At 61.8% G+C, this 216,604-nt stretch carries 194 protein-coding genes, 3 tRNA genes and 6 pseudogenes (1 of these 203 cut by a window edge); 81 read left to right on the plus strand and 122 right to left on the minus strand.

Annotated features, from left to right (window positions below; genetic code table 11):
* On the plus strand, nt 1-273 hold the 3' portion of the coding sequence (locus tag L8U58_RS00680; protein ID WP_034970892.1) for an Mrp/NBP35 family ATP-binding protein. Its footprint begins 858 nt before the window's first position; only the last 273 of its 1,131 coding nucleotides appear in the window; its start codon lies off the left edge, out of view; the stop codon is at nt 271-273.
* Between the two features lie 37 nt (nt 274-310).
* Here L8U58_RS00680 and tatB read toward each other — a convergent pair whose 3' ends face one another.
* The 3 genes from tatB to sigE all read right to left on the minus strand — a co-directional run bounded on the left by tatB (nt 311) and on the right by sigE (nt 1,989).
* Nucleotides 311-916 carry a Sec-independent protein translocase subunit TatB gene (gene tatB / locus L8U58_RS00685; RefSeq protein WP_269954470.1) on the minus strand — a complete coding sequence of 202 codons (606 nt, stop codon included), beginning with the start codon at nt 914-916 and terminating at the stop codon, nt 311-313.
* 36 nt (nt 917-952) lie between these two features.
* The gene (locus L8U58_RS00690; protein ID WP_269954471.1) at nt 953-1,321 is read right to left on the minus strand and encodes an anti-sigma factor family protein; all 369 of its coding nucleotides are present in this window, start codon (nt 1,319-1,321) and stop codon (nt 953-955) included.
* A gap of 77 nt (nt 1,322-1,398) precedes the next feature.
* Nucleotides 1,399-1,989, minus strand: coding sequence for an RNA polymerase sigma factor SigE (sigE, locus tag L8U58_RS00695; protein ID WP_034978353.1), 591 nt, complete (start codon nt 1,987-1,989; stop codon nt 1,399-1,401).
* Between the two features lie 199 nt (nt 1,990-2,188).
* Between sigE and L8U58_RS00700 the strand changes: the two genes are divergently transcribed.
* Entirely contained in the window at nt 2,189-2,869 is a 681-nt protein-coding gene (locus L8U58_RS00700; protein ID WP_043014871.1) for an O-methyltransferase, read from the plus strand.
* Nucleotides 2,870-2,903: 34 nt separating this feature from the next.
* Here the strand turns inward: L8U58_RS00700 and glgC are convergent, their stop codons facing one another.
* The gene (glgC, locus tag L8U58_RS00705; RefSeq protein WP_034970897.1) at nt 2,904-4,121 is read right to left on the minus strand and encodes a glucose-1-phosphate adenylyltransferase; all 1,218 of its coding nucleotides are present in this window, start codon (nt 4,119-4,121) and stop codon (nt 2,904-2,906) included.
* Nucleotides 4,122-4,231: 110 nt separating this feature from the next.
* On the opposite strand from glgC, the gene glgA reads away from it, so the two are divergent.
* Together glgA and L8U58_RS00715 are read left to right on the plus strand one after the other, a co-directional pair.
* Complete coding sequence (gene glgA, locus L8U58_RS00710; RefSeq protein ID WP_269954472.1) at nt 4,232-5,416, plus strand: glycogen synthase; 1,185 nt, start codon at nt 4,232-4,234, stop codon at nt 5,414-5,416.
* Between the two features lie 27 nt (nt 5,417-5,443).
* The gene (locus tag L8U58_RS00715) at nt 5,444-6,985 is read left to right on the plus strand and encodes a GH32 C-terminal domain-containing protein (protein ID WP_043012700.1); all 1,542 of its coding nucleotides are present in this window, start codon (nt 5,444-5,446) and stop codon (nt 6,983-6,985) included.
* Between the two features lie 29 nt (nt 6,986-7,014).
* Here the strand turns inward: L8U58_RS00715 and L8U58_RS00720 are convergent, their stop codons facing one another.
* The 5 genes from L8U58_RS00720 to dapE all read right to left on the minus strand — a co-directional run bounded on the left by L8U58_RS00720 (nt 7,015) and on the right by dapE (nt 12,040).
* Nucleotides 7,015-7,890: a methyltransferase domain-containing protein gene (locus L8U58_RS00720; protein ID WP_043014873.1), complete on the minus strand. Its 876-nt coding sequence runs from the start codon at nt 7,888-7,890 to the stop codon at nt 7,015-7,017.
* A gap of 99 nt (nt 7,891-7,989) precedes the next feature.
* Complete coding sequence (locus tag L8U58_RS00725) at nt 7,990-9,468, minus strand: leucyl aminopeptidase family protein (protein ID WP_269954473.1); 1,479 nt, start codon at nt 9,466-9,468, stop codon at nt 7,990-7,992.
* Nucleotides 9,469-9,470: 2 nt separating this feature from the next.
* Nucleotides 9,471-9,845: a DivIVA domain-containing protein gene (locus L8U58_RS00730; protein WP_269954474.1), complete on the minus strand. Its 375-nt coding sequence runs from the start codon at nt 9,843-9,845 to the stop codon at nt 9,471-9,473.
* Between the two features lie 29 nt (nt 9,846-9,874).
* A complete protein-coding gene (locus L8U58_RS00735) occupies nt 9,875-10,729 on the minus strand; it encodes an LOG family protein (RefSeq protein WP_269954475.1) in 855 nt (284 codons plus the stop codon).
* Between the two features lie 183 nt (nt 10,730-10,912).
* Nucleotides 10,913-12,040 carry a succinyl-diaminopimelate desuccinylase gene (gene dapE, locus L8U58_RS00740; protein WP_269954476.1) on the minus strand — a complete coding sequence of 376 codons (1,128 nt, stop codon included), beginning with the start codon at nt 12,038-12,040 and terminating at the stop codon, nt 10,913-10,915.
* Between the two features lie 91 nt (nt 12,041-12,131).
* On the opposite strand from dapE, the gene L8U58_RS00745 reads away from it, so the two are divergent.
* A complete protein-coding gene (locus L8U58_RS00745; RefSeq protein ID WP_269954477.1) occupies nt 12,132-13,547 on the plus strand; it encodes an amino acid permease in 1,416 nt (471 codons plus the stop codon).
* Between the two features lie 11 nt (nt 13,548-13,558).
* Complete coding sequence (gene dapD / locus L8U58_RS00750; RefSeq protein ID WP_269954478.1) at nt 13,559-14,566, plus strand: 2,3,4,5-tetrahydropyridine-2,6-dicarboxylate N-succinyltransferase; 1,008 nt, start codon at nt 13,559-13,561, stop codon at nt 14,564-14,566.
* Here the strand turns inward: dapD and L8U58_RS00755 are convergent.
* The 7 genes from L8U58_RS00755 to typA all read right to left on the minus strand — a co-directional run bounded on the left by L8U58_RS00755 (nt 14,563) and on the right by typA (nt 22,561).
* A complete protein-coding gene (locus L8U58_RS00755) occupies nt 14,563-15,495 on the minus strand; it encodes a pseudouridine synthase (protein ID WP_269954479.1) in 933 nt (310 codons plus the stop codon). The genes dapD and L8U58_RS00755 overlap by 4 nt on opposite strands.
* A gap of 87 nt (nt 15,496-15,582) precedes the next feature.
* Entirely contained in the window at nt 15,583-16,719 is a 1,137-nt protein-coding gene (gene dapC / locus L8U58_RS00760) for a succinyldiaminopimelate transaminase (protein ID WP_034992098.1), read from the minus strand.
* Nucleotides 16,720-16,795: 76 nt separating this feature from the next.
* Complete coding sequence (fdxA, locus tag L8U58_RS00765; RefSeq protein WP_034970907.1) at nt 16,796-17,113, minus strand: ferredoxin; 318 nt, start codon at nt 17,111-17,113, stop codon at nt 16,796-16,798.
* A gap of 69 nt (nt 17,114-17,182) precedes the next feature.
* Nucleotides 17,183-17,653, minus strand: a complete 471-nt coding sequence (locus L8U58_RS00770) for a hypothetical protein (protein WP_237744279.1) — start codon at nt 17,651-17,653, stop codon at nt 17,183-17,185.
* Nucleotides 17,654-17,705: 52 nt separating this feature from the next.
* Nucleotides 17,706-18,737 (minus strand): PIG-L family deacetylase, encoded by a 1,032-nt coding sequence (locus L8U58_RS00775; protein ID WP_269954480.1) that lies wholly within the window; start codon nt 18,735-18,737, stop codon nt 17,706-17,708.
* 3 nt (nt 18,738-18,740) lie between these two features.
* A complete protein-coding gene (locus L8U58_RS00780) occupies nt 18,741-20,636 on the minus strand; it encodes an ABC transporter family substrate-binding protein (protein WP_269954481.1) in 1,896 nt (631 codons plus the stop codon).
* 8 nt (nt 20,637-20,644) lie between these two features.
* Complete coding sequence (gene typA / locus L8U58_RS00785; RefSeq protein WP_034970910.1) at nt 20,645-22,561, minus strand: translational GTPase TypA; 1,917 nt, start codon at nt 22,559-22,561, stop codon at nt 20,645-20,647.
* Between the two features lie 298 nt (nt 22,562-22,859).
* On the opposite strand from typA, the gene L8U58_RS00790 reads away from it, so the two are divergent.
* A complete protein-coding gene (locus L8U58_RS00790; RefSeq protein WP_034978331.1) occupies nt 22,860-23,546 on the plus strand; it encodes an Rv1157c family protein in 687 nt (228 codons plus the stop codon).
* 135 nt (nt 23,547-23,681) lie between these two features.
* Nucleotides 23,682-24,326: a DUF402 domain-containing protein gene (locus tag L8U58_RS00795; protein ID WP_269954482.1), complete on the plus strand. Its 645-nt coding sequence runs from the start codon at nt 23,682-23,684 to the stop codon at nt 24,324-24,326.
* Between the two features lie 78 nt (nt 24,327-24,404).
* Here the strand turns inward: L8U58_RS00795 and L8U58_RS00800 are convergent, their stop codons facing one another.
* Entirely contained in the window at nt 24,405-25,103 is a 699-nt protein-coding gene (locus L8U58_RS00800) for an excalibur calcium-binding domain-containing protein (RefSeq protein WP_269954483.1), read from the minus strand.
* A 203-nt stretch (nt 25,104-25,306) separates the two neighbouring features.
* Complete coding sequence (locus L8U58_RS00805; protein ID WP_269954484.1) at nt 25,307-26,476, minus strand: acyl-CoA dehydrogenase family protein; 1,170 nt, start codon at nt 26,474-26,476, stop codon at nt 25,307-25,309.
* 232 nt (nt 26,477-26,708) lie between these two features.
* Between L8U58_RS00805 and L8U58_RS00810 the strand changes: the two genes are divergently transcribed.
* The 5 genes from L8U58_RS00810 to L8U58_RS00830 all read left to right on the plus strand — a co-directional run bounded on the left by L8U58_RS00810 (nt 26,709) and on the right by L8U58_RS00830 (nt 32,035).
* Nucleotides 26,709-27,431: a DUF4232 domain-containing protein gene (locus L8U58_RS00810; RefSeq protein WP_269954485.1), complete on the plus strand. Its 723-nt coding sequence runs from the start codon at nt 26,709-26,711 to the stop codon at nt 27,429-27,431.
* 21 nt (nt 27,432-27,452) lie between these two features.
* The gene (locus L8U58_RS00815) at nt 27,453-29,318 is read left to right on the plus strand and encodes a hypothetical protein (RefSeq protein WP_230580354.1); all 1,866 of its coding nucleotides are present in this window, start codon (nt 27,453-27,455) and stop codon (nt 29,316-29,318) included.
* A 79-nt stretch (nt 29,319-29,397) separates the two neighbouring features.
* Nucleotides 29,398-30,096 (plus strand): NAD(P)H-binding protein, encoded by a 699-nt coding sequence (locus L8U58_RS00820; RefSeq protein WP_043012692.1) that lies wholly within the window; start codon nt 29,398-29,400, stop codon nt 30,094-30,096.
* A gap of 34 nt (nt 30,097-30,130) precedes the next feature.
* Nucleotides 30,131-31,060: a DUF808 domain-containing protein gene (locus L8U58_RS00825; RefSeq protein ID WP_269954486.1), complete on the plus strand. Its 930-nt coding sequence runs from the start codon at nt 30,131-30,133 to the stop codon at nt 31,058-31,060.
* Nucleotides 31,061-31,159: 99 nt separating this feature from the next.
* Nucleotides 31,160-32,035: a patatin-like phospholipase family protein gene (locus L8U58_RS00830; RefSeq protein WP_269954487.1), complete on the plus strand. Its 876-nt coding sequence runs from the start codon at nt 31,160-31,162 to the stop codon at nt 32,033-32,035.
* 34 nt (nt 32,036-32,069) lie between these two features.
* Here the strand turns inward: L8U58_RS00830 and L8U58_RS00835 are convergent, their stop codons facing one another.
* The 4 genes from L8U58_RS00835 to L8U58_RS00850 all read right to left on the minus strand — a co-directional run bounded on the left by L8U58_RS00835 (nt 32,070) and on the right by L8U58_RS00850 (nt 36,034).
* Nucleotides 32,070-32,726, minus strand: a complete 657-nt coding sequence (locus tag L8U58_RS00835; RefSeq protein WP_034970916.1) for a hypothetical protein — start codon at nt 32,724-32,726, stop codon at nt 32,070-32,072.
* 75 nt (nt 32,727-32,801) lie between these two features.
* Nucleotides 32,802-34,001 carry an MFS transporter gene (locus L8U58_RS00840; protein ID WP_269954488.1) on the minus strand — a complete coding sequence of 400 codons (1,200 nt, stop codon included), beginning with the start codon at nt 33,999-34,001 and terminating at the stop codon, nt 32,802-32,804.
* A gap of 127 nt (nt 34,002-34,128) precedes the next feature.
* Nucleotides 34,129-34,632: a 2'-5' RNA ligase family protein gene (locus tag L8U58_RS00845; protein ID WP_034970918.1), complete on the minus strand. Its 504-nt coding sequence runs from the start codon at nt 34,630-34,632 to the stop codon at nt 34,129-34,131.
* A 91-nt stretch (nt 34,633-34,723) separates the two neighbouring features.
* Nucleotides 34,724-36,034 (minus strand): metallophosphoesterase family protein, encoded by a 1,311-nt coding sequence (locus L8U58_RS00850; protein WP_202805483.1) that lies wholly within the window; start codon nt 36,032-36,034, stop codon nt 34,724-34,726.
* A gap of 166 nt (nt 36,035-36,200) precedes the next feature.
* On the opposite strand from L8U58_RS00850, the gene L8U58_RS00855 reads away from it, so the two are divergent.
* Together L8U58_RS00855 and L8U58_RS00860 are read left to right on the plus strand one after the other, a co-directional pair.
* Nucleotides 36,201-36,977: a MerR family transcriptional regulator gene (locus L8U58_RS00855; protein ID WP_034970919.1), complete on the plus strand. Its 777-nt coding sequence runs from the start codon at nt 36,201-36,203 to the stop codon at nt 36,975-36,977.
* Between the two features lie 61 nt (nt 36,978-37,038).
* Nucleotides 37,039-37,716, plus strand: coding sequence for a YoaK family protein (locus L8U58_RS00860; protein WP_034994197.1), 678 nt, complete (start codon nt 37,039-37,041; stop codon nt 37,714-37,716).
* Nucleotides 37,717-37,743: 27 nt separating this feature from the next.
* On the opposite strand, the gene L8U58_RS00865 is transcribed toward L8U58_RS00860, so the two are convergent.
* A complete protein-coding gene (locus L8U58_RS00865; protein ID WP_034994200.1) occupies nt 37,744-37,983 on the minus strand; it encodes a type II toxin-antitoxin system Phd/YefM family antitoxin in 240 nt (79 codons plus the stop codon).
* Nucleotides 37,984-38,287: 304 nt separating this feature from the next.
* Here L8U58_RS00865 and L8U58_RS00875 point away from each other — a divergent pair.
* The 4 genes and pseudogenes from L8U58_RS00875 to L8U58_RS00890 form a co-directional block, all read left to right on the plus strand.
* Nucleotides 38,288-38,655: pseudogene (locus L8U58_RS00875) on the plus strand (ATP-binding cassette domain-containing protein); the annotation flags it as partial.
* An 81-nt stretch (nt 38,656-38,736) separates the two neighbouring features.
* Nucleotides 38,737-39,303, plus strand: a complete 567-nt coding sequence (locus L8U58_RS00880) for a TetR/AcrR family transcriptional regulator (RefSeq protein ID WP_034979309.1) — start codon at nt 38,737-38,739, stop codon at nt 39,301-39,303.
* Between the two features lie 71 nt (nt 39,304-39,374).
* Nucleotides 39,375-40,001 (plus strand): hypothetical protein, encoded by a 627-nt coding sequence (locus L8U58_RS00885; RefSeq protein ID WP_034979311.1) that lies wholly within the window; start codon nt 39,375-39,377, stop codon nt 39,999-40,001.
* A 98-nt stretch (nt 40,002-40,099) separates the two neighbouring features.
* Nucleotides 40,100-40,921, plus strand: a complete 822-nt coding sequence (locus L8U58_RS00890) for a hypothetical protein (RefSeq protein ID WP_034979313.1) — start codon at nt 40,100-40,102, stop codon at nt 40,919-40,921.
* A gap of 69 nt (nt 40,922-40,990) precedes the next feature.
* On the opposite strand, the gene L8U58_RS00895 is transcribed toward L8U58_RS00890, so the two are convergent.
* The 8 genes and pseudogenes from L8U58_RS00895 to L8U58_RS00935 form a co-directional block, all read right to left on the minus strand.
* Nucleotides 40,991-41,647 (minus strand): DUF2625 family protein, encoded by a 657-nt coding sequence (locus L8U58_RS00895; protein ID WP_141747078.1) that lies wholly within the window; start codon nt 41,645-41,647, stop codon nt 40,991-40,993.
* A 187-nt stretch (nt 41,648-41,834) separates the two neighbouring features.
* Nucleotides 41,835-42,095 carry a HigA family addiction module antitoxin gene (locus L8U58_RS00900; RefSeq protein WP_051873987.1) on the minus strand — a complete coding sequence of 87 codons (261 nt, stop codon included), beginning with the start codon at nt 42,093-42,095 and terminating at the stop codon, nt 41,835-41,837.
* 34 nt (nt 42,096-42,129) lie between these two features.
* On the minus strand, nt 42,130-42,411 hold the full coding sequence (locus L8U58_RS00905; protein WP_034973762.1) for a type II toxin-antitoxin system RelE/ParE family toxin: 282 nt from the start codon (nt 42,409-42,411) through the stop codon (nt 42,130-42,132).
* Nucleotides 42,412-42,919: 508 nt separating this feature from the next.
* A pseudogene (locus tag L8U58_RS10200) lies at nt 42,920-43,604 on the minus strand (DUF305 domain-containing protein).
* Nucleotides 43,605-43,692: 88 nt separating this feature from the next.
* The gene (locus L8U58_RS00920) at nt 43,693-45,888 is read right to left on the minus strand and encodes a copper-translocating P-type ATPase (RefSeq protein ID WP_051873973.1); all 2,196 of its coding nucleotides are present in this window, start codon (nt 45,886-45,888) and stop codon (nt 43,693-43,695) included.
* Between the two features lie 51 nt (nt 45,889-45,939).
* Complete coding sequence (locus L8U58_RS00925) at nt 45,940-46,266, minus strand: heavy-metal-associated domain-containing protein (RefSeq protein ID WP_034973767.1); 327 nt, start codon at nt 46,264-46,266, stop codon at nt 45,940-45,942.
* A gap of 139 nt (nt 46,267-46,405) precedes the next feature.
* Nucleotides 46,406-47,533 (minus strand): sensor histidine kinase, encoded by a 1,128-nt coding sequence (locus L8U58_RS00930; protein ID WP_034978281.1) that lies wholly within the window; start codon nt 47,531-47,533, stop codon nt 46,406-46,408.
* The gene (locus L8U58_RS00935; protein WP_155269925.1) at nt 47,530-48,252 is read right to left on the minus strand and encodes a response regulator transcription factor; all 723 of its coding nucleotides are present in this window, start codon (nt 48,250-48,252) and stop codon (nt 47,530-47,532) included. The genes L8U58_RS00930 and L8U58_RS00935 overlap by 4 nt, the downstream gene beginning before the upstream one ends.
* 403 nt (nt 48,253-48,655) lie before the next feature.
* Here L8U58_RS00935 and L8U58_RS00940 point away from each other — a divergent pair, with 403 nt between their 5' ends.
* The 3 genes and pseudogenes from L8U58_RS00940 to L8U58_RS10205 all read left to right on the plus strand — a co-directional run bounded on the left by L8U58_RS00940 (nt 48,656) and on the right by L8U58_RS10205 (nt 51,549).
* Complete coding sequence (locus tag L8U58_RS00940) at nt 48,656-49,231, plus strand: CueP family metal-binding protein (protein ID WP_034979744.1); 576 nt, start codon at nt 48,656-48,658, stop codon at nt 49,229-49,231.
* A gap of 71 nt (nt 49,232-49,302) precedes the next feature.
* Nucleotides 49,303-50,777, plus strand: a pseudogene (locus L8U58_RS00945) (multicopper oxidase family protein).
* Between the two features lie 397 nt (nt 50,778-51,174).
* On the plus strand, nt 51,175-51,549 hold the full coding sequence (locus L8U58_RS10205) for a type IIL restriction-modification enzyme MmeI (RefSeq protein ID WP_332253768.1): 375 nt from the start codon (nt 51,175-51,177) through the stop codon (nt 51,547-51,549).
* A gap of 102 nt (nt 51,550-51,651) precedes the next feature.
* On the opposite strand, the pseudogene erm reads toward L8U58_RS10205, so the two are convergent.
* Together erm and L8U58_RS00955 are read right to left on the minus strand one after the other, a co-directional pair.
* Nucleotides 51,652-52,506 (minus strand): annotated as a pseudogene (gene erm, locus L8U58_RS00950) (23S ribosomal RNA methyltransferase Erm).
* Between the two features lie 349 nt (nt 52,507-52,855).
* Nucleotides 52,856-53,089, minus strand: coding sequence for a recombinase family protein (locus tag L8U58_RS00955; RefSeq protein WP_230580688.1), 234 nt, complete (start codon nt 53,087-53,089; stop codon nt 52,856-52,858).
* Nucleotides 53,090-53,412: 323 nt separating this feature from the next.
* On the opposite strand from L8U58_RS00955, the gene cmtR reads away from it, so the two are divergent.
* Together cmtR and L8U58_RS00965 are read left to right on the plus strand one after the other, a co-directional pair.
* Nucleotides 53,413-53,772, plus strand: coding sequence for a Cd(II)/Pb(II)-sensing metalloregulatory transcriptional regulator CmtR (cmtR, locus tag L8U58_RS00960; RefSeq protein WP_034973773.1), 360 nt, complete (start codon nt 53,413-53,415; stop codon nt 53,770-53,772).
* Complete coding sequence (locus L8U58_RS00965) at nt 53,769-55,661, plus strand: heavy metal translocating P-type ATPase (RefSeq protein ID WP_269954489.1); 1,893 nt, start codon at nt 53,769-53,771, stop codon at nt 55,659-55,661. Before cmtR ends, L8U58_RS00965 begins: the two co-directional genes overlap by 4 nt.
* Before the next feature lie 275 nt (nt 55,662-55,936).
* On the opposite strand, the gene ychF is transcribed toward L8U58_RS00965, so the two are convergent.
* A complete protein-coding gene (gene ychF / locus L8U58_RS00970; protein WP_269954490.1) occupies nt 55,937-57,022 on the minus strand; it encodes a redox-regulated ATPase YchF in 1,086 nt (361 codons plus the stop codon).
* Nucleotides 57,023-57,358: 336 nt separating this feature from the next.
* Between ychF and L8U58_RS00975 the strand changes: the two genes are divergently transcribed.
* The 4 genes from L8U58_RS00975 (at nt 57,359) to L8U58_RS00990 (ending at nt 61,969) form a co-directional block, all read left to right on the plus strand.
* Nucleotides 57,359-58,984 (plus strand): sodium-dependent transporter, encoded by a 1,626-nt coding sequence (locus tag L8U58_RS00975; protein WP_034979342.1) that lies wholly within the window; start codon nt 57,359-57,361, stop codon nt 58,982-58,984.
* Nucleotides 58,981-59,160, plus strand: coding sequence for a methionine/alanine import NSS transporter subunit MetS (metS, locus tag L8U58_RS00980; protein WP_034970938.1), 180 nt, complete (start codon nt 58,981-58,983; stop codon nt 59,158-59,160). Before L8U58_RS00975 ends, metS begins: the two co-directional genes overlap by 4 nt.
* Before the next feature lie 61 nt (nt 59,161-59,221).
* Nucleotides 59,222-61,042: an AI-2E family transporter gene (locus tag L8U58_RS00985; RefSeq protein WP_034978263.1), complete on the plus strand. Its 1,821-nt coding sequence runs from the start codon at nt 59,222-59,224 to the stop codon at nt 61,040-61,042.
* Between the two features lie 189 nt (nt 61,043-61,231).
* Entirely contained in the window at nt 61,232-61,969 is a 738-nt protein-coding gene (locus L8U58_RS00990; RefSeq protein WP_269954548.1) for a DUF6542 domain-containing protein, read from the plus strand.
* Between the two features lie 79 nt (nt 61,970-62,048).
* On the opposite strand, the gene L8U58_RS00995 is transcribed toward L8U58_RS00990, so the two are convergent.
* Entirely contained in the window at nt 62,049-63,086 is a 1,038-nt protein-coding gene (locus tag L8U58_RS00995) for a 4-hydroxy-3-methylbut-2-enyl diphosphate reductase (protein ID WP_269954491.1), read from the minus strand.
* A 64-nt stretch (nt 63,087-63,150) separates the two neighbouring features.
* Between L8U58_RS00995 and xseA the strand changes: the two genes are divergently transcribed.
* Both xseA and L8U58_RS01005 read left to right on the plus strand, forming a co-directional pair.
* Complete coding sequence (gene xseA / locus L8U58_RS01000; protein WP_269954492.1) at nt 63,151-64,404, plus strand: exodeoxyribonuclease VII large subunit; 1,254 nt, start codon at nt 63,151-63,153, stop codon at nt 64,402-64,404.
* A gap of 65 nt (nt 64,405-64,469) precedes the next feature.
* Nucleotides 64,470-64,745: an exodeoxyribonuclease VII small subunit gene (locus L8U58_RS01005; RefSeq protein WP_269954493.1), complete on the plus strand. Its 276-nt coding sequence runs from the start codon at nt 64,470-64,472 to the stop codon at nt 64,743-64,745.
* A 24-nt stretch (nt 64,746-64,769) separates the two neighbouring features.
* Here the strand turns inward: L8U58_RS01005 and L8U58_RS01010 are convergent, their stop codons facing one another.
* Nucleotides 64,770-65,381, minus strand: coding sequence for a DUF4245 domain-containing protein (locus L8U58_RS01010; protein ID WP_269954494.1), 612 nt, complete (start codon nt 65,379-65,381; stop codon nt 64,770-64,772).
* 158 nt (nt 65,382-65,539) lie between these two features.
* Here L8U58_RS01010 and glpX point away from each other — a divergent pair, with 158 nt between their 5' ends.
* The 4 genes from glpX (at nt 65,540) to L8U58_RS01030 (ending at nt 71,359) form a co-directional block, all read left to right on the plus strand.
* Nucleotides 65,540-66,574: a class II fructose-bisphosphatase gene (gene glpX / locus L8U58_RS01015; RefSeq protein ID WP_034970944.1), complete on the plus strand. Its 1,035-nt coding sequence runs from the start codon at nt 65,540-65,542 to the stop codon at nt 66,572-66,574.
* Between the two features lie 173 nt (nt 66,575-66,747).
* Nucleotides 66,748-68,151: a class II fumarate hydratase gene (locus L8U58_RS01020; protein ID WP_034973789.1), complete on the plus strand. Its 1,404-nt coding sequence runs from the start codon at nt 66,748-66,750 to the stop codon at nt 68,149-68,151.
* Nucleotides 68,152-69,062: 911 nt separating this feature from the next.
* Entirely contained in the window at nt 69,063-69,773 is a 711-nt protein-coding gene (locus L8U58_RS01025) for a TetR/AcrR family transcriptional regulator (RefSeq protein ID WP_274706413.1), read from the plus strand.
* Nucleotides 69,770-71,359, plus strand: coding sequence for an MDR family MFS transporter (locus L8U58_RS01030; protein ID WP_034994219.1), 1,590 nt, complete (start codon nt 69,770-69,772; stop codon nt 71,357-71,359). The genes L8U58_RS01025 and L8U58_RS01030 overlap by 4 nt, the downstream gene beginning before the upstream one ends.
* A 40-nt stretch (nt 71,360-71,399) precedes the next feature.
* Here the strand turns inward: L8U58_RS01030 and L8U58_RS01035 are convergent, their stop codons facing one another.
* The 4 genes from L8U58_RS01035 to L8U58_RS01050 all read right to left on the minus strand — a co-directional run bounded on the left by L8U58_RS01035 (nt 71,400) and on the right by L8U58_RS01050 (nt 75,412).
* Nucleotides 71,400-72,080 carry a GNAT family N-acetyltransferase gene (locus tag L8U58_RS01035; protein WP_051879631.1) on the minus strand — a complete coding sequence of 227 codons (681 nt, stop codon included), beginning with the start codon at nt 72,078-72,080 and terminating at the stop codon, nt 71,400-71,402.
* A gap of 83 nt (nt 72,081-72,163) precedes the next feature.
* Nucleotides 72,164-73,555, minus strand: a complete 1,392-nt coding sequence (locus L8U58_RS01040; protein ID WP_034994221.1) for a PhoH family protein — start codon at nt 73,553-73,555, stop codon at nt 72,164-72,166.
* A 280-nt stretch (nt 73,556-73,835) separates the two neighbouring features.
* On the minus strand, nt 73,836-74,501 hold the full coding sequence (locus L8U58_RS01045; RefSeq protein ID WP_034975524.1) for a hypothetical protein: 666 nt from the start codon (nt 74,499-74,501) through the stop codon (nt 73,836-73,838).
* A 122-nt stretch (nt 74,502-74,623) separates the two neighbouring features.
* Complete coding sequence (locus L8U58_RS01050; protein ID WP_269954496.1) at nt 74,624-75,412, minus strand: substrate-binding domain-containing protein; 789 nt, start codon at nt 75,410-75,412, stop codon at nt 74,624-74,626.
* Nucleotides 75,413-75,425: 13 nt separating this feature from the next.
* On the opposite strand from L8U58_RS01050, the gene L8U58_RS01055 reads away from it, so the two are divergent.
* Together L8U58_RS01055 and L8U58_RS01060 are read left to right on the plus strand one after the other, a co-directional pair.
* Nucleotides 75,426-75,794, plus strand: coding sequence for a DUF5997 family protein (locus tag L8U58_RS01055; RefSeq protein WP_269954497.1), 369 nt, complete (start codon nt 75,426-75,428; stop codon nt 75,792-75,794).
* A 712-nt stretch (nt 75,795-76,506) separates the two neighbouring features.
* A complete protein-coding gene (locus L8U58_RS01060) occupies nt 76,507-77,682 on the plus strand; it encodes an acyl-CoA dehydrogenase family protein (RefSeq protein WP_034967254.1) in 1,176 nt (391 codons plus the stop codon).
* Between the two features lie 18 nt (nt 77,683-77,700).
* Here L8U58_RS01060 and L8U58_RS01065 read toward each other — a convergent pair whose 3' ends face one another.
* The 3 genes from L8U58_RS01065 to glyA all read right to left on the minus strand — a co-directional run bounded on the left by L8U58_RS01065 (nt 77,701) and on the right by glyA (nt 80,642).
* Nucleotides 77,701-78,501: an enoyl-CoA hydratase/isomerase family protein gene (locus tag L8U58_RS01065; RefSeq protein WP_269954498.1), complete on the minus strand. Its 801-nt coding sequence runs from the start codon at nt 78,499-78,501 to the stop codon at nt 77,701-77,703.
* 113 nt (nt 78,502-78,614) lie between these two features.
* Nucleotides 78,615-79,238: an isochorismatase family protein gene (locus tag L8U58_RS01070; RefSeq protein WP_269954499.1), complete on the minus strand. Its 624-nt coding sequence runs from the start codon at nt 79,236-79,238 to the stop codon at nt 78,615-78,617.
* Between the two features lie 93 nt (nt 79,239-79,331).
* Nucleotides 79,332-80,642 (minus strand): serine hydroxymethyltransferase, encoded by a 1,311-nt coding sequence (glyA, locus tag L8U58_RS01075; RefSeq protein ID WP_034967575.1) that lies wholly within the window; start codon nt 80,640-80,642, stop codon nt 79,332-79,334.
* 172 nt (nt 80,643-80,814) lie between these two features.
* Here glyA and coaA point away from each other — a divergent pair, with 172 nt between their 5' ends.
* The gene (gene coaA, locus L8U58_RS01080; protein ID WP_034979367.1) at nt 80,815-81,732 is read left to right on the plus strand and encodes a type I pantothenate kinase; all 918 of its coding nucleotides are present in this window, start codon (nt 80,815-80,817) and stop codon (nt 81,730-81,732) included.
* Between the two features lie 47 nt (nt 81,733-81,779).
* Here the strand turns inward: coaA and L8U58_RS01085 are convergent, their stop codons facing one another.
* From L8U58_RS01085 to mca, 3 genes are all read right to left on the minus strand, one after another.
* The gene (locus tag L8U58_RS01085) at nt 81,780-82,550 is read right to left on the minus strand and encodes an isoprenyl transferase (RefSeq protein WP_034979370.1); all 771 of its coding nucleotides are present in this window, start codon (nt 82,548-82,550) and stop codon (nt 81,780-81,782) included.
* Between the two features lie 10 nt (nt 82,551-82,560).
* Nucleotides 82,561-83,007 carry a hypothetical protein gene (locus L8U58_RS10255; protein WP_269954500.1) on the minus strand — a complete coding sequence of 149 codons (447 nt, stop codon included), beginning with the start codon at nt 83,005-83,007 and terminating at the stop codon, nt 82,561-82,563.
* Nucleotides 83,008-83,070: 63 nt separating this feature from the next.
* A complete protein-coding gene (gene mca, locus L8U58_RS01095) occupies nt 83,071-84,000 on the minus strand; it encodes a mycothiol conjugate amidase Mca (protein WP_034967270.1) in 930 nt (309 codons plus the stop codon).
* Between the two features lie 110 nt (nt 84,001-84,110).
* Here mca and L8U58_RS01100 point away from each other — a divergent pair, with 110 nt between their 5' ends.
* Nucleotides 84,111-84,548, plus strand: a complete 438-nt coding sequence (locus L8U58_RS01100; protein WP_034967274.1) for a DUF4307 domain-containing protein — start codon at nt 84,111-84,113, stop codon at nt 84,546-84,548.
* Between the two features lie 130 nt (nt 84,549-84,678).
* Nucleotides 84,679-85,200 (plus strand): transcription elongation factor GreA, encoded by a 522-nt coding sequence (gene greA, locus L8U58_RS01105; protein WP_034967277.1) that lies wholly within the window; start codon nt 84,679-84,681, stop codon nt 85,198-85,200.
* Between the two features lie 906 nt (nt 85,201-86,106).
* On the opposite strand, the gene L8U58_RS01110 is transcribed toward greA, so the two are convergent.
* Nucleotides 86,107-87,012 carry a Bax inhibitor-1/YccA family protein gene (locus tag L8U58_RS01110; RefSeq protein WP_035008506.1) on the minus strand — a complete coding sequence of 302 codons (906 nt, stop codon included), beginning with the start codon at nt 87,010-87,012 and terminating at the stop codon, nt 86,107-86,109.
* Nucleotides 87,013-87,229: 217 nt separating this feature from the next.
* On the opposite strand from L8U58_RS01110, the gene L8U58_RS01115 reads away from it, so the two are divergent.
* On the plus strand, nt 87,230-88,831 hold the full coding sequence (locus L8U58_RS01115; protein WP_034994231.1) for a succinic semialdehyde dehydrogenase: 1,602 nt from the start codon (nt 87,230-87,232) through the stop codon (nt 88,829-88,831).
* Here L8U58_RS01115 and L8U58_RS01120 read toward each other — a convergent pair.
* The 3 genes from L8U58_RS01120 to L8U58_RS10260 form a co-directional block, all read right to left on the minus strand.
* Nucleotides 88,828-89,526 (minus strand): SDR family oxidoreductase, encoded by a 699-nt coding sequence (locus L8U58_RS01120; RefSeq protein WP_269954501.1) that lies wholly within the window; start codon nt 89,524-89,526, stop codon nt 88,828-88,830. The genes L8U58_RS01115 and L8U58_RS01120 overlap by 4 nt on opposite strands.
* 119 nt (nt 89,527-89,645) lie before the next feature.
* Nucleotides 89,646-91,382 carry a bifunctional ADP-dependent NAD(P)H-hydrate dehydratase/NAD(P)H-hydrate epimerase gene (locus L8U58_RS01125; protein WP_269954502.1) on the minus strand — a complete coding sequence of 579 codons (1,737 nt, stop codon included), beginning with the start codon at nt 91,380-91,382 and terminating at the stop codon, nt 89,646-89,648.
* A gap of 46 nt (nt 91,383-91,428) precedes the next feature.
* Nucleotides 91,429-91,566 carry a deoxyribodipyrimidine photo-lyase gene (locus tag L8U58_RS10260; RefSeq protein WP_420839816.1) on the minus strand — a complete coding sequence of 46 codons (138 nt, stop codon included), beginning with the start codon at nt 91,564-91,566 and terminating at the stop codon, nt 91,429-91,431.
* Nucleotides 91,567-91,738: 172 nt separating this feature from the next.
* On the opposite strand from L8U58_RS10260, the gene L8U58_RS01130 reads away from it, so the two are divergent.
* Nucleotides 91,739-93,838, plus strand: coding sequence for an acyltransferase family protein (locus tag L8U58_RS01130; protein WP_269954503.1), 2,100 nt, complete (start codon nt 91,739-91,741; stop codon nt 93,836-93,838).
* A 112-nt stretch (nt 93,839-93,950) separates the two neighbouring features.
* Here the strand turns inward: L8U58_RS01130 and L8U58_RS01135 are convergent, their stop codons facing one another.
* The 8 genes from L8U58_RS01135 to L8U58_RS01170 form a co-directional block, all read right to left on the minus strand.
* Nucleotides 93,951-95,114 carry an acyl-CoA dehydrogenase family protein gene (locus L8U58_RS01135; protein ID WP_034975483.1) on the minus strand — a complete coding sequence of 388 codons (1,164 nt, stop codon included), beginning with the start codon at nt 95,112-95,114 and terminating at the stop codon, nt 93,951-93,953.
* 171 nt (nt 95,115-95,285) lie between these two features.
* Nucleotides 95,286-95,359: transfer RNA gene (locus L8U58_RS01140), tRNA-Leu, on the minus strand.
* Entirely contained in the window at nt 95,350-96,333 is a 984-nt protein-coding gene (locus L8U58_RS01145) for a Ppx/GppA phosphatase family protein (RefSeq protein WP_080719921.1), read from the minus strand. Before L8U58_RS01145 ends, L8U58_RS01140 begins: the two co-directional genes overlap by 10 nt.
* Nucleotides 96,334-96,393: 60 nt before the next feature.
* Nucleotides 96,394-96,960, minus strand: coding sequence for a DUF501 domain-containing protein (locus L8U58_RS01150; protein WP_035001114.1), 567 nt, complete (start codon nt 96,958-96,960; stop codon nt 96,394-96,396).
* Nucleotides 96,961-97,041: 81 nt separating this feature from the next.
* Entirely contained in the window at nt 97,042-97,797 is a 756-nt protein-coding gene (locus L8U58_RS01155) for an FtsB family cell division protein (protein WP_269954504.1), read from the minus strand.
* Between the two features lie 97 nt (nt 97,798-97,894).
* Complete coding sequence (gene eno, locus L8U58_RS01160) at nt 97,895-99,172, minus strand: phosphopyruvate hydratase (protein ID WP_034967311.1); 1,278 nt, start codon at nt 99,170-99,172, stop codon at nt 97,895-97,897.
* A 181-nt stretch (nt 99,173-99,353) separates the two neighbouring features.
* Nucleotides 99,354-100,229, minus strand: a complete 876-nt coding sequence (locus tag L8U58_RS01165; RefSeq protein ID WP_269954505.1) for a lytic transglycosylase domain-containing protein — start codon at nt 100,227-100,229, stop codon at nt 99,354-99,356.
* Between the two features lie 92 nt (nt 100,230-100,321).
* Nucleotides 100,322-101,002, minus strand: coding sequence for a metal-dependent transcriptional regulator (locus tag L8U58_RS01170; RefSeq protein WP_034967317.1), 681 nt, complete (start codon nt 101,000-101,002; stop codon nt 100,322-100,324).
* A 116-nt stretch (nt 101,003-101,118) separates the two neighbouring features.
* Here L8U58_RS01170 and L8U58_RS01175 point away from each other — a divergent pair, with 116 nt between their 5' ends.
* The 3 genes and pseudogenes from L8U58_RS01175 (at nt 101,119) to L8U58_RS01185 (ending at nt 103,748) form a co-directional block, all read left to right on the plus strand.
* Complete coding sequence (locus L8U58_RS01175; protein WP_080716132.1) at nt 101,119-102,039, plus strand: metal ABC transporter solute-binding protein, Zn/Mn family; 921 nt, start codon at nt 101,119-101,121, stop codon at nt 102,037-102,039.
* A 108-nt stretch (nt 102,040-102,147) separates the two neighbouring features.
* Nucleotides 102,148-102,891: pseudogene (locus L8U58_RS01180) on the plus strand (metal ABC transporter ATP-binding protein); the annotation flags it as partial.
* Nucleotides 102,891-103,748, plus strand: a complete 858-nt coding sequence (locus tag L8U58_RS01185; protein ID WP_034967321.1) for a metal ABC transporter permease — start codon at nt 102,891-102,893, stop codon at nt 103,746-103,748. The pseudogene L8U58_RS01180 and the gene L8U58_RS01185, both read left to right, overlap by 1 nt.
* Here L8U58_RS01185 and L8U58_RS01190 read toward each other — a convergent pair.
* Nucleotides 103,745-105,046, minus strand: coding sequence for a MazG nucleotide pyrophosphohydrolase domain-containing protein (locus L8U58_RS01190; protein ID WP_269954506.1), 1,302 nt, complete (start codon nt 105,044-105,046; stop codon nt 103,745-103,747). The two genes, L8U58_RS01185 and L8U58_RS01190, sit on opposite strands and share 4 nt — an antisense overlap.
* A gap of 25 nt (nt 105,047-105,071) precedes the next feature.
* Nucleotides 105,072-108,791: a transcription-repair coupling factor gene (gene mfd, locus L8U58_RS01195; RefSeq protein ID WP_269954507.1), complete on the minus strand. Its 3,720-nt coding sequence runs from the start codon at nt 108,789-108,791 to the stop codon at nt 105,072-105,074.
* A gap of 90 nt (nt 108,792-108,881) precedes the next feature.
* On the opposite strand from mfd, the gene L8U58_RS01200 reads away from it, so the two are divergent.
* The 12 genes from L8U58_RS01200 (at nt 108,882) to L8U58_RS01255 (ending at nt 121,828) form a co-directional block, all read left to right on the plus strand.
* A tRNA-Gln gene (locus tag L8U58_RS01200) sits at nt 108,882-108,953 on the plus strand.
* A gap of 28 nt (nt 108,954-108,981) precedes the next feature.
* Nucleotides 108,982-110,364, plus strand: a complete 1,383-nt coding sequence (locus tag L8U58_RS01205) for an MFS transporter (protein ID WP_269954508.1) — start codon at nt 108,982-108,984, stop codon at nt 110,362-110,364.
* A gap of 87 nt (nt 110,365-110,451) precedes the next feature.
* Nucleotides 110,452-111,969, plus strand: a complete 1,518-nt coding sequence (gene glmU, locus L8U58_RS01210) for a bifunctional UDP-N-acetylglucosamine diphosphorylase/glucosamine-1-phosphate N-acetyltransferase GlmU (protein ID WP_420839811.1) — start codon at nt 110,452-110,454, stop codon at nt 111,967-111,969.
* A 110-nt stretch (nt 111,970-112,079) separates the two neighbouring features.
* Nucleotides 112,080-113,051, plus strand: coding sequence for a ribose-phosphate diphosphokinase (locus tag L8U58_RS01215; RefSeq protein ID WP_034972269.1), 972 nt, complete (start codon nt 112,080-112,082; stop codon nt 113,049-113,051).
* 278 nt (nt 113,052-113,329) lie between these two features.
* Nucleotides 113,330-113,974, plus strand: coding sequence for a 50S ribosomal protein L25/general stress protein Ctc (locus L8U58_RS01220; RefSeq protein ID WP_034972270.1), 645 nt, complete (start codon nt 113,330-113,332; stop codon nt 113,972-113,974).
* Between the two features lie 100 nt (nt 113,975-114,074).
* Nucleotides 114,075-114,701 carry an aminoacyl-tRNA hydrolase gene (gene pth, locus L8U58_RS01225; protein WP_034967346.1) on the plus strand — a complete coding sequence of 209 codons (627 nt, stop codon included), beginning with the start codon at nt 114,075-114,077 and terminating at the stop codon, nt 114,699-114,701.
* 65 nt (nt 114,702-114,766) lie between these two features.
* Complete coding sequence (gene pth / locus L8U58_RS01230) at nt 114,767-115,450, plus strand: aminoacyl-tRNA hydrolase (protein WP_420839812.1); 684 nt, start codon at nt 114,767-114,769, stop codon at nt 115,448-115,450.
* Nucleotides 115,451-115,476: 26 nt separating this feature from the next.
* Nucleotides 115,477-117,123 (plus strand): peptide chain release factor 3, encoded by a 1,647-nt coding sequence (locus L8U58_RS01235; protein ID WP_034972273.1) that lies wholly within the window; start codon nt 115,477-115,479, stop codon nt 117,121-117,123.
* A gap of 119 nt (nt 117,124-117,242) precedes the next feature.
* The gene (locus L8U58_RS01240; protein ID WP_269954509.1) at nt 117,243-119,663 is read left to right on the plus strand and encodes an MMPL family transporter; all 2,421 of its coding nucleotides are present in this window, start codon (nt 117,243-117,245) and stop codon (nt 119,661-119,663) included.
* 19 nt (nt 119,664-119,682) lie between these two features.
* Nucleotides 119,683-120,315 carry a TetR/AcrR family transcriptional regulator gene (locus L8U58_RS01245; protein ID WP_269954510.1) on the plus strand — a complete coding sequence of 211 codons (633 nt, stop codon included), beginning with the start codon at nt 119,683-119,685 and terminating at the stop codon, nt 120,313-120,315.
* A gap of 32 nt (nt 120,316-120,347) precedes the next feature.
* Entirely contained in the window at nt 120,348-121,013 is a 666-nt protein-coding gene (locus L8U58_RS01250; protein ID WP_051893814.1) for a TetR/AcrR family transcriptional regulator, read from the plus strand.
* A gap of 80 nt (nt 121,014-121,093) precedes the next feature.
* Nucleotides 121,094-121,828 carry a nicotinamide mononucleotide transporter family protein gene (locus tag L8U58_RS01255; RefSeq protein WP_034972276.1) on the plus strand — a complete coding sequence of 245 codons (735 nt, stop codon included), beginning with the start codon at nt 121,094-121,096 and terminating at the stop codon, nt 121,826-121,828.
* Here L8U58_RS01255 and L8U58_RS01260 read toward each other — a convergent pair.
* Both L8U58_RS01260 and ppk2 read right to left on the minus strand, forming a co-directional pair.
* Nucleotides 121,825-122,913 (minus strand): 3-hydroxyisobutyryl-CoA hydrolase, encoded by a 1,089-nt coding sequence (locus L8U58_RS01260; protein WP_034979413.1) that lies wholly within the window; start codon nt 122,911-122,913, stop codon nt 121,825-121,827. The genes L8U58_RS01255 and L8U58_RS01260 overlap by 4 nt on opposite strands.
* 66 nt (nt 122,914-122,979) lie before the next feature.
* Complete coding sequence (gene ppk2 / locus L8U58_RS01265) at nt 122,980-124,002, minus strand: polyphosphate kinase 2 (protein ID WP_269954511.1); 1,023 nt, start codon at nt 124,000-124,002, stop codon at nt 122,980-122,982.
* A gap of 109 nt (nt 124,003-124,111) precedes the next feature.
* Here ppk2 and L8U58_RS01270 point away from each other — a divergent pair, with 109 nt between their 5' ends.
* Nucleotides 124,112-125,383 carry a glycosyltransferase 87 family protein gene (locus L8U58_RS01270; protein WP_269954512.1) on the plus strand — a complete coding sequence of 424 codons (1,272 nt, stop codon included), beginning with the start codon at nt 124,112-124,114 and terminating at the stop codon, nt 125,381-125,383.
* Here the strand turns inward: L8U58_RS01270 and L8U58_RS01275 are convergent.
* The 9 genes from L8U58_RS01275 to L8U58_RS01315 all read right to left on the minus strand — a co-directional run bounded on the left by L8U58_RS01275 (nt 125,380) and on the right by L8U58_RS01315 (nt 136,717).
* The gene (locus L8U58_RS01275; protein WP_269954513.1) at nt 125,380-126,885 is read right to left on the minus strand and encodes an L-serine ammonia-lyase; all 1,506 of its coding nucleotides are present in this window, start codon (nt 126,883-126,885) and stop codon (nt 125,380-125,382) included. The two genes, L8U58_RS01270 and L8U58_RS01275, sit on opposite strands and share 4 nt — an antisense overlap.
* Nucleotides 126,886-126,927: 42 nt before the next feature.
* Nucleotides 126,928-127,257, minus strand: coding sequence for a putative quinol monooxygenase (locus tag L8U58_RS01280; RefSeq protein ID WP_269954514.1), 330 nt, complete (start codon nt 127,255-127,257; stop codon nt 126,928-126,930).
* A 95-nt stretch (nt 127,258-127,352) separates the two neighbouring features.
* A complete protein-coding gene (locus L8U58_RS01285; RefSeq protein ID WP_034979429.1) occupies nt 127,353-129,218 on the minus strand; it encodes an alpha/beta hydrolase in 1,866 nt (621 codons plus the stop codon).
* Nucleotides 129,205-131,037, minus strand: a complete 1,833-nt coding sequence (locus tag L8U58_RS01290) for an ABC-F family ATP-binding cassette domain-containing protein (protein ID WP_034979432.1) — start codon at nt 131,035-131,037, stop codon at nt 129,205-129,207. The genes L8U58_RS01285 and L8U58_RS01290 overlap by 14 nt, the downstream gene beginning before the upstream one ends.
* On the minus strand, nt 131,030-132,070 hold the full coding sequence (locus L8U58_RS01295) for a 4-(cytidine 5'-diphospho)-2-C-methyl-D-erythritol kinase (protein ID WP_269954515.1): 1,041 nt from the start codon (nt 132,068-132,070) through the stop codon (nt 131,030-131,032). The genes L8U58_RS01290 and L8U58_RS01295 overlap by 8 nt, the downstream gene beginning before the upstream one ends.
* Entirely contained in the window at nt 132,067-132,984 is a 918-nt protein-coding gene (gene rsmA / locus L8U58_RS01300; RefSeq protein ID WP_269954516.1) for a 16S rRNA (adenine(1518)-N(6)/adenine(1519)-N(6))-dimethyltransferase RsmA, read from the minus strand. The genes L8U58_RS01295 and rsmA overlap by 4 nt, the downstream gene beginning before the upstream one ends.
* A gap of 90 nt (nt 132,985-133,074) precedes the next feature.
* Nucleotides 133,075-134,253 (minus strand): resuscitation-promoting factor, encoded by a 1,179-nt coding sequence (locus L8U58_RS01305; RefSeq protein ID WP_034967398.1) that lies wholly within the window; start codon nt 134,251-134,253, stop codon nt 133,075-133,077.
* Nucleotides 134,254-134,522: 269 nt separating this feature from the next.
* Entirely contained in the window at nt 134,523-135,422 is a 900-nt protein-coding gene (locus tag L8U58_RS01310; protein ID WP_269954517.1) for a TatD family hydrolase, read from the minus strand.
* A 20-nt stretch (nt 135,423-135,442) separates the two neighbouring features.
* Entirely contained in the window at nt 135,443-136,717 is a 1,275-nt protein-coding gene (locus L8U58_RS01315; RefSeq protein ID WP_269954518.1) for an MFS transporter, read from the minus strand.
* 129 nt (nt 136,718-136,846) lie between these two features.
* On the opposite strand from L8U58_RS01315, the gene L8U58_RS01320 reads away from it, so the two are divergent.
* Complete coding sequence (locus L8U58_RS01320; protein WP_034967404.1) at nt 136,847-137,527, plus strand: HAD family hydrolase; 681 nt, start codon at nt 136,847-136,849, stop codon at nt 137,525-137,527.
* Nucleotides 137,528-137,533: 6 nt separating this feature from the next.
* On the opposite strand, the gene metG is transcribed toward L8U58_RS01320, so the two are convergent.
* From metG to rsmI, 3 genes are all read right to left on the minus strand, one after another.
* A complete protein-coding gene (metG, locus tag L8U58_RS01325) occupies nt 137,534-139,372 on the minus strand; it encodes a methionine--tRNA ligase (protein ID WP_034967409.1) in 1,839 nt (612 codons plus the stop codon).
* A gap of 79 nt (nt 139,373-139,451) precedes the next feature.
* Complete coding sequence (locus L8U58_RS01330) at nt 139,452-141,185, minus strand: BCCT family transporter (RefSeq protein ID WP_269954519.1); 1,734 nt, start codon at nt 141,183-141,185, stop codon at nt 139,452-139,454.
* 48 nt (nt 141,186-141,233) lie between these two features.
* Nucleotides 141,234-142,157, minus strand: coding sequence for a 16S rRNA (cytidine(1402)-2'-O)-methyltransferase (gene rsmI / locus L8U58_RS01335; RefSeq protein ID WP_269954520.1), 924 nt, complete (start codon nt 142,155-142,157; stop codon nt 141,234-141,236).
* A 72-nt stretch (nt 142,158-142,229) separates the two neighbouring features.
* Between rsmI and L8U58_RS01340 the strand changes: the two genes are divergently transcribed.
* A complete protein-coding gene (locus L8U58_RS01340; RefSeq protein WP_420839817.1) occupies nt 142,230-143,813 on the plus strand; it encodes a dolichyl-phosphate-mannose--protein mannosyltransferase in 1,584 nt (527 codons plus the stop codon).
* 32 nt (nt 143,814-143,845) lie between these two features.
* On the opposite strand, the gene L8U58_RS01345 is transcribed toward L8U58_RS01340, so the two are convergent.
* From L8U58_RS01345 to L8U58_RS01370, 6 genes are all read right to left on the minus strand, one after another.
* The gene (locus L8U58_RS01345; RefSeq protein ID WP_269954522.1) at nt 143,846-144,634 is read right to left on the minus strand and encodes a zf-HC2 domain-containing protein; all 789 of its coding nucleotides are present in this window, start codon (nt 144,632-144,634) and stop codon (nt 143,846-143,848) included.
* A gap of 31 nt (nt 144,635-144,665) precedes the next feature.
* The gene (locus L8U58_RS01350; protein ID WP_080716134.1) at nt 144,666-145,088 is read right to left on the minus strand and encodes a DoxX family protein; all 423 of its coding nucleotides are present in this window, start codon (nt 145,086-145,088) and stop codon (nt 144,666-144,668) included.
* Nucleotides 145,089-145,103: 15 nt separating this feature from the next.
* Nucleotides 145,104-146,504, minus strand: a complete 1,401-nt coding sequence (gene sepX / locus L8U58_RS01355) for a divisome protein SepX/GlpR (RefSeq protein ID WP_034979441.1) — start codon at nt 146,502-146,504, stop codon at nt 145,104-145,106.
* A 98-nt stretch (nt 146,505-146,602) separates the two neighbouring features.
* Entirely contained in the window at nt 146,603-147,325 is a 723-nt protein-coding gene (locus L8U58_RS01360; RefSeq protein WP_269954523.1) for a GNAT family N-acetyltransferase, read from the minus strand.
* Nucleotides 147,326-147,332: 7 nt separating this feature from the next.
* Complete coding sequence (glp, locus tag L8U58_RS01365; RefSeq protein WP_269954524.1) at nt 147,333-148,646, minus strand: molybdotransferase-like divisome protein Glp; 1,314 nt, start codon at nt 148,644-148,646, stop codon at nt 147,333-147,335.
* Nucleotides 148,647-148,676: 30 nt separating this feature from the next.
* The gene (locus L8U58_RS01370; RefSeq protein ID WP_269954525.1) at nt 148,677-149,594 is read right to left on the minus strand and encodes a UTP--glucose-1-phosphate uridylyltransferase; all 918 of its coding nucleotides are present in this window, start codon (nt 149,592-149,594) and stop codon (nt 148,677-148,679) included.
* Between the two features lie 108 nt (nt 149,595-149,702).
* Between L8U58_RS01370 and L8U58_RS01375 the strand changes: the two genes are divergently transcribed.
* Together L8U58_RS01375 and mscL are read left to right on the plus strand one after the other, a co-directional pair.
* Nucleotides 149,703-150,308, plus strand: a complete 606-nt coding sequence (locus tag L8U58_RS01375) for a 5-formyltetrahydrofolate cyclo-ligase (protein WP_269954526.1) — start codon at nt 149,703-149,705, stop codon at nt 150,306-150,308.
* Between the two features lie 51 nt (nt 150,309-150,359).
* Entirely contained in the window at nt 150,360-150,791 is a 432-nt protein-coding gene (gene mscL / locus L8U58_RS01380; protein WP_034967429.1) for a large conductance mechanosensitive channel protein MscL, read from the plus strand.
* 8 nt (nt 150,792-150,799) lie between these two features.
* On the opposite strand, the gene L8U58_RS01385 is transcribed toward mscL, so the two are convergent.
* The 7 genes from L8U58_RS01385 to L8U58_RS01415 all read right to left on the minus strand — a co-directional run bounded on the left by L8U58_RS01385 (nt 150,800) and on the right by L8U58_RS01415 (nt 156,214).
* Entirely contained in the window at nt 150,800-150,994 is a 195-nt protein-coding gene (locus L8U58_RS01385) for a hypothetical protein (protein WP_034975399.1), read from the minus strand.
* A 1-nt stretch (nt 150,995) separates the two neighbouring features.
* Nucleotides 150,996-151,583: a MogA/MoaB family molybdenum cofactor biosynthesis protein gene (locus L8U58_RS01390; protein ID WP_051873983.1), complete on the minus strand. Its 588-nt coding sequence runs from the start codon at nt 151,581-151,583 to the stop codon at nt 150,996-150,998.
* Between the two features lie 135 nt (nt 151,584-151,718).
* Nucleotides 151,719-153,209, minus strand: a complete 1,491-nt coding sequence (locus L8U58_RS01395) for a S1C family serine protease (RefSeq protein ID WP_269954527.1) — start codon at nt 153,207-153,209, stop codon at nt 151,719-151,721.
* Between the two features lie 112 nt (nt 153,210-153,321).
* A complete protein-coding gene (locus L8U58_RS01400) occupies nt 153,322-154,881 on the minus strand; it encodes a sensor histidine kinase (protein ID WP_420839813.1) in 1,560 nt (519 codons plus the stop codon).
* Nucleotides 154,878-155,573, minus strand: coding sequence for a response regulator transcription factor (locus L8U58_RS01405; RefSeq protein WP_034972554.1), 696 nt, complete (start codon nt 155,571-155,573; stop codon nt 154,878-154,880). The genes L8U58_RS01400 and L8U58_RS01405 overlap by 4 nt, the downstream gene beginning before the upstream one ends.
* A 141-nt stretch (nt 155,574-155,714) precedes the next feature.
* Nucleotides 155,715-155,882 (minus strand): 50S ribosomal protein L32, encoded by a 168-nt coding sequence (gene rpmF / locus L8U58_RS01410; RefSeq protein WP_011273951.1) that lies wholly within the window; start codon nt 155,880-155,882, stop codon nt 155,715-155,717.
* 68 nt (nt 155,883-155,950) lie between these two features.
* A complete protein-coding gene (locus tag L8U58_RS01415; protein WP_005293662.1) occupies nt 155,951-156,214 on the minus strand; it encodes a type B 50S ribosomal protein L31 in 264 nt (87 codons plus the stop codon).
* 449 nt (nt 156,215-156,663) lie between these two features.
* Here L8U58_RS01415 and rpmB point away from each other — a divergent pair, with 449 nt between their 5' ends.
* The 6 genes from rpmB (at nt 156,664) to L8U58_RS01445 (ending at nt 159,627) form a co-directional block, all read left to right on the plus strand.
* On the plus strand, nt 156,664-156,900 hold the full coding sequence (gene rpmB, locus L8U58_RS01420) for a 50S ribosomal protein L28 (protein ID WP_034967450.1): 237 nt from the start codon (nt 156,664-156,666) through the stop codon (nt 156,898-156,900).
* Between the two features lie 2 nt (nt 156,901-156,902).
* Nucleotides 156,903-157,067, plus strand: coding sequence for a 50S ribosomal protein L33 (gene rpmG, locus L8U58_RS01425; protein WP_005279910.1), 165 nt, complete (start codon nt 156,903-156,905; stop codon nt 157,065-157,067).
* A gap of 3 nt (nt 157,068-157,070) precedes the next feature.
* Nucleotides 157,071-157,376 (plus strand): 30S ribosomal protein S14, encoded by a 306-nt coding sequence (gene rpsN / locus L8U58_RS01430; protein WP_034967453.1) that lies wholly within the window; start codon nt 157,071-157,073, stop codon nt 157,374-157,376.
* A gap of 15 nt (nt 157,377-157,391) precedes the next feature.
* Nucleotides 157,392-157,640: a 30S ribosomal protein S18 gene (rpsR, locus tag L8U58_RS01435; RefSeq protein ID WP_005293672.1), complete on the plus strand. Its 249-nt coding sequence runs from the start codon at nt 157,392-157,394 to the stop codon at nt 157,638-157,640.
* Nucleotides 157,641-157,893: 253 nt separating this feature from the next.
* Nucleotides 157,894-158,652, plus strand: a complete 759-nt coding sequence (locus tag L8U58_RS01440) for an RDD family protein (RefSeq protein WP_230580674.1) — start codon at nt 157,894-157,896, stop codon at nt 158,650-158,652.
* A 33-nt stretch (nt 158,653-158,685) separates the two neighbouring features.
* Nucleotides 158,686-159,627 (plus strand): AEC family transporter, encoded by a 942-nt coding sequence (locus L8U58_RS01445; RefSeq protein WP_269954529.1) that lies wholly within the window; start codon nt 158,686-158,688, stop codon nt 159,625-159,627.
* Nucleotides 159,628-159,638: 11 nt separating this feature from the next.
* Here L8U58_RS01445 and L8U58_RS01450 read toward each other — a convergent pair whose 3' ends face one another.
* The 17 genes from L8U58_RS01450 to L8U58_RS01530 form a co-directional block, all read right to left on the minus strand.
* On the minus strand, nt 159,639-160,127 hold the full coding sequence (locus tag L8U58_RS01450) for a CD225/dispanin family protein (RefSeq protein ID WP_187402175.1): 489 nt from the start codon (nt 160,125-160,127) through the stop codon (nt 159,639-159,641).
* Between the two features lie 116 nt (nt 160,128-160,243).
* Nucleotides 160,244-160,666 (minus strand): DUF2752 domain-containing protein, encoded by a 423-nt coding sequence (locus L8U58_RS01455; RefSeq protein WP_269954530.1) that lies wholly within the window; start codon nt 160,664-160,666, stop codon nt 160,244-160,246.
* The gene (locus L8U58_RS01460; RefSeq protein WP_034994286.1) at nt 160,657-161,850 is read right to left on the minus strand and encodes an acetyl-CoA C-acetyltransferase; all 1,194 of its coding nucleotides are present in this window, start codon (nt 161,848-161,850) and stop codon (nt 160,657-160,659) included. Before L8U58_RS01460 ends, L8U58_RS01455 begins: the two co-directional genes overlap by 10 nt.
* A 108-nt stretch (nt 161,851-161,958) precedes the next feature.
* Nucleotides 161,959-162,600 carry a CoA transferase subunit B gene (locus tag L8U58_RS01465; RefSeq protein WP_034967475.1) on the minus strand — a complete coding sequence of 214 codons (642 nt, stop codon included), beginning with the start codon at nt 162,598-162,600 and terminating at the stop codon, nt 161,959-161,961.
* The gene (locus tag L8U58_RS01470) at nt 162,597-163,373 is read right to left on the minus strand and encodes a CoA transferase subunit A (RefSeq protein ID WP_269954531.1); all 777 of its coding nucleotides are present in this window, start codon (nt 163,371-163,373) and stop codon (nt 162,597-162,599) included. Before L8U58_RS01470 ends, L8U58_RS01465 begins: the two co-directional genes overlap by 4 nt.
* A gap of 57 nt (nt 163,374-163,430) precedes the next feature.
* Nucleotides 163,431-165,125, minus strand: coding sequence for an AMP-binding protein (locus L8U58_RS01475; protein WP_034972304.1), 1,695 nt, complete (start codon nt 165,123-165,125; stop codon nt 163,431-163,433).
* Nucleotides 165,126-165,226: 101 nt separating this feature from the next.
* Nucleotides 165,227-166,108: an HpcH/HpaI aldolase/citrate lyase family protein gene (locus L8U58_RS01480; protein WP_034972305.1), complete on the minus strand. Its 882-nt coding sequence runs from the start codon at nt 166,106-166,108 to the stop codon at nt 165,227-165,229.
* On the minus strand, nt 166,101-166,598 hold the full coding sequence (locus tag L8U58_RS01485; RefSeq protein WP_034967489.1) for a MaoC family dehydratase: 498 nt from the start codon (nt 166,596-166,598) through the stop codon (nt 166,101-166,103). Before L8U58_RS01485 ends, L8U58_RS01480 begins: the two co-directional genes overlap by 8 nt.
* 82 nt (nt 166,599-166,680) lie before the next feature.
* Nucleotides 166,681-167,850, minus strand: coding sequence for an acyl-CoA dehydrogenase family protein (locus L8U58_RS01490; RefSeq protein WP_070552013.1), 1,170 nt, complete (start codon nt 167,848-167,850; stop codon nt 166,681-166,683).
* Nucleotides 167,851-167,913: 63 nt separating this feature from the next.
* Nucleotides 167,914-170,022, minus strand: coding sequence for an acetyl/propionyl/methylcrotonyl-CoA carboxylase subunit alpha (locus L8U58_RS01495; RefSeq protein WP_269954532.1), 2,109 nt, complete (start codon nt 170,020-170,022; stop codon nt 167,914-167,916).
* Between the two features lie 59 nt (nt 170,023-170,081).
* Nucleotides 170,082-171,683 carry an acyl-CoA carboxylase subunit beta gene (locus L8U58_RS01500; RefSeq protein WP_269954533.1) on the minus strand — a complete coding sequence of 534 codons (1,602 nt, stop codon included), beginning with the start codon at nt 171,681-171,683 and terminating at the stop codon, nt 170,082-170,084.
* 182 nt (nt 171,684-171,865) lie between these two features.
* Nucleotides 171,866-172,480, minus strand: coding sequence for a TetR/AcrR family transcriptional regulator (locus L8U58_RS01505; protein ID WP_034979480.1), 615 nt, complete (start codon nt 172,478-172,480; stop codon nt 171,866-171,868).
* Nucleotides 172,481-172,545: 65 nt separating this feature from the next.
* Entirely contained in the window at nt 172,546-173,478 is a 933-nt protein-coding gene (locus L8U58_RS01510; RefSeq protein WP_237744551.1) for a hypothetical protein, read from the minus strand.
* Nucleotides 173,432-174,229 (minus strand): hypothetical protein, encoded by a 798-nt coding sequence (locus L8U58_RS01515; protein WP_034972309.1) that lies wholly within the window; start codon nt 174,227-174,229, stop codon nt 173,432-173,434. Before L8U58_RS01515 ends, L8U58_RS01510 begins: the two co-directional genes overlap by 47 nt.
* A gap of 36 nt (nt 174,230-174,265) precedes the next feature.
* Nucleotides 174,266-175,885 (minus strand): bifunctional phosphoribosylaminoimidazolecarboxamide formyltransferase/IMP cyclohydrolase, encoded by a 1,620-nt coding sequence (gene purH, locus L8U58_RS01520; RefSeq protein ID WP_034976699.1) that lies wholly within the window; start codon nt 175,883-175,885, stop codon nt 174,266-174,268.
* A 35-nt stretch (nt 175,886-175,920) separates the two neighbouring features.
* Nucleotides 175,921-176,484, minus strand: a complete 564-nt coding sequence (purN, locus tag L8U58_RS01525) for a phosphoribosylglycinamide formyltransferase (RefSeq protein ID WP_034976697.1) — start codon at nt 176,482-176,484, stop codon at nt 175,921-175,923.
* Entirely contained in the window at nt 176,429-178,090 is a 1,662-nt protein-coding gene (locus L8U58_RS01530) for a cell division protein PerM (protein ID WP_269954534.1), read from the minus strand. Before L8U58_RS01530 ends, purN begins: the two co-directional genes overlap by 56 nt.
* Nucleotides 178,091-178,536: 446 nt before the next feature.
* On the opposite strand from L8U58_RS01530, the gene L8U58_RS01535 reads away from it, so the two are divergent.
* Nucleotides 178,537-179,307: a M23 family metallopeptidase gene (locus L8U58_RS01535; protein WP_034967524.1), complete on the plus strand. Its 771-nt coding sequence runs from the start codon at nt 178,537-178,539 to the stop codon at nt 179,305-179,307.
* Nucleotides 179,308-179,445: 138 nt separating this feature from the next.
* Here the strand turns inward: L8U58_RS01535 and L8U58_RS01540 are convergent, their stop codons facing one another.
* From L8U58_RS01540 to L8U58_RS01550, 3 genes are all read right to left on the minus strand, one after another.
* Entirely contained in the window at nt 179,446-180,246 is an 801-nt protein-coding gene (locus L8U58_RS01540; protein ID WP_034976693.1) for an SGNH/GDSL hydrolase family protein, read from the minus strand.
* Nucleotides 180,247-180,304: 58 nt separating this feature from the next.
* Nucleotides 180,305-182,005, minus strand: coding sequence for an AMP-binding protein (locus L8U58_RS01545; protein ID WP_035001169.1), 1,701 nt, complete (start codon nt 182,003-182,005; stop codon nt 180,305-180,307).
* A gap of 156 nt (nt 182,006-182,161) precedes the next feature.
* Nucleotides 182,162-184,879, minus strand: a complete 2,718-nt coding sequence (locus L8U58_RS01550) for an ATP-dependent helicase (protein WP_420839814.1) — start codon at nt 184,877-184,879, stop codon at nt 182,162-182,164.
* A 58-nt stretch (nt 184,880-184,937) separates the two neighbouring features.
* On the opposite strand from L8U58_RS01550, the gene L8U58_RS01555 reads away from it, so the two are divergent.
* The gene (locus tag L8U58_RS01555) at nt 184,938-185,264 is read left to right on the plus strand and encodes a chorismate mutase (protein WP_034967537.1); all 327 of its coding nucleotides are present in this window, start codon (nt 184,938-184,940) and stop codon (nt 185,262-185,264) included.
* A 29-nt stretch (nt 185,265-185,293) separates the two neighbouring features.
* Here L8U58_RS01555 and L8U58_RS01560 read toward each other — a convergent pair whose 3' ends face one another.
* From L8U58_RS01560 to L8U58_RS01570, 3 genes and pseudogenes are all read right to left on the minus strand, one after another.
* On the minus strand, nt 185,294-186,184 hold the full coding sequence (locus L8U58_RS01560) for a chymotrypsin family serine protease (protein WP_269954535.1): 891 nt from the start codon (nt 186,182-186,184) through the stop codon (nt 185,294-185,296).
* A 118-nt stretch (nt 186,185-186,302) separates the two neighbouring features.
* Complete coding sequence (locus L8U58_RS01565; RefSeq protein WP_034972315.1) at nt 186,303-187,559, minus strand: acid phosphatase; 1,257 nt, start codon at nt 187,557-187,559, stop codon at nt 186,303-186,305.
* Nucleotides 187,560-187,750: 191 nt separating this feature from the next.
* A pseudogene (locus tag L8U58_RS01570) lies at nt 187,751-188,135 on the minus strand (hypothetical protein).
* A gap of 188 nt (nt 188,136-188,323) precedes the next feature.
* Here L8U58_RS01570 and L8U58_RS01575 point away from each other — a divergent pair.
* The 3 genes from L8U58_RS01575 (at nt 188,324) to L8U58_RS01585 (ending at nt 190,555) form a co-directional block, all read left to right on the plus strand.
* The gene (locus tag L8U58_RS01575; RefSeq protein ID WP_034967548.1) at nt 188,324-188,884 is read left to right on the plus strand and encodes a LemA family protein; all 561 of its coding nucleotides are present in this window, start codon (nt 188,324-188,326) and stop codon (nt 188,882-188,884) included.
* An 80-nt stretch (nt 188,885-188,964) separates the two neighbouring features.
* Nucleotides 188,965-190,086: a M48 family metalloprotease gene (locus L8U58_RS01580; protein ID WP_035008465.1), complete on the plus strand. Its 1,122-nt coding sequence runs from the start codon at nt 188,965-188,967 to the stop codon at nt 190,084-190,086.
* A gap of 13 nt (nt 190,087-190,099) precedes the next feature.
* The gene (locus L8U58_RS01585; RefSeq protein WP_269954536.1) at nt 190,100-190,555 is read left to right on the plus strand and encodes a DUF1990 family protein; all 456 of its coding nucleotides are present in this window, start codon (nt 190,100-190,102) and stop codon (nt 190,553-190,555) included.
* A gap of 36 nt (nt 190,556-190,591) precedes the next feature.
* Here the strand turns inward: L8U58_RS01585 and L8U58_RS01590 are convergent, their stop codons facing one another.
* Nucleotides 190,592-191,548 carry a DUF1963 domain-containing protein gene (locus tag L8U58_RS01590; protein ID WP_034967558.1) on the minus strand — a complete coding sequence of 319 codons (957 nt, stop codon included), beginning with the start codon at nt 191,546-191,548 and terminating at the stop codon, nt 190,592-190,594.
* A gap of 61 nt (nt 191,549-191,609) precedes the next feature.
* Between L8U58_RS01590 and L8U58_RS01595 the strand changes: the two genes are divergently transcribed.
* Entirely contained in the window at nt 191,610-191,924 is a 315-nt protein-coding gene (locus tag L8U58_RS01595) for a type II toxin-antitoxin system RelE/ParE family toxin (RefSeq protein ID WP_230580670.1), read from the plus strand.
* On the plus strand, nt 191,899-192,222 hold the full coding sequence (locus L8U58_RS01600; protein ID WP_043014658.1) for a HigA family addiction module antitoxin: 324 nt from the start codon (nt 191,899-191,901) through the stop codon (nt 192,220-192,222). Before L8U58_RS01595 ends, L8U58_RS01600 begins: the two co-directional genes overlap by 26 nt.
* 119 nt (nt 192,223-192,341) lie before the next feature.
* Here the strand turns inward: L8U58_RS01600 and L8U58_RS01605 are convergent.
* A tRNA-Met gene (locus tag L8U58_RS01605) sits at nt 192,342-192,415 on the minus strand.
* A gap of 96 nt (nt 192,416-192,511) precedes the next feature.
* The gene (locus tag L8U58_RS01610; protein WP_034979500.1) at nt 192,512-195,580 is read right to left on the minus strand and encodes a UPF0182 family protein; all 3,069 of its coding nucleotides are present in this window, start codon (nt 195,578-195,580) and stop codon (nt 192,512-192,514) included.
* 139 nt (nt 195,581-195,719) lie between these two features.
* Here L8U58_RS01610 and L8U58_RS01615 point away from each other — a divergent pair, with 139 nt between their 5' ends.
* Nucleotides 195,720-196,280 carry a PPA1309 family protein gene (locus L8U58_RS01615; protein WP_034979503.1) on the plus strand — a complete coding sequence of 187 codons (561 nt, stop codon included), beginning with the start codon at nt 195,720-195,722 and terminating at the stop codon, nt 196,278-196,280.
* A 3-nt stretch (nt 196,281-196,283) separates the two neighbouring features.
* On the opposite strand, the gene L8U58_RS01620 is transcribed toward L8U58_RS01615, so the two are convergent.
* Nucleotides 196,284-197,363 carry a YlbL family protein gene (locus L8U58_RS01620; RefSeq protein WP_034971285.1) on the minus strand — a complete coding sequence of 360 codons (1,080 nt, stop codon included), beginning with the start codon at nt 197,361-197,363 and terminating at the stop codon, nt 196,284-196,286.
* Between the two features lie 151 nt (nt 197,364-197,514).
* Between L8U58_RS01620 and L8U58_RS01625 the strand changes: the two genes are divergently transcribed.
* Nucleotides 197,515-198,954: a zinc-dependent metalloprotease gene (locus tag L8U58_RS01625; RefSeq protein ID WP_269954537.1), complete on the plus strand. Its 1,440-nt coding sequence runs from the start codon at nt 197,515-197,517 to the stop codon at nt 198,952-198,954.
* Here L8U58_RS01625 and L8U58_RS01630 read toward each other — a convergent pair whose 3' ends face one another.
* Entirely contained in the window at nt 198,955-199,542 is a 588-nt protein-coding gene (locus tag L8U58_RS01630) for a M48 metallopeptidase family protein (protein ID WP_269954538.1), read from the minus strand.
* 102 nt (nt 199,543-199,644) lie between these two features.
* On the opposite strand from L8U58_RS01630, the gene L8U58_RS01635 reads away from it, so the two are divergent.
* Nucleotides 199,645-200,526, plus strand: coding sequence for a hypothetical protein (locus L8U58_RS01635; protein ID WP_043012475.1), 882 nt, complete (start codon nt 199,645-199,647; stop codon nt 200,524-200,526).
* A 48-nt stretch (nt 200,527-200,574) separates the two neighbouring features.
* Here L8U58_RS01635 and L8U58_RS01640 read toward each other — a convergent pair whose 3' ends face one another.
* From L8U58_RS01640 to L8U58_RS01670, 7 genes are all read right to left on the minus strand, one after another.
* The gene (locus L8U58_RS01640) at nt 200,575-202,671 is read right to left on the minus strand and encodes an ATP-dependent DNA helicase UvrD2 (RefSeq protein ID WP_269954539.1); all 2,097 of its coding nucleotides are present in this window, start codon (nt 202,669-202,671) and stop codon (nt 200,575-200,577) included.
* Nucleotides 202,672-202,680: 9 nt separating this feature from the next.
* Nucleotides 202,681-203,763 (minus strand): potassium channel family protein, encoded by a 1,083-nt coding sequence (locus L8U58_RS01645; RefSeq protein ID WP_034971280.1) that lies wholly within the window; start codon nt 203,761-203,763, stop codon nt 202,681-202,683.
* A gap of 13 nt (nt 203,764-203,776) precedes the next feature.
* Nucleotides 203,777-207,412: a UvrD-helicase domain-containing protein gene (locus L8U58_RS01650; RefSeq protein WP_269954540.1), complete on the minus strand. Its 3,636-nt coding sequence runs from the start codon at nt 207,410-207,412 to the stop codon at nt 203,777-203,779.
* Nucleotides 207,413-210,784 carry an ATP-dependent helicase gene (locus L8U58_RS01655; RefSeq protein WP_269954541.1) on the minus strand — a complete coding sequence of 1,124 codons (3,372 nt, stop codon included), beginning with the start codon at nt 210,782-210,784 and terminating at the stop codon, nt 207,413-207,415.
* A gap of 13 nt (nt 210,785-210,797) precedes the next feature.
* The gene (locus L8U58_RS01660) at nt 210,798-211,709 is read right to left on the minus strand and encodes a TIGR02569 family protein (RefSeq protein WP_051873805.1); all 912 of its coding nucleotides are present in this window, start codon (nt 211,707-211,709) and stop codon (nt 210,798-210,800) included.
* 64 nt (nt 211,710-211,773) lie between these two features.
* On the minus strand, nt 211,774-212,679 hold the full coding sequence (locus L8U58_RS01665; protein ID WP_269954542.1) for a DUF3152 domain-containing protein: 906 nt from the start codon (nt 212,677-212,679) through the stop codon (nt 211,774-211,776).
* 103 nt (nt 212,680-212,782) lie between these two features.
* A complete protein-coding gene (locus L8U58_RS01670; RefSeq protein WP_230580176.1) occupies nt 212,783-213,046 on the minus strand; it encodes a DUF3107 domain-containing protein in 264 nt (87 codons plus the stop codon).
* A gap of 66 nt (nt 213,047-213,112) precedes the next feature.
* Here L8U58_RS01670 and L8U58_RS01675 point away from each other — a divergent pair, with 66 nt between their 5' ends.
* From L8U58_RS01675 to L8U58_RS10265, 4 genes are all read left to right on the plus strand, one after another.
* Entirely contained in the window at nt 213,113-214,444 is a 1,332-nt protein-coding gene (locus L8U58_RS01675) for a DEAD/DEAH box helicase (RefSeq protein WP_269954543.1), read from the plus strand.
* Complete coding sequence (locus L8U58_RS01680; protein WP_269954544.1) at nt 214,441-215,739, plus strand: Rv3212 family protein; 1,299 nt, start codon at nt 214,441-214,443, stop codon at nt 215,737-215,739. Before L8U58_RS01675 ends, L8U58_RS01680 begins: the two co-directional genes overlap by 4 nt.
* A 359-nt stretch (nt 215,740-216,098) precedes the next feature.
* Nucleotides 216,099-216,365 (plus strand): WhiB family transcriptional regulator, encoded by a 267-nt coding sequence (locus L8U58_RS01685; protein WP_005293852.1) that lies wholly within the window; start codon nt 216,099-216,101, stop codon nt 216,363-216,365.
* Nucleotides 216,366-216,445: 80 nt separating this feature from the next.
* On the plus strand, nt 216,446-216,520 hold the full coding sequence (locus L8U58_RS10265) for a 50S ribosomal protein bL37 (RefSeq protein ID WP_011274008.1): 75 nt from the start codon (nt 216,446-216,448) through the stop codon (nt 216,518-216,520).
* Nucleotides 216,521-216,604 lie beyond the last annotated feature (84 nt).

A 216,604-nucleotide genomic window follows, 5' to 3' on the forward strand; every position in this document is an offset into this window, starting at 1 on the left:
CCGGACGGCTCCCGCATGGAGGTCTTCGGCTCGGGCGGTGGCCAGTTCGTCGCCGACCGCCTGTCCCAGATCACCGGCACTAAGGTGCCTCTGATGGGCCAGATCCCGCTGGATCCGAACCTGCGCATTGGCGGGGACTTAGGCAATCCGATCGTGCTGTCCGAGCCGAACTCTCCGGCCACGATCGCCTTCGGCGGAATTGCCGATCAGTTGGCCGTTCGTCGCAGTTCGCTGGCAGGTAAGTCGCTGAACCTCGGCGTCACAAAGAAATAGGCCGAAAGGCTCCGGCCGCAACCGCGGCTAGCGCGGTTTAGGTCACGTCCTCCCACCCGTAACCGGGTGTGGAGGGCTTTTCTTTATCCCCAGCGTTGCCTGCGTTTCCCGCGCCCCCGGCATCTCCCGTGAGCTGCTCTGCAGCATCGGCGACCGGGCTCGAGGTCTGCGCGCGGGACTCCCCAGCCGTCGACTGCTGGGTTACGGCGATGCCTCCGTTGTCCGCGCTACCGCTCGCGGGGGCAGCGCTGTCGGCAGGAGCCTTCTTCTTTGCACTGTCCGCCTTGAGGGACTCGCGCAGGTTCGGCTTACGCACCGTATCCACGGTGTCTTTCACTTCCTGCTTCGTCTCGCTGAAAGAGGTCAGGATACTGTCATCATCGTCCAACAGAGTCTTGGTGATGAAGCCCTTAGCACCCATCTGGCGCACCGAGTTGAGCTCCTGCAGCGGCTTGGAGAACTCCCGGAAATCCTCCCCCAGCTCCCCATCCAGCTGCTCTTTAGCCTGCGAGACGGCCTTGCGCACTGCCAACAGCATCGCCCGAGCTTCCTTGATGAGCCCCGGCAAACGCTCCGGGCCAATCAGAAACAACGCAACGATCAAAAGTACGAGGACTTCGCCCCAACCTACATTGGAAAACACCTGTCTAACCTAACTTAATCCGCACAGACTTTCACTCTACTTGCCGCGCAGGTGCATCTTCCGAAGCAACAAATCAACTCGGTCGACTAGAGTTTCGGGGCGCCGACAGCCGTCCACTGAGAATCGGTGGGGCGAATCGTCCTCGCAGCATTCCTCCGGAATGCGCTGCAGCTTCTCCATCAGCCCACCCGGGGTGTGTACTGCTGCGGCGTGTTTGCGCATGCGATTGGCTGCCGTGCGCTGTGCACGAACCTCTTCCCGGCAGTGTTCGCAGTGCACAAGGTGGATCTTGGCTCGGTGCTCTGCCCGGCGCGATAGTTCGCCGTCCACGAGGGCGGCGATGGCCTCGGTTGACAGGTGATCGATAGACAGCTCCCCGGTGAAGTTTTCTACGAAAGATGTCACACGCGCTACCTACCTTTCTGTCCCTGTCTGTCCCGCACTATCTCGCGCTATCCCGCTTCGCTAGCTACACCGGGCTTTTAGACCTGGCCGGTGTAGACCAGTTCGCCTTGGTTACGTTCCAGGTTACCGCGAAGTTGGGCACGGGCGCGGTGGATGCGGGAGCGCACGGTGCCCATCTTGATGCCCAGGGTTTGGGAGATCTCGTCGTAGCTCATCCCCAGCCCGTCACACAGCACCACCGCCACACGGTATTCGGGGGCTAGCTGATCCAGAGCCTTCTCCAGCGCCGGATCCAAGTTATTCAGTTCAAAGGTCTCCGCTGGGTCCGCGATGCCACCTTCGATGCGGTCGTAATCCTCGGGCAGCTGCTCCATGCGAATCTTCGCGCGACGGCGCACCATGTCCAGGAAGAGGTTGGTTGTGATGCGGTGGAGCCAACCTTCGAAGGTGCCTGGCTGGTAACTCTTCAAGCTCCGGAACACGCGCATGAACGTGTCCTGCGTGAGGTCTTCGGCGTCCTGCTGATTGCCCGCCAGCCGGTAGGCCAGGAGGTACACGCTGTCTGCGTGTTCTGCGACCAATTCACCCCAGCTGGGAAGCTCGCCGGTACCTGCATCAAACTCTGCGGTACTACGGGGGTTGGGGGTTCGGTCTGCGTTCATGACCATATTGTGACTGATCGTCCTCAAATTCTTGTGCTGCACACCTGGCAGTTTCCTGTGAGAATTTTACCCCCTCGTGGGGAGGGGAGGAGAATTAGTCACTCCGGTCACATCTGTTCACTCTCTTTTCTATTTTTGACGCCACAGTCTGACATGCCGAAGTCAAGCACAACATTGGCGCTTCCCTGGCCTATCGTCAGGAATCGTGAATGCTGCATCATCTTCCCCAATCGAGGCCATCCGTGAGTACGTCCGGGCCACTACCGAGCCAGACGAGGTCGTCACTGCCGCCGTCGAGGCCGCGCAGGAGTTCGGTCTGCTCACCCCCGATGCGATGACGGCCGAGTTCCTGGAGTTCCTGGCTACCCGCGCCGGCGCGAACGCCGCCGCCAACGGCCACACCCCCACCGGCATCATCGTGTCTCCCGCCAGTGGTGTGATCGGCCTGCACCTTTTCAAGGGACTCAACGCTGCCCAGGTGGAGGGACACCTGACGTGCATCGAGCCAGAAGTGCAGCATCAGCAGCTGGCTAAGCAGGCTTTCGCGAACGCTGGGCAGCGCCCCAACACCTTCCGATTCCTGCCCAGTGCTCCGCTGGACGTTATTCGCCGTCTGGCTAGCGATAGTTACGACATCGCAGTTGCGGAAGCCGCCACGGAGGAGTTCACCGCGATCGTGGAATCCACCCTCCCGGCACTGCGCCGCGGTGGCGTCCTCATCCTGCTGGACTCCCTGATGGATGGACTCGTCGGCGATGACAAGCACGCCGATCGCCAGACCACCCGCGCCCGCGAGGCAGATCAGTTCTTCCGCGAGCTGGATAACGCGAAGGTTGCCCGCCTCCCCCTCGGAGCGGGCGCCACGCTGATCACCAAGATCAGCTAACTCCCCTATTCCCCGCCGCTTACGCGGCGGAGGTTTAGACAACCACGTTCTTGCCGATGCAGACCACGCCACCCTTGGAGATGGTGAAGCGATCCTGATCGCGGGCGCGGTCCACTCCGATAATCTCGCCCGCGGAAACCTGAACGTTCTTGTCCAGGATGGCGTGGCGCACCACTGCGCCGCGGCCAATGCGCACGCCCGGCATGATCACGCAGCCTTCGACAGAGGCGCCCTCTTCCACAATCACGTTCTCACTCAGCACGGAGTTACGCACCGTGCCGGCGGAGATGATGCAGCCCGCCGAAACCATCGAAGACTGGGCGATTCCGCCCTTAACGAACTTCGCGGGCGGCAGGTTGCCGGTCTCTGCGGTGTGGATCGGCCACTGCTGGTTGTACAGGTTAAACACCGGGTGCACGCTGATCAGATCCATGTGCGCCTCGTAGAACGCGTCGACCGTACCCACGTCGCGCCAGTATCCCTTGTCGCGCTCGGTCTCACCCGGGACGTAGTTGTTGGAGAAGTCGTAGACGTAGGCCTCTCCACGGTTCACCAGGCGCGGAATGATGTCGCCACCCATGTCGTGGTTGGAGTTCTCGTCCTCAGAGTCCTCCTTCAGCGCGTCAATCAGCGTCTGCGCGGTGAACACGTAGTTGCCCATGGAGGCGAAGGAGACCTCTGGATCATCCGGCACGCTCGGCGGTTCCGCCGGCTTCTCCAGGAACTGCTCGATCTTGTTGTCATCGTCTGCTTGAATCACGCCAAATGCCGTAGCTTCGTGGCGCGGAACGCGCAGTCCTGCAACCGTCACACCGGCGCCGCTGGCGATATGTTCCTGCACCATCTGCTCCGGATCCATGCGGTAAACGTGGTCCGCACCGAAGACGATGATGTAATCCGGCTGCTCGTCGTACACCAGGTTGAGGGACTGCAGAATTGCGTCCGCGGAACCGGTGAACCAGCGCTTCCCCAGGCGCTGCTGTGCAGGTACAGGGGTGATGTACTGGCCGGTCAGACCCGACAGCTGCCAGGACTGGGAAATGTGGCGGTCAAGGGAGTGGGACTTGTACTGGGTCAGCACACAGATCTTGTAATAACCTGCGTTGACCAGGTTGGACAGTACGAAGTCGATCAGGCGATAGTTACCGCCGAAGGGCACGGCGGGCTTAGCGCGGTCGGCGGTGAAAGGGTACAGGCGCTTTCCCTCGCCACCGGCAAGGACAATGGACAGGACATTCGATCTGCTCTTCACACTTTCCAACCTAGCGACCCGGCGGTAGTTTTGCTTGCCAAGCAGGCAATCAATGTCCTGGCGACCGTTGTTGCCAGGACACGCGGTGCGCAGCCGGTTAGTCTGGAAGCATGCGTATCGCCATGCTGACAAAGGAATATCCCCCAGAGATCTACGGTGGCGCCGGGGTGCACGTCACCGAACTGGTTCGCTACATGCGGCAGCTGGAGCACGTCGACGTGCACTGCATGGGCGGGCCGCGCGAAGAGCAGGATGTTTATGTCCACGGGGTAGATCCCGAGCTTTCGGACGCCAACGGTTCCATCAAGACACTTTCCACCGGACTTCGCATGGCGCACTCCCTCGGCAATGTAGAGGTTGTGCATTCCCACACCTGGTACACCGGCCTGGGAGGCCACGTTGGTGGCCTGTTGCACGGCATCCCCCACGTGGCGACCGCCCACTCGCTAGAGCCGCACCGCCCCTGGAAGCGCGAGCAGCTCGGCGGTGGCTACGATGTCTCCTCCTGGTCGGAGAAGAATGCGATGGAGAACGCGGATGCCGTTATCGCCGTCTCCGCCAAGATGAAGGAATCCATCCTCGACGCCTACCCAGCAATCGACCCGGATCGCATCCACGTGGTGCTCAATGGCATCGATTCCGAACTGTGGCAGCCCCGCCCCACCTTCGAGGCGGCCGTGGAGGCTGGCAATCGATCCGTACTCACGGAGCTCGGCGTCGACCCCAATCGCCCCATCGTCTCCTTCGTCGGACGCATCACCCGCCAAAAGGGCGTACCCCACCTGCTTAAGGCAGTCGCCCACCTTGATCCGGAGATCCAGGTTGTGCTGTGCGCCGGCGCCCCCGATACCCCGGAAATCGAAGCCGAAGTCACCGCATTGGTGGAGGCGCTGCAGGCAGAACGCGACGGCGTGTTCTGGGTAAAGGAAATGATGGAGAAACCGGCTTTGCAGGAGATCCTGTCGGCCTCCGATGCGTTCCTCTGCCCCTCCATCTACGAGCCCCTGGGAATCGTTAACCTGGAAGCCATGGCGTGCGGGACGGCAGTTGTGGCCTCCGACGTTGGAGGCATCCCGGAGGTTGTCGTCAACGGAGAGACCGGCACGCTAGTCCACTACGACGAGAACGATGCCGAAGCCTTCGAACGAGGCCTCGCCGAAGCCACCAACGCACTTGTCGCAGACAAGGACAAGGTGCGCAGCTTTGGGGAGGCCGGCCGCCAGCGTGCAGTGACGACTTTCAGTTGGGCAACCATCGCCGAGCAGACCGTGGACGTGTACAAGTCCCTGCTTTAACCGCAATCCGCTGGTATGAATGGTGGCATGCATTCTTCCTCCCACAAACACCGCCCGGAACTGCACATCACCGCAGAAACGGGGGTGTTGGAAGCCCCAGCAGGCGCCGTTTTCTCCGGCAATGCCCTGCACGTATTCCACCAGTTCCGCCCGCGCCCTTCCGAGGGCTCTCGGTGGGCGCACCAGGTGGCTTCGGAAGCCACCTACGACTGGGACATCTGCGATGACGTGGTCGTTCCAAACCGGGGGCTAGCAGACCGGGAGGGCACCGCCCGCGGCGCAGAGGTCGATATTCTGGCCGGCGCCACGGTCCCGGTGGGTCTGGGGGCGGAACTGTTCTTCGTCGTTACTCACGCTGCAGGTGAAGCCACTGCTGCGGAAGCGCGCGGTGCCGACATTCCCCACGGCCAGCGCGGCCCACGAACCTTCACGATCGAACGGGCGCTTATCCCCAACCTGATGGAGGCCACGGAGGTATCCGACGATCCGAGTCTGCCGGATCCCCACGTCCAGCGGCTCGGCGCCATCGACATTGACGATTCCTCCCACCCGGTAGAAAACCTGGTCACCCCCAGCGTGATTCGCCACGAGGATCCCGCCCACCCGGATGAAGGCTGGCTGATGATCGCCCTATCCCTCATCAACGACGTGGATGCGCAGATCGTTGTTCTGCGGTCCAGCGACCGCCAGCATTGGCGGGTACTCGGCCCACTGGAGCTGCCTGCCGAGGCCGCCCTGCGCCCCGATCGCCCCTTCGCTCCGCGCATTGTTTCTATGGTGGACGCCGACTCCTCCGCCCGCCGGGATGTCTTGTTCGTGACCTTCCCCGGCGGCGCGGGCGAATCCGATGAGGTCGCTGGCTATGTAGTCGGCAACCTGAGTGGCAATGCCTTCAAGGTGACCACCCCGTTCACCGTCATCGACTTCGGCCACGACTTCACCCGCCCGCGTGTGATCGACTACCACACGCCGGTGATGTTCGGCCTGGTGGGCGCGCACCCATCGCTGGACGGCCAGTGGGCCAACTGCCTGTCGGCACCCCGCTACCTCTCGCTGGTGGGCGGGGAGCTGTACCAGGATGTCGTCGGCGCCCCTACCGCCGTGCGCACGTTCTCTGACTATGCGTTCATTTGGTCCGCTCAGCTGGACGCCCAGCAAGGCAGCGTGGATGTCGATGTCACGGATGATTCCGGGCAGGTCATTGCAACAATCAGCTACACCAACGATGCGGTGTCCGTCACCCGCCTGGGCGTGGATACCCGCACGGCACCGCTCAAAGACGCAGACTCGGACACCCTGACGGTGTTCCTGGACGGGCCCGTGTGTGAGGTGTTCGCCGATGGCGGTGCTGTGACCCTCACCAGCGCTATTCCGGCGCACTCGCAGATTTCCGATATCGACGTGCGCGCAACCGGCGGCGCAAAAATTATCTCCTCCATGCAGACGGCCGGTCGGCACCTGATGCGCATGCAGGCTGGCCTGACCTCCCCGGAGGATCAGGAAGCCTACATGGCGGAGGCCCTCATCGCCGATCGCGACGTGGCCGCGGGAATCTTCGACGAAGACTAACTGGCCGCTAGTCGCGACCGAGCAAGCGCCTAGCGGTTGGCCTTCGCCAAGCGCGTGATGGCCGCGCGGGCGGTGACCTCCATGGTCTCCGGCAGTGCAGCGATGCGCTCCTGCAGCACATCTGGGTGGATGTGGCGCGCAGAAGGGCTCATGCCGATCTGAGCGGCAATGGAGGCCTGATCCAGCACCATCGGAAACTCGATGTGCTCCGGATCCCCCACCGGCACCAGGTGACCGGAGGCCTGGTTGATCATCCGCTCAACCTTGCCCTCTTCCACATCCAGAATGCCCAGGGGCTCGCGCAGCTCACCCAGGTGGCCAACCTCCGCGGTAAGGACAACCACCTGTCCCTCCGGCGTAAGGATGCGGGCGAACTCTGCCGCATTGCGTGGAGCGAAGACAACCATGATGGCGTCCACACTTTCCGAAAGAATAGGCAGGCGCGACCAGGCGTCGGCAACAACCGCACCGACCCGCGAGTGGGAAGAAGCCAAACGCTTCGCCGCCGCGGTCGAGACATCGATGCCCACGCCGCGAGAGCGCTCGACCGTGTCCAGGGCGTGGGCCAGGTAGTAGCCCGTACCCGCGCCGATCTCCACGATGGATGGGGCGTGCTCGGCGGCGACATTGCCATCGTCGAGGACGTGCTCGACGTTGGCAGTCACGGCCTCGACGAAGGGGGCGAAGTGGCCACCGGAGAGGAAGGTCTCGCGCGCATCGATCATCGAGGCGTCATCACCCGAATAGCGCAGCCCAGAGCCACCGGCAAGAGTCACATAGCCCTGCCGTGCGACGTCATAGCTGTGGCCCGATTCGGAAACCAGGGTGCGCCACTCTTCGTCGCCAGCGCTCAAGCGGGAACCGTCTACTGGATCGGCGAGGAGGTCAATGACATCTGCAAGCACGAACAGATTCCTTCCTGAAAATTTCTAGATCGCTCTCTTGAGAGGGAGCTAATAAACGACTCCCCCATGGTAAACCGTCCACTGCCTTTTCGCGGAGGGCTAGTGCAACAGCCACTGCACGAGCGTGCGGGCGCCAAAGCCCGTACCCACCGGAGTGACTTCGTCGTAGGTAGATTCCGCGCGCCCCGGACCGGCAATATCCAGGTGTATCAGAGGTAGATCGCGAGTGAAGCGACGCAGGAACATCGCAGCGGTCGTCGCGCCCGGCCCCTTGGGGGTTTGACGCACATCGGCGATCTTGGAGGTGACGTTGTCTTCCAGGTACTCCTGCATCGGCATCGGCCACCAGTTTTCGCCGACGGTCGCGCCGCGACGGGCAAGTTTGACGCCTGCTCCCCAGTTGTCGGAAAACACAGCGCCAGTACGCGTGCCCAGGGCGAGCTTCGCCGCGCCCGTGAGGGTAGCGATCGTCACCACGGCAGTCGGCTTGTACTTCTTCGCGCCATAGCTGATGGCATCGGCCAGAATCATACGCCCCTCGGCGTCGGTGTTCGTCACCTCGGAGGTCAGACCACCGTAGTGCTCCACCACGTCACCGGGGCGGTAGGACTTGCCATCGATCATGTTCTCGGCGGTCGGGATGAGGGCCACGATCTTGCGCGGCACCTGCTGCTCCGCCAGCGCCCGGAAGGCAGCAATCACGCTGGCGCCACCTGTCATGTCGGTGCGCATCGTGTCCATCCCCGCGGCGGGCTTCACACTGATGCCACCGGTATCGAAGGTCACGCCCTTGCCTACTAGGACGACGGTGCGGCGGCGACGCGGCTTGTCGATCTTCTGTGGATCCCAAACCAGCTCAATCAACATCGGCGGGCGGGACGACCCCCGGCCGACGGCCAGGATGCCGCCGAAGCCCTTGTCCTCCAGCCAGCCCGCGTCGCGCAGGCGCACCTTGACCCCGTCCAGGCCCGCCACAGCTTGCTTGGCCTGGTTGGCCAACCACTCTGGGGACTTCACGTTTGCCGGGGCGTTGGCAAGATCGCGGGATAGGCAGGTGGCCTTACCCAGCGCCGTGCCCTGCTGGACCGCGTCAACGTAGTCGGAGGTCTCGAACCCAGAGAACTCATATCCCTCCGGCAACACCACATGCACGTTGCGCACGCGGGCGGGCTTGCGCTTGTTGGTCGTCACGAAGGAGTGGTTACCGACGATCAGGCCGATGACCAGGGAACGGACGTTGTCCGGTGTAAACTCCGCCGGCAGGTTCACCTGTACGATGTGCTTCTTTGCGCGCACGGGGTGGCCGTCTACCACCTTGCCGATCCGGCGCACCAGCTTCGCACCAGCGCCGCGCCAGCCGTCTTCCAAGAACTCCCGGCCGTCGCTCAGGTCCAATGGGCGGGTCGGCTCGGTGGGAACCCACGCAACCCAACGTCCAGAGGTATCAAGCTCGACGTCCCCAGGCGCGGTCTGCCCCGGCGCGACCTTAATTTCGGTTTCGATGATCTCGGAACCTTCGGCGCGCGGGCCGATCGTCACGCTGGTCACTTTCTGCGGGATGTTTGGGATCGGTGCCATCGTTAACGCTCCTGTTCCAGAGTTTCTGCTGTATTTACTGTGGTTGCGCTCGTGTCTACTTTGGTTGCGCTCGCGTCAGCTTCGGTCGCGGCGGGCTGCTCGCTGTGGCCTTCCAGCTCTTCGATGCGTGCTGCCAGGCGCTCGATGTAGAGATCCACCTCGGCTTGGTTGTAGCCACGGAATGCCAGGGAGAAACCGGTCTCTCGGATCCCTTCGACGGTCAGCGGGCTGTTCTGCAGGTCATCCCAGTGCTGTCGTTTCGCCGCTCCCTCCGTGACGGGCGGTAGCGCCTCCCCACGCCCGAAAACGGTGCCGAGTAAGAAAACCAGGAGCGTACCCACCAGGAACGCTCCGACAAGAGACAACAACCAAAACATGATTCTTAATCTACCGCCTTGCGCCAGGCCTAGTCCTCGAGGGGCTCTTCGCCCTCAAAGCGCTCTAGCTGCGCGTTGATCCGCTCCTGCTCGATGGACAGTTCCTCCTGGCGGATCTTTAGCTTCCGCACGTGGTTGGCGTGTGCGTCCACGCAGATCTGCACGGCCTCCGCCGGGTCGTCGGTCACGTGGAAAAGATCCACGTCCTCCGGGGAGATCATGCCCTCGTCGACCAGACGTGTGGTGATCCAATCGACCAGCCCGCCCCAGAATTCCTTGCCGATCAGGATAATCGGGAACTTCCGGATCTTCTCGGTCTGCACCATCACCAGGGCCTCGAACAGCTCGTCCAGCGTGCCGTAGCCACCGGGCAGGCAGATGAAGGCCTGGGAGTACTTGAGGAACATGGTCTTGCGCACAAAGAAGTAACGGAAGTTCAGCCCCAGGTCCACCCAGTGGTTCAGGCTCTGTTCCATCGGCAGTTCGATGCCTAGGCCGATGGACATACCGCCGGATTCCTGCGCGCCCCGGTTGGGGGCCTCCATCAGACCGGGCCCGCCGCCGGTGATCGTCGCGTAGCCGGCCTCGTGGATCAACCGTCCCAGCTCCCGCCCCTTTGCGTAGTACTCGTGGTCGGGCTTTACCCGCGCGGAGCCGAACACCGTGATTGCCTTGGGGATCTTCGCCAGCGCGCCGAAGCCATCGACGAACTCGGACTGGATACGCATCACGCGCCACGGGTCGGTGTGCAGCCAGTCGATGCTGGCCTGCTCGCCCAGCAGTCGCTGATCCGTGGTCGACTTCTGCTTCTGGCTGTGCTTCTTGCCGCGCAGCAGCACGGGGCCGCGGAGGCGGAAGTCTCGGTTGTTCTCGCTGTTGTTCATGCGGGAGTTTGCCTTAAATGTCTTCTAGATCTTTATGTTTCTGTGCGCTTTTCACGCTACTGCTTGGCGGCCTCTGGCGCTCGTTCTAATTGACGCCACCTCACCTCCACCCAGTTCACACCCCTCTAGGTGCCGCGCACCGGGGGCGCGAGTGGGCGGAGTTTGCTCAGAAATAATGGAAAGTTAGCGGGTAAGGAACTGAATTAGTTCCCTACTGACGTCCTCGATCTGCGCGACCGGGCACCGCTCATCCTTCGTATGGCACAAGCCGGGGTCGCCGGGGCCGAAGTTCACGGCGGGGATGCCCAGCTGGGTGAAACGTGCAACGTCGGTCCAGCCGTACTTCGGGCGCACGCGCCCTCCGGTGGCCTCCACCAACTTCGCCGCGAAGGGTTGGTTGAGGCCGGGGCTCGCCGCGGCTGCGGCGTCATCAAGAAGAACAGAGAAACCCTCGGCAGGCGCATCGGGCGTGCCGACCTGCAGCACGTCGTACAGGTGCTCCAGAGCCTCGTCGACGCTGCGGTGCGGAGCGTAGCGGAAGTTGATGAAAGCCCAGGCCTCGTCGGGGATGGTGTTGGTGGCCACGCCGGACTCAGCCATCACGGCGTTGAGGCCCTCCTTGTAGACCAGGCCGTCGATCTCCACGTCCTGGGGCTCGTAATCCGCCACCCGCACCAGCACCCGAGCCAGATCATGCAACGCGTTGTGCCCCAGCCAGCTGCGGGCGGAGTGCGCGCGGGCACCCAGGGCGGTGACCTTCACCCGCAAGGTGCCCTGACAGCCGGCTTCGATCATCCCACCGGAGGGCTCACCCAGCAGCGCCAGGTCGCCCTCCAGCAACTCGGGATCGGACTGCACCAGGTGGTTCAGCCCGTTGTATTTGGTGGCTACTTCCTCGCCTTCGTAAAGCACCAACGTCAGGTCGCAGGCCAGATCCGGGGAGTTCGCCAACGTCGCAAACGCATGTGCGTAGCAGGCCGCGCCGGATTTCATGTCGACCGAGCCGAGGCCGAAGATGGTCTCCTCCCCCGTCTCCGGATCCGGCCCTACTCGGGAAGGCAGGTTATCCGCCGGCGGCACCGTATCCAGGTGGCCGGCCAGCACCACCCGATCGCCCAGGTCGCGGTGGGTACGAGCGACCAGGGTGTTGCCCCGGCGGGTAACCTCCACGTTCTCGATGGCACGCAGGGCGGGCTCGACTGCGTCGGCGATCTGCTGTTCGTGGTGCGATTCGCTGTAAATATCGACAAGCTGACGGGTGAGCGCCACCGCGCCAGCGGTCAGGTCAATGGACGTCTCTGGTGTACTCATCGCTTGCGATCCTAGACGAATATCAAACACCTACGGGGTTAAAACTGCCCATGCTGGCCTGTGGGAAAGCCCGTTGTGTTCTAATTCTGTTATGAAAACTCGAGATTCCGACACAGGTTCTAGCGAGGGCGCCTCGAACCAGCTGGGTCACAGCCTAGAGACCCGCCACCTTACGATGATGGGCCTCGGCTCTGCCATCGGCGCCGGGCTGTTCCTTGGCACCGGTGTAGGCATCCAGGCCGCCGGCCCGGCGGTGCTGCTGTCCTACGTCGTCGCCGGCATCGTAGTGATCGCCGTGATGCAGATGCTGGGCGAGCTGGCCGCCGCCCGCCCCGCGTCCGGCACCTTTGCCACGTACGGCCAGATGGCTTTCGGCCGCTGGAATGGCTTCGCCCTGGGTTGGCTGTACTGGTTCATGCTGATCATGGTGATGGGCGCGGAAATCACCGGTGCGGGCGCGATCATGGGTTCGTGGTTCGGCGTAGAGGGCTGGATCCCTGGATTGATATGCGTGGTGCTGTTTACCATTGTGAACCTCGCGGGCGTGCGTGGCTTCGGTGAATTCGAGTACTGGTTCGCGTTCATCAAGGTCGCAGTCATCGTCGTCTTCTTGTTCGTGGGTGCGGGTCTGCTGTTCAACCTGTTCCCGAACTACGAGTCCCCGGGGCTCAGCAACTTCGCCGACTTCGCCCCCAACGGCGTTTCCGGCATGGCCGTGGGTCTGCTGGCCGTGGCCTTCGCCTTCGGTGGCATTGAGATTGTGACGATCGCTGCTGCGGAGTCCAAGGATCCGGCCTCATCTATTGCCGCGGCTGTGCGTGCCGTGATCTGGCGAATCTCGATCTTCTACCTTGGCAGCGTGTTCCTCATTTCGGCCCTGCTGCCCTTCGAGACACTCGGCGAGGCAGAGTCCGCCGAAGAATCCCCCTTCACCCGCATCCTGGCTCTCGCGCAGATCCCGGGCATCGTGGAGATCATGGAGGGCGTGATCGTCCTGGCTCTGCTGTCCGCTTTCAACGCGCAGATCTACGCAACCAGCCGCCTGATGTACAGCTTCTCCCAGGAGGGCAACGTCCCCCGCTGGTTCGGCAAAACCAACGCGCAGAAGGTTCCTTTCCGCGCCGTGTGGTGCTCGCTGTTCTTCGCCTTCGTTTCTGTCGCCCTGCAGGTATGGGGTCCGAAGGACCTCATCAACATCCTGTTCAACGCCGTCGGCGGCACCCTGCTGGTGATCTGGATGGTGATTGTGCTGGCGCAGATCAAGCTGCGCCCGACCTTCGAGCAGGATGGCACCCTCACCGTGCGTATGTGGGGCTACCCGGTTCTGCCGTGGCTGACTTTCCTCGCGCTCGTTGCGCTGACCGTCCTGATGCTCTTCGACGAAGGCGCTCGCATGCAGGTTCTGACGGTCACTATTGCCTTCGCAGTACTGAGCGTGATCGGCTTTGTTCTGCAGAACACCCAGAAGGGTCACAGCAGCCCAGAATCAACGACCGCTGAAAGGTAGGATCGAAAAGCATGACTGCTGCTTATGGAAATGGATTTGCCACTCTGACCGATTCCGGCGATGTGCTGGATACCTGGTTCTTCGAGTTCAACCTCGGTACATCTGACGCCGCTGGCGATAAGGCTGGAACCCAGGTGTTCGATCTTGATGACGCCACCACCTCCGCCCCTGAATCCTTCAGTTCCCTGGCCAATCTGGCCGGTACGGACGAGGTCCGCGGCACCCGCCGCGTTGCGGTGACCACCACCATTACTGACCTGGATGCCCCGGCGGAGGATGCGCACGACGCCTACCTGCGCCTGCACCTGATCTCCGGCCGCAAGATCAAGCCCCACGGCTGCAACCTGGATGGCCTGTTCGGGCTGCTCAGCAACGTTGTGTGGACCAACCACGGCCCGTGCGCGGTCCCCGGTTTCGAGGCTGTTCGCGCCCGCCTACAGGCCGAGCGCGGCCCGGTGACGATCTACAGCGTGGATAAGTTCCCCCGCATGGTCGACTACGTGGTTCCCACCGGCGTACGTATCGGCGATGCCGACCGCGTGCGTCTGGGCGCTCACCTGGCCGAGGGCACCACGGTCATGCACGAGGGCTTCGTGAACTTCAACGCCGGCACCCTGGGCTCTTCAATGGTTGAAGGCCGTATCTCCGGCGGTGTTGTCGTCGGTGATGGTTCCGACATCGGTGGTGGCGCCTCCATCATGGGCACCCTATCCGGTGGCGGCAAGCAGGTCATTTCCATCGGCGAGCGCTGCTTGCTGGGCGCCAACTCCGGCGTGGGCATCTCCCTGGGCAATGATGTCACCGTCGAGGCCGGCCTGTACGTCACCTTCGGTACCAAGGTCACGCTGACCGGCGAAGTCGCCCGGCAGCTGGGCAAGCAGGAGGGCGAGGCTGTGAAGGCCGCCGAGCTCTCCGGCGCCAGCGGCATCCTGTTCCGCCGCAACTCCGTCAGCGGCGCGGTAGAGGCCGTCGCCAACGCCAACACCGTCGAGCTCAACGAGGCTCTACACGCCAACTAACCCCTGTTCCACTGCGACCAGGGATCTTCCAGGCAGCGCTCGATCGCGATGCGCTGCCTGTTTTTTATTGCGCCTTTTTCTTCTGACGCCACCAGCGCCAACTCGATAACGACCGCGCGCAGCTGTAGCGCCCCCGTCCCGGGACAATATGCCGGGTACGTGTCGTCGCCGTAGATGGGAGCACCCAGATGATTCATCAACGCCCGTAGCTGGTGCGTGTGCCCGGTCCGCGGTTGCAGCTCATAGACAGCGGTAGCGGCTGTGCCAGCGGCAGCATTGGTTTCTGAGGTTGCCACGCAGCGACGGGTTGCCAGCTTCCGGATGCGCGTCACCGTGGACTTCGCCCGGCCCTGCGGTTTGAGCTGTGTGGACAGCGTGGGCTGGGTGGGCAGTGCTGCGGCGCTGCCCACCCGCACCTGCGGGTCGTCCTTCACCTTCAGCATCGGCAGTGCTACTTCTTGCCACTGCGCCCCGATCTCCGGAATGTCCGGCGCCATCGCCTGGTAGGTCTTTTCCACTTCCCTACGCTGGAACTGTGACTGCAGGAACCCGCGCGTGGCGGGGTTGCGGGATAGCACCAACAGGCCGCGAGTGTCCCGATCCAGGCGGTGAGCTGCCACTAACTCCGGCTCCCTCAGGCGCACGCGCATCAACGACTGCACGGTGGCGCGCAATAGCCTGCCATTGGGCGTAGACGGCAGCCCGTGGGGCTTGTCCACCACCAATGCATCCGGCCCGGAGTACAGAATCGGAATATCAGCTGCCAGGAGCTCGGCGGGTTCTTCTGGAAAGTCGGGATAGACCCATGTGGGCGTCGGATCCACAAGAGCAAGCCCTGGTTCCAGCGGGGTGCCGGGCGCGAAAGGGGAATCGCCCGCCGCGGCGGCCAGGTAGGCCCGACCGTCGTCGGGGACGCGGCCAGTCAGCATGGTCTTGACGGCAGATACGCCGTGGCGCGGCGGTGGGCGCCAGCGTTGTAGGGCAGGAATCGGCGCCAGAGCTCCAATTACTGCGCGCTACTGCGCGGCTGCCGATTCGTCACCGGTGAGGCGGCGGGCGGCTGCCTCAATCCGCTCGTCGGTGGCGGTCAGCCCCACGCGGACAAAGTTCTTCCCCTTCGGGCCATAGAAATCGCCCGGGGCAACCAGGATGCCCTTGTCGGCCAGCTCTGCGACGGTCTCGCGGCCGTCACGCCCCTGGGTGGCCCACAGGTACAGACCACCGTCGGAGTACTCGATATCGAAACCGGCCTGCAGCAGGGCAGCCTTCAGCAGCTCGCGGCGTTCGCGGTACAACTGCTTCTGCAAAACTTCGTGGCCGTCTTCCTCCAGGGCGGCGACCATGGCGGACTGGATCGGGCCGGGGTTCATCAGGCCTGCGTGGCGGCGGATTCCCAGCAGCTCCTGGATCAGCGCACCGTCGCCGGCCAGCCAGCCCGCACGATAAGAGGCCAAGTTGGAGGTCTTCGACAGCGAGTGGACGGCGATGAGGTTAGTGAAGTCACCGCCACATACCTCGGGATCCAGGATCGACACGGGGCGCTCCTCGCCCCAGCCCAGACCCAGGTAGCACTCGTCGGAGACGATGATGGTGCCGCGTTCGCGGGCGAATTCCACGAACTTGCGCAGGTGCTCCACTCCCAGCACCTGGCCGTGTGGGTTGGCCGGGGAGTTCAGGTAGATCAGCGCCGGGGTCTGCGGCCCCAGCTTCAGCAAAGAATCGCTGCGCAGCACGTCCGCCCCAGCCAGGCGGGCGGAGACCTCGTAGGTCGGGTAAGCCAGCTCCGGAATCACTACCGTGTGGCCTGCGCCTAGCCCCAGCAGGGTGGGCATCCACGCGATGGCCTCCTTGGTGCCGATCACCGGCAGCACCTGGCTATCGGCATTTAGGCCGGTCACCTTAAAGCGGCGCTCCATCGCCCCCACGATGGCTTTACGCAGTTCCGGGGTGCCCTTAGTCTGCGGGTAGCCCGGCTCCGCGGCGGATTCCGTCAGCGCCAACTGAATCGCCGGGGAAACCGGATCTACAGGAGTGCCGACCGACAAATCCACGATCCCGTCGGGGTGCTTCGCCGCCGTGGCTTTGGCCTCGGCAAGCGAATCCCAGGGGAAGTCGGGCAGTCGGTCGGCTACTTTGGTGCGCTTCAGGGTCATGCTTGTACTCTATACCGCCTGCTCTGTGTGCTCGGCGCTAACCGGCGCAACAGTGGGCGTCGATAAAGAAAAAGCCCTAAGCCTGCGGCGGCAGGTTAGCGATCAGCTCCGCATCGAAGTCCTGCGGCCCCAGCTTCGCAGCACCGCCCGGGGAGCCCAGGTCGTCGAAGAAGGCAGCGTTAGCGTCGTTGTACTCTTCCCACTCGTCCGGCACGTCATCCTCGTAGAAAATGGCCTCGACCGGGCAGACAGGCTCACAAGCACCGCAGTCAACGCACTCGTCGGGGTGAATGTACAGGGAACGCTTGCCCTCGTAGATGCAGTCAACGGGGCACTCTTCTACGCAAGCGCGGTCCATCACGTCTACACAAGGCTGCGCGATCGTGTAGGTCATCGTCTAAATACCTACCCTTTCTGGAAAGTTCGTCATACTCCACAGAGCTCTCTATAAGCTTCTATTCTGTCACTTCAGCGGTTCCAGAGAAAACTGAGGCCGAAGTGGCCACGCGGCCGCTGCCAAACCGACCACAAGCAGCAGCATAGACCACACGGTCTGTGGCATTAACGTCGCCTCGCCGAAGGGCAGCTCCGGCCACATCACCGCCAGCAGGTACCCGGCTAGCCACACCAGCGCGGGGATGCCAGCGATCAGCTTGTTGTCGGTCCACAGCAGTGCGGTTTTAGTCAGTGCGCGGTTGAACACCAGGGCAAAAAGTATTGTCCACGGCAGCGGCACCTCGACGTCCCCCACCGTGATGCGGGAGCCGATGTATAAAACGCTGATGAACAGCCCAAACAGTGCGCCGATAGAGAGCCACACGATGCCGGAAATGCGCTCCGCGCGCGTCGTATCCTTGCGCGCCTGGCTTTTCGTGGGGTGCCCCCAGTTCGGCTCTTCGTCCTGGCCTGTTCCGGTGCTCTTTTTCGCATTCACGTCGATCTATCCTAGTGCTTGCTCTTCTTATTGACGCCCCGGGCCGCGCCGTTTAAGACTTCCCGCCCACCCAGCGCTCCCCGACTGCGCGGGCGAAGAAGTCCTCCGGCACTCCAGGTTTGGTCCACCCGACGCGATAGCTTTCGTTGTCCAGCAGGGGCTGGGTGATCAGGTTGGAAAGGCAGAACAACGTGGCGGCCGTGCGCGCGGGCGGGTTGGATTCCCGCGCCTGATCGTTCACGTCAGAGGTCGACCCATCCGCCACCCAAATCTGTGTGGCATGGGCACGCATGGCGGCCTGCTTTGCTGCCACGTCTTCTGCAGAACCGTGAACCACCAGGTCCACCTCGGAGGAAGGGACAGTGGCGATGTCGCCCGCACTGGGGAGCTTCCATCCCTCCGGCGCCTGCACGCTTTCCATGCCCTGCATGCCCTCGGCGAACTTCTCGTCCTCCGTCACGCACCACAACACTTGGCTGGGCACGAAATTCTCCGCTTCTGTACCTGTACCTGCTGCCTCCAGCCGCCGCACTGCCTCGTGCACGATCTGGTGCGCCCGCTTGTGATCCGGGTGGCCGTAGCCACCGTCGGCGGCGTAGGTCAGGATGACCTGCGGGCAGATCTGCTGGATAAGCTGGATAAGCTGCGCAACCTGTGCCTCGAACCCCGCGTCCGCGATTCCATCGGCGCCGTCGCTGGGGCTTTCCGGCGCGCGTGCGAATGCCCGCGGGTGGCGAATCGAGTCGCTTCCTTCCATTCCCGAGTCCCGCCAAGCGCCGCAACCACCCAGCAGGTTCGGGCCATGCTGAATCCCCAGCGCGCTAAGTGCTCGCTGGAGCTCGGCGATGCGGTAACCACCGAGCATTCCCGTGCCGTGTTCGTACTGTTGGGCGTCCACAAGAGCTTGGTACTTCTCCCCGATCACCTCGCCCTCTTCGCCGAGGGTGCAGGTCACCACGGCTACCTCATGGCCGAGCCTGCGTGCCTTGGCTAACGCCAGACCCGTCCACAGAGTTTCGTCGTCGGGGTGCGCATGCACCGCCATCACAGTGATCGTGTGCGCTGGTTCCGGATTGCTGCTCACGGTTTAGTCCTCCTTGCGGGCGTTATCGGCGGCGCTGCGATCCAGCTCCTCCATCGGCATCAGAGTCCACAAAGGCGCGGAGATCAGCAACGAACTACTGTCGTCCAACGGCCAGTCCTCCAGCTTCTGGGTCGGCCCGCTGAGCCTATTCGACGCCACCACGGTGAAACGATCCGACAGGATCGGTAGGACCGTCGACAGTTCCGCGATGCGATCGTCCACCTGAGAACGTTCATCATCCAGTTTAGTCTCGCCTTCACGGAGCTTGGTGAGGCGCTGTTCCAGTTCTTGGTCGCACGTTCCGCTGAGGTTGCCGCCGCTTGGCGTGTTATCCAGGCGCGCTTCCGCGCCGGACTTCTCATCGGCGCTCCCGTCGGCACCTTCGTTGGCACTCGTGCTTGACCCCTCGCCAGCGTTCTTGCCTGAGCGTTTGCCTTCCCTGCCCTGAGTTTCGGAGCCGGAGTTGTTATTCGACGTGCGCGCGTCCGCAGTCTGCGAGCTGTTCGTGCAGCCGTATTGCTGCACATAATCCGCGATAAGCTGCGGGCTGCGCTGCCAAGTGATCACGCCGTCGACGGTGCCCTGTTGCACCGACGTACCCAGAATGTCTGAGGCTTCCCCGGTGCGCACCACTGCGGGAATACCGGCCTGCAATAGCTGATCCACCACCGAACGGGCAGCGTCCACAGCCAGCTGATCGTCGTTGACCGCACCGATGACAATTCCATCGGGTCGGTCATCGGTCACCAGATTGTCCGGTACTTCCTTTTCCATCTTCGGCTTGACGTTCCAGTGCGGGGAGCCGACATCAGGGTCCCCGGAAACGATCCGGGCGATCTTTTCGGAATCGATCGCACCCAGCAACCGGCGCCGCAGCGTGCGGTTCTGCAAGAGAGGGCTAGCCTGATTCAGCTGCAGGTTCAGCTGCACTTCACGGGTAGTTTTTCGCACCTGGGCATAGGGCAACTGCTCCATGGCCAGGTCGGTGGTGGCCGAGGTGTGCGTCATGTACATCTGGATCTGCTGGGTGCGCATCATCTGCGCGCCCGTCGACTCATTGGGAACCGTGGTGAAACGAATGATGTCCGTCTTCGCCGCCTTCTTGCCCCAGTAGCGGTCGTTGCGCTGCAGTTCCAGCAGCCCTCGGCCTTCGTCTACCGACTTCACGGAGTACTGTCCCGCCGAGGCGACTGAGCCTTCGGCCATCATCGTGGTGAACGTGCGCCCCTCGGCTCGATAAATGTGGCTAGGCAGCAGGTGCAGAAACAGTCGCTTCCATCCGCCCAGCGGGCGATCGAAAGTGACCTTCACGCTCTTTTCTTTATCACCCGGTTTGATGGAAGTGACATGCCGGTACAGCCCCTTGGACTCCGCTAGAGGTTCCTTTAGGATCGCCTCGCGCAGGTACTGAAAGTCGGAGATCGTGATGGGGGTGCCGTCCGACCACTGCGCTTCCGGATTGAGGGTGTAGGTCACCTCTGTCGGAAACTCCTCATCGTTTGGCGCGATCGAACTGATTAGGTCGCTATTGAGGGTCTCCCCCTCAATACCTTGCATGTACACGCTCGGCAGAGTCAGATCCGCTACCGCCGCGACCACCGGGTTGCGGTTACCCACCAGGTGCGGATTGAGGTTACTGGTGAAGCGATCGACTCCCACCGTGATCTCCCGCAGGCTCTCATCCACCGGCTTGGGTGGCTGAGACTGCGTGGTGGCAGAGGGGTCTTCCACCGTCGGAGCCTCCCCGGGGTTCGCCTGACACGCGGAAAGCGTCAGCGCAAGAGCCGCAGAGGTCAGCGCGGCCGCAACGGTGGGCGTCGAACCCCAAAAACGCCGACGACGCGCCCAGCCGGAACGGTGGCGCGACGAAGGATCAGATGGTGGGAAGAAAGAGTACAAGAGCGCTTCTAGGAGTTGTTATTGCGCTGCTTCTCGCGGGAACGAGCGCGGGCGCGGTCGGTGGCGTTCAGGATCACCTTACGCACACGGACGACCTCCGGGGTAACCTCGACACACTCGTCGAAACCACAGAACTCCATAGCCTCTTCCAGGGTCAGGGTGCGAGCCTTAGCCAAGGTCACCGTCGCATCGGCGGTAGCCGAACGCATGTTCGTCAGCTTCTTTTCCTTGGTGATGTTGATGTCCATGTCCTCGTCGCGGTTGTTAGCGCCGACGACCATGCCCTCGTAGGCCTCTGCACCCGGCTCGACGAAGAAGGTGCCACGGTCGGCCAGCTGGATCAGCGCGTAGGCGGTGATCTGGCCAGAGCGGTCGGCAACCAGGGAGCCGGAGGCACGGCCCTTGATCTCGCCCGCCCACGGCTCGTAGCCAGCGGAGTAGCTGTTGGCGATGCCGGTGCCGCGGGTTTCGGTCATAAAGACGGTGCGGAAGCCGATCAGGCCACGGGCCGGAACAATGAACTTCATGCGGATCCAGCCGGTGCCGGTGTTGTCCATGGACTCCATGCGCCCCTTGCGGGCGGCCAGCAGCTGAGTGACGGCTCCGAGGTGCTCCTCCGGGACGTCGATAATCAGGTTTTCGTAGGGCTCGTGAACCGTACCGTCGATGGTGCGGGTAACCACCTGCGGCTTACCGACGGTCAGCTCGAATCCTTCACGACGCATGGTCTCCACCAGGACGGACAGAGCCATCTCGCCACGGCCCTGAACTTCCCAGGCATCCGGGCGCTCAGTGGGCAACACGCGCAGAGAAACGTTACCGATCAACTCCTGGTCCAGGCGGGCCTTGACCATACGGGCAGTCAGCTTGTCGCCACCGCCACGGCCTGCCATCGGAGAAGTGTTCACGCCGATGGTCATAGAAATCGCGGGCTCATCCACGGTGATGCGCGGCAGAGCGACCGGGTTCTCCGGATCGGCCAGAGTGTCGCCGATCATGATGTCCTCGATGCCGGAGATAGCGGCGATGTCGCCAGCGATCATCTCCTCGGCCGGGACGCGCGTCACACCTTCGGTGCGCAGCAGCTCCGCAACCTTGGCGGTCTTGGTGTGCTGGTTTCCATCTTCGTCGTAGTGGATCCACGCAACCTGCTGCCCCTTGCGCAGGCGACCAGCGTGAATACGCACCAGGCCGATACGTCCCAGGAAGGAAGATGAGTCCAGGTTAGTGACGTGCGCCTGCAGCGGGCCGTCTACGTCTGCGGAAGGCTCCGGCAGAACGTCGTAGAGAACGTCGAACAGTGGCTGCAGATCCTCGGAGTCCGGGACGTTGCCGTTGCCCGGGTTCTCGGTGGAAGCCTTGCCCTCACGACCGGAGGTGTACAGAACCGGCAGATCCAGCAGCTGTTCGGCAGCCTCTGCCGCCTCTTCGTCCTCCAGGGTGGAGGCGAGCTCTAGCAGCAGATCCTGTGATTCCTCAACAACCTCGTCAATGCGGGCATCGGGGCGGTCGGTCTTGTTCACACAGATGATCACCGGCATTTTCGCAGCCAGGGCCTTGCCCAGCACGAAACGGGTCTGCGGCAGCGGACCCTCAGAGGCGTCAACAAGAAGAACCACACCGTCGACCATGGACAGGGCGCGCTCGACCTCACCGCCGAAGTCAGCGTGGCCGGGCGTATCGATCACGTTGATGATGAGGTCGCTGCCGTCCTTGCCCAGACCCTTGCGGTGAATGGCGGTGTTTTTCGCCAGGATCGTGATGCCCTTTTCCTTTTCCAGGTCGCCCGAGTCCATCACGCGCTCTTCCACTTCGCCGTGCGAAGAGAAGGCGCCGGACTGGTGCAGCATGGCGTCGACGAGGGTGGTCTTGCCGTGATCGACGTGCGCGACGATGGCGACATTACGGAATTCAGTCAAAGACACAGATCCGATCTTTCCTTAAATTGGGGTCAGTTTTAGTAGTGCAGCGTAAGGCAGTACATGGCCTACGGGAACCTTTCACAGCCTACTCCTTTAGTTCACCAGGATAACGCATAGGACATGAAGAAGTTTTTCTCAAAACCGCAAGACGTGCACTGAAGCCGGTGTTATTGTTTACAAAAGGTTCCTAATGAACGTTACTAATGTGACAAATGTGAATAATGTGACTAATGTGACTAATGTGGTTTGGGTATATGCTCGAGCAACTTTAGAAACAGCGACAAAACCTGAAAGGTACGCCATGGCTTTCTCCCGACGCTTGACCCGTGCTGCTGCAGCACTGACGACCGCCTGCGCGCTTGCTGTCCCGACCGTGGTGGCTCCTGCAACGGCTGGCGCTCAGGTCCAGGGTTCCATCGATCACCTCGGCCGCCCTGCGCCGCACATCCTGAACCAGATCGAGGCTTTCGCTAACAACCCGCAGCTGCCGCCGAACGTTAAGGCGTCCCTGAAGAAGCTGGTTGGCTTCTTCCGTGGCGATGGCAAGCCAGGTGTTGACATCCCGAAGAACGCCCCAGTCTTCACCCAGTTCGGCTGGCCGACCGTTTCCGGCAAGTGCATCGGCGGCAAGAACAAGGCCGTCGGCACCGCCATGGGCGTACCCGGCCCCGCTAAGCTTCCACTGCCGGGCATCGGCGCTGGCGAGGTCAACTTCGTGTTCACCGCCATGGGCACCGGCACCGTGGCTAAGAAGCAGAACACCGCCATGAACGTGCACTGGATCAACATCAACACCGGCAAGATGGGCCGCACCCCGCTGGGCTACACCGGCATCAACCCGAAGGGCCCGGCTACCGTCAACGGTGTTGCTAAGACCGGCAAGGGCACCGTCATCGCACTGCTGGAAGGTGGCGTGACCACCCACGAGAAGGAATCCGGCAACTCCAACTGCAACTTCCTGCCCACCGCGGCACTGCTGCACGTCTAGTAGCTTTCGCCTAGACACCCGGGTTTCCGCCCTCGGCCGCGCTTCCCTGCGCGGCCTTTCTCATATCCTCATCCTCTACCTGCACCCCGCTCCCCCTGGGCACACCGCATCCTGCTCACCACAATCGCACAAGCCATGGCCGATCTGCACAAAGTAAAGCAAGAGACCTTCGACATCGCCCGCGCGATCAACATCGACCCCAAGGGATTCGAGCGCGCCGTGGACGCCTACGAGCTGCTTTCCGCGCTGCCCGTCACGGAGCATCCCTGCCCAGTACACCCAAGCCCGGAGCATCCCAGCCCAGAGCACCCAAGGCCAGTGCTGTACATGCGCCGCCCCACCCCCGGCCATCCGCGCTTCCATTACCTCGAATCCTGGCTAGTCCCCCACCTAGACATACGCCTCAACAAGTTCCACTTCTTCGAGGGCATCGAGCCCATGCAGGACCTCTACATCGACATCGCTTTTATCGATATTGATGACGCCACCACCCCAGCAACCTGGCGTACCCGTGACCTGTACGTGGATGTGGTGACGCACCTCCCAGAGGCTTCCTCCCGGGAACAATCCCAGTCGAGTTCTAACTACGCCCCGGGCACATCTTCAAAGGCAAAAGTCCAGGTGCTGGACCTGGACGAGTTAGGCGAAGCACTCCTGGCGGGCTACATCACCAACGAGGAAGCTCGCCGTGCTCTGGACTCTACCCAGCGCCTACTAGATGGACTGCATGAACACGGCAGCGTGGCCGAATGGCTTGCCACCCAGGGCGTGCGTCTTTGACGCACCACCTAGACCAGCCGCAAGCTCAAAAAAAATAAACCCCCACCACCCGACACGGGTGATGAGAGTTGTAGCGGACTAGTACCTCGGACGCTTCTCGCAGCCTACGCCGTCGCCGTCACGATCAAAACGGCTAGAGAAACCGGCATCCCGCTGGTAGATCGGACGACCCAAGCGATTCCAAACGTCCTTGCAATTCGCGTAGTACGCGCTTTGCGGACGTGCAGGAGCTGGGCGCTTTGCCGGGGCAGGACGCTTCACCGGTGCAGGCTTCGCCGCAACAGGCTTCTTCGCCGGAGCAGGCTTCGGAGCAGGCTTTGCCGGCGCCTTCTTTGCCGGAGCGGGCTTGGGAGCAGGCTTTGCCGGAGCGGGAGGCGCAGGCGGATTGGGGATCAGGCCCGGGAGAGGATTGGGGATAAGGCGGAGCTGAACTGCCCAGTTCAAACCAGCAGCGATGAGGGCGCCCGCCGCGAGGGTTCCGACAATCGCGCCAATAACCGTCTTCAGGTCAGTCGAGCCGACTGGCTTGGAGCTAAGGTCTACACCACCCTGCGGGTCAGCAGAGGGGTTCTGACCAGCTTCGGAACCAGGTTCCTTGCCCTCGTCCTTGTTCTTATCCTTGTCAGAGTCCTTGTCAGAGTTCGCCGGTTCGGAGTTCGTCGCCCCCTGGGAGGAGCTTCCTACAGAGATTTCAGACTTACCTTGCGCTGCTACTGGGGAGATACCACCCATGACCAGGCTGACCGAAAGTGCGGCCACCACCACTTTTTTCATCATGATGTAAAGATAAACCATTGTTTAACTTTTTTCTAAGCAAACGCTCAGGGGGGCTTTGCGCTACCCCCTCCGAATAGGCTCTCCCGGAGCTCACACCCGGTGCCGCAACGGCCAAAAACGCCAAAGACAGAGCCCGCGCACCGGTTAAGTGCGGGGGCTGCGGAAGCGTCGGTCGCTCCCTCTTGAGAACAGGGTGCGGACTACTAGCCCAGGATCTGGCGCCCCATCACCATGCGGCAGATCTGGTTGGTGCCCTCGTAGATCTGGGTGATCTTGGCGTCACGCATCATGCGCTCCAGCGGGAAGTCGCGGGTGAAGCCGTAGCCGCCGAGCAGCTGAACAGCATCCACCGTGACCTGCATGGCAACGTCGGAAGCAAACGCCTTGGAGCCTGCAGCCATGAGGCCCAGCTTGGCACCATCCTCAGCCACGCCACGCTCTGCATTGGACGCAGCGGTGTAGATCATCAGGCGTGCGGCGTCGATCTTCATCTTCATGTCCGCCAGCATGAACTGGGTGTTCTGGAAGTCGGCGATCGCCTTGCCGAACTGCTTGCGCTCCTTCACATACGCAACGGCCTGGTCGAACGCACCCTGAGCGATGCCCAGAGCCTGCGCGCCAATGGTCGGGCGGGTGTGATCCAGGGTCTGCAGAGCGGTCTTGAAGCCGGTGCCTTCCTCGCCGATCATGCGGGAAGCCGGAACGCGGCAGTCCTCGAACAACAGCTCAGCCGTCGGGGAACCCTTGATGCCCAGCTTGTGTTCGTAACCGGAAACACTGAAGCCCGGGTCGTCCTTGTTCACCATGAACGCGGAGATTCCGCGCGCGCCGGCCTCCGGATCAGTTACAGCCATCACGGTGTACCAGGTGGACTTACCACCGTTGGTGATGAAGCACTTGGAGCCGTTAATCACCCAGTCGTCACCGTCGCGGACAGCGCGGGTCTTCATCGCGCCGGCGTCAGAACCAGCCTCGCGCTCCGTGAGCGCGTAAGAGGCCATCGCACCGTTAGCGATATCCGGCAGAACTTCCTTCTTCAGCTCGTCGGAGCCCTGCAGGATCAGGCCCATCGTGCCCAGCTTGTTCACAGCCGGGATAAGAGAGGAGGAACCACAGACGCGGGCAACCTCTTCAATGACGATGACGGCAGCGAGGGAATCGCCGCCCTGTCCACCGAACTCCTCCGGGACGTGAATGGCGTTGAAGCCGGCAGCGTTCAGAGCGTCCAGGGCTTCCTGCGGGAAGCGCTCGTTTTCGTCAACGTCCTTGGCGTATGGAGCGATCTGCTGCTCCGCCAGATCGCGGATGGCCTCGCGCAGAGCGATGTACTCGTCAGGCAGACGGAATGGTTCGAAATCGGGGTTGAAACCCATGGTTAACTCTTCGCCTCTCTAGCAATGAAGTTCAGAACGTTCTTTCCCACCGAGTGTAGTGCTCTCCGGCAAGTCGGTGATCCTAAAGGCCATATTTACATAAAGAAGTTTGCGAGTTGCATTCCCCCTTCCCTGTGGTCTGCCCGTGCGCATATCACTGCCCGTTCACCTTTTGATAACAAAATGTGAATCACTCTAGCCCCACCAGCACTTCACATTTACAGTAATAACCATGAAGAGCTTCAGCCCCCGCCGCAATTCCCCCAGTTCCCGCTCTCCGCGTGCAACTTTCCTCGCGGGAGCAACCACGATCCTACTGGCAGGCTCCGCCCTCACAATGGCCGCCTGCGACGATGAGGACACAACCCCCTCCGAAGCCGCCTCAACAAGCAGCGCCGAAGCCGACGGCGACGCAGGACAGTCCCCTGCCGACGGTGACGGCAGCGCCAACCCCACAGCCCCCGCCGCCAACGCCAACGGCAACGGCAACGGCAACAACAGCAAGGCCGACGACGGCTCCGTCGGCAAAAACGGCATGTGCGCCACCAACAGTCTCAAGATCACAACCGCCGACCAGCAAGGCGCTGCTGGCTCCACCTTGATCAACGTCGTGTTCGAAAACACCTCAAACGAACCGTGCTCCATGCGCGGCTTCCCCGGCGTTTCCCTCGTCACGAATAACAACGGCACCCAGCTGGGTAAGCCCGCCAAGCGCGAAACCGGCGCTCCGGACGAAACGGTGAAGCTCGCTCCGGGCGCGTCCGCCGTTGCTGGGCTAAAGATCTCCAACCCGGGTGTTATGGATCCCGAGCAGTGCAAGCCGCAGCAAGCCGACGGCCTGCGCGTCTACCCACCAGAGCAGACCAAGGCCGCATACGTGCCGATGAAGGGTCTGGAAGGCTGCAGCGGCGACGTCGAGTTCCTGTCCGTGCAACCCGTTGGGCCGAAAAGCTAAACCGTCGAACGCTACTCACTAGTGCGACTCTCTATTCCCACTCACCTCACTGTCACGCGCGCCAGCACAAGCACTGTCAAGCGCGCCCGCTTCACCGCCCTACTCACACTGGTGGCCATCGTGGCGCTCGGCGTGCGCGGTTGGCAGCTGAGCCAGCGCACGTTCTATTGGGATGACTTCATCATCCCCGCGACCTTCCGTGGCGGTTCCATCGGCGATTACTTCACCAGTTACGACGGCCACCTGATGCCCGCCTCCGCGCTGGTACAGGTTGTGGCGCATCGGATCGCGCCGCTGAACTGGGCACTCCCGGCAACCCTGTTGCTTGTGCTCAGTGCTGTCGCGGCTGCGTTATGGGCGCGGGTCTGTGTGCGCTTGACCGGCCGTTCCCTCACCACCTTGGGGCTCTACACCGCTCTACTGTTCAGCCCCTTCCTTATGGACGCCGCCGGTTGGTGGTCCGCAGGCCTCAACGCTCTGGCTTGGCAGGTCGGAATGGCAGGCTTCACGCTCTGCTTCCTTTCCGCCCGAAGTTCCCCCAATCCCTGGCGCCACTCCCTCATCGCCACAGCCATCCTGCTGCTGGCGCTGTGCTTCACCGAGAAGTCCCTCACCATCGTCCCGGCTGCCGTAGCCCTCGCGTTTCTCGTCGACTGGTCTGTTGAAGGGGCCCACGATTCTTCCCGCAGCACCATTACACGCTTCTTCGCTGCTCCCGGCGCGCTTTTCCTATTATGGTGCGTGCTATACCTCACGCTCTGCCCGCTCCCCGCAGAAGAGCCCGCGCGCGAGTCCCTATGGTCTGGCATTCCCACCAGCCTTTTCTCCACAGTTCTTCCCGGCGCGCTCGGCGGTCCACTGTCCTGGGATCGCTGGTCACCGTCAAGCGCCTTCGCCACCGCCCCCACCTGGTGGAGCATCACCAGCGCCGCGCTGCTCCTCATCGCCGCCTCTATCTGGTTGCGCCGCGATACCCGCCGCCGCGCCCTGGGGCTGCTGGTGATCGTGGGTTACCTCGCCATCATCTACCTGCTGCTCAGCCGTGCGCGAAGCACCACCGGCACCTCCGACTTGTTGCTGCGCTCGATGCACTACTTCGCCGACTGGTTTAGCTTCGCCGTGCTGGTCGTAGGTTGTTGCCTGTTTTCTTTAGGACGCCCCCACGCCCCCGCCCGCCCCGATGTCAGCTCCGCGCACGCTCGCGGAGCCCAGTGGCTAGGAGTCTGCACAGTCGTGTGCGCAGTGGCAATCAGTCTGATCTCGACGTTCACCTGGGTGGGAGCCTGGCGCGACGATAGGACAGCCGATTACCTGGCTAACCTGCGTGCATCCACCAAACTGGACGGCTCTGGGCCTCCCCCGCCCCTCCTGGGGCAGCCGGTACCGCTGGATATCCTCACTCCAGTGGTGCACCCGCACGACCAAGTCTCTACGCTCACTGGCCAGCCGCCTGTCACGCAGCTAGACCACGAGCCCCGGATCATCGACGAATCGGGCCAGATTGTGGATGCGGAGGTGGTGGCGTCCGCAACAACACAGCAAGGAAAAGAACCAGAGTGCGGCGTGCGCATCACCGCGGGAGAGTCCCAACCAATCCTGCTGGATAAACCGCTGCCTTTTGGGGATTGGACATGGCAGCTCAACGCGACGGCAAGCACGGACATGACGCTGACCATCACCACCCCCAATGGTCTGGAGGACGCCAAGGAGACTAAAAGCCGCGCCACGAAGGTGCAGGTCGATTCGGAGTTGAAGCCGCGTTGGGTGCGGGTCTCCGGGGGCGGGGGGATCCTCCTGGTGCGGGCGGAGGCGGATTCCGGTACATCTGATGAATACGTGTGCATCGGGGCGGGTGGCATCGGCCCGCTTGTGGCGAAGGCAGGCTAAAGCTGGAATAGTGCGCCTTTCCGTACCGTTGAGGGTGGCTAGGAAAGAACCAAACCCACCTCAAGGAGGCATTGAAGCTATGTCGACCCAGAACGCACGGAACGTCATGATCCTCGGAGGCCACGGCAAGGTGGCGCTGAAGGCGTCCCCAAAGATCGTAGAGGCCGGCCACACACTAACGTCCGTGGTGCGTAACCCCGACCAGGTGGCGGATGTGGAGGCCACCGGAGCCAAGGCTGTAGTGCAGGACATCGAGCAGCTGGATGTCGCAGGTTTCGAAGAGCTATTCGCTGATCAGGACGTAATTATCTGGTCCGCAGGCGTGGGCGGTGGCGATGATGCGCGCACCTACCGCGTGGATCGCGATGCGGCGATCCGCTCGATCGATGCGGCGGGTAGCAAGCGCTACATCATGGTCAGCTACTTCAACTCGCGTGCTGACCACGGTGTACCGGAGGATCACTCCATGTTCACCTACTGCGAGTCCAAGGCCGCGGCGGATGACCACCTGCGTGCCTCGGCAACGCAGTGGACCATTGTTGGGCCGTCTGCGCTGACCTTGGACGAACCGACCGCTAAGATTGAAACTCGCGCGCCGAAGACCGACGGCACCGCCAATGGAGACGATGAGCTGCCGTCCAGTCAGGTCTCCCGCGCAGACGTCGCCACCGTGATCGCCGAGGTAGTGGATCGCCCGAACCTGGTCGGCCACTTCATTGAATTCAATAACGGCGATACCCCCATTGCCGAGGCTCTCGACGCACACGCCGAAAGCTAAACAAACCCCACCGCACAGAAAAGAGAAAATCCCCATGGCAGCTGGCCTTGCAGCACTGTTGGACGACATTGCACTTATCGCCAAGAAGGCTGCGGCCACCACTGATGATGTCGCTGCCATGGCCGGTCGTACCTCGACGAAGGCGGCTGGGGTTGTTATTGATGACGCCGCCGTCACACCGAAGTTCGTCGCTGGGGTAAGCCCGGCGCGCGAGCTGCCGATCATTTGGAGGATCACCAAGGGCAGCCTAGTCAACAAGTTGGTCATTATCCTGCCGATCATCTTGCTGCTCAGTTGGCTGCTGCCAGGAGCGCTGACTCCCCTGTTGATGCTCGGTGGTTTCTATCTTTCTTTCGAGGGCGCAGAGAAGGTCCTGCAGAAGGTCGGCCTCGTTGAGAACGAGGAGGCCGAAGGCAAGGACGAGGCAGCAGGCCAGTCCGAGGACGCAATGGTTCGCGGCGCAGTGTTCACGGACCTCATCCTGTCTGCGGAAATCATGGTGATCTCCCTCAACGAGGTGGCTCACGAACCGCTACTGACCCGCGCCCTGGTGCTGATCGTGGTGGGGCTCTTGATCACTTTCGCCGTGTACGGCCTGGTGGGCGTACTGATCAAGATCGACGACATCGGCCTGGCACTGGCAGACAAGCAGGGCGCTAGCGAGGGCACAAAGAAGTTCGGCCTGTTCCTGGTCAAGGGAATGCCGAAGCTCCTCACCGTTATTGGAATCATCGGCACCCTTGCCATGCTGTGGGTCGGCGGGCATATTCTGCTGGTCGGCTTGGACGAGCTAGGGCTACACTGGCCGTATCACACGGTCCACCACGTGGTGGAACTCGTTGAGCACCTTGGCGGGGCGGTGACCTGGCTTGTGGAAACCGGCTTTAGCCTGGTCTGCGGCCTGCTCATCGGTGCGATCATCGTGGCTGTGATCGCGGGCATCAAAAAGCTCCGCGCTCGCTAGACCTCCGTCCGCTAAACCTCCGTCCGTAACCACCACGTATCCGCACAAGCACCACTAACGCACGCAAGCACCCGATCAACAAAAGGAGGCTCCACCGCCGTGTCTGCCCAAGAAGTCGCCCTCATTCTCGAGGGTGGTGGAATGCGCAATAGTTACACCGCCGCCTGCATCGACCAGCTTCTGGAACACAACATCCACTTCGGCTGGGTCGGCGGCATCAGTGCAGGAGCCTCACACACCGTGAACTTCCTCTCCGGGGACAGGAAGCGCGCCCGCGAATCCTTCGTGGAATTTGGTGGCCATCCTAAGACCGGCGGAATGAAGTCATTGGTGCGCGGCACTGGCTACTTCAACGCGGAGTACATCTACGAGACTGCGGGCGCCCCCGGCAACGATCTGCCCTTCGACTGGGAAACCTTCCAGCGCTCCACGTCCCAGGTGTGCATCGGCGCGACCCGCGCGGATAACGGCGAGACGGTCTACTGGCGCCGCGAGGACATCAAGGATCTTCCGGATCTCATGCGTAAAGTGCGCGCCAGCTCGACTCTGCCGGGTCTCATGCCCGTCCCCACCATCGACGGGGTGGACTATGTCGACGGTGCGCTGGGTTCTTCCGGTGGCCTGCTGATCGACGCAGCTATCGAGGATGGCTTTGAGAAGTTCCTGGTACTGCGTACCAAGCCAAAGGGCTACGTCCGCCCGGCTCTGCGCAGCCCACACCTGGTACGCGCCCTGCTACGCAAGCGCCCCGCCGTCGCCCAGGCGATGATCGACCGCCCGCCGAAGTACAATCTGGCCTCCGACAAGATTACGGAACTGGAATCCAAGGGCCAGGCGCTAGTGTTCTATCCGGAGAAAATGCAGGTGAGCAACACAGAGCGACGAATGGATCGGCTGGAGCAATCCTGGAACGACGGATTGGCGCAGACCAAGCGCGAGTGGGATACGTGGATGGAATTCCTGGGCGAAGCCTAAATGACGAGGCCTAAATAGCGAGGCCTAGCCCCTGCTAGAAGATGCTCAGCAGTCCCAGGACGATCAGCATCGCCGCCACTACATAGCCCGCCAGTGCCACCATCTGTTCCTTGCGGTGGCGCAACCCGTCAATGAATACCGCCAGCCCGCTTTCGGGCTTGCGCAGCACTATTCCTAACGCCAGCGCAGACAACGCCGGCAAGCTCAGCGCGAGGCTGGCATATAGAAACACGGTCAAGTACTTTCCCGCCGCGCTGATCTCCACGGTGCTCAGATAAGCCAAGCCAGCGAAGAAGGGCGCCGATGTCGCGGACTGCACCAGCCCTAGAACCATGCCGGAAAGAAAGGTGCCCAACGACGCTCTGCGAAGGGGGCGGGCCAGGCGATTGATCATCGGAGCAGGGTCGCCGCCTCGTAGCGTCAAAAAGATACTAAGAAGGCCAATAGCAATCAGCACCAGGCCGAAGATCGGCGAGGCCAAGGCCGCCTGCACCGCATCCTCAATGCCGTTGAAAAGCAGCAATGTGACCAGCGAGAGCAAGAACACTCCGCACCAGTCCCCCGCCACCAACACCGCGGCGATAGTCGCGTAGCGCCGTGGCTTAGGATGCATCACCGCGATAGCGAAAAGCACTCCGATGAGTAGAACGTTGACAGAATCGGCCAACGCGAAACTCACGGCGTGCAGCATGCGGTGGGGTCCTTTCGGCAGATCCCCTTCGCGTAAAGACCGTTGCAAAGGGGAAGGTTTGAACTCCTGCGAACTCTAGCTAACCTTCCGGCCGTGAACAAGGAAGTACACGGCAGCACTGATGACAACCAGCCCGGCCAACATCGTGTACATCACCTGGTAGCTAGTGGCCGAAACGATCATGCCCAGCAGGATCGGACCGAAGCCCACGCCGACGTCCAGCAGCAAAAAGAGCGTGGAGATCCCTGCACCCATCTGATGTGGCTCAACAGCCTTGACGGAGATCGCCTGCGCCGCCGGCATAAGTGAACCGTAGCCCAAGCCGGTTAGCGCACCTGCCAGAATCACCATCCAGTCCTGGGTAGAGAATGCGAGGACAACCAGCGCGATAGCGAAAGTGACCAGCCCCAGGTAGATAACGATGTTGTCGCCCTTCTGATCCTGGATTTTTCCCAGCACGAAACGCATCACGAGCGTGACCAACGCATAAGCCAAGAAGAAGTACTTCGCGCCGGTGACCAGGTTGTTGTCCTCGGAATAGCCGTTTAAGTAGGTGATCACGCCTGCGTAGCAGATACCGACCAGCAGCATAAAGAAGCCGATGGGTGCGACCTTCGGATGGACGATGGCGGAAAGGTTGAAGGTCGGGCGGTGCGGGTGCGCATGTTCACTGTGCCCATGAGCCTCTGGGGAACGCACCAGCAAGGAAAGCAGGAATGCCACGATGGACATTCCGATGACGACCTGGAACATAGTGGTGTAACCGACGGAACCGACCAGCCACAGGCCCAGTGCTGGCCCAATCGCGGTGGCCAGGGTGGTACCCAGCGCAAAGTAGCCGGTTCCTTCCGCGCGCCGTGAGCTGGGAATCACGGACTGCGCGACGGCCATCACTGCGGTGCTAGCGAAGGCGTACCCAATGCCGTGGATGATGCGCACGGTAATCAATAGCCCCAGCGAATGTGCGGGAATGTAAAAAGCACAGGTCACGATGATCAGCACCAGCGCTGTGAAAAGCACTCGCCGCCGCCCCACCGCATCGACTAGGAAGCCCGAGAACACACGCGCCCCTGTTGCGCCGATAACGAAGGCGCTGGAGGCCAGACCTGCGCTCGCGTTATTGGCTGCGAATTCCTTGACTGCGTAGCCCGCCATGGTCGTCACGAGGACGTAGAAGATCATGAACTGGGCGAAGTTGACTAACCATGCAAAGACGAAAGCCGGTGTTACAACCGGCTCTTTCGTTGGTGCGGACGTTAGGGACACCTTCTTCATTTAATTGTTTCTATATTTAATGCCGCGGAGCACGTTACCAAACATCTGCAGCCCCGGTGAGGCAGGGGTCACTTTTTCTGTGTTCTTTCTTCGTGACGCCCCTACGCATCCAGCCCGCAATCAGGCATCAGGAAAGCACCACGCGCTCCCCCACACTGGGCCTCCAATACGCCGCCTCAGCTGCGGTGATGGACTTGAGCTCGCGCGGTGTGATCTGAGACAGGGCGTCAATATAAGAAGGAACAATATCCCGCGGCAGCCTTAAGCCGACCGTGAGGTGCGGCACCCAGCGCGGACCGCGACCATCGGGATTCAGCGCGCTGAGTTCGCGGGCGACGTTTTCCAGCTCGTCCGTGGCTTCGAGCAGCCACGCCACGGTCTGCTTCTTGCCTGTGCCAAAGACGACCACGCCCCGGCGACTGAGCTCCGAGGGGACGGCGGAAGGCAGGATCTCGCGGGCACGCTCCACGACGTGCGGGGCCATGTTCGGGGAGAACGTGACCGTGATGTGCGGGGTCTGCCGCTGCGGCGGGAATCCGCGGGCTGCTAGCTCGTCGAAGATCCCGCGGATGGTGGCGCACTGCTCAGCGGGCAGGTTCAGCAGGATGTTCTCAGGGGAATTGACGGACATTGTCCCCCATCCTAACTGGCTGCACCGAGACCACCGGTGCGTCGCGTTGCCCGGCGGTGCACAACTCGGCGGTGCGCAACTCGGCGGTGCGCTACTTGAAGGACACGTACTCCGGCAGGTCGGCCGGCTTGTCCAGCGGCTGCTTCTTCGGGTTCATATCCAGCCCCAGCTCCTTGGCGAAGACAAGGCGGGTGGACTTGTAGACGCGCTCGTCGGCCTCGTCCAGCTCGAACACTCGGGCGCCACGCAGGGTGTGCATGGACCAGGTGCCGTCTTTCAACCCATAGGGGCCGAAGCCGGTGCCCGGGCAGTAGCCCAGCTCTACGCCGAAGTAGTTGCCGTTAAACGAGTTGATGTGGTCGTGGCCGCAGTAGATGCCCAGCACATCGCCGCGCTCGCGGACAGCAGTGTAGATGCCGGGGTTGAAGGCACCGACATAGACGTCCTCGTTCTTCACGCCTTCGATGCTGTGGCGCTTCTTCGCCTCGCCATGCTTGATGGGACCGTTGTGGTACGGCCCACCGAACCACATATCGCGGTGCTCGTAGGTCGGGATGTGGAAGTACATCAGGCCCGGGATCTTCTTTCCGTAGCGCTCCTCATAGCTCCGGGAAGTATCGCGGTACCACTGGATCTGGTCGCTGTGGATGTAGTCGTAGCCGGGGATCTCCTTCGTCTCCTGCCCCGCCAGTTCCTCGCCGATATAGTTGCCAGAATCCAGCAGCCAGATGGCGAATGCCGGGTTCGAGTTTGCGTTGCCCTGAACCAGCAGCGATACGTTGGATTCGCCGTGAATCGGATCGTCAGCGACGTTGAGGTTGTACTTGTACTTGCGCACGAAATTCAGCAGCGCGACCTCGTTGGCTTGGGTGCCGTCTTCCATCGAGTCTTCGTCGTGGTTACCGAAGGTGATGGCCCACGGGATCTTGCGGGATTCCATCGGCAGCACCACGTTGTTTACCGCCTGGAATGCCTGCTCGGTGGTCTTGGGCCCAGAGGAGATCACGTCGCCGTTGATCAGCGCAAAGTCCGGCTTTTCCTGATCCAACACCTTGCCCATGAACTCGATGGTGCGACGATCAGTGAGGTGATCGTCTTGAGTGTCGTTGAACTGGACGATCTTGAACTTGCCGTCGCCGTTGAACTTCAGCGGCATGTCTGCGCCGTTGCCGCCGTTGTTGTCGCCGCCGTTACCGCCGTTTCCGCGCCCCGGGCCGAAACTGGATCCTGCCAGCGAGCCTGCCGACGAGTTCCACCCCTGTGCCTGCGCAGCCGGGGCAAGTGCAGCGGTGACGCCCAGCGCCCCCGTTCCTGCCAAGAAGTTACGGCGATTCACATTGAACTGCTTGGACGCATTCTGGCCTTCCAGCTGCTGCGATTTTTTAGATGAATTACTAGACAAGGTAATTGAGTTCCTTTTCCTGCGAGAATTGAACTTCCACAAGCTATCGGCCGCAGGTAAGCGCGAGGTTGCCTAAAGATGAATTCATAACAACCTCACCGCTTGGCCTTGCCACTTGACCACTTCGCTTGACCTTGCCGTTGCGGCAACCGAAAGGATGTAGCCCATGACCGAATACACGATTGGTGATGCTGCAGATTTTTTGGGAGTGACGCCCAAAGCGTTGCGCCATTGGGATTCCATTGGGCTGCTCAGCCCACAGTGGCGCACATTGGGCGACTACCGCCTCTATACCGAGGATGATCTGCGCATCGGCGCGGCCATTGTGCTGTACCGGAACATGGGCTTCAAGCTGGCGGAGATCCCCGCCCTCATCGAGGCGCCTTCCGATGCAGCCCTCGACCGCGCCCTCCGCGCCCACCGGGAAGCCTTGGCGCGCAAGCGCGAAGAGGTGGAGAGCCAATTGCGTGCGGTCGAGGATTTGATAACAACAACCCGAGTGGAGGGATACACCATGGAACAGATGGACAAGATCAAGCAGTACTTCGGCGAGAAAATGCCTGCCTACCAGGAGGAAGCTCGCGAACGTTGGGGCGACACCCCTGAATACCAGCAGTCTCAGGAAAAGCTGGCCTCTATGAGTGACGGCGACTTCCAGGAGGTTAAGGCCAACCACGACCGCTTCGTGGCGGATTTGGTAGCCGCCCGAGACGGTGGCGTCACACCCAATAGCGAGGAAGCACAAGAACTCGTGGAGCGGCACCGTGCCACGATCAACCAGTGGTACGAGGTTACGACCTCGCGGCAGTTGATACTGGCGCGGATGTACGTAGACGACGAGCGTTTTGCCGAGGCGTACCAGGGCGCACAGGACTACCTGCTTTCGCTGGTGGAGTACCGGGCGCAGCAGGAGGGAATCACAGACCCCAGTTGGGATGACTAGCTGACGCAGCTAACCGGGACGACGAGGCGCCGGACTGCACCATGGTTGCTACGATTGCGCCATGAAAGGCTACCGCACCGGAGAACACGCACTGGCTATCTACTTATCCTCCATTGCAGGGTTCGTAGATACGCTGGGCTTTTTGTATCTGGGCGGGTACTTCCTATCTTTTATGTCGGGTAACACCACGCGCCTGACAGCGGCAGTGAATGCTGGGAAATGGGAGGTCGCAGCCACTGCGGGCGGAGTGATGGTGCTATTCCTCGTCGGCGTGGGGATTGGGGCGCTGATCAGTCAGCTGGGGCAGCGGTACTTGCCACGGACGCGAACGCGCGAGGCGATTCTGCTGTTCATCTGCGCCACCTCGACAATTGCCTCAGTAATGGTACTGACCGGGCACGAGCAGTGGGCGGTGTACAGCCTGTCGTTCACCGTGGGCGCTATGAATTCCACTTTCGAGCGCGACGGCGAAGTGAGTATTTCCCTGACGTACATGACCGGCACGCTGGTGAAAATGTCTCAGCGATTCGTGGCCGCGCTCTTCGGCGGCCCGCACATGGATTGGCTGCGCTATTTCGCGCTGTGGATGTCACTTGCCTGCGGGGCACTGCTAGGCGGTTGGATGTATGTCCAGGTGGGTCTGCACGCGGTGCTGGTGGTGACGGGCATGCTGTACGCGGGAACGGCAACGGCGCTGGCGTACCGCCAATGGCGGCGCAACCGTGGGCTGGCGGTTTAGCGCTAGTGGACTAGAGCTCCCAGGGGTTCAAATATTGCACCCTCGCGGTTCGAAGTCCATCCTTTCGTCCTCGAGGTCAATGTCCTCTTCCATTTGCAACCGCGAAGCCCAGCCTTCATTCGAGCCAGAGATCTTCCGGTAGTCATCAATGGATAGCAATACGAAGGCTGGCTCACCTCGATCTGTAATCACAACGGGCCCCTCACTGGCCTTCCTTTTCGCGTAACTCACATCCTGGTTGAACTCGTGGGCACTCAAGCTCGCCATAGCAGGCCTCCTTACTCACCAACGTAACCACAAAATAGCGCAAAGATGTCTGGGTGCCTTCAATAGAACGTTAGAAACACTCTGTTTTCATCGTGGCAACACATTGTTGCTCAAGTCTGCGTAGCGACTGATCAACCGCTCACCTCCCCAACCCCAACCCCAGGAATTTTCATCATGTTTTTAGCCTTGTGCGAAATGCTTTTTGCGCGCACCCGTTTCCTTCTCATGAGCGTCGTGTTGGCACTCATGTCCTTGCTGGTCGTCATCATCTCCGGCCTCACAGACTGGACTTAAAAACGTTACGGTGACCTACACCGATGGTGATTCCCAGATCACCGCGTGGACAAGGTGAACCTGACCGTCGAGCCCGGAGAGTTCGTCGCCCTCGTCGGCCCCTCCGGTTCCGGTAAGTCCACACTGCTGGCCGTTGCTGGAGCGCTAACCAACCCGGCCTCCGACAGCCTGCCGGGCGCCCTCACCGCCGAGGAACAACTGGAGCTCGCCGCGCGCGTTATGGGTAGGCACGGTCGTTACTCTGGTGCGGAGCTGTTGGAGAAGGTTGGTATGACGCCCCGAGCTAAGCACCGCCCAGGAAGTCTGTCGGGTGGCGAACGTCAGCGGGTGGGCATCGCCCGAGCTCTCGTCGGCGACCCACAGGTGTTGCTGGTCGACGGACGCCTGAGCGCTTCCTCCATCTAGGCACCCAAATAGGCCTGTACGCAGGCCGAAAAGCGGGTAGTAAACTAGGGAACCATGCCGAAGATCACGGAGACGACAGTAGCGGAGCACCGCGCGGTTCAGCACCGCGCGGTGCTGGAGGCCGCCGAGCGGCTGATCGTTGCTGGCGGCGGCAAGGTTCCCTCACTGGCAGAGGTGGCAGCCGAGGTTGGCCTAGCCCGCCCCAGCGTCTACCGCTACGTCTCCTCCCAACATGATCTGATGGTTCAACTGCTGGTACTTAACAGCGAAACCTGGCATGACCAGCTGGAAGACAAGGTCAAGGCCGCTCCGCCAGAGCACGAAGAGCGCATCTGCGCCTATGTGGACGCGATGCTCGATCTCTTCGTTCACGGCTCCCACGGCCCCCTAATGGCCGCCGCCCAGCACTTCCCGGAAGCGTTCGCCGAGGAAAAGGTGCAGAAATCACACGCTGGTTTTAAGGAGATCGTGGATAGCTTCTGCCCCGGCGTTTCCTCCATCGATATTGGATTGCTGAATGCGGCGGTGGTGAGGGCGTCAGAAATGGCAAAAACCCCCGAAGACCTAGAACAGGCGACGGCAACACTGCACCGCATGGCGCGCGCGATCGTGTCGGGATAGACCGTCGCAACGAGCCCCCAATTCCTTAGTTCGGCGGGGACAATCCCCGGCGACGTTGTACGCTTAACCTCATGCGAAATCGCCTTGTTGCACTCTCCGTTGCCGCATTGACGGCCCTCTCGCTTGCAGCCTGTTCGGATGATGAGAATCCACCTGAGCAGAGCGCGGCTCAGTCTTCGAAGGAGTCTGGCGAAACTTCCGCCGCCGAAGGACAAGGAGACACTTCGGAAGAAGGGCAAGATGATGAGGCCGCAGATAACACAGATAACAAGGCCAAAAAGCGCCCCAATCCCACGGCACCAAGCACTCCGAAGCCCGATAAGGTCGAGCTCGCTCCGAATGAAGCAGCCCTGGAGGGCGAGCTGATGAAGGTGCGTTTCAGCGACATGACCCCACCGGAGGACTTCGCACGTGTGGCGGACATCGTGGACGATAGCGTGGTCTACTACGCGATCAAGCTCGACCCGAAGAAGCCCGTGACGGCGAAGTTGGGGGCGGGCATTGGCACCCAGACTCCCGAATGGGCCATCGTTGGCAGCAGCAGTATGCCGAATGAAATGAACTGGGACTCTATGGTCGGGCGTAAGATCCGCGCCATCGCGCACAGGGATAACATGACCTTCGCGACGGACCCATCCGCTCCCCCGACGGCGGTGACGGTCGAGAACTCGGACTACAAGCCAGAGATCCTCGACTAAGGGGTATGCCGCTATATTCCCATCAAGTTTTCGGCAGATGCATCCAGAGTTCATGAGATCATGTACCTGGAAAGCTGCTGGTTACTCCGAGGTGAAAAATGGGATTCCTATCTAAATTGCTCGGCCTGCAACAAGCCAAGCCGAAGCCGCAGAAACGCGAACCTGCACGCAAAAATGGTAACTTCCTGAAACCATGGCCCGCCAAACCACAAACTAAGATTCTGGAGTTACCCGGCGGGTTCGACCGCACGCTCTATGTTTACGATGACTCACCTTTCTCCACCGCCAAACGCGGCGACACTATTCAGGTTGAATTCTTCCCTGGCGAAGCAACTCTGTTGAGTAAAAAGTCAGGGTCGGCGGTGGATACCCATAAAGACGCGGCGGTTTGCCTGCTCCACAAGGGCCGGCCAGTCGGCGTGGTTTTCGACTATCGGAACGACGTTCGGCTCGCTTACGACAAAGGAATCCGGCTTTTGGCTACCGCAACGGTCGGCCGCCAATTACCTGATTATGGCAATATCCGCGCTCTAACTCTTCACCTTCCAACCAGCCGAAGCACTACTAGACAATTAATTGAGAACTATGAGGTAAACAGCAAAGTTCCCAAGAGTGCACAAAGGATTCAATTTAACGAATGGGACGAGCAGGACTTCGAACAGCTCACTGGAAGAAGTAGTTGGGTCTTCGAAAATGCAAGATTGGAGTTTCTCCCTGTCCCCAAGGGATCATCCGCGAAGCCCCACATTCTTGCTTCCTCAGCGGAGGGGCGAAAGGTATTCCGTCTAACTGCACGTAACTCGGTCTACAAGGATGTAGCCTCAGCCATTGAATCCAGCGCAGAATTCCTGATTCTTGCTGAACGGCGAACTGCTGGAGATGGGCGAGTGGGCTACAACATCACACTCGCTCATTGGTAACAGGCTAGTTTTAAGTTTCCCTTCACCCTGACCAAGGGAGTTGGCCCCATATCCTTCACCACCCTCGCGTCACTTAGTGCCCAGCAACTCCCGGATGCTGACAACCGACCTCGACACCTTGCTCACGTCTCTGCCCTCGACGGTAGACGGCGGAGGATAGAGGGAAATGCCCTGTGACAGCGCCAACGGCGCCACCTCGTCTTGCCAGCCAGGCCAGCGCAGCCCCTCGAAAACCACCCCCAGTCCGCCGCCCAGCGCAGCCATAAGGAACGCCGAGTAGCCTCCACCGAGCCCGTCCCATGTGAGGGTGTCCGGCCCGAAGTAGCAGACTTCGCCGGGCGAGACACCCAGCGCGCCGCCGTCAATGGCGAATAGGCCACCGAGGACGTCATGTCCGACGATGAGCGCACCAGGCGGTGCCGAAACGGAGCCTCCCAGCCCGTTTGTTTCAGCGATGCTAGGCAGGCTCTCACTACCGCCGCCGTACAGACGAACCCAGCCGTGCTCCGCGACGATACCGCCGGTGTGCAGCGCGACGGCTCCCATCATCGACGCGGCAGTGACCTGCAACTCCCACAGCGAACGCTGCCCTTGCTCTGAGGCGACGGACAGCGCGATAGCCTCAGATTCAGCTAACGCCTTCTGAAGGTGGGGCCAGGCCGGATCGTCGACGGCGATGAGGCTTTCGGTGTCGCGCATTAGGGCTCCTTCGCTTGTGGTAGTCACATATCCAATTGGAGGGCGGCCTGTTCGTCGTCGACGATGCCCGTCAGGTAGTCGACCATTCCGAGCATGCCCATCTCCCAGTGAATAGCTTCTGACAGGTATTGCAACGGAATTCTAGAACAGAGTTCTCCTAAGCTCAGCGCAGTCGCGCCTGGGCGGATCGACCTTGTCCGTGGCGATCGCAGTTCTATGCCGAGGCAGCTTGGACCGGCTGAATCTGCTCAATCTCGGTGAGGATTTTATCCTCGGCCACATCCAAGTCGTACTGGGTCTGTAACCCGAGCCAGAACTGGGGGCTCATCCCGAAAAACTTCGCCAAACGAAGGGCCGTGTCCGCGGTAACAGCGCGCTTTCCATGAACGATCTCATTGATCCGACGAGGGGGAACGCCGATAGAAACAGCAAGCTTGTGCTGCGTAATCCCCATCTCCTTGAGAAAATCCTCCATGAGGATCTCGCCGGGGTGAACCGGAGGGAGCTTGTCAGTGGTAGTCAACGATCTCAACCTCCTCTGGCCCTGCGGCGGACCACCGAAAACAGATCCGCCACTGGTTGTTGATTCGAATACTGTGCTGACCCTGACGATCGTCTTTCAATGCCTCGAGACGGTTTCCCGGAGGAATCCGCAACTCTTGAAGGCTCTGTGCATAGCCAAGCTGGCGCAGTTTACGCAGCGCCACTGAGTGAATGCGGGGATCAATCGAGGGCACACGCTCTCGATTCCACAAACGCTCAGTGTCCTTGTTGGCGAACGACTGGATCATGCTTCACCCTATCCCCCATAACGCGAAGCGTCAATAACGCTACACGTTAAACTTGAACTCCACGACGTGTCGTTGCTAGATACACTTTACCCTATGGACATACAGTAGAAGCTGCTAGAGATTGAGTAGATACAAGAAGTAAAAAGCGATAGCTAGGATCGCAGTACAACCTTCGAGACCGCGACGACGGCTGCTACCGTAGGCCTCGTTGCCTAACTGACACCAACGCCGTGTCCACTACTCGGAGGACACCCCCAACATTAATGCTGCCCTGCCGGCAGACCAGGGCGGCCGTGTGAGTATCGGACAATAATGCGTAGTCCTCCAAGGGTCTGGACACAGGGGCTTTCCCCTTTCCTCAGTGGTGCGACCAGAGGGAGTAGAAGCATCCACCCCGGTGCACCCGCTGCGGTGACAACGACCCATCGCCCGCAGCAGGTGGCAATCGTCACGGTTATCCCTCTTTTTCAGATTCCTGTCCTCGGGATCAGAAAAAGACGGGGACCTGTCATAGGTCAGTGAGCATTTGCTGCATCTGGGCGATCTCGGCCTCCTGGTCGTTGATAATTTGTTCGGCCAGGGTGGTTGCATGGGGATTCTGGCCGTCAGCCACCTCGTCACGGTCCATGTCGACCGCACCTTCGTGGTGGGCGGTCATCCGCTCCAGGTAAAGGCGGGCGGCGCCGGTGCCCTGGGCTTCCTCAAGGGCTGTCATGTCCTCCTGGCTCATCATCCCGCTCATGCCACCCATCTCGCCGTGATCCATTCCACCTATCTCATCCATGGTCCCCATGCCCCAGAGTCGGTGACCGGCTGCTGGCCCCAGGCCTCGAGCATGGCGTTCATCCGGTCAATCTCCGGTCCCTGGGCGTCAATAACCCCCTGGGCAAACTCCACGACCTGGGCGGGGATGCCCTCCTTGGCCAGGAGCATCTCACTCATTTCCACGGCCTGCTTGTGATGGGGGATCATCATCTGGGCAAACATGATGTCCGCGTCGTTGTGATCGGCGGAGATCTCCCCGTCCTCCTCAGTCGCCGCCCTGGTGGTCTCGGTCGTCTCAGCGGTAGTCGTCACAGTGCTGGTGCCGAGGTGGTGGCGTCGGTGTTGCCTGAGTCGGTGGCCTCACCGCAGGCGGCCAGCGCCAGGATGGAGGCTACGGCGAGAGCGGAAAGAACAAGGGTGCGCTTTATGGTGGAGCCCTTTCAGGGTCATATGGGGTCAGTGGAGAGAAGTGATGGATCAGTGGACGGCGGTGGATTTCGGAATAGGCGTGGTGTGTTACTCCTTCGGACTGGTGGGAGCCAGGTGGGCCGGGTCCAGATCAATCCGGCGCAACAGCTGGGCGTTCAGGGCCACCACGATGGTCGAGGCAGACATCAAGATCGCGCCCACGGCCGGGGACAGCACGAACCCGATCGAGGCGAGCACTCCGGCGGCCAGCGGCACGGCAAGGATGTTGTAGCCAGAGGACCAGACCAGGTTCTGGATCATCTTGCGGTAGCTGGCCTGGGACAGCTCAATCATCGACAGCACTGCCCGCGGGTCATCACTGGCTAGGACCACCCCGGCAGATTCCATGGCCACATCCGTGCCGGCACCGATGGCGATACCGACCTCCGCGCGGGTCAGAGCGGGGGCGTCGTTGACACCGTCGCCGACCATGGCCACGCTCAGGCCACGCTCCTGTAACTGGGTGACCTTGGTGTCCTTGTCCTGGGGCAGGACCTCGGCGAAGACCTCATCGATCCCCAGGTCCTGGCCAACCGCCTGGGCCACCTGCTGCGCGTCACCGGTGATCATCGCGACTTTCACCCCGCGGTCCTGCAGGGCTTTCACGGCGGCGTGGGATTCGGGGCGGATCTTGTCCTCGACGGCCACCGCACCGATGATCTGACCGTCGCGGACAATATGGAGCACACCGGCCCCACGCCCGGTCCAGGCGCTGGTGGTGTCGGTGAGCTCGGCCGGGGTGGTGAGGTTGAACTCGCGCAGCATGTTCGGCCCGCCCACGAGGATCTCAGCGCCATCGACAGTGGCCCGGACCCCCCGGCCGGAAGCGGCGCTGAAACCAGTTGCACGGATTTGCCGACGGGAGGCCTCGGGATGGGCGGCCGCGGCCGCCACGATGGCGCGGGCCACGGGGTGCTCGCTGTCGGCCTCCGCGGCGGCGGCCAGGGCCAGCAGCTCGCCCTCGGTGACGCCGCCAGCTGCCGCGACACCGGTGACCGCGTGCGCTCCCTCGGTCAAGGTGCCGGTTTTGTCGAAGAGCATCACGTCGATGGTGCGCATCCGCTCGAGCGCCATCCGGTCCTTGATGAGCACTCCGGATTTCGCGGCCCGCTCGGTGGAGATCGCAATAACCAGCGGAATCGCCAGGCCCAGGGCGTGCGGGCAGGCGATGACCAGTACCGTGACCGTGCGCGCCACGGCATCGTCCGGGCTGCCGATGATGGTCCACACCACCGCGGTGATCAGAGCGGAGATCAGCGCGAACCAGAACAATAACGCCGCCGCCCGATCCGCCAGGGCCTGGGCCCGGGAGGAGGACTCCTGGGCGTCGGCAACCAAGCGTTGGATCCCGGCCAGGGCGGTGTCCCCGCCGGTAGCCTCCACCCGGATGCGGACGGTGTTGTCGGTGGCCACAGTACCGGCGACCACCTTGTCACCGGTGTCGCGGAAGACGGGACGGGATTCGCCGGTGATCATCGCCTCATCGAATTCGGCGGCTCCGTCGAGGATGGTTCCGTCGGCCGGCACCCGGGCACCGGCCCTCACCAGCACGACGTCGTCGACGGCCAGCTCGGAGATGGCCACGGTGCGGGTGGTCCCGTCGATGACTTTCTCGGCCTCATCCGGCAGCAGGGCAGCCAGCGCGTCAAGCGCGGAGGACGCGGCCCCGAGAGCGCGCATCTCCAGCCAATGGCCCAGCAGCATGATGGTCACCAGCAGAGCCAGCTCCCACCAGAAGTCCAGGTCAAAACCGCCCAGCCCCAGAGTGGTGACCCAGGAGGCGACAAACGCCACGGTGATGGCCATGGCGATCAGGAGCATCATCCCGGGTTGGCGGGATTTCAGTTCGTTCCATCCGCCCTTGAGGAAAGGCGTTCCGCCGTAGACGAAGATGATCGTGCCCAGCACCGGGGGGATCCAGGTGGATCCGGGGAATGCCGGGAGATGGTAGCCGAGCAGCTGGGCGACCATGGGGCTGAAAATAACGACGGGAATGGACAGAATCAGCGACCACCAGAAGCGTTCCCGAAACATTGCGGTGCTGTGTCCGGCGTGTTCGCCGTGACTATGAACGTGGTGGTCGTCGTCCATGGCGGAGTGCGGGTGATCGTGGGGCATCGCCTGGCCGTGGGTGTCGGCATCTGCGTGGTGTTCGTGGCTGGCATGATGCGGGTGGTGGGTGTGGTCTGTTTCCGGAGCGGGGTGATCACCATGGTGATCACCGGAATGGTGGGGAGTGCTCATGACGTTCCTTTCGCTCAACCCGGTCGGGGTCGAGATGATGGGTAAAACTGATCAGGATAAGACGGTGTAGCCGGCCTCTTCGATGGCCCGGCGAACCATCTCCGGAGGTACGACACCGGTGACCGTGACGGTAGAAACACCACCAGCAGCGAGATCAATCTGGACGTCGTCGACCTGGGGGAGGGCCTGAAGGGCCTGGGTCACGCTTTTCACGCAGTGCCCGCAGGTCAGGCCGGTGACCTGGTAGCTCGGGGAGGATCCTCCTGCTGACGAGTCGCTGGCGGCAGGGATGGAGGCGGTGTCGGCACGTGAGGCAGGTCCGCAACAGCTGCAGCCGTGGGAGTCCATCGGCAAGAGGCGGGGCGGGGAGGTGATCATAGGAAAGCTCCTTCGGTTCGGTGGGGTTCGGCGATGCCGCTCTCTAGCGTATACCCCCAGGGGGTATATTTTCAGCATACCCCCCGGGGGTATATTTTCAAGGGTGGAGGGCGCGGCCCTCACGCGGGGCAGGGTGTGGTCACCGAGCAGCCTCCTCACTGTCGGGAGGGGACAGCGGGAGGCGGAGGGCAAACACCGCTCCGCAACCGGGTCCGGGGGAGGTGGCTGTGAGAGTGCCGCCGTGGGCCTCGATCAATGCCTTGGAGATGGTCAGACCGATACCGGCCCCGGCGGCGTCCCGGCTGCGGGCGGCATCTCCCCGGTAGAAGCGTTCGAAGATGTGTCCGAGCTGGTCAGGTGGGATGCCCTCGCCGTCATCGGCGACGTGGATGAGCGCGGTGGACGCCCCCTGTCGGTGGACGCTAATCCGGACCTGCCCGCCGGCCGGGGTGTGCCGTAGCGCGTTCGACAGGAGATTGCTCATTACCTGGCCGAAGCGTTGCCGGTCCACGAGCACCCGGGCGGTTTCTGTAATGGTCTCGACCTGTAAATCGACGCCTTTGTCAGCATAAGCTTCCCCCGCGGCAGCAGCGGCGGTATGGAGCAGATCCCCGAGCCCTTCCTCCGCCAGGTCCAAATCGATCCGGTGTTCCTGGGCCCGGGAGACATCGTCGATGTCTTCCATCAACCGGGTCAGGCGGGTGAGTTGGTCAGCCATGATCGTGTGGGTGGCATTATTCCAGTCCACGACCCCGTCCTGGAGACCATCGAGGTAGACCGTGAGCACCGATAAGGGGGTGCCCATTTCGTGGGCCAGATCAGAGAGCATCTGGCGGCGGACCTGTTCGGTGTGTTCCAGCCGGTCGGCCATGGTGTTGAAGGCATGCGCCAGGGTGGTGACCTCGGGGCCTGCTTTTCCGGCGGGCACGCGGATACGGGAGTTGCCGGCCGTTAGGCTGGTAGCGGCGCGGGTGAGATCCTGCAGGGGGGTGCGCAGACGACGCGATAACCACAGGCTGGCCAGCAGGGCACTGATCAAGGCGGTGGGTAGGGCGACGGCCAGGGTGATCAGGTTGGCGCCCCGGTAGGCCTGCTCGGCATGGAACAGCTCCAGCGAAGGGTCCTCCCGGCCGGTCATCAACATATGATCGTGGAACAGGGTCGGGCCCACCATCGTGGCCACGGCCGCGGCCACCAGCAGGCTAATCACCACGACCAACACCTGGGCGGCCAGGAAGCGGAAGGTCAGGCCGGGTCCGTGATTCATGGCTGCCCCACCCGGTAGCCCACGCCACGCACGGTGTCGATAAACCCCCGGCCCTGGGTGTCGGTGCCGAGCTTGCGACGCAAGTTGCCGATGTGGACATCGACGATGCGTTCATCACCGACCCAGGTGGTGTCCCAGACCTCGGTGACCAGGTCGTGGCGGGTCAGCACCTGGCCGGGGCGCAGGGCCAGGGCAACCAGCAGCTCGAACTCCGTGCGGGTGAGCTCCACGGTCGTCTCCCCCACCCGTACCTCATGGGCGACGGGGTCAAGGATGAGGTCACCAACGATCAAGGGGGTGGTCACCTGCGGTGGGGTGGTGCTGGTGCGTGGACGGCGCAGCACCGCATGCACCCGGGTCACCAGTTCCCGGATGCTAAAAGGTTTGGTGATGTAGTCATCCGCCCCCAGGGTCAAACCGCTGATCTTGTCGTCCTCGCTGCCACGCGCGGTGAGCATGAGGATGTAGCAGTCCGAGAAGGTGCGGATCCGTCGGCACACCTCCAGGCCGTCGAGTTGGGGCAGTCCCAGATCCAGCACCACGACATCGGGGGAAAAGCGACGGGACTCGTCCACGGCCTGGGTGCCGGTGTGCGCCTGGCGGGTATCGAAGCCGGCCCGGATGAGGTAGGAGGCCACCATCTGAGCCAGGGGTTGTTCATCATCGACGACCAGCACCCGCCCCGGGGGCGTGGCGGTGGTCGGTGTGTGGTCAGCCATAGACCCCAGTATCGCTCCGGTCAGGGGGGAATACCATCCTCGCTCAGTGCCCGGCGGGGAATCTTCATCAAATCTTCAAACATCACCCTTCGACCGCCGTCACCCCTGTGCCCCGCCCCGGGCCGGCGGCATCGCCTCCCCTGGTCGGTTCAGCAGGCGCCACCAGGGATTTCACTGTCTGCACCGCATACCCGGGGCGGGTAGAAGGCCATAGCCCACGGCTGTGGGTGGTGTTCCGGTGGTGACCCAGCCCACCGAATTCACCCCCCTTTTCGCCCTGTTATAAGACTGTGAGCAGGGTTTTTGAATTCTAGTCCGTCAGGCACCCGTGCTAGATAAAGGTATGGCATCGACCTTGAGGCGGTGTCTTCTCATGGCCCAGCCACGATCCAAGGAGATTGACGTGAAACGAGCAGCGATCGCAGCCGCCGCCCTTGCCCTCGCCCTCACGGGGTGTTCGGCCGCCGACCCGGAACCCACCGCCGATGGGACGGTGTCCCAGGACACATTCCTGACTACCCATGGCCTGGCCGGCATGGACGCGGTGGAGATTATTGATCACCTCGACCGGCAGAAGGTCACTGAGCGTCCCACGGATCTGATCGCCTCAGTGCGTAACGATGAACTGCTGCTCTCGAGCGATGACCAGGAAGTCGTGGTTGATCTTCCCGACAATCAGACGTATGTCTCGATCGCACCCTATCTCACCTCCACCCACGACTGCTTCTACCACAGCCTCACGACCTGCCAGGGGGAACTCGACAATGAGGATATCCAGGTCACGATCACCGATGAGGCGACCGGTGAGGTGCTGGTGGACGAGGCGACAACCACCTTCGACAACGGGTTTGTCGGCTTCTGGCTTCCCGATGATGTCACCGGCCTGATTGAGGTCAGCTACCAGGGGCGTACCGGCACCACGGAGTTTTCCACCACCGACGACGGTGCCACCTGTGTCACAGACCTGCGCCTGACGTGATGGCTCAGCAGGATCCTCACCTGCGCCTGTCTCCCGTGTCACTGAAATCTTGCACCAAGAAAGGTTAAATCATGACGAACGCGTTTTCCCGACGACAGTTTCTGCTCGGCGGGCTCGTCCTCGCCGGCACCGGGGCCGTGGCCGCCTGCACCAGCGCCCCTGGACCCGCTGCCTCGGCACCAGGTTCCTCCCTTCGCCCCACCCCCACTGCGCTCGGTGAGCCGACGGTGCGCCGGACACTGACCGCCCGGCCCCTCTCCCTGGATATCGGCGGCATCGAAGCCAAGACGTGGGGATACGTCTCTGACACCGGGGATGCGGCCATTGAGGCCACTGCCGGCGACGTCCTCCAGGTCGATATCACTAACGAACTGCCTGAGAGCACCTCCATCCACTGGCATGGCATCGCACTCCACAACGCAGCCGACGGTGTGCCCGGCATGACCCAGGACCCCATTGAACCTGGCGCGTCTTTCTCCTATGTTTTTGAAGTCCCCCACGGTGGCACCTACTTCTACCATTCCCACACCGGCCTGCAGCTTGATCGCGGCCTCCACGCCCCACTGATCATCCGTGACCCGCAAGACGCTGAAGACCAGGACGTTGAGTGGACCATCGTGCTCGACGACTGGGTCGATGGCATTCAGGGCACTCCCGACGATGAGCTCGACAAGCTCACCGGAATGGGTTCGGGCGACCATAACGGGGGTATGGGAATGGGAGGTCACGGCCAGATGATGCACGGCACCCCGGACCGGGTACTGGGCGGGGATGTCGGCGATGTGATGTATCCGCACTACCTCATCAACGGACGTATCCCCCGTGCTCACCGGACCTTCGAGGCTCGCCCGGGCGACAAGGCCCGCCTGCGGTTTATCAACTCCGGCGGTGACACCATCTTCAAGGTGGCCCTCGGTGGTCACCGCATGACCGTCACCCACACCGACGGCTTCCCCGTCCAGCCCCGGGAGACCGAATCGATCTACCTGTCGATGGGCGAGCGTGTCGACGTCGAGGTCATCCTCGGCGACGGCATCTTCCCGCTCACGGCTTTGGCGGTGGGTAAGGACGACCGCGCCTTCGCCGTCATCCGCACCGCCGGCGGCCAGGCCCCCACCCCGATGTCGACTTCCCCGAGTTGTCGTCCACCGGACTGCTCCTGTCCTCCCTGAAGCCAGCAGACCGTGCACTCCTACCCGAGGACACACCAGACCGAGAAGTCAGCATCGACCTGGGCGGGCAGATGATGCCGTATGAATGGAGCATTCTCACCGACGGCCAATCCTCCTCCGCGACCGTGCAGGAGGGCCAGCGCCTGCGGATGGTCATGCGCAACAGGACCATGATGCCCCACCCCATGCACATCCACGGCCACACGTGGGCGCTGCCCGGCAGCGGCGGACTACGCAAGGACACCGTCCTTCTCCGCCACGGTGAAACCATGATCGCCGACCTGATCGCTGACAACCCCGGTGAGTGGGCATTTCACTGCCATAACGCCTATCACATGGAAACCGGGATGCTCAGCTCGCTTCGCTACGAGTAACCCCCACAGCAGGGTATCGAGCGAGATGCGAAGGTAAATGGCAGCACGTGTTGTTATACGACTAACACTAGCGCGCCTTAGGTTACGTTGAACTTGAACTCCACGGAGTGTCGGCGATAACTAACCATTTGATGCGCGCGTGCGGAATTAACAACGAAATACCGCTAAAACAGACAACATATGGGGTGCACAGAAACACATATAGGTTCTGCGGAAAACCTATAGGGCGCGTCGCTAAAAACCGCTGTGCGCGGAAAACATAAAGGGTTTACGGACCCGGTCCCAGACCCCTCAATACTCTGAGCCGGAAGAATGGAAAGTGGAAGGTTGATGTATCCCCGCTATTTATTTTTTCCGTTTTTCGGAGTACATCGGGAGCTACAACTGCGGACCAGCTCTGTGTGAACTAGATGAGAAGGCGCAGCAGCGAATCATCGACGCTGGACAGTTGGTGCTGCGGGCACGCGAGCGGCACCCCCGGCGGTCACTCGCGGAGCACTACAACCCGTTATCGATGGACCCAATTCTGCTCAAGGCTCACAACAACTTGGACCAGGAAGTCGATAAGGCTTTCGGTGCGGCACGCAAACTCACCAACGAGCGCCACCGCCAGGAGCTACTGTTCGCCAGCTACGGGGAGTTGGCGAGGGGCTATGTCTCCTCGCTTTCATCAAAATCGAAACCACCAGCAGGGTCGTTCCCCGTGCGGGTGATTTTGATCGGCCCGCTGCCGGGTGTAGAACCCTGTCGCTGGCAACGCCGGGAACTATGACTGTGCCCGACGAGAACACGTCACTGTCATAACGCGGCTCACGGTAGACGAGCATGGGTCGTTCACTACTACTGGTGGATTTCGGTTTTGGTGGTGGGGGGATTACCGCCGCCGGCCTCGTTTTTTCCGTTGAGGAGGGCGTTGACTACTTCCCGATTGTGAAATGGGCCGATGGCGCGGTGGAGAGAAACCAGTCACCTAGAAGAGATCGATCCAGTCGCTGGTGCGCAATCTGGGAGGTAGGGTTGCGGGGTCGATTCCTCGCGAGCGCAACCATGATTGTGTCTCTGAACGTGATGAAAACAACCCTGCCCTTCGGAGAATTTCCCCTATCCCGCGTCCCCGGGCGGTGAAAACGGTGTGCACCATCGCCTGAAAGGCTTTGCGCTGCTCTATCGGGATCTTCGGGTCACCCACCCGGCGGATCACTAAGATCCCCCCGTCAACGTTTGGCTGTGGCCGGAAAGCAGACCTTGGTACTCGGGAACCAAGGTGAAATGTGAACCATGGGGACCACTGAGCCGTCATCATTGTGCTTGCGCCTACCCCGGCCCGGCGGCGAGCGACTTCCCACTGCATGAGGAGTACAGCGTCAGTCCATGCCGGCGCATGCAACAACTTTCGAAGAATGGCAGTAGTGAGGTGAAAGGGAATGTTTCCCACAATGACGCAGGGAGTGGCGGGTAACGGGAAGTTAAGGAAATCATCATGGACCACTTCGACCGACGCCGAGGCGGTCTTTTTTGTGAGTTTGGCAGCTAGTTTTGCGTCTACCTCAACTGCCGTTATTGGCCTCCCCAAGCGGGATAGCGGGTGAGTGAGGGCACCGCTTCCTGGCCCGATCTCAATGATGGGGCCAGAGGATTGTTTTACAAGATCGACGATGGAGTTGATGATCTTGTGGTCTGTGAGAAAATTTTGGCCATGTTCGTGACGGCCGTATCCGTATGTAGACATCAGGTGTGCTCCGTGGAGTTGAAACGAAGCCGGGCATGGCAAATGGCCGCCCGGCTAAAGGACCGGAGCGGTTTCTAACCTGCGGGAGGGAGAAAACCGCCTTAGCGGCTGGTGAGCGGCCGCATGAAAACGGAACCTGAAATCAACATGGGCCTATCGTATCCAATTAATTTCGCAGGGTCCAATACGGTGAGAAAGAAGACAACCGCACCGCAACAGTGCAAGACCTCTCTGGATTGGAATTTGTCCTACTTTCGGCTCGTCGTACAGACGCCACTGGCGTATTTTGTCTCTGGGCAACGAGGGGGAGTTACCCCCACCTCCGGATGTTTTTAAGGTGCACCCCTGATTACGCTGTGGTGCGGGAGTAATTTTGTCCGACCGATCGGACTATCCACCGACGTGGGGCGGGTAGTTCGAGGTCCCAGCAGATGATCGCGTCGATTTCGCCGCGTTCAAAGGACGCCACCATGGCGTCGTAGTCGGGGCGAGCCACATTCTTCTTTGACGCGGAAATGGACTGATCGACGTAGTTATGTCCTATGTCCAACGTGCAAGCCACGCTGCTTTGCAATGGCTTCACAGTCCTGACGCTGCCGGTCGATGGTGAGGCCATCCACGTCAGCGTCTCGTGAGATACGAAGGTAAATAGGAGCGCGTGTTGTCAAACGCTATTAATAAGGCCCTTAGCTACACATTGAACTTAAACTCGACGGTATGTAGTTGCAAAGTTACTTTCTCGAGAACCTCGCCGCCCACGTCGCTCCCGCGTTGGGTGGCAGCCGAACCACAAAGGATCAGTCATCTGCTATCCCATCGACTAATTCTTGCAGGTCGCAGGACCTTCGCGTAACTGTCAGTTCAGCGCATTTTGAATAGTTCAGCACACGATGTATTGTTCAGCACATGCTGACCATTGTTTCACGCCTCGACGTCATGAACCGGCTCGGCCGGGCCATGGCGGATCCGACGCGCTCCAGAATCCTGATGACACTACTCGACGGCCCGAGCTACCCGGCCGTGCTTTCGCGCGACCTGGACCTGACCCGCTCGAACGTCTCGAACCACCTGACCTGCTTGCGTGACTGCGGCATCGTCGTCGCCGAGCCGGAGGGCCGCAAGACACGCTACGAAATCGCCGATCCGCACCTCGCGACAGCGCTCAACGCGCTAGTGAACGCGACGTTGGCTGTCGACGAAAACGCCCCGTGCATCGACCCTGAGTGCTCGGTGCCCGGCTGCGACGGAAAAGGAGCGGACGCATGAGTTCAGCATGTGGATGCGAACACGAACCAGCCACGGAGATCGAAGATCTCGATCGGCCATGGTGGAAGGACCCCGAGTTGCTACTGCCGATCTTCTCCGGCGTAGCCCTCTGCATAGGATTGGCACTGGGCTGGTCCGGGCTAGAGACACCCGCGACAGTACTGTTCTGGGTCGGCCTGCTGCTAGGGGCGTATACGTTCGCGCCCGGCGCTATCCGGAACCTTGCCACGAAGCGCAAGCTCGGCATTGGTTTGCTGATGACGATCAGCGCGGTCGGCGCGGTGATCCTCGGTTACGTCGGGGAGGCCGCGGCGTTAGCGTTCCTGTACTCGATCGCCGAGGCACTGGAAGACAAGGCGATGGACCGGGCCCAGGGCGGACTGCGGGCACTCTTGAAGCTGGTACCGCAAACCGCGACGGTGCTGCGCGACGGCACGGCGGTCGAGGTCGCCGCGAAGGACCTCGTGGCTGGCGAGCTGATGCTCGTGCGCCCCGGAGAGCGGATCGCCACGGATGGCATCATTCGGTCCGGGCGCTCCAGCCTTGACACCTCAGCGATCACCGGAGAATCCATTCCGGAGGAGGTAGCGCCCGGCGACGAGGTGCCCGCGGGAGCAATCAACTCCGCTGGCGTGCTGGAGGTCGAGACGACCGCAGCTGGAACGGACAACTCGCTGACCACACTCGTCGACCTCGTCGAGCAGGCGCAGGCGGAGAAGGGTGACCGCGCCCGGATCGCCGACCGGATTGCCCAACCCCTCGTGCCCGGAGTGATGATCCTGGCGGTGCTGGTCGGCGTGATCGGCTCGCTGCTGGGCAACCCCGAGACGTGGATCACCCGTGCGCTAGTGGTCCTGGTCGCGGCGTCGCCGTGCGCGCTGGCAATCTCCGTGCCGCTGACGGTCGTGGCCGCGATCGGCGCGGCCAGCCAGTTCGGCGTGGTCATCAAGTCCGGCGCGGCGTTCGAGCGACTCGGCGGCATCCGTCACCTAGCGGTGGACAAGACCGGAACCCTTACCCGCAACCAGCCCGAGGTTACCGGAGTGGTCCCGGCAGACGGATTCGATCCGGCGCAGGTGCTTGCCTTCGCGGCGGCAGTTGAGCAGCAATCGACGCACCCCCTCGCCGCGGCGATCGTGGCAGCGGAGCCCGAAGCGCCCACCGCCTTGGATATCAGCGAGGAAGCCGGACATGGCATCGGCGGCACTGTCGAAGGTCGACGGGTGCTGGTGGGCAGCCCCCGGTGGATCGACGCCGGGCCACTAAAGGCAGACGTTGAGCGCATGGAGTCCGAGGGCCAGACCTGCGTCCTTGTCACCGTCGATGACGCCCTCTCTGGGGCGATCGGGGTCCGCGACGAGCTGCGGCCCGAGGTGCCCGAAGCCGTGCAGACCCTGCACGCCAACGACGTGGAAGTGAGCATGCTCACCGGCGACAACACTCGCACCGCCCGGGCGCTGGCTGAAATCGCCGGAATCGACGACGTGCGCGCCGAGCTTCGCCCGGAGGACAAGGCAAGCATCGTCGCCGAACTCTCCTCCAAGACGCCGACGGCGATGATTGGCGACGGCATCAACGACGCTCCTGCGCTGGCGGGCGCGACGGTGGGCATAGCGATGGGAGCGACCGGCTCTGACGCCGCAATCGAGTCCGCTGACGTAGCCTTCACCGGCCACGACCTCCGACTGATCCCGCAGGCGCTGCAGCACGCCCGCCGAGGCAGCAGGATCATCAACCAAAACATCGTGCTGTCTCTGGCCATCATCATCGTGTTGATGCCACTGGCGATCAGTGGTGTGCTGGGCCTGGCCGCCGTCGTGTTGGTACACGAAGTCGCCGAAGTCATCGTGATCTTGAACGGCCTGCGGGCTGCACGAGCGAAACGCTGAGGCTGTGACCGGCAAGTCTTATAAGGGTTAAACCACGCGCCGAGCACACACACGTTGGACCAGGCGAGTCATTCGAGTTCACCACCTGGTCCTTCTCGATGCGTGCAGGCACGGAAACTGTGGGTGAACCTAATAGTTCAACGGCCCGATACCACTTGCAGATTCTTCACACGAGGTAGCGGAATGGACCGAGGCCGAACGAAAACCGGAGTTAGAGACAGCGCTCTTCAACCTCCCCCCCCCCCAAAAACGCGAAACGTCATTAACGCTCCGCGTTACACATTAAATTTGAATTCAACCACGTCGCCGTCGACCATCACATAGTCCTTACCCTCCTGGCGCACCTTGCCGTGGGCGCGAGCCTCCGCCATGGAACCGAGCTCGTCCAGGTCCTCAAAGGCCACGATCTCGGCCTTAATGAAGCCCTTCTCGAAGTCCGTGTGGATCACGCCGGCCGCCTGCGGGGCGGTATCACCCTGGTGGATCGTCCACGCACGAGCCTCCTTCGGCCCGGCGGTCAGGTAGGTCTGCAGGCCCAGCGTTGCGAACCCAGCCTTCGCCAGCGTCTGCAGCCCCGGCTCGGTCTGGCCGACAGATTCCAGCAGCTCAGCCGCTTCCTCGTCGTCCAGCTCCAGCAGGTCCGCCTCCGTCGCGGCGTCCAGGAACACACAGTCCGCCGGAGCCACCAGCTCGCGCAGCTCCGCCTTCTTGGCGTCATCGGTCAGCACAGACTCATCGGAGTTAAACACGTACAGGAACGGCTTGGCCGTCAGGAAGTGCAGGTCGCGTACGGTCGCCAGGTCGATCTCCCCCTGCGCCGCGGCGCTCGACAGCGTGCGGCTATCCTCCAGGATCGCCTGAGCCTTCTTAGCCCCCTCGACCTGCTCGGCCAGCTCCTTGTTCTTGCGCGCTTCCTTCTCCAGGCGCGGCAGAGCCTTCTCCACCGTCTGCAGGTCGGCCAGGATCAGCTCCGTCTCAATGACGGAAATGTCGCTGGCGGGGTCCACTCGACCGTCAACGTGGATCACGTTGTCGTCGGAGAACGCACGCACCACCTGGCAGATCGCGTCCGCCTCACGGATATTCGCCAGGAAGGCATTACCCATACCCTCGCCGTCGGAGGCGCCCTTCACGATGCCGGCAATGTCCACGAAGGAGACAGTCGCAGGCAGGATGCGCTCGGATTCAAAGATCTCGGCCAGTCGCGTCAGGCGTGGGTCCGGCAGCTCCACCAGCCCCACGTTGGGCTCGATGGTCGCGAACGGGTAGTTCGCAGCCAGAACATCGTTGCGGGTCAGGGCGTTAAACAGCGTGGACTTGCCCACGTTGGGCAGGCCGACGATTCCAAGAGTAAGAGTCACGTGCCCCATCCTATCGCCCGGCCGTCGCGCCCTCCAACGCGCCCTTATCGTTGTTGCTCTATTTATGCCTTTTTATTGATCTTTTTATGGACGCCCACCGCTGCCCACCGCCGCCCATTCCAGCACTCCCGCCCAGCCCCCTACCCATTTCCCCCACTCCGGGTAGTAAATCTGAACGAAAAATTGTGAAAACCCACTATTAGCACCCCCGCTGAGTCGTATAGTGATTGCACCTTAGAAAACCTTGAGGTTTCACCACCCCCGAAGCCTTGAAACCCCATCTCCTTCGCCCTCTTGAGCTGCCCGCGGGTTGCCTGCGAGAAAGATGCACCTCTTATGACTACCTCCGAAGCTAATCCCCGTCAGAGACGGGAAACTTTCAATACCCGCCTTGTATTCCTGATGGCCGCGATCGGTTCTGCGGTCGGCTTGGGCAATATTTGGCGTTTCCCCTACGCCGCATACGATAACGGTGGCGGCGCCTTCCTGATTCCCTACATGGTCGCTCTTCTCAGCGCGGGTATTCCGCTGCTCTGGTTCGACCTAGCTATGGGGCACCGCTTCCGTGGCTCCACTCCCCTAACCTTCCGCCGCACTGGCAAGTTTGCTGAGTCTATCGGCTGGCTCAAGGTTGGCGTCAACTTCTTCATCGCGGTGTATTACGCCGCCATCATCGCCTGGGCCGGCATCTACACCTGGAACTCCATCCCCAAGACCTGGGGCGACAACGCGGAAACATATTTCCTGGAGGAGTTCCTCAAGGTTGATTCCTCCTCCGCCTGGACCGGCGACGTCGTCCTCCCGATTCTGCTGGTCATGATCGCCGTGTGGGTGGCATGCATCTTCATCCTCGCCCGCGGCATTAACGAAGGCATCGGGCGAATCACGATGTTCTTCGTCCCTGTACTCATCGTGTTGTTCCTAGTGATGGTAGTGCGCGCACTGTTCCTCGAAGGCTCCGCGGATGGTCTCAACGCGTTCTTCACTCCGGACTGGAGCGTTTTGACCGATACCTCGGTGTGGATCGCCGCTTATGGCCAGATCTTCTTCTCCCTGTCCATCGGCTTCGGCATCATGATCACCTACGCCTCCTACCTGAAGCCACGCACCAACCTGACCGGCACGGGTATGGTTACTGCCTTCGCTAACTCTTCTTTCGAGGTGCTGGCCGGCATCGGCGTGTTCGCCACCTTGGGCTTCATGGCTGCCCAGTCTGGAACCTCTGTCGAGGAATCGGTCTCCGGCGGCATTGGCTTGGCCTTCATCGCTTTCCCGACAATCATCAACGAAATGCCGATGGGGTCCCTGTTCGGTGTGCTCTTCTTCGGCTCCTTGTTCCTGGCAGGTATCACCTCTCTGATCTCCATCATGGAGGTTGTGATCTCTGCGGTACGCGATAAGTTGAACCTTTCTCGCGAGGTTGCCTCCATCAGCGTCGGCGGCCTCATGGCTGTCGTGTCCTGCCTGCTCTTTTCCACCACGTCCGGAATGATCACCCTGGACATCATGGATAAGTTCACCAACAACCTGGGCATCGTTATCTGTGCGATCGCCGCGGTGCTGACCATTGGCTGGATCCAGGGGCGCCGCAACGAGATCGCGCAGCACATCAACGCCGTATCGGAGCTGCGTCTGGGTATCGTCTGGCAGGCTTGCGTGTTCGCAATCACCCCTGCGGTGCTGCTCTACTTCCTGGTCGAGGAAGTCCGCACCCTCATCAGCGAAGGCTACGAGGGCTATGAATCAGGAACAATCTTCGCCTTCGGCTGGTTGGTGCTGATCATCATCGGTGTCGGCGCAGTTCTGTGGAGCCTCCTGCCCTTCCGCGGTAACCAGATCCTCGATGGTCTGCCGAGCTCGGACTACGGCGTACCTCCGAAGGGCCGCCCGAGTGGTGTGCCAAACCCTTTATCGACGCCCACCTCAGCCCCCACCGCTGACGAAGGAAAGGAACTGTCATGACCGGCCCCGCTATCCTCCTGATGGCTTTGTTCATTCTTGTGATCTGGGGCGGGCTTGTAGCCGCGGTCCTCATGCTCGCTAAGACTGATGACAACACCACTGGCGAGTTGGGTTCTGCACCCGGCACGGACAACGAATCGCTATTGGCGGAAAGCGCGTCCACCATCGCCCGATAACATGCCCCGGGAGGGCATAATTAACTCCCGTTTTGGACCTGCGTGAGGCAGAATGGGGAGAATGAACTCCCAGAACCCCCACGACAGGTCCTTTCCTGACAAGGATGGCCGTGATTTCGCAGACTTTATCGCGGGTTCCCACCGTATGGATACCGAAAACATCCCTATCCCGGGTGACGATAAAGATGAAGAGCGACTAGGTCATGGCCAGTTCGCCAACGAACCCGAAGCTGCCAGGCATCCGACGGTCAGCCCCGATTCTCCCGAAGCCAAGCTGGTCGAAGCCAAGCGGGCAGAGACCGCACCTACTGTGGAGGAAAAGGGCGATTCTTTCGTCCAGAATCGCAACAGCGCCCGCGCAACGACCGGCATGGAAAAGCCCCTCGCAAAGGATCACGAACCGAACGGCGAGGCTGAAACCGACGATTACCCGGGTCTGAGTTCTCGCGCGGCGAAGGCCAAGAAGAAGGCCAATAAATCCTCCAAAAAGTCGGCCATCGACGAGGAACTGAACCCCGAGTTGCGTGACCGCGCCGAGGTTATTGGCACCACAGGTCGCTGGCTTGCGGGCTGGTGCCTGCGCTTCATCATCATTGCCGCCGCGCTCTACCTGGGATTCCAGGTGTTCGGCAAGCTGTGGGCGGGCATCCTGCCGGTCTGCCTGTCGGTGATTGTGTGTACCGTTCTGTGGCCGGTCGTTCGCCTGCTCCGCAAGGCAAAGGTTCCCAACAGCCTGGCAGTGCTCATCACAATTTTGGGCTTCTTCGCCCTCATCATCGGCACCTTTGCCGCTATCGCGCCGAGCGCCGTGGATCAGGGCAAGACGATCGTCAACCAGGCCAGCGACGGTATCGGCCGTATCCAGGACTGGCTGCAGGGCCCACCTGTGAACCTGCAGGAAAGCCAGTTCAACGACGGAGTTCAGCAGATCACCGATTGGCTGCAGAATAAGTCCGGCGATATTGCGACAAGCATCGCTGCCTTCGGTACTGAGACCGCTTCCCTGCTGGTCACCATGTTCGTCATGTTGGTGCTGACCTTCTTCTTCCTGAAGGACGGCGAGAACTTCCTGCCGATGCTGCGCCGCGTCACCGGTCGCCGTGTCGGCTGGCACCTCACTGAGGTTCTGACCCGCTGCTGGAACACCCTGGGCGGCTTCATCCGCACCCAGGCCATCGTCTCCGCCATCGATGCCGTCTTCATCGGCCTTGGCCTGGTACTGCTAAACGTGCCCCTGGCCGGCCCTCTGGCCATCCTGACCTTCTTCGGCGGATTCATCCCCATGGTCGGCGCGTTCGTCGCGGGCGCCCTGTCCGTCTTGATCGCACTGGTGGCAGTGGACTTCAACACCGCCGTCATGGCGCTGCTGCTGGTCATCGCTGTCCAGCAGCTGGAAGGCAATATTCTGCAGCCGGTGCTGCAGTCCCGCGCCATGAACGTCCACCCGGTCATCATCCTTCTATCCGTCACCCTGGGTTCCACTTTGTTCGGCATCATCGGCGCCTTCCTTGCTGTGCCTTGCGCAGCGATGATCGCCGTTATCCTGCGCTACATGGGCGACCTAACGGATCTGGCCACTGGCGAAAAGACGTCGCGGGATATCGAATTCGCCACCACAGCCGGTTCCCTGACCGGCGAGCAGTCGGAACGTGCAGCTCAGCGCTGGCAGGAACTGCGCAAGGCCATGATGCTAAACAACTCTCAGTCGGAGGGCCACACCGCCGAGGGAGCGAAAGAAAACACCACCAAGGCCACGTCCAGCGCCCCCGCTGAAGAGACTGCCGACGGGGACGAAGGGGCGTCATTCCCCCGCGAAGCGGCGACGAACATCCGCGGTAAGATGCAGTCGATCCTCAAGTCCTTCCGTGGCAATAACGAGTAACTCACAGCAACGAAGTAGCATTACCCCGTGACCGAAAGCAGTCGAACGAGAAGCAGTAGCCGCACCAGAGCCACGCTGCGGGGCGATAGTCGCTCCGCGCGACGTGTCGGCGGGAGCCGTGGGGGCGCCGATCTGATCTCCGGCGAAACTCCATCCCATTGGTTCCCCGTCTGGGCGCCCGTGCTTGTCATGCTCGCGGTGATTTTCACCGGCCTGGTTCTGGCGAAGGGCGATACGACTATCCCCACCAGTTTCTTTGCGCTGTTCGCGGTAGCGATGATTGTCTCGACGATCTTCGTGGAGCCGCGCGGATTGTTCCTTTCGGTAGCTTCTTACCCGCTGTACTTCCTGTTTGGATCGCTGCTCATTGGCTGGTTCAGCTCCGGTGCCGCAACGATAGCGAGCCGGAAAACGAAGGTCATTACCTCGATCTACCCCGCCATCGAGCACTTTCTGTGGCTGCTGTTCCCCTTCCTCATTGCGGTGATCATTGCTGTGTTCCGCTGGTGGAACTACCGCGAATCCCTCACGCGCCAGGCCGCGCGGCTAGAAATGCAGCGCCGCCGCCGTAGCGAATCCGACCGCAGCAACGTGGAGGCTTATGGTCGTGCGAAGCAGCGTTCGCAGGCGCGCAGCCAGGTGTACAGGGATTCTCGCGATGATACTGACGCCTACCGCGGTGAACCGTCCCGCGGTTCAACAAGCCGTGCTTCTGAGTCGCGTGGCGATACGGCGCGCCATAGTGAAAGCCGTGGCGCTGACACTCGCCGCACTGAGCCTCGGAGCACTGAGCCTCGGAGCACTGAATCTCGAAGCCCCGTGACGCGAAGCTCCGAGCAGCTTCGCAACAGTGCGCAGCGGCGCCGCGTGCCTTTCCCTGAGCGTCGGGTATCCCCCAGGCACTTCCTCGACGACGAGCGGGACTAGCGAAACATCCCGCCGCGCTGCTTACTGCAGTTTTAATGCAGCTTTTTGGGATGTATTTCTGCGTTATTTCTGCGTGCGGTTATTTCTGCGTGCGCGCCGGGCGCAGCTCGCGCGGCAGGGAGAAGATCAGGTCTTCCGTCGCCGTGGTGACTTCCTCGACCTCACCGAATCCCTTTTCCGCCAGTAGCTCCAGAACACCGCGGACGAGGATCTCCGGCACGGAAGCGCCCGAGGTCACCCCGACGCTAGTCACGCCCTCGAGCCAGGCCGGGTCAACCTGCTCTGCATAATCAACCAGGTGAGCGTCCTGCGCACCGTGCTGCAAAGCAACCTCAACCAACCGCTTGGAATTAGAGGAGTTCTGGGAACCCACCACGATCATCTGCTCCACCTTCGGCGCAATCGCCTTCACCGCTACCTGGCGATTCTGGGTGGCGTAGCAAATATCGTCAGACGGCGGATCCTGGATGTGGGGGAACTTCTCGCGCAGCAGCTTGACGGTCGACATCGTCTCATCAACGCTCAGCGTGGTCTGGGATAGCCAGACAAGCTTCGTGTCCTCTGGGAACTCCAGCGCGTTAACATCTGCCTCGCCATCGACCAGGTGGACAATATCCGGAGCTTCGCCGGCGGTGCCCTCGACCTCTTCGTGGCCGTGGTGGCCGATCAAAACGATCTGGTACCCCTGCTTGGCGAAACGCTTCACCTCGTGGTGAACCTTGGTGACCAGCGGACACGTGGCGTCGAAAGTCTTCAGCTCCAGTTGGCGAGCTTCCTCGTGCACAGCGGGCGATACACCGTGAGCAGAGAACACAACGTTGGAACCGTGAGGGATCTCCGTGGTCTCGTCGACGAAGATCACACCGCGATCCTCGAAAGTCTTCACCACGTGCTTGTTGTGCACGATCTCCTTGCGCACGTACAGCGGCGCACCGTGCTTCTCCAGAGCCTTCTCGACCGTTTCGACGGCGCGGTCGACACCCGCGCAATAACCACGCGGAGCAGCAAGGTAGACCTTTTTTGCTGCGCTGGCGATTGCGGTGGCATCAGCACCGGAATGTGCGTCGGTGGCTGGCTGAACGGTTGTCTCAGTAGTAGAGGCAGTCATGTGCCCCATCGTAATGGAAGTACCTTGCACTTCCCATCCCCGGTGTCCGAGCCGTCTTTTAGAATGCAGAACTATGAGCGTTGCTAATTCTGCAGAGGCCCCTTGGGCGGTCGGGCAGCTGAACGACCAGGTTAAAAACTGGATCCAGAAACTGGGGTTCATTTGGGTCGAAGGTCAGGTCACCCAGGTCAATATGAAAAGTTCCTGGCGGTTTTCCTACATCACGCTGCGGGATGTGAACATTGAGGCGTCGGTCTCCCTGACAGTGGAAACCAGTGCGCTCACGAACCTGCCCTCCCCGGTCAAGGACGGCGATCGGATCGTTGTCCACGGCAAGCCGTCGTTCTATTCCAAGCGGGGCAGCTTTTCCCTGTGGGTCACCGAGATTCGCCAGGTGGGCATCGGGCAGCTGCTGGCCCAGATTGAGCAGCTGAAAAAGGCAATGTTCGCCGAGGGCATCTTCGATCCACGGCTGAAAACCCCGCTGCCGTTCCTTCCGACTACCGTCGGGCTGATTACGGGGCGCGCATCGGCGGCGGAGCGCGACGTCATGGAGGTTGCCAAGCGGCGCTGGCCCGCGGTGCGCTTCCGCACCATCAACACGGCAGTGCAGGGGCCGAAAACCGTGCCACAAGTGGTTGCCGCGTTGCAGGAGTTGGAGAATGACCCCACGGTGGACGTCATCATCGTTGCCCGTGGTGGCGGTTCGGTGGAGGACCTACTGCCGTTCTCCGAGGAATCTCTGGTGCGCGAGGTCTCCCGCATGCGCACACCTGTGGTCTCCGCTATCGGCCACGAGCCGGACAATCCGCTGCTGGATTACGTGGCCGATGTGCGCGCAGCCACCCCCACCGACGCGGCGAAGACGGTGGTGCCGGATGTCGTGCAAGAGCTGCGGATAGTCAGCGAGGCTCGCCAGCGAAGTGCCGGCGCGCTGCGCAACTGGGTGGCTCACGAGCGCAAAGGGCTCGCTCAGCTCCGCACCCGCCCCGTCATGGCTGATCCGAGTCTGCCGGTCACGCACCAGAAAGACATCATTGCGGAGGCATTGCAGCGCAAGGATCGTGCACTAGGGGTTCACGTGCGCTCGCTGCGCTCCTCCATTGAATCCCTGAAAGCTCAGGTCAACGCCCTGGGGCCTTCGCAGACGCTCGCCCGCGGATACTCTATCGTGCAGGTAATTCCGCGGGATAAGTCCGGGGCGCAGGTGGTGACAACCGTGGATCAAGTCAATCCCGGTTCGCAGCTGCGGATCCGTGTCCCCGACGGGTCCATCACGGCCGCGGCGATGGGTGTGCAGGCTGCGCCTGGGGGGCGTCATGAATAAAAACGGCACAGACAACAACACAGACAACAGCAATACAGAAACAGACACAGAAAAGGCATAGAACAATGGCACAGAACGGCACCGCAGCAAACGGCACAGAACAGCAGAAGTTCCGCCCGCTAGAGCAGCTCAGCTACGAGCAGGCGCGGGACGAGCTCATCGAAGTGGTGAGGATCCTCGAGCTCGGGCAGATGAGCCTCGACGAGTCGCTGAACTACTGGGAACGCGGTGAGGAACTGGCCGCGTACTGCGAGGACTATCTCAACGGCGCATCCAAGCGCATCGAGCAGGCGCTGCAGCAGCGCGAGGCGCGCAACGCTGAAACCGACGGCGAGGGCTAGTTCACCGTCGAGCCAGTTGTTCGCCTATTTCTTGACGCCACCGTCTGCGGCCTGGCTGGCCGTCGCGCCAACATCGATCGGGTCGGTCTGGGCGACCCTCTCCGCAGCCGTGCGGGTCTGCTCAGGTGTGGCCATCGCCTCGAGGATCAGGCGCACGTCACCCAGATCGGCCACCCACAGAGGGCGGGCATCGTCGCCGGTGAAGACGTGCCACTCGACGTCCCCGGTGGTTTCGGTTCCCGTTTCCTCTCGCACCTCATCATCGGGCTGGGTCGCGACCTTGTAGTCCGCGCCCGTCTGAGTTAGGGAAATGTAGTTCTCCCCGTCGATCACCCAGCCGACCAGGCTCGACGGCTCCTTGCCGACCGACACACGACGGACGGAGTTCGCTACCCAGTTATCCGGCATGTCTGGGTTGCGGATGGGGAAGCTGAGGCTGCGGGCGTCCATCTGCAGCACCGAGTCCGCATCGACCTCCTGCACCGGACCGGAACGATCCGCCTCACCCGGTTTAAAAGAGCACAGTCCCGTGAACCCAACCGTCAGGAACGTAGCAAACAACAACACCACCAAGGACAACACGATGTCCTTGGTGGATTGAAACGCGCGGGGCTTTTGAATCTGCACGCCCGCCATTATCGCATTGCCCCCGCTTACACGGCCAAATTAACCCTGGGTAGGGCTAGCCAACACCACACAAAGCGCAGGCTAAAGCAACGCTCGGAGGAAATAGGGCACAATAGAAGAGGAATAGAAACGATTACCTATCAGCAATAGAAAAGAGCTGGAAGATCATGTCGACTGAAGCGCACACCCCTGCTGTTTCCCCCAATCCGGATGCCCCAGACCGCAACCTGGCCATGGAACTGGTTCGCGTGACCGAAGCCGCCGCACTGGCCTCCGGAAAGTGGGTCGGACGTGGCCAGAAGGAGTCCGGCGACGGCGCCGCTGTGGATGCAATGCGCCAGATGATCAACTCCGTGGAGATGGACGGCGTTGTTGTGATCGGCGAGGGCGAAAAGGACGAAGCCCCCATGCTGTTCAACGGTGAGCACGTGGGCACCGGCAACGGCCCGGCAGTAGATATCGCCGTCGACCCGGTGGACGGCACCACCCTGATGGCAGAGGGCCGCCCGAACGCGATCTCCGTCATCGCCGCGGCCGAGCGCGGGTCCATGTACGATCCGTCCGCCGTGTTCTACATGAAGAAGATCGCCGTCGGCCCGGAGGCCGTGGGCAAGGTCGACATCGACGCTCCTGTCGCCGACAACATCAAGGCCGTAGCCAAGGCCAAGGGCACCGTGCCGGGCGACATCACCGTCGTCGTGCTGGACCGTCCGCGCCACGAAGACCTGATCCGCGAGATCCGCGAGGCCGGCGCGAAGGTCCGCCTGATCGGCGACGGCGACGTGGCCGGCGCAGTGGCCACCGCGCAGGATAACGCCACCAACTCCGTGGACATCATGATGGGCATCGGCGGCACCCCGGAGGGCGTTATCGCCGCCGCCGCCATGAAGTGCATGGGCGGCGAAATCCAGGGCAAGCTGTGGCCGAAGGACGAGGCCGAGCGCCAGAAGGCTCTGGACGCTGGCCACGACCTGGACCGTGTGCTGACCACCAACGATCTGGTGAACTCCGAGCACTGCTACTTCGTCGCCACCGGCGTGACCAACGGCGACATGGTGCGTGGTGTGTCCTACCACCAGAACTCCGCTACCACCCGCTCCCTGGTCATGCGCTCTCGCTCCGGCACGATCCGCTTCATCGAGTCGCAGCACCAGCTGGCGAAGCTGCAGTCCTACTCCGTGCTGGATTACACCCGTAACTAGCTCTTTTATGGACGCCCCCACGCCCCCACCGCGCAGCAGGCCTTTTAGGTAGATTGGGCGGTGTCCGTGCGGGGCACGAAGACCAATCCGCTTCTGTGCGTTTCCGCTGTTGAGCCTGGACGGGTTCGATGCGGGAGGCGTCAAAAAGCAATCAAGATAAAGGTGATGAAAGAATGACCGAGCAAGAATTCCGCATTGAACACGACACGATGGGCGAGGTTAAGGTTCCCGCCAAGGCTCTGTGGCGTGCACAGACGCAGCGTGCCGTGGAGAACTTCCCGATCTCCGACCGTCCGCTGGAGTCCGCACAGATCCGCGCGATGGGCCTGCTGAAGGCGGCCTGCGCGCAGGTGAACAAGGACCGTGGCCTGCTGACCGACGAGCAGGCGGACGCGATCATCGCCGCTGCAAAGGAGATCGGTGAGGGCAAGCACGACGCTGAGTTCCCGATCGACGTCTTCCAGACCGGCTCTGGTACTTCCTCCAACATGAACACCAACGAGGTCATCGCCTCCATCGCCAAGCAGAACGGCGTGGAGATCCACCCGAACGACCACGTGAACATGGGCCAGTCCTCCAACGACACCTTCCCGACCGCAACCCATGTGGCCGCTACCGAGGCTGCTGTGAACGACCTGATCCCGGGTCTGAAGGTGCTGCACGACTCCCTGGCTAAGAAGGCCAAGGAGTGGGAGACCGTTGTGAAGTCCGGCCGCACCCACCTGATGGATGCCGTTCCGGTGACCCTGGGTCAGGAATTCTCCGGCTACGCCCGCCAGATCGCCGCAGGCATCGAGCGCGTTGAGGCCACCCTGCCGCGCCTGGGCGAGCTGCCGATCGGTGGCACCGCAGTCGGCACCGGCCTGAACACCCCGGCTGACTTCGGCGCCAACGTCACCGCCGAGCTGGTGAAGCTGACCGGCGTGGAGCAGCTGCGCGAGGCCGAGAACCACTTCGAGGCACAGGCTAACCGCGATGGCCTGGTGGAGTTCTCCGGCGCTATGCGCACCATCGCGATCTCCCTGAACAAGATCGCCAACGATATCCGCTGGATGGGCTCCGGCCCGCTGACTGGTCTGGGCGAGATCCACCTGCCGGATCTGCAGCCGGGCTCCTCCATCATGCCGGGCAAGGTCAACCCGGTTCTGTGTGAGACTGCAACCCAGGTTGCTGCACAGGTCATCGGAAACGACGCTGCCGTTGCCTTCGGTGGTTCCCAGGGCGCGTTCGAGCTGAACGTGTTCATCCCGATGATGGCCCGCAACGTGCTGGAGTCTGCGAAGCTGCTGGCCAACACCGCCCGCGTGTTCGCAGAGAAGCTGGTCGACGGCATCGAGCCGAACGAGGAGCGCATGCGCACTCTGGCTGAGTCCTCCCCGTCCATCGTGACCCCGCTGAACTCTGCCATTGGCTACGAGAACGCGGCTAAGGTTGCTAAGACTGCGCTGAAGGAAGGCAAGACCATCCGCCAGACGGTTATCGACCTGGGCTTTGTCGACGGCGAGAAGCTTACGGAAGAGGAGCTGGACAAGCGCCTCGACGTCCTGGCTATGGCCAACACCGACCGCGACAAGTAGGCGAAAAGTAGGTAGGACAAAGGCAAGTACCGACGCCGTCGCTTGGCCAGCCGGCTATCTGACTGGCCAAGCCGGCTATCTGACTGGCCCGCAAGCTGCGCCGACTCACCCGCTGTTGCTTCCCGAAGGCACTGGTAGGCATTAGTGCTACTAGTAGGCACTAGCCACCGCCTTGGGAGGAGGGACAGCGGGTTTCCCTATTGCCATGCATCTGGGCTCTGTCCCTCCGGCTCTCCCGCCACCTCCGAAGGGGTGAAATGTCGCTAGTCCGAGAATATGCACTGCGCCTCGGCCGACTTCACAAAATCACAACGCACTGACCTGGGCTTTTACTTTACTGGAATTTGATCCCATTAACAGATTCTCGTTCTAGCGACATTCAGTCTCTCCAGCACCGACCAATCCCCACTATCTGCCGCCACACCGCCAACCAACCAATATCCTTCAAAAGCTATTGGTCACATCAGCACCACCCGTTTCATAGATGTCGGAAAAGTTGCAAAACGCCTCCCCTCCTGAATTGGCACCTTCCGCAACACGCCTGTGACCTGCACTTTTGCGCTATTGAAAATCTGCCCCAACAAGGTTGTGCAACTTTTCCGACATTTAACCCACCGGAGTGCAATTTTTCCGCCACGTGAACCGCCGCATACCCACCCGTGACACCAGTCGCACCCTGCCACAGCACACCACCTACCACGCAAACCGTTAACCACAGCACACCAGACAAACCCGTATGAAAAACTACACAAACATTGCACTGGTTAAAACTTTGCACTGGGTGTAAGTTTGGCCAAGTGAAGCAATCAATCTGTTCTGATCCCACGGAGCCCTCGGATTCCACGGATCCCACGGAGCCCTCGGATTCCACGGAACCCTCTGATCCCACGGAGCCTACGGAGCCCGCAACCATGGGGCTGCGCGAGCGCAAACGCCTGGAAACCAGGCTGCGAATCGAGGACGAGGCCACCCGCCTCTTCCTCGATCGTTCCTTTGATGGAGTCACACTGGAGGAAATCTGCGAATCAGCCGACATCAGCCGTCGCACCTTCTTCAACTACTTCTCCTCGAAGGAACACGTTGCGGTCGGTAAGCAACCTCCCCTGCTCACCGAGGACGACTTCGACAAGCTCGAGAACTTCTCCCCCACCCAAGGCAGCCTGCCGCAGTACCTCTACGACATGTTGACCAAGAAGCGTCTCGAGGAAGCTCGGAAGTCGGACAATGCCAACCTTGATCCGGAATTGGCGGAGTCGATACGGTGGCGTCGATCCCAAATAATAAAGCGATTCCCCAGCCTGGCACTGGCAAAGCTCGCTAGCTACGAAAAGCTGCGCAGCGACCTCGCCGAAGCAGTGTGCCGGAACCTAGCGAACCACCCCGGCAACCGCTGCACCCAGCTCGAAGTGATGGAGGAAGCACACCTCATCGTCACCGCGGCAACGACGGTGCAGTGGGCCGCGGCAACATCGGCAACGCGCAGCGGCAGAATCCTGACCAGCACAAAGGACTTCGACATTGCTCTTGCAGGACTGCAGCAGATCTTCACGGCCATAGAGCCAACCAACGAACACATCGCAGATATAACATCGCAGAATCAGAACCAGGAGGACCGTCAGTGAGCGACACTCGCACCCAAGCCGCAGCGGCCAAGGCACGTCTTGAAGCGGCGGAAAAGCAACGCCAGGAAAACCACAACAACGTCCCACTAGTCTTCGGCTGCCTGATGCTGGGCATGCTGATGTCTTCGCTGGGGCAGATGATTTTCTCCACCGCCCTGCCTACCCTCGTCGGTGAACTCGGCGGCGCGAACAAGATGAGCTGGGTCATCACCAGCTTCCTGTTGACTATGACTATCGCCATGCCTGTGTACGGCAAGCTGGGCGACCAGATGGGTCGCAAGCCTCTGTACCTGGTCGCGGTCACTCTGTTCCTTGCGGGTTCGGTGATCGGTGCCCTCGCCCAGAGCATGAACATGATGATCGTCGCCCGTGGCGTGCAGGGCTTCGGCGCCGGTGGCCTAATGATCGGCGCGCAGGCCATCATCGCCGACGTCGTCCCCGCCCGCGACCGCGGACGCTACATGGGCATCATGGGCGGCGTGTTCGGCTTAAGTTCCGTGCTAGGTCCGCTGCTGGGTGGCTTCTTCACCGACGGCCCGGGTTGGCGTTGGGCCTTGTGGTTCAATGTGCCGCTGGCTGTCATTACGCTGCTGATGGTCGGCTTCAACCTCCAACTGCCGAAGCGCGGCAAGGGCGCGAACCTGGATGTTCCCGGCACGGTGCTGATGGCCGGCGCTACGAGCTCGCTGATCCTTCTACTTACATGGGGCGGCCGCGATTACGCCTGGTCCAGCCCTGTCATCATCGGCCTGGGCATCGCCGCTGTCACACTGGCCACCCTGTTTGTCCTGGTCGAGCGAAAGGCCAAGGAACCGCTGATCCCGATGCAGCTGTTCACCGTCCGCAACTTCGTGGTCACGACGGTAGCGGGCACGATCACGGGCGTGGTGATGTTCGGCGTGCTGGCGTATATGCCAACGTACATCCAGATGGTTCACGGCATGACCCCCACCAAGGCTGGTCTGATGATGATCCCGATGATGGCGGGCATGATCGTCACGGCCACCGCGTCTGGCCAGTACGTCTCCCGCACCGGCCGTTACAAGTGGTTCCCCGTCGCGGGTCTGCTCGTCGCCGCCGCTGCGGTTGCTCTAATGGGGCTTTTTGACGCCCACGATTCCCTACTGCACCTCGGCCTCGTCTTGGCTCTTATGGGTGTTGGCCTGGGGCTTTCGATGCAGATCCTGGTGCTTATTGTGCAGAACTCTTTCCCGATTTCGATGGTGGGAACTGCGACGGCTTCGAATAACTTCTTCCGCCAGATTGGTGGCACGGCGGGCTCTGCGATTATCGGTTCGCTGTTCACCCACCGCGTGGCGGATCTCATGGGCCAGCGAGTGCCCGGCGCGTTGCAGGAATTGGGTCCACAGGGGGCGCCGCTTGCGGAGAAGCTCCAGGGTGGAGGCAGCGCCCGCCTGACCCCGGAGATCGTAGACACGCTTCCTGTCCCGCTGCACGAGGCCATTACGACCTCGTACAACGATGCATTGGTTCCGGTGCTTGGCGCGATGGCGCCGGTGGCTGTGTTGGCCGCGCTGATCCTGACCTTGGTCCGCCAGGACAACCTTAAGGAGACCGTCGAGTAGCCCCGAGCTACCTATTCGGTGGCTACTTATCCGGGGCTACTTACTCGCCAGCGGCATCGTCCTTGGAGTGCTCCAGGTTCTGCTGGTAGTACTCCCAGGCGGGGCCGCCTTCCAGGATCTTCTCCATAACCATGTTGTGGCGCCACTTGCCCTTCTTCGGGCCGTAGTTCATGTGGGACATGCAGTGGAAGATTCCCACCTGCTCGAAGCCACGGGACAGGTGCAATCGCACGGAGCCTTCGTTCTCCGGGAAGATGCTGGAGTGCATCGCCCAGTGGCCCTGGTCGGCGGCATCCTTGAGCAAGCGATCTAGAAGGTTCCCCGCTACGCCCTTTCCGGCAGCGTCCTTGTGGACGTAGATCGAGTCTTCCAACACTCCGTCGAAGACGTCGCGGTGACTGGCGGAAGTGGCGGTGATCCACCCCAGGATCTTCTCCCCGTCGTCACCCAGCCCCGCTGCCTGAGCCGCTGCGGGGTCAGTGTCGATGGCAACGAAGGAGAGTTCGGGCAGGCGGTGGCGCATGAAGTCTTCCCACGCTTCCGGCGCGTTTTCTTCAAAAGTCGCCTCACCAGTATCCATTCCGGTCTGCAGAATGGCCTGCACCTGTGGGTAGTCCTTTTCCTCCATCAGTCGGATGGAGATTGCTTGCTTGGCACCTTTGTCCGTGCCATTACCGGCGCTATCCTGCGCAGAGTTGCCTGCGGTATTCGCGGAAGTCATGGAAGAAATTGTGCCTCACAAGCTACGGTTTGCGCCACCTGACCGGTGGTAGCTCTCAGCGAACTAGCCCTTTCTAGACCTTTCTAGCCCTTTTCCAGCAGGTTCGTAACCAGCTCCGCGATCGCCGAACGCTCGGAACGGGTCAGAGTGATATGCGCGAACAGAGGGTTGTTCTTGAGCTTCTCAATCACCGCCTGGATGCCGTCGTGACGGCCAACGCGCAGGTTGTCGCGCTGCGCTACGTCGTGGGTCAACACCACCCGGGAATTGCGCCCCAGGCGGGACAGCACGGTCAGCAGTACGTTGCGCTCCAGCGACTGTGCCTCGTCCACGATCACAAAGCTGTCGTTCAGGCTGCGGCCGCGAATGTGCGTCAGCGGAAGCACTTCCAGCAGTCCTCGCGCGTCGATCTCCTCCAGAACGTTGTCGCTTACCACGCCCTCCAGGGTGTCGTACACCGCCTGCGCCCAGGGGTTCATCTTCTCGGACTCGCTGCCCGGCAGGTAGCCCAGGTCCTGGCCACCAACTGCATAGAGCGGACGGAAAACGACAATGCGCTTGTGTTCTCCGCGCTCCAGCACAGCTTCCAGGCCCGCGCACAGCGCCAGGGCGGACTTACCCGTGCCGGCCGAACCACCGAGGCTCACAATGCCCACCTCGTTATCCAGAAGCAGGTCCAGGGCAATTCGCTGCTGGGCGCTGCGGCCGCGGATTCCAAAGGCCTCCAGGTCAGTGGGAACCTGGCGCACCATGCCGTCTCCCATGGAGCGTGCCAGCACGGATTGGCTGCCTGCAGTGAGCTGCAAGCCGCAGTGGATCGGCAGTTCGTCGACTTCTTCCCCGTCGACGGTCAAGGCACCCGAGATATCGGCCTCTCCCACGTCGTAGAGCTCGTCGATAATGCCGGAGGGCACCTCCGCCCGCGCCATACCGTTGTAACCGGTCAGCACCACGTCCTGCGCGTGGTACTCGTCGGCGTCCAGACCAACCGCACCAGCCTTCACGCGCAGCGGCACATCCTTAGTCACCAGGGTGACGTTGTGCCCTTCCGCGCGCAGGTTCAGCGCACACGCCAGGATGCGGTGATCGTTCTGTTCGCCCCGCAGCCCCGTGGGCAGTACGGATTGGTCAACGTGATTCAGTTCTACCTGGACGGTGCCACCCATGTCGTTGACGATGCTGGGCATGTCCAGTCGGCCGTGCTCCTGGCGGAAGTCCTCGAGCATGCGCAGAGCCTGACGGGCGAACCATCCGAGTTCCGGGTGGTGGCGCTTGCCCTCCAGCTCACTGATAACGACGACGGGGAGGATGATGCGGTGTTCCGCAAACTTGATCAATGCCCAGGGATCGGACAGCAACACCGAGGTGTCGAGGACGTAAGTGCGTAGGCCAAGCTCTGCGTCGGAATGAGCGTTCATTGCCTCTTCAGCCTGGAAGTTCTGATGTGCCTGATCGGTGGGCGCAGCGGAAGTCATGGAGGTGGTGCTCCTTGTAGGGATTAAGAGTTAGTTAACCCGGACGTTCCACGCCGCAAAAGCTACGCTTTACATCCGGGGAATGCGGATGAGGTGGGTAGGTGTGACTTGCTTCGGACACCCTCGACGCTAGGGGCGCTGCATGGAAATTACATTGTTGTTAGATGAACTCTGGGTAAACATGAAAAAGCCCCAGGATCGGAGGCATTTACTGCCCCTCACCTGGGGTTATCAAGTTCTACTTGAAGGTTAGAACTTCCGGCGTTCGCCGCGCTTTTTCTTAGCGCTTCTCGATCGTGTCGGTGAACTTGCCGGACTCATCCTTAGCCCACTTGATGGTGCCGTTCTCGAAGGACTGGGTCCAGCCGTTGGCTGCGTCGCCCTTCTCCGGGCCGGTCGGCAGGCCGATCTCGTTATCCAGGCCACCACCGTTGACCCAGGTCTCGCCAATCTTGCCGATAACCGGAACTGCACCGTGGCCCTTAGAGTTGGCGATCCAGCCCTTCTCGAAGGTAGCCAGGGAGCCGTTCTTGCCCTCGGTGTACTCGGTCAGCTTGCCGAAAGCGCCGGACTCGCCGCCCTCGTTATCCCAGGCGGTCTTTACGTCCTTTGGCAGTTCAACCTCTTCACCATTGGCGGTCTTGACCTTCTCGCCCTCACCTTCAGCGCCACCCTCGGAACCTGCGCCCTCAGCGTCGGCACCCTCGGAGCCCTTAGCGTCAGCACCCTCGGACTCGGAGCCCTTTTCGCCAGTCATGGAGTCCTTAGCCTCGCCGGCCTTCTCGGAAGCAGAAGCTGCTGCGTCGCCAGCCTTTTCGGAAGCGGAGTTGGCAGCGTCGCCAGCCTTGTCCTTAGCATCGTCGGAGCATGCAGAAACACCGAATACCAGGGATGCACCAGCGGCCAGTGCTACTGCGGAACGACGGAAACGCTTGTTGGAGTTCATTAGATTTAACCTTTCTCTTTGCTCTTCGCATTGTGCGAAAGCACTACCCACCCATTCCTAATCACGGCCTTGAGGAAATGCACGTGCCGTGCATGATCTTTAACTCAATTGCAATCGTTTCTTTATCTACGCTTAGCTGTCCGCACAGCCTTTTTCTTCGCCGTTTTCTGCACTCTACCTGCCTTTTTATTGACGCCACCGCGCCCCCGACTAGCCGCCTGTCGCGAACTGCCCGCTGTGCGTCCTTTACATATCCCAACGAAGTCCTGAATGACGTCATTGTCAGATTCGACTCGCCACATTAGGGCTACGCGAGTGCGCGGGCACGTGGTGGCGTCAATACCAAAAAGATCCCGGTGCACTACCCCACCTTGGTTAATTCCACGCAGCAGTGGGCGCGGCGCGATAGCGATACCAACATTGGCAGCGACAACCTGAAGGGCTTCGCGCAATGCGGCGATATCGTCCCAGCCGTTAGCCGGAGTGACATACATCAGCTTCTCATCGACGAGCTCGCTGTAGTCAATGGCCTCCATCACCTTGGCCGGGTGGTCCTTTGGGGCGGCGACCCCGGTCTGTTCTTCATAGAGGGCGACCTCATGCATGTCCGCCGGGCGCTCATACCCCTCGGCTGGCAAGCGCACTAGAGCCACATCCGCCTGCCCCGCGCGGACATAGGCCAGCGGATCGTCGGTACCTGCGCTGGCGACCTTCCACCCCGGTGTCCTCTCGTCGAAGCGCCGGAACCATTTATCCGGTTGCACTCCCGTGCTAAACACAACCTTCAGATGCCGCTGCTGGTTCACGCGCTGGCGCTGACGGGACTGCTGGTGCTGGGTTGGTTTTTGGGTTCGCTGCTGATTCTGCGAGGCGGAAGCTTCGGGCATGGAACCAATAATAAGACGCTTCATTAGAATGATGGTCATGACTGACGCTAATCCGAGTACCAAGTCCGGGCCACCCATGAAGCCCGCCACGGCAGCCAAGAAGCTGGGGATCTACCTTCCCGCTACTCCGCAGGAGTTTCAAGACACACCCCTGAGCCACGAGCAGTTCGTGGAGTTGCAAAAGAACCCGCCCGAGTGGCTGCAGACTCTGCGCCGCGAAGGGCCACACCCACGCCCGGAGGTGGCGCGGAAGTTGGGCATTAGCATCACGTCTTTGAAGGCTAACGATATGGATAAGCCGCTCACCACGGCGGATATCAAGGAGTTACTGGAAAAGCAGCCCGAGTGGCTGCGGGAGGCTCGGAATAAGCTGGCGACCGAGCGGACGGAGACGGAGCGTCGTTAAGAGAAAGGCGGGGATGAGCCCGATACATCGGACCCTTCCCCGCCTTTCAGCTTTATGTAGTTTCCAATGGTGACGAGCCATTAAAAACCCTTCGCCCGATATAGCGACCAGGTGACGAGTCTGGCGCCATACGTTGGCCGGACGAAACAACCACAACACTCACTGTGAAGAAGTGTCTACCGGCACCTACGCACTTCGGGGAGAAGAGAGAAAACCCTTAACGCGTAAGTGTCTGCGCCGGCAGCTTTGAACTCCTTCGCGAGCATTGCAATATATTCCACAACTGCAGTGCGCCTCAGGTGACTAGCCTGCGACACATCTGTGAGGTTAGCCAAGCCTCACCTGAGTTGTCAATACTTTTGCAACATCTTTGTTGTTTAAATAAATGACCAGGGTTTTTGTAGAACTTTGAGATACCCCAATCCAGGCGGGGGTAGCTAGCGCCACCAAACAAGATGGCAGCGCTAAAGAATCGGTGTATTTTCGCCCGCGATCTGGGGGATTTCTTGCACTTCTACACCTAAAAGATGCTATTCTCATAAGCAATGCAGAGATGCACGTCACACTGCTGGCGTAAAATCGAACTGCGACACAAGAAATCTCAATAGCCGACGTTGGCACTTCGAGAATTGGTCAGATTTACACGCGGGGTTACAAGACCTTCGTGCTGGCCAGCGCACGAATCGCCACCGTCTAGGTTTGAAAGGAACCCATGAAGAACTTCCTGCCACGCAACATTTTCGAAGAAGAGCACAACATGTTCCGCGAGGCCTGCGCGGACTTCGTGAAGGCCGAGATCGCCCCGAACGTTGACCGCTGGCACGAGCAGGGCTACTGCGACCGTGAGATGTACCAGAAGGCCGGCCAGCAGGGCCTGCTGGGCATGATGGCTCCGGAGCAGTTCGGCGGCGGCGGAATGGAGAACGACTACCGCTTCAACGCTGTGCTGACCGAGGAGCTGGCAAAGGCTGACTCCGGTTCCGTGATCGTGGGCATCCAGACCATCAACGACCTGGTCATCCCCTACCTGCAGCGCTTCGGCAACGACGAGCAGAAGGAGCGTTTCCTGAAGCCGCTGTGTGCTGGTGAGAAGATCGCCGCACTGGCAATGACCGAGCCGGGCGCAGGCGCTGACCTGGCTGGCATCCGCACCTTCGCCAAGAAGGACGAGAACGGCGACTACATCGTCAACGGCGCGAAGACCTTCATCTCCAACGGTGTTCAGGCTGACTTCACCCTGCTGGTCGTCGTGACCAACCCGGAGAAGGGCCGCGCTGGCGTTTCCATGCTGATCGTCGAGGACGGCATGGAGGGCTACACCAAGACCGGCCCGCTGAAGAAGGTCGGCCTGAAGTCCCAGGACACCGCCGAGCTGTCCTTCGAGGACACCCGCGTTCCGAAGGAGAACCTGCTGGGCGAAGAGGGCGCTGCCTTCGGCTACCTGCGCACCAACCTGGCTCAGGAGCGTCTGTCCATCGCCGTGGGCTCCATCGCTACCTCCCGCCGCGCATTCGACCTGGTTTACAAGCACTCTCAGGATCGCAAGACCTTCGGTCAGCGCCTGATCGACCACCAGGCTTACCGCTGGGAGCTGGCCAAGATGGCTACCAACATCCAGACCTCCCAGTCCTTCGTTGATGCCTGCATCATGGAGAAGGTTAACGGCACCCTGGACGAGGTCACCGGCGCGATGGCTAAGTACCAGACCACCGAGTTGCAGATCGAGGTTGTTAACGAGGCTCTGCAGCTGCACGGCGGCTACGGCTTCATGCTGGAATACCCGATCTCCACGCACTACCTGGATTCCCGCGTGCAGCCGATCTACGGTGGCCCGAACGAGATCATGATCGAGATCATCTCTCGTCGCCTGGCCAAGGGCGAGAAGTAAGGTTTAGCCCCTAAGCCCCTACTCCCCCTTAAACTGCGGTGGTCGCTTTCCTACGAAAGCGGCCACCGCTTCGCTATGGTCGGCGGTGTTAAACAGACGCAGCTGTGCCTCTGCCTCCGCCGCTGCGGCCTCGTTGATGGCTGCAGCGTTCTTCACCAGCGCCTTCATTTCCTTGTATGCCGCAGTCGGGCCACCGGCAAAAGACGCGGCTAGCTTCTCTGTCGCCGCCTCTAGCTCCGCGGGCTCCACCAGGTTCTCCACCAGCCCCAGCTCTAGGGCCTCCTCGGCGGGCACCTTGCGATCCATCAGCAGCAACTGCAGCGCCTTCGCACGCCCCACGCAATCCACTAGGGTCTTCGACAGCCCGGAATCTGCCGCCAGCCCCACGCCGGTAAATGCGCCCTTGAAGGACGCAGCCGTGGACATCACGCGGAAGTCGCACGCCATCGCCAAACCCCAGCCAGCGCCCGCTGCCGGCCCCTGCAGCGCGGCGATCGTTGGCACGCTGATGCCGGCGAGCAACTCAACCATCGGGTTGTACTCCTCCACCACCTTTTCCATGCCGGTGCGGTTCTGTGTATCCTGCAGCTGTTCCTTGAGGTCCTGCCCGGAGCAGAATGCCTTGCCAGCCGCACGCAGGACGACAGCGCGCACTGCGGAGCCGAGTTCCTGCGAGTCTTTCTGTGCATTCCGGAACGCGTCGATCAACGCCAGGCGCAGCGTCTTGTCCAGGGAGTTGTATGCCTCTGGCCGGTTGATGGTGATGTAACGTACGCCGGCCTTGTCTTCGACCAGCACAAGATTGTTGTTTTCGCTCATGTTCTTCACGCTACGTGGCGTGGCCGCAGAGCGCCGTCTTTTCTGGCGGTTTTCTCTATGGACGCCCCCTCGCGCCCCCGCTCCCCCTCATGCCCCGCCGAAGCGGGGGATGACTAGCGTGGTTGGGCGATGACCTCAGCGCCAGCTGCCCTGAGGGCGTCCAAAGCCTTAGCGGCGCCGTCCTCGCTGACGGCAGAGCAGAGCTCTTCCACCACAGTCACACCGAAGCCAGCCTTCAGGGCATCTTCGGCGGTGGCGCGCACACAGAAGTCGGTGGCGATGCCGACGATGGTGACATGCTCGATTTCTAACGAATTCAGCCACTGCTTCAGCGTTTGCTCTTCCCGCGCCAGGTGGCCTTCAAAGCCGGAGTAGGCAGCGGTGTATTCACCCTTGTGGAACCAGACGTCCATGAGCTCGGGGTTGAGTTCGCCGCAGACCTGCGCACCGTGGGTATCGGCCACGCAGTGCACCGGCCAGGTATTTTCGTAGTCCGGCTCCTCCCCTTCGGGTGCGAAATGCCCCTGGGGGTTGATGTGCCAATCCATTGTGCCGGCGATCAGAGGGCGGGAGTTGATCTCTGCGCCCTCTTCCGCGTCGGCGCCCACTACCTCGCGCAACCAGGCATTAATCCCCCGCGCGACCTCAACACCGCGGGCGGTGCCCAAAGAACCGTCAACGAAATCGTTTTGAACATCAACGACGATGATTGCTTCGCGCGAGTGGGTGCTGACCATTTCTCGAATCTCTCCTACTTCCCCAATAGGGTTCACCCCGACAAGGACTACCCCAGCGGGGACTAACCCAACGGGAATTAAACCCAACGGGAATTAAACCAGCTTCCAGTCTTCCAGACCGTCGTACAGCGGGAAGTCCGCAGCGATCTTGTCCACGCGGGCGCGCAGGGCGGAAACGTCGGCGTTACCGGCCAGAGCCGTACCGATGATGTCCGCAACCTCGGTGAAGGCCGCGGAATCCAGGCCACGGGAAGCCAGCGCGGAGGTACCGATGCGCAGGCCGGAGGTAACCATCGGCGGGCGCGGGTCGAACGGCACAGCATTGCGGTTGACGGTGATGCCAACCTCGTGCAGCAGATCCTCACCCTGCTGGCCGTCCAGCTGGGAGTTACGCAGGTCGACCAGTACCAGGTGGACGTCGGTGCCGCCGGTGAGGACCTGTACGCCAGCGTCCTTCGTATCCTGTGCATTCAGACGCTCAGCGAGGATCTTGGCGCCTTCCAGGGTGCGCTGCTGACGGTCGCGGAACTCGTCAGTCTGGGCCACCTTCATGGCCACTGCCTTCGCGGCCACGGCGTGCATCAGCGGTCCGCCCTGCTGCCCCGGGAATACGGAGGAGTTCAGCTTCTTGGCGTACTCCTGCTTGGCCAGGATCATGCCGGAGCGCGGGCCACCCAGCGTCTTGTGAACGGTGGTAGAGACAACATCGGCGTGCGGAACTGGCGACGGGTGCAGGTCAGCGGCAACCAGGCCAGCGAAGTGAGCCATGTCCACCCAGAGCTTCGCCCCAACCTCGTCGGCAATGGACTTGAAGGCAGCAAAGTCCTGGTGACGCGGGTACGCGGACCAGCCGGCAATCAGCACCTGCGGCTTTTCGGCAATGGCCTGCTCGCGGATCTTATCCATATCCAGGCGGAAGGTCTCCGGATCCACCTCGTAGGCAGCAACCTCGTAGAGCTTGCCGGAGAAGTTCAGGTGCATACCGTGGGTCAGGTGGCCACCGTGCGCCAGGGACAGGCCCATGATCTTGTCGCCCGGGTTAGCCAGAGCCATCAGCACCGCAGCGTTGGCCTGTGCACCCGCGTGCGGCTGCACGTTGGCAAACTCCGCACCGAAGACCTGCTTAGCGCGGTCGCGCGCCAGATCCTCAATCACATCCACGTGCTCGCAGCCACCGTAGTAACGGCGCCCCGGGTAGCCTTCGGCGTACTTGTTGGTCAGCACCGAACCCTGAGCCTGCAGCACTGCACGGGGAACAAAGTTCTCCGAAGCGATCATTTCCAGAGTCGTACGCTGGCGGCGCAGCTCGCCCGCAATGGCCTCGGCGACCTGCGGATCGAGTTCCGCCAGAGGAGTGTTGTGCTGTAGCGAGTTCTGAGTAGACGAATTCTGCGGAGAAGTCACGTCGACCAAGGCCTTCCGTTGGGGATGAAAGTTAGTTGCTTATCTGTAGTTGCTTATCTGCCTCACCATCATAGCGAGTCCCCCAGACAAGCTAATCCACTGGTAATGGCAACGCTCGATATTTCCCCCATTCAATTTCACCTCGCCCCATTTTCGGGGCACAATAGGTGCTATGACTTCCCCCAGCCCTTACATTGAGCTGGACCGTACTCAGTGGCGCACACTTAGAAAATCGATGCCCCAGGTCCTCACCGAAGACGAACTGGAACAGCTGCGCGGCATCGGCGACGAGATTGACCTGGAAGAAGTCTCCGAGGTCTATCTTCCACTGTCTCGCCTGATCTTCCTACGCGTCGAGGCGCACAGGCGCCTGAACGCAGCGACGGAGACCTTCCTAGGCGAAGCAATGCCACAAATCCCCTACATCATCGGCGTGTGCGGCTCCGTCGCCGTCGGCAAATCCACCACCGCCCGTGTGCTCCAGGTTCTACTGCAGCGCTGGGAGACCAACCCGCGCGTGGATCTGGTCACCACGGACGGCTTCCTGCTGCCCACCGCAGAGCTCGAGCGCCGCAAGCTCATGCACCGCAAGGGTTTCCCGGAATCCTACGACCAAGCCGCACTGCTCAGCTTCGTCACAAAGGTGAAATCCGGCACCCAAAAGGTTCAGGCTCCCGTGTATTCCCACGAGGCCTACGACCGCATCCCCGGGGAATCCATCACCGTCGACCGGCCAGATATCCTCATCGTCGAGGGCCTCAATGTCCTGCAGACTGGCCCGACCCTCATGGTCTCGGACCTCTTCGACTTTTCCGTCTACGTAGATGCTCGCCGCGAGGACATCGAGGACTGGTACATCGACCGCTTCCTACGGCTCAAGAACACCGCGTTCAAAGATCCGAAGGCTCACTTCCACCACTTCGCTAATTTCAGCGATGAAGAAGCCACGCTGGTGGCACGGGAAATCTGGCAGACCGTGAACTTGCCGAACTTGATGGAAAATATCCTCCCCACCCGGGTACGCGCCTCCCTCGTGCTACGCAAGGGGCCGGATCACCTGGTGCAAAAAGTGCGGATGCGCAAGATCTAGCGCGCGCACCTACGCCCACACGCCCTTACGCCCTAAGCCCTTAGCCCTTACAGGCCGAAGCGCCGGTGCCGCTGCGAATAATCACGCAGGGCGCGCAGGAAGTCCACGCGGCGGAACGCCGGCCAATAGGTATCCGTAAACCAAATCTCCGAATACGCGGACTGCCACAACAGGAACCCGGACAGTCGCTGCTCCCCCGACGTGCGAATCACCAAATCCGGATCCGGCTGGCCGGAAGTGTACATGTGATCTCCCAGCGCCTCTGCGGTGATCGCCTCCGCCATGTCCTCGGGCGCGGTGCCCTGTTCTGCTAGCTCTGCCACGAGGGTCTGCACCGCATCCACGATCTCCTGGCGCCCTCCGTAGCCCACGGCGACGTTCACCCGCACGCCCGTGTGGTCATCCGTCTTGGCCTGGTTTTCTTCCAGGCGAACGCGTAGCTGCTCCGGCAATAGTTCTAAGTGGCCAACGGTGCGTAGCTGGAACCCGGCGTCCGAATCTGCCAATTCCTCAGCAACATCGCCAATAATGCTGCACAGCAACGACAGCTCCTCTTTGGAGCGCTTCAAGTTTTCGGTGCTGAGCAGATAGACCGTGACGGTCTCAATCCCCAGCTCATCGCACCAACCGCACATTTCCGCGATCTTCTTCGCACCTACGCGGTGGCCGTGCGACACATCCGTGAACCCGTTTTCGCGTGCCCAGCGCCGGTTACCGTCGGCCATGATGGCGATGTGCTTCGGCCGCGGTTTATCGCGCAGCGAGCGCGCCAGGCTCGCCTCATATGCCGGGTAGAGCAGTTGGGGGATGCGGTTCACAGTATTGATCCTACTGCTTCGGAGGTTCTTCGCTGTTTGCGTCCAGCGTGGTGTTCTTCTTTGCGCCCTTCTTATCGACGCCCTCAGCCCGCGCCCGCTCAGCGTCAATAGCGGCGGGGCCAGTCAGCGTGCCGGAGGCGGGAAGGAAACGCTCGTCGGTCTGGGGAACCTCGGTGCGAGCAAACATGGATCGCTTGCCCGCAGTGTCGTCGAATCCCTCGGCCTTCATCGCCGCCTCGAGCTTTTCCGTATCGAAGAGGTCAATTCCCCGGGCATCTGCGAAGGCCCGGCGGCGCTCTAGCCGACGAATGCGCTTGTTCATGGCGAAGCCAATAAGCAACACAACCAGCAGCAGAATGACGATCACGAACAGGCCGATGGGTGCGGCCTTGCCGAACTCGGCGCCCTTCGGGCCGGTGCGCTCGGCCTGCGCCAGGATCCAGGTGGCGGTGTTCATCGCGGAAAACTCCTTCTATTCTTTGCCCATTAACTGTAGTTTGTTCGCCGTCAGCGGGGAAACTTAGACATCGCTGCGGCCTGTGCACGACTCGGCATCAAGACCTGCGAACAAATCCGTTTCCGGCAGCTCGCTGTGCACCCGCGACTGCGCGAGCTCGAACTCCTCGGTCGGCCAGATCATCTGCTGCAGATCCGTATCCGCCAGGAAGAACGCTCCATTGGGGTCGATCTGGGTGCGATGTGCGCGCAGCGCATCGTCGCGGCGGGGGAACCACTCGCCGACATTGACCCTGGTAGTTACGCGGGAGAAGATGTCCGGCAGCTGCTTCCACATATCCAGGTGCTGCAGAACGTGCTCTGGTAGGCGCACCCCCCGCTCATACATGGCGGTGGCCAGGTCCTCGAAGCGCTGACGGATGAAGCCGTGGGTGTAATACAGCTTCTTCACTTCCCACGGTTCCCCCAGCTCGGGGTGGTAATCGGGGTCGCCGGCAGCCTCCCAGGCACGCATAGATACAGCATGCACCTTAATGTGATCCGGGTGCGGGTAGCCACCGTGCTCGTCGTAGGTGATGATCACGTGCGGGCGGAACTCCCGCACTACCCGCACGACGTTCTGCGTGACTTCTTCCGTATCCTCCAGCGCAAAGCAGCCCTCCGGCAGCGGTGGCTTTGGGTCCCCCTCCGGCAAGCCGGAGTCGACATAGCCCAGCCACTCGTGTTCCACACCCAGAATGGAGGCCGCCTGCGCCATCTCCTCGCGGCGAACCTCAATCATCTCGCCGATCCCCTGTTCAGCCAGCTGCTGCATCTCCGGGTTCAGAATGTCCCCGCGCTCCCCGCCCGTGCAGGTCAGCACCTTGACCCGGTGGCCCTCGTCAACATAGCGAGCCATGGTGGCCGCACCCTTACTGGACTCGTCGTCCGGGTGCGCGTGGATCGCCAACAAGCGATAACGCGGGGTGTCTGCGGAAGATGTCTTTTCACTCACGTCAATACAATCTACTAGCCAACCTCGCCCTTCCCAATAGAGCCACCAGCGCAAAACGGGCCGGGGACGAAGGCGTCATAAAGAATAGGGTGGGCTAGACTAGAGGCATCATGAAGGCGGCAAGAAACAGCACCCAAGAAGAGCGCTACGGCACAACGCGCAACCAGAAGTTCTCCGGAAAGATCGTCGTGGTGATTCTGGCGCTCATCCTGGCCGGGACGCTGAGCTACGCGGTGACGCAGTTCATGCGCACATCCGATGCCGACGTGACGGCGCAGGAATCTGGCGGCAAGATCGTGTCGGATAACCGCATGACCATGAGCATCGACGTCACCCGCAAAGACCCCGCGAAAGCCGCGTACTGCATCGTCACCGCGCTGGACTACGACAAGAACGAGGTCGGCCGCCGCGAGTTTGTGATTCCCGCCGGGGGCGAGGAAGTCACGCGCTTCAGTGTCGACATCCCCACCCGCGAACGCGGCTATGCCGCCACTGCCTATGGCTGCTCCAGCACTCTGCCGCCGCACCTCAACGCGGACGGTAGCTAAAGCGCCATAGTTAGCGCCCTGGCACCTCGGCGCCGCACGTCTAGGTGCTAGACTTTGCACGCCTACTGATTAATCTTTTGACGCCCACGTGGATCACCGCGTGAACCCTCAACAAAGACGGGAGAACCCAATGGCTGACAACCAGACCCGCTGGCTTACCCAGGAATCCTACGACCGACTGAATGCAGAGCTGACCGCTCTGAAGGAAAACCGCCCGGTGCTGGCTGCCGAGATCAACGAGCGCCGTGAAGAGGGTGACCTGAAGGAGAACGGTGGCTACCACGCAGCCCGCGAGCAGCAGGGCCAGGAGGAAGCACGCATCACCTACCTGGAGGAGCTGCTGGATAGCGCCACCATCGGTGAGGCTCCGCAGGAGTCCGGCGTGGCACTGGTCGGTTCCGTGATCCACGTGTACTACGACGGTGACGAAGATGATAAGGAGACATTCCTGATCGGTACCCGTGGCCTGGAGTCTTCCAACCCGGACCTGGAGACCTACTCCACCGATGCGCCGCTGGGTGCGGCCATTGTGGGCGCCAAGGTTGGCGAGACCCGCGAGTACCAGACCCCGGCTGGCGACACCGTCTCTGTGACGATCGTCGCCGCTGAGCCTTACGACCCTGACCTGGACGTTCCGCGCGCGGAGCAGTAGTTACTACAGTTACTACTTGGCCGGCACTGGGTGGCTGGCGGCTTTAGCTGGCTGCGGCTTTAGTCGGCTGCGGCTGGCTCCAATTGCGCTGGCTGGCCGTCATTTGCTGCCGGCTTTAGCTGGTTGCGACCGGCGGTAAGCAAGAAGGGCGCCTTCGGGCGCCCTTCTTGCTTTTCTCTGCCTTTCAGGCCTCATTTTCTCTGCCTTTGAGACCTCCCGGCAGGCCCCATTGCCCCTCTCGGAGGGGTTAGATGTCGGAAAAGTTGCAATTTGTTATTGGGGAGCATTCTCACTTACCTAAACCTACAGGTCAGAACGTTTTGTTGCTCACACGTCGTTGGCGGAGATTCTGGTTTTGCAACTTTTCCGACATTTCCCACCCCGCTTCCGTTTCTTGATCCGTTCTTCCCCCTACTCCCTTCCCTTAACCCAATCCTCAAGGGTTTCGTTCCTCAAGATTTCCTCAAAATGTCGCCAGTTCCAGACCGCGCCAGGGTGAACCTCGCCAAAACAGAGCTACAGCGGAGTGAATGTCGTTAGAACGGGAATACGTTATTGCAAACCATTATCCACTACAAGAACGTGCAGGTCAGGGTGTTGCACTTTTATTAGGCTGTCTGGCCGCGCTCACGCATTCCCGTTCTAGCGACATTTCCCCTTGCCGACCGTCGCGCATTCCCGTTCTAGCGACATTTCCCCCTGCCAACCGTCACGCATTCCCGTTCTAGCGACATTTCCCCGCCCTAGCAGCGAAATCCCCTGCAAACCGGCAGAAAAAAGGGGCTTCCAGTTAACCGGAAGCCCCTCAACTGACAGCGCTTCAGCGCTAGCCCCATGAAGCCTTAACCTCTAAAAGCGCTAGCCCCATGAAGCCTTAGCCTCTAAAAGCCTTATCCTCTCAAAGTGCTAGTCCCTGAAGTAGGACAGCAGGCGCAGGATCTCGGTGTACAGCCAGACCAGGGTAACGGCCAGGCCCATCGCAACACCCCAGGCCATCTTGGACGGCGCGCCTGCGCGGACCAGACGGTCAGCCTGATCGAAGTCCAGCAGGAAGCTCATAGCAGCGATACCAATGCAGACCAGGGAGAAGATGATGGCGATCGGACCACCGTCGCGCAGAATGCCAGCGGAGCCGGTAACCAGCGCGAACACCAGGTTGCCCAGAGCCAGAACCAGAACACCGATCATGGCGCCCACCAGGAAGCGGGTGAACTTCGGAGTTACGCGGATAGCACCGGTCTTGTAAACAAACAGCATGCCGATGAACACGCCAATTGTGCCGAGAACTGCCTGGGCGATGAGCATGCCGGCGTCCGTATCACCAACCGCAGCGCCAGAAACCAGGAACGTAAAGCCACCAACAAAGAGGCCCTCGAAGGCCGCGTAAGTCAGAGTGACAGGGGCAGAGTCGTACTTCTTACCGAATGCCGAAACCAGAACAGCGATCAGGCCACCGATCATTCCGACGAAGGTCAGGATCATCGCGAGGCTCGAGTTGTTCAGACCGATGATGAAGTTCACGACTGCCAGGGCGACAATCACGGCCAGGGTGATACCGGTCTTGGTGACAACATCGTCAACAGTCATCGGACGGTCGGCGGCACCTGCCTGGCCGTAGTTGGCAGCATCCTGCATGCCGTAGCCCATTGCGGCGGTCTGCACGCCGCCGTGAGCGGAGGTCGCGTAGGGGTTCATCCCCTGCTGACCATAACCGCCCTGCTGGGCGTAGCCACCCTGGTTGCCTTGCTGTGCGAATGGGTGCTGGCCCTGATTCTTGGCCAGCGACCCCATGAACGGGTTCGAGCTTTTCATTCTTTACACTCCATTGTTTTGCTGGTCATTTTTGAAAGCCGGAAGCTACCGGTCGACCCGCGTATGGCCGAAAAGTGAACTTCCGCTGCTGTCGCGTACATCCTACCAACGTCTAAGGCTCTTCAAATGTTCCCGACGCACCCTCCCGCATATCCGTTTGCTTAGAAATGTTCTAGAACGAACACTTGTTTGCGGTCTTTTAGGTAGTCTCCCAAACATGAAACGAACCAACTACAAGCGCCTTTCTGTCGCCGCTCTGCCTGCCGATCTGGAAACGGAGCTGCGCGACCTCACCACAAACGCCCGCCTGCACAACCTCAACGACGACTACGACGGCAAGCGCCTGGACATCGAAGCCCCGTTCCTGGGCGAGACCATCGGCTGGGTCGCCAGCGGTTCCGCCGAGGACGTGACCGAGGCTTTCCGCTTTGCCCGCCGCGCCCAGCAGTCCTGGGTCCACGTCCCCTTCGCCGAGCGCAAGCGCATCTTCCGCCGCTTCCACGACCTAGTCCTCAAAAACTCCGACCTGCTGTGCGACATGGTGCAGCTAGAGACCGGCAAGAACCGCGCCAGCTCCTTCGACGAGGTCATGGACGTCGCCAACAACGCGCGCTACTACTCCAACAACGTCGAGAAGTTCATGAAGCCCCGCAAGCGCGCTTCGGCGATGTCGATCATGGCGAAATCCATCGAGTACCGCCATCCGTTGGGTGTTGTCGGCCAGATCAGCCCGTGGAACTACCCGCTTTCCCTGGGTATCGGCGATGCCATCCCCGCACTGATCGCGGGCAACGCCGTGGTCGCTAAGCCCGACTCTGCTACCCCTTTCACGTCGCTTTTGATCTTTAAGCTTCTTTTTGACGCCGGATTGCCCCGCGACCTGGTGCAATTAGTTACGGGTTCAGGCCGCGTGGTTGGTAGTGCCATCGCGGATCAGTGCGACTTTTTGATGTTCACCGGCTCGACGGCAACCGGCAAGGTTCTGGGCGAGCAGGTTGGCCGCCGCCTGGTAGGCTACTCTGCCGAGCTGGGCGGCAAAAACCCGCTGATCATCGCAAACGATGCGGACATTAGTTACGCCGCCCGTGGCGCGGTGGATGCCTGCTTCTCCAACTCCGGCCAGCTGTGTGTTTCCATCGAACGTATCTACGTCGAGCGCGCTTCCTACGAGGATTTTGTTGGCACCTTTAGTTCCCGCGTGCAGGCCATGAGCCTGGGATCCGGGTTCGATTGGGAGATCCAGATGGGTTCCCTGGCTTCTGCCGACCAGCTGGCAACCGTGGAGAAGTACGTGGAGGACGCCCGTGAGAAGGGCGCCAACATCATCTGCGGTGGTAAGAAGCGCCCGGACCTAGGCCCGTACTTCTACGAGCCGACGGTGCTTACAGACGTCCCGCAGGACGCGCTGCTGCGCACGGAAGAGGTCTTTGGCCCTGTGGTCTACATCGAGCCGGTCGATGACCTTTACGACGCGATCGAGCTGGCCAACGACACGGACTATGGCCTAAACGCCTCTGTCTTCGCAGCGGATGACACTGCATGGCAGATCGGGCCGAAGATCGAATCCGGTTCCGTTGCCCTGAACGATGGCTACACCTCTAGCTGGGCGGCCATCGATAACCCGATGGGTGGCATGAAGGAATCCGGTGTATCCCACCGCCACGGCGCGGAGGGCTTGCAGAAGTACACGGCTACGCAGAACGTAACCTCGCAGCGCTTTATGTACTTCCGCGGACCGGAGTCCATCAGCCGGAAGACTTTCTCGAAGATCATGCTCGCCCTGTTGAAGAGCGGCAAGACTTTCCGCCTGCTGCCCTAGCGCCCGTTGACGGGGCGGATAGTCAGCGACTCGACCATGGCATCGTCTGTCGCGTCAATGGCCAGGCGCACGGCCTTCGCCACCGATTCCGGGCGGAGGTACAGGGTTTCGTCGTAATCCGCTTCGGCCACACCACGGTGGGTCTGGATCTGGCGCTGCATGTCGGAATCGACCTTGCCCGGATGGATGGAGCTCACGCGGATCTTGCCGCGCTGTTCCTCCCGCAGCGCATCCGTGTATGCACGCAGCGCAAACTTCGTCGTGGCATAGGGGCCGAATCCCACGCTGGAGCGGTAGCCCGCGCCGGAGTTGATCGTCACCACGGTGCCATGGGCGGCTTGCAGGGCGCCCAGCAGCTGCCGGGTGAGCTCCGCGACCGCGAACAGATTGATGTCGAAGGCGTGTTTCCACTGCTTAGGCGTGGTTTCTGTGACCGGATCGTGCGCCACCACTCCCGCGGAATGCACCAGGACATCCAGACTTTCCAGCCCCAACTCAACCACCGCCGCCGCAATGCCATCCGTATCGGCCAGGTTCGCCACGAAGCCTTGTGCGCTCGGGAACTGCGCAGCCACGTCGTGGGCGGACTCCGAGCTACCGCCGATGATCAGGTGGTAGTCATCCTGCAGCTCTCGCGCAATCGCCAGGCCAATGCCTCGAGTGCCGCCGGTAATCAGTGCAATCTTGCGATCCATTGCTCCATTTCCTTTCCTCTTCCCTTCCTCGTTGGGGCTTTCTCTTACTGTTCTTGTTTTTCTTGTTGTTCTTGCTCGCGTCCGAGAGCCTAGCGCTGCGACTTTTAACGCTGTAGCTTCTAGCGCCCAGCAACCGATCCCAACCACGCCGTCGCATGCGGGATGTGTTGCGCAATCTTCAGCGCCGAGGTCGGTGCGGGGCCGTACGGGGTAAGGGAAGCTATATATGACGCCGCAGCGTGCAGCGCCACTCCGACCGCAGCCGTATCGACCACGTAGTCTGCCTCGCTAGTTTCAAATTCGGACTGCCCGGCCTCGGCGTAACCACCATCGCGGGCGCGTTTGCCCGCATCCCGCGCCACCAGAGCACCCAGGATCCCCGCCAGCACATCGCCGGATCCCGGGGTTGCAGCCCACGAAGAGGCAGTATCGACAACCACCGTGCGCTGCGGGTTAGCGATGATGGTGAAGCGCCCCTTAAGCAGCACAGTGCAGTTCAGCTCGCGGGCCAGACGCTCGGTGGAGGTGATGCGATCCGGCGATTCCTCTGGCAGCCCCGCAGCCTTGGCAAGCCTGTCAAACTCCACGTCATGCGGGGTGAGCAGTACGGGGGCGTTGCGCGCACGCAAAGCCTCCAGAACGTCTGGGTTCTTGGCTAGGACGGTGATCGCGTCGGCGTCCAAAACAAGGGGCTGCACCATCTCGAGAACGGCGAGCAATTCCTGCCGAGCGTCGCGATCCGTACCGCGACCAGAGCCGACCATGCGTGCCTGCACCTGACCTGCTGCTCGAACCGTGGGGTGCACGATGACCTCGGGTGTGGTGGCGAGGACGTACTCAGGGTGTTCGCCGATATAGCGCACCATAGAGCTGGTGGTGTTCACCGCTGCCAGGGTGGCCAGCACTCCCGCCCCTAGATAGTCCTTACTACCTGCGCAGATACCTACCACTCCACCGGAGTACTTGTCGTCGGTCGCACCTGGCTCCCCCGGCAATGTGCCAGGCAATGGTTCAGAGGAAGCGAGGGGAAGCACCGACCGCTCCGAGTCGAGGAGTTCCACCGGAGTGTGCCAGAGGCGCGCGGAAGGCTCGGGGCGGGTGCCTTCCCTAGCTGCGAGTTCGGCGGAAAGCAACGAGCGCGAACCATTGTCCAAGCCAATGTCCTCGCAGATCACGGCTCCGCAGGACGCGTTCAGGCCGTGGGCACGGCGCAACCCGCCGAAAGTAATGGTCGCGTCGGCGTGAACGTGGCGCCCAGGTGCCTTGCCCGTATCCGCGACCACGCCGCTGGGAATATCGATGGCCAGAACGCGCGCCCCGGAGCCGTGTTCGGATGAAGCGTGCTCAGCTGTGCTGTGTCGGATCGTGCTGTGTCGAGTCGTGCCGTTTCGGGCCATGCCGTGTCGGACCCTGCTGCGCTGCGCTAAGCGGAGGAAATCGTCAACGTCTGCGGGGATCTCCCCGCGCCCGCCGAGGCCAAACATCCCATCGATGATCACGCCGTAGTGCTCTGTGGCGGCGGCATGGGGCTCGGCGGGCAGATCAACGAAGCGCCCACCGGCAGACGTAAACGCCCGGGCGGCGCGCTGGTGTACGTTGTCGGTTCCATCGAGTGCATAAGCGACCACGCTTGTCCCCTGCATTCCCAGAACAGCGCCGGCGTAGAGAGCGTCGCCTCCGTTGCCACCGGGGCCGACCAGCAACATCACGGGGTCACTCGTGTCCGCCAGGAGTTTTTCCGCCACCGTTGCCACTGCATGCGCGGCGGACTGCATCAATTCGTCCTCGTGCTGCTGGCGGGCCATCAGGGCAGACTCGGCGGCGCGGATGTCCTCGACTGTGTAGAGAGTGCGCATGATTCCCATGATAGGGATCCGCGGTGGAGTGGCGGCTGCGCCCTACCTACCGTGGCGCGATCCGGTCCGGAAGATGCCTCGTGGATAAAACCGGCAGAAGCGTAGCACCCCTACGTGAGGCCTCGTCGACTGCCCACGTGAGGGCGTCATTATCAATCAACCGCAGGTCATCGCGGAACCACATGATCGTTTCCAGCGCCACTTGCTACCTCCTCAAAAGCTCCTTAGAAGTTGCGTAGCATTCCTGCGAGTTTGTTTCCTAAAGACTACCCGAGGGGATAGACTCCGAAGTCTGAACCGATGCGCCGAGTGGCGCACGAACAACCCCCATTTGGATAAAGGTTCCCCTTCGATACATGCCACGCCCGATTAGTAAGAACCAGCAATACGTATCTGGCCTCGACGGGCTGCGGACAATCGCAGTCGCCGTAGTAGTCCTCTATCACCTGCATATTCCCGGTTTCGTTGGCGGGCTCTTGGGAGTCGGCGTGTTCTTCACTTTGTCGGGTTACCTCATCACCGGCAACCTCATGCGCTCCTGGGACACAAAGGGTCACCTGAGTCTGGGCACCTTCTGGTTGCGCCGCTTCCGGCGCCTCATGCCCGCTGTGATCATCACGCTGATCGCCACCCTGATTCTGGCGGCGGCGCTGACCCGCGACAAGCTCACCGACCGCTTCTGGGAGGCACTGTCCAGCCTGTTCTACGTCAACAACTGGCACACCATCTTCCAAGAAAAGTCCTACTGGGATAACTTCGGTGGGCCCAGCCCGCTGAGCCACATGTGGTCACTATCGGTCGAAGAGCAGTTCTACCTGATCTGGCCTCTGCTTCTGCTTGGTCTGCTGCTCGTCACGCGTTCGCGCACCGGTGCGCTGGCTGGATCCTTCCTGCTGACCCTTGCCTCTTTTGCCTGGATGTGGATCGTCGCCTCCCCCGGGATGGATAACACCCGGGCGTACGAGGGCACGGATACGCGCGCGGGTGGCCTTCTGCTGGGAGCCTGCTTGGCGATCTGGCTTTCCTCGCGCCGTGCAGCCGGAAAGTCCACGCAGCCGGCCGTGAAGATTGCGAACCTTTTCGGCTTTATCGGCTTGGCAGGCATCGCTGCGCTGGTGTTTTTCGTCGAGCAGGAGTCGATGTTCCTGTACCACGGCGGGTTGATTCTGCTGACCGTGGCAACAGCTCTGGCGATCTTCGCCGTGCTACACCCGGCAAGCATCTGGAGCGCCGTGTTGGGCTTCGGCCCCATACGCTGGCTCGGCGAGCGCTCGTACGGCATCTACCTCTGGCACATGCCGGTTATCGCCTTCATGCCGCAGACTTGGCTGGAGCAGCACAAGCTGCTGGGTAGCGCCATCACCATCGGTGTGAGCGTAGCCCTGGCTGCTCTCAGCTGGACCTTGGTGGAGGATCCGATCCGCCGAAACGGTGTGATCCCACCGATCAAGGCGTGGCTGCGCAGCCGCAAGGCAGACCGTGAGGTCGGCGACACGTCCGGGGCGGCTTCCCGGGGCATTATCCGCCACCCCTTCCCCGCCTACATCGCTTCCGGCGCCACAGTCATCTTGGCCGCCGTGGTTGCTATTGGTGCGACACCCATTAGTGTCACCCCCAGCAACGCTCAGCAGGGCGCTGGCGCGGGTCAGGGCGGTCATCGTGCCATGGAGCTGAACCCAGCCGAACGCCCCGCCAACGCCGGAGCGGCTGGGGCAGCTGGTGGGGCGAAAAAGCCTGACGCCAACCCGCAGGCTCAGGGGCAGGACAAGGGCAAGGCCAAGGCTTCTGCGTCCTCGCTGACGAGCTGCAAAAAGGTTGTGCACGTGGGCGACTCCACCTCTATCGGCATGTTCTCGACCGACCAGGTAGAGGATCCCAAGAACACAGCGTTTGAAACGTATGTGAAGTATGGAGCCAGCGAGGTCGTGGACAGCGTCTTCGGTGCCCGCGCAACCACGGAAGGCTGGCAATCCCCGGACGGTTCACAGAACTACCCCTCCGCCGTGGATTCCGTGAAGGAGCTGCTGCCGAGCGCCAGTGGCCCCGATACGTGCTGGGTGATTGCAACCGGTGTGAACGACGCTGCGAACATCGCCGCCGGAGCGACGATGGAATCGCCAGAGCGCATCCGCACCATGATGGATCTACTGCGCGACCAGAAGGTTCTGTGGCCGACGGCTACGACCAATACCAACGAGGGTTACTACGCCAAGTCCAACATGGAGACCTTTAACCAGGCTCTGCGGGATGCACAGAAGGACTACCCCAACCTGCGCATTTACGACTGGGCCAGCGAGGCCAAGCCCGAGTGGTTCGCCCTGGATGATTACGCGCACTACGGCGCGAATGGAAACACGCAGCGCGCCCAGCGCTTCGCAGCCGCCCTGGCAAAGGCCTACCCGAAGGACAAGGATGGCCAGCCATCCGACGAACTGATCGTCAACTCCGGGCTGTAATTCTGGGCCGTAATTCTGGGCTGCAACTCGGAGCTTCTCATCCCGGATCAATAACGGCGGCACGGGCTTCGAGCTGGCTGTGACTTGAACCAGCCGCGCCGCCGGCCTTCCTCTAGTCCAGCTTGAACTCGCGGGCGATCAGCAGCTTCATGATCTCGTTCGTCCCGCCATAAATGCGCTGCACACGCGCGTCGGTGTACATGCGGGAGATCGGGTACTCGCGCATAAAGCCGTAACCACCAAACAACTGCAGGCAGCGATCCGCTACGGAACTCTGCAGATCGGAGGCCAGGTACTTCGCCGCCGAAGCCTGCGCTGTGGTTAGCTTGCCCTCGATATGGAGCCCCGTGCAGTGATCGGTAAGGGTCTTCGCCGCCAGCGTCTCACTCGCGCACTCTGCCAGCACGAACTGCGTGTTCTGGAATCCGAGCAGCGGTCGGCCGAACGCCTCGCGCTCATTGACGTAACGGATGGTCTCGCGCACGGCGCCTTCGCATGCGGACGCCCCGGCGATGGCCAGGATCAAACGCTCCTGAGGTAGCTGCTGCATCAATTGGATGAAGCCCTTGCCCTCCACCCCGCCGAGCAGGTTGTCGGCGGGGACGCGCATGTCAGTGAAAAACAGTTCGCGGGTGTCCTGGCCCCGCTGGCCGATCTTGTCCAGCACCCGACCGCGCTCGAAACCCTCCAGATCCTTGGTCTCTGCAACGATGAGCGACAGTCCCTTACCACCCGGCTGCTCGTTCGTGCGGGCGACGATCACGACAACGTCGCAGTGCGTGCCGTTGGTGATGAAGGTCTTGGAGCCGTTGATCACCCACTCGTCGCCGTCCAGCTCTGCCCGGGTCTTGATGGCCTGCAGGTCCGAGCCGGTGCCGGGCTCGGTCATGGCAATGGCTCCAACAAGCTCACCGCTGGCCATTCCCGGCAGCCAGCGCTTGCGCTGCTCCTCGGTGCCGAGCTGGTAAATGTAGTGAGCAACGATGACGGAGTGCACACCGTTGTGCCAGGCGGAATCGCCAGCCAGGCCGAGCTCCTGCTGGATCACTGCCTCGTGGGCAAAGGTGCCGCCACCTCCGCCGTATTCCTCGGGGATGGAGGCGCACAGCAGGCCAGCCTCGCCGGCTTTGTTCCAGAACTCCCGCTCCACCTGGTGGTTTTCTTCCCACTTCAGCTCGTTGGGGGTGACTTCCCTGGCGATAAACTCGCGGGCGTGCTGGCGTAGGGCGTCCGTTTCTTCGGTTTCCCAGGTGGCGCGGTAGTTATCCAGAATCATTGCAGTGGCTCCCTCGTGAGTCTCGTGAGTCTCGCTCGTCAGTATCGAAACACCAGCGCTTAATTTTGCTGGCGAAATACTTTCTTGGGAGCAACGGTACAACAGCACACCCTTGCCCTTCCCCCACATTCCAAAAACTCGGGCTTATTTTCCGCTATTGGAAATGAAAAGTCCCCCCAGTCGGACTCGAACCGACACTGAACGGATTTTAAGTCCGCTGCCTCTGCCAATTGGGCTATAGGGGGCGTGCCATGACCTCTGCCAGCACTCCGTCCAATATATCTTTCTCACTAATTGTGATCTCACTTAGCCCCCAGTCTAGAAACTGGCTTGTGAAGGCATCCACCACAATCGCACCGCCACCGATCACATCCGCACGGCCCGGGTGCATAGGCCCGTATTCGCACCGCTGCGGTGGCGTCAATTCCACCAGCGAGCGCGCCGTAGACCGGAAGTCTTCCAGCGACAGGGTGGCCATGTGGATGCGCTCCGGGTCGTAGGACGAAAGCCCCAGGGTGATGGCGGCAAGGGTCGTCATCGTGCCAGCCACACCAACGATCTGGTCGACAGCCCGCAACTCTACGTGCTCGCGAACCTTACCCAGCAGCTCCTCCACAAAGGCGCGGGCTTCCGCGACCTGCTGTGGGGTGGGCGGTTGGTCCACCAGGAAGCGTTCCGTCAGCCGGACGCAGCCCATGTTCGCAGAAAAGGCCTGCGGTTCGCGCCCCGGACCGTGCACCACGAACTCCGTGGAACCGCCGCCAAGGTCAATCACGCAGATGGTGCGGTCCTCGGCATCGGGCAGGTCGGTGACGGCACCACGGAAGCTAAGCTCTGCCTCCTGCTCCCCGGAGATCACCTGTGCGACCGCCCCCTCGCGCACGCGGCCGAGGTGGCGGCGGGTGATCTCGAAGAACTCTTCGCGGTTCGTGGCATCGCGGGTGGCGGAGGTCGCGCCCATCATCACGTCGACCACCCCGTATTCCACCATCCGGTCGGCGTAAATCTGCAGAGCTTTGTCTACGCGCTCCAGGGCTTCGTCGGCGAAGCGACCAGTCGCGTCTACCCCCTGGCCAAGTCGGACAATGATGTTATCCCTATTTAGCTCTTTGACCTGGCCATCCGACGTACCTTCACTGATCAGCAAGCGGATGGAATTGGTACCGCAGTCGATGGCGGCAAAGCGAGGATTGGCGGATTCGTTTGGGGCAGCACTCATGGTTCCCAGGCTACCGGAGTGCCCCGGAACCACCGGGTTTCAGTGCCCGCTTCGCGCCACTTATTCAGCGACGCTAGCGCTTTCCATCGACGTTCCCAGCGAGGCGGACGTCGGCCAGTCCGCAGGCAGCGCGGCGCCTTCCAGCTTGGGGTTGTTTTCAATCGCCAGCGCCACCGCTTCGGTACCCAGGCGCACCCGCTCTGGCCCCTCCGCCAGGGCGTAGGCGATCAAGACGTGCAGGCATTTCACGCGGTCAGGCATGCCTCCGCCAGAGAAATCCGTGCCCAGATCCTCCATCTTGTTGCGCTCGGCTAGGTAATGCTCGTGCGCCGCGCGGTAGTCGGCCGCCAGCTCTTCGTCTTCGCCCAGTCGATCCTGCATCGTCTTCATCACACCAGCGACTTCCAGGCGGGAAGCCTCGGCGGTCAGGCGCGGATCGGTGAGGTAGTACAGCGTGGGGAAAGGGGTGCCATCGGGCAACTTCGGCTGGGTCTTCACCACGGCCGGAACGCCGTCGGGCGTGTAATAGCTGACTTCCACCACACCGCGCAGTGGTCGGCCTAGCTGCTTGCGCATTACCTCAAGGTCATCGTCGGTCGGTGGGCCGGGCTGGCGGAAGTTGGTCATTGCGGTGCTTTCTCGTTTCTTGTATTCGCGGTTTCTTGTATTCGCGGCGTCTTGTATTCGCGGCGTCTTTTGGTCTCGGCGCTAGTTGGCTGGTGCTTGTTCCGGTGCGGGTTGTGGAGCCCCCTCCGGGGCTCCCGGGTTCTGTTCGGGAGCCTGTTCAGAGTTCTGCGCAGGATCCTGTTGAGGGTTCTGCTCCGGCACCGTCGGCAGCTTGTGGTTTTCCTTTGCCGGGTCGCTGCCCTCGTCCTTCGCTTCCTCTGGGGTAGAGATGGAATCCCACAGCCGCGCATACCAATCCCGGTTGGCCTCGTCGCCGGTGGCATCCTCGCCCTGTTCGGTTCCCAGCTTATCGGCGTGAATCTTCGGGGAGATAATGCGATAGGCCGACTCGCCAGGTTCAATCAGCCCCAGCCGGGTACGCGCTTGCTCCTTGATGTAATCCTGATCGCGGTAGCGGTTGAGCTCGTTGGTCAGCTCCGCCTTTTCTTTCTCTTGCCCCTCGATCTTCGCATTAATCTGTGCCAGCTCCGCGCGTTGCTCGAAGTAGTTGCGCAGCGGGTTTGCGATCGACAGTGCCAGGAAGATCGCCAGCATCAGGGCCACGAGCCACGTCGCTGGACTCATGCTTTTCGGCACTGCCACAAAGGTTCGCGCCATTCGCTTCGGCGCTGTTTGTGCGCGCTCGCGGCGCCTCTCGCGCCTTTCGATCGACCGTGCGCGGGGCAGTCGGGCGGACTCGGGGCGGTCGCTTTCCCGCCCCTTTCTTTCTGACGCCACATCTGCGCGCGCCAGGTCCTCCGGTTCCTTTCCCGGTTCGCCCTTGGTCGATTCGCTCATGGTCTACAGAGTCTAGCGAAGCGAGGCCGAAATGCGAGTAGCCCACGGCCACCAACGTGGGTGGGCGTGGGCTACTGCGAGGCTAATCCGCGCGGGATTACTTGGTGAAGCGTGGGAATGCGGAGCGGCCAGCGTAAACAGCTGCGTCGCCCAGGATCTCCTCGATACGCAGCAGCTGGTTGTACTTGGCAACGCGCTCGGAGCGGGCCGGTGCACCGGTCTTGATCTGACCACAGTTCAGTGCGACGGCCAGGTCTGCAATGGTGGTGTCCTCGGTCTCACCGGAGCGGTGGGACATCATGGTGCGGTAGCCGTTGCGGTGTGCCAGCTCGACAGCGTCGAAGGTCTCGGTGAGGGTACCGATCTGGTTAACCTTCACCAGCAGTGCGTTGGCTGCCTTCTCCTCGATACCCTTGGCCAGGCGCTGCGGGTTGGTAACGAAGAAGTCGTCGCCCACCAGCTGAACCTTATCGCCGATCTTGGCGGTCAGGGCGGTGTAACCCTCCCAGTCGTCCTCCTGCAGCGGGTCCTCGATGGAAACGATCGGGTATTCCTCGATCAGATCCTCGTACACCTTGGCCATCTCCTCAGCGGTGTGCTCGCCGCCCTCGAAGTGGTACTTGCCGTCCTTGAAGAACTCAGAGGAAGCAACGTCCAGTGCCAGGGCAACGTCCTCACCAACCTTGAAGCCGGCCTTCTCGATAGCCTCGACGATCAGATCCAGGGCAGCCTTGGTGGAGTCCACGGACGGAGCGAAGCCGCCCTCGTCACCCAGACCGGTGGACAGACCCTTGTCCTTGATGACCTTCTTCAGGGTGTGGTACACCTCGGCGCCGACGCGCAGTGCCTCGGAGAAGCTCTCGGCGCCGATGGGGGCGATCATGAACTCCTGGACGTCCACACCGGAGTCAGCGTGTGCGCCACCGTTGAGGATGTTCATCATCGGCACCGGCAGAACGTGAGCGTTCGGGCCACCGACGTAGCGGAACAACGGCAGTTCGGCGGACTCTGCAGCGGCGCGGGCGACGGCCATGGAAACGCCCAGGATGGCGTTAGCACCCAGCTTGGACTTGTTCTCCGTGCCATCCAGGTCACGCATCAGCTGGTCGATCAGGCGCTGATCGTCTGCCTCTACGCCCATCAGCTCTTCGTCGATGTCTTCAATAACGTTCTTGACGGCATTGAGTACGCCCTTGCCCTGGTAACGGTCTCCACCGTCACGCAGCTCGTGGGCCTCGTGCACGCCGGTGGAGGCGCCAGAGGGAACGGCTGCGCGGCCGAAGGAGCCGTCGTCCAGCATTACGTCAACCTCCACGGTCGGGTTACCGCGGGAATCGATGATTTCACGGGCATCAATGTTGAGGATCAGGGCCATGTGTCTGCCTCCTTGGCATGTGGCATCGTGTGCCAAACTGTTGATTATCTGTTCTGCATTAACAGCTAACAAGGGTCTCCGCTACGACGCTGGCGCAGCAGTACGCCTCCATTGTGGCACCGTCACAGATTTTTCGCCGTCACCCTCAGAAATTTAGCCCTCCCTAAAGGGGGAACTCCCCCTATTGCGGCGACTGGCCCAGTGCGTAGTTCGCCGCCGCGTCCCGCACATCCGCGACGTACCTGTCGGACAGGTTGTACCCCTTAATGGCGCTTGTCCAGCCACTTTCAGTGCTTAGATCGCGCCCCTTGCTGCACAGCAGTACTGCCGCGGAAGCCGCCGCATCATAAACGCTCTGCGGGTTCTTTTCGCCGTCGTTATCGGCATCTACTCCGTAGATCTTCCAGGATTCGGGGATGAACTGCATGGGTCCCAGCGCACGGTCGTACTTCCGGTCGCCATCGAGCCGTCCTTCGTCGGTATCGTCCACCTTCGCAAAACCTTCGCCATTCAGCTGCGGACCGATGATGTCGGGCTCGGCAATGCCCTGGTCGTTAAGCTTGGCAGCCCCAAAGGTCTCTCCGTCGTAGGTTCCGTGGCGAGTCTCTACGTAACCGAGCCCCGCGAGGGTATTCCAGGAAAGACTGCACTCGGGGGTCTTCGCGCGGACGAAAACCTCCGCTTTTCCATAGGCCATCAATGCTTGCAAGGGGATGTTCAGCTCCTCCGACTTCGGTTTAGCCCAGTCCAGGAGCTTCTGATAGCTAGCGTCTGCGTCTTCCAGATCCACAGTCGGAGCGGGAGCCGCAGCCTTCGGCGGCACATCAGTGGGCACCGGCAGGCGATCGGATTCCGCGTTGTTTTTGCCGGAGACGAAACCGGCGACAAGGTAGCCCACCAGAGCAATAATCGCCAAAAGGGCAACGACCACTACGAAGAAGCCACACCCGCCGAGCAGTCCTCGGTTCGGGCGGCCGCTGTCGGCTGCTTCGCTGGCCTCCCACAAAGATTCGTTCGGTTCGATTCTTTGGGGGCGACGATAGCGGTTAGACGCCATAAATGTCCTTACCTAGCCTGTTTCCTTGCGCACTGTGACTTGCGCACTGTGCACTTGTACACTGCGCATTTGCTACTGCTCTGCTTGCGCCGTTAGCCCTGCGCAGCTTCCCTGACCAATACTGCGCTTAGACTACTGGCCGGCAGCTGAACTCGTTTCTCCGACTCGGCCAAAACCAGCTCTGCCATATCTGCAAACACCCTTTCGCCGACCGTGAACTGTGCCCCTGGCAGTACACCGTTCTGGGTTAGGTAACGCACCAGCGCATCATCCCTGTCACTGATGCGATCCACGACCAGATGTTGGCCCGTGTGGGCGTCAGAAAGAAGGAAAGCCGAACTTTCCGGCACATCGCCCCCCTCATCAGGGATCGGGTCACCGTGCGGGTCGCGGGTGGGGTTATTCAGCAGCGAAGCGATGCGCGCGACGAAGGTATCAGAGACCGCGTGTTCCAGAACTTCGGCTTCGGCATGCACCTCATCGAGGTCGTAGCCCAGATGATTGCACAGAAACGTTTCGATCAGCCGGTGGCGGCGAACCATCGCGAGGGCGATTTTGCGCCCGGTCTCGCTCAGCGCAATGTCGCCGTAGGGGGCGTGCTCGACAAGACCTTGAGCGGACAAACGCTTGATGGCTTCGGAAGCCGTCGACGGGCGCTGTTCCATGTGGGAAGCCAAAACGGAGAGGGATACCCCACTACCGGACCACTCCTGCAGGTCGAAAATTTTCTTCAGGTAGTCCTGAGATCGCTCGGGCAGGTCGTTGACATGCATGCAGCCCAGTGTACGGGGGTGAATGGCTTTAAAGAACTCGTGCTTGTGGTTTACACTGCACTATATTGTTCACTTTATTGAACATTGAAACTCTCGCAGAAGGAAAGTTTAGAAACATGAAAACGAAATCCGCGAAGAAAATGGTCGCAGCGCTGTGCGCCACCGTCCTCACCGCGACAGGGCTCAGCGCCTGCGGCGCCAACGACTCCAAGGACGACAAAGCCGAGGTTCTGACGACCTTCACCATCCTGGAGGACATCACCGCCAACATCGCTGGCGATACGCTCAAGGTTCGCTCGCTGACCAAGCCCGGCGCGGAAGTTCACGGATACGATCCCTCCCCCAGCGACATCGCTGCCGCCTCCGATGCCGAGCTCATCATCGACAACGGCCTAGGCCTGGAGCACTGGCTGAACAAGCTCACCGAAAACAGCAAGGCCAAGCGCGCCACCGCCAGCGACGGCGTCAAGCCCATCAAGATCAAGGGCACCGACGATCCGAACCCGCACGCATGGATGAGCCCAACCATCGCGAAGACCTACGTGGACAACATCGTTAAGGCCCTCAGCGACCTGCGCCCGGACAACGCGAAGACCTACGAGGACAACGGCAAGAAGTACAAGTCCAAGCTCGACGACGTGCAGTCCGAACTACGCGAAGGCCTGGCCTCCCTACCGCACAACCAGCGCGCGCTCATGTCGTGCGAGGGCGCCTTCAGCTACCTCACCCACGATGCGGGCATGAAGGAGGGCTATATTTGGCCGGTGAACAACGAGGGTGAGATCACCTCTCAGCAGATCACCCAGGCTGCCCAGTTCGTGCGCGACAACCACGTCCCTGCCGTGTTCTGCGAATCCACCGTTGAACCGGGACCGAAGGAGCAGGTCATGCGCGATACCGGCGCTCGCGACGGCGGGACGCTGTACGTAGACTCGCTCTCTGCAGCCGATGGCCCCGTGCCGACCTATCTGGACCTTCTTTCCTATGACGCCAAAACCATCGTCAGCGGACTCACCGGTAAGGACACGAAAAAATAGATGAACCCGCCGCAATCTTCAGCTCCCCCGGCACTGGCCGTCGACGACGTGCACGTCAAGTACGGCTCCGTCGAGGCGCTCAATGGCGTGACCCTTAACCTTGAGTATGGGCAGATCACAGCCTTGATTGGCATGAACGGCGCGGGAAAGTCCACGCTCTTCAAAGCCATCATGGGGCTGGTATCGCCCACCCACGGACGGATTTCCATCAATTCCGCCACTGACGGTGAAAGCACCGCGGCCGGGAAAAACGGGGCGGTTGCCTACGTCCCTCAGCACGATCACGTCGACTGGAACTTCCCCATCAGTGTCCGGGAAATCGTTTCCAGTGGGCGGCGCAAAGCACGCTCCAAGGTGGGGCTCCTGCCCCAGGGGTCGGCGCTGCTGGGGTTGAAGAAGTGGCGTCAAGAAAAAAAGAACAACGACCGCATCGTCGATGAGGCGCTGCGGCAAACCGGCCTGACCGAGCTGCAGGATCGGCCCGTCGGCGCCCTGTCCGGCGGGCAGCGCAAGCGCGTTTTCGTCGCGCGCGGAATTGCCCAAGAGGCCAAGATTATGCTGCTGGACGAGCCTTTCGCCGGGGTGGATACGCAATCGCAGGCGCAGATCACCACGCTGTTGCACCAGCTGGCGGAATCGGGCACGGCGCTACTGATTTCCACCCACGACCTGGATCGCCTGCCGGAGCTCTGCGACAACGTGGCGATGCTCAATCGTCGGATCATCGCCGAGGGCGCGCTGGATGAAGTGCTGACGGCGGAGAACCTCACCCGCACGTTTAGCACCGACGCGACGGCCGCAATCGCAGGGGCCGAAGGAACCACGGTAACTATGGGAAAGGAGGCACAGTAATGAGCACGCTCGCAAGCGTTTTCGACCCGATCCTGTTCCCCTTGAGCTACAGCTTCGTCCAGCGGGCGGTGCTCGCCGCCAGCGTGATGGCCGTGGTGGCGGGACTGCTGAGCTGCTGGCTAATTCTGGTGGGCTGGTCGCTGCTCGGCGATGCGGTCTCGCACGCCGTACTGCCAGGCGTGGTGCTGGCCTACATCTTCGGAGCGCCCTTCGCCGTCGGCGCGATGATCGCCGCCCTCATTGCCGTGGGCCTGGTGGGCTCGGTCAAGGAAAGAACCACGCTGCGGGAAGACACCTCCATCGGCATCATCTTCACCACCTTCTTCGCCCTCGGCCTGGTGTTGCTCTCCGTAACTCCCAGCGGCACACACCTGCAGGAGATCCTGTTCGGCAACCTGCTGGGCATTACGCAGTCCGCGCTGTGGCAGATCCTGGCCATTGGCGGCATCGCGTTTGTGGTGCTGCTGGCGAATGCACGCACGTTTACCCTGTGGGCCTTTGACGCCGAACACTCCAGAACCATGGGCTTCAACACGAAGGCCATACGGTGGGCGCTGCTGGCGTGCCTGGCGTGCGTGGTGGTGGCCAGCGCACAGGCCGTCGGCGTGATCCTGGTGGTAGCAATGCTGATTACCCCCGGCGCGACGGCTTATCTGTGGACGAGGCGCTTCCGCCGCATGCTGCTGATCGCGCCGCTGGTGGCGTGGGTGAGCTGCGTGGCGGGCATCCTGCTGAGCTTCAACCTGAATGTCTCCACCGGCGGCACGATTGTGCTGGTGCAGTCAGGGATCTTCTGCCTGACGTACCTCTTCGCCCCGCGCGAGGGGCTGGTGCGGGCGCTGCTGGCGCGCCGCTAGTTGCCCTGCTGCTGGGGGTTATGTTGGGTGCGCAGCTTCTCGCGGAACGCCACAACAGCGTCGTGGAGGCGACGCTCTGCCTCACCGGGGCTATCTAGCTCCAGGCCAACCATCGGATAGCGGATGTCGGTCGGGATGTCCTTATCCGGGATGCCCAGCTGCCGTGCCTCGGCGATGACGGCCTCCGCGGCGGACAGGGCGCTGGTGCCGGCCGGGTCTGCAGCTGTGCCAGCAGAGCCGGCGGGGACTGCGTGACCTGCCGTTTCAGCGGGCGCTTGCACGGCCGGGAACTGTTTTGCGTGCGGCTCTCGGCGGGGCTGAGCCTGCTGGCTAGGCTGTGCAGGCTGTGCAGGTTCAGCCTGCTTCTCGGCTGCCTTCTGCTCAGCTTCCTTCTTGGCCTCGCTGTAGCGCAGGTACTCCTCACCGAAACTGCGGATTCGCTGGGCTTCCTCTTCCTTCTTACCCTCCTCCCACAGACGATCCTGCTCCTGGCGAGGAACCTGGCGCTCGACCTCCTCAAACAGGTAGGGGGCGCGGGCGCGCAGCTTCGCCGAAAACGCCCCGGCCACGTGGCCAATGTCGAAGGCGCCACGTCGGTTGGCGATCTCCGCGTGGAAAAGCACCTGCAGCAAAACGTCCGACAGCTCGGAGCACAGATCCTGCTCGATCCACTCCGGGCGCGCAGCAGCCTCACCCTCGCCCTCGGGCTTCCAGCTCTCCATCAGGTCGATGGTGCGAGCCAGCTCCTCTGTTTCCTCCCGCAGGAACTTCACCAGGCTGGTGTGGGTCATGGACTGCTCCCACTCCCCCTGGCGCAGGGCACGCGCCATCAGCGCCACCGCATCCTCGATCTCATCCATCACGGAAGCCGGAACCTCGGTGCGCGTCGTGCGGCGCAGGCCGGCCACAGCCGCCGTGTGCTCGTCGGTCCCGACGATCTCACCGTCCACCACGCCATCGCCCGAGTGGGTGATCTCGGCTGCGTCTTCCCCGTCGGTGGCGTCACTAACAGAAGAGCTACCGGCCTCCAGCTCGCGGGCGGGCTCCATGTGCACCTTTAGGCTCGGCGCAGTGATGAGGTCCTCACCAGCCTCGATGCGGGTAACGACTGCCTCGTTTTCCAGATCCGTCGTGACGATGATGTCGGACTCATCGACCGTGTGGCCGCCCAGATCCGCAATAACCCAGCGGACGCGGATGGGCACCTCCTCCGTGTAGCAAACATCTCCACGGAGCAGATCGACGGCCTCTACGGGAATCATCGCGGGGAAACGGGGATCTAGTAATACGACTGACATGGCGGTTATTCTAGCGCGTCGGTGTTTAGGACGTGCCCTTATCCTTGCCTGAGCCACCCGACATGTTGCGAATCGGGATGCCAGCCAGCTGCGTCAACGCATCGGCGCACCACTGCACCAGCTCCGTATCGCGCAGCGGAACCGCGCGCATGCCCTGGCCGCGCTTCGGCGCCGGGATCAGCACGATCTTGGTGGTCGCGCGGTAGTTCGCGGCGGGGAACAGGCGCTTCAGGCGCACCTGGGTGGAATCCTGCAGCTCGATGGGGCTGAAGCTGATCTTCGAGCCCGTGGCCACCACCTCCGTGACCTGCAGATCGCGGCACAGCAGTCGCAGGCGCGAGAGCACCGCGAGCATCTGGATCTGCTCCGGCGGCTCGCCATAGCGGTCGCGCAGCTCCTCGAGGACCTTCTCCATCTGCTCCTCGTCCTGCACCTCGGCGAACTTGCGGTAAGCCTCCAGGCGCAGCCGCTCCGAAGCGATGTACTCGGCCGGGATGTGCGCGTCCACCGGCAGGTCGATGCGGATCTCCTTCTTTTCCTCCTCCCGGCCATCGACGGGCTTGCCGTCGGCCATCGCGCGGAACGCCTCCACAGCCTCGCCGACCAGGCGGACATAAAGGTCGAAGCCCACGCCTGCGATGTGTCCGGACTGCTCGGCGCCCAGCACGTTGCCAGCACCGCGCATCTCCAGGTCCTTCATGGCCACGGCCATGCCTGCGCCCAGGTCGTTGTTCTGGGCGATGGTCGTCAGCCGGTCGTAGGAGGTCTCGGTCAGCACCTCCCCCTTCGGGTATAGGAAGTAGGCGTAACCGCGCTCGCGGGAGCGCCCCACGCGGCCGCGCAGCTGATGCAGCTGGGACAGCCCCATGTGGTGGGCGTTTTCCACGATCAAGGTGTTGGCATTCGCAATGTCCAGGCCCGTCTCCACGATGGTGGTACACACCAGTACGTCGAACTCGCGATCCCAGAAGCCCTTCACCGTGGTCTCCAGCTGCTCCTCGCTCATCTGGCCGTGTGCGACCACCACGCGGGCCTCCGGTACCAGGCGGCGAATGTCCGCGGCGGTCTGCTCAATACTGCGGACCTTGTTGTGCACGTAGAACACCTGGCCGTCGCGCAACAGCTCGCGGCGGATGGCCGCGGCCACGTGCTTATCCTCCTGCGCACCCACATACGTCAGCACGGGGTGACGATCCTCCGGCGGGGTGAGAATGGTCGACATCTCACGGATGCCCGCCATCGACATTTCCAGCGTGCGGGGAATCGGGGTCGCAGACATCGTCAGCACGTCCACGTGGGTGCGCAGCGACTTGATGTGCTCCTTGTGCTCCACACCGAAGCGCTGCTCCTCGTCCACGATGATCAGCCCCAGGTTCTTCCAATGCACGCCTGTCTGCAGCAGGCGGTGGGTACCGATCACGATGTCCACCGTGCCGTCGGCCATGCCGGCGATGACCTTCTTGGATTCCGCCGGGGTGGTAAAGCGCGATAGCTCCTTGATAGTGGTGGGAAAGTCCTGCATGCGCTCGCTAAACGTGTTGTAGTGCTGCTGCGCCAACAGGGTGGTCGGCACCAGCACGGCCACCTGCTTGCCGGACTGCACGGCCTTGAATGCGGCGCGCACCGCCACCTCGGTCTTGCCATAGCCCACGTCGCCGACGATCACGCGGTCCATCGGCACCGGCTTTTCCATGTCGGCCTTCACAGCCTCGATGGCGTTGTACTGGTCCTCGGTCTCTGTGAACGGGAAGGCATCTTCCATCTCCCGCTGCCAGGGCGTATCTGGTGCAAAGGCGTAACCCGGCGCGGCCTGGCGGCTGGCGTAGAGCTGCACCAGCTCGCCCGCAATCTCCCGCACCGCACCGCGGGCCTTGCGCTTGGTGTTCTTCCAATCCGCGCCACCCATCTTCGACAGCGAGGGCTTCTCCCCACCGACGTAGCGCGACAGCATATCCAGCTGATCCATCGGCACGTAAAGCTGATCGCCCGGCCCACCCCGCTTGCTGGGGGCGTACTCCAGCACCAGGTATTCGCGGCGGGAGGCGTCCGGCCCCTTGCCCACCGTGCGTTCCGTCATCTTCACGAACTTGCCAATGCCATGGGAATCGTGCACCACCAGATCGCCCGGCTCCAACGCCAGCGGGTCCACGCGATTGCGCTTCTTGGCGGGCTTGCGCTTGCCTGTGGCCTTCGCGTCCACGCGGTTGCCTGTCAGGTCCGTTTCCGTGAAAAACAGCAGGCTGGGGCGCTTGTCATCCCCGGCGAAGGGGAACACCAGCCCTTCAAAGGCCACAGCGTGATAGATGCTCACCTGGCGGGGTGCGGGCTCGTCGGCGGTGGTGTGCTTGGACTTCTTGATCCGCCCCAGGCCACGACTGCCACTGAGGTCCACTCCGATCGCCTCGGCCGCAATGCCGGCCTCCTGGAAGCGCCGCAGCATGCGAGCCGCCACGGCCGGGGTCGGGGCGGCGAAGGCCACCCTTCCACCGGATTCCACGCGCTTGCGGATGTCGCTCATCAGCGCGCCGATGGCCTCCATCTCGCCGTGCGGTCGGGGCGCCGAGTCGTAGTTGAGTTCTAAAACGTCGGAAGTGTCGGCGTCAAAATCCGCCATCCCGAGCGTAGACAGCGTCCACCAGGGCCGCCCCAGCTTCTGCTGCACCTTCTGTACCGCGTCGATCGAGAGATAAGCCACGCCCTCCATCGGCGCCGAGCCGCCCATGGCGGCGACATCCCAGCCTGCCTCCAGGAACTGCTGGCCGGTTTCGCGCAGGTCGTGGGCGCGGCGTTCGACGGCCGCGGGCGCCATCACCAGCGTGTGCGTACCTTCCGGCATGAGCTCCGGCAGCGCCACCAGCTCGGCCGTGTGCAGCGCCGGAATCAGCGATTCCATCCCCTGTACCTGGATTTTCTGGCTGATCTTGTCGAGAATCTCGGCCAGCTCCGCGTTGCCGGCGTGTTCTTGGGCCAAGTTCTTTGCTTTGGACGCCACCTTGTCCGTGACGATCAGTTCCCGGCACGCGTAGACCATCACCTCGTCGGGCTCTACCCCAGGGATGGTCCGCTGGTCGCCGACGCTAAAGGCGCGAACCTCCGTGATCTCGTCACCCCAGAAATCCACGCGGACGGGCATCTCCTCGGTCGCGGGGAAGATATCCACAATGCCGCCGCGGATGGCGAAGTGGCCGCGTTTGCCCACCACATCGACGTGGGTGTAGCCGAGCTCCTGCAGTCGGTGGGTCAGGGAATCGAAGTCTATCTCCTCCCCTGCCTTCAGCCGCACGGGGGTGACCTCGCCCAGGTTGGACTGCACGGGCTGCACCGTCGCGCGCGTTGGAGCCACCACGACCTGCAGGTTCTCGTCGCCCTCGTGCAGTCGGCGCAGTACTCGCATGCGGGTGGAGACCGTCTCCACAGCCGGGGACAGCTTCTCGTGCGGCAGGGTCTCCCACGACGGGAACAGTTCCACGCGATCCCCCAGCATGTAGCGCAGCACCGTGGTCAGGTCCTGGGCCTGGCGCCCCGTGGCCGTGACCACCAGCAGCGGGGTACGCTGCGCCAGTGTGCCGACAACGAAAGGCCACGCGCCCTCGGGGGCCTGCATGTGCAGGGAACCCTCCCCCAGGTGCGTCATCATCCCGCGCAGTTTCCCGTCCTGCGCGGCGGCTTTCAGCAGCCCCGCCAGGCTGGGCGCCGGTTTCGACGAAGGGTTGGCGTTGGCTTGCGACGTGGCTGTCTGACTCATGGCCAACAGTCTATCTTCCACATCACCCGGCGGTTTATGCGCCCGGTTGGGTGTGCTGTAAAGTGTTCGCTGCACATCAATATGTGCGCTTCTCCCATGGTGTAATTGGCAACACTACGGTTTTTGGTACCGTCATTCTAGGTTCGAGTCCTGGTGGGAGAGCTTTTTCTTTTGGAGGGTGGGGCGATACATGTCCGACAAGTCCAGCACAGATTCCAGTAGGTTCTGGCACACATTCACCACGAAATTCATCGGCACACCACCCGAGAGCGACCTGAAGCACGTCGAGGAAAACGCGGGTCGCTATTCCCTGGGCTTCGGCACGCAGAACATCGGCGATCAGATCGTTTCTGCGAAGACGGTTCTGCCGTGGTTCCTGTCGGTCGTCGCCGCCCCGGCGTGGGTCATTCCACTGCTGGTGCCGATCCGCGAGTCCGGTTCAATGCTGCCGCAGGCCCTGTTCCGCCCGTGGCTGCAGACGAAGACCTCGCGGTTGGGTTTCATGCTCATCGGCACGCTTGGCCAGGCGCTGGCGTGCGCGATCATGGTCGCCGCAGCACTTCTGACCGATGGATTGCTGGCCGGGTTAATCATCCTGCTCGCCCTCGCTCTGCTGTCCACCTGCCGCTCTTTGGTTTCGCTGACCAGTAAAGATATCGCTGGGCGCACCGTGCCGAAGGGCTTCCGCGGGCGCCTGACCGGTTTTGCCACCACCCTGTCTGGTGCGGTGGCGATCCTGGTGGGTGTGGCCATTCAGGCCGCCCGTGGGGAGCTCACCCCCTCCCTCTTCGCAATCCTTTTCGCCATCGCCGCTGTCTCCTGGTTGGCCAGCGCATGGCTGTTTAAGGGGATCCGGGAGGGCGTCACTAAACAAGAAGAAAAAGACCTGCCACAGGGCACGAACTACGTACGCGATGTGGTCGACGACATCGTGGACCTCGTACGTTCTGACCGCAACTTTAGGCGCTTCGTGCTGGTCCGTTCGCTGCTACTGGCCTCCGCGCTATCGCCGACGTTCCTGGTCACAATGGCGAACCAGCAAAGCGCCGCGGAGGAATCCTCGCTGGCCAGCGCCATTTTCACAGGCCTGGGCACCTTCGTTATCGCCGCTGGCGTGGCCTCGTTGCTCGCGGGCAGGGTCTCGGGCTGGCTGTCGGATGTGAGCTCCCGCAACACCCTGTCCGGCGCCGCGCTGTTGGCCACGATCGTCCTAATCGTCACTGTGGTGCTGAGTTATGTTTCTTCGCTTAGTGACGCCCACGCGTGGACCACTGCCCTGGTGTGGTGGCTCCCCATCGCGTTCTTCATCATTTCGCTTGCCCACGCTGCGATTAGGGTCGCCCGCTCCACCTATATCGTCGACATGGCAGAGGGCACACAGCGCACCCGCTATGTGTCGGTAGCCAACACGCTGATGGGCGTGTTGCTGCTGATCGTGGGTGCGCTGACCAGTGTGCTGGCTCTGCTTTCCCCCGAGGTTGCGCTGGCCGCGCTGGCTCTTTTCGGCCTGCTGGGCGCAGCCCTGTCCAAGAGCTTGCCGGAGGTATCGGTGGGCAAAAGCGAGATTTCTTAAACGCTCGCGGGCGACCCTCACCGACGCGGCGGCGAAGCGACGCTATGCTGGAATTCGCTTTAACCGAAAGTAAGGAATGCCAACAACGTGACTGATGCTGCACAGAACCCCGAAGCTCACCCGAAGGCCCAAGACAAGCCTGTGGCAGTGATCGTGCTGGCCGCTGGGGCGGGTACGCGGATGAAGTCCGCAACCCAAAAGACCCTGCACTCCATCGGCGGGCGCACCCTCCTTTCCCACAGCCTGCACGCCGCCGCCGGCATCGACCCGGCCCGCATCGTTGCTGTTATCGGCCACGGGCGCGACCAGGTCGGCCCGGCTGTAGCCGAGGTATCCAAGCAGCTGGGGCGTGAGATCGACACGGCTGTCCAGGAACAGCAGAACGGCACCGGCCACGCCGTGCAGTGCGCGATGGAGGCACTGGAAGGCTTCGAGGGCACCGTCGTGGTCACCAACGCGGACGTTCCACTACTTTCACCCGATACCCTGCGGGAACTCACCGCCACCCATAATGGCGCGAGCGTAACCGTGCTGTCCGTCCACCAGGACAACCCCACCGGGTACGGCCGCATCCTGCGCACCAACGACGGCATGGTCACCGCCATCGTCGAGGAAAAGGACGCGACGGAGAAGCAGAAGGCAATTACCGAGGTCAACTCTGGCGTGTTCGCCTTCGACGCTGCAATTCTGCGCGACGGCTTGGCGCAGTTGAATACCGATAACGCCCAGGGCGAGCTGTACCTGACCGACGTTCTGAGCATCGCCCGTCGAGCGGGCCACCCCGTGCGTGCCCACATCGCCGCCGATGCGGCGGAACTGGCGGGCGTCAACGACCGCGTACAGCTAGCCGCCGCAGGCGCCGAGCTCAACCGCCGCACCGTAACCGCCGCAATGCGTGGCGGGGCGACCATCGTGGATCCGACGACGACCTGGATCGACGTGGACGTAAAGGTCGGCCAGGACGTAACCATCCTGCCGGGCACCCAGCTGCTTGGCACCACGACCATCGCCGACAATACGCAGATCGGACCGGATACCACGCTGGAGAATGTCACGGTCGGCGAAGGCGCACACGTTGTGCGCACCCACGGCTCCGATTCCACCATCGGCCCGCGTGCCGAGGTCGGCCCCTACACCTACATCCGCCCCGGCACGGTGCTGGGCGAAGAGGGCAAGCTCGGCGGCTTCGTCGAAGCCAAGAAGGCGAACATCGGGCGGGGCTCCAAGGTTCCGCACCTGACGTACGTCGGCGATGCAACGATCGGCGAATACTCCAACATCGGCGCCTCCAGCGTGTTCGTGAACTACGACGGCGTGAACAAGCACCACACCACCGTGGGCTCCCACGTGCGCACCGGCTCGGATTCGATGTTTATCGCCCCGGTCGTCGTGGGCGATGGCGCGTACTCTGGTGCCGGCACCGTGATCAAGGAGGATGTACCTCCGGGAGCACTGGTGGTCTCCGGCGGAAAGCAGCGAAACGTCGAGGGTTGGGTCGCTAAGAAGCGCCCCGGCACCCCGGCAGCTGAAGCCGGGGAAGCCGCCGCCAAGCGCGTGGCCGAAGGCGGTTCGCCAGCCTCCACGCCACAAGCTGACCAGCAGTAGCGCACTCCGCCGCTCTGGTTTTGTTGATATCTTTGGGCGCGACCTAAAATGGGGAGCGCCCTATTAAAAGGTTAATAGTCCAGCTCTTCGACCGGAAGGTTAAAGCACAAGTGTCCACCACCCACTGGATCGACAATCAAAAGAACCTGATGCTGTTTAGCGGCAGGGCTCATCCGGAATTGGGGGAGGCTGTTGCCCGCGAACTGGGCATCGAGGTCACTCCGACCACCGCCCGCGACTTCGCCAATGGCGAGATCTTCGTTCGCTTCGAAGAGTCCGTCCGCGGTTCCGATGCCTTCGTGCTCCAGTCCCACCCGCAGCCGTTGAATAACTGGCTGATGGAACAGTTGATCATGATCGACGCTCTGAAGCGCGGCTCTGCCAAGCGCATCACCGCGATCTTGCCGTTCTACCCCTACGCCCGCCAGGATAAAAAGCACCGCGGCCGCGAGCCGATCTCCGCCCGCCTGGTTGCCGACCTGTTGAAGACCGCCGGCGCAGACCGCATCGTCTCCGTCGACCTGCACACGGATCAGATCCAGGGCTTCTTCGATGGCCCGGTGGACCACATGCACGCCATGCCGATCCTGACCGACCACGTGAAGTCCAACTACAACCTGGACAACATCTGCGTGGTCTCCCCCGATGCCGGCCGCGTGAAGGTAGCCGAGAAGTGGGCCAACGTGCTGGGCGATGCCCCGCTGGCCTTCATCCACAAGACCCGCGACGTAGACGTGGCCAACAAGGTCACCGCCAACCGCGTGGTCGGTGACGTGAAGGGCCGCACCTGCGTGCTGCTGGATGACATGATCGATACCGGTGGAACCATCGCTGGCGCCGTCGGCGTGCTGCGCGAAGCTGGCGCGGGCGACGTGATCATCGCTACCACCCACGGTGTGTTCAGCGGCCCGGCACGCGAACGCCTGAGCAACTGTGGCGCCCGCGAGATCATCACCACCGACACGCTGCCGCAGTCCACCGAGGGCTGGGACAACCTGACGGTGCTGTCTATCGCCCCGCTGGTGGCTAAGACCATTCACGAGATCTTCGAGAATGGCTCCGTGACCACTCTGTTTGAGTAGTTTTATTCCCCGGTTGGGGGTGTGCTAACATACTTTCGAATCTCGGCGAGGGCTGAATTCTTCTACAGGATTTGGCCGTTATCGGCGCGAAAAGCACATTCCCCCTTCTTTTTGTTTGACGTAACCTTTAAGCGAGACCGCTCGCGTGCGGGTTCGTGACCAATAAAACTGTGGGATGCATACACGCCGCGAGATATCGCGGCATTTTTTATGCCCGCGGTTGAAACGCACAAAACAATCAGAGCCCATCTGAAGCGTAAAACTAGAAGGAGAAATTCATGGCTGATATCACCCGTCTGAAGGGCGAGCTGCGTACCGAGTTCGGCAAGGGCGCTTCCCGCCGCCTGCGTCGCGACTTCCGCGTTCCGGCTGTTGTCTACGGCAACAAGCTGGAGCCGATGCACGTCCACGTTGACATCCTGGAGTTCCAGGCAATCCTGCGTAACGAGGGCGTCAACGCCGTTCTGGAGCTGGAGGTCGAGGGCCAGGACCACCTGGTCATGATCAAGGCTGTTGACCAGAACGTGCTGACCCTGGACGTTGACCACGCTGACCTGCTGAACGTTAAGCGCGGCGAAAAGGTTGAGGTTGACGTTCCGGTTGTCTTCACTGGTGAGGCAGCTCCGGGCGCCCTGGTCACCCAGGAAGCAGACGTCATCACCATCCTGGCTGACGTTCTGAACATTCCGGAAGAGATCACCGTCGATGTTGAGGGCAAGGAAATCGGCGACCAGATCCTGGCTAGCGACCTGCAGATGCCGGGCAACGCTTCCCTGGTTTCCGAAGAGGACACCCTGATCATCAACGTTGTGGAGCCGGTGGAAGAGGAACTGCCGGAGCCGGACGCAGAGGGCGAAGCTGCCGAGGGCGAGGCTGCCGAGGCAGCCGAGGGCGAGTCCGCAGAGGGCGAGTCCGAGGAGTAAACCACTCCCCCTTCACCCACTGGGGCCACACACGTGCAACCTACGCACGGTGTGGCCCTTTTTTATTGACGCCACCCCACGGCTGCGGGGGCTGTCCGGGGTGGACAGTACAATGACCGTCAGTGAGCTAGAGAGAGGGCTGGAGAAGGTGGCGTCCCAAAACAAAAAGCAACACACCAACAGCGACACGTGGCTGCTCGTCGGCTTGGGCAACCCCGGCGATAAATACGCTACGACAAGGCACAACGTCGGGCGCATGGTGATTGGCGAGGTGCTCGATCGACAAGTTCCAGCCGCACGGCTGAGTACCCACAAGAAGACCAACACCGACATCGCCGAAGTGAACATCGCGGGGCGCAAGGTAGTGCTGGCGCAACCGCGGACGTACATGAACGTCTCCGGCGGGCCGGTACAGCAGCTGGCGGCGTTCTTTAAAATCCCGGCGGAGAACATCATCGTGGCCTACGACGACCTGGAAGGCGATCCGGGGGCAGTGAAGCTGCGACAGTCCGGTGGCGACAAGGGGCACAACGGGCTGAAATCCATCACAAAGTCGCTGGGCACGAAGGACTATTGGCGCCTGTCGTGCGGTATCGGGCGGCCACCCGGTCGTATGGATCCGGCGGCCTATGTGCTGAAGCCCTTCCCGAAGAGCGAGGCCGCCGACGTGGCGATAATGTGTGCCGACGCGGCGGATGAGGTCGAGCGGCTGCTGGCGCAGGGCTAGAGGCACCTTCCCCGGCGGGATAAGCGGCGCCGGTGATGTGACAGAGATGTGAGAGACTAGAGCGCGTGAGTTCCTTGAAGAAGATTTTCGCGACCTTGTTTGGCCGTCACCGCGACGGCGGTGCAGATAGCTCCGGCTCGGCCGAGCGCGCGACTGCGACCACCCCGGATATCAAGCCCGAGTTCCTGGTTGTCGGCCTGGGCAACCCCGGCGCGAAGTACGCCGGGACCAGGCACAACATCGGGTACATGGCTGTCGATGAGCTGCTAGAAAGGCATTCGGGACAGTTGCAGCCCGTCGCGGGCGCGCCGGCGCAAGTAGCGCTGGTGGAGATTGCTGACGTACCCGTGGCGCTGGTGCGTTCCACGACGTACATGAACGAATCCGGCGCGGCCATCGGCCCGCTGGCGGAGCGATATGGCATTCCCAGCCAGAAGGTCATCGTTCTCCACGATGAGTTGGACATCGCGCCCGGGCGCATCCGCATCAAGGATCATGGCGGGGAGGGCGGCCACAACGGTTTGAAGTCCGCCACCCGTCACCTGGGCACTAACCAGTACACCCGCGTGCGCATGGGCATTGGGCGCCCGCCGCAGGGCACTAGTGTGATCGATTTCGTGCTATCCGTATTCGAAGCTGACGGGGAGCAGACTTGGCTGAGCACAGCGATCGACACGGCCGCGGACGCGGTAGAGCTGATCGTGACCAAGGGCAACGACATCGCCCGCAATGACATTCACACCCGCTAGGGGCTACCAGCTAGGCTTGATGCATTATGAGCTCTACTGCTACTGAGGCCAACCGCCGCCGCACATTCGCCGTTATCGCCCACCCGGACGCTGGTAAGTCCACCCTCACCGAGGCTCTTGCCCTGCACGCGCACATGATTAAGGAAGCCGGTGCGGTCCACGGAAAGGCGGGGCGTAAGTCCACCGTCTCTGACTGGATGGATATGGAGAAGGACCGCGGCATCTCCATCGCCTCCTCCGCCCTACAGTTCGAATACGCCCCGGAGGGCCACGAGGGCGAGCCGTACATGATCAACCTGGTAGACACCCCGGGTCACGCCGATTTCTCGGAGGATACCTACCGAGTTCTTTCTGCTGTGGACGCCGCGGTGATGCTGATTGACGGGGCGAAGGGCCTGGAGCCTCAGACGCTGAAGCTGTTCCGAGTGTGTAAGGCCCGCGGCCTGCCGATCGTGACGGTGGTGAACAAGTGGGACCGTCCGGGGCGCAGCCCGCTGGAGCTGGTGGATGAGATCGTCAACGAGATCCAGCTGCAGCCCACTCCCCTTTTCTGGCCCGTCGGTGAGGCTGGCGACTTCCGCGGTCTGGCGCGCATTAACGACGATGGCGAAGCTGAGGAGTACATTCACTTCCTGCGCACCGCCGGTGGCTCGACCATCGCGCCGGAGGAGCACTACACCCCGGAGCAGGCCGCCGAGCGGGAAGCCGATGTCTGGGACACGGCCGCGGAAGAAGTCGAGCTGCTGGCCGCGGATGGCGCTTTGCACGACCAGGATCTCTTCCTGGAATGCACCACTTCCCCTCTGATCTTCGCCTCCGCGATGCTGAACTTCGGCGTGCACCAGATCCTGGATACGCTGTGCGCGCTTGCCCCCGCACCGGCTGGACGCGATTCAGATCCGAAGGTCGTGGAGGCCGCCGCGGGTGGCAACTCCGTCGCCGTGGACGAGCACCGCGATCCGAGTGACGAGTTTTCCGGCGTGGTGTTTAAGGTACAGGCGGGCATGGACCGCAATCACCGCGACTCGCTGGCCTTCATGCGCGTGGTCTCCGGCGTGTTCGAACGTGGCATGCAGGTCACACACGCCCAGTCGGGCCGGTCTTTCTCTACGAAGTATGCCCTGACCGTGTTCGGCCGTACTCGTTCGACCGTGGAGGCCGCGTACCCCGGCGATATCGTGGGCCTGGTGAACGCGGGCTCGCTAGCGCCCGGCGACACGATCTACAGCGGCAAAAAGGTGCAGTTCCCGCCCATGCCGCAATTCGCGCCGGAGCACTTCCGCACGCTGCGCGCCAAGTCTCTGGGCAAGTACAAGCAGTTCCGCAAGGCCCTCGAGCAGTTGGATTCCGAAGGCGTTGTGCAGATCCTGCGCAACGATGCGCGCGGTGACGCTAACCCGGTCATGGCCGCCGTTGGCCCCATGCAGTTCGAGGTTATGCAGGCGCGCATGGACGTTGAGTACAACGTGGAGACCGTGGCCGACCCTGTACCCTACTCTGTCGCCCGTCGTACCGACGCCGAATCCGCGCCGGTGCTGGCCAAGCAGCGAGGCGTGGAGATTTTCACCCGCTCCGATGGGGAACTGATCGCCCTGTTCGGCGACAAGTGGAAGCTGGCTTTCGTGGAGAAGGAGCATCCGGAGCTGACGATGGAGCCGCTGGTCGCCGACTAGTCCGGCCTGATTTCTGGGGCAGACTTCTGGGCCAAACTTGTAGGCCAGACTTCCGGCTCAGCCAGAAAAAATATTGCACAGGGTTGGCAACAATTCACCACCTGTGTAATATTTTGTGCATGGCTAAATTTCTGTATCGCGTCGGTCGTTCCGCGTACTTCCACAAGTGGCGTTTCCTCGCCGTCTGGCTCATAGTGCTGGTCGGCGTGGGCACCGCCTCTGCACTGCTAACGAAACCAACCTCCCAGTCCTTCACGATCCCTGGGTTGGAATCCATCGAAACCCAGGAAAGGATCAAGGAGCTCTTCCCCAATGGTGAGGATGCCGATGCGCTAGAGGCCGCCAAGGGCAAGCTAGTCATCCAAGCCCCCGAGGGGCAGAACCTCGCGGAGGGCGAGGCAGCTCAGTCGACCGAGGACATTCTGCAGGCGCTGCAGAAGCTGGACTTCCTGCAGGACAAGGAAAAGCTAGTCTCCCCTGTCCTAGCCAGCGAAAATATGCACCAGCAGATGGCTCCGATGAAGCAGAAGCAGGGCATGCCGAAGGAACAGGTTGCCTCCGACATTGCTGCTTTAACCCCCCTAAGCCCCGACAAGCGCACCGGCATCATCGAGGTCTCCTTCGACGCGGAGACCGCCGCCGACGTCCCCGCCGAGGATGTGAAGAAGTTCGAGGAGGTGGTCAAGGACAACAAGGGCAACCTCCAAGTCGGCTGGTCTGGTAACGCATTCCAGCAGCCAGAGATGAGCATGGCCTCCGAAATCATCGGCCTTGCCGTCGCTGCCATCGTGCTGATCGTCACCTTCGGCAGCCTCGTCGCCGCCGGCCTGCCGTTGCTTTCCGCGGTAATCGGCGTGGGTACCGGCATCGGTATCGTCATGGCCGCGACCTCCATCACCGACAGCATTAACTCCATGACCCCGACCCTGGCCTCCATGATCGGCCTGGCCGTGGGCATCGACTACGCGCTGTTCATCCTCTCCCGCTTCCGCAGCGAGCTGATCGCCCATGTGAACGGGCAAGATCTGGAGCCGAAGGAGCTGCAGCAGAAATTCAAGACCATTCCCGCCAAGGAGCGGGCGCATCTGGCCGGGCTGGCCGTCGGCAAGGCCGGTTCCGCCGTGGTATTCGCTGGCCTTACGGTGCTGATCGCACTGGCCGCGCTGTCGATCATCAACATTCCTTTCCTTACCGCCATGGCGCTGGCCGCCGCGCTGACAGTGGCCATCGCCGTTATCGTCGCAATCACCCTGCTTCCCGCCATCATGGGTCTGATCGGCACGAAGGTCTTCGCTGGCCGCGCCCCGATCGTCAAGGCACCGGACCCGGAGAACGACAAGCCGACCATGGGCCTGAAATGGGTGCGCGTGATCCGCAAGAAGCCCGCGCTGTGGTTGATCGCCTCTGCGGTTCTGCTGGTTCTTTTGGCCATCCCCGCCATGAACCTGCGCCTGGCCATGCCTTCCAATGGATCCATGGCTAAGGGCACGCCGAACCGAGTGGCGTACGAAATGACCGAGGAGGGCTTCGGCGCCGGCCGCAATGCACCAATGGTCGCCCTCGTCGAATACGGCAGCCTCGACGAAAAGCAGAGGGCCACCGCCGCACAAGAGGCAGTGGCCACACTCCAGGGCACCGACGGCGTAGACAACGCGCAGATTGTTCAGACCAACGGAGATCCGCACAATCCCGCCGACTTGGGCACCGCAGCCCAAGTGCTCATCACCCCGTCCTACGGAGCAACGGATGCCCGCGCGGCCGACGTGCTAGAGCAGATGCGCGCCGAGGAAGCCGGTTACACCGACAAGACCGGCGCCAGCTACGCCATCACCGGCGTAACGCCCATGTACGAGGACATCTCCCAGCGCCTGTCGGACGTCCTCATCCCCTACATCGCCATTGTGCTGGTGCTGGCGTTCATCCTGCTGATGGTGGTGTTCCGTTCCATCTGGGTACCGCTAATCGCCGCGCTCGGCTTCGGCCTGTCCGTCGCCGCCACGTTCGGCGTCACCGTTGCACTGTGGCAGGAAGGCTTCGGCGGAATCATCGACGATCCGCAGCCGATCATTTCCTTCCTCCCCATCATGCTGATCGGTATCGTCTTCGGCCTGGCCATGGACTACCAGGTCTTCCTTGTCACCCGCATGCGCGAAGGCTGGGCGCACGGCAAGACCGCCGGCAACGCCACGGCCAACGGCTTTAAGCACGGCGCGCGTGTAGTCACAGCCGCCGCGCTGATCATGATCTCGGTCTTCGCCGCGTTCATCATGGCCGACGAGCCGTTCATTAAGGTTATGGGCTTTGCCTTGGCCACCGCCGTATTTTTTGACGCCTTCGTCGTCCGCATGACCTTTATTCCAGCGACGATGTTCCTTCTCGACGAGCACGCGTGGAAGTTCCCCACGTGGCTGGGCAAGATCATCCCCGCTGTCGATGTCGAAGGCGAAAGCCTGGTCGGCCTGGAAGCAGGAGCGAAGAACGATCACGCCAACCAAGAGGACGATGGGCGCCCTGCGGAGGCGCTAGAGGATGGGAAGTAGGGGCGTCACAATGCAAGGCATGAGCACCCCCGGTCTACGGGACCGCAAGAAGGCCGAGACGCGTACGCGCATTGCTTACGCCACCGTCGACCTATTGGTAAATGAGGGGACAGAAGGCACAACAATCGCCCGGATCGCAGAAAAGGCGAATATATCAACGCGCACATTTCACAATTACTTCCCACATCGTGAGGCAGCATTGTTGCACATGCTCAACCAGTTTCTTGACGAAATGGTTGACATGGTGAATCTTGCAGAACCTGGCAAAAAGTTGATATCGATCGCCGAAGATATTGCAATCAGCTTTTATAATCGACCAGCCGCAAGCCCCACTAGCATCGAATCGCTGTCGCGCATTGCCGATCACCTACATGGCACTCCACCCCATCTGCGGGCGGAATTGTTCGGCGATAATGATCGTAGGTTCCACAGCGGTCTAGAGTTTTTCTCCCCTCTTGTGCAGGCATTACAGGACTATAGCTATCGAGAGGGGAAGGAACTGAGCACCCCGAATGCGCTCCTTGTCGTTCAAACAATCATGCTCGTCCCCGGCATTTTCACCGCACTCGAACAGGACGGATCCCCGTCTACAGATAGTGATGTGAGGAACGCTTTTCACTTATTGGCAAACGGCCTTTCAGAGCTAGGTTAGTGTAACGTACAAGAATTACTGAAAGGTCCCCCATGTCCTCGAGTTCGAGCATTCCCGAACCCTCTGCATCTCGGCGCGAAGAAAAGAAAGCCCTCACCAAGCGAAGCCTGATCGATGCTGCCGTCGACCTCTTCATCAACGACGGTCCGGAAGCAGCTACGGTACATGCCATCACCAAGCGGGCAGGCGTGTCGCCCCGCACCTTTCACAACTACTTCGAACGCCGGGATGACGTCTTCGCCTACTACCTGCACGATGTCTTTGAAAACTTCGCGCAGCACCTACACGACATCGCCGCTGACCACCCCACGGGGCGGACTGCGGACATCCTCCGCGACACGATGTGGACCTACTGCTACCCACCACAGAGCCCTGAAGGGGAGATCCTCGACCCAACAGTGCCGGACATCCGCAAGTTCAAGCCGCTGCTCATCATGCTGGAGCACCCGCAGAAGAACAGTAGTGGGGAGAGCCTCGAGGTAGATCTACCTTCCCTCACTCAACCGGGCACAACCGCGATCTGCGAAATCGACCCTGCCCTCACCCCCTTCGATGCCTTCCTACTGCTGGACGTATCCTTCAGCATTGCACTGCGTGCCATGGAGGCGGCCGTGGACGATAGGCTATCTGCTGGCTCCACCCCGCGGGAACTCTACGACCGCGCCTTCGACATGCTGGCCAGCGTGGACCGCGGCTAGGCTCCCCCATCCCCTAGGGCACTGGTGCCCGCAGGCGCTCTGGCACCCCGGTTTTCCGCCCCGCGGATTGATGGGGAAAGATGGTCGGTGTGGAATCCGAAGGAATTTTCTCAACGCTTCTGAATGCAACGCTGATCATCGGCGGCTACCCGATCCTGTGGCGAGAAATCGTCGGCAACGCATTCGGTCTAGCATCCGCCGTCGGCGGTATGAAGCGCGTTGTCTGGGCGTGGCCCGTGGGCATCGTCGGCAACATGCTGCTGTTCACCGTATTCATGGGCGGCCTGTTCCACACCCCGCAGGATCTGGACCTCTACGGCCAGGCCGGTCGCCAGGTGATGTTCCTCATCGTTTCGCTGTACGGCTGGTACAAGTGGAACCGCGCGCGCACCGCCGGCATGCGCGAACCTGACAACACCGACCCTTCGCGCTCCATCGTCAGCGAACCCGCGGCCGATAGCGCCGCCGTTCAGCCCAGCTGGGCCAGCGCCAAGGCGCGCCTAGGAATGCTGGCCTTCGCGATCGCCGGCACCGTCGTTTTCGCGCTCATCTTCGACGCACTCGGTTCGTGGGGACCGTGGGCAGATGCCTGGATCTTCACCGGTTCCATCCTGGCGACCTTCGGCATGGCTCGCGGCTGGACAGAGTTCTGGCTGATCTGGATCGGGGTGGACATCGTCGGCGTACCGCTACTGCTCACAGCTGGCTACTACCCCTCCGCCGCGCTTTACCTCATTTACGGCGCGTTCGTCATGTGGGGATTCATCGTCTGGCTACGCGTGCAGCGCCGCGAGGGGAACACTGCGACCAGCTAAGCCAGCAGCTCCCGCCACTTCTGCACATCAACCTGGTCGGTGGTTGCGGGATCAAATTGCGCGTTGTGGTCCTTGTGCTCCAGCACCGCGCGCACGCCTTCGATGAAGTTCTTGCCTCGTCGCAGCTCAGAACCGACCTTGTACTCCATGTCCAGAGCCTCGCGAAGGGTCGCGTGTTCCGCGCGTCGGAACAGTTCAACCGTCGCCACCAGGCTCTCCGGACTGGCCCCCTGCAAGGATTCGGCCACCTTGATTATAAACTGGGTCAACTCGGCGTCCCCAATAGAAGAACTAGCATCTACAGCCTCAACAATCCGGGCCTCGATCGCGCCCCAATCGCCGTCGGCAAAGGTCTGCTCAATCCATTCGTGGTGCTTCTGCAGGATGGAGGTTGGTTCCTGCAGCGCTTGCGGATCTAGCGCATTACTACGCAGGGCCTCCGGCAAATCACCGGAGTGCAAGTCGGATTCGAACTTATTCACGTCCGCAACCAAGTTCGTGCCGAGCCCCGTGTACAGCATGTCGGCGGGGCTAAGCCGCCAGCCCGTCGTGGCAATAAAAAGACCCACCGCAGGCGACACATCCAGGTGGGTCAGACGATAAGACATTCCGACATCGGGCACGAAGCCAATGGCGGCCTCCGGCATCGCACCGAGCGTCCGCGGGGTAACAACGCGGTGCGAACCGTGCATTGAAATACCCATGCCGCCGCCCATGACGATGCCTTCCAGCAGCGCGATGACGGGTTTGTTTACCTGGGAGAGTCGCTCGTTGAGGTCGTACTCTTCCTCGAAGAAGGAATCCCCGAAGCGGTACATGCGCTTCTTGTCGCGCATTCGCACATAGCGAACGTCGCCGCCCGCGCAAAAAGCCTTTTCAGAGGAGGACTTAATGACGATGAACTGAATCCAATCGTCATCCGCCCACTTATCGATGGCTTCGCGGATAAGGCGAATCATCTCTACGCTTAAGGAATTCAGAGCTTTCGGGCGGTTTAGCTCAATCACTCCGATATGACCGGCGACGACGGTGGTTACCTCGGCGTCCGGGTCGTAGGTCGGGTGCTTCCTTCTCTTGTCGGCCATGCAACCATAATTGCAGGAACCCCGACCCACCGCAGCCGGACAGCAGTTTTTGCTGCCCCTTTGGGTTTACTTCGACTTTTTCGAGGACTTCTTGGCCTTCTTGTCCTTCTTTTTCTTGGACTTATCCTTTGCGGACTTCTTGTCTCCAGCCTTCTTGTCTCCAGCCTTCTTGTTCCCAGACTTCTTGTCCTTCTCAGACTTTTCGGCCTTGTCAGCCTTGTCGGACTTCTCAGCCTTCTCTGCTTTCTGAGAGCCAGAGTCCTCGGCCTGCTTCACAGCCGCCTTCTCCAAAGCCTTGGCCACGTCAGGCACGTAGCGGAACTGGGTGCGCGGCGGGCGCTCGTAGGTCGATTCGGATTCCGGGCGCTCCGGGATCTTCGGCACGCTCTTTTCCACGTATTCCCACGGGATCGTGTTCAGCAGGTGGTTGATCACATTGATGCGGGAACGCTTCTTGTCCTCGGACTCCACCGTGTACCACGGTGCGGAAGGAATGTCGGTGTGCACAAACATTTCGTCCTTCGCGCGCGAGTAGTCCTCCCAGCGCGTGATGGACTGCAAGTCCATCGGGGACAGCTTCCACTGGCGCAGCGGATCGGACTGGCGGGACTGGAAGCGGCGGATCTGCTCTTCGTCAGAAACGGAGAACCAGTACTTGCGCAGGATAATGCCGTCCTCCACCAGCAAGCGCTCGAAGATCGGTGCCTGGTGCAGGAAGCGGCGGTATTCCTGGGTGGTGCAGAAGCCCATCACACGCTCCACTCCGGCACGGTTGTACCAGGAGCGGTCGAAAATGACGATCTCTCCGGCCGTCGGCAGCTTCTCAATGTAACGCTGGAAATACCACTGGCCCTGCTCGCGCGAGCTCGGTGCCGGCAGTGCCTCGATCCGGCACACGCGCGGGCTGAGGTACTGGGTGATGCGCTTGATGGCGGAACCCTTACCAGCGGCATCGCGCCCCTCCATCACGATGACGATACGCGCACCTGTTTCCACCACCCACTGCTGCATTTCGACGAGTTCCGCCTGAAGCCGCTTAAGCTCCTTTTCGTAGGCCTTTTTGTCCAGCTTGGGTAGTGCGTTGTTCATCTTTCTTACTTTAGTTCTTCGCAGGCCAAACGCCTAATGTGTTTTCCCCTCCCCACGTTGCCGAACCTAGGCGCAACTCGCGCCACGAAAGGTGCAATAATTAGCCTTTATGCAGACAAAGGGAGCCGCTTCAACGCGGATGGAGAACTTTAGGCACCTGTCGATCAGCCTTCCGGTTAAGATCATGCTCAGCGTGCTCGCGGTGCTGTCCGCCTTGCCGAAGGTGATCAACACCCGCGGCTTCCACTACCACCTGGATCTGGATGTCTATCGGGTGGGAGCCCAACGCGTCCTGGACGGCCAGGAGCTCTACAGCGGCCACTTCCACATCATCGGCGACACATACCTGCCGTTTACCTATCCCCCGATTTCGGCGCTTCTCTTCACGCCTCTGGCGGTTCTGCCCTATGACCTTTCGGCGATCCTGTTGATTGCCGCCACGGTCGCAATTACCTGGTGGGTTTTCGCCCACACCCTGCACGTGGCGGCGCGCCTGGATCGCTCGTCTGCCGGGTGGATCGCGGTGGCGTTGGCCATCGTGCTGATCCACCTGAGCCCAATCCACACCAGCCTGGCTTATGGGCAGATCAACGTGTTGCTGATGGGCATGGTCTTCGCTGATGCGTTGATCGTTCCTCGCCGTTATCGTGGCCTGTTGACGGGTGCTGCGGTTGCTATCAAATTGACGCCCGCAGTGTTCGGCCTGTGGTTCCTTCTGCGCAAGGACTGGGGTTCCATCCTGCGCATGGGCGCGGGCACGCTGGGCACTACAGCTCTGGCGTGGCTGATCCTGCCGCGGGATTCTCTGGAGTATTGGACCCACACGCTGCGCGATTCCAGCCGCATCGGCAACCATGAATACGCCCTGAACCAGAGCCTCAACGGTCTGCTCTACCGTTTCGGACTGCGAACGGCGGACTCCTCCAGCCTGCTGTGGGTGCTGCTAGTGTGCGCCTCGCTGGTGATCGTCGCGTTCGTCATGTTCAAGCTACTGCAGGCACAGGCTCCCATCGTCGCGTTGTGCGTCAATTCACTCTTCGCCCTGCTGGCCAGCCCGATTTCCTGGAACCACCACTGGTCGTGGGCCCCAGTGCTGCTGGTGGCGTTGGCCAGCTATGCGGTAGCCAACCCCACGTCCCCGCTGGCCACGCCTCGTTGGCTGTGGACGGGACTGGTAGTGCTGGGCTTCGCCGCCTTCGCCTTCGAGCCCTCCGCTTTTGTTCCTTTCCAGGAGCAGCGCGAGTTGGAGTGGAACGCCTGGCAGGTAATCCTGGGCAACGCCTACCTGTGGTGGACCCTCCTCGCCCTGGCGGTGATGGCGATTCACCTGGCGCTATATCGCGACAAAGGCGAAGCGCCGACGGCCACGGAGACGGCTTAACATTCGGGGATATTCACGGAAACGTTCGTGGCCAGTCCTCCACCGGCCGTTTCCTTGTACTTCTCTGACATATCCTTGCCGGTCTGGCGCATCGTCTCGATAACCTCGTCGAGGGTGACGTGATGATCCCCGTCACCGCGCATAGCCATCTTGGCCGCGTTGATAGCCTTACCTGCACTGATGGCATTTCTTTCGATACAAGGGATCTGCACCAGCCCGCCGATGGGGTCGCAGGTAAGCCCCAAAGAATGCTCCATTGCAATCTCCGCGGCATTGGCCACCTGACGTGGCGAACCGCCGAGGATCTCCGCCAGCCCGGCCGCAGCCATGGAGGCTGCCGAGCCGACCTCGCCCTGGCACCCGACCTCCGCGCCGGAAATGCTGGCGCGCTCCTTGTACAGCGAGCCAATCGCACCCGCGGCCAGTAGGAAGCGCCGGTTCACCTGGAAGGGGTTCTCCTTGCCCGCGGGCGTGAACTCGCGCGCATAGAACATCACGGCGGGGATGATGCCCGCGGCACCGTTCGTCGGCGCGGTGACCACTCGCCCACCGGCCGCGTTTTCCTCGTTCACCGCCAGGGCGACCAGGTTCACCCAATCCTCGGAAAACTCCGCGGTGCGGTGCGGATCTTCGTCCATCAGCTGGTCGTACCAGCGTTTGGCGCGACGGCGAACCATCAGAGACCCCGGCAGCACTCCAGCAAAGGTCACGCCACGCTTGGCGCAATCCTGCATAGCCTGGGCAATGGCGTCCAGGTTTGCATCAATCTGTTCATCGGTGCGCAGTGATTGTTCGCAGCGCCGCTGCACCTCCCCCAGGCTGATGCCCGCGTGCTCGGCTAGGGAGATCAGCTTGTCGCCGGACTCGAACAGCCACGCCCCGCTGAGCTCGTCCAGGGTCGGGACTTCCTCCTCGGTGCGGATGAAGCCACCGCCGATGGAATAGTAGGTCTGTTTCAGTGGCTCAGCCGTGGCGGACTGTTCGGGGCTGGACAGGCCACTGACCACGAAAGTCAAGGCATTCGTGTGAATCGAGCGGCGCACCGTCGGGCGCAGCACGATGTCCTCGAAACCACAGGTGACGGGCAGGTTCTTATCCCCCGCCAGATAAATGGTGCGGGTCTGGCGAATCTCTTCCAGCCGGGACTGCATATAGTCCGGATCCACCTGCGCCGGGTCGGCACCGTCCAAGCCCAGCAGGCAAGCCCCCAGTGTGCCGTGACCAGCGCCGGTAGCTGCCAGCGAGCCATAAAGGATAATGCTGATGCTTAGCCCGTGTTCGCCCTCATCGGGCAGGCTCACCACGTCTGCCAGCTTGTCAGATCCCAGCGGGTGCAGCCGCTCGCCTTGGGCTGAGTCGGCAGCGCGGGGAGACGTGGCGTCCACACCCACAAGAGCCTTGACCCGCTGCGCGAAGGACAGTCCCGCGCGCATCGGTCCGACGGTATGCGAGGACGACGGGCCTACGCCGATCTGAAAGAGGTCGAAGACGCTGACGGTCATGCTGGTTACTTGGGTACTGGGTTCGTTGTTAGTGGTTAGTTTCTAGTTGTCCTCGACGCGGAACTCGGCCATGCGATCCCACTCGGTCTTGCCCGGGATCTTCGTGTTGATGATCTCCGGGGTCTCCAGCAGGTACTTCGGCATCTCGTCGCAGGCGCGCTTGAAGTGCTCGGACTCGACGTGTGCGACATCGGCATCGTCCTGGAAAGCTTCGATCAACAGGAACTCGTTGAAGTTCTCGGGATCGCGGAACCAGTCGAAGAAGATGTTGCCTTCCTCCGCACGGGTGCCTTCCGTGAACCAGGAGACCTCCTGCAGGAAGGTGTCGGCGAACTCGGGGCGAACCTTGTACTTTACGCTGATCAAAATCATGATTCTCCACAGTACGCGCCCCACCGGCGCGTTAGCAGCCAGCGCCCCTTCTCCCCTGGTCAGGCTGCACCACTTGTCCCTGGTGAGGGCGCGACCTAGCCACTGTTCTTGCTGTTGTCCACGCCGACTTCCTTCTCCGGTCCCTGGGTCAACATCGCCTCATCCAACTGCCCGCGGAGCTCCGCGGCGCGGCGCGGGTTAAAGTCCGCCCCACCGACCATCGCCAGCATCGCGTCCAGCACGCCGTTGCCGTAGTTGTGCCCGTGGCCATTCGGCACGTTAGCTGCAACCGGAAGGTCCATCGTGACCTGCCAGAAAGTGACGAAAGGAATCCAAGACATCGACGGCGAGCGGTCGAAGCCCGCCGGTTCCTTCAGCCAATCCGGTTCCCTGGCGATCAGCGACGGCGACCACCACACCACCGGATCCGAGGGGTGCTGCAAGAACAGAATGCGCGGGTTGTGCCATCCGGCGCGGGAGGAAAGATCCTCCTCGCGGCGCCAGCGCCAGATCTCATCGGTGTTCTCCGCGAAGCGAACGTTCAGCCCACCCGCGTACTCCGCGGATACCTCCGGCGAGCCAGGGTCACGCCGATCCACCAGATCGTGCCACAGCTTATTGGAATTCGGTGGTCCTACCCACAACAGGCCGTCCACACTAGAGACGATGTCACGCACACCGGAGAACGCACCGCTACCTGCGTTAGTGCCTAGCGATTCGCCGTAGACGTAGAGCTTCGGGCGATGGTTCTTCGGCAGGGTGTGCCACCAGTCCACAACCGTGGAAACAAGTGCCTCACCTGCGTCTTCCACGCGCTGCTGGTCGGCGATGAACTGCACGCCACTGGGCAAGTACGAGTACTGTGCCGAGGCGATGGCGGAATCGCCGTCGAACATCAGCTCAAAGGCCTGGGCTGCCGTGGGGTTCACCCACCCGGTACCGGTCGCGGGCACCACGAGCAACGCCTTGCGATCCTTCGCGCCCGTCCGCTTCAATTCTTCGACCACGCTTTCCGCACGGGCGGTATCTGTATCCTCCGCTCCGTTTTCCAGGCTGGCGTAGACGCGGATGGGCTCTTTGCTGGGGCGACCGGTCAGCGCTTCAAGTTCGTCCTTGTACAGGCCGAGGCCGACGAACCTAGTGCCAAACGCCCCCAGGTCCTCCCACTTGTTGGGTGACTGCGGGCTGCCGGAACGCTCCGGGACATGAGGTTGTTTAAGATCCGGCCGAATCTCCTGGTCCCGAACCGAAAACACCCGTTCGGCACCACGCACGACGGTGCCCGGAACGACCGTATCCACCAGGAAAATCAGCGCCATTCCGACGGCCAACCAGGCGAATACGGGGCGGGTCACCCCGCCGAGCCGTCGCCCTACTGGACCTTCTTCCAGGGCCTCAATCAACCAGAGCAGCCCCTTGCCCACCAGCACGATCAGCGCCCACAGGCCTAGGCCAACTGGCAGCACCAGCAGGAACTCTCCCGCCGTGTAAGCCTCCGCACCCATCAGGCCGGCGAGTTCCTGCTGCCAGCGCACGGCGAAGGAAATCCACACCAGCAGCGCCAGAATCACAATAACCACGAAGGCCACTTCCAGGCCGTTGCTTAGCCTCCGCATGCCACGGTCGCCGAGCCCCGCCCTGGCCTGCACGCGCCCGACCAAGTCCCTTGTCTTACGGCGCCACTTCCACAGGGGTTCAGCGAAGAACTTCTGTAGGAATGCCTCCCACAGCCAATGCAGGAACACACCGACGGTATAGCCAGTGCCACCGGAGATGCCCGCGACCACGCCCTGGAACAACCAATCGCGTGGCAGCAACGAGGGGGTCAGCGAAGCCGCGAACAACAGTGCGCCGACAAGAACGCCACCGGGGTCCACGTGGGCTTCCCACTGATCCCTGGCGGCGCTCAGCCTCTCTGAGATCTCTTCCTCAGCGGTGGAGGCAACATCAGCTATCTTCAAGCTTCTCCCCGATTTCCAGCCACTTCATCTCCAGCTCGCCGTGCTCCTCCTGGGCTGCCTTTAGATCCTTATCCAGCGCGGCCAATTCGTCGGTGACGGGCTCGCCGGTCGCGGCTTTCTCCGCCGCCTTGTTCATCTTCTCGTGGATGGAGTTGATCTTCGCCTCGACCTTGGCCATCTTCCTTTCCAGCGCGCTCATTTCCTTGGTGAGTGCGTGGACTTCCTTGGCGCCGAGGCTGGGGCGTCCAGAAGAAACAGCGCCAGAATCCGCAGCGTCGAAGGACAGAGTGTTCTTGCGCCCCTCGTCGCTGGCCTCCCGCTTTCGGCGCTCGAGGTACTGCTCGATGCCGCCGGGCAGATTGGTCAGCTGACCGTCGCCGAACAGCGCCCACGTGGAATCGCAGATGCGCTCGATCAGGTAGCGGTCGTGGGAGATCACCACCAGCGTGCCGGGCCATTCGTCAAGCAGGCTTTCAAGCTCCTGCAAAGTGTCGATATCCAGGTCGTTGGTGGGCTCATCTAGCAGCAGCACGTTCGGCTCGGCCATCAGCACGCGGGTCAGCTGCAGGCGGCGCTTTTCACCACCCGACAGGTCCCCGATGGGTGTGCGCTGGCGCTTCGCGCTAAAGCCCAGTCGCTCTGCTAGCTGGGAGGCGCTGATTTCCTTGTCGCCGAAGGTCACGTAGCTGGCGACGTCCTCCACCGATTCGATCAGGCGCTTCGTGGGGTCCAGGTCGTCCAGCTCCTGGCGCAGCCAGCCCAGGCGCACGGTCTTGCCTTCGATCCTGCGCCCCTGCTCCAGCGGTGCCTCGCCCGCCAGGGTGCGCAGCAGGGTGGTCTTGCCGGAGCCGTTCACGCCCACCAGGCCGATGCGTTCGCCGGGGCCCAGGCGCCAGGTCAGGTCCTCCACCAGCGTGCGACCATCCGGAGTGGCGATGCGGGCATCTTCCAGCTCGATGACCTTCTTGCCCTGGCGGCGGGCGGAGAAGCTCATTAGCTCCACCTTGTTGCGCATGGGCGGCACGTCGGCGATCAGGGACTCGGCGGCCTCGATGCGGTAGCGCGGCTTCGAGGTTCGTGCGGGTGCGCCGCGGCGCAGCCATGCCAGTTCTTTGCGCGCGAGGTTCTGTCGGCGCTGCTCAGCCGCGTCCGCCTGCCGGGCACGCTCTGCGCGGGCGAAGGTCCAGTCGTTGTAGCCGCCTTCGTAGATGTCCACCGCCCCGTCGTGTACTTCCCAAGTGTGGTTGGCGACGGTATCTAGGAACCAGCGGTCGTGGGTGACCACAACCAGTGCGGTGTTGCGTCCCAGCAGGTGTTCGGCCAGCCACTGCACGCCCTCGACGTCCAGGTGGTTGGTCGGCTCGTCGAGGATCAGCAGGTCCAGATCCTGCACCAGCGCGGCGGCCAGACCAGTTCGGCGGCGTTCGCCACCGGACAGCGAGTGCACCGGCGTATCCAGCCCCAGGCGGGCGATGTCCAGCCCGTTCAGCACGCTGCGTACCTTCGGGTCGCCCGCCCACTCGTATTCCTGCAGCCCCAGCGGTTCCAGCACCGCCCCGGCGACGGTCATGCCCTCCGGCGCGTCGCGCAGTACGTCCTGGGTGACCATGGCCATGCGCAGGTCGTTGTTGTGGCTCACGCGCCCGGAATCCGGCTCGTCCCGCTGGCTCAGGATGTTCAGCAACGTGGACTTGCCGCCGCCGTTCAGCCCGACCACGCCGATGCGGTCGTTGCTGGACACACCGATGCTCACGTCGTCGAGCAGGGTTTTGAGCCCGTAGCTCTTCGAGACTTTTTCTAGGTTGATGAGGTTACTCACGTACTTCTTCCCTTTTTATGACGCCCGCAGCCGCAGCCGGGGAACTCGTCGTCATCGTGGAGCTGGCTTTCCCGGCCACGCTCACGGCTGTCGCTACCTCCACTGCATCGTCAGCGGATGCGCACAGCATGGCGATGGTGGGCCCGGAGCCGGAGACGATCGCGGCGATTGCGCCGGCTTCCTCTGCAGCCTTCAGCGTCTCGCGCAGACTGGACAGCAGGCTAATCGCCGGGGCTTGTAGGTCGTTGACCAGCAGCTTCCCTACTTCCGCCGGGTTACCCGCCCGCAGAGCCGTAATGAGCGCCTCTGGGCTTCCCGCCCGGGCGCCCTTGGGGCTGGCCTCTGGGGCGGCGGCACGTTGTTGGTCTAGTTGCTTAAACACCTGTGGGGTGGACAGGCCGCGCTTATCCGTGGCGATGGCCCAGTGGTAGGTGCCCTGGGTGATGACGGGCATCAGGTTCTCCCCTTTACCCGTCCCCCGCGCGGTGCCGCCCAACAGGCAGAAGGGAACGTCCGCGCCCAGGTCGGCCGCGATCTCCGACAGCTGCGCACGGTCCGGGCGCCGGGGCGAACGCGGGTCCGGGAAGTAAAGCTCCGTGGCTGCGATCAGCGCGGCGGCGGCATCCGCCGACCCCCCGGCCATCCCGCCGGCGACGGGAATGCCCTTGTCAATGTGAATGTGCACGCCCGCATCGGCCCAGGCAACGTGCGCGTCGCGCGCCAGGTCTTGGATGGCGGCGACGGCCTTCCACGCCAGGTTGCTGGGATCCTGGGGCACCAGGTGCGAGTCGAAACCGGAGACGCTCCAGGTGCACGGTGTTGGATCGGCAGTATCCTGCGCTCCCTGTGCTTCCCGCAGGGCGACCGTGACTTCCTCTTTCAGCGATACGGCCTGGAAGATAGTATCCAGCTCGTGGTACCCGTCCTCCCTGGCCGGACCTACCCCGAGGTGCAGGTTCACCTTCCCGTGCGCGCTCGCGGTCACGGAGCGGTACTTGGGTTCTGGCGGTCCAAAGATATGGGAAACGCTCATTGGGCACCCCGTGGGTCGTTCCGCAGCGAAGTCACAGCCAGCTGCACAAACTGTTCTGTGGACAGCTTCTCCCCGCGCAACGTCGGATCAATTCCGGAGTCTCGCAGTGCCTGCTCCGCGGCTTGTCCACCGCCGAAGTGGCCGGAAAGAGCCGCGCGCAGGGTCTTGCGGCGCTGCAGGAAAGCGGCATCTGCCAGGGCAAAGACCTCGCGGCGCAGCTGCTCCCGGTCCAGTAGCTCTGCCGCCCACGGCTGCTCCCCGTCGGCGTAGCGATCAATGCGAACCAGGCCAGAGTCGATCTTCGGGGCAGGCCAGAATACGTTCTTGCCGATGGTCGCCGCGCGGGATACCGAGCCGTAGAATCCGGCCTTCACGCTGGGCACACCGTAGATCTTGGAACCAGGCACCGCGGCCAAACGGTCGGCCACTTCCAACTGCACCATGACCAAAACGCGGTCGATGGTGGGGAATTCCTCCAGCATGTGCAACAGCACGGGCACGGAGACGTTGTAGGGAAGGTTCGCTACCAGCGCGGTGGGAAGTGGGCGTCCCGAATCAACAAAATCCTGGACCGTCACCGTCATCGCGTCCTTCAGGATCACGGCGACATCCGCATCATCCGCCCCCTGCTCGACCAAAGTCGCCGGCAACCTTTCCGCCAACCGCGGGTCGATCTCCACCGCGGTCACGCTCGCGCCGGTCTCCAGAAGCGCGAGGGTCAGCGACCCCAGGCCCGGGCCGATCTCCACCACGGTATCCGAGGCCGTGACGTCCGCAGCCTTCACAATCTTGCGGACCGTATTCGGGTCATGGACGAAGTTCTGCCCCAGCTTCTTGGTGGGGTTTAAGTCCAATTCCTCGGCGAGCTGCCGGATCTCAATGGGCCCTAGCAGCTGAATCTTCCGTTCACTCACCTAATACAGGGTAGTCGAGCTAATCCTCGATAGAAACCAGGGTTCCCAAGCACTCCGGGTGTGCGTACCCGGAGAACTCAAAGGGGTGCTTTAGCGCAGACCCATCTTGGCGGTGCAGGCCGGCCATGCGCCCCAGCCCTGTGCAGCCTGCACGCGCTTGGCGATGTCGATCTGCTGTTCACGGGTAGCCATGTGGGCAGCCGGCGCGTACTGGGTACCGCCGAAGCCGGCCCAGGTGGACGGGGTGAACTGCAGACCACCGGAGAATCCGTTGCCGGTGTTGATCGACCAGTTGCCGGTGGACTCACACATCGCCAGCTGATCCCATACGGAACCATCGGCCACGGACGGAGCGGAAGCGCCGGTGTTGGAACCCTTGGAGTCCCCGGAGCCCGGAGTCTTCTTGGTGCCGCGGATGATCACGCGCTCCTTCGGCGCGGTGATCTCCTGGCTGGACTTCTCCTTGCGGTCTACTTCCTTGCCGTTGACGGTGCGGACGGTGGCAACCACGCGAGCCTTGCCCGGCGCGCCCTTCTTCACGACCTTCTCCTCGCCCTCAGGCAGGTTCGGGTCTTCCTTCACGCGCTCCGGAGCCGGAATGTCCTCGATCTTGGTCTCGTCGCGGTTGGCGATGCGGGTGACCTCGACGTGCATACCCTCCTTCAGCGGGGTATCCGCAGATGGGGTGACCTTGTCATCCTTACCCAGTGGGGTGCCACGCATCTCGAAGATCTCACCCACGGTGCGGGCCGGCAGGCTCATGCGACCGTCTTGGCCACCGTCGTTCAGCGTGAACTTCTTAGGGGTGACGATCTCCAGCTCCATACCGTCGAGCGGGATCTCCTGGTTACGGGTCATGGACATCGCGCTGATGTCGTCGCTGCGGCCGAGCTGGTCCAGCAGGGAGCCGACGGTCAGTGCCGTGGTGTCGATCTTCTCCTGCTTGCCGTCGATGGTCAGCGCCACGGTGCGTGCGCTGCGGACAGTGATCTTGGCGTTGTTGCTGATGGATTCGTTCAGCGCCGGGGTGACCATGGCACGGTTGTCGACCTCTACACCAGCGGACTTGAGCGCGCCTTCGACATCTCCGGACATGGTGTTGGCCTGGATGATGTCGCCATTAACGTCGAGGGTGACCGACTTCTGACCTGCGACCGCAACGCCGCCGCCGACAACCAGGGTGGCGAGCATGCCGCCCGTGGCGATGCGCAGCGGGGTGGAGTTGGTGTTGTTGATGCGGTGCAGGTGGGACTTCTTCTTCGGTGACACTAGATCGTTGCCTCTCTTGTTACTGACGCCCTCTGGTCCCATCGGCCTTAAGGATCTTTAGCCGTAGAACACGGGCGCCGGGAACGCCGATTTTCTCAACTTTTGTCACAATACGATAACGATCGATAACGGACAAAACTCTCGCGCGATTTGTTCCATAAATCACAAATATGGGGGTGCATCTGCAATAACAGCAGACACAGCCCCCAACAAGCGTTAATTCCTATACGATTTCGTTATATTACGTAACACCAGAAACACGGACCTCACTAGTGGAGGTCAATCCCATATAGTCGGCACGCATTGGCCGTGACCAGCTTTCCGAGCTCGCCGGGGGACATGCCCCGTTGCTCCGCCACGCACGCCGCCGTGTATCCCACAAAGGCCGGTTCGTTTCGGGCACCCCGGAAAGGCTCGGGGGTCATGTACGGCGCATCGGTTTCTACCAGGATCTGCTCCGGCGGTGCGATACGCGCCGCCTCGCGCAGCTCCTCATTGCCCTTAAATGTCACGTTCCCCGCGAAGGAAAGCACATATCCCCTGTCCAGCGCCTCCTTAGCCACGTCCAGCGGCGAGGAAAAGCAGTGCAGGATAATGTCCTTCGGTCGCGGCGCGTCCGCAAGCACCCGCAGCAGGTCCGCATCGGCCTCGCGGTTGTGGATCATCAGCGCCTTGCCGGATTCGCAGGCCAAGTCAATGTGAAAGCGCAGCGCTTCCTCCTGCACCTCAATACCAGGGGTTTCCTCCCCATCCCCCATGTCCTTGCCGATCCAGTACGCGTCCAGGCCGGTCTCCCCGATCGCCACGCAGCGTGGATGGAAGGCCATTTCCCGCAGCCGCTCGCGCACCTCACCCGTCACCGTCTGTGCCTGGGTCGGGTGCACCGCGCAGGCTGCCCACACACGGTCGTGGAACTCGGCTGCTTGCAGCGCCTTTTCTGTCTCCTCAATCCCATCGCCCACGGTGCATACGCCGCGCACTCCCACGGCAAGGGCGCGATCCATAAACTCCCCCACCAACCTGCGGTGATCTTCCTCCCCGCATTCCCGGCCCACTGCTTCCTCGCGGCGCTGGTTTTTGAGCACCGTGGACCACAGGTGGGTGTGCGAGTCGAAGAGCGGGACGATCGGCTCGGGAGGCACGGGGGTGGGTCGCTTCTTTTTCGCCATACTCCCCACTCTAACGATCGTCAGTGATCATCCACGAACACCCTGCGGCTGGCCACCAGGCCCGCCGCCAACAAAACGAAGTTGAATCCCACAAGGACAAGCAGCCCGGCGGTCCAGGAGGCGGTGGCGTCATAAAGAGCACCAAAACCAAAAGGCCCGACACAGGCAACGGTGTACCCGATACCCTGCGCGCCCGACGACAAAACGGCGGCGGCCTTGGATTCGCGGGTGCGGGTGGCGATCAGTATCAGCCCGAGCGGGAAGGTCGAGCACCCCAGCGACACCAGCGAGATCCACACCACCGGCAGGCGCATCGGATCGGTAATCACCATCAGCAGCGCGCTAAACATGCAGCTGCAGGACAGGATCGTCACCCACGCCGCGCCGCGTTCGAAACGCGAAGTCATCCACGGAACGAAGAACGACGAGGCCGTACCCACGATCGCGAACACCCCGCCGATAATGCCACCCAACTGCGCCGAGCCACCAGATTCCACGATGATCTTCGGCGCCCAGGTGATAAAGCAGTAGGAGATGGAGGAAGTCATAGCGAACATCACCACGATCCCCCAGCTCACGGGGTTGCGCCACATGTGCCGGAACGCACCGCGGGACTCGTTGTTTTTGTTGTTTATGACGCCCATAAGTTTCCGCGGGTGCGCCTGTCGCAACATCTCGCCGCCGCGTTGGGCAGCAGCGCCCGGGGTGACAGCGAAGACCAGGATCCCCCAGCACAGTAGCGCCAGCAGCGGCGGGATTGCCCACACGCCGATGGCCACGCGCCAACCACCTAACTGCGCCAGCGGCACCGACACGACGGAGGCGGTGGCCATGCTCACCTGCCCCACCGCCATATACGCCACCGACATCACCGTCAGCTTGAACGGGAAGTAGTCCTTGATCACCGCGGGCAGCAACGTATTCGTGATCCCCACCCCGACCAGGCCGATCATGGTGCCAGCCAGGAAAAGCAGGCCGTTCGGAGCCACCGTGCGCAGGCTAAAACCGAAAGTCGCCAGCACCATGGCGGTACTGATCACAGCCCGGAACGACAGGGCCCTGGCCATGGGGCCGGAAAGGACCGCAGCCAGGGCAAACATTGCCGTGGGAGCCATGCCGACCAGGCCGATGAACAATTCGGAGGCGCCGAGGTCAGAGCTAACCTGGTCGGCAATCGGCGGGAAAGCGCTGACGGGGCTGCGCAGGTTGGAGCTGGTCAGCAACACGGCCACAGCGGCCAGCAGGGCGATCGCGGAGGGAATTCGACGGGATGTGCTGCCCGCAGCCTTCGCCATGTTGTTCACCCCCGGTTCGTTTTGGATTCGTGTTAGCGCCACCTTCCGGTCATGCAGACCCGGCACACTAGCCACAGACTCTACTAGTCACCAACACATTCCACACCACTGCAAAGGCAAGAACCGAACATGGAACACTTGATTGTCTTCGACCTCGGTGGCGTTTTGGTGCCACGCCGCCACACCCTGCGCGAACTCACCACCGTGATGATCCGCCACGCCAACATCCAGTCCCGTTCGAACCAGGGCACCCAGACCACCGTTCCCACCATCATCACCGATCCGTTCAGCTTCGAGGCTGCCTACGGCCGCTACCGCGAAAGCTACAGCCTGTCGATGGGGCCGAACGACTACTTCACCACCCTCTGCCGCGCGGCCGGCGTGCAGCCGACCCCGGAGCTCATCGCGGAGCTGGAGGAAACGGATACTCGCCTGTGCTCCACGATCTCCGATTCCGTGCGGAACCTGCTGAACCACCTCAACGCCATCGACCAGCCGTGGGGCGTTTTCAGCAACGCGCCGCGCCCGGTGATGGAGGCAGTGCTTCGCCAGGATTGGGTTGACGGCGCGGCCGTCACCTGCTTCTCCCCCGACCTGCGCTTTACCAAGCCCCACCAGGGCGCGTTCCGCCGCTTCGAGCAGGCCGCGGCCGCTGCTGGTCACGAGTACGCCACGCTGATCTACTTCGACGACCGTCAGGCGAATCTGGAAGCCGCGGAGCGCCGTGGCTGGGAGGCTTTCCCCTGGCGCGGCGTGGAATCCGTCCACCAGGTGCTGGCGCCGATCACCAGCCTGCGCCTCGCGGACTAGGGGCTTTTACTTCTGGACCGGCGCCCATTCCGGGCCGGTCTCTGCCAGCTCGGGGTCGAGCTTCGGGAACAACGGCTTGGGCTTGTGCAGCGTCGTACCAGGCTGAATCTCCTGGCGAGCCCACGTTGCCTTCTGCTCGCTGTAGTTGCCCATGATGACGGGGTAGGTGCGTCCTGCTTCGGGCAGCCCGACGCCCACCGGCTCTCGCGGAGACTCGTCCTTAACCTCGACAACCTGCGGCTGGGCTGCCCAAATGCCCTCGCCACCCAGAGTTTCAAAGATCTTCTGTGCAGAGAACGGCAGGTACGGGGTCAGCAGTGTGTTGACGTCCGAGACCACCTGCAGGGCGGTGTGCAAGACCGTGGCCAGACGCTCGCGCTGGGATTCGTCTTTAGCTAGCTTCCACGGTTCCATGGCCGCGATGTACTGGTTCGCCCGTCCGGCAATACGCATTGCTTCGTTGATGCCGGCCTTGAAACGGGAGCGGTTGAGGTTATCGCCAACCACGTCGAAGGCCTTCGCGGACTCTGCGAGCAGCGCCTCGTCCTCAGCGGAGAGCGGCCCCGGGGTGGGAACCTCACCGAAGTTCTTGTAGGCCATGGAAACCGTACGGTTAACCAGGTTGCCCCACTCGTTGGCGAGTTCGGAGTTGATGCGGCGCACGAACTCATCCCAAGTGAAGTCCGTGTCAGTCGTTTCCGGACCGGCGGTGGCAATGAAGTAACGCAGCGCGTCCGGGCCAAACTCCTTGAGGAAGTCGCGGACGTAGATCACGACTCCCTTGGAAGAGGAGAACTTGGATCCCGACATGGTCAGGAACTCGGAGGACACAACCTCCGTGGGCAGGTTCAGCGCAGGTTCGGCCAGCTCGCCGGCCTCCCCGCCCTTGGAACCCTCGCCGCCGTAGCCCAGCAGCTCAGCGGGCCAAATCTGGGAGTGGAAAGTGATGTTGTCCTTGCCCATGAAGTAGTAGGACAGCGCCTCTGGGTCGTTCCACCACTTACGCCAGGCCTCCGGGTCGCCGGTGCGCCACGCCCATTCGATGGATGCGGAAAGGTATCCGACCACCGCGTCGAACCAAACATAGAGCTTCTTGGTGTTGTTATCCTGCCAGCCTTCGACGGGGATCGGCACGCCCCAGTCGATGTCGCGGGACATGGCACGCGGACGAATGTTCTCAAGCAGGTTCAGGGAGAACTTCAACACGTTGGGCCGCCAGCCCTTACGGTTGTTCAACCAGGTGGTCAGCGCTTCTGCTAGGGCGGGGAGGTCGAGCATGAAGTGCTCGGTATCCACGAACTCCGGGGTCTCACCGTTGATCTTGGAGCGCGGATCGATCAGATCCTCGGGATCCAGCTGGTTACCGCAGTTGTCACACTGGTCGCCGCGGGCGTCGTGCGCCCCACAAATGGGACAGGTGCCCTCAATGTAGCGGTCCGGCAGTGTGCGGCCGGTCGACGGGCTAATGGCACCGCGGGTGGTTTGAGTCACCATGTAGCCATTGTTGTACAGCCCAGTGAAGAGCTCCTGCACGACCGCGTAGTGGTTGCGGGTCGTCGTGCGGGTAAAGAGATCATAAGAAAGGCCTAGCCCCGCCAGGTCTTCGACGATGATGCGGTTGTAGCGGTCGGCCAGCTCCTGGACGGTCGTGCCTTCCTTCTCTGCCTGCACCAGCAGCGGAGTTCCGTGCTCGTCCGTGCCCGAAACCATGAGCACCTCGTTGCCGGCCATCCGCTGATAACGTGCGAAAACGTCCGAAGGAACGCCGAATCCGGCGACGTGTCCGATGTGGCGGGGGCCATTGGCATAAGGCCATGCAACTGAGGTGAGAACTCGTTTCGACATAGCCTTTAGATTAGGGGATACACCATAGCTATGCGAAAGCAGCCCTGCTTATGCAGAGCTGCTCACATAGTTTACTCAGTTAGCTTTCCTCTAACTGTTCGCCTAATTGTTCGCCGTGGCTCTGCACCGCATTCGCGGCACGGGCGCGACGCTTCCTCTTAGCCGCGTTCTCCCGCTGTTGGGTGATGCGGCGCTCCCGAGCCATGCGCAGTGCGTACTCGCGGTGGGCTTTCTCATCCAAATAGCGCGGGTCGTTGGACAGCGCCTTGTAGATGGAGAACATCAGCGCGATGATCACCAGCACGAAGGGGCTGGCGGCGATGATCGTGACGTTCTGCAGGTTCGTCAGAGCTTCGTCGCCGCCCGTCAGCAACAGCATCAAGGCAATCACTGCAGTCAGCGCACCCCACAGGACGGTCACACCACGGTTGGCTACCAGCTGGCCGCGCTGGGACATGGATCCCATGACGGTAGAGGCCGAATCGGCCGACGTAATGAAGAACGTTCCCAGCAGAAGCATCGCCACGATGCTTGCCACGTGTCCCGCCGGCAGGGTCTCCAGCAGGTTAAACAGCTGGCTGGTGGCCTCGCCGTCACCCCAGATGGAGTTGCCGCTGTCCTCGGCGTGGATGGCGGAACCACCGAAGATGGAGAACCAGATGATGGTCACCACGGTCGGCACCATCAGCACAACGCATACGAATTCGCGGATGGTACGTCCGCGGGAAATGCGGGCAAGGAACATGCCGACGAACGGGGACCAAGAGACCCACCAGGCCCAGTAGAAAATGGTCCACGAACCCAGCCACTCACCTGCGTCCTCACTGGAATCCGCGGTGCGAGCGGCCATCTCAAAGAACTGGGAGAAGTAGTTACCCAGGGAGGTCGGGATCATATTCAGGATCACAACGGTCGGGCCAAGGATCAGAACGAAGAGAGCAAGAAGGCCGGCCAGAACCATGTTGGTGTTCGACAGGTACTGGATTCCCTTGCCCACACCGGACGCTGCGGAGGCCAGGAAGCACAGGCCCAAAATCACGATGGTTCCGACGATCACGGAGGTCCCTGGGTTCGAGATCAGATCCGTTGCCTTCAGGCCGGACTGAATCTGCACGGCACCCAGGCCCAGGGAGGCCGCCGTACCGAACACGGTGGCGAAGATTGCCGCGATGTCGATGATCTTGCCCGCGGCTCCCTCGGCGCGTTTCTTGCCGATCAGGGGAATGAAGGCCGAGGAAAGCAACTGCTTGCGTCCGAGCCGGAACGTGCTGTACGCAATGGCCAGTGCGACGATGGCATACAGCGACCACGGGTGCAGTCCCCAGTGGAACAGCGTGGAGGCAAAGGAGCTGGCGACATCGTGGTCCTCTGCGCCAGGCACGCCATTTCGGTAGTACGTCAGGGGCTCGGTTACCCCGTAGAACATCAGGCCGATGCCCATGCCTGCTGCGAACATCATCGCAACCCAGGACACACTGTTGAACTCGGGCGATTCGTTATCCTTGCCCAGCCGAATGTGCCCGAACTTGCTGAATGCGATGAACAGAATAAAAGCGACAAACACGGTTCCGGCCAGCACATACAGCCATCCCCAGTCGCCGACGATGTACCCCAGGGCGGTGGAGGCAAACTCGGCGAAGCTATCTCCGCCGAAAATTCCCCACAATACGACTGACAGGATGAGTGCAGCCGCGCTGCCCGTCACCACCCAGTCGATCGACTGATTCTGTTCAGCCTCGTCAGTCTCTCGCGTCTCTGCTATCTCCCTCGGCTCTGTTATTTCTCTCGCGGTCACTTCTTCACTTGATGTCATTCTTTACATGGTGGGGGCATTGCCGTGTCTTTTCAACCTTTCCAGCCCCTATTCCTGGTTCCGCTCACGCAAAACAGCCTCGTAAAGCTCGCGCTTGCTGGCACCGTGGAGCTTCGCCACGTCCCCAGCGGCCGTCTTTAACCGCTCCCCCTCTGCGACCTTCAGCTCTACCAGTTCCACCAGGGCCTCCACATCCAGTTCCGCATCGCCATCCCCGGATTCCGCCGCCGAATCGATGACCACACAGATCTCCCCCTTCACGCCGTCCGCTGCCCACGTGGCCAGCTCCGCCAGCCCGCCGACCTTCACTTCCTCAAAGGTCTTTGTCAGCTCCCGGCATACCGCGGCCTGTCGCCCATCGCCTAGCTCTTCGGCCGCAGCCTGCAGGGTCTTTGCCAGCCTGTGCGGGGATTCGAAGAAGCAGACGGCGTAGGGGGCGTCAATAAAAGAACGGAAGAACGACCGCCGGGCGCCATCCTTGCGCGGGGCGAAGCCCAGGAAGGCGAAGTGCCCCACCCCCAGGCCCGACAGCGCCAAGGCGGTAGGCACGGCGGAAGGACCCGGCAGGCACGTCACCGGGACACCAGCACGGCGGGCGGCGACAACCAGGGGAAAGCCAGGGTCAGAGACAGAGGGCATGCCGGCGTCCGTGACAACCAACACGCGGCGGCCCTGTTCGGCCTGCTCTACGAAGAACTCCGCGCGCTCGGCCTCGTTGTGATCAAAGTTGGAGTAGATCCGGCCGGCGATTGTTACCCCCAACGTATCCGCCAATGCGCGGGTACGGCGGGTATCCTCTGCTGCGATGATGTCCGCACTGGCCAGCGCATCGATTAGCCGCAGAGACGCATCCAGCGGATTACCCAACGGCGTGGCCGCCAAGATGATCCCGCCCGACGGCAGCGGGCGACGGTCGGCCGCCCGGCTAAGCAGCTCATTGGCATCTACGGAAGCATCTACAGAATCACTCATAACCGCCAGTATGCCCGGCACTGCACCCGCTTGTCCGCTGCTTCTACTACAGTTAGCTCCGTGCCCTCGACAATGACTACTGACCAGCAAGCCATCCATGGAAGTGACGCGCCCGCCGTCAGCGATTCGACGGGCTCCGATCACTCGCGGACTTTCGCTTTTACGCGGTGGAAGGGCATTCTGGTCTCCTTGGGCATCCTGGGTGCTCTCAGTCGCCTATTGATGCTGCACCGTCCGACGGATGCCGGCACGCCTATCTTTGACGAGAAGCACTATGCGCCACAGGCGTGGCAGGTAATGCAAAGCTGGGACAACCCATTCATCGGTGGTATCGAGGACAACCCGGGTTATGGCCTGGTCGTTCACCCGCCCCTCGGTAAGCAGATCGAGGCCATTGGCATGATTCTGTTCGGCTACACGCCGTGGGGTTGGCGCATCATGGCCGCACTCCTCGGTGTGGCTGCAATCCTGCTGATCGCCGCCACGGCGCGCCGGATCACGAGGTCGGATCTGGTCGGGCTTTTCGCGGGCGTTATCGCCCTGTGCGACGGCATTTTGTTCGTCACCGGGCGCTCGGGAATGCTTGACCACTTCCAGGTCTTCCTGCTGTGCCTGGTCGCGTATTGCGCGGTGCGCGATGCCGAGCAGATGGAGCAGCGCTTCCAGCACGTATGGGCCACCGACCGCATCCACGAATCCGACTTTGGCCCCCGCATGGGCTACCGCTGGTGGCGCTTCGCCGCGGGTGTGGGTCTGGGCCTCGCGTTGGCTGTGAAGTGGAATGGTCTTTATTACATGGCCTTCTTCGGGCTGACGATCGTTGCGGTTGATTATTTTCGACGCCGCCGTTTCGGCGTCCAGCGCCCCCTTGCCGGCACCGCGATTTTCGATGCGCTGCCTTCCTTCTTCTCCGTAGTCATCGTCCCCGTGATCCTCTACGTGATCAGCTGGCGCGCATGGTTTGCCTCGGAGACGGGCGTGTTCCGCCACGCGGTGGAATCGGAGCAGTACACGAAGACGACTGGCGACTGGTTCTGGTCTTTCCTGCCCGACGTAGTGCAGAACTTCATCTACTACCACGTGTCCGTCATGCGCTTTCACACGGAGCTGACGAACTCCAACGGCCACCACCACAACTGGGAATCCAAGCCCTGGTCCTGGCTGGTTTCTAGCCGTTCGCTGCTGTACTACAGCCCCTCCAGTGACGAGGGAGTACGCAAGGTCATTCTGCTGGTCGGCACCCCTGCAATTTGGTGGTTCTGCGTTCCGGCGATTCTGTGGGGCCTGTGGTGCCTGATCGTGCATAAGGATCGCCGCTGGGTCATTCCCACCATCGGTTTCGCCGCCGGCTTCCTTCCCTGGCTCGTCAACCTGGATCGCCAGATGTACCTGTTCTACGCGGCGAACCTGGTGCCGTTTTTGGCCATCGCTATTGCGATGGCGCTGGGGCAACTCCTGCGCTGGGAAAAGCCGGAGGTTCCCAACCCCTATTCCTCGCCGAAGACCTTTGTAAAGGCTCGCCCCGGGCAGCTGCTGGTCGTCGTGTACCTCATGCTGGTGGTCTGGAACTTCCTGTACTTCCTGCCGCTGTACATCGGCGCGCCACTGTCTGATTCCGCCTTCGACATGCGCATGTGGCTGCCGTCCTGGCGCTAGCCCCCTGACCTGGCTGCCGGGGGTCTGTCGGGCTATTCCCAGTCGCGCGGGCGGGGCTCCCCTACCGCATAGGTGGAGTTGCGCCGCGCATCACTGGGACTGAAATTGATCGGTTGCGCCATCAGCGCCCGCAGCGACTGGCGTAATGGCATGAACACGTTCTGCCGGCCAGCCCAAACCACGACCAATGCCAACACCGCCGCCAAGTGAACCAGCAGCAGCCAAAGGGCGCTCGAATCCCCTGCTTCGCTGATCAGGCCCAGCACGATCTCACGGGTTGCGAAGCCGACTCCGAAAGCCCAGATAGCCAAGTAGATGGGCAAAATCGCAGAGGCCACCTTGGGGCGCCAGGCAGCCCACAGCAGACCTCCAGCCAGGGCGAAACGCATCGCCGCTGCGTCTGAGACCAGGTGTAGCTGGGACGAGGTGGCGTCATCCTCAATAGGCACCCCAAACAGCAGCGACACGCCCCACAAAACATAAAGTACCGCAACGGCCACTAGAGCTGCGCGGCCGAGCACGAAGGGCAGTTGGCGGCGGCGAAGGCCTACGTTGATCTGGGGATCCTGATCGGCCTGCGCCAAGACCTGTTCGACCAGCGCGGCTTTGCGGTCGTCGCTATCTTCCGCGGAGCGCACCTGTTCCCCATTGGACGGCGCCGCGGCCAGGTTCAGGTTGCGTCCAAGCGCGGTGATGGTTGCATACCAGCGCTGGCAGTCCTCGCACCCGGCTAGGTGCGCGTCGACGAGGTCGTCGGACAGCGCAGCGGACTCGCCATCCAGGCGTGCGGACATAGAGGTTCTAACCTCTTGACAGTCCATTCGCTTTCCCGTCCGTTTACGTGTTCAGACCTCAGCCGAAGCGGGACAGAGCCTTATCTAGGCTTGCTCGCCCCGCGCCGAAAACAACAATCATCATAAGGGAGACCACCAGCAGCATGACAAACTCCATGCCCCCGTCAGCCACGAAAAACCCGTTGGACCAGTGAACGAAGTACAGGATAAGCGCGCTGTAGATCACGAACAGCCCAGCAACAGCGGTAGTCAGCAGTCCGACGATCAGCATTGCCCCACCGAGCATCTCCAGGATTGCAGCCGCCCAGGCGCTGATTTTCGGCTGCGGAATGTGCAGGCGCTCGAAGGTAGCGACAGTGCCCGTCACTCCGTTCATGCCGTCGATAAAAACTTTCTTCCAGCCGTGGGCAATGAAAATCACGCCGGTGACTAGGCGCACGAAGAGCAGTGCCGTGTCACGGGCAGCAGGGTGGTTCAGCATACGCGGCGATCACGCTTAAACGGCACGGATGCCCGAGCGGGAATCGATGAACTCTTCGTCGCCGTCGACCACGGTCGAGCGTGTTCCGGCTGCGGGGGCAGCACCGGTACCGTGGGTTCCCTCGTGCAGGTCAAAGAAGTCGCTGCCGTCGGCGTACTCGAGGTTGCTGAAGGCCGGGTCGACCTCATCGGTTTCCAGGATCACCGCACCGGGGCGAACCAGGCGGTCCGGCACGCCCAGCTCGTTGTCTTCGGTGTTGCGCACGCCCAGGCGGGCACGGCGCATGCGCACCAGTCGGCGGTGCCGCAGCTCGCGTTCTTCGATAGCCTGGCGACGCAGCATGACCAGGTAGAACGCGGTGAAGGCGATCATGGCCACGAAGCTCAGCCAGACGGTTCCGCCCAGGTACATGCTCATGCCGAAGGTCAGCGCGGACAGCGCGAGCAGGACAAAGAGCACCTTCTTGCGGCGGTTCTGCCGCTGCCGCGCCAGCGCAGCCGATGCGACCGGGTCGTACACGCCACGTCCACGACGGGCCGCCAGGTACTTCAGGTCATCCTCGCTCAGCTCGTCGGAATCCATGAGGATGTCGATGCTCTTGTCCCGCGGTGCCTCGTCGACGTCGTCGACCAGATCTGGTGACGCCTTCACGTCCCCACCACGTACGTACTCAGCAGGAACGGAGGCGTATGCGCGCTGTCGGGCATCCTTGTCTGTGTCTGAGTCTGTATCTGAGTCTGCGGCTGCGGCTGCGTATTCACCGTCTGCGGCGTCTGCTGCCTCGGCAGTGTCAGCGGACTCGGCAGCCCCTGCAACCTCGGCAGTGTCAGCGACATCGCGGATGGGCTCGAACTCGCCGGTATCCATCTCATCCTGCGTGGTGTAACGCACTGCCTTGCTCTTCGTCGCGTTCGCTTCGGCGGCTACAACCTTGTCCTCACCCTCGGAGGCTTCCTCTGCGTCCCCATCAACATCGTCGGCAGAGTCGACAGAGTCGGCAGTGTCGGCACAGTCAGCAGCGTCAACAACTTCCCCGTCCACGACCTCTGCAGTGTCCGCCGCATCGTCAGCGTCGGCAACCTCCGCAGCGTCATCCGCAGACGAGCTACCCTTGTTCGCCATAAACGCACGCAGGCCGCGGGACTTGCCAGCCTTCGCAGCAGAATCCTCGTCCTCTAGCAGCACGTATTCCGGCTCCGCCTCGACCAGCTCCAGCTCGTCATCATCGGAGGCCATGTACAGCCCCTCTGCGGGCTTGAGCTTGCGCTTTGCCTTGAGGGCACTTCCACCGCGGTGCAGCACCCGCGTCTCGCCCAGTGCCTGTGCGGTCCGTCGTACGGGTTTTTGGTTGCGCAGCAAAAGCGGCGCCAACAGCACCAGCCAGACGGCGGCGATGAGCAGAAGGGAGCCGAACACGAGTATCAGTTCTCCTGGAGTTTTGCGGGCGACGTGAGAAGTTCAAGTGCTTGCAACGCTACCCTTGCGCGACCGTTATCTGTGGTGCCACGCCGAGGCTAGTTTCGGTTCACAGCCAGCCCCAATACTCCGCTGTTGATGAGCCTGCGCACAACCCCGTCGGGCAGTGATTCCTCCTGAGTCTGCGCCACCAGCAAATGGTCGCGCCATTCGCCGTTGATGTGCAGGTTACGGCGCAGCTTCCCTTCGACGCGGAAGCCGGTTTTCTCTAGAACTCTTCTGGACGCCACGTTGTCAGGCATCACCGTCGCCTCTATCCTGTGCAGTCCAACGACTCGCATCCCCAAGTCCACGCCCAGCGCCACAGCTGCGGTTGCCACCCCGCAGCCCTGGAACTTCGAATGCACCCAATAGCCGATCCAGGCATTGGAGACGGTTCCGTACTGGATGTTGCCAAGGGTGAGCTGCCCTGCGAACTGTCCGTCGACGTCGATCACCATCGGCACCACAATCCGGTCAGCCGCCAGAGCCTGCAGGTTGTGAAAGTTCCGGCGCCACGCCTGCGGGCTGTGCGCCTCTGCCCAATCCCCTTCCACTGTCGGCTCGAAGGGCTGCAGCAGTTCCTGGTCCTTGATGCGCGCGGCGGTCCACTGCGGCCCGTCGGTGGCGCGCACGGGACGCAAGGCCACCGGCAGGGCGGCCGTAGGGGCGTCACTAGAAGAAAAAAGATGCCCGCGGCTCAGAACGGTTTGAGTCCGCACCTCGGCGGTAGCAGGAGCCAGTGTGGAAGAAGCCAGTGCGGCGCGCAGTCGGCTGAGCACGGCGGCGCTAGTCCTTGTTGCTCAAGAACAGCACATCCACAACCTGTCCCGGCGCGACGTCGGTCACGTCGGCCGGAACCACGATCAGGCAGTTCGCCTGGCCATGGCTACCCAGTAGGTGAGTCGGCTCCCCGCCGTTCGCTGCGCCGAGCGGGTCGACCAGGAACTCGCGGGTCTCGCGGTCGCGCATCAGCTGGCCACGGATGAAGCCACGGCGCCCCGGTGCAGATGCCAAACCGGCGATAGTGCGGGCGGGCACCACTCGACGGGTCGCCTGACGGCGACCGCGGATCAGCTGCACCAGCGGCCGAACCATCACCTCGAACGCCACCAAGGCAGCAGACGGGTTAGCGGGCAGGAGGAACGTCGGCACTTTATCCTGGCCGAGCGTGCCAAAGCCCATCACAGAGCCGGGGTGCATGGCGACGCGCTGAATGTCCATCTCCCCCATCTCGGAGAGGATCTCGCGCAGCTCATCACTGGCCGCGCCACCGACAGCACCGGAAATCACGACGATCTCGGAGCGCAGCACCTGGCTTTCGATAACTTCCCGCATCTTGCGCGGCTCTCCGGCCAGAATGCCCACGCGGTGTACGTCGGCACCGGCCTCGCGCCCCGCGGCTGCCAACGCATAAGAGTTCACGTCGTAGACCTGGCCCACTGCCGGATCGCGGTCGATATCCAGCAGCTCGCGACCGAAGGAAAGCACTGACATGCGCGGACGAGGGTAAACCAGCACCTTGGAACGTCCCACGGCGGCCAGCAGCCCCACCTGGGCAGCGCCGATAACTGCGCCTTCCTCTACGACCACGTCGCCCGGCTGTACATCCGAACCCTTGCGGTGGACGAACTCCCCCGAGGCGATCGCTTCCAGCGGGCGGATCTTGCGCCCTTCCTTTTCCACCCAGTCGAGTGGCAGGACGGCATCGGCCAGGGTCGGCAGGGGCGCACCCATCTCCACCCGCACCGCCTGGCGGGGCTGCAGGCGAATCGGGCGCAGGGAACCCGCGGTGACGTCACCGACGATCGGCAGGGTCTCCCGCACGCCACTGTTCTGTGCCGGGGTTTCCGCGTCCGCGTCTTCCAGCTCCCGCGGATCGGCTACATCCCCACCCCGCGATACAGTCAAAGCTTGGCGAATATCCACGCTTCGCACCGCGTATCCGTCGATGGCGGCCTGGTCGAAACCGGGCAGCGGTTGGGTACCTTCGACCCGTTCCGCGCAGCGCAGCCCCAGGGTCTCGGTGATGGCAATGCGCACAGGCTCCGGGGTCACCGCCGCGGAGGTAATGATTGCCAGTTGTTCTTCAACCGATCGCATGAGGGGTTCCCTTCAGCTTGGTAAAGCCTTTTAGTTCTCTTGCTCTAGGCGCTCACGCAGCCAGCTCTTGAGGCTGGGGCCATAGGTCTCATTCTGCAATGCAAAGTCGACGCAGGCACGAATGTACCCGCCTGGGTTGCCCAGATCGTGGCGCAGGCCGTGGTGGACGATGATGTGCACGGGGTGGCCTTCGGTGATCATTAGCTCGATGGCGTCGGTGATCTGGATTTCCCCGCCCTTGCCCGGCTTGGTGCGGCGCAGCGCGTCAAAAACCTGACGATCCAGCAGGTAGCGCCCCGTCGCCACAAAGTTCGACGGCGCGTCCTCAACAGCAGGCTTCTCCACCATGCCCTTGACGATCTTCACGTCGGCGTGGTCCGCCTCGTCAATCTCAAAGACTCCATAGTTGCTGGTCTCCTCGCGCGGCACCTCGAAGGCGCAGAGCACGGAACCGCCGTACTGCTTCCGCACTGCCAGCATCTTCTCCATCACGCCCATAGGTAGCACCAGATCGTCCGGCAGCATGACGGCGAAGCAATCCTCGTCCTCGTCGAGCACCTCTTCAGCCAGGCCGATGGCGTGCCCCAAGCCCAGAGGCTTGTCCTGCTCCACGGCCACGACGTCGATCAGCCCGTCGGTGGCGCGCACCTTATCCAGCTGTTCGGTCTTGTTGCGCTGCTCCAGGGTGGCTTCCAGCTCCGCGTCGGTATCGAAGTGGCCCAGCACTCCGCCCTTCTTCGGGGCAGTCACGATTGCCAATCGACCTGCGCCGGCATCGGCGGCCTCCTTGGCGATCAGCTCAATGCCCGGGGTATCGACAACGGGAAGCAGCTCCTTGGGGACAGTTTTGGTGGCGGGTAGGAAGCGGGTTCCAAGCCCAGCGGCCGGCACTACCACGGTGCGCAGGTCGGCTTGCTCGGACGTGGAGATCGTAGGGCTAGAAGTCATGCCGGAATAGTAGCGCTTATGATCCCCATTTTGTGCTCCACACACCGCCTATGCACAGTTTTCTTTCGCAGATCAACCATTTTGCCCGCTCCAGTAGGCTCTTAAGCGATGACCAACCCTTCCGCTCTAAAGAAACTCGTCCGCGCTGAGGTCCGCGCCGCCCGCGCTCGCCGCGTTGCCGAACGCCCCACACGCGACCGACGCATCCAGTCCCATCTCCTCGCCGCACTCGCCGACCTCACCTCGCCGCCGACCACCATCGGCGCCTATGTCCCCCTGCCCGGAGAGCCGGGTGGCGCCGACCTACCAACTGTTCTTGCGCGCACCGGCGCGCAGGTGTTGCTCCCCCGCGTTGTTCGTAGTGACGCCCCCAGCCTCGAAGCCCCGAGCCTCGAATGGATCGAATTCCAGCCGGAGAAACCGAACCTGGTCACAGGAACGTGGGGAATCTCTGAGCCTGTAGGTAATGCAATTCACACTTTTCCGACATGCGCAGATGTAATAGTTACTCCTGCTCTCTCGATTGATTATCATGGGACACGGCTCGGACAGGGCGGTGGCTTCTATGACCGGACTCTGGCCAACCGCCCATCGAATGTGAAAGTGTGGGCTGTGGTAGACCACGAAGAATTCACACGCACAGTACCCAGCCAAGATCACGATCTGGTCGTCGACGCAGTGCTCAACGACCTCGGTTTCTTTCCCATTATGTAGTCGCTTTTAGTGGCCGCGCATGGGGCGCGGACAAGAAAGGTCTTTAGCATCATGCTTGAAGGTTTTAAGAAGTTCATCATGCGCGGCAATGTCATGGAGCTTGCCGTAGCCGTTATCATCGGCGGTGCTTTCACTGCCATCGTTACCGCATTCACCAAAGGCATTGTCGAGCCGGTTCTGGCTCTGTTCGGCGGTTCCCCCGAGTTCGGCCTGGGCTTCCACCTGCGCGAGGGCAACCCGGCTACCTTCGTTAACCTCGGTAGCATCCTGACCGCAATCGTCAACTTCCTGATCATCGCTGCCGTTATCTACTTCCTGATGATCATGCCGATGAACAAGCTGGCTGAGATGAACGCTCGCCGCAAGGGCATCGAGCCGGAGGAGGCCGCAGCTACCGAGACTGAGCTGCTGGCCGAGATCCGCGACCTGCTGGCAGAGCAGCGCGGCGGCAACGCAGAGCCGACCGGCAAGCACGCCCACTAGTCGCTTTTCTAACCCCAGTGGGGTGGGCGCTGCTCCTCTAGGTAGCGGCGTTCCCCCTCTTCGGAAGGGCAATCGTCACCCCACTCATCCTGCACAAGGTGTGAGTGGGGTTTCGTGTTTCCGGAGGCGATGGCGTCAATAAAAGAAGAGCCCGAATCCCCACCCTGGCCGACCTTGCCGAAGAACCTGCGGCGTGCGCGCATTTTAGGCTCGGTTATTCATATCGCCAACAACGTGGCGAACCAGCGGCCCCAGGGTGGCCATGCCATCGCGGATAGCACCGCGGGAACCAGCGATGTTGACGACCACGGTGGATCCGGAAACACCAGCTACGCCGCGGGACAGGCCCGCGTCGAGGGAATTGGCTGCCAGGCCAGAAGCCCGCAGAGCCTCGGCGATACCCGGCACCTTGCGATCCAGCTCTGCGCGGGTGGCCTCCGGGGTCTTATCGCGCGGTCCAGTGCCGGTGCCGCCGATGGTCACAACCAAGTCCGCGCCACCGACAACGGCGGTCTGAATCGCCTTGCGGATGGCAGACTTGCGGGACTCGACGCTCAGCACAGCGTCAACGATGAAGCCTTCTTCGTCCAGCAGCTCGGCTACCAGCTCACCGTTCTTGGCCTTCTCTTCGGGGAAGTCGGTGACCAGCACAACCATCGCGTGCACGGGCGGCTCGTCGGAAAGATTCGCGCGGGTGCGCTGTTCTGCGTCTAGGGAATGGAACAGCGCATCATCGGGCTCCGGGATCACTTCGGCCAGCCGTTCTACCTCGGCGTGGTCTACGGACTTCATGGCCGCAACCTCATTAAAGTCCGTGGACACGACTTCTGTCTTTCGAGCGACCACTTCGATCCTCCTGAAAAATAAGCGAACATAAATAAGATATCCCGTTCGGCAACGGCTGTACAGACGAACGGGAATGCAGTTTTACTCCGCCTTCGTCAGGGTCAGCTCGACCTCGCGTTCCTTACCGTCCGGACCATCCTTGACCTTGAGCTTGACCTTGTCCCCCACGGCGTGCGAGCGGATGGCGGCAATGAGGGCCACGCCGGAATCCACGCGACGCTCGTCGACATGAGTAACAACGTCCCCCTTCTTCAGACCGGCCTTGTCCGCTGGGCTGTCCTTGTTGACGTCCATGATGACTGCACCAGTCTCCGAGGAGCGGGTGTTGACCTGCGCACCGATGATGGGGTGCTCTGCCTTACCCTTTTCGATCAGCTGCTTCGAGATGCGCTCGGCCTGGTTGATCGGGATGGCAAAGCCCAGGCCGATGGAGCCAGCGGCCTCGCCACCACCAGTGGTGGCAATGACGGATGGGATGCCGATGAGCTTGCCATTCATGTCCACCAGCGCACCACCGGAATTACCGGGGTTGATGGAGGCATCTGTCTGGATAGCGTCGATGAGGGAGGCCTCGCCGCCACGCTCACCGGAAGCTTGCACAGGGCGGTTCTTTGCCGACACGATGCCGGTGGTGACGGTGGCCGAAAGCCCCAGCGGGGAACCGATTGCCATAACGTCCTCGCCAACGTTCACCGCGTCCGAATCGCCGAATTCGATTGGCTTGAGGTCGGTGACATCCTTCGCCTTGATAACGGCAATATCCGTCGGCGGGTCGGTTGCCACAACCTCCGCGTCGAGGGTGCGGCCATCGTTCAGGGAGACCTCTACCTTTGCGCGCCCGTCCCTGGCGGCATCGACGACGTGGTTATTCGTCAGAATCAGCCCATCGGAGGAGATGATCGAGCCGGAGCCCTCTTCACCACCGCGCTCCGTGGCGACCCTGATGGACACGACCGAGGGCAGAACCTTGTTCGCCGTATCGGTAGTACTGCCCGGCTTCACTGGGTTAGAGGCCTTGCCCTCCTTCGAGGAGGCATTGGTGTTGTTGGCATTGTCGAAGGAAGACGTCGCATTATTGCTAGACCTCTTGCTGTACACCGAGTCCATACCCACATAAGTGACGGCGGAGGCGACTACCGCGCCGACCAACAGCAATGCTGCCACGGCGGGGGTGGACCAACGCTTCTTCTCTCGGGGCTGGGGGACAAACTGATTCTCGGGCTGTGCGAGTGGATCGTTCGGCGCCGCCAGCGGGTCATACGGCTGCGCCGGCTGCTGCACTGCCGACTGCTGCCCCGTGTACAGGTTGCTCGGCTGGGCCGGCTGTCCTGGCTGGTCCGCCTGTCCTGGCTGCCGAACCGCCGGCCCCACGTGCGTCGCCGGGTTCTGCGGCGTACCTTGCTCACCATTCCAGTGCATATTCCGCCCTGGCTGCGGTCCAGCCTGTCCGTCAGGACCGACCTTCCCATTGGGTACTGACCATCCAGAGCCTCGGTAGCCGTTTTCTCCCCCACCAGAGAAGTTGGGCTCGCCGGGCATCCGCTGCCCGCCCCCTGGATTGTTATTACCCATTTGGTTGTCCTTTTCGTTCATGGCCACCAGTATGCCTGCTCTGTGTGTAATTCAGCGGTACGAACGCTGATGGTTCTCTGCTAGTTTAAGGAAATTTTTCTCTGCCACATCGCTAACCCGGTTGTCCGGGCAGCACTACTCGCATCAACGCACCACCGTCGTCGGACTCGTCGGCCACGATAACTCCGTGGTGCCGCTCGATAACCTGCTTCACGATGGCCAGGCCAAGCCCGGATCCGGGCATCGCCCGCGCCTTGATGGACCGGTAGAAGCGGTCAAACACTTTCTCTCTGTCCTCCTTGGGGATACCAGGTCCAGAGTCCGCCACTCGGATCTCCACCTCGCTTTCGCTGAAGTCCGCGGCGCCGGAGGCTGCGGCGTCACTGCCCTCACCTGCAATGGGCTGCATCCAGACACGCACCACGCCTCCCTCGGGCGACCACTTCGCCGCGTTATCCAGAAGGTTCAGCAAAGCGCGCGACAGGGCGAAAGAATCACCCCGCAGCTGCCAATCGATCAGGTGCGTGGTGAAGGTGACGTCGGGGCGCCGTCGCTGCACGCGCTCGATCCCCTGCGAGATGAGCTCGGAGATCTCCACGGTGCTCATGACCTCAGGGTTGGAGTCCTCGCGCGCAAGGTCGACAAGGTCGCCGATCAGCGAGCTCATCTCTTCGATCTGCGCGATCACGTCTCTTTCGAGGTCTTTGCGGTCTTCGTCGCTGATGCCGGGGCCACCTTCGCCCTTTCTTTGGGACGCCAACATCAGCAACTCGATGTTGGTCCGCAGCGAGGTCAGCGGCGTTTTGAGCTCGTGGGAAGCATCCGCGACGAGGTTCTTCTGTTTAATCTGCGCGTCCTGCAGCGCGTCCATCATGTTGTTGAAGGACTCGGTGAGGGAGCCCAACTCGTCGTGGGAGTACACAGGGATCTGGCGCAGCTCGCCGGTGCGCGAGACTTCATCGGCAGCGCGGCGGAGTCGAGTGATCGGCTGGATACCCGAGTTCGCCACCGCAATACCCGCGATGATGGAGGCCACGATTCCGGTGACCGCAATCAGGATCAACACCAACCACAACGACTCCAGCGTCTGGTTGGTGAAGGAGATGTCCAGGCGGAGCACAATCACGCGCCCGTCGAGGGCGGCAATGGTGAACGAGCGATGGTCGCCATCCGTCTGGAACACGTAGGGATCGTCGCCGACCAACACACTGATTTCGTCAGGGCTGAGGATGCCTTCGAACTTCTGCACATCAGCGCGGCGCCCTGCTTGTTCGGCGGGGACAATCAACACGCTCATGTTGTTGTCTGCGTCGAAGAAACGGGGGCGATAGTTTTCCCCTTGGCCGGTTTGGCTGGAGGGGAATTCGAAGCCGGAATCGATGTAAGCCTGAGCTTGCGTCTGCAGCGTCTTGTCCATCTCCTGCGACAGCACCTGCTTCACGGTGGTGTAGGAGGACAGGGTAATGATCGCAATACAGAGCATCACCACAATGGCAGTTAATCCTGCCAGGCGTACACGCAGAGACAGCCCGCGCAGGGAAAACTGCACGGACTGCATGAGGCGATCTCCCCTGCTTTCGCTTGGGTGATCGCCCTCGTCAGAGGCGGGGGACGCTAGTGCGGGTTCAACCACAACCGCACCTATGTCCTCCGGGAGTCTACGAAGGATCACGGGGCGGTCTCACGCAGCGCGTATCCCACTCCACGGACTGTGTGAATCAGACGAGTCTCACCGTTGGCCTCGGTCTTGCGGCGCAGGTAGCCAATGTAGACTTCCAGGGCATTGCCGGAGGTCGGGAAATCATAGCCCCAGACTTCTTCCAGAATGCTATTGCGGGAAAGCACCTTGCGCGGGTTGTTCATCAACAACTCCAGCAGCGCGAACTCGGTGCGGGTCAGGCTGATCTGGCGGTCTCCGCGATAGACGTCGCGAGTTTCCTGGTTCAGGGTCAGGTCCTCGAAGCGCAGCGGCTCGCTAGCTTCGCCCTCTTGGATTGCCGGGCGGGCGGCGCGGCGGAACAGCGATCGGGTTCGCGCCAGCAGCTCCTCCAGGGCGAAGGGCTTCGGCAGGTAGTCATCCGCGCCCGCATCGAGGCCGGCGACGCGCTCGGAGACCGAATCGCGGGCGGTAAGCAGCAGGATGGGCAGGTCATCACCGTGGCTGCGCAGCTCGCGGCACACGTCCAGCCCGTCCTTCTTCGGCATCATGACATCCAGGATGGCCAGGTCAGGCCTTTCCTCTGCGATGAGTTTCAGGGCTTCTTCACCATCGGTTGCCAGCACAACGGTGTAGCCATTGAAGATCAGGGAGCGGCGCAGGGATTCGCGCACAGCCTGATCGTCATCTACAACAAGAATCTTCATGCGCTCCATTGTGCCTACGAATTCCTCTCAATGCCCGTGCGCAACGACTTTTTTAAAGAAAGCACAGGTTTTCAGGCCTTTTCTGTGCATGCAAAATCCCCGCCACACGATGTGCGACGGGGATAACGCAATCAGTTGGAACTAGTCCAGGTCGATGAGGCCCAGCTGGGCGGCCTTCACCAGTCGGCGAGGAATCTGAACATCCTGGCCCTGGACCTTAACGTGCTGCAGAGCAACGTTATCGGCCTTCCACTGGGAACGGCGGGAGTGCGTGTTTGCACGGGACATACGGCGCTTCGGAACTGCCATTGTCGTCTACCTCCTTATTAAAGGTATGAAATTTGGTTTCTTGTGATCTGCTGTGGTGTGAAGAGGTCTTACTTCTTCTTGCGGCGGGTCATGTTGCCGTAGCGGCGCTGGAACTTCTCCACGCGGCCGGCGGTATCCATGACGCGCTGAGCGCCGGTCCAGAAGGGGTGGGACTCGCTGGTCACGTCAACGACGATGAGCGGGTACTCGTTGCCGTCTTCCCATTCAACGGTGCGGTCGGAGGTAGCGGTGGAGCGAGTGATGAACTGGTGGCCAGTGCTCGCATCCTTGAAGACTACGGGGTGGTAGTCAGGGTGGATATCCTTCTTCATGGTTTCCTTCTATTCCCTAGGAGTGTGTACAACAGGTCGGTCCTGCGCATCTCTTGCGCGGGTCGTGCCTGAGTCGGGTCATAAAAAGCAGCGCGCCTTCTTTATTGACGCCCCTTAGGCCACTCGTCTACCGAGCCCCACAAGGGCGCGACAAAGTTGGTCGCACGACGAGGAACTATGATAGCGAAAGGACAGGCCATTATTAAAATCGCGTTTCCCATGCTGGAACGGGGTGCAGTGGGGACCAAGGGGCGTCATAAACAGCGATTAGGTTATGGCGCCACGGTGCGGTAACGTTAGCTCCCGCTGTTGTCTATGTAAACGTCATCGCCGGACGGAAGCAGACTAGAAACAGCGTCCCACCACGTAGAATACATGGCCTGTCTAACCATGGGTTTTAGCTGTGCGCGGCGCTGCTATCTGTGCTCTCCGGCGGAAGGAGAAAACCCATGTCGGCATATTGCCAGGTCACGGGACGCAAGCCGGGTTTCGGCAAGTCTGTGTCCCACTCGCACCGCCGCACGAACCGTCGCTGGAACCCGAACATCCAGCGTCGTACGTTCTACCTGCCCTCTGAGGGCCGTTCCATCACGCTGAACGTGTCCACCAAGGGCCTGAAGACCATCGACCGTGACGGCATCGAGTCTGTCGTTGCCAAGATCCGAGCCCGTGGGGAGAAGATCTAACTATGGCACGTAACGATATCCGCCCAATCATCAAGCTGAAGTCTACGGCTGGCACCGGTTACACCTACGTCACCCGTAAGAACAAGCGCAATAACCCGGATCGCATCACTCTGAAGAAGTTCGATCCGATTGCCCGCAAGCACGTCGAATTCCGCGAGGAGCGATAATCTATGGCTAAGAAGTCCATGATCGCGAAGAACGAGCAGCGCAAGGAAATCGTCGCCCGCTACGCGGAGCGTCGCGCTGAGCTCAAGAAGATCATCAAGAACCCGAACAGCACCGACGAAGAGCGTCTGGATGCACAGTGGGAGCTGAACCGTCAGCCCCGCGACGCTTCCCCAGTGCGCGTCCGTAACCGCGATGCAGCCGATGGCCGCCCGCGCGGCTACCTGCGTAAGTTCGGCCTGTCCCGTGTACGTGTCCGCGAAATGGCTCACCGCGGTGAGCTGCCGGGCGTACGCAAGTCCAGCTGGTAAGGGGGAGCTTTAAAAATGAAGCGCACCAACATGAAGAAGGCGCGGATGGAACAGTCCCGCCGCCCGAAGAAGAACCCGCTCAAGGCCGAGGGCATTGAGACGGTTGACTACAAGAACTACGACCTGCTGCGTAAGTTCATCTCTGAGCGTGGCAAGATTCGTTCTCGCCGCGTGACAGGCCTGACCCCGCAGCAGCAGCGCCAGGTTGCCACCGCCGTGAAGAACGCGCGCGAGATGGCACTCCTGCCCTTCCACAGCCGCTAAATAGCCGTCCCCTTTGCAAAAAAGGGGATGCGCAGTGGCTGCGCAGCAGGGCTGCGCGCTTAAAGCGTCGCTGCCCGCAGACGTTTAACAGACACGATTAAAGACCCAACGCCCTTGTGCTCTAAAGTACGAGCCCGGCGGTGGGTCTTTTTCGTACCCTCCGCCAGCAAAGAAAAATGTCGGCTATGCTGGCACAGTAAACCAATTCGAGCACACTCGTGTACGTACTGAGAAACAGTGAGGATGTCTGCCGTTGAGCAACAACTACCCCAATAACTCCAACCCGAACGGCGATCTGCCGGGCTACAACGACTACGCCGGAGGCAACGCCGGCGAGTCGAATCCCTTCAATCAGGGAAATCCCTACGAGCAAGCCGGCTCCTATGATCAGAGTGTTGGCAACGGCTACGGCGGAAATAATTACGGCGCAGTAAATAACAATCAATACGGTGCCCCTGCCTTCCCTAACGCTCCGGCCTTCAACGATGCTCCGGGGAACGCCCCGCTTCTTGGCAATGGTCGTCCCGGCGCTTGGAAGCGTTTCCTGGGGCTATTCCTCGACAGCTTGCTGATTCTGATCCCTGCTATCATCTTGGTGTTTGTCATTGGCGGCCAGGACTTTATGGATTGGGTCGAGGCGAGTTCCTCAGCTAACCCCGGTGAAACGCCAAGCGTCCCCTACCCCACTGCAAAGATGGCAATCGCTAATGTGCTCACTGCAATCCTTTGGTTTGTTTACCGTGTCTTCATGGAGTCCAACAAGGGTGGCACTTTCGGCAAGATGGCTATCGGCGCCCGTGTGGTCTCTGCGAATGGTCAGAACATCACCCCAATTGACTCGATGAAGCGGAACTCCTGGTACTTCCTCGCTGTGATTTTCAACTTCATTCCTACTGTTGGCGCCTTCCTAATGCTCGCCGTCTACATCGCCGTCGGCGTTAGCATCGGTACCAATTCTCAGAAGCAGTCGTTCACCGACAAGCTTGCTAATGCCTACGTAGTGAACAAATAGCTCCTAGCCAGTTCACTCTCGTATCTAAAACGAATGTTCAACGTCCTCTCCGGCTTTGCCGTCGTTATCTTCGTCATAGCGATCGGCTTCGGAGTAGGGCGTTTTCGCCTTCTGGGGCCGAATGCAGTCTATTCCCTGAACATGTTCGTGTTCTGGATCGCGCTTCCCTGCACGTTGATCACGTTCATGGCCAAGACGGATATTGCCCAGCTCTTCGGTCCAAACCTACTTGTGGTGGCACTGTCCACCCTCACGACAGGCTTCTTGGCTTTCCTCGGCTACCGCTGGATCACCCGCCGCTCCACCGAGGATTCCATCATTGCGATGCTGGCGTGCACCTATTGCAACGGCTCCAACCTGGGAATCCCGCTGGCTGCGCACTTGATGGATGACCCCACCCTCACCCTCCCCGTCATCTTGTTCCAGGTCGGTTTCTACGGCCCGCTGAGCGTGCTGGCCCTAGACATGCGCACCGGCAAGCGCAACACGAACTTCGTGCGCTCTACCCTGCTGACGATCCTGAAGAACCCCCTGATCATCGGCGCCACCATCGGCATCGTCATCTCCCTGCTGCAGCACAACACAGGCTTCGTTCTGCCGTCACTCTTCGCGGATCCGTTGGGGATCATCGCGGACGCTACCGTCGGCTGCGCACTGATCGCCTTCGGCATGTCCATGGCCGAGGTGCGGGTGCTCCAGCCCGAGCTGTCGCCCCGTCGCTCGGTATGGGCAGCGTCGCTGATCAAAACCGTTGTCCACCCCGCTATCGCCGCGTTTTTTGGTGTTGTTCTTTTTGACGCCTCGTCTCAGCTGCTTTTGGCCATGGTGCTCCTGGCAGCCCTCCCGACTGGCCAGAACGTATTCACCTATGCCCAGCGTTTCGGTGTGAATAAAGTTCTAGCGCGAGACACCGCGGTGGTTTCCACGGGGCTCGCGCTACCGGTGATGGCGCTGATTATGGTGTTGGTCAGCTAAAACTCTGCCTCTCAGAGAACCTCATCGAGGGGCTTGCCAGCAAAGACAACCATCACTACGACGTACGTTATAAACATTAAACAGGTAACTACGGCACCAGCCAGAGCTAGGTTCCGCGCCGTATCTGACGCACTCTTCGCCCCGGCATAGTCCCCTTGTTCCCAGCGCCCCTCCACTAGGGAGGAGAAATAAATGCCCACTGCTGCCACGGGTGAGCAGCACATGATCGTGATCACAATAGTGGCCCAAAGCCAGTTGTCCGGTGCAGTGCGCCCCACACCTGGCTGGTATTCCTGCCCTAGCTGGGCGCCGTAACCGGCTGATTGGTTCGGATAACGATTCTGGTAGCTGCCATAACTCGGAGGCTGCGTTGGCTTCGGGTGCTGGTTGTTTCCAGGATTAGAGTTTTGGCTGTAGCCGCTGTTGTAGGGATAGCCCTGGCCTCCCTGCAGCCCGAAGGGATCCTCATTGGAGGGAGTCTGGTCATAGGGATTGGTCATGTGGATCCTTTGCGAGGCCGTGCTGCGAAATATGCCCCAAAAGTATCAGAGGAATGCAAGAAAGTGTTGCAACGCCGATTGCGAGATCGACTGCAAGGTCGACTGCAAAGGGGAATCTATACGCGTAGTTCCAGAAACGGCGGGAACGGCAGGATGCGCGCAACGAACCACAAGCCGATCACTATGCCCACTACCAGCGGCGCATGCCGGAAGTGTTCCCAGTTAGGGATTCGCTTCCCCCACGATCGCGCGGTCCACACCAGCCAACTCCAGGCCAGCAATACGAGCCCGAGGATCCCAACCGTGTTGTAGTGCAGTGCTGCGCCGAAGTCCCCCTGGACCAGAGCTTGGATCATGCGCATCGATCCGCAGCCGGGGCAGTTAATGCCAAGCAGTGCCTTCGTGGGGCATACCGGGATTACCCCGCCCGGGGTCTGCGGATCGGCTGCGGCGATGGCGCAGCACGTGCACACGGCTGCTGCCCCGACAGCCAGCGGCAGCAGCTTGGCACAAGCCCCTGTGCGGAGACTTAGCGCCACAGCAGCAGCGCGTCACCCTGACCGCCACCGCCACACAGGGAGACAGCAGCCTTGCCGGCACCTCGGCGCTTCAGCTCGTGTGCCGCGTGTACCACCAGGCGGGCACCGGAGGCTCCAATCGGGTGGCCCAGGGAAATGCCGCCGCCGTGGATGTTGGTCTTCTCCAGCGGGTAGTCCAGGTCCTTGATGGACTGTGCGACGACGGAGGCGAAAGCCTCGTTGATCTCCAGGAAGTCCAGGTCGCCAGCCTCCCAGCCTGCCTTCTTCAGCGCCGCGGCGGTGGCCTGCGACGGCTGAGAGTGCAGCTTGGTATCCGGGCCAGCGGTCTGACCGTACTCGCCCAGAGTGGCCAGAATCTCCAGGCCCTTGGCCTCAGCGTTCTCGCGGGTGGTCAGCACCACCGCTGCCGCACCGTCGGAGATCTGGGAGGAAGAGGCGGCGGTGATGGTGCCGTCCTTCACGAAGGCCGGCCGCAGCTTAGCCAGCCCCTCGGTGGTGGTGCCGGGGCGGATGCCCTCGTCAGCGGAGACGGTCACGGTCTCCTTGCGGCCCTTGACCTCGATCGGCACGATCTCGTCGTTGAAGATGCCCTCGTTGGTCGCAGCCTCGGCCAGCTGGTGGGAACGGGCTGCGATCTCGTCCTGCTCCTCGCGGGTAATGCCGCGCTCGGCGTTACCCTCGTCAGTCTCCAGGCCCATGGCGGTGCCCTCGTTCGGATCGGACAGGCCGTCGCGCTCCAGGGAATCCTGCAGCGCCAGGGAACCGTAGCCCTTGCCCGCGCGCACGCCCGCCGCGATGTGCGGGGCGTTCGTCATGGATTCCTGACCACCGGCGACAACGATGCTGGCATCGCCCAGGCGGATCAGGCGAGAGGCGTTAATCACGGCATCCAGGCCGGATAGGCACACCTTGTTCACGGTCATGGCGGGCACATTCATCGGGATGCCTGCGGCTACAGCGGACTGCTTCGCGGGGTTCTGTCCGGAGCCCGCCTGCACGACCTGGCCCATCAGCACGTAATCCACCTCGTTCGCCGCCACACCCGCGCGCTCCAGAACGGCCTTGATGGTCTCTGCGCCCAGATCGACCGCGCTCTTCTTCGCCAGCGCGCCGAGCATACGTCCCTGCGGGGTGCGTGCTGCGCCTACAACAACAATGTCCTTCGGGTCTTCCTGCAAGGTCATCTGATTATTCCTAACTTTCGAAACTAGTGGCGTCATCGCTTAAAAAAGCCTGCGTCGTGCCCTCAAGTATGGCACGAACGATGCTTCAGCGAAGCCGATTGAATGCTCTTACCCCAGCGCCGTTGTGTACGGTACCGCGGTCTTTTCTTCTACCTCTTCTGTGGTGACGCCCGGTGCCAGCTCCACCAACTTCAACCCATCCTCGTCACGGTCGAAAACGGCAAGATCCGTGATGATCCGATCGACCACGCCGAGGCCGGTTGTGGGGAGGGTGAGCTCCTCGATGAGCTTCGGCTCCCCGGTTTTGGTGGTGTGATCCATGAGGACGATAACGCGGCGCGCGCCGACAACCAGATCCATGGCGCCACCCATGCCCTTGACCATCTTGCCGGGCACCATCCAGTTGGCGATGTCACCGCGAGCGTTGACCTCCATGGCACCGAGGATGGCGACGTCGATCTTTCCCGCGCGGATCATGCCGAAGCTAACGGCGGAATCGAAGTAACTGGTGCCGGGAAGTGCCGTGACGGTTTCCTTGCCCGCGTTGATGAGGTCCGGGTCGGCATGGCCCGCTTCCGGGTAGGGGCCGATACCGAGCATGCCGTTTTCCGATTGCAGGGACACGGTCACACCCTCCGGCACGTAGTTCGGCACGAGGGTGGGCATGCCAATACCGAGGTTGACGTACTGGCCGTCTTCGAGTTCCTGCGCGGCGCGAGCAGCCATTTCTTGTCGGGTCCAGCCGGTCATCGCACGGTCTCCTTTTCGATCATCTTGTCGGCAGCCTGTTCCGGGGAGAGTTCCACGATTCGGTGGACGAAAACACCCGGCAGGTGAATATCGTCCGGGTCCAGCTGGCCGACCTCCACGACCTTTTCTGCCTCGACAATGCAGATCTTGCCGCTCATAGCAGCCAGAGGGTTGAAGTTGCGGGCGGTCTTGGCGAAGCGCAGGTTGCCATCCTTATCGGCAATAGCGGCGCGCACCAGGCCAAAGTCGGCGCGGATGGCGGTTTCCAGCACATAGTCCTCGCCGTCGATGGTGCGGGTTTCCTTCGCCGGGGAAGCGACCTCTACCTTCGTTTTATCGCTCTGGTCGTACTTCCAGGGCATGCCGCCGTCGGCCACGAGAGTGCCCACGCCGGTGCGGGTGAAGAACGCACCGATGCCGGAGCCTCCGGCGCGCAGCCGTTCAGCCAGGGTGCCTTGTGGAGTGAGTTCGACCTCCAGCTCGCCGTCTAGGTATTGGCGGGCGAACTCCTTGTTCTCCCCCACATAGCTGGCCACGATGCGGCGAAGCTGGTGATTGGCCAGTAGTAGGCCCAGGCCCCGGCCATCCAGGCCTGCGTTGTTGCTAACGGCTTCTAGGTCTTTGATCTGCGTGCGGCTGAGCTCTTCGAGCAAGACCTGCGGGATGCCACACACCCCGAACCCTCCGACGGCCAGGGTGGCGCCGTCTTTAATGTCAGCGATTGCCTCCGCGGCAGTGCGTAGTTTTGAATGATGTGGCGCTGTAATACTCACGGTTGCTTCCTTTCTATCTGAATCTGTTTGAGCTCTGTTTGGGGGGTGAGTGGTTGCCTACTTTTGGTAGATCCCGAGCAGCTCCACGGCCTGTTCACGCAGCTCAACCTTGCGCACCTTGCCCGACAGCGTCATGGGGAAGGAATCCACGCACTGGACGTACTTCGGGATCTTGTGGCGGGTCAGCTCCCCGTTGCAGAATTCCCGGACTGCCGGCTGATCCAATGGGGCGGTGTCTTCGCGCATAATGATGAAGGCCATCAGCTCCTCGCCGTACTTCTCGTCCGGCACACCCACGACCTGCACGTCGGAGATATCGGGGTGCGTCATGAGGAACTCTTCGATCTCGCGCGGGTAGAGGTTCTCCCCTCCGCGGATCACCATGTCCTTGGCGCGGCCGGTAATGCGGGCATAGCCTTCCTCGTCCATCGTTCCTAGGTCGCCGGAGTGCATCCAGCCGTCCTCGTCGATGGCGTCCGCGGTCTTACCCGGCATATCCCAGTAGCCCTGCATCACCAGGAATCCGCGGATCAGGATCTCGCCCTGCTCGCCACGCTTAACCGTCTCGCCGGTCTCCGGGTCGACGATCTTCACCTCGATGTGTGGGTTCGGGCGGCCGACGGTGCCCACTCGCTTCTCGATCGGATCGTCCACCAGGGTCTGGTGGTTCACCGGCGAGGTCTCCGTCATGCCGTAGGCAATGGTGATCTCGTTGATGTTCATGATGTCCATCACCTGCCGCATCGTGCGGGTGGGGCAGGCAGTGCCGGACATAATGCCAGTGCGCAGGCTGGACAGGTCATAGGTCTTGCCCTTGGCCTTGGCATGCTCTATCTCATCCAGTTCCGCCATGAACATCGTCGGCACACCGAACAGGCTGGTGGCCTTGCCGTGCTCCACCGCTTCCAGCACGGATTGCGGGTTGAACACGGGGCCCGCGATGATGGTCGTTGCGCCGTGGGTGATGGCGCCCAGATTGCCCATCACCATGCCGAAGCAGTGGAAGAAGGGAACGGGGATCACGACCTTGTCCTGGTCGGTGTACTGCAGGGTCTCCCCCACCAGGTAGCCGTTGTTCAGGATGTTGCGGTGGGTCAGCGTCGCGCCCTTCGCCATGCCCGTGGTACCGGAGGTGTACTGGATGTTGATGGGATCGTCCGGGTGCAGCTGCTCGCGCACCGGATTCAGGTCGAGGATGGCGTGGTTGGCTAGCTCATCCCAGCGCTCGGAGCCGAAGAAGATCGTCTCCTTGTAGTTGTGGCGGCTGAACTGGCTTTCCGCCGCATCGATCATCGCGCGGTAATTAGATTCCTTGAAGCGGCCCGCGGAAAACAGCCCCTTCACGCCCGACTGCCCCATGGCGTAGACAAGCTCTTTGTGCCGGTAGGAGGGGTTGATGCAGACCAGGATCGCACCGATCTCGGCAGTGGCAAACTGCACCAGAGTCCACTCCCAGCGGTTCGGCGCCCAGATTCCGATACGGTCGCCCTTTCGGTAGCCGGCAGCGTGCAGCCCAGAGGCCAGGCGCTGCACCTTGCGGTAGAACTCCGTGTACGTCAGGTGGACATCGCCATAGAAGTCGATGACCGCGTCATGCTCCGGGTATTCGGCCACAATGCGGGCGAGGCACTGGCCGATGGTCTCGTCCAGCAGTTCCACGTCGGTGCGACCGACCTGGTGGGACAAAGTGGGGTCAAGGTCCGCCGGGTCGGAGAGCACGATCGGGCGGTCGTTACGAGTCGGGGTAGTCATTGGGCATCAACCTTTGTTTTGAAGGACTGTGTCCTGTGAAGAACTGTGTTTAAGGGATTAAGGGACTGTGAGGGAAGAAGCGAGCAGGTAAAGCAAGGTATTTAGCGGATTCTGGCGGCAATCACTTCGGCCTGGCGCAGCAGTGGTGCGTCGATCATCTGGCCATCCAAGGCGAAAGCCCCGGAGTTCTCGGCGGCGCCTTCGATCACCCGGCGCGCCCAGGTGGCTTGCTCCTCTGTGGGCGCATAGGCCTCTCGGATGGCGGGCACCAGCCCCGGGTGGATGGACACAGTGGCGGCGAAACCACTGGCCGCGGCGTCGACCGCCTCCGCCCTGGTACCCTCGATATCCTTCGTGTCTGCGTGAATGGAATCCAGCGCCACGATGCCCGCAGCTGCAGCGTGCATCAGCACCATCGCGCGGGTCAGCCGAGGCACTTCGCGGTAACCGCCCGGGTGACCAGAAGGGCCACCGCCTGGTGTGGGAACTTCGTCCGCTCCGTAGCGCGAGCTGGTTCCCCCAACCGCAGCGGTGAGGTCTTCTGCTCCCCAGAACAGGGCAACGACCTGCGGGTCTGCGGCAATCTCGGCGAGGTTCACCACTCCCCGGGGAGTTTCGATCAGGGCGATAGCGCGGAAGTCAGCTGGAAGTGCCGGGCGGTTGGAATAGGCGTCAGTAAAAGAGACAGCGCTTTCGACCTTCGGCACCATGACGGTCCTCAACGGCGAGTCCACGACGGCGGCGATATCCGCGGCGAAATCGGAGGAATCGACTGCGTTAATGCGCACGATCGTCCGCTCCGGATCCAGGTCCGCGTTGATGACGTTCTGCCTGGCCTCGGCGCGATTCTCGGCGCGGCAGCCGTCCTCCAGGTCAAGGATGACCATGTCGGAACGTTCGGCGGCCTTGGAGAAGCGCTCGGGGCGATCGGCGGGGGCGAACAGCAGCGCGGGGCCTTTCGGCAGCCAAGGGGTGTTAGACATCGCCGCCCCCTTCCGGCGCGCACTGCATCAGCGTCTTGCGCGTGGCCTTACACACGATGGTGCCGTCTTGGTTACGCCCGATGTGCTCCAACTCCACGATGCCCTGCCCCGGCCGCGACTTCGACAGCCGCTTGCCCACGCAGCGCGTTTCGGCGTATAGGGTATCGCCGTGGAACATGGGCGCGGGGAAGGAAATCTCGCTGAACCCCAGGTTGGCCACGATGGTGCCGAGGGAAAGCTGGCTCACGGACAGCCCCACCACCGTCGACAGCGTGAACATGGAGTTCACCAGTCGCTCGCCGCGGAAGCCATCCTGAGTGGCAGCCCAGGCCGCATCGATGTGCAGCGGCTGGGTGTTCATGGTCATGGTTGTGAACAGCGTGTTGTCCGCCTCGGTGACGGTGCGCCCGGGCTGGTGCCGGTACACCACGCCCTCCGTGAACTCCTCGAACCACAGGCCGCGCTGCACAACTTCTTTTTCTGCGCTCATTGTCGCTGGTCTCCTTTTTTCTTATGCCCTTTTTCTTTGTGACGCCTCGTCGGTATCCAAGCGCTGAGGTGCTCCGCCCGACCTACACGCCGAGGGCGCGGGCGATGAGCATCTGCTGCACCTCAGTGGTGCCCTCGCCGATCTCCAGGATCTTGGAATCGCGGTAGTGACGGGCGACTCGGTATTCGTTCATAAAGCCGTAGCCGCCGTGGATCTGCGTGGCATCGCGGGCGTTATCCATAGCCGCCTCGGAGGCGACCATCTTGGCGATGGAGGCTTCCTTGCTGAAGTTCAGCCCCGCGGCCATCTTCGCCGCGGCGGCATACCAGGCTTGGCGGGCAGTCCAGGCGCGCGCCTCCATACGGGCGATCTTGAAGCTGATGGCCTGGTATTCGGAAATCGGCTTGCCGAAGCTGGTGCGCTCCTTGGCGTAGCGCACGCACTCGTCGACGCAGCCCTGGGCGGCACCCGTAGCCAGCGCGGCGATGGCGATGCGGCCTTCTTCGAGGATGGACAGGAAGTAGGCGAAGCCGCGGCCGCGCTCGCCGACCAGGTTCTCCTCGGGCACGCGGACGTTGTCGAAGGTCAGCGGGTGGGTGTCGGAGGCGTTCCAGCCGACCTTGTTGTAGGAGGGCTCGGCCGTGAAGCCGGGTGTGCCGGTGGGCACGATGATGGCGGAGATTTCCTTCTTCCCGTTTTCCCGCTGGCCGGTGACGGCGGTGGCGGTGACCAGGGAGGTGATGTCCGTGCCGGAGTTGGTGATGAACTGCTTGGAGCCGTTGATGACCCACTCGCCGCCGTCGAGCTTGGCGGTGGTCTTGGTGCCACCAGCATCCGATCCGGCCTCGGGCTCGGTCAGGCCGAAGCCCGCCAGGTTCTTGCCCGCCACCAGGTTGGGTAGGTAGGTCTGCTTCTGTTCATCGCTGCCGAAGCGGTAAATCGGCATGATGCCCAGCGAGACTCCAGCTTCCAGGGTGATGGCGACGGACTGGTCCACGCGGGCGAGCTCTTCCAGGGCCACGCCGAGGGCCATGTAGTCGCCGCCCATGCCGCCGTATTCCTCGGAGATCGGCAGGCCGAACAGCCCCATCTCTCCCATCTGACGGACCACGTCGTAGGGGAAGGTGTGCTCGCGGTCGTGCTGGGCGGCGACGGGGTCGACGACGGTGTTGGCGAAGTCCTCAACGCTGGCGCGCAGCTCGTGCAGCTCGTCGGACAGGTAGGGGTTGCGGTTCTTGGTGCTCTGACTCATGGTTTTGGTTCTCTTTTCTGGGTTAGGTTTCTGGGTTAGGGAGATGTGTGTGAAGTGAAGGGTTTAGCTGTCGGCTGTATCTGCACTGTCGGCCGCGATGACCTCCGCCAGGACTTCTCCGGTGCCGACTTTCTGGCCGACGGAAACGCTGATCTTGACCTGCCCGTCGCGGGTGGCCACCAGGGTGTGCTCCATCTTCATGGCCTCGATCACCACCACAGGTTGGCCTTCGGTGACGTCTTGGCCGTCGGCAACTTCCACTGCAATGACGGTCCCCGGCATGGGGCTCAGAATGTCCGGTGAGTCCTCCGCACTGGCCTCCGCGTCGTTCGCAGTGCCGGAGAACACCTCCACCACATGCGTGCCGTGCGGGCCGGTGATGCTACCGCTGGCAGTGGCGCTCCATCTTTCAGCCGGGGCGCCGTCGATGGAGAGTCGCCATTCGGTGGCGCTTGCCTGTGGGTTCGCTACCATCTGGATGCGTCTGGCCACAGACTGCACCGACGCTTCCTCGTCGTCACCACTGGTCAGTGGCGTGAGCTGTACATTCCACGCACCATCCTGATACTCCGCACGAGCCTCCACCGGCGCAGTCACGCCACCCGGGTCGGCCAGCACCAGTCGCAGGGGTGCGCGCTGCCCCGCGCCGCGCCAACCGTCCCGGGCGGTCCACGTGCTGCCCAGCGGGGTTGCGGAAGTCTTTGTTTCTGACGCCCCTTCGTCCCCGCCACCCAGCGCCCCAGCCAGGTACAGCACTGCGACGGCGAAGGTATCCGCGGGGATCTCGCGGGGCTGGAATTCTTCGACGATGGAGTCGAGCAGACCGGTGTGTAGATCCCCTGCGATAACCTCCGGGCGGGTGACCAGGAAGCGGTTGAAGTCGATGTTGGTGGTCAGTCCCTCGATGCGCGTGTGGGACAGCGCCTGATCCAGGCGCTGTAAGGCCTCCTCGCGCGTGTCGGCGTGGGCGATGATCTTCGCCAGCATGGGGTCGTAGTCGGAGCTGACCTCTTGGCCCTCCACCACGCCGGCGTCCACACGAATCCCTTCCCCGCGCGGCCAGGAAAGACCCGTGATCAGACCACCGGTGGGCAGGAATCCGGCGGCGGCATCTTCGGCGTAGACGCGCGCCTCCACTGAGTGTCCGTTGAGGCGAACGTCGTCCTGCGTGATCGGCAGGGCCTCGCCGCGAGACACGCGGATTTGCCACTCCACCAGGTCGCGGCCGGTAACCATCTCGGTGACTGGGTGCTCGACCTGCAGTCGGGTGTTCATCTCCATAAAGAAGAAGTGCTCGGGCTGCTTCGCGGAGACGATGAACTCCACGGTGCCCGCACCGCAGTAGCCGCAGGCGCGAGCTGCGTCGCAGGCGGCCTCGCCGATCTCCTGCCTAGTCTGCTCGTCCAACAGAGCGGACGGAGCTTCCTCGATGACCTTTTGGTGGCGGCGCTGCAGCGAACATTCGCGCTCGCCCAGGTGGATAACGTTGCCGTGCGAGTCGGCGACGATCTGCACCTCAATGTGCCGGGGCGTATCCACGAAGTGCTCCAGGAACAGCGTGTCGTCGCCGAAGGAGCTGGCTGCCTCGCGGCGGGCCGACACCAGCGCGCTGGCCAGCTTCTCTGGCTCCTCCACCAGGTGCATTCCCTTGCCGCCACCGCCTGCGGACGGCTTAATCAGCACCGGGTAGCCCACGGACTCGGATGCGTCGATGATCTCCTGGTCCGTCAAGTTCGGCCGGGAGATTCCGGGGACGGTGGGCACGTCGCGGGACTCCACGGTCGCACGCGCGGTGATCTTGTCACCCATCCTCTCGATCGCGCTCGCGGGTGGGCCGATAAAGATGATCCCCTCGTCCTCGCAGCGCTTGGCGAAGGTCGCGTTTTCCGAGAGGAATCCGTAGCCCGGGTGGATGGCGCCGGCGCCGGTCGCCTTGGCGGCGTCAATAACCTTATCGATGTTGAGGTAAGACTCGGCAGCTGCGGCGGGGCCTAGACACACGGCCTTATCGGCGGCGTGCACATGCGGCGCGGCGGAATCCGCTTCGGAGTAAACGGCCACGGCCTTAAGCCCCATGCGGTGTACGGTGCGGATAACGCGGAGGGCGATCTCGCCGCGGTTGGCGACCAGCACCGTATCGAACGGGCCGGTGAGGGCGTTTGTGTCACTCACGTCAGTTTCTCTTTCTTGTGGTGCGTACGTCGTCGGACTAGAGCTGAGACTGGGCTGGACTACATGCGGAATACGCCGAAGCCGGTTTCCTCGCGCGGAGCCTGGGCGCAGATGTCGAGCGCCATCGCGAGGGTGCGACGGGTATCGGCCGGGTCGATCACTCCGTCGTCCCACAGGCGGGCGGTGGAATACCAGCAGGTGGATTTCTCATCGAACATCTCGCGGATGGGGGCTTCGAATGCCTCTTGTTCCTCGGTCGACCACTCCCCGCCGCGGCGTTCGATCTGGGCGCGTCGGACGGTGGACAGCGTCATGGCTGCCTGGGGTCCGCCCATCACGGCGATGCGCGCGTTCGGCCACATCCATAGGAAGCGCGGCGAATAAGCCCGCCCGCACATGGAATAGTTGCCGGCACCGAAGGCCGCGCCCGTAACCACCGTCAGCTTGGGCACCGATGCGGTGGCCACCGCGTTCACCATCTTCGCCCCGTGCTTCGCGATGCCACCTTCTTCGTATTGACGCCCCACCATGAAACCGGTGGTGTTCTGCAGAAAGATGATGGGGATGTTGCGCTGCTCGCAGAGTTCGATGAAGTGTGCGCCCTTCATGGCAGCTTCGGCAAAGATAATGCCGTTGTTGGCAATCACTCCGACCTGGTGGCCTTCCAACCGGGCAAAGGTAGTGATGATGCTGTTGCCGTATTCGCTCTTAAACTCCGACAGGCTGCCCTCGTCGCAGAGGGTTTCGATGACCTCGTGCGCGTCGTAGGGAATCTTCGGGTCGGTCGGAACGATGTCGTAGAGATCCTCCTGGGGGCGTGGCGCGGGAACCGGGGTGCTGCGCTTCCAGGGGGTGGGCTTGGGCTCCGGCAGGGTCTCTACGATGCCCCGCATGATCCGCAGAGCATCCTCGTCGTCGGCGGCCAGGTGGTCCGTTACACCGGAAATGCGGGAGTGCATCGCGCCACCGCCGAGCTCCTCGGGGGTCACGTCCTCGCCGGTGGCGGCCTTCACCAGCGGTGGGCCAGCCAGGAAGATGGTGCCCTGGTTTTCCACGATGATGGTTTCGTCACTCATAGCGGGAACGTAGGCGCCGCCGGCGGTGCAGGAGCCCATCACTGCTGATAGCTGCGGGATGCCCTTGGCCGACAGGTTCGCCTGGTTAAAGAAAATGCGGCCGAAGTGGTTGCGGTCCGGGAACACATCATCCTGCTGCAGCAGCATCGCTCCGCCAGAATCGACCAGGTAGATGCACGGCAGGTGGTTTTGCTCGGCAATCTCCTGGGCGCGGAGGTGCTTCTTCACCGTCATGGGATAGTAGGTGCCGCCGGAGACGGTGGCGTCATTAGCAGCGATCAAGCACAGCCGACCGTGAACGAGCCCGACCCCGGCGATGATTCCGGCCGCCGGTGCCTTGCCGTCGTACATGTCCTCGGCGGCAAGGGGCGCGATTTCCAGGAATGGGCTGCCGTGATCCAGCAGTAGGCGGATGCGCTCGCGCGGTAGCAGCTTGCCCCGGTCAGTGTGCCGCTTGCGGGCTTTCTCTCCGCCGCCGTCCTGAGCGCGGGTGAGGCGCTCGCGTAGTTCCTGGACGAGCTCGCGGTGGCTCGGTATGCCGCGCGGCTCGGCAGAGTCTGTCGCTCGGGGGGTTGCGGTTTCCACGTGTGCAGCTCCTTGAGTGTGGCGAGGGAGCGGGGCGTTCGTCGCCCTCCACTCCTACATTTCAGTTACAGACGATTAACTAACCTGTAACGCACACTGTATGTGAGCTAGAACACTTTTGCTAGTGAATTTAAAAAGTTTCTCCCTTAAAACCACCCCCGAAAGTGGTGGGTTCCCCAGCACTACCCCAGCCCCACCGCCGCGCGCGCCGCGGCCAACGTCTGGCGCCGTACCAATGCCGTGGACGCCCACCCCCGGGTCAGCTCCGACGAGTTAATCATTCCGACCAGCAGCTGGGCGGTAATCCTCCCAGCCTCCCCCTTGTAGCGGGGATCCATCTGCGCCAGCGACTCCGCCAATAGCTTGAGGTAGCGCCCCTGCACTGAGCGCACGCGCCCGCGCCCCTCCTCCCCCATGCGGAACAATTCGCGGTTATGCAGGCGAATTAACTCTGGGCGGGACAGCGCAAAGTCCACCTGAAAATCAATCAATACGGCCAATCGCTCGCGCGGATCCACCAACCCCTCGACGATCCCCTGCGCTTCAGAGAGCATGTATTCCGAGATTCCGGTCATCAGCTCGGTGAGGATTTCCCCTTTCCCGGAGAAGTGCCGATAGACCCCCGGGCCAGATATCCCCACAGCTTCCCCGACCTCTTCCAGGCGCGTGCCGTGGAACCCTTTGTCCGCCATGATCGACGCAGCGGCGCGCAGGAGTTCCACCCGGCGCTGTTCCTTTGCCGCCGCCCGCGGAGATAACCCCTCGGTGTTGGGGTCGTCTAGATATTGAGAGCTCATAGCTCACACACTACTGGTTATCCGCCACTAACCGACAGACAGTGCCCGTACTACCCGCAATCCACTCAGCAAGCGGCCGCGGGCAGGCTGCCCACCTTCCCCTTGAGGAACTCCGCAGCCGCCGTCAGCTCCGCCTGTGCCGACTCATAGCTACCATCCGGGCTTTCCACGGCGATGGCCACGGCCACATAGCCACCAGCGCCCTCCGACTTGGGGATCAGCCCGAACTGCCGCACCCCATAGGCGCCATCGGCGCCGGGACCCCAGCCGCCCTTAAAGATGGCGCCCGGGATCGTGCCCAGGCCGTAGCCCCCGCCGTTGGTCACATTGCCCATGGCCTTAACCACCGGCTCTGCCCCCTTGATACACCGCAAGTGCGAGGCAAAATCGGCCTGCGCGGACAACGACCATTCGCTCTGACCAAAAGAACTAAAACCCGGCCGCACCGGCTGCGTTTCCACACGCGCAGTGCTGCCGCCTTCCGAAATCACCGCACCCGTGGCCTCTGCCGCCTGCTGCGGCGAACCGAGAGAGGACCACAGCGTCTCCGCCGCCGCATTATCCGAATTCTGAATCGCCTGGGCCACCGTCGCGCCCATCCCCGGATCATTGCGCAAAGCCGCAATCGCAATCGGCACCTTCATAGTTGACCACGGCGCAACCGCGGTCTGCCCCGGTCCCTTCATTCCGGCCACGGCTATCGTCGCGCTGCCGTCGTAGTGCAGCTCCACGTCGGTTCTCTCCTGCGGCTTCTCTGGCTTGTGCGGTTTCTTTGTGGGGGACGCCCCCAGTGTCGGCCGCGGAGGGTGCCCAGCGGTGGACGCGTCCTGCTTGTCTGAGGTGGTCGCTGCGGACGACGTGGCGTCCTCCCCATCCACATCACCAATCGTGCAACCGGCAGCAGTCGCACCGACAGCGACGAGCAGCGCCGCGACAAGCGAGCGACGGGTCTTAAGCGATGTAGACAATGGCATTGTTGCCCCCAGTGCAGGTGACATACTGGCCGTTATCCTTGCACTTCATCGTGTAAGTCTGACCCGTCACCGACGAGTGAGCCTTCACCGTACCTTCGGTTTCATCCGTGTCCAGGTAGTGGGTAACAAATGCGTCGCGAACCGCGCGGGCGAAAGGCTTCGACGTGATGTCGCTACCGGTGTAGACGTTGTTGAAGTCGCCGGCGGGCTTGTTTTGCTCGGCGGACTGGTTGGCGGGGACTGCCCCGGAGGGCAGCTTCGGGCGGGCGGGGCGGGAATCCTCTGCGTCATCCTCGTCCTTGCCGTCCTCGTCCCGGCCTGCGGACTCTTCGCTGTCCTGACCGTCGGAATCCGACTCTTCGCCCTGCGCGGCATCGTCCCCCTCGTCGTCACCGCTGGAGCTACCGCCGTCGGCTTCCTGCGACTGGGAAGCGCCCCCGCCGGTGCCGCCGTTGTCGTTGCGGTTGCCGATCCAGCCTAGGTAGTAGGCCGCACCCAGGATCAGCGCAATAGCCAAGATCGCGGCCAGAATGATGCCCATGATCGGCTTGAACTTGCTGTCCCCGTCAGAGCCCTCGTAGTTGTACGGGGGATTCTGCGGGGGCTGTTGCGAGTACTGCTGCGGGGTCTGCTGCGAGAACTGGGGCTGCGGAGAGTTCTGCCACTGCTGCCACTGATTCTGCTCCGGCGCATTCGCATTGTGCCGATACTGCGGTGGTTCCGGCTGGTTCGAATTGCTGCCGATGCCAGGGTTAGTGGGGTGTTCGTTAGACATTGGTGGGGGAACTCCTGCGCGTGGGGGTGTGTTTTTCTAGTGCGCGAAGTGGCGCTCGCCGGTCAGGTACATGGTGACGCCCGCCTTCTCCGCCGCCTCGATGACCTCCGCATCGCGGACCGAGCCACCGGGCTGCACGACGGCGCGGACACCAGCGGCAGCCAGCACCTCAAAACCGTCGGCGAAGGGGAAGAAAGCGTCCGAGGCTGCAACTGCACCCTCAGCGCGCTTTTCGTCACCAGCCAGGGAGTTTGCGCGCTCTACCGCCAACTTGGCAGCGTCCACGCGGTTGACCTGTCCCATGCCCACGCCCACGGTGGCGTCATCCTTCGCCAGCAAGATAGCGTTCGACTTCACCGCGCGCACGGTACGCCAAGCGAATTCCAGTTCGCGGAGGGTGGCCTCGTCGACAGCCTCGCCGGCCGCCAGGGTCCAATTCTGCGGGTCGTCACCCTTCGCGTTGATGGCATCGGCCTGCTGCACCAGCAGGCCGCCGGAAATCTCGCGCCCCTGCAGCTCCGGCTCCTCGCTCGGGGCCTCGGCCTGCAGGATGCGGATGTTCTTCTTCTGCGACAAGATCTCCACAGCACCGTCCTCGTAGCCCGGCGCGATGATGACCTCGGTGAACACCTCGGCGACCTGCTCGGCCATCTCTACGCTGACCTCGCGGTTCACGGCGATCACGCCACCGAAGGCGGACATCGGGTCACAGGCGTGAGCCTTCTTGTGCGCATCGGCAATGGACACGTCGGATACCGCAATGCCACACGGGTTGGCGTGCTTGATGATGGCCACGGTCGGGCGCTTGTGGTCCCACGCAGCACGCCAGGCAGCGTCCGCGTCGGTGTAGTTGTTGTAGCTCATCTCCTTGCCATGGAACTGCTTGGCACCGGCCAGGCCAGTTCCATTGGAGTACAGCGCGGCAGCCTGGTGCGGGTTCTCGCCGTAACGCAGCACGTTGGCGCGCTCGTAGGAGGCGCCGATCCACTCGGGGAAGTGCACAGCCTCTGCACCTTCGGCGCACTCTGCGCTCTCTGCGACCTGCTCCCCCATCCACGTCGCTACAGCAACGTCATAGGCGGCGGTGTGGCGGAAAGCGTCTACAGCCAGCTCAGTGCGCTGTGCACGGGTGAACCCACCGGCACCGGCAGCGGCAACCACATCCTCATAGCGGTTGGGATCCACAACAACGGCCACCGACGGGTGGTTCTTCGCCGCTGCGCGCACCATGGACGGCCCACCGATATCGATCTGCTCTACACACGCATCGAAGTCTGCGCCGGAAGCCACGGTCTGGGTGAACGGGTACAGGTTCACAACGACCAGTTGGAAGGCCTCGATGTCCAGATCCTCCAACTGCTTTAGGTGGTCGTCCTTGCGGGTATCGGCCAGGATGCCAGCGTGGACGCGGGGGTGCAGGGTCTTCACGCGCCCCTCCAGCACCTCCGGGAATCCGGTCAGCGCCTCAACCTCGGTGACCGGCACCCCGGCCTCCGCGATCTTCTTTGCGGTAGAGCCGGTAGACACGATGTCTACGCCCTGCGCGTGCAGTCCCTTCGCCAGGTCCTCCAGACCAGTCTTGTCGTACACGCTGATCAGTGCGCGGCGGATTGCCTTCTTGTCTGCACCGTTGGTTGCTGTGCTGCCATCACTCATTGTTTTGGATCCTGGCCTTTCGTCTTTGGAAGGTTTTAATCAGTCGTTCCGGCGATGTCGTGCAGCACCTCTACCAAGAGTGCGCGCTCCACCTTTTTGATTCTTTCATGCAAGCTGTCGACTGTGTCGTCGTCCGCGACCTCTACCGCCTTTTGGGCAATGATCGGCCCCGTGTCCACGCCACTATCTACAACATGAACTGTAGACCCGGTCACTCGCACACCGTAATCCAGTGCGTCTTCAACGGCGTGCGCTCCGGGGAATGCGGGCAGCAACGCCGGGTGGGTGTTGATGATCTTGCCTTCGAAACGCTCCACCACCGTCGGACCGATAATGCGCATGAAACCCGCGCTGACCACCAGGTCGGGCTGGTAGCTGGCCAGCTTGTCCGCCAGCTCCTCGTTCCACTTGTCCCGGTCGGTCTGCTTCGGCACGTACTCGACCAGGAAGTGTTCGATGCCCGCTCGCTCGGCACGGTCGAGCGCCGCGCATTGCCGGTCACTGCCCACGGCCGCGATCTCGACCCGCGAGCGGTCGACGTTATCAATCACGCTCTGGAGCAGGGTCCCCGTCCCGCTCGCCAGAATCACTATCTTCATCGTCGCTCTCCTCTGTATCTTCTGTGTCGTCTGCATCTTCTTGTTCTTTCTTCGTGACGCCCCCATCTTCCCCTTCTTCCGGTTCCTCCGTAGGGGCGTCATCCTCAGAATCATCAGTCCCCTCGGCGCCCTCGGCAGCGTCAGCATCCGCAGCAGCGTCAGCATCAGTCTCAGCCTCCGCTTCGGCTTGCTGCGCCTTCGTCGGCACAACCTCTGCCTCCGGAATGTCCTCAACGACAGCCTCCCCGCGGCGTGCGGTGAAGAACATCATGACGGCCGCAGGCACCAGCAGCCAGGCCGCCAATTCGATAGCAAAGAGCCATTCCACAGCACCGGCGTGCCCATAAACACCCATCTCTCCGCCGGCCAGCCAAGAAACACAGAATCCGATGAAACCGGCGAAAGCACCCGCACCCACCGCCTGCAACAAAGGCGCTTCAACGAAGTTCCGCCCGCGCAGGAACGTGTACACACAGCCCACGGCCACAGCAGCAGGAACGGCCAGCAGCGCGGGGCCGAAGGGAATCTGATCGTTCGGGATTGCCGCCAAGATCGGCACCGGGGGCAGGTTCACATTGTTGGCAGTAAAGAGGCTCACGGCGCCATTGCCAACGTGGAACTCTCCGCCCAGCAGCACAGCCACCGCACCGATCACCACGTTGGGTACATATAACAACGCCACGAACGTCAGCCCCACCACGCCCATCGTGGTGGTCGTGATGTCGTAGGCCTTACCGAAGGCCTCCAGGTTCGTCAGCAGGTACACCAGCGCCGCGATAGCACCGGCCGCACTCATCCACTTCAAGAACCGCCCTGCCAGAAGCACCGATTCAACCGGCCAGGTCGACCATCCGCGGCGCAGCAGCAACGCGCGCCACACACGCGCTCGCATTCCAATAACGATTGCAGCACCGTTCACCAGCGCCGTAGCGATCAGCGCTACCAGCAGGTTCGGTGGTGTGACGTCGTAGACGCGCGAGGCGTCCCACAACATCAGCCACGCAATGCACGTAAATAACAAAGGAATCAGAAGACTCAGGGTGGTGAACACTCGTAGCCCGCGCACGCTGATGGAGTTGCCCAGCACCGTCGTAGCCCGCTTAGCGTGCCCCCAGACCACCGCCACCGCGGGGAGTAGCGGAACGAACCCCAACTTCGCCCCCGCCATCTCCACCGGCGCAAGGTTAAAGGTCATCCACATGGAGGCAATGCTGGCTGGCACAACGGCGAATCCGGCGCCGATTCCGATAAGAACGGCGATAATGACGATCACGCCCACGGTGACAGCGTGATTAATGAGCAACTGTGGCCCAAAGCGTTTAACGTGAGGCTTCCACTTGGACCACCACGTCGCAATCGCAGATTTCAGCCCACCCGCAGCTTGCTGGTGCTTCACTGTCCCGGAAGTTGTCGGCGTGGCCTTTGCACCGCTGCCGACGGAGTTGCCCTTGGCATGCTCTGCAGCAACGAACCGCTCGTGGCCGCTGCCCTTAACTCTGTGCGCGTCACCACTCGTGGCAGACCGCCGGGTGCGGCCGGTGCCGGGGCGTCGCGAAGACGCAGATCGTCGGGATCCGGGTCGTTGGGCAGCAGAATCTTTACTCACCCGTCCTATTGTGCCTAAGACTTCCCTTCACCTGGCGGACTGACCCACCTCTAAGTAATGCTTCTTCAACACTGTTCTCTACATGGGAAGAGCCACATCTGCGCAACACGCTTAAGGTTCTACTTGAGGGTTTGGAGGTAGCGTGCCGAAGATCACCAATCCATCCCACTCCCCCGAATGTGCAAAATAAACCGCCTCGGAACTGGGATAATCGGACATTGCCAAAAATCACCTTTAACCCCACTACCCCCGCAGTGTAATCAAAGCGTTATTTTTGGCTGAATTAGTTGCTGCAACGTTGCCGACCGGATAGTGTTACGTTCCGTTGATAACAAAGTGGTTACGAAATGCTCACGCAAAGGCTTCGAGCCAACCAGAACAGCTTGAAGCACCACATTTGAGAGATGATCACAGCAGTCGATTAGGTCAAAGGGTTACAGAGAACAGTGCAGAACACTACTCAGCGCCGCACCAGCAAGCACCGCAAGCAGGAGCCGACCGCCAAGAGCCGTTTCGCCATGGTTGCAGTCGCCACGACCGCGATGACCACCGCCGGCGCAGCGGGCGCCACCGCTGGCGCAACCCAGGATGCCGACAAGGACATCGCCCTGGCTTCGGAGAACACCACCATCCTGGCTCAGGGTGAGGGCGCGAATGCAGAGGGCGCGCAGGGCAGCTCCAACCCCGCAGCGGCAGAGGGCAACAACGCTGAGGCACCTCAGATCCTCGAGGTTCCCCAGGCCAAGCCGGTCTCCGACCTGTCCCAGCAGCTGGATTCCGTCCTGCGCTTCGCTAAGCAGCGCACCGAGGCTGATCTCGCTGCTCGCATGCCCGACTTCGTCAAGCCTGCCGAGGGCACCTTCACCTCCGGATTCGGCCCGCGTTGGGGCAGCTTCCACAAGGGCATCGACATTGCCAACGCCGTAGGCACCGCGATCCGCGCCGTACACGACGGTACGGTCATCGATTCCGGCCCGGCTTCCGGCTTCGGCAACTGGATCCGCATCAAGCACGACGACGGCACCGTCACCGTCTACGGCCACATGGCTACCCTGGACGTCAAGGTTGGCGACCGCGTAACCAGCGGCCAGAAGATTGCTGGCATGGGCGCCCTCGGCTTCTCCACCGGCTCCCACCTCCACTTCGAGGTTCACCCGAACGGTGGCGACGCTATCGACCCGAAGCCGTGGCTGGAAGAGCGCGGCATCACGCTCTAAGCTAGCTAACCCTTTAGACCACAAAGAGGCCTCCCGGTTGCCTTTCTAAGGCAACCGGGAGGCCTTTCTTCTATTCGTTCGTTTGGAAAGCGGGGACTCTAGGTTTCCCAGGAGCCCCCTCCCCCTGTTGCAGATGGCCTACTGCAGAGCAGCACCGATCTGCTTAGCCGCGTTGGTAACGCCCGTGTGTGACATGTGCAGGGTCAGGTTGTAGCGCGGAGTCTGACTGTCGAATACGCCAGCAACCCATGCCTTTCCGCCCGGCTGGCACGTATCGTGACCATGCGTGGAGCGGTGCAAGTCAACGAACACTCCACCGTTACGCTTTGCAGCGTCGTGAGCCTGGCGCCAGAGCTGACGCTCAGCTTCCTTCACGATCGGGAACGGAGCCTGAATCGGAGGCAAACCGCGGGGACGGATGAGGCAAAGTCCAGCACGGTCGTTCGTCAGGTGCGGGTAGCTCACGAACTGGATACGAGCGCCAGGAGCAACGCGCTTGATCTTCTTTGCGAGACGATCATAGGAGCGAGCTGCCGCACGGTTGTCGATCGGGGCGAGGGTGCGGTACGTGTCATTAGCACCAACCATGATCGGCACATTGCGCGTGTGGCGGTTCAGCCTGCCGTCTCGGATAGCCTGATCCAGGCGAGCCTCCAGCGGCTCGCGTCCCAGGTACAGCTCCTTGCCGTTGCAGGAGTAATCGTCCACGCGAGCTCCGGTCAGGCGACGCAGCTCGGTCGCAACGCGGAAATTACCCTGGATGCACTTGCGCTTGCCGCTCTTCTTGGCGTCAATGATCTGGTTGAAGGTCGTGTTAGCAAAGTAGGAATCGCCCAGCAAAACGGTGTTTCCGGGGGCTGCCTGTGCAGCGGGCGCCAGCCCCACGACGGAGCCGGCCACGGCCACCGTCGCAGTCAGAATGCGTGCAATTTTCTTCATAAGTTTCTCCCGTGATTGTTTTGGCCTTATTAAGGCTATCGATCGAGATACAAAAATGTTAGCCGTTTGGAAGCATTGCCGGCATGACCTTACCAGTCGGATTGCGCGGAAGCTCATCCAGGAAAGTCACTTCGCGGGGAACGGAGTGCTCCGCGAGGTTGTCCCGGATCCATTCTTGGACGGATTCCTTAGTCAGCGCTTCACCCTCTGGGTTGTTTTCGCGGACAATCCACACGGCCATGCGCTTGAAACTCTCTTCGTCGTCCACACCCTTTGCGTAGAGATCCCTCACACCAGGCATCGGCGCCAGTACCTCTTCAACACTGCGCGGGTAGACGTTCTCTCCGCCAACAATGATCATGTCGTCTGCACGACCAAGCACGAACAGTCGCCCTTCCTCATCGAGGTATCCGCGGTCGCCGATCTCCAACAGACCATGCTTGATCTTCATGCGATCGCGAGTGAGGGCGTAGCGGCGCATCGTCATCGTGCCACGCGCATAGATTCGACCCGGTGTGTTCGGCGGCAGCACGTTGCCGTCGTCATCCAGGATTTTGACGCGCACACCGCGAACCGGGCGTCCAGCCAAGGCCGGATTCTCGGCCAGCTCTTCCCGCTTCGCAATGGCGACCACGCTGTTTTCCGTGGAGCCGTAGAAGTTGCAGACCACAGGCCCGAATTGCTTGTGCAGGCCGCGAAGCAGATCTTCATGCATGGCGTTGCCGGAGGACACGATGAACTCCACCGCCGATGCATCGTAATTGCCGTTCTGAGCGACCTTCAGCTGCTCCTTAATGAAGATCGGCGAAGTAATGATGCCGTTAATCCTGTAACGCTCTACGTCTTCCATGGCCTGAACCGGGTCGAAGACGCGGCGGAACACCACAGTCGCTCGATGAGCAAAGATCAGATTGACGTTCGCCCAGCCCCACGAGTGGAACATAGAGGCGGTCTGCTGAATCATCATCTCCGCGCGCCATGGGATCCACGTAACGAGGTCCGCCAGGGGTGTCGGGATAGGTGGCTCTCGGTGCACCACAGCCTTTGGAGTACCAGAAGTGCCGGAGCTCATGATGGTGATGAAGCCACGCTTCGGGATCGTAGGTAGCTTCTCCTCCGCCTCGGAAGGCGCGTTATCGATGACCTGCTGGAAGGTCTCCCAATCCGGATTCGGGGTCTTCGGATTATTAGGATCCTCCGCGTAGCCGATGATCACCTTGGCGCGGGAATAGTCGGCAGGCAGCCTGTCTGCGAACTCTTCATCGATGATGATGGTGTGGACGTCCAGCTCTTCCATTGACTTCTGCAGCTGAACTGGGCTGGAAGCTGGATTGAGCAGGCAAATGTCTGCCCCGATGAACCCCTTAGCGATCAGTGCATAGACAACCACGCGAGAATTGCGCGCCATGACCGCAATATTCTTCCCCGGCCCCAGCCCCATGCGCTGCAGCGCCCGGGCGAAGGCAAGTGCATCGCTTCGAACCTCGGTGTACGTACGCTCGCCGATGTCATCGATGATGGCCGTGCGGTTTGGCGCTACTTCTGCTGCGTACCAGGCTTGACGCGCAGCAGTGAAGCCGTAGCGGGCGATACTCTCCGCCAGTTTTGCTTTACCTTTAACGCCACCGCCTTTAACGACTACGCCCGATTTCAGCGCAGTTCCCAATCCAGTGGCAATGGCATGGGTCTCCGCCCACGCTGCTTCGCCGAAATGTTTGAGGTTTTGCAGTTTGGATGCGACTTGTTGGTTATCCGACATAAATTCCCTTCTTGTTCCTCTTCGGCCATCGTTTGGTCAAGAAAATACGTTACATCGGAAAAGTATCCTACACGAAACATCTGCAACATTAGTCACTTCAGTAACGTCAGCCGGGGCGCATCCTGCTCTTTGGGAACTTCCGTTTAGAGCTTGCTGCTAGAGCTTCTCCATCGGCACACCACCGAACAACATCAGGCGCACCGTACCCTGGCTGCCGAAGTCGATCATGCACGTGGTGTGCGAGCCACTGCCATCAACGCTCTTCACCGTTCCCAGACCGTACTTGTCGTGGTTGACCTTGTCCCCCACAGCCAAGTCCAGATCCTGGTTCTTCTTCGAGCCAGCCCCGAAGGCCGGCTTCGACTTCTTCGCAGGCTTACGGTAAGACTGGTTGCCCCACCCGCCGGAGCCAGAGCCCGAACCCCAGCCACCAGAGCCACCGAAGCTGGTCCCGTCGGCATAGCCACCGCCACCCCAGGCGGAATCCAGACCACTGCCGAATCGGGCAGGCTCCTCGCGGATCCACTCCAGCAGATCCTCCGGCACCTCCGACAGGAAGCGCGACGGCGGGTTGTTCACTGGCGCTCCCCAACCACTGCGCGTGATCGCGCGGGTGAGGAACAGCCGCTGCTTTGCGCGGGTAATACCCACATAAGCCAGGCGGCGTTCCTCTGCCAGCTCCGTCGGGTCACCCAGCGCACGCATGTGCGGGAACTGGCCGTCTTCCCAACCGGTCAAGAACACAACGGGGAACTCCAGCCCCTTGGCGGTGTGCAGCGTCATCAGCGTGACCATGTCCTGCTCGTCCGCGGGAATCTGATCCGCGTCGGCCACCAGGCTCACGCGCTCCAGGAAGGCCTGCAGGCTGCCCAGCGGCGCCTCCCCTTCCGCCAGCATCGCCTCGGCGCTGTCAGCACCGGCGCTGTCGGCACCGACACTGTCCCCACCAGCGCGGCTGCCGGCACTGTCACCACGGACCGGCATCTCCTCGTACGCCTTCAGGTTCGCCGACTCCTGTGAGAACTCGTGGCCCACGCTCACCAGCTCGTTCAGGTTGTCCAGGCGCGCGCCGTCCTGCGGGTCGTTGGATTTCTCCAGCAACTCCTTGTAGCCGGTCACATCTAGCACTGCGGAGATCACGCGCCCCAAGTCGGGCAGCCCCAGACCGGATCCGTCCGAAGCCGTCATTTCCATCTTCTCTGTCTCGGCCCGCAGCTCGTCCATCATGTCCAAGAACTTGCCAATGGAATTGCGGCCGCGTGCGGAAAGGCCGGCCACCTTCCCCGCTGCGGCGTCCACAAGAGCAGCCGAAAAACCGATTCCCTGCCCTTCCGCGTGAACAGTGACCTGCGCGATGGCCTTGTCGCCAATTCCACGGCGCGGGGTGTTGATAATGCGCCGCAACGCGACCGTATCCTCTGCGTTGTCCAGCACCTTCAGGTAAGCCACAATGTCGCGAACCTCGCGGCGCTCGTAGAAGCGCGTGCCGCCGACGACCTTGTACGGCATGCCGGAACGCACCAGTACGTCCTCAATCGCGCGGGAGGCGTTGTTGGTGCGGTACATGATCGAAATGTCGCCGTAGGAGTAGCCCTCGTTATCCACCAGGTCGTCGATCTGCTGGACGATAAAGTTGGCCTCGTCGTGCTCGTTGTCCGCAACGTAGCCGCCGATCAGCTCGCCTTCGCCCAGGTCGGTCCACAGCTTCTTCGGACGGCGCCCCTGGTTACGGTCGATCACAGCGTTGGCGGCAGACAGGATCCGCTGTGTAGAGCGGTAGTTCTGCTCCAGCAGGATGGTGCGGGCATCCGGGTAGTCGCGCTCGAACTCCTCAATGTTGCGGATCGTCGCGCCGCGGAAGGCGTAGATCGACTGGTCGGCATCGCCCACCACGCACAGCTCAGACTCTGCCTTACCCTTGCCTGCCAGCGCTGCGACCAGCTCATATTGGGCGTGGTTCGTGTCTTGGTACTCGTCGACCATGATGTGGCGGAAGCGGCGCCGGTAGTGCTCGCGCACGTCGGGGTTGCTGTTCAGGATCGCCACGACCTCACCGATCAGGTCGTCGAAGTCCACCGCGTTCGCCGCCCGTAGGCGGTTCTGATAGGTCTTGTACAGCGTGGCGATCTGCGCGGTGTGCGGGTTGGAATCGCGCTGTGCCTCTTCCAGCGCACCGGCCGGCCCGACCAGCTCGTTCTTCCAATTAGAGATCACGTTCAGCACCCCGCGCGGCGAGAACTCCTTCAGATCCAGCGAGGCATCCTTGATGATCATCGTCATCAACCGCTTCGAATCGTCCGAGTCGTAGATGCTGAAGTTCGTGTTCAGCCCCGGCGCGAGGTGCGCATTGGCCCGCAGCACCCGCACGCAGAAAGAGTGGAAGGTGGAAACCCACATGCGTTCCGCCTGCGGGCCGACCATGTCCATTACGCGCTCGCGCATCTCCGCCGCGGCTTTGTTGGTGAAGGTAATCGCCAGGATCTGCCACGGCGCTACACCGTTTGCCAGCAGGTAGGCGATGCGGCGCGTCAGCACACTCGTCTTACCCGAGCCCGCGCCCGCCACGATCAGCAAGGGGCTGCCCATGTGCTCGACCGCCTGCCGCTGTTGCGGGTTGAGGCCTTCGAGGAGCTTTTCTTTATGACGCCCCGTCTCCCCCGCAACCATTCCAGCGCCACGTAGCGGCTGCGCGTAGGAGGCGCGTGCAGGTTCCCGCCCCGGCGTGGGCTGTGAACCAGTGGAATGCAGATTCGCCAAAACACTTTCGTAGCCCTCTGGCGGCAGTTCGTCTTCTGGTGGCGGAACTTCGCCTTCAAACGCCGGGGGCTCTTCGGGCAGTGGCAGATCAGCGAAAAGATCCTGCTGGTGGTCCATGTTTTCCCTTTATGCTCCCTTGAAACTCTTCGGCACAACTAGCGGTAGAATACAGCCCATGAGCGACAACGAATCCTCAGAGTCCACAGAGTTCACTGAGTTCACGGTCCGCATGCCCTCTGGCACGGACGATCCTTTGTCGGATTCAGAAATTCAATCCTACCGCGAGGAAATCAACCGGCTGGATCGCGTGATCATCGACGCAATCCACCGCCGCAGCGAAGTCTCCAAGGCAATCGGTAAGACGCGCCTGAGTTCCGGCGGCACGAAGCTGGTGTATACCCGCGAGGTCGCCATCATTAACCAGTTCCGCGAGGAGTTTGGCTCTGAGGGTGTAGATATAGCAAAGGCCCTGCTGCAGCTAGGCAGAGGGCGCTTGGGCTAGGCGTTGTTGGGGCTAGGAGTTGTAGAGCTCTAGGGCAGTCGGAATCCGGCGCCCACCCCGCCAGCTGCGTTGAGGTCCGCGGCGATGACATTCCACGCCGCGCCGGCCGTCGGCGCATGCAGCGGCCCCTGCAGCGGGGTGGTGCAGGAAGGCAGGTTTGCCATGCCACCGTTGACGATTCCTACCAGACGGTTGCCCACGTAGATGGGGGCGCCGGAATCACCGATGGATCCGCACAGGTGGGAAACCAGGAACGGTCCGGAAATCGCTAGCATCGGCCCGCAGGACACACCGGTAGCTACGCCCGTCTTGCACAGCTGCTGCAGGCTAGCCGGGGTAGCTCCGCCCAATGCACCGATGTTCACGTTGTTGTAGGAGCGTGTCAGTCGCACCTTGTTGTTGAACTTGATGACGGCAACATCCGGGTAGCCGTTGCGAACGACGGTGCCGATCTGCCCGGCCTTTTCGGCGTCCATGGAGACAACCGGGGCGCCTGGGCCACCGCAGTGGCCCGCGGTGATTCCCACCTTGTTGCCGGCCTTGTCGTAGCCGACCACACTGAGGGTGCAGATGTTGTTGCCGACGTAGATCGGCATGGACGGGCCAGCCAGCACGCTAGGCGCGGCATCTCGCTGCGCCTGGGGAATCCCGGGGGAAGTGAAGTAGTGGCCCGGAATCCGGTGTGGCCCGGGCTGCCCGGTGGCCTTCAGGAAAGCATCCGCAGAGCCTGCCGGTGCGGCGGTAGCTTCCGGTGCGGTGAAGGCGGAGCCCAGCGCCGTCGTCGCCGCCAATGCCACGCCTGCCATCAGTGCACCGATTCGGCGGCGCGCCCGTCTCCGGGCAGAACGCCGCGGTGCGACGTTGTCCTGGCGGGCAGTGCGAGTAGTTTCAGGTGAGGCTGAGGAAAACCGGAAGAGCATTATTTCCTTAGAGTTCTGTTGATGGACAGAACTAACCCTAGCGCAGAAAAATCATTTCACATGCGTCACAGAGGTAACAGTTTGAAAAAGGTTACCCCTGCCCTTCCCGCCACCTGAATTAGCGCAGGACGGTGACGCTTCCGTCGCCGTTAACCTTGACCTTTGCAGCGAAAGCAGCGGCCATGTTCAGGCGCTGCCAAGAGCCGCGCGGCCCCTGGTCATCCAGCGGAGAACCGGAAGGAATGGCGGTCTGGCGCAGGATGGAGGCACGCTGCTTGTAGTTCAGCTTCGGGAACTTGGCCAGCAGCAGATCCGGGGCGGCCTGCGGCACAACCATCGGTGCGTCCTTGCGGTAGATCTTCGGGAAGCCGTAGCTCATGCGCTCGGTGTACTCGCGCACAGCCTGGTCGGTGCTGCGGTAGGCCTTGTCGCTCTTCACAACCTGGGAAATCGGACGACCCGCGCGCCACTCCAGCTCGGCGCGCAGCTCCTTGCCTGCCTGGCGGATTGCGTCGCGCATCTTCGGGTCATTCCAGCGGTCGGCAGCGGCTGCGGTGCCAGACATGCGACCACCCATGACGTCCAGCGGGTAGTGCACACCCATGACAATGCGGTTGTGGCCGGCCTCGGAACCACGAGCCAGAATCTGCGGCGCCAGCTCCGGCAGGGTCAGCGCCAGCAGCGTGGTGGACCATACGGCCTGGTTGGTGTGGCCAGACGGGTAGGACTTCGAGGTGCCGTAGTAGTCGCGCTTGCCGTCCTGGTATTTCTTGATGCGGTCCGGGGCAACCACGAACGGGCGATCGTTGTTAAACACCATCTTTTCCACAAAGGTGGAGGAAGCCACTCCGCCCGCGCGCGCCAAGTAACCATTGCCCAGCAGGAACTGGGTCTTCGGCAGGCGGTTCTCACGCAGCGCATCGCGGAAGTGCCGGCCGAGCTCGCCACCCAGAGCGTCGGAGAACGCCATCAGCACGCCATCCTTGTCCGCCCGAGCATCGCTCTGCGCGCGCTTGATGGCTGCCGGGTTCTTCTGTGCAGCGTTGTTAATGTCCACAACCTTGTCCAGGTTCTGCTTGATGACACCCGGGTGGTTGGCCCGTACGTCGTTAAAGCCATCGACGACGTCCAGGTAAACGCCCCAACCGTGGGAGCTGATGTCAGAGATGTAGCCGCCCAGGTACTCCGGCCCGAAAGGCTGCGGGTTCGGAGCGCCCTTGTGCGGAACGGGGTGCGGGTAGTTCGGTAGTCCCTGGGAACCGGCGATCGCCGGCATGCTCAGCGCCGTCGCCGGCGCCACGCTGACTGCGGAAAGGGACATGGTCGTAGCCATCATGGCCGCTGCCGTGATCTTTAGGCTCTTGTTCTTAGTCACTATTTATTCCTCACCCTTGAAGTCTCTTGCTGCGATTCTTTTGGACGCCGAGCTTCCGGGCCCGCCCGGCGCCGATCGCGATAGTTTTATAAACTCCTCGGGATACTAACCCAAATATCTGAACGGCAGGTTAATTTGGGGTTAGACACAAATGACGCTGTGGGCGTCAGAAAGAAGTCAAAAGAAAAGCACTAAACAATAAAGCCTTGCCAGCGCGCGGCTTGCAGCGAATCATCGTTGCCGTCGCGGGTGAAGGGGAAGTTCTTCAGCACTTGATTGGTGAAGCTATCCACCCGCTGATTGGCGTTGCGCAGATCGTAGTAGCTCGATCACCCCGGCAGTGTCGTTGTGAACATTGCCCAGGTAGTTGGCGCCCAGGCCGAAAGACTCCGCAGCATTCACCACGTTCTGCGCCATCAGGCAGGCATCGGTGAAGGCCTCCACAAAGGCCTTCGTGCGCCCGGCTACCTCGTAGATAGATGCGAGGGTCTGGTCGTCCACCGGCTGATCGGTGAACTCCCTGATCGTGCGGTGGGAAAGCTGGCGGTCGACCATCGAGTTTGAATCGCTAGCCATGGGACCCACCCTAGCTGGAAGATTTTTGACTCTCCCGCCTGCGCCGGGAACAAACGTTAGCGATAATACATTTCAGCATTAACGGCTTGCGTGAGGGGCGTACCCCGCCCCTTCACACGCCAAAGTTTTCTGCACAGATACATTCAAGATAGTTACGTTCAAGAGTTTTCCAGGGAAGTTTTGCCGACATGATCATCGCAATTATCATCATCGCCATCCTCGTCCTCCTCCTGCTGATCTGGTTCGCGATGTACAACGGCCTCGTCAAAAAGCGCAACGCAGTCAACGAGGCATACGCTCAGATCGATACCCAGCTACAGCGCCGCGGCGACCTGATCCCCAACCTGGTGGCAACGGTCAAGGGCTACGCCAACCACGAGGCCAAGGTCTTCCACGACATTGCCGAGCTACGTTCTGCCACCGACCGCGCCCGCGCCACGGGCAATGTGCAGGATGCTTCCCAGGCCGACGCTGTATTCGGCCGCACCATGGCCACCCTGCGTGCAACCGCCGAGGCATACCCAGAGCTGCAGGCATCCCGTAACTTCCAGCAGCTGCAGGAAGAGCTCGCTTCCACCGAGAACAAGGTGGGCTTCGCGCGCCAGCACTACAATGCCTCCACCAACACCTACAACACCGCCATCCAGTCCGTGCCGACCAACATCGTGGCTTCCGTCCACGGCTTCCGCCCCTTCGGCTTCTTCCAGGTAGAGGAATCCAAGCGCCAGGCTCCCGACGTTTCTTTCTAGTTTCCCCTTAACTCACCCCCACCAGCGTGCGCCGCTGAGCCACGTACACCCGGGTGATCTAAGTACTGAAAGGACGAGCAATGGCCCACCAGCCCAGAACTTTCAACGAATCGCTATCGCAGCTACGCAAAGGCATCGCTGTCGCGTGGATCGCGAACGTATTTGTACTCCAGCTTTCCATCGTGGCGTGTGCCTGTGCCGCCTACGTTGGCATCCAGGGAAGCGACATTGACTACAACACCCTGGGCAAGGTCATCCTGATCTCCGCCGGGGTCGCCATCCCGGTGGCCGCGCTGATCCTGCTGTACTCCTATTTCTTCGCCACCAAGACCGTGATTTCCGCGATCGGTGGGGAGAAGCGCAAGGTAGAGCAGGGCATGGTCTACAACATCGTGGAGGAGATGTCGATCGCCGCTGGCTTGCCATCCCCGCCGAAGGTCTACGTCCTCATCGGCACCGGCGTGCCCAACGCCTACGCCTTGGGCGGCAAGCGGAACAAGCCCCACACCGGCACCATCGTCGTTACTGAGGAACTCGGCTACCTGCTAAACCGCGAACAAATGCAGGCCGTCATCTCCCACGAGATGAGCCACCTGACCGCCGACGACAACCGAGTAATGACGCAGCTGGTGGCCATCGCCTCCGTCATCGCCATCCTGCAGTCGGTGTTTATCTACGGCAGCTTCAGCAGCAACAACAGGAGCCGGTCGAACTCCAATTCGAACGGTGGCGGAAACGCTGTCGCTGCCCTGGTGATCCTTCTGATTTCTTTCTGTGTGATCCTCGCCGCCCCTGCGCTGGCCAACATCGCCAGGGCCTACATGTCGCGCTACCGCGAGCAGCAAGCCGATAGCCATGGCGTGGCGCTTTGCCGTAACCCAACCGCTCTGGCGCAGGCTCTGATCACCATCCGGGCGTTTCACCAGGCGAACCCGTCCACGGTGCAGAACTCCATGTACGGCACACCGGGCTCCTTGGCTCTGTACGCCCCGGAGCAGGACATCATCCAAGGTTTCCACAATTCCGACCAGGGCAAAAAGGGTTCCATCTTCAAGCGCGCTATGACGAAGAAGCGTGATTTCTCCGCCACCCACCCGCCGATCTGGGAACGTGTTAATGCGCTGGTTGCCATGGGGGCTTATGTGCAGGACTTCGTCCCCTACGTACCGCAGCACGAGCAGATCTCCGGGCACATCAAGTAGCCTGAGGCTTTCTATGACTCCCCTCTCCTACACCTCGACCGACGGCTTTCCGGAGCTACACATGTCGCGGGTCATCACTGCGGACTTCGAGACCGCCGCGGAGAAGCTCTTCCGCTGGGGTGTGCAGCGCAGCGGCCTCTTCCGCGTGCGCCCCACCCACGAGGTTGTGGAGACTGGCGCCGAGGTCGCACTCGGCTTCGGTCCGTGGACGTTCCACTGCCGGGTTGTCGATGCTTTCTCCACGCCCGGCCGCTGCGGCTTTACCTACGGCACTCTCCCTGGCCACGTCGAACGGGGCGAGGAAACCTTCACCCTCGAGCGGTTGCAGGATGGAAGGGTTCTTTTTCTTATTGACGCCAAGTCCCAGCCCGCCCGTTTCCCCGCCCTGCGCCCAGTCATCGACCTGCCGAGGCGTGTCCTCATTCGTCGCTTCTACCTGCGCGCTTTGGACGATAGAGCAGAAGACTAACGGCAGATAGCGGCGGCCACAGACCACGCGCACGCTCTATAAGCAATCCCAGCCGAAGGTAACCCGATCGAAGTTGCGTGCTGCCAGGTCGTCGGGGTGGATGAAGAAATTTCCGACTCCAGAATCGCCCCACTCACATGGGCCATCTTGATCAATCGTCGCCAGCACGATCCGAGGGTCAGACGGCGGAAACCGACCTTCGTTCACAAGAATTGTGTATCCACCGAGCGAGGATCCGTTTGCTTGTGGATAGCCAATTGGCTCCAAATATTCATCGGCGTGAGGGTAAACGGTGAAGCCCTCTTTTTCTGCACGGGCGACGGCCGCATCAAACGCATCCTTTGTCGTTTTCCCGAGGTCAAGGTGGGGCTGCTCAAATGTCGTTTTCCCACCAATTACCCAGCGTGAAACTAAGTTTCCTCGATAAGTGTGAATATCTACGAAATCCCGCCCCCTCCTTAAAAAGGCGCGGGGACCCTTCAGATCAAAAATGACACGACCGTACTCGTGGGTGCTGTAATTCACTTCTTGATCGAATCGAACTCCGTCAATAGTGACGGGATCGAATGGCTCAGGGGCTGGATGTTCACCCGAATCCTCAATCTCTTCTTCGGGCATCTCGCCGACATGCGGCGCAGAGAAATCTTCGAAGTATCGGGCGAACGGGGTGGGTTCTGCGCACAGATCCGGCTTGTCCGTCACCATCCAAGAATCGCCCCAGAATTCTATGTCAGGTACAAAAAGCTGAAGAAGCCCAGTCGTCGGGAACCCTGGAAGGGGCTCTAGCTCGGAAAAATTAAACTGGGCGATGAAGAACATGGGCCGGCCATCGTAATACGGGTAGGGCGCATGCTCCGGCAGGTAGGGAGTGCCACATACCTTCGAAGTGGTCGGTGTATCAGGCCGCGTGCTCTCCTTAAGCGCAAGAGCAGGACGGGTGGGAATGCTGTCGAAGGAGTACTTCAGGTCATACACGACATGATTGACAAGCATGCCAACCACTGTAAGGGAAAACCATTGGTGGTTCCGACGACTCAAGATACACTTTCACACCTTGACAGCACTTTCATTTCTTGACAGCATTGTTGGTATGGAGTTCCGGAGAACCAGCCTGGAACGTTTTCACCTTTACGGCACACCCCCGAGGTACGTTCCGCCCGATCTTCGCAAGATTGTCCGACGCAAGTTGATAATGATCGCTCGATCAACTGAATTAAATGACCTACGCATCCCTCCCTCAAACCGCCTCGAACAACTTAAGGGCAACCTTGAGGGCTATTACTCAATACGTGTGAATGCGCAATGGCGCATCATTTTCCGCTGGAACCAGAAAGGAGCTGTTGATGTTGACTTCATCGACTACCACTAACACCGCCTCATCGCTAGATACGGTGCCTGTGCCGCACCCGGGCGAAATCCTGTTCGCAGAGTTCCTACAACCACTTGGGATTACCCAGTATCGACTCGCCAAGGAAATCCGGACGACCGATTCGCAAATATCCAAACTGGTGCGCGGCTCCATTGGCGTAAGCGCCGATATGGCTCTACGCTTATCTGCTTTCTTTGGGAACTCTGCAGAGTTCTGGCTTGGACTGCAGGAAGAGTATGACCTGTGGCATGCGCGCCAAACCACCGATATTAGCCACATCACCGCATGGCATAAGTAGCCCCCAAACCCCACTTAGGTGCACGTATACAGGCGGGGCAATAACCTTTTCGCCGTAGGCGATGACACAATAAAGAAGCACCCCTCTTCCAGCACAAGCTAAAAGAAGGGCGCTATTTGTAGCGGGGGCAGGATTCGAACCTACGACCTCTGGGTTATGAGCCCAGCGAGCTACCGAGCTGCTCCACCCCGCGACGAGTGCTGTACGCTATCGCGTCAGCGACTCCCCTACTGTAACGCAGAGCTTGGATAAAGTGAAATCGCCTGGTCGCAGACGATTTCACCGGTGGTTAACGCTCGGATTGCAGGTCCTGGACTGCCTTATCCAGTTCGTCCAGCGCCTTGCCGAATTCCTCAAAGCTGCCGGACTCACGGGTCTTCTTCACCTTGTCCATCGCATCGCGCACGCGCTGCTCCGGGGTCGTATCGGTGCCCTTGTCATCGGACTTGCCGGCAGCACCCTTCCCATCCGAGCTCTGCTCGTCCTTGGACTTATTCTTGTCCTTGTCACTCTCGTCCTTACCCTTGCCGTCGCCCTGGTCTTTACCCTTGTTCTTGTTCGGATCAACCACCGAGCCATCGATCTCCTGGATGTCGGTCGTCGAGGACGTGTTAATACCCACCTGGCTCAGCGCCTCGGCAATGGTCGGGGCGTAACCCACCTGGCCGTTGTAGCTCACCAGCACGCGCAGCAACTTCGGGAAGGCCGAGTCCTGGCCACTGCGCTGCGAGTACACCGGCTCGACGTACAGGATCTGCCCATCACCCACCGGCAACGTCAGCAGGTTGCCATTCGTCAGGTCGTTCGTGCCCTTCAGCAGGGTGCGCTCGCGGGCGATCTCGTCAGAGGACATCATCGTGTCCTGCGCTTGGTTCGGGCCCAGAGTCTGCGTACCCGTCGGCAGCACACGCACGCTGATCTTGCCGTAGTTATCCGGGTCGGAGCTCACGGACATGTGTGCGGCCAGGAACTCACGGCGCAGACCACGGAACGGGGTGATCAGCTGGAAAGAAGGCTTGTTGGTCTTCGGGTCAGCCGCCACCACGTAGTACGGCGGCTGTGCGTTATCCTGGCGATCCTGCGGTGCAGTCGGGTCGGTCGGCACCGACCAGAAGGAGTCGTTCTGGAAGAACACGCCCGGGTCGGAGACGTGGTACTTAGCGATCAGCTCGCGCTGCACCTTGAACATGTCCTCCGGGTAGCGCAGGTGGTCCTCCAGCTCCTTGCTGATCTCGGCGCGCGGCTTCACCACACCCGGGAACGCACCCCGCCATGCCTTCAGCACCGGATCCGATTCGTCGAAAGCGTACAGATCCACGCTGCCGTCGTAGGCATCGACCACGGCCTTCACGGAATTGCGAATGTAGCCAACTTCATTGTCGACGACCTGGGACTCACTAACGCCGTCGGGGTTGATGGCGTCCGCAGTAGAGTCAGTGAGCCCAATCCGCTCGGAGTAGGGCAGGTTATTCAACGTCGTGTAACCGTCAACGACCCACTTCACACGGCCGTCAATGACGATCGGGTAGGTCTTGGAATCCGTGGTCAGCCACGGGGCAACCTTGTGGACGCGCTCGCGGGGGTCGCGCTCATAAAGGATCTTCGATCCCTCGCCGATACGGTCGGTCAGCAGCATATTCATTGACTCGAAGTGAGCCGAGAACATCAGGCGGTTGAAGTAGTTCGATACGTCCACTCCACCGGTACCGGTGTAGGTGTAGTTGGATGCGTCGGTATCGTACTCCAGCGGCTCGCCCTCGGTGTTGCCGACGATCGCGTAGTCGGAGTTGTTCTGTTTCGACGATGCAATGACCGGGCCGAAGTAAATGCGCGGCTGCTTAACGTCCAGCTTCAGCTCACCGCCCTGCTTACCGGATTCCATCGACTGCAGATCCGCCACAGTGTAGACCGGGTAGCCACCGCGAGCCGATCCCACATCACGGGCGACCTCGTCGACCTTGCGGGCGGGCGCAGCCACGAAACCATTGCCGTGGGTGTACACGGTGTGGCGGTTGATCCAGTCCTTCTGGTTACCGTCCAGGGTGTTCGGGTTCAGCTCACGGGCAGCAACCACAAAATCGCGCATCTGGCCATCGACTTTGTAGCGGTCGATCGCCAGCTCGTCGGGGAAGCCATAGAAGTTACGCAGCTGCTGTTGCTGGGTAAACGTCGGGGTCAGTACTTCCGGGTCCAGCAGGCGCACGTTGGACAGGGTGGCAGAATCGTCAGCCACGGCCTTCTTCTGTTCCTTCGACGCCGCATCGCCGGAAGAACCCCAGTCGCGGTCGTAGGTAACCTTGTCGTCCCCGATACCGTAGGCGTAGCGGGTCGCCTCGATGTTGCGGGCGATGTACTCGCGTTCCTTCTCCGCACGGTTCGGGTTGACGGAGAACTGCTCCAGCATTGCGGGCCAGATCAACCCCACGGTCAGCGAGGAACCCACCATCAGCGCCACCGCCAAGGCCGGAATGCGCAGGTCGCGCAGCACAATGGTGACAAAGAACATCGCTGCGACGAACAGGGAGATCACCAACAGCACGATCTGCGCCGGCAGCACCGCATTCACATCAGTGTAGGAAGCGCCGGTGAAGGTATCGTGCGAACGGGTCAGCAGCCCATAGCGGTCGAACCAGTAGCCCACTGCCTTCAGCAGCATCCACACGCCCGCGATCACGGCCAGCTGGCGGCGTGCACTCGTGGAGATCGAGGCCTTCTCCCCCACTCGCGGGTTACCCGTAGTGATGGATCCCAGCAGGTAGTGGCCAACGCCGTTGATCACAAAAGCCAAGATCAGCAGCACACTGAACGTAGAAACCAGCATCTGCAGGAACGGCAGGTTAAAGGCATAAAAGCCCAGATCCTTGCCGAACTGCGGGTCGCGCACACCGAAGTTCGAACCGTTCAGGAACATCAATACAGAGCGCCAATTCGACTGCACGATCATGCCGGTGATCACTCCGACGAACAGCGGAATCCCCAGCAGGAATGGCCGCATGTTGCGGCGAATCATCGGCCGGTACTCCGCCAATGGCGAGGATGTGCCCAGCGAGTCGATCTCATCCGGCCGCGCGCGGTAAGCCAGGAAGGCCGCCAGCCAAGACAGCAGCGCACCGAAGGCGCCGAAGATGGCGAACAGTGCCACGCGGGTGACGATCACATTCACGAACACGCCCTGGTAATCCACGCTGCGGAACCACGCGAAGTCGGTATAAGTACTCACCACCACCGGGATAACGAAAATAGCGGCGGCGATAACCGCCACTGCAATACCAAGGATTTTCGAGCGCCTGCTCGGCCCCTGGCTGGATGGGAACTTCTGCTTCGGTCGCCCCGAAGGCGGTGGCGTTGGCGTGCTCAAGGCTTAATTACTCTCCTGCTTATCGCGCCTGTCTGTATCGCTAATACGCGAGGTTTCCACCAGAATACGTACAATTCCTTAAGCGTCATAACAAAACAATGCACGATCAAATCAGCAGTGATTTAAGAAAGGCTTTCGCATGACCTTCCCCGACCCTTCTGCGTCCGTCGATCTGCAGGACGAGCGCGTGCTCAATGCCGCGCTACGCGAGGCTGTGGATTTCGTACAGGCGGAGGGTTGGGACCAGCCCGCCACCTTGTTTGCCCTGGTACCTGCCGCTCTGGTTGCGGATGCCGCGCCACAGGCATTCGATGACGATGCGCCCGCCAATCCCCTCGCCCTCGTGGTGCAGGAGGACATTCCGGAGGACATCCGCCCGGGCAGCGAGGAGCTCGGCCAGTTCCTCGCCACCATCCGCTGGCCCGCCCCCGTCGTAGGTGCGATCCTGGCCCAGGAGATCACCTTCTCCAACGCCGCCCCCGGTGCGGACCCTACCCCGCGCCAGGCTCGCTTGTTTAGCGGACTTCTTTGTGACGCCGACCTCTCCGGCCCCGAACGCTCCCTTATCCAGCTACGCCCCAGCGAGGAGGAGCTTGCAGAAGATCCTTTCGGCCAGGACAAGGTGCAGCTGCTCGGCGGGGACGATATCGCCCCCGGCGTGATTCACACGCTGCGCGCAACCTTCGAAGCCGACGAATAGCTGCTACTTGCAGGTATCGGCCTGCTTGCCCTCGTTGTAATCCTTGAGGTCCTTAATCGCATCATCGAGAGTGTCGACCTTCAACAGGGTGATTCCCTCCGGAGGCTCATGCACTGCCTCCGCGCAGTTCTTCGCTGGTACGAGGAACACCTCTGCACCAGCTTCCTTGGCGGCGGCGATCTTGTGAGTGATGCCACCAATGGGGCCGACCTTGCCTGAGGCGTCTATAGTTCCGGTACCGGCGACGAACTTCCCACCTGTGAGTTCCTCGGGCGAGAGCTTGTCGACCACCGCCAAAGAGAACATCAAACCGGCGGATGGGCCGCCGATGTCGGTGAGGTTGTACTCCACCTTGATGTCGCCACCCGGCTGGGCAACGGTGGTCACGCCGAGGAACGCGGTGCCCTGCGGATGGTCGCCACGTAGCTCCTTCGGCAGTTCGCCGAGCTTGACCTTGATGTCTTTTTCCTTGCCCTGGCGCTTGACGGTGATGGTGACCTCATCGCCCGCCTTATTGTCCTTAACCTTGTCCGATAGCTCGCTGGGCAGCGTAACCTTCTCCCCATCGACCTTCGTGACGATGTCGTTGACCTCGATCTTTCCCTGTGCTGGGGAATCCTCGGATACCTCCAGAACCATGGTCTCCAGAGGCTTGCGTAGGTAGTTCATCGCCGAGATTGTGGCGTTGGATTCAGAGCTGGCGAAGGCGGCGGCGTTCTGGCGCTGCACCTCCTCCGAGGACTTGCCGGAGGGGAATACGTGTTCTAGGGGAACTAGCGTGTCGTCAGTGGTCACCCAGCGCTTAAAGGCCTGCGCGAGAGTCATATTGGTGCGCACCGACACGGTGGTCATGTTGAGGTTGCCACTGGTCGGGTGAGTCTTCGCGCCGGTGATGTCGACTACCTCTCGGCCATCGACCTGGCCCAAGGTGTTGAACGTCGGCCCGCTGCCTTCAGCGGCATAGGGAACGGTGAGATCGATGTTGGTGCCGGGAATAGACGGCAGCCCGAGGAGGGAAAACACCGCCACCACGGGGACAGCACCCACGACGATGGTGCGATTACGCCTGTTCCAAAAATTCACCCGCCCAACTTTACATGTATTTCCCCATGATTTAGCTAAGCGCGCCCTGTGGAGCGGTCTGGCGCCTGTTCGCTCTCAGCACACGAAAATACGCGCCGATATGCCCCTTCGAGGTCGTTTTCGCACTGCAACAGTCGGTACGGTGGGGTACATGAGTAAATTCGGCTTTGGCTTCCACGGCCCGGACGATTCCGACGACGACCGCGACAAAGATAACCACGACAACCAGTTCGGTTTCTTCTTCGGCGGCCCCCTGGGCGGCAACGCCGGTGGCAAGGGTGGCGCAGGCAACATGGGGGCCGGCAACCTGGGCGACATTCTGAACCAGTTCGGCTCCATGCTTTCCGGCTTCGGAACCGATATGAACAGCCCCGACGGTAAGGGGCCGGTCAACTACGCGATGGCCAAGCGCACGGCGCGCCAACGCATCGCCGCCACCAAGAAGGACACCCGTCCGCGCCACAGCGATTCACAGGCAGTGGCCGACTCGGTGCGTCTGGCGGAGCTGTGGTTGGACGAAGCCACCATCCTGCCCGCCGGCGCGTCCGGCTCCGTGGCCTTCGGCCCCGCGCAGTGGTTGGACGAGACTTTCGACACGTGGAAGCGGGTAGTTACTCCCCTGGCTGACAAGCTCGGCGACGCTGCCCTCGGCGGGGTGCCGGAGGAAATGCGCAGCCAGCTAGGCCCGCTGGCGGGAATGATGAAGCAGATCAACGCCATGAACTTCGGCGTGCAGCTCGGCAACACTCTGGGTGAGATGGCCAGCGACGTCGTGCTTTCTACCCAATGGGGCGTACCACTTGCGCAAGGCGAGACCGCTGCCATCGCCACCGAGCACCTGGACGCGATGGCCAAAAAGCTGGGCTGCGAACCCCGCGAAGCACTGATCTACCTGGCCGCGCGCGAGGCAGCGCACCTGCGCCTGTTCAAGCACGTCCCGTGGCTGGTGGAGCGCCTGATTCTGGATGTCGAGGAGTTCGCCGCCGGCCTGTCGCTGGATTACTCCGCCATGGAAGAAGCCACCAGCGACTTCACCCCGGAATCGCTGAACGACCCGGCGAAGATGCAGGAGATGATGGAGCGCATGCAGGGGCAGGATTTCTCCCCGCAAGTCGTTTCCTCCAACACCCACGCCCGCGAACGCCTGGAAACCAGCCTGTCGCTGATCGAGGGTTGGGTGGATTACGTCACCGGCGTGGCCCTGGATTCCCGCATCCCCGCCGCGGCCATGATCAACGCCGCCTGGTCGGAGTTCCGCAACAACGGCTCCCCCGCCATGGAAGCGCTGACTAAGGCTCTGGGCATCAGCTTCACTGCTCCGAAGGCAAACGAGGCAGTCGAGCTGTGGCGCAGGCTGGATGATGCGGTAGGCGTCACTAAGCGCGACAGCGTGTGGGACCACCCCGATTTCCTTCCGGTTGCCTCCGACCTGGACAACCCGGCGGCCTTCATCAGCAACGTGGCATTCGATGAGGACGAGATGGAGGGCTTCAACCCCATCAGCGAAATCGAGAAGCTGGAGCGGGAGCTCAACGAGAAGCGTGACGAGAACGGCCAGAGCGACACCGACGGCCAGAGCGACGAGAAGTAGCTAGCCGCGCATCCCCCAGCGTTTGAAGGCTTCCAGGTAGCCCTGCGCCTTCTCCAGGTGCGGGGTGTGCGCCTCCCAGCGGCGGAACTCCGGGCCGTGGTTCGGCACGAACGTGTGGATCAGCTCGTGGATAATCACCGCATCCAGCACATATCCCGGCACATCCTGCAGCTGGTGGGCGATCCGGATGCGCTTCGACTGCACCGAGCAGCTGCCCCAACGCGTGTTCATGTTCGTGACGAACTTGATCTCTTTTACCGTCGCGCGGCCGCCGAGGTACTTGTTGTTGAGCTGCGCCGCGCGCTCGACGAGCTCGTTGTTGCCTATCGTATGACGCCGACTGCTCAGCGCCTTACCCACCAGCTCCATGCTGATTCTGCGTAGCTCGGCCTCCCCAATGATGGCCGGCGCCATGATCAGGAAGCCATCGCCTTCCTCCCGCACCGCGACCGTCTTTTTCCGCCGGGCGGACAATCGAATGCTCACGGGCGGGATCGCAGCGCCGCTAGCTTTCGCCAGCTCCGCCTGCACATCGCTGGCCACCTGCTGAGGGTCGATAACGCTATGCCGACGCAGGGAGGGAGCCACAGGAACATCCTTTCCACCAGCGAGGACGGTGCAGCGCTGCTAGGGTAAGAGGCGACGAGGCGCGCATGGGGAGCGCGACTCTTTCTTGGGGGAACTTCATTCATGCTAGAGCTTAATCTGCCATCCAACACAGCGATCCTGGCCAGGCCGACAATCGGCCTGCAATTCGGGGTGCTACCGCACGAATCGATGATCCTGCCGCTACCGAAGAACGTGAACCCGGGCCAGGTAGCGCACGTGTTCGCACTGGCGCGCGGCGGGATCGGGTTCGAGGAGCTGCACCAAAAGATGGGCTACTGCGGGCTGGAACCCGAAGATGCGCGGCAGATGCTCTCCGAGATGCTGCAGGCGAAAATCCTGCGGCCGTCCCAGTCGGACGTGGACTTCCACGTGCTGGCCTCCGGCGTGGCCAGCGAGCGGCTAGAGCCCGTGCTAGAGGCTCTTGGTTTGAGCTTCCGCATCGTCACCACCCCCAGCGAGGCTCGGCGATCGCTGATGGCCCTGCCCGGCGCGGTATTCCCGACCCCGGACGTGCAACACGCACTGATGGTCAACCGGGTAGCCCACTACCCTGCTGGCATCGTGGACGGCCGATCTGTGCTGGGGCCGCTGGTCATCCCCGGTATAACACCCTGCCTGGCCTGCACCGATAGCTACTACGGGCAGATCGACGACGGGTGGAAAGGAGTGCGCTTGCAGGCGACAGGTAGACCCGGAAGTACGGAAAGGCACCTGATCCAGGCAGCCTCCACACAGTTCGCGATGATGCTTAACGAACACGTCCTGCCTTGGTGGCGCGCGCAACGCGAGTATCGGCAGGAACGAAAGATGGCGCGGCTTAGGCAGGAAGCGCTGCCGACTCCACCGGATATCCCGGAGGTCCTCACCCAACGGCGGCTAGTGGACTTTGCCACCGGTGCCGTGCACACCCACCCCATCCCCTTCGACGACAACTGCCTGTCCTGCCGGGCGGTGCGGGTTTAGCTGTGCACAAGACCAACTGTGCACGGGATCAACTGTGCACAAGACCAACTAGGCGTAGTTGCTGACGATCGCCAGAACGTCCTCACCAAACTCCTTCACCTTGACCGGACCAATGCCCGGCACGGCCACCAACTGGTCAGACGTGGTGGGCAGCTGCTCGGCAATGGCTCGCAACGTGGCGTCACTAAAAATGACATACGCCGGCACCGCCTTGTCCTTGGCCAGAGCGCTGCGCCACTGCCGCAGCTCCGTCAGCAGAAGGTGATCAGTCTCGGGGGCGTGCTCCCCGCAGCGGCCGAGGATCTTTAGCTCCGGGCTGCCGAGCCTGGATCCGCAGACCACGCAGGCATTCTTCGGCGCGCCCAGCCTGTCCCGCGAACCGGAGGCGCCAGTACCGGAACGACGCTGCGCGGCGGCCGCTTCCTCCTGCGGGACCAAACCGTCGAGGAAGCGCGTGCGGCGACGGTTCGACTTGGAGCCCTCCTGGCGAGCCAGCGACCAGCTGAGGTGCAGGTGTTCCCGGGCGCGGGTGATGCCGACGTAGAACAGCCGGCGTTCCTCCTCGATCGCCTCTTCCGAGCCCGCTCCTTTGAGGGCATGGCGGATCGGCAAGGTGCCCTCGTTGAGGCCGACCAGGAATACAGCGTCCCATTCCAGGCCCTTGGCCGCGTGAATGCTGGCCAGGGTGACTCCCTGGAACTTCGGCGGGTTCTTCGCGCTCATGCGTTCCTTCAGCAACGCGACTACGCCCTGCATGCTTAAAGGTTCGGCCGCGGTGGTGGTGATGTCCTTGACCAGCTGGAAGAGGGCCTGCAGGGACTGCCAGCGGGCGCGCTCCTGGGTACCGGAGGGTTCGGTGGACGTCAGGCCGACGGGGACGAGCGCGGCGCGGACGGCATCCGGCACATCCTCCGGGTCCGGGTCGTACTTCTTCGCCGCGGCGGTGATGGCGTTCATTCCCTCCCGGATTTCCGCGCGCTTGAAGAAGCCCTCGCCGCCTTTGACCTGGTAGCCAATACCGGCCTGTTCGAGCTCGTATTCGTAGTTCGCGGACTGGGAGTTGATGCGGTAGAGGATCGCGATGTTCGCGGGTTCCACGCCCTTGCGGATAAGCGTCTGGATTTCCTTGACTACCGCCACAGCCTCAGCGGGCTCGTCGGGGTACTCGTGGAACTGCGGGAGCGGACCTGCGGGGCGCTGGCCCTCCAGCTTCAGCCGCGTGCCCGCAACGCGTCCTTTCGCCTTGCCGATCACATTGTTAGCCAGGTCCACGACCTGCGGGGTGGAACGGTAGTCCCGGTGCAGGCGGACGGTGGTGGACTCCGGGTACTTGGTGGTGAAGTCCAACAGATACTCCGGCGTGGCGCCGTTGAAGCTGTAGATCGTCTGGTTCGCGTCGCCCACAACGGTCAGATCATCGCGGTCGCCTACCCACGCGTCCAACACGCGCTGCTGGAGGGGCGTGACGTCCTGGTACTCGTCGACCACGAAGGTGCGGTAGCGCGAACGAAACTCGTCAGCAATGCCGGTGTTGGACTCGATGGCTGCGGCCATATGCAGCAGCAGATCGTCGAAGTCCAGCAGCATTCCCTCCGGCGTGGCCTTGAGGTTCTCGTAGCCCTGAAAGACCTTGACGAAGGTATGCGGGGCGACTGGGCAATCACGGCGGCGCGGTTCCACGAAGTCCGGGTAGTCTTCCGCGCTGATCAAGGAGGATTTCGCCCATTCGATTTCCCCGATGAGGTCCGCCAGCATCGGGGTGCTGACCTCCACTCCCGCGGCCCGCGCGGCGCGGGAGACGACGCGGAACTTGTTGTCCAGCAGCGTCCACGGCAGGTCGCCCGCATAGGCGGGCCAAAAGTATTTCAGCTGCCGCATGGCGGCGGCGTGGAAGGTCTTGGCCTGCACCTTGGGGATGTTCATCAGCGCTAGGCGCTCACGCAGTTCCGCGGCCGCGCGGGCGGTGAAGGTCACGGCCAGGACGTGGTCGGGATTCACGAATCCGCCCTCGACCAGGTAGGCAATGCGGTGGGTAATGGTGCGGGTCTTGCCGGTGCCGGCGCCCGCGATGATGCTCACCGGTCCGCGCGGGGCGGAGGCCGCTCTCGCCTGTTCCGGATCCAGACCATCCAGTAGGGAGCTCACTCAGATCCCCTACTTGGTGCCGAGAATATCGTCGGCACCGGGGTTGGAGCGCACGTACAGCACACGGTCGCCCGGTTCGATCGTCTCTGCCTCGGAGGAATCGATGCGGTACAGCTCGCCGGAGCGCACCACGCCCAGCACCACGTCTTCTAGCACGCGGGGGTTGCCGCCAACCTCTTCCTCGGTGACCAGGCGTTCGGCGATAGAGAATCCTTCGTCCGGCGACAGCAGATCCTCCATCATCTCCGTCACTGATGGCGTAACCGTCGCCAGTCCCATCAGGCGCCCGGCCGTTTCGGAGGAAACGACCACCGAGTCTGCACCGGATTGCCGCAGCAGGTGCGAGTTATCGGATTCGCGCACACTCGCGACGATCGTTGCAGAAGGCGCGATCTCGCGCACCGACAGTGTGATCAGCACCGCTGTATCGTCCTGGTTCGGTGCGACGACCACCGCGCGGGCACGGTTCACACCGGCGAGTTTCAGCACGTCGGAGCGGGTAGCCGTACCCTGCACCGTCACCAGCCCCTGCGCGGACGCCTGATCCAGCACCTCCCTGTCCGTATCCACCACGACGATCTGCGAAGGCGATACGCCGTCGGCCAGCAGCGCCGCGATAGCGGAGCGGCCCTTAGTGCCGTAGCCGATAACGATGGTGTGGTTACGCATTTTCTTCCTCCAGCGGCGGATGACTAACGTTTTGCGGGATTCTTCGGTCAGCACTGACAGCGTCGTGCCGACCAGCAGCACCAGGAAGACCAGGCGGGCCGGGGTGATGATGAGGGTGTTGACCAGTCGCGCGTTCTGCGTCTGCGGTGACACATCGCCGTAGCCCGTCGTCGAGAGGGACACCGACGAGTAATACAGGGCGTCCACAAACGTTTCCATCCCCTCGTAGCCGTCCCTGTCGAAGTAGGCCAGGCAGGCGACGAAAAGCACCAGCAGGAAGGCGTAGAACATCCGTCGGATGATGAGCCACCAGGGGCTTTGTACCACCGAGGTCGGGATGCGGACGATGTTCAGCAGTGCGTGCGGCGGTAGCTCATCGACCTCATCGTCGGCGCGAAAACGTTCGCGCAGCCGGTCTCTCATCTACGTCCTCTCGTCACTGCTCGATGCTGCCTTGTGGCTCTTCGCCGTCGTGTTCTTGGGGTGCCTTCTTTGTGACGCCCCCAAGCATCCGCTCGAGTTGCTCTGCAGACAGTAGTGTACGCGGTTCATAGGTCTCATTTGCCGCGACATAGTGAAACACGGCGCGAACGTTGTCGGCGGGCACCTCCACGCCCAGTTTGGTGCTGAGGAGTTTCGCCCATGCCAGCCTGTAAATGGCCAGCTGCTGTTCGGCTGCGTCCAGTTCCGCACCGGTGGGTTTGCGCCCTGTTTTCCAGTCCACCACGATCCAGCCGTCGGTGGGATCGTCTCCTTCGTGGAATACGGCGTCAATACGTCCCTCAAACACGTGACCGCCGATCGTGACAGAGTAGGCGCCCTCCACGCTTTCGGGTTGGCGATCGGCCCATGCGGAGTGCAGGAACGCCTCCTTCAGGGTCTCGAGGTAAGGGTCGCCGAGCGAAGCATCCGAGGCGCCCGGCAGCTCTTCCTCGTCCAACAGGGTGACCTGCTTGTAGCGTTCCTCCACCCAGTTGTGGAACGCGGTGCCGCGCTTGGCGTAGGGTTTCGGCTCGAGGGGAATGGGACGACGGGCGCGCAGGGCGAACTCTTCGGAATCCCTGCGCAGGCTCACCATCTCGGTAGCCGTGAGTCGCACCTTCAGTGGCACCAGCACCTCGGCGTTGTCCATTTCCGAATATTCCTCGAGCAGCATATCCGTCTCGAGGTCCCACACCTCGGCCACGGTGGTGGGCGCGGAGGGGGTTGGGGTGTCGGCGCTGTCCGGCTCCTGCGCGCTTAGCGCCTCGATTTCCTTGCGCACCATGTCGGCGGCTTCGGCCACACCGGGGCGCTCTGTAGCGGGAGCTGGGCTGGGCCAGGGGGCGCCTGCGCCATTGTTCGCTTCAGCGACGCGCTGCTGTCGCTCTTCGCCATACTCTAAACGCCGGGAATTGACCTCGACAGTGGGAAGCAGCTTCCTCTGCTCGACTGGAAGCTCCGAGTTATTCAACATCTCATCCAACTTCGAGTAAAACTGCCCCATGTCAGACCAGTGCTCTACACAATCCTTGCGGTTGTTTACCCGCAGGTGGTCCCGCAACAGTACTAGACACAGTGAAGGATCCTGTGCATCCTTGGCGCCGTCCTTATATGCCGCACCACTGACATAGAGCACCCTCTGGGATCGGGTGATGGCCACGTAGAACAGCCGGTCGTTCTCCTTTGAACGAAAGCGCTTGACTTCCACATTGAATGCGTCATAGGCGTCCGCGTGCGCCTTTCTGTCCTCAACGCCTTTGAGGGACAGAATTGGGTACATTCCGGGCTTTTCCCCCGCATCCCCGCGCAGGCTGCTGGGAATGACCTGAGCGGTGGTTGTCCATGAATACTTCTTGTCTTTCCGCGGTTGCGCGTAATCGCTGAAACTGTCGCGCGTAGCATGCGGCACCGCAACGATGTCCCACTCCAGCCCCTTGGCTTTATGGACGGTAAGGATCTGCACGGTATTGTCCTTGCGCTGGACCTCTCCGGGGGTCAGTCCGTCTTCTTCGGCATGTGCCGCCTTCAGATATTCGACCAGCGCTTTCGGGGTTGCGGATCCGATGCGGGAGAAATCGCGAACGATATCCGCAAATCTATCCAGGTGGCTGGTGCCAATAGATTGATCCGGGTGGCGATGCCAGCGCGCCAACACCTCATGCCGCACTCCCAGCATCTTCTCGATGTCCGCGACCAAGTCCGGCAGGTTCTTGCTGAGGCTGTGGCGCCGCAGATACCCCAGCTCCCGACCGAGCAGCTCCAGCCTTTGGGCGCCTTCGGGTGACATCCCCATATCCGCGGCATCTCGGATGTCCGCGAGTGCATCAACCAGACCGACAGAAAAATCGGTGGGGTCTGGAATGGCATCTAGGATCTCCGCTATCAGTTCATCACGCACGCCGGGCGTGTGGAGAGACTCGATTTTCTCCAGTCGCTCCTGCTCCAAAACGGTTTCGTCGATACTTTCCGCTTCCCCAGATCCGCGTTTGGCAATCTGCTCTGCGCGTCGCGTGAGCACCGCAAGGTCAGCGGCACCGATGTTCCACCGCGGGCCAGTCAGCAGGCGCAGCAGTGCCACGTCATCCGTCGGGTCCACCAGCACCCGCAGTGTGGCAAAGATATCCGCAACCTCAGGGAGGTCCAGCAGGCCTGGCCCGGCGGTCATATCTGCGGGCACCCCGCGTTCGACCAGCTTGTTGTAGATAGGAACAGCGTTCGCATTCTTGGTCACCAATACCGCTGCGGAAAAAGGTCTGACCTTGGACGGGTCGTCCGCCGTTTCCAGCTTCTGCTGGTACTCCTGCCATCGTTCCTGCAGCTTGTCAGCCATCCAGTCGAGCTCCTGTTCGCGCTCATCAAAGAAAGCCACAGCGACCTCGCCGTCTTCAGCACCAGGGCGCGGGCGCAGCTCGGAAACTAGGCGTCCGGTGCTGTCGGTGCTTCGCTCCATGGACCAGGTAGAGACCTTGTTGGCCATATCCAACACGGTGGTGGGGTTGCGCCAGGAGGTCAGCAGCTGCAGCTTCTCCGCTGGGTTCCCGTTCGAATCCCGAAAGTCCTCGCGGAACTTCTCCAAGTTAGAGGCCGTCGCGCCGCGGAAAAGATAAATCGACTGCATAGGATCGCCCACCGCCATCGCGGAGAACTCACCGTCGTTCGCCTTGCCCGTGCCAAACAACGAAGACAGCATGATGCGTTGGGCATGTCCAGTGTCCTGGTACTCGTCCAACATCACCACGCGGAAACGTCGCCGTTGTTCTTCCCCGACGACCTCGTGATCACGCACAAGTCCCGCAGCCTTGCTCATCTGCTGGCCGAATGTCAGCAACTCCCGCCGCTGGAGCTCTTCCCGATATTCGTGCACCAGCTGCAAAAGCTCGATGCGGTATTCCTGCGCGTCGAGGAAGTTCCGGTTCTCCTTGTTGAACTCGACTCGACTTCTCGCTTTCCTTGGTAGGTCTTTGAGATTCTCTCGCGCCTCCTCACTTTCCTCCGCTACTTTTTCCGGATCCGCCAGGTGGTTGTCCATCTCATCGGACAGAGCGCACACCTCCTCGATGACCGTTCCCACAGCCCTATCTACGGATATCTTCCCCTGCGAGTTCAGCACCACATCGCGGGCCACCATCCACCGTTCGGCGTCCGTAATAAGCCTGGCCGCGGGCTCCGAAGGGATCAATAGTCCATACTCACGGACGATGTCCCCCGCGTAGGAGTCATACGTAGCCACTGCCGGCGCGATGTTCTTCAGCGCCTCGCGCCGCGGATCATCGGTGGCCAGCTGATCCATGAAGGCGCTACTCGCCAGCGTCTGTAGGCGCTGGCGGATGCGCTCCCCCAGCTCCGCGGCGGCCTTGCGGGTAAAGGTCAGCCCCAGAATCTGCTCTGGTCGGGCGAAGCCGTTGGCCACCATCCACACGGCCCGCGCCGCCATGGTTTCGGTCTTACCGGCGCCTGCTCCGGCAACTACCAGAAAGTTGCCGAACGGCCCGGCCTGGATGACTTCGGCCTGCTCGTCGGTCGGGGCGAACCTCTGCCCCATCAGCTGGGATAGCTCCTGCGGGCTGAAAATGTGCCTGTTGCTATCCATTTAGACCACCTGCTTTCCTTCTGGCTGTGCGGGGCAAATCGATGTGAATGCGCAGTTCGTGCACTCCTCGTTGATTGTCGCCAGATACGTAGGCCCCGCTGTCACTGGGGCTATATCCATCAGCATGTCGTGTGTGTCACCCAGTTTTTCCTCTGTCAGCTCTGCCTGAGGTTTGGCAATGCGCTTTCCCTCGGTTCCGGGGTAGACCAGCGCGGCACCACCAGGCTGGTACTTGTGACCATCGCCGCCAGGGCGCTCGGTGAGCGTAAGCAAGAATTGATACGCTCTGAGCTGCGAGCTCTCTTCTGCAGCCTTTTCCGACACCGCTTTCTTGCCTGTCTTAAAGTCGATCACCTGCGTCAGCCCATCCTCCGGGTTCGTCACCAACAGGTCCGCACGTCCGCTCAGGGTCACCTCTATCCCGTCCTCGGTCTGTCCCACTTGTGCCCGCAGGGTGCGCTCGGTCTCTAGGTCGAATCCTTGGTCCCTGTATCCGGTAATGAACTTATGTAGTTTCTCGACGCCACCCTCCCAGCGCTGCACAGTGTGCGTATCCTTCCACCCTGGGCCATCGAGCACGTGCGGCAGAATCTCTTTGACCGCCAGCTGTGCCTCGCCGAGCTCCATGCCTTGCACAATCTGCTCAGCGATGGCGTGGATAAAGATGCCCACGCGCATGGGTTCGGTGGATTCGCTCACCCCGCCGTTGCTTTCCAGGAAGGTCCGCAGCGCGCAGGTGTTCCAACTCTCCAGCTTGGAAGGGCTTATCCGGATCTTGCCCCCCGATAGCACCCGTTCCTCCGAGGAAGGCTGCGCCATTCCCCACCAGTCCTCCGGCGCCGCACCGTGCACACCAGCCCGCGCCATCTTGGCCAGGTTCCGCGCAGCCGCACGCCGTTCGTGGCCGGGCCGATTCTCATCGGTTACAGCATCCCGCAGCTCCGCCAGCAGGGATTCGATGGCCAGCACGCGCGGCAGCGCACCAGTTGTGGATGTGGCAGGCGGTTGGCTGGAAGCCTCCTCGATGTCACCCGTCGCTGCCAGCTCGGTGGGCTCTACCTCCATCTCGGCGATGAAGCGCGATGGCACCAGAGCCTCGTCGCCCGAATTTTGCACACTCGTCACGTGCACGGTATCCGTCGCGCGGCTGATGGCCAGCAGGAATAGTCGGCGTTCTTCTTCGATCGCATCGTTGATGCGGGAGACAGGCACGCTCGGGTCGATGTTCCGGTCCAGCAAATCCACGAGCTCTAGCTGGCCGAACAATCCGCCGACGGTCGGCCCGGTAGGCCACTGGCCTTCTTGCACTCCGGCCACCACGGCAACCTTCCACTGGCGCCCTGCTGCCGCGTGGGCCGGCAGGATCTCCACCGCCCCGGCGCGCACGCCGCGCTGGTCGCGCCCGCCGGTGGGCACCTGTTGGGCCCGGATGTTGTCAATGAAGCTCTTCACCTTCGCCTGCGGGTTGCGCTCTGCGAAGTCACCGACGATGTCGAACAGGCTCATCACCGCATCCAGGTCGGCATCGGCCTGCGCGCCCAGGGATCCCCCCTTCAGCGCTTGCGCGCGCAGATGCATATCCAGCTTCGTGGCCTGCCAGATCTTCCACAGCACCATCTCCACGCTCTGCTGCCCCGCCAGTGCCTTCCGCCCGGCCTCCAGCACGGTAGACACTCGCTGCAGGACCTCCTGTTCACGCGGTCCACAGTGGCTAGTGACCCATTGATTCTCCGGGGCCTCGGGGCGATTCAGCAGCTCCGTCACGTAGTCAGCGGCCTGGAAGGGCGCACCGTTGTCGTGCTGCCGCAGCGCCTGCCCGGCCAACTGCGCGGAGCGGATGGCTAGCGCCACTGCACGGTGCACGCGGCGCACCATCACCGGATCTGCGCCACCGACGCTGCCTTCCAGCAGGTCGCTCATCTCCGCCACCGTCAGGTCCCGGTAGCTGGCCTCCGCCGCCAGCAGCAGCATTCGCACAAGTGGCTGCTCGGCCAGTACCACGGAGGTCGGATCCACCTTCACTGGCACGCCATAGGCCATCAGCGACCTGCGCACCCGCGCAATGCTTCCCGTGCCACGCACGATCACGGCAATGTCGTCCCACGCCACCGAATCCTCGACGTGCGCACGGCGCACTACATCTACGATCTTCAGCCGCTCTGCCGTCTCCGTCGGGGCGATCGTCACCTGCACGGAATCCGCCCTCATAGACTCCGCAACCGCCGCGCCCACGGTCTCCCCCGCACCGGCAGAGCGCAGCACCACGCGACTCGGCTGGGCACTCAGGTGCCTACGGACAGCATTAACGGACTGAGCCGCAGGGGGCGTCAAACGATAGGAAGCACTGAGCACAACCCGGTGATCCGGGTCCTGCGAGTAGGAGTCCAAGAAAGCCTCATCCGCCCCGCGGAAGTGGAACACGCACTGATCCGGGTCGCCCGCGATAAGGGTGCGCGTGCCGGGGGCGATAAAGCTCTGGATCAGCCGCGCCGAGGCCGGATCCAAGTTGTGTGCATCGTCCACCAGCAGCAACTTCACCCTCTCCCGCTGCTGCTCCACCACCTGCGCGCCTTCAGGGCATTCGAACGCGCCTAACGTGGCATGCAGCAGCTCAGAGGCATTCAAGCTCTCCGTGCGACTCAGCCGCTGTACCTGCTGGTATTCCTCTAAGAAATGTCCCGCACCCTCCCACATCGGCCGGTCGTGCGCCACCCCCAGCTCCCGCAGATCCGCCGCCGACAGCCCGCGCTCGGTGGCGCGCAACAACAAGTCGCGCAACTGCTGAGCAAACCCGGCGTAGTCCAGCGCGGGAACCACGTTGTCCGGCCAGTACCGGTTGCCATCTTGCGCCGTGCCACGCAGAATCTCACGGATCTGCATGTCGTGCTCCGCACCCGTAATCAGCCGTGGCGGCTTCTTCCCTCGCAGAGCCTGCACGCTGCGGTAGAAAGCAAACGCCCATGAGTGCACCGATCGCACAAAAGTGCCGGACGCCGCGTAATCGCCTTCCCCTGCCACCCGTTCGTACAGCGAGGCACGCACGGCCGTCGCCGCCTCCTTCGACGGGGCGAAGAGCATTATTTCGGACGCCGATCCCCCCTGCAGCAGGAAATCTCTAGCTGCAGCGATCAGTAGCGACGTTTTGCCGGTACCCGCCCCACCGAGAATCGCATAGGGTTTCGAATAATCAACTTTGGCGGAACCTTCTACCAGCGCGCCTGCCAGCCCATCGAAGTGCTCCGTGGCGCTGAAGGCCGAAGCGGACTCCCCTAGTCGCACTTGCGGCTGCCCGCTAGCACCAAGGCGTTTTTCCAGGTCACGGTTAATATCGCGAGTGTTCTGCGGACTCTTATCTGTGTTGTGGCGATCCATGACTCTTAGTTTGTCACGTGCCCCGGACAACCTCTTGCTTAGCCACCCACGCTTCGACGACATCGGCCACTCGACCGAGCCCCTCCCAGGATTCCGGCTGCGAGTTCGGCAGCATCGCATGGAGGAAAAGTCGGTACATCACGGCTCGCAGTGCCAACTGCGGAAAGTCCGGAAGGTGTGCCCACCTATCCAGCAGCGCGTCCGGGGCATTGCCCCAGGCCATCGTGTCCACGATCAGCAAAGCCACTGTCCACGCCGCCGGATGCCATGCCGGGTACAGATCCGTCACGATCGGGTCGGCGGTTCCATCAAAGATGGTGCACCCGGCTATGTCCCCGTGCACCAGCTGGTCGTTTTCCCTGATGGGGCCGCGCATCTCGGCCAGCACAGCGGCCTTGACCAGTGCTGCGGCTACGTCCTCGCGGGGTACGCTCTCTGGCGCCAGCACCGGCGTAACCCATTCGGCTGGATCCTCCGCGAACGCCGCCTGGTCAGCTGCGGCGTATAGGTCGTATTCGTACCACTTCTTGCCCGCCACCGGGGGCGCCAAGAACGTCGGCTTCGGTTCGCCACGCAGGGCCTCGTTCAACCGCAGCGCAGCTGCCACCATCTCATCGAAACGCGGCGACTGGTGGCCAGACATAAACGTCCGCGCACGCCAACCGGACACGCTAAAGCGGCCGTCGGAGGAGAAGATCGGGCGCGACATGGACACTCCCGCGGGCCGCACCTTCGACATGATCTTGGCGATCCACGCCGCGCGCGCCGGTTCATCGGCGCGGGAAATCACTGCCCGGTCGCAGCGCCACCCCTGGCTCCACTCCTGCTCCAACAACACCGGACGCGCCGATGGAACCTGGAAGCTGGCAAGAATATGCGCAGGTGGCGGGGAGTTGAAGTCACTGTGCGGGTCGTCGTTGATCATCTGCTCGTTTTTCTTGGCTCTGCTTGTGTCGCTTGTGTCGCTTAGGTCGCTTGGGTCGCGTGGGTTAGGAGTCTTTCGGACCGTAGGGGAAAACCCACGGGTTGGCCCGGCAGGTTTTCGAATCGTGTCCGAAGGGCTCTTCTGGGTTGATTTTATAGATCTCGGCGTTGTTCAGACTGATTGTCTGCTGCATCATCACCGGCGCCAGCCCACCGTCGCGTGTGCACGGCTTGTGAGCCTTGTGCCCCACGCCGTGGCCGACCTCGTGGTTGATCATGTACTGCCGGTACGCGCCCAGATCCCCTTCAAAGGGAATCGCTCCACGTACCCAGCGTGCCTCGTTGAGTACCACGCGGCGCTCCGCCGGATAGTTGCAGCTAGTTTCGATCCCGTAGGTATCCCCGCACGTCTTCGCCGTGGTCTCGGTCGAGGTGAGCTGGATTCTCAGATCCGGCTCCTCACCGTTCTTCAATTTCTTTTCGTCGACGTGTTGGAAGGAAAACCGCGGGTCGCCGCCCCAGGACTTCGGGTTAGATAGCGTGGCATCTACCATCGCAGCAAACGCATCGTCCCCGCCGTAGGCCGAGGCCTTCAGCGTCGTTTCCACTTCCACCACATAGGTGAACTTTTTCTTGCCCTCGCCGAAAGACTTCCCCGGCTCGCCGACGGTGCGGAACTTTCCGCTGCCTTTCGTGGTGTACTTACCGCCCGGCGGCAGCTCTCCGAGTTTCAGATCGTCGTAACCACCAGCACCGTGTTCACCAGCGCCGTTGCTACCATTCTGCTCCGAACCATCCGCAGGTCCGGGAGCCTCGCGTGTCACCGCTTTAGCGTCGCCCTTCACCCCTTCAACGCTTCCCAGACCGTTGATGAGGCTGTGCATGACCAGCAGCGTCACCACGACGAATATGGCAGTAATCAGCACAACCTGGCGGAAGGTCAGACCACCCCGCGGTTCCCCATTAACCATGCGCGCGTCGTGGGCCTCATGGGCCTCGCAAACCTCCCGCGCCGGCGGAATTGGACGCCGCTCAAAGTTGCTGCTGCCACTCATATATAAGGGCTAAAACCAACTAGCTAACGAAGCCGACGGAGTTCTTGGCCTCCGCACCGACCTCGACGTACGCAACCTGCGCACGTACCAGAACGTAGCGCGCACCCTTAGCGCCCTCGATCGTCAGAGTTTCGCTACCGCCGGAACGCAGGAAGTTCTCTACCTCTGCGACGTACTCGTCCTGAGACTTAGCCTGCTCACCCTTGGTATCGACGGCGATAGCCAGCTCGCGGGCATTGTGTACGAATCCGACCTTGATCTGCATGGGGAATCCTTCCTTCATGTTCGCTTTATACTCACGTGCAGTATTGTGACCATCATAGACGTCGAGCAAGGAAGGCAGGTATCCATGTCCACTGGCCCCCGTCCGACCTTTAGCTCGCTCGGCGTAGCTGCGGAAATCACGGAAGCCCTGGCAGATGCCAACATCACCCACGCCTTCGCCATCCAGGAATACACCCTGCCCATCGCGCTAAAGGGCTCCGACGTTATTGGCCAGGCACGCACGGGGATGGGCAAAACCTTGGGCTTCGGCATTCCGGTTCTGGATCGGGTCTTTGATGACGCCACCGTCACCGCCCCCGACGGTACCCCGCGCGCCTTGATCGTTGTGCCCACCCGGGAATTGTGCTTGCAGGTTACCGACGACCTCACCCTGGCGGCCCGGCACCTGCGCGTGCCGGTGGGGACCGAGGGGGCGTCCCAAAGAAAGAAGCACAAGACCCGACCGTTGCAGGTACAGGCGGTGTACGGCGGCGTGGGCTTCGAGAAACAGACGGCGGCGCTGGACCGTGGCGTGGATATCGTCGTCGGTACGCCAGGAAGGCTGCTAGACCTGGCGCGCCAGGGGCACCTGCAGCTGGCCACGGTGGAGATCGTCGTGCTGGACGAGGCTGACGAAATGCTGGATCAGGGCTTCCTGGACGATGTGCGCGACATCATGACGCAAACCAACCCCCAGCGGCAGACGATGTTGTTCTCCGCGACGATGCCAGGGCCGATTGCGGCACTGACGAGGACTTTCATGCGGCATCCAGTGTTGATTCAGGCGGACAGCGCGGCGACGGAAGCAACGCACGAGTCGACGAAGCAAGTGGTGTTTCAATCTCATAAGCTCGACCGGCTCTCGGCGCTGGCTCGAATTCTGCAATCCCCCGGGCGCGGACGCAGCATCGTTTTTGCGCGCACGAAGAGGCAGGCGGCGAACGTGGCCGAGGAACTCGCAAAGCTGGGGTTCCGCGTGGGGGCTGTGCATGGGGACATGCGGCAAAAGGACCGCGAGGAATCCCTAGACGAGTTCCGCCGGAACGAAGTGGATGTGATGGTCGCGACTGACGTGGCTGCACGAGGAATCGATATCGAAGACGTCACACACGTGATCAACTACCAGGTACCGGACGACGAGCGCACCTATGTCCACCGCATCGGCCGCACCGGGCGCGCCGGAAATACTGGCACAGCAGTGAGCCTGATTGGTTGGGACGAGGTGGCACGCTGGAATGCCATCAGCGACACGCTAGGGCTGGGCCTTCAGGATCCACCACAGTGGTTTTCCTCCAGCGCAGAGTTCCTAGCAGAGTTTGATCTGCCCGCAGATGTGGTCGACAGGGTAGGCTCGGCACGCGGAGTGAAAGGTGCTGCATTGAAGGTAAAGAAATCTAGCCGGGGGCCTCGCCGATGAGCCGACGTTTCCCCTCGCCCGAACGGGCGCGTCGCAGCGACCACATGGCCGCCGCCGCACTGGTAGCCGGCGCTCTTGCCCTCGGTGGCATTACATGGCTGGGTTCCGACGCGCGCAATGTGGATCACAGGGTCGCTAGCCAGCCGATCTCGGCTTCTGATAAGACTCTTGCCAAGGCCGGAGAGGACAACAACGACCAGCAAATCCCCCAGCAGCTGCACGAGTTGTGGAGCGCGCAGACCGATTCACCCGACCTGGTTGTGGATCAGGGTGGCGTAGTTCTGACTGCCGATAGCAAAACAACGATGGTGCGGGGCGATAGCGGCGAGGAAGTCTGGCACTACGACGCTCCGGAAAAGCTCTGCGGTGTGGCTGCGAACTGGGAAAAGACGAACCTATTCCTGCACGGCCCCAAGGGCTGCGGGCAGGTCGTTGCACTCGACAGCAGCACCGGTGAGTATCGACACACCCGCGACATGATGGCTTCTAACACGGTGGCCCTGTTTCAGAGCCGCGACAGCATCGGAATGCTGGCGCCTTCCCGCACCGAGCTGCTGCGCTACGACCTGGTGCGAACAGTCGAGGTCGGCGAGAAGAAGACCGCGGTGAAGCCCAACAAGCAGAAGTATCTGGAATGCACCTTTACGTCCGCGCTGACGCGCAAGGAGCTGCTTGCCACGGCGCAGACGTGCCCCGATAAGGACACAAAGCTGGTCCGCCTACTGAAGACCAAGCCGGAGGATTCGGACGTTCCGGAGGAGTTTCACGAATACGAAGTGCCCGCTGGCAGCGAACTCGTAGGCATAGGGTTGGATCACGCGGTGATCTACGTGCCCGGGAATGGAACCCGTGCAAAGGATGAAAAAGACTACAAGGGTTCCCGCTTCCAGATCCTGGATAAGCAGGGCAATTTCAAGCAGATTCCCGCTGATCCCGCGCCCTTGTTGGATCCACACAAGCGCCAAGGCGAGCTCTTTAGTGCCCAAACCGCGGACTCCGCGCATGCGATGAGTTGGTTTGATGGGAAGCGCGTGGTGGCTTTTAAGCCGTCAACAATGGAGCCAAGGTTCCAGGTAGAGGGCGCTATTGGACCCGCAGCCCCAATGGGTGGAAGGCTACTGATCCCGATGCAGAAGGGAATCGGGGTCGTGGATTGGAGTAACGGAGCGTTGCTACGCACAATTCCGGTTGATCGCAAGGGCTACACCGGACCAGTGACGTTGAGACTGGCCGGCGATGTGCTGGTGGAGAAGCGTGGGAAATCCGTGGTCGCGCTCGGGCGCGAAACCCGTTAACCGCAATCCTCTCTAGCACCAAATTATTCCCCTGTGACGTTCATCACACTTTTGCTGAAAACTCTAGCCAAATCAGCAGAACCGTGCCAGAATCTTCCAAGTAACCGATAAGAGGCCAAGAGGTTAACAGAAGACCAACTCAGCCTTAATCGATGGCGAGAAGCCGCCGCTGCCTACCCTTGTCGTTGGCATGCACGCCACTTCGCCACAGAAACACTTTTGCCTGAATTTACCTAGAGATTCTCTAGGTGAATTTGTCGAGCCCAACTTCGATCAAAAGTGTCCCCACAACGACGCAAGCAACACTAACGACGCACCTCGGGCTTACATTGCCCGAAAAATAGAAGGGAAACACAATAATGGATTGGCGCCACAAAGCCGTTTGCCGTGAAGAAGACCCCGAACTGTTCTTCCCCGTTGGAAACTCCGGCCCTGCCCTGGCACAGATCGCCAAGGCAAAGCTAGTCTGCAACCGCTGCCCCGTTGCTTCCCAGTGCCTGAACTGGGCCATCGAGTCCGGCCAGGATGCCGGCGTATGGGGCGGCATGGCCGAGGACGAGCGTCGCGCACTGAAGCGCCGCACCAACCGCGGCCGCACCCGCACCCGCAAGCGCATCACCGTCTAAACCCCAACATTTTGTCCAGCTAGGCGCCCCCGCTAAGCTGAACAGGTTGAAACTGTCCCCTTAAACACCAAGGAGCTGCAATGAGCAAGCGTGGCCGCAAGCGCAAGGATCGTCGCAAGAAGAAGGCTAACCACGGCAAGCGCCCGAACAGCTAAGCCGTAACAAAAAGGCCGGCAGGTGCACCGCATAAAGCGGTCACCGCCGGCCTTTTGCTTTGCTCTAGGCTAAAGGACTATTGG

This window comes from Corynebacterium macclintockiae, assembly GCF_027570165.1.
Classification (GTDB): Bacteria; Actinomycetota; Actinomycetes; order Mycobacteriales; family Mycobacteriaceae; genus Corynebacterium; species Corynebacterium macclintockiae.

Coding starts and splice junctions, on each gene's coding strand:
- L8U58_RS01540 (WP_034976693.1), bottom strand. CDS start 180,246: ATGAAGAAAATTGCACGCATTCTGACTGCGACGGTGGCCGTGGCCGGC.
- L8U58_RS01055 (WP_269954497.1), top strand. CDS start 75,426: ATGACTGACGCTAATCCGAGTACCAAGTCCGGGCCACCCATGAAGCCC.
- L8U58_RS01385 (WP_034975399.1), bottom strand. CDS start 150,994: ATGCGCGCACGCCGCAGGTTCTTCGGCAAGGTCGGCCAGGGTGGGGAT.
- L8U58_RS00890 (WP_034979313.1), top strand. CDS start 40,100: ATGGGATTCCTATCTAAATTGCTCGGCCTGCAACAAGCCAAGCCGAAG.
- L8U58_RS00810 (WP_269954485.1), top strand. CDS start 26,709: ATGAAGAGCTTCAGCCCCCGCCGCAATTCCCCCAGTTCCCGCTCTCCG.
- L8U58_RS01370 (WP_269954525.1), bottom strand. CDS start 149,594: ATGACTTCTAGCCCTACGATCTCCACGTCCGAGCAAGCCGACCTGCGC.
- L8U58_RS01560 (WP_269954535.1), bottom strand. CDS start 186,184: ATGCTCTTCCGGTTTTCCTCAGCCTCACCTGAAACTACTCGCACTGCC.
- L8U58_RS01450 (WP_187402175.1), bottom strand. CDS start 160,127: ATGACCAATCCCTATGACCAGACTCCCTCCAATGAGGATCCCTTCGGG.
- L8U58_RS01155 (WP_269954504.1), bottom strand. CDS start 97,797: ATGAGCGAATCGACCAAGGGCGAACCGGGAAAGGAACCGGAGGACCTG.
- L8U58_RS00900 (WP_051873987.1), bottom strand. CDS start 42,095: ATGGAGGATTTTCTCAAGGAGATGGGGATTACGCAGCACAAGCTTGCT.
- rsmI (WP_269954520.1), bottom strand. CDS start 142,157: ATGAGTGATTCTGTAGATGCTTCCGTAGATGCCAATGAGCTGCTTAGC.
- L8U58_RS00905 (WP_034973762.1), bottom strand. CDS start 42,411: ATGATCCAGTCGTTCGCCAACAAGGACACTGAGCGTTTGTGGAATCGA.
- L8U58_RS01275 (WP_269954513.1), bottom strand. CDS start 126,885: ATGACCGTCAGCGTCTTCGACCTCTTTCAGATCGGCGTAGGCCCGTCG.
- L8U58_RS01190 (WP_269954506.1), bottom strand. CDS start 105,046: ATGTCAGTCGTATTACTAGATCCCCGTTTCCCCGCGATGATTCCCGTA.
- mfd (WP_269954507.1), bottom strand. CDS start 108,791: ATGAGTCAGACAGCCACGTCGCAAGCCAACGCCAACCCTTCGTCGAAA.
- L8U58_RS00885 (WP_034979311.1), top strand. CDS start 39,375: ATGCGAAATCGCCTTGTTGCACTCTCCGTTGCCGCATTGACGGCCCTC.
- L8U58_RS00865 (WP_034994200.1), bottom strand. CDS start 37,983: ATGGCGAGCTTGAGTGCCCACGAGTTCAACCAGGATGTGAGTTACGCG.
- eno (WP_034967311.1), bottom strand. CDS start 99,172: ATGGCCCTGATCCTCAACATTGATGCCCGTGAAATCATCGATTCCCGC.
- L8U58_RS01615 (WP_034979503.1), top strand. CDS start 195,720: ATGACCTTCCCCGACCCTTCTGCGTCCGTCGATCTGCAGGACGAGCGC.
- L8U58_RS00745 (WP_269954477.1), top strand. CDS start 12,132: ATGAAAACTCGAGATTCCGACACAGGTTCTAGCGAGGGCGCCTCGAAC.
- L8U58_RS01675 (WP_269954543.1), top strand. CDS start 213,113: ATGTCCACTGGCCCCCGTCCGACCTTTAGCTCGCTCGGCGTAGCTGCG.
- greA (WP_034967277.1), top strand. CDS start 84,679: ATGGCTGACAACCAGACCCGCTGGCTTACCCAGGAATCCTACGACCGA.
- L8U58_RS01120 (WP_269954501.1), bottom strand. CDS start 89,526: ATGGATCGCAAGATTGCACTGATTACCGGCGGCACTCGAGGCATTGGC.
- L8U58_RS01315 (WP_269954518.1), bottom strand. CDS start 136,717: ATGGCGAAGGCTGCGGGCAGCACATCCCGTCGAATTCCCTCCGCGATC.
- sigE (WP_034978353.1), bottom strand. CDS start 1,989: ATGGTCATGAACGCAGACCGAACCCCCAACCCCCGTAGTACCGCAGAG.
- L8U58_RS01240 (WP_269954509.1), top strand. CDS start 117,243: ATGGCTAAATTTCTGTATCGCGTCGGTCGTTCCGCGTACTTCCACAAG.
- L8U58_RS01060 (WP_034967254.1), top strand. CDS start 76,507: ATGAAGAACTTCCTGCCACGCAACATTTTCGAAGAAGAGCACAACATG.
- L8U58_RS00930 (WP_034978281.1), bottom strand. CDS start 47,533: ATGAATCACGGACCCGGCCTGACCTTCCGCTTCCTGGCCGCCCAGGTG.
- L8U58_RS01135 (WP_034975483.1), bottom strand. CDS start 95,114: ATGATTCTGGATAACTACCGCGCCACCTGGGAAACCGAAGAAACGGAC.
- dapD (WP_269954478.1), top strand. CDS start 13,559: ATGACTGCTGCTTATGGAAATGGATTTGCCACTCTGACCGATTCCGGC.
- L8U58_RS01035 (WP_051879631.1), bottom strand. CDS start 72,080: ATGACTTCCGCGAATACCGCAGGCAACTCTGCGCAGGATAGCGCCGGT.
- L8U58_RS00975 (WP_034979342.1), top strand. CDS start 57,359: ATGACTACCTCCGAAGCTAATCCCCGTCAGAGACGGGAAACTTTCAAT.
- L8U58_RS01115 (WP_034994231.1), top strand. CDS start 87,230: ATGAAACGAACCAACTACAAGCGCCTTTCTGTCGCCGCTCTGCCTGCC.
- L8U58_RS00840 (WP_269954488.1), bottom strand. CDS start 34,001: ATGAAGAAGGTGTCCCTAACGTCCGCACCAACGAAAGAGCCGGTTGTA.
- L8U58_RS00845 (WP_034970918.1), bottom strand. CDS start 34,632: ATGTCCGTCAATTCCCCTGAGAACATCCTGCTGAACCTGCCCGCTGAG.
- L8U58_RS01395 (WP_269954527.1), bottom strand. CDS start 153,209: ATGGGTAATAACAATCCAGGGGGCGGGCAGCGGATGCCCGGCGAGCCC.
- L8U58_RS00805 (WP_269954484.1), bottom strand. CDS start 26,476: ATGGGTTTCAACCCCGATTTCGAACCATTCCGTCTGCCTGACGAGTAC.
- L8U58_RS01110 (WP_035008506.1), bottom strand. CDS start 87,012: ATGAAAAGCTCGAACCCGTTCATGGGGTCGCTGGCCAAGAATCAGGGC.
- L8U58_RS10255 (WP_269954500.1), bottom strand. CDS start 83,007: ATGAACACCGCCACCTGGATCCTGGCGCAGGCCGAGCGCACCGGCCCG.
- L8U58_RS01245 (WP_269954510.1), top strand. CDS start 119,683: ATGAGCACCCCCGGTCTACGGGACCGCAAGAAGGCCGAGACGCGTACG.
- ppk2 (WP_269954511.1), bottom strand. CDS start 124,002: ATGAACAACGCACTACCCAAGCTGGACAAAAAGGCCTACGAAAAGGAG.
- L8U58_RS01350 (WP_080716134.1), bottom strand. CDS start 145,088: ATGCTGAACCACCCTGCTGCCCGTGACACGGCACTGCTCTTCGTGCGC.
- L8U58_RS10260 (WP_420839816.1), bottom strand. CDS start 91,566: ATGTGGTTCCGCGATGACCTGCGGTTGATTGATAATGACGCCCTCACG.
- L8U58_RS01250 (WP_051893814.1), top strand. CDS start 120,348: ATGTCCTCGAGTTCGAGCATTCCCGAACCCTCTGCATCTCGGCGCGAA.
- L8U58_RS01685 (WP_005293852.1), top strand. CDS start 216,099: ATGGATTGGCGCCACAAAGCCGTTTGCCGTGAAGAAGACCCCGAACTG.
- L8U58_RS01170 (WP_034967317.1), bottom strand. CDS start 101,002: ATGCATGTCAACGACCTGCCCGAGCGATCTCAGGACTACCTGAAGAAA.
- L8U58_RS01145 (WP_080719921.1), bottom strand. CDS start 96,333: ATGAGTGCTGCCCCAAACGAATCCGCCAATCCTCGCTTTGCCGCCATC.
- L8U58_RS00725 (WP_269954473.1), bottom strand. CDS start 9,468: ATGGCACCGATCCCAAACATCCCGCAGAAAGTGACCAGCGTGACGATC.
- L8U58_RS00735 (WP_269954475.1), bottom strand. CDS start 10,729: ATGAACAACAGCGAGAACAACCGAGACTTCCGCCTCCGCGGCCCCGTG.
- L8U58_RS00820 (WP_043012692.1), top strand. CDS start 29,398: ATGTCGACCCAGAACGCACGGAACGTCATGATCCTCGGAGGCCACGGC.
- L8U58_RS01510 (WP_237744551.1), bottom strand. CDS start 173,478: ATGTCACCTGCACTGGGGGCAACAATGCCATTGTCTACATCGCTTAAG.
- L8U58_RS01590 (WP_034967558.1), bottom strand. CDS start 191,548: ATGCTTGTCAATCATGTCGTGTATGACCTGAAGTACTCCTTCGACAGC.
- L8U58_RS01070 (WP_269954499.1), bottom strand. CDS start 79,238: ATGGTCAGCACCCACTCGCGCGAAGCAATCATCGTCGTTGATGTTCAA.
- L8U58_RS01515 (WP_034972309.1), bottom strand. CDS start 174,229: ATGTCTAACGAACACCCCACTAACCCTGGCATCGGCAGCAATTCGAAC.
- L8U58_RS01280 (WP_269954514.1), bottom strand. CDS start 127,257: ATGATTTTGATCAGCGTAAAGTACAAGGTTCGCCCCGAGTTCGCCGAC.
- L8U58_RS01050 (WP_269954496.1), bottom strand. CDS start 75,412: ATGAAGCGTCTTATTATTGGTTCCATGCCCGAAGCTTCCGCCTCGCAG.
- L8U58_RS01445 (WP_269954529.1), top strand. CDS start 158,686: ATGTTCAACGTCCTCTCCGGCTTTGCCGTCGTTATCTTCGTCATAGCG.
- L8U58_RS01585 (WP_269954536.1), top strand. CDS start 190,100: ATGACTCCCCTCTCCTACACCTCGACCGACGGCTTTCCGGAGCTACAC.
- L8U58_RS01550 (WP_420839814.1), bottom strand. CDS start 184,879: ATGGACCACCAGCAGGATCTTTTCGCTGATCTGCCACTGCCCGAAGAG.
- L8U58_RS01490 (WP_070552013.1), bottom strand. CDS start 167,850: ATGAGTCAGAGCACCAAGAACCGCAACCCCTACCTGTCCGACGAGCTG.
- L8U58_RS00715 (WP_043012700.1), top strand. CDS start 5,444: ATGCATTCTTCCTCCCACAAACACCGCCCGGAACTGCACATCACCGCA.
- L8U58_RS01650 (WP_269954540.1), bottom strand. CDS start 207,412: ATGGATAGCAACAGGCACATTTTCAGCCCGCAGGAGCTATCCCAGCTG.
- L8U58_RS01025 (WP_274706413.1), top strand. CDS start 69,063: ATGGGGCTGCGCGAGCGCAAACGCCTGGAAACCAGGCTGCGAATCGAG.
- L8U58_RS01485 (WP_034967489.1), bottom strand. CDS start 166,598: ATGAGCGCAGAAAAAGAAGTTGTGCAGCGCGGCCTGTGGTTCGAGGAG.
- L8U58_RS01660 (WP_051873805.1), bottom strand. CDS start 211,709: ATGATCAACGACGACCCGCACAGTGACTTCAACTCCCCGCCACCTGCG.
- xseA (WP_269954492.1), top strand. CDS start 63,151: ATGAGCGTTGCTAATTCTGCAGAGGCCCCTTGGGCGGTCGGGCAGCTG.
- L8U58_RS01185 (WP_034967321.1), top strand. CDS start 102,891: ATGAGCACGCTCGCAAGCGTTTTCGACCCGATCCTGTTCCCCTTGAGC.
- L8U58_RS01645 (WP_034971280.1), bottom strand. CDS start 203,763: ATGAGAGACCGGCTGCGCGAACGTTTTCGCGCCGACGATGAGGTCGAT.
- L8U58_RS01480 (WP_034972305.1), bottom strand. CDS start 166,108: ATGTCTAACACCCCTTGGCTGCCGAAAGGCCCCGCGCTGCTGTTCGCC.
- L8U58_RS01580 (WP_035008465.1), top strand. CDS start 188,965: ATGGCCCACCAGCCCAGAACTTTCAACGAATCGCTATCGCAGCTACGC.
- L8U58_RS01405 (WP_034972554.1), bottom strand. CDS start 155,573: ATGAAGATTCTTGTTGTAGATGACGATCAGGCTGTGCGCGAATCCCTG.
- L8U58_RS01545 (WP_035001169.1), bottom strand. CDS start 182,005: ATGTCGGATAACCAACAAGTCGCATCCAAACTGCAAAACCTCAAACAT.
- L8U58_RS01345 (WP_269954522.1), bottom strand. CDS start 144,634: ATGGACTGTCAAGAGGTTAGAACCTCTATGTCCGCACGCCTGGATGGC.
- L8U58_RS01625 (WP_269954537.1), top strand. CDS start 197,515: ATGAGTAAATTCGGCTTTGGCTTCCACGGCCCGGACGATTCCGACGAC.
- L8U58_RS01065 (WP_269954498.1), bottom strand. CDS start 78,501: ATGAGCGAAAACAACAATCTTGTGCTGGTCGAAGACAAGGCCGGCGTA.
- L8U58_RS01255 (WP_034972276.1), top strand. CDS start 121,094: ATGGTCGGTGTGGAATCCGAAGGAATTTTCTCAACGCTTCTGAATGCA.
- L8U58_RS01130 (WP_269954503.1), top strand. CDS start 91,739: ATGCCACGCCCGATTAGTAAGAACCAGCAATACGTATCTGGCCTCGAC.
- L8U58_RS00860 (WP_034994197.1), top strand. CDS start 37,039: ATGAAAGGCTACCGCACCGGAGAACACGCACTGGCTATCTACTTATCC.
- rpmF (WP_011273951.1), bottom strand. CDS start 155,882: ATGGCAGTTCCGAAGCGCCGTATGTCCCGTGCAAACACGCACTCCCGC.
- L8U58_RS00880 (WP_034979309.1), top strand. CDS start 38,737: ATGCCGAAGATCACGGAGACGACAGTAGCGGAGCACCGCGCGGTTCAG.
- rpsR (WP_005293672.1), top strand. CDS start 157,392: ATGAAGCGCACCAACATGAAGAAGGCGCGGATGGAACAGTCCCGCCGC.
- L8U58_RS01665 (WP_269954542.1), bottom strand. CDS start 212,679: ATGGTTAATGGGGAACCGCGGGGTGGTCTGACCTTCCGCCAGGTTGTG.
- metG (WP_034967409.1), bottom strand. CDS start 139,372: ATGTCGAAACGAGTTCTCACCTCAGTTGCATGGCCTTATGCCAATGGC.
- L8U58_RS01415 (WP_005293662.1), bottom strand. CDS start 156,214: ATGAAGAAGGATATCCACCCTGACTACCACCCCGTAGTCTTCAAGGAT.
- L8U58_RS01575 (WP_034967548.1), top strand. CDS start 188,324: ATGATCATCGCAATTATCATCATCGCCATCCTCGTCCTCCTCCTGCTG.
- L8U58_RS01205 (WP_269954508.1), top strand. CDS start 108,982: ATGTCCGACAAGTCCAGCACAGATTCCAGTAGGTTCTGGCACACATTC.
- coaA (WP_034979367.1), top strand. CDS start 80,815: ATGACTTCCCCCAGCCCTTACATTGAGCTGGACCGTACTCAGTGGCGC.
- purH (WP_034976699.1), bottom strand. CDS start 175,885: ATGAGTGATGGCAGCACAGCAACCAACGGTGCAGACAAGAAGGCAATC.
- L8U58_RS00995 (WP_269954491.1), bottom strand. CDS start 63,086: ATGGGGCACATGACTGCCTCTACTACTGAGACAACCGTTCAGCCAGCC.
- L8U58_RS01320 (WP_034967404.1), top strand. CDS start 136,847: ATGGAACACTTGATTGTCTTCGACCTCGGTGGCGTTTTGGTGCCACGC.
- purN (WP_034976697.1), bottom strand. CDS start 176,484: ATGAAGATAGTGATTCTGGCGAGCGGGACGGGGACCCTGCTCCAGAGC.
- L8U58_RS00990 (WP_269954548.1), top strand. CDS start 61,232: ATGCTCGCGGTGATTTTCACCGGCCTGGTTCTGGCGAAGGGCGATACG.
- L8U58_RS01045 (WP_034975524.1), bottom strand. CDS start 74,501: ATGAACTCCAACAAGCGTTTCCGTCGTTCCGCAGTAGCACTGGCCGCT.
- L8U58_RS01670 (WP_230580176.1), bottom strand. CDS start 213,046: ATGAAGGAAGGATTCCCCATGCAGATCAAGGTCGGATTCGTACACAAT.
- L8U58_RS00925 (WP_034973767.1), bottom strand. CDS start 46,266: ATGATCACCTCCCCGCCCCGCCTCTTGCCGATGGACTCCCACGGCTGC.
- L8U58_RS01680 (WP_269954544.1), top strand. CDS start 214,441: ATGAGCCGACGTTTCCCCTCGCCCGAACGGGCGCGTCGCAGCGACCAC.
- glpX (WP_034970944.1), top strand. CDS start 65,540: ATGTCGACTGAAGCGCACACCCCTGCTGTTTCCCCCAATCCGGATGCC.
- L8U58_RS01020 (WP_034973789.1), top strand. CDS start 66,748: ATGACCGAGCAAGAATTCCGCATTGAACACGACACGATGGGCGAGGTT.
- rpmB (WP_034967450.1), top strand. CDS start 156,664: ATGTCGGCATATTGCCAGGTCACGGGACGCAAGCCGGGTTTCGGCAAG.
- L8U58_RS01310 (WP_269954517.1), bottom strand. CDS start 135,422: ATGGCGAAAAAGAAGCGACCCACCCCCGTGCCTCCCGAGCCGATCGTC.
- L8U58_RS01295 (WP_269954515.1), bottom strand. CDS start 132,070: ATGAGCGTTTCCCATATCTTTGGACCGCCAGAACCCAAGTACCGCTCC.
- mscL (WP_034967429.1), top strand. CDS start 150,360: ATGCTTGAAGGTTTTAAGAAGTTCATCATGCGCGGCAATGTCATGGAG.
- L8U58_RS01600 (WP_043014658.1), top strand. CDS start 191,899: ATGTTGACTTCATCGACTACCACTAACACCGCCTCATCGCTAGATACG.
- L8U58_RS00795 (WP_269954482.1), top strand. CDS start 23,682: ATGGCCGATCTGCACAAAGTAAAGCAAGAGACCTTCGACATCGCCCGC.
- L8U58_RS01040 (WP_034994221.1), bottom strand. CDS start 73,555: ATGACTTCCGCTGCGCCCACCGATCAGGCACATCAGAACTTCCAGGCT.
- L8U58_RS00790 (WP_034978331.1), top strand. CDS start 22,860: ATGGCTTTCTCCCGACGCTTGACCCGTGCTGCTGCAGCACTGACGACC.
- L8U58_RS01330 (WP_269954519.1), bottom strand. CDS start 141,185: ATGACATCAAGTGAAGAAGTGACCGCGAGAGAAATAACAGAGCCGAGG.
- L8U58_RS01270 (WP_269954512.1), top strand. CDS start 124,112: ATGCAGACAAAGGGAGCCGCTTCAACGCGGATGGAGAACTTTAGGCAC.
- L8U58_RS00855 (WP_034970919.1), top strand. CDS start 36,201: ATGACCGAATACACGATTGGTGATGCTGCAGATTTTTTGGGAGTGACG.
- L8U58_RS01475 (WP_034972304.1), bottom strand. CDS start 165,125: ATGACTACCCCGACTCGTAACGACCGCCCGATCGTGCTCTCCGACCCG.
- L8U58_RS01555 (WP_034967537.1), top strand. CDS start 184,938: ATGAGCGACAACGAATCCTCAGAGTCCACAGAGTTCACTGAGTTCACG.
- metS (WP_034970938.1), top strand. CDS start 58,981: ATGACCGGCCCCGCTATCCTCCTGATGGCTTTGTTCATTCTTGTGATC.
- L8U58_RS00965 (WP_269954489.1), top strand. CDS start 53,769: ATGAGTTCAGCATGTGGATGCGAACACGAACCAGCCACGGAGATCGAA.
- L8U58_RS01235 (WP_034972273.1), top strand. CDS start 115,477: ATGAGCTCTACTGCTACTGAGGCCAACCGCCGCCGCACATTCGCCGTT.
- L8U58_RS01260 (WP_034979413.1), bottom strand. CDS start 122,913: ATGGCCGACAAGAGAAGGAAGCACCCGACCTACGACCCGGACGCCGAG.
- L8U58_RS01220 (WP_034972270.1), top strand. CDS start 113,330: ATGGCTGATATCACCCGTCTGAAGGGCGAGCTGCGTACCGAGTTCGGC.
- glgA (WP_269954472.1), top strand. CDS start 4,232: ATGCGTATCGCCATGCTGACAAAGGAATATCCCCCAGAGATCTACGGT.
- L8U58_RS01340 (WP_420839817.1), top strand. CDS start 142,230: ATGACTACTGACCAGCAAGCCATCCATGGAAGTGACGCGCCCGCCGTC.
- L8U58_RS00825 (WP_269954486.1), top strand. CDS start 30,131: ATGGCAGCTGGCCTTGCAGCACTGTTGGACGACATTGCACTTATCGCC.
- L8U58_RS01150 (WP_035001114.1), bottom strand. CDS start 96,960: ATGACCAACTTCCGCCAGCCCGGCCCACCGACCGACGATGACCTTGAG.
- L8U58_RS01635 (WP_043012475.1), top strand. CDS start 199,645: ATGCTAGAGCTTAATCTGCCATCCAACACAGCGATCCTGGCCAGGCCG.
- L8U58_RS00835 (WP_034970916.1), bottom strand. CDS start 32,726: ATGCTGCACGCCGTGAGTTTCGCGTTGGCCGATTCTGTCAACGTTCTA.
- L8U58_RS00755 (WP_269954479.1), bottom strand. CDS start 15,495: ATGCTGACTGGCCGCGTCCCCGACGACGGTCGGGCCTACCTGGCCGCC.
- L8U58_RS01165 (WP_269954505.1), bottom strand. CDS start 100,229: ATGGCGTCTAACCGCTATCGTCGCCCCCAAAGAATCGAACCGAACGAA.
- L8U58_RS00935 (WP_155269925.1), bottom strand. CDS start 48,252: ATGGCTGACCACACACCGACCACCGCCACGCCCCCGGGGCGGGTGCTG.
- L8U58_RS01010 (WP_269954494.1), bottom strand. CDS start 65,381: ATGGCGGGCGTGCAGATTCAAAAGCCCCGCGCGTTTCAATCCACCAAG.
- dapC (WP_034992098.1), bottom strand. CDS start 16,719: ATGACCCTGAAGCGCACCAAAGTAGCCGACCGACTGCCCGACTTCCCC.
- L8U58_RS01005 (WP_269954493.1), top strand. CDS start 64,470: ATGGCACAGAACGGCACCGCAGCAAACGGCACAGAACAGCAGAAGTTC.
- L8U58_RS01655 (WP_269954541.1), bottom strand. CDS start 210,784: ATGGATCGCCACAACACAGATAAGAGTCCGCAGAACACTCGCGATATT.
- rpsN (WP_034967453.1), top strand. CDS start 157,071: ATGGCTAAGAAGTCCATGATCGCGAAGAACGAGCAGCGCAAGGAAATC.
- L8U58_RS00920 (WP_051873973.1), bottom strand. CDS start 45,888: ATGAGCACTCCCCACCATTCCGGTGATCACCATGGTGATCACCCCGCT.
- L8U58_RS01375 (WP_269954526.1), top strand. CDS start 149,703: ATGACCAACCCTTCCGCTCTAAAGAAACTCGTCCGCGCTGAGGTCCGC.
- L8U58_RS01125 (WP_269954502.1), bottom strand. CDS start 91,382: ATGCGCACTCTCTACACAGTCGAGGACATCCGCGCCGCCGAGTCTGCC.
- dapE (WP_269954476.1), bottom strand. CDS start 12,040: ATGAGTACACCAGAGACGTCCATTGACCTGACCGCTGGCGCGGTGGCG.
- cmtR (WP_034973773.1), top strand. CDS start 53,413: ATGCTGACCATTGTTTCACGCCTCGACGTCATGAACCGGCTCGGCCGG.
- L8U58_RS01100 (WP_034967274.1), top strand. CDS start 84,111: ATGAAGGCGGCAAGAAACAGCACCCAAGAAGAGCGCTACGGCACAACG.
- L8U58_RS00800 (WP_269954483.1), bottom strand. CDS start 25,103: ATGATGAAAAAAGTGGTGGTGGCCGCACTTTCGGTCAGCCTGGTCATG.
- glp (WP_269954524.1), bottom strand. CDS start 148,646: ATGCGATCGGTTGAAGAACAACTGGCAATCATTACCTCCGCGGCGGTG.
- L8U58_RS01465 (WP_034967475.1), bottom strand. CDS start 162,600: ATGACCGGCTGGACCCGACAAGAAATGGCTGCTCGCGCCGCGCAGGAA.
- L8U58_RS00730 (WP_269954474.1), bottom strand. CDS start 9,845: ATGTTTTGGTTGTTGTCTCTTGTCGGAGCGTTCCTGGTGGGTACGCTC.
- L8U58_RS01390 (WP_051873983.1), bottom strand. CDS start 151,583: ATGAAGTCCGTAGACCACGCCGAGGTAGAACGGCTGGCCGAAGTGATC.
- rpmG (WP_005279910.1), top strand. CDS start 156,903: ATGGCACGTAACGATATCCGCCCAATCATCAAGCTGAAGTCTACGGCT.
- L8U58_RS00985 (WP_034978263.1), top strand. CDS start 59,222: ATGAACTCCCAGAACCCCCACGACAGGTCCTTTCCTGACAAGGATGGC.
- L8U58_RS01505 (WP_034979480.1), bottom strand. CDS start 172,480: ATGAGCTCTCAATATCTAGACGACCCCAACACCGAGGGGTTATCTCCG.
- L8U58_RS01460 (WP_034994286.1), bottom strand. CDS start 161,850: ATGACCTTGCAGGAAGACCCGAAGGACATTGTTGTTGTAGGCGCAGCA.
- fdxA (WP_034970907.1), bottom strand. CDS start 17,113: ATGACCTACACGATCGCGCAGCCTTGTGTAGACGTGATGGACCGCGCT.
- L8U58_RS01175 (WP_080716132.1), top strand. CDS start 101,119: ATGAAAACGAAATCCGCGAAGAAAATGGTCGCAGCGCTGTGCGCCACC.